Source organism: Bradyrhizobium betae (genome assembly GCF_008932115.1).
Lineage (GTDB): Bacteria > Pseudomonadota > Alphaproteobacteria > Rhizobiales > Xanthobacteraceae > Bradyrhizobium > Bradyrhizobium betae.
Map to the genome: position 1 here is coordinate 1,248,743 of NZ_CP044543.1, position 228,030 is coordinate 1,476,772.

Below are 228,030 nucleotides of genomic sequence, written 5' to 3' on the forward strand. Positions count from 1 at the left end.
CTCGCCGACGCTGACCGCACAGATCAGCAGCGTGGTGCTCAATCCGACCTGGACGGTGCCGTCCTCGATCGCCAAGACCGAAATCTCCGCGCATATGCGCAAGGATCCGACCTATCTGTCACGCATGCACATGGAGGTGCTCGACGCCCACGACAATCCGATCGATCCGCATTCGGTCGACTGGTCGGGCACGCGCACGCCGAACTTCACGGTGCGCCAGCAAAACGGCACCTTCAACGCGCTCGGCGCGGTGAAGATCGACATGCCGAACGCCTATTCGGTCTACATGCACGACACCAACCAGCGCAATCTGTTCAGCGACGATTACCGCTTCGACTCCCACGGCTGCTCGCGCGTCGACAACGTGCGCGATCTTGCCGCCTGGCTGCTCAAGGACCAGCCGAAATGGAGCCGCGCCGCGATCGACGCGGAGATCGCGAGCGGACAGCATCTTGAGGTCGCCATGGCCAGGAAGGTGCCGGTGGCCTGGATCTACCTCACGGCCTGGATGACCAGGGACCAGACCGTCCAGTTCCGCAACGACGTCTATAACCAGGACGAGCAATTGCTGGAAGCGACCGCCGAAGAGGCGGCGTTCTTCAGCAATGCCGGCAGCCATCCGCTGACCGCGCACATGCATGTCACGCAGTAGGCGCTTTCCACGTTATGCAATCGCGGCACAGGCGGTTGCAAAGCTCCTCGCCTTGCCACGGTTGACCCCGCGCGCGACCTGACAGCACATTGCGCCCGACCTTTGACCAGCGAGCGCGCGATGTCCGACATTTTCAGCACGACCGAAACACAATACGCCGACGGCAAGATCCTCAAGCATGCCGCCGGTGGCGTCGGCGTGATCACCTTCAACAATCCCGACAAGCGCAATGCGATGTCGCTGGAGATGTGGGAGGGATTTGGCGAGGCCCTAACCGCCTTGCGCGACGACGATGCGGTGCGGGTCGTGATCCTGCGCGGCGCCGGCGGCAAGGCGTTCGTGTCGGGTGCCGACATCAGCCAGTTCGAGAAGACGCGGCACAATGCGGCGGCCTCCGAAGAATACGCCAAACGCAGCGCCGCCCAGCGCGCGCTACTTGCCGACTATCCCAAGCCGACGATCGCCTGCATCGAAGGCTTCTGTCTCGGCGGCGGCATGCAAGTCGCGATGCTCGCCGACATCCGCCTCGCCGCACATGGCAGCCAGTTCGGCATTCCCGCGGCCAGGCTCGGCATCGCCTACGGTTATGACGGCCTGAAGCATCTGGTGTCGTTGGTCGGTCCGTCCTGGGCGCGGCTCCTGATGTATACGGGCATGCGAATCGAGTCCGCCGAGGCGCTGCGCATCGGCCTGGTCGAGCGCTTGTTCCCGGTCGATCAACTGTGGGGCGAGACCATGGCGATTGCCGAGACGATCTCGCAAAACGCGCCGCTCGCGATCAAGGCCGCCAAGATCACCATCGCGCAGGTGCTGAAGGACGAAAGCGCGCGCGACATGGAAGCGATCAGGGCGATCGGTCATGCCTGCATGGACAGCGCGGATTTTCGCGAGGGCCGGCAGGCCTTCATGGAAAAGCGCAAGCCGAAGTTTACGGGGAAGTAGCTCTTGTCCCGGCCCCGGCTCTGCAGCGCACCGTCGAAGTGACGCTGCGCTGCATCCGGGGCACGAGAGGAAAGTGAGGTTACACCATTCCCCGCGCCGTCATTGCGGAAAGACGCGAGGAAAGCGCGGCCTTACAGCGCCGCCAGCACCGCCTTGGTGATATCCGCCGTGCCGTTACTGCCGCCGAACTCCATCGGCTTGATGCCGCCGGCATAGATCTGATCCACCGCGCGCTCGATCTGCTCGCCGGCCTCGGCCGCGCCCTCGACGCCGTGCTTGTCGGCGAGCCAGTCCAGCATCATCGCAGCCGACAGGATCATGCCGGTCGGATTGGCCTTGCCCTGCCCCATGATATCTGGAGCGGTGCCGTGGCACGGCTGGAACACGGCGTATTTGTCGCCGATGTCGGCCGACGGCGCCATGCCGAGGCCGCCGATCAGGCTCGCGGTGATGTCGGAGACGATGTCGCCGAACATGTTCTCCATCACCATCACGTCGAAATCCCAGGGCCGCTTGACCAGCATTGCCGAGCAGGCATCGACATAGAGGCGGTCGGTCTTCACGTTGGGGTGCTTCTTCTCGATCTCGTCGAAGATGCCGCGGAAGAACGCAAAGGCCTTGAACACGTTCGCCTTGTCGACGCAGGTCAGCATCCCCGGCTTGCCGCGCGCCTTGCGCCGCTCGGCGAGGCGAAACGAGAACTCGAACAGGCGCTCGGAGGTCCTGCGCGTGATCACCAACGTCTCGCGCGCGTCCTCGTGCGTGACGACGCCCTTGCCCATCGAGGCGAACAGGCCTTCGGTGGATTCGCGGATCACGACCAGATCGATGCCGCGCTGGTCGGCGCCGACGATCGGGCTCGGCACGCCTGGAATGAGCCGCGCCGGCCGCACGCCGGCATAGAGATCGAAGATGAAGCGCAGCTCGATCTGCGGCGCGATCTCGGTATTGTCGGGGTAGCGCACCGACGGCAGGCCGCAAGCTCCGAGCAGGATCGCATCCGCCTCCTCGCACAGCTTGATGGTGCTGTCCGGCATCGACTTGCCGGTGGCGAGGTAATTGCTGGCGCCAGCGGCCGCCTCGGTGAAACGGAAGCGCAGATCCGACTTCGCCTCGATTTTGCGCAGCACTTCGATCGCCGGCGCCATGACTTCAGGACCGATACCGTCGCCACCGAGCACGGCAATGTGGAAGGCGTTGTTTGCGGACATGGGGGTTCCTGAAGGTGAGGCGTCATTCCGGGGCGGTCCGCAGGACCGAACCCGGCATCTCGAGGTTCCGGGTTCGATGCTTCGCATCGCCCCGGAACGACAACATAACTACGGCGTCAGCACCGTGCGTCCGACCACCGCGCCCTGCTGCAACTGCACCAGCGCATCGTTGGCCTTGCTGAGCGGGGCCGTCGTCACCGGGATCGGCGTCACCTTCTTGGTTCGGACGAGATCGAGCAGTTCCTGCGTCTCGCGCAGATTGCCGACATAGCTGCCCTGGATCGTCACCGCCTTGATCGGAATCAGCGGCAGCGCCCAGGTCGCGCCACCACCGAACAGGCCGACGATGACGAGCTTGCCGCCCTTGGCGAGGCAGTCGAAGCCGAGCTGCGTCGTCGCGGCGTTGCCGACGAGGTCGATCACGGCGCGGATCGGTCCGCCCGCTTTTTTGGCGAGCTGCTCCAGCGCATCCGGCGCCTTGGGATCGATGGTGGCGAGCGCGCCGGCCTTCTCCGCCGCTTCGCGCTTCCTGGCGTCGATGTCGAGCATGATCGCGCCCTTGCCGCCCATGGCTTTCAGCAGCGACAGCGCCATCAGGCCGAGACCGCCTGCGCCGAACATCACGATCGGTGTGTCGAAATGCTGCTCGACCTTCTTCAGCGCGCTGTAGGTGGTGACGCCCGAGCAGGCATAGGGCGCGGTCGTGGCGGGATCGAGTCCCTTGAGGTTGAGGAGATAGCGGGGATGCGGCACCAGCATGTGGTCGGAATAGCCGCCGTCGCAATAGACACCGAGCGAGCGCGGCGTCGCGCACATGTTTTCGTCGCCAGCCAGACAAACGGCGCACTTGCCGCAGCCGATCCAGGGATAGACCAGGCCGACATCGCCCAGCTTCAAATCGCCCTGGTCAGCCGGCTTCACGTCGGGGCCGAAGGCGAGGACTTCACCGACCGTCTCGTGACCCATCGTCAGCGGCAGGTTGATGCCGCGGTCTTTCAATGACAGCGGCTTGCGGCCGTGACCGAGATCGTAGCCGCCCTCCCAGATGTGGAGGTCGCTATGGCAGACGCCGGCGGCCTTGACCTTGATCAGCACCTGCGTGCCCGAGGGCTGCGGTGTCGCCTCGTCGAACTCCTGCAGCGGCGCCTTGAAATCGGCGACCTTGAAACTCTTCATCGGCGTCCTCCCGGCATGCTTGTCGTTTTCGCCGCCACCATGCCACGGGCGTCAGGACTAGACAAACTCGGATCTGTTAGCCCTGCACCGCCGTTTTGCCTGACGGAACTGGCGCATCGTCGGCGAGACCGATCTCCTCGCGCAATTCGTCGGTGTGCTCGCCGAGCACGGCCATCGTCGTAGCTGGCGTCGTGTCTGCGCCCGACATCCGGAACGGCAGATTGAGCACCTGGAAGGAGCCGCCGCCGTCCTGCACCGACGAGAGCGCCTGCCGGTGCGCGAGCTGCGGATCGGCCAGCGCCTCGGACACGGTGCGATAGGCCGAGGCCGGCACGCCGGCCGCCCCCAACGCGACCAGACATGCGTCCGTCGAGTGCTGCCTCGACCAGGCTTCGACGCCGTCCATCAACTCGGCCCAGTTGTCGCGGCGTGCGGCATAGGCGGAGAAACGCGCATCGGAGATCCATTCGGGCCGGCCGATCACGCCCATCAATCCCTGAAACGTCTTTTCGCTGGCGACCGTGATCATGACATAGCCGCTCGCCGTCTCGGTCGGGCCGAACATCGGGCGCGGCGGCGGCTTCACCGCGAATTGCGAGTTCTGCACCTCAAGCACGGTCAGCGTCAGCATCGTCTCCAGCATGGAGACGTCGATGTGCTGGCCCTGCCCGGTCAAGCTGCGCTGATAGAGCGCAGACGCGATCGCGCCGAAGCCGTAAGTGCCGGTGACGACGTCGGCATGGTAGATGCCGCAATAGTCCGGCCGATTGCGGCCAGGCTGGTAGGCGAGATGCGCCATGTCATAGCCGGAGGCGGCATGGATCACCGGCGCGTAGGCCGGCAGCTCGGCCGAGGGACCGCTCTGGCCATAGCCGGAGATCGAGCAGTAGATCAGCTTCGGGTTGACCGGGCGGAGGCTGTCATAGTCGAGCCGCAGCCGGTGCATCACGCCCGGGCGAAAGTTCTCGACCAGGATATCTGATGTCGCGACAGCCGCCGCACCGCTTCCCTGCCGTCTTCGGATTTGAGGTCGAGCACCGCGCTCTTCTTGCCGATATTGAGCTGGCCGAACACGGTGCTGCAGCCGTTGCGCAGCGGTGGCCGGGTCCGCATCGTCTCGCCGCCGTCGGTCTCGATCTTGATGACCTCGGCACCCATGTCCGCCAGCATCCGCGCGCAGTGGGGACCTGCGATGGTGGTCGAAAAATCCAGGACCCTGAGACCGGCGAAAGCCTTTGTCGTCATCTCTTCGTGCTTATCTGATAGCTGCATCGCCGGCGGTCCCTTAGGAACTATCGATATTGTCTTTTGTTGGTGCGGCGAGCCTAGTGGGCGGCGGCTGAGTAGGAAAGTCTTTACCGAACGGACGCGTCTTGCGGGTGACCTGGGAATTCCAGGGGCAACTGGACCCGTTCTTGCATAGCAGCAGGCGGGATCGGAAGAGGGCAGCAGTTCTTGAGGGTCTTGTTCGTTACAACCGAGATGGACGACTTCGTCCGCGTTGGCGGACTCGGCGCCGTTTCCGCCGCCCTCCCCAGAGCGCTTCGCCCCTTCGCCGATATCCGGATCATGCTGCCCGGCTATCGCGACATCATCGAGCAACTCACGCATATCCAGATCGTCGGCCGCTGCCCCGCGTTTGCGGAGATGCCGGCCTGCTCGCTCGGCCGGGCAGCGACCAAGGACGGCCTGCCGGTCTATGTGCTGTTGTGCTCACAGCTCTACGACCGGCCTGGCAACCCCTATGGCGACGAGTCCGGGCGCGACTGGCCGGACAACGACATCCGCTTCGCGCGCTTTGCCTCGGCAGCCGCTGAGCTTGCCATGGGCAAGCTGGACAAGAATTGGGCAGCGGACCTCGTCCATGCCAACGACTGGCAGGCTTCGCTCGTGCCGGCCTACCTTGCCTGGCGCGGCGCCAAGGTCCCGTCGATCCTGACCATCCATAACCTCGCCTATCAGGGTCTCTTCCCGAGGGACTCGCTGCGGCGAATTGGCGTGCCAGAGAGCTCCTTCCACATCGACGGCGTCGAGTTCTACGACCAGCTGTCGTTCCTCAAGGCCGGACTGGTCTACGCCTCGCACCTCACCACCGTCAGCGGCACCTACGCGCGGGAGATCACAACGACCGAGTTCGGCTGCGGCCTCGAAGGCCTGTTGCAGCTGCGCTCCGACGCGGCCGAGCTGACCGGCATCCTCAACGGCATCGACGAGAGCTGGGACCCGCGCTCCTGCGCCCAGCTGGCCCAGCAATTCGGCGCCGGCGACTGGGTCGGCAAGAAGGCCAATGCGGATTACGTGCGCAAGCAGTTCGGGCTCGCGGTGTCGCGCGGCCCGATGTTCGGCATCGTCGCGCGCCTCGTGCACCAGAAGGGCATCGACCTCGTGCTGGCGGCGGCGGACGAGATCGTCGACGCCGGCGGGCAGATCGTGGTCACCGGCTCCGGCGAACCCGCGCTCGAGCAGGCGCTGGTCGATGCGCATCGCCGCCGCCCTGATGCGATCGGGGTCACGATCGGCTTCAACGACGCCCAGGCGCGGCGCATCTTCGCCGGGAGCGATTTCACATTGATGCCGTCGCGCTTCGAGCCCTGCGGGCTGAGCCAGATGTACGCCCAGCGGTTCGGCTCGCTGCCGATCGGCCACCAGACCGGGGGCCTCGCCGAGACCATCACCGACGGCGAGACCGGCTTCCTGTTCTCGAAGCCGTCGCATGATTCCTTCCTCGGCGGCGTCCGCCGCGCCTTCGAGGCCTTCATGGCGCAGGACCAGCTCGACACCATGCGCCGCAGCGCGATGGGACGCTCGTTCTCCTGGAGCATCTCGGCCGGCAGCTACAACGCACTGTACCGGAAGCTGGCGTCGGTGTGAGGCGGGGCGCCTCTACACGTTCCGTCATTGCGAGCGCAGCGAAGCAATCCAGAGTCTTTCGGCGGAGGCAGTCTGGATTGCTTCGTCGCAAGGGCTCCTCGCAATGACGATGTGGAAGGAGCGAACACCACTCTCTCACCGTCACTCTGAGGTGCTCGCCTCTTCGGCGAGCCTCGAAGGGCGACGGTCCGGCTGCAGCGGCGGGACCGTGCATCCTTCGAGGCTCCCGGCGCGATGCTTTTGCATCGCGCCACTCGCACCTCAGGATGACGGGGCAAAAGCAGAGAGAACCTCACCCCTTCCCGCGCACATCCATCCGCGGCCGGCCGATCCAGGCACGGTTGAGACACCGGGTCATCCAGTCGGGCTGCGGCTCACCCCGCAGCCGTGCCTGCGCTTCCTGATAGGGCCCGACATAGCGCAGCCGATCCGGCAATTTCGGATAGACGCGCCTGATCCATTGCAGCGCGTTTTCGGCGGATCTGGCGTCCCGCTCGTCGAGCTCAAATCCAAAACCCGCGCGCAATCGCTCCGGCAACATCCTCGCCGTGAGCGCGCGATACCAACGCGGTGGCCGCAGCCACGGACGGGCGCCGGCAAATATCTGCGTGGCGATCTCGCGCGCCGCCGGGCTGACGGTCAAAATGTCTGACTGCACCATCGCCGCCGTGTAGGCCGCAAAGCCGGCCCAGTCCGCCGGCAGATCATCCGCCGTCAATCCGAACAAGGCGCCGAACGCCCGGCTCTCGGTCCAGTAGCGTTCGCGCGCCTCGACCGGGAGTGGCGGCAGCACCAGATCGTGCGCCATCAGCGCGGTTTCGACCAACGTCGCGTGGACCCAGCGCAGCGACGGGATGTCGTTGGCGCAGTAGCGCGAGCCCGCCGCGAACGGACCGACCGTCGCGGGCATCGCTCCGACGATCATGCTGTGGCGCCGGTGCAGCTGGCGGGACGACAGAAGCGCCCGGTCGAGCGAGCCAAACACCATCGCAAAGACGATGTCGAAGGTACGATGAAAACGGCCGACAGGGTCAGCAAGGGTCTTGGAGTGCTCGGCGATGGCGGCGGCGACCCAGGGATGCGCCAATTGCAGCAGCAGCGCGCGGCCGGCGCCGAGAAAGATCACGGCCTCCCGGTCGAGTTGCCAGGTCACCGTGTCAGGACCGAACACGCCGGCATCGGGTCCGGACGCCTCAGCGCGGACATGGTCGAGAGCAGCTTCCAGATCGCTCGCGGATACCACTTGCAACGCCTTTCGACTGCGGACACCCACGATCCGCAAGGCCTGTGGCAATTCGATGAACGGCAAACTCCTCAGCGCTTGACCGGCGCTTCCTGCGGCGGCTCGTCGTCGGCGATGGCACGCCAGGCGGCGCCGTCGAGATCGTCGTACTGGCCGCTGCGGAGCGACCACAGGAAGGCGGCAAGGCCGGCAAGACCGAGCATCAGCGCGAGCGGGACCAGGATGACCAGGATTTCCATCAAACGATCTCCCGGGCGCGGCTGCGGGCCCGCAGCGAATTCAGCATGACCAGGATCGAGGAGCCGCTCATCGCGGCCGCGGCGATCAGGGGCGTCACCACGCCGCTGATCGCGACCGGTACGGCGAGGACATTATAGCCGATCGCAAGCCAGAGGTTCTGCCGCATCAGATGCAGCGCCTTGCGCGAAGCGTCGATGGCCGCAACGACCGGGGCCAGCGGCCGGCCGAGGAAGACCAGATCGGCGGTGGCCTGGCTGAGATGCGCGGCCGAGATCGGCGACATCGAGACATGGGCCGCCGCCAGCGAAGGTGCGTCGTTCATGCCGTCTCCGACCATCAGCACCTTTGCGCCGCGCCGCTTCAATTCCTCGATCCGCGCGATCTTGTCGGCGGGCGTCACGCCGGCGCGCCATTCGGGAATGCCGAGCGCATCCGCCGCCGCCTTCACCGCCGGCTCGCGATCTCCGGAGAGAATCTCGATGCCGACGTTGCGCGCCTTCAGCGCCGCAATCACGGCCTGCGCGTCCGGCCGCAGGCCCTGACGCACCGACAGGATGAATTTTTCGGGCCCCTTGCTGAAGGCGACGATTGAGGCTTCTGGATCGAGATTGGCGCCGCTGACCAACGCCTCCGCGCCGCAGAAGGACGGCCGACCGAGACGGATCTCGACGCCGTCCAGAGTTGCGCGCACGCCTTGCCCGGCCTCTTCGACTGCACCGACAACAGGCGATTTCGCGCCGGCGGCCTTCGCGACCGCGGCGGCTACCGGATGATGGCTCGACAGCGCGAGCCGGCCGGCGAGATCGAAGATGCCGGCGGGAATGTCGGCGGCGTTCGTGACTTCGAGATTCGGCAGCGTCAGCGTTCCGGTCTTGTCGAAGATGACGTGATCGGCTTCGGCGAGGCGCTCGATGGCATCTCCCGAATTGAGCAGCACGCCGGACTTGAACATCGCGCCCGAGGCGATCGTCTGCACGGTCGGAATGGCAAGGCCGAGCGCGCAGGGACAGGTGATGATCAGCACGGCAACGCCGGTCACGATCGCATCGTGCCAGGACGCACCGGCGATGACCCAGCCGAGAATGGTGATGAGCGCGGTCGCATGCACCACCGGCGCGTAGAGCCGCGAGGCGCGATCGGCGAGCCGCATGTAGCGCGAGCGCGCCTGCAGCGCGTTGTCGAGCAGCCGCGTGATCTCGGCGAGCAGCGTCGCCTCCGACGCCGCCGAGACCCGCACCCGCAGCGTGCCGGAGATGTTCATCGATCCGGCATAGACCGGCGTACCCTGCTCCGCGGTGACGTAGAGCGTCTCGCCGGTGATCAGGCTCTGGTCGATCTCGGAACGCCCCTCGATCACCGTGCCGTCGACCGCGCAGCGCTCGCCGGGCCGCAGCAGCACGATGTCGCCGGGATGGATCGCGGCCACCGGCACCTGGGAGATCTCGTCAGGCCCGATGAACTTGGCCGCGGTCTCGGCCTTGAGCGCGGCGAGATTGCCGGCAACCGCCCGCGTCCGCCGCCGCATGTTCTGGTCGAGGAAACGGCCGACCAGCAGGAACGTCAGCAGCATGATCGCCGCGTCGAAATAGGCGTGCTCGGCGTGGTGGATGGTCTCGACCACCGACATGCCGAGCGCGAGGATCACGCCGATCGAGATCGGCACGTCCATGTTGGTGGTCTTGTTCGACAGCGCGCGCCAGGCCGAACGGAAGAACGGCTGGCCGGCATAGGCCGCCGCCGGCAACGCGATCAGGGCCGAGAGCCAGTGGAAGAAGTCGCGCTGCTCCGGCAGCATGTCCGAGACGTTGCCCGACCATACCGGGATCGACAGCATCATCACGTTCATGGTGGCGAACGCGGCGACGCCGAGGCAGCGCAGCAGGAAGCGCGATTCGGCGACCTCGGTCGCTTCCGCGCTTTCGGTCTCGTAAGGGTAAGCCTTGTAGCCGAGCTCCTCGAGGCGGTCGATGAACTTGCTAGGATCGAGCGTGCCCGCTTTCCATTCCAGCGCGACGCGGCGGTCGGTGAGGTTCACGCGCGCCAGCGTGACGTCGGGCATCGCCGACAGTCCGCGCTCGATCTTGGCCATGCAGCCGGCGCAGTGAACGCCCTCGACTGCGAGATCGATGTGCTGGACGCCCTCGCCCGCGACGCGGACGTAATGCGAAAAATCCCGCGTGACGTGCATGACGATGTCCTTCAGTTCAGGATCACGCGGTTGCGCGACATGAACACGCGCGTCCCGCGCGCCTCGCCCTCGATCACCAGATCCCACTGGCCGGGCGCGACGGCAGCGGCATCGCCGCGATAGATGCCGATGCCGGCTTCGGTGAGCTCGACCTGGAGATCGGCGCGCTTGTCGGTCGGCCGCTCCAGGCGGCCAGCGAATTTCAAGCCGGTCACCGGCCTGCCGCTGGCGTCGCGCGCGTCGACTTGAAGCGCGGCGACGCCGTCGGCGCGGCGCTCGATATGGGCATTGACCTGCCATTTGCGCGCAGCTTGGTCCTGCGCCGCCGAGATCTCGCGGTCATAGGTGAGACCTGCGGCATAGGGGCTATCGACATCGGTGCCGGGCAGCGTTGCGATCGCGAGCTTCATCATGGTCACGTTGACGCCGATCACGACGCCGAAGAAGGCGACCAGCATCAGGAACACCTTGGTTCCGGTCAGCGGCTTGGTTGCCATGGCAGTCTCCTGGTCCTACGGCGCGACGAAATTGTCGGTGGCGCTGGCAGCTTCGCCAAGGCCGATATCGGTGACGTGGAAGCGAACCGGAATCGACTTCTCCGTATTGCTCTCCGCCGGCGCGGTGACGAGCAGGCGCAGTTCGCTGGTGGAATCGCGGGGGATGACGATCATCGGCCGGTCCGGCGTTACCGAATCGGCGCCGACGACGTGGATGGTCAAGTTGGCGGGACCGCTGGCGTCGATCGCGATGACGCGGTCGTAGCCGCTCTTGTTGAGCAGCCGCACCGTATAGGCGTTGCGGATCGAGCCGTCGCTGAGCTTGACCGCGACCGGGTTGCGGTCGTGCAGCACGTTGACGTCGAGCAGGCTGCGGGTCGCCAGCGTGTAGATCATGAAACCGCCGACGGCTGCAATGATGGCGCTGTAGGCCACGGTTCGCGCGCGCACGATCTTGTAGATCGGCGCCTTGCCTTCCTGGCGGCGGTGGATGTTGATGTCGTTGTCGTAGCCGATCAGCCGCTTCGGCCGGCCGATCTTCGTCATCACGTTGTCGCAGGCGTCGATGCAGAGCCCGCACTGGATGCATTCGAGCTGCGGCCCGTTGCGGATGTCGATGCCGGTCGGGCAGACCGCGACGCATTGATAGCAGTCGACGCAATCGCCCACCTGCTCGCCGAGCGCGCGCAGCTCGGCCGCCTTCTTGACCGAGGTGCGCTTCTCGCCGCGGTCGTAGCGGTAGGTGACGTTGAGCGCCCATTCGTCGGTGAGCGCGGCCTGGATCCGCGGCCAGGGACACATGTAGGTGCAGACCTGCTCGCGCATGTAGCCGGCGAGCAGATAGGTCGTCGCGGTGAGGATGCCGATCCAGATATAGGCGATCATCGGCCCCTGGAAGGTGACGAGCTCCTTCACCAGCGTCGGCGCGTCATAGAAATAGAGCACCCAGGCGCCGCCGGTCCACCAGGCGATCATGAGCCAGATCGAATGCTTGAGCACGATCTCGGAGATGCGCTCGAGCTTCATCGGGTCGGACGACTTGTCCTTCTTCATCCGCTCGCGCCGGTCGCCTTCGACCAGACGCTCGACGGCGTAGAACACGTCGGTCCACACCGTCTGCGGGCAGAGATAGCCGCACCAGATGCGGCCGCCGACCGAGTTCATCAGGAACAGCGCAACCGCCGCCACGATCAGGAGGCCGGTGAAGTAGTAGACCTCCTGCGGCCACAGCTCGATGAAGAAGAAGTAGAAGCGGCTGTTGGGCAGATCGATCAGCACCGCCTGGCTGGGGGCGCCGAGGCCGCGGTTCCAGCGCACGAAGGGCAGGAAGTAGTAGATGCCGAGGCAGACCGCCATCAGGCCCCATTTGATCCGGCGGAAGGTTCCCGAGACGCTCTGGGGATAAACCTTCTTGTGGGCTACGTAGAGTGGCCCGTTGTCGCCGTCGGATGTGAGGTCTTTGGGGTTCACGGTCTTGTTCATCGCCTAGAACTTCTCGAAAAGGTGCGATTAAACCTAGACCCGACACCGCCGCGTCAGTTGATCCAGCTCAAACGGGGGCGGTTTTGTTCGCCCCCGCTTGTGGCCAGTCGGTTACTTTCCACCGCCCAGCGAGTGGACGTAGACCGCCATCGCCTTGATCGTGGCGGGATCGAGCCGCCCTTCCCAGGCCGGCATGACGCCGGCGCGGCCCTGGCTGATGGTCTCGATCAGGGTCGCTTCGTCCGAGCCGTAGAGCCAGATCTTGTCGGTCAGGTTCGGTGCGCCCATCTCCTGGTTGCCCTTGCCGCCGTCGCCGTGGCAGGCGACGCAATTCTCCGCGAAGATCTTCTCGCCCTTGGCCGCGTCATAGCCCTTGCGGGTCGGAAGGCCCGACAAGGCGCGGACATAGTTGGCGACCGTGACGATCTCTTCCGGCTTCAGCACGCCGTCCTTACCGAAGGCGAGCATCTGGCCCTCATGTGTCTTGGCATGACCCGAGCGCGCGCCGAACTGGATGGTCTGCATGATCTGGTCGAGCGTGCCGCCCCACAGCCAATCGTCGTCGTTCAGGTTCGGATAGCCCTTGGCACCGGCTGCGCCGGAGCCGTGGCACGGCGCGCAATTGTCGCCGAACACGGTCTTGCCCTTGGCGCGGGCGAGCGCCAGCAAGGCCGGGTCCTTCTCGATGTCGGCGAGCGAGGCCGCCGCCAATGCCGCCATCTTGTCACCGCGGATCGTCTCAAGATTGGCGAGCTCCACCGCAAGGCTGGCGCGCGTCGAGTAGCCGAGCAGACCTGTCGTATTGCTCGAGATCAGCGGCCAGGCCGGATAGATGATCCAGTAGCCGATCGCCCAGACGATGGTCAGATAGAAAGTGATCACCCACCAGCGCGGCAGCGGTGTGTTGAGCTCCTTGATGCCGTCCCATTCATGTCCGGTCGTGTGCCTGCCGGTGACGGCATCGAATTCGCCTTGATGTTCGCTCATGATCTCTCACTCCTCCCGCAGCGGCAGGCTGGCCGCTTCGTCGAATCCAGCCTTGTTGCGGGGCCAAAACGCGTAGGCGATAATCGCGAGAAAGATCGCGACGAAGACCGGCGTCCAGACCGTGGTCACGAGACCGGACGCGAGATTGTCGAGTGTCAGGATGGCTTTCATCGTTCGTGCCTTCTCAGCGAAGATTGGCTTTCTCGTTGTAGATCTTGAAGTCGACCAGAGTGCCGAGCATCTGCAGGTACGCGATCAGTGCGTCCATCTCGGTCGGCGTCCCGGTCTTGCCGTCGAAGTTGCGCACGACGGCCTTGGCGTAGCGCTTGGTGAAGGCGTCGGAACCGGAATTGTCCGGATCGGCCTGAGCCTTCATGTCGGCGCTTGCGTTGGCGATCTGGTCGTCGGTGTAGGGCACGCCGACGGTCCGCAGCGTCCGCATGTGGTCGGCGATCGTATCCGGATCGACTTCCGTCTGAGCCAGGAAGGGATAGCCCGGCATCACCGATTGCGGGACGATCGCGCGCGGGTTGGTCAGATGGGTGACGTGCCAGTCGTCGGAATATTTGGCGCCGACGCGGGCAAGGTCGGGACCGGTGCGCTTCGAGCCCCACTGGAACGGGTGGTCGAACATGCTCTCGGCGGCGAGCGAGAAGTGGCCGTAGCGCTCGACCTCGTCGCGCAGGGGCCGGATCATCTGCGAATGGCAGAGATAGCAGCCCTCGCGGACATAGATGTTGCGGCCGGCGAGTTCGAGCGGCGTGTAGGGCCGCACCCCGTCCACCACCTCGATCGTGCTCTTGAGGTAGAACAGCGGGGTGATCTCGACGAGACCGCCGATCGCGATCACCAGCAAAATGCCGACGACCAGGATGATCGAGTTCTTTTCGAAGATTTGGTGACGTGTCCAGAACGACATGGGAAGCTCCTCATTCCGCCGGCTGAAGAGCGACGGGCATCTGGACTTCCTGCTCGCCGATGCGAACCGTCATCCAGAGGTTATAGGCCATGATCAGCGCGCCGATCAGGAACAGCGCACCGCCAGCGGCGCGAATGACGTAGAAGGGATGCATCGCCTCGACGGTTTCGATGAAGGAATATTCGAGGAAGCCGAGCGAGGTGTACGCACGCCACATCAGGCCCTGGAGGATGCCGGACACCCACATCGCCGAGATGTAGAGGACGATACCGAGGGTCGCGATCCAGAAGTGCCAGTTGACGAGCTTCAGGCTGTAGAGGCCTTTCTTGTTCCAGGCCCACGGCACCAGGCAGTACAGCGCGCCGAAGGAGACGAAGCCGACCCAGCCGAGCGCGCCGGAATGCACGTGGCCGATGGTCCAGTCGGTGTAGTGGCTGAGCGAGTTGACCACCTTGATCGACATCATCGGACCTTCGAAGGTCGACATGCCGTAGAAGGCCACGGAGACGACGAGCATGCGCAGCACGGGATCGGTGCGCAGCTTGTCCCAGGCCCCCGACAGCGTCATCAGGCCGTTGATCATGCCGCCCCAGGAGGGCATCCACAGCATGATCGAGAAGGTCATGCCGAGCGTCTGCGTCCAGTCCGGCAGCGCCGTGTAGTGCAGATGGTGCGGGCCGGCCCAGATATAGAGGAAGATCAGCGCCCAGAAGTGGATGATCGAGAGCCGGTAGGAATAGATCGGCCGCTCGGCGCGCTTCGGAATGAAGTAGTACATGATGGCGAGGAAGCCGGCGGTCAGGAAGAAGCCCACCGCGTTATGGCCGTACCACCACTGGAACATCGCATCCTGGATACCGCCCCAGGCGATGTAGGACTTCGAGCCGAACACCGAGACGGGAAGGGCCGGATTGTTGCCGAGATGCAGGACCGCGATCGTCACGATGAAGGCGAGATAGAACCAGTTCGCGACGAAGATATGCGGCTCCTTGCGCTTGATGATGGTCGCAAGGAACACGAGCAGATAGGTCACCCAGACGATGGTCAGCCAGAGGTCGGCATACCATTCCGGCTCGGCATATTCCTTGGACTGCGTCACGCCGAGCAGATAGCCGGTGCCCGCGATCAGGATGAAGAAATTGTAGCCGAGCACGACGAACCAGGGCGCGAGGTCGCCAGCGAGCCGCGCGCGGCAGGATTTCTGCACGACATAGAAGGATGTCCCAATCAGCACGTTGCCGCCGAAGGCGAAGATCACCGCGGAGGTGTGCAGCGGTCGCAACCGTCCGAACTGAATCCACTGCAAGTCGAAATTCAGCGCGGGCCAGGCCAGCTGCGACGCGATGATCAGCCCGACGAGAAAGCCCGCGATGCCCCAGAACATCGCCATGAAGGAGCAGAACTTGATCGGCCCCATGTTGTAGTTGGGACGACCGTTGATCTCCGCCGCCGGCAGTGCCGCCGGGCGGTCGAAGTAGCGATTGATGATGAAGAACACAGCGGCGACGCTCGCCGCCGCGCCGAGCGCGGCGTGAAAAGCGAAGGGCGCATCGAGCGCCTTGGCCGAGGCGATCACGCAAAGGAAGGCGGTGACTGCGAACACGACAGCCAGGCCGCTTTCACCGATGGTCATGGATTTGGAGATGGAGGGCTGGCTCATGCGGATTCTCTCTGAAAGAACACGGGGCCAGAAACCACATTCACCCTCGCGGGGAATTGATTGAAATCAAGACAGATGGATTTCTGTTAATGTGAGGCGGATAAGGATCGGGAAACGATATCAATCGCTTCCACCGCGCATTGCGCGCGCGGCGAGGCCCCGCCTCCGTGGAAACACGGAGGCCCTGATCGCGGGAGATCCGGGGCTATTCGTCAGTCGCGCGCGGTCGCCTTGAGCGCCGAAATGAGATCCTCGCGGGCGATGATCCCGACCAGCTTCTGCGCACCGTCGAGCACGATGATGCTCCTGATGCGGTGCTCGACCATGATCTGGAGAACCCGCGTCAACCTCGTATCGGGGCTGACATAGATGAACTCCGGCGTCATGACATCGCCGACCTTGCGGCTCATCAGGTCGGGATAGCGCGGCAGCATCTGGCTCGGCGTGAAGGCGAAGCACTTCAGGATGTCGAATTTGGTGACGATGCCGACCACCTGCCCGTCGTCCTCGACCGGATAGCTGTTGAAATCGTCGTCCTCGAACATCTCGCTGAGCGCGAGCATGTCGAGGTCGCGCTGCACCGTCCTGACGTTGCGCGTCATGTAGCCGTCGACGGTCTGCTCGAGAAACTTGTACACGGCGCGTCCTCTTCGATTCGCTTCCAGCCGGCCGTCAGTGCGACAGCAGCACGCAGCGGGCGGATTGCGTGACCAGATATTGGGTAACACCGCCGAGAATCATTTCGCGGAAGCGCGAATGACCATAGGCACCGGCAACGATCAGGCTTGCGCCGACATCGCCCGCGACTTTCTCCAATTGCCCGGCGACGGTTTCGTTCCGGGCCGCTTCGCAGACCCGCGCGGTCGCGGTAACGCCGTGACGGGCAAGCCACGCCGTCACGTCGGTCACACCGGCGACGGCGGCGGAACGGTCGTCGTCACCTTCCGAAATCGCGACGATGGCGACATCCCTGGCCTTGCGCAGCATCGGCAGCGCGTCGGCCAGTGCCCGCCGCGACTCCGGCGTATCCTTCCACGCCACGAGGACGCTGCGCAGATCGAGCCAGTTGACGCCGTCGGGCACGACCAGGATCGGCCGGCCCGACTGCATCACCAGATCCTTGGGGCTCGCGAGCGCGAATGCGTCGGAGAAGGCCGGGCTCTGCCCGCCGCTGACGATGATGTCGGCGCAACGCGCCTGGGTGAGCGTAAACCGCTCCGGGAAATCCATGGCACTGCGCCATTCCACATGGCCGCCGCGATTTTTGATCGCGGAACGGAATTGCGCCTCCAGTTCGGCCAGGCGCCTCTTGATGGAGGCTTCCTCCTGGTCGATCAGTCCCTGAGCCGCGGCGCCATCGGTGAAATAGAGCGGCGGCGCGAACTGCGCCGCGGCGACCCCGACGATGGCCGCCTCGAATCGCTCGGCAAGCTCGCCTGCGACCTGTAGACGCGAATCGTTGGGCTGATCGAGCGCCAGGCTGACCATCACGGTCGCATATGTCATCGAAACTCTCCGAAACTCTCCGGGCATCAAGCTTTCATGAAACTGTAGCTCTGTCGACGCTCCGCAGGATGAGATAGATCAAACCTTCCGGGCACCGTGCCGTGGGGCCTCAGCCGATGGAATAAGACATCCGAACTTGCCTCAGGCCCGGGCTTGGGCGACATTGCGTCGGCGGTAACGGCATCCGGGCTGACCGCATGAAGATGGAGCCACCGCTTGTCGCCGACCCGCGTTACGCATCCCAATGATGACGGCCGGGGCGAGCATTTCCGCGTTCGAATCGAGGGGTTTGGCGTCGGCACCTGGGATCTCGATCTCAGGACGATGGAATTGGAATGGTCCGACACGTCCAGGGCCCTGTTTGGCGTCGAGCCGGACGAGCCGGAGAGCTACGAGCTGTTCCTGGCGCGCCTCGAGCCCAACGACCGCGAGTGGGTCGAGCGCGCGATCAAGCGCGTCTGCGAGCACGGCGGCAGTTTTGACGTGTCCTTCAGGGTCGCAGGCGACCACGGCAGGGAAAAGTGGATTCGCGCCCGGGCGGGTCTCATTCGGGACGAGGCCGGCGCCGCCTGCCACCTCAGCGGCATTTTCCTCGACATCGACGAGGAGAAGCAGGTCGAGGAGGCGCTGCGCACGCGCGAATCACACCTGCGCTCGATCCTTCGCACCATTCCGGACGCCATGATCGTCATCGACGGCCATGGCGTGATCCAGCTGTTCAGCACGGCGGCCGAGCACCTGTTCGGCTGGCCCGAGCAGGAGGCGATCGGCCAGAACGTCAGCATCCTGATGCCGGAGCCAGACCGCTCCCGTCACGACGGCTACATCGCGCGTTATCGCGTCACCCACGATCCGCACATCATCGGCATCGGCCGCATCGTGACCGGCAAGCGCCGCGACGGGACCACCTTTCCGATGCACCTGTCGATCGGCGAGATGCAGTCCGGCGGCGAGCCCTATTTCACCGGCTTCGTTCGCGATCTGACCGAGCATCAGCAGACCCAGGCGCGGCTCCAGGAGCTCCAGTCCGAGCTGGTCCACGTCTCCAGGCTGAGCGCCATGGGCGAGATGGCCTCCGCGCTCGCCCATGAGCTCAACCAGCCGCTGGCCGCGATCAGCAACTACATGAAGGGCTCGCGGCGGCTATTGTCGGGCAGCAATGATCCGAACACCGCCAAGATCGAGAGCGCGATGGATCGTGCGGCCGAGCAGGCGGTGCGCGCCGGCCAGATCATTCGCCGGTTGCGCGATTTCGTCGCGCGCGGGGAGTCCGAGAAGCGGGTCGAGAGCCTGTCGAAGCTGATCGAGGAAGCCGGCGCCCTCGGCCTTGCCGGCGCGCGCGAGCAGAACGTGCAGCTCCGCTTCAGCCTCGATCCGGATGCCGATCTGGTGCTGGCCGACCGGGTGCAGATCCAGCAGGTGCTGGTCAACCTGTTCCGCAACGCACTGGAAGCGATGGCGCAATCGCAGCGGCGCGAGCTCGTCGTCTCCAACGCCCGCGTCGGGGACGACATGATCGAGGTGGAGGTGTCCGACACCGGCCACGGCTTCGGGGATGACGTCATTCCAAACCTGTTTCAGACTTTCTTCACCACCAAGGACACCGGCATGGGCGTGGGACTGTCCATCAGCCGCTCGATCATCGAAGCTCACGGTGGCCGCATGTGGGCCGAGAGTAACGCATCGGGGGGAGCGACATTCCGCTTCACCCTGCCGGCAGCCGACGAGACCTGATCCATGACGACCAAGGGACATATCTACGTCATCGACGACGACGAGGCGATGCGGGACTCGCTGAACTTCCTGCTGGATTCCTCCGGCTTCGGCGTCACGCTGTTCGACAATGCGCAGAGCTTCCTCGACGCCCTGCCCGACCTCGCCTTCGGCTGCGTCGTCTCCGACGTACGCATGCCGGGCATCGACGGCATCGAGCTGCTGAAGCGCATGAAGACCCAGCACAGCCCGTTTCCGATCCTGATCATGACCGGGCATGGCGACGTGCCGCTCGCGGTCGAGGCGATGAAGCTGGGCGCCCTCGACTTCCTGGAAAAACCCTTCGAGGACGACCGCCTCGTCACCATGATCGAATCCGCGATTCGCCAGGCCGAGCCGGCGGCCAAGAGCGAATCCATTGCCCAGGACATCGCAGCCCGGGTCGCCTCCTTGAGCCCCAGGGAGCGCCAGGTGATGGAGGGGCTGATCGCGGGCCTCTCCAACAAGCTGATCGCCAGGGAATACGACATCAGCCCGCGCACCATCGAGGTCTACCGGGCCAATGTGATGACCAAGATGCAGGCCAACAGCCTCTCGGAGCTGGTGCGGCTGGCGATGCGCGCCGGCATGCTGAAGGATTGAGGCAAGTCAAGATTCGTCCTCGCGGACCGTGCTAGTTGATCAGGCATGATTGAGATCAGCTCACGTCCTGGGCAGCTCCCGAAGGCGACATCCACCAAGCCCACAATCTACGTGGTCGATGACGATGATGCCGTCCTGGGATCTCTGCGCTTCCTGCTGGAAACCGACGGCTTTGCCGTGCGGACCTTCAGGAATGCGACGGCCCTGCTCAATGCGAGCGGCGCGCACGGCGCGGATTGCTACGTCATCGACTACAAGATGCCTGACATCAACGGCCTCGAGCTCGCCGGCCGCCTGCGCCAGTCCGACGGCGAAACGCCGGTGATCCTGATCACCGGCTATCCGGACGTGAACATCTCCGCCCGGGCCGCGGCCGCGGGCGTAAAAGACGTGATTTTGAAGCCGCTTCTCGACGAAAACCTGGTCAAGCGCATCCGCCATGCCATCCAGGACAGGGCCGGGAACTGACCTACGGGATTCTACGTAGGTAAACCTCCTTAAGATATCTCGCGAAATTTTCCGGCCGCCCGATACCGCGTACCAATTCGCCATCACAACGGAGATGGCGCAGATGCTGACCCAGACGCTCAACACCCAGGCAATCAACACCCAGATCAACGGCAAGATTGCCCCGGCCCATCCCGTCTCCGACCAGTTCGGCGCAATCGCAGGCCATATCGGCCTCGTCGCCACCGAGTTCTCCTACCGCAAGGAAGAAGAGATCTACGGCGAGGACGAGCCGTCCGAATATGTCTACCAGGTCGTTTCCGGCGCGGTGCGCAGCTACAAGCTCCTCTCCGACGGCCGTCGCCAGATCGGCGCCTTCCACCTTCCCGGCGACGTGTTCGGCCTCGAGTCCGGCCCCACCCACCGCCTTGCCGCTGAAGCCATCATCGACACCACCGTGCGCCTCGTGAAGCGCGCCAGCCTCGAAAAGGCCGCCGGCACCGACGTGCAGGTCGCCCGCAAGCTCTGGGCCATGACCGCCGGCGAGCTTCGCCACGCCGAAGACCACATGCTGCTGCTGGGCCGCAAGACCGCGATGGAGCGTGTCGCGACCTTCCTGCTCGAAATGGACCGCCGCCTCGCCGTTGCCGGCATGATGGCGCTGCCGATGTGCCGCCGCGACATCGGCGACTATCTCGGCCTCACGCTCGAGACCGTGTCGCGCGCGCTGTCCCAGCTTCACGCCCAGGGCATTCTCGGCTTCTCCGGCGCCCGCCAGATCGTGCTGCGCAACCGCGCCCGCCTGCACAATCTCGACGCCTGATCTTTCCTCCCCCACTTATGGCCGGCTGAATTCGTTCAGCCGGCCATTTCTTTTGCGGCGATCATGCCCATGCGCCGGGTTTCCGGCATCACCAGCAGGATCAGCAGAAGCCCCGTCGCGGCGACGCCGGAAAGTCCGATGAACGCCGTGGCATTGCCGAACTTGTCGCTGACATAGCCGCCGAGCGCCGTGCTCAGCGACGCACCGATGCCGGTCGCGGTGCCGACGATGCCCTGCGCAAGGTTGAAGTGTCCGCTGCCGAAGGCGACGTCGGCCACGATCAACGGAATCATCACCGCGAACACCGCCGCCGTGATGCCGTCGAACACCTGCACCGCGACCAGCAGATAGGGATCCCGCACCGTCGCGAACAGCAGGCCACGGATCGTCAGCGCGGCGAAACCGATCAACAACAATGGCCGCCTGCCCCACGCTTGCGCCTTGCGTCCGACGGTCGGCGACAGCAACGCCACGATCGCCTGCGGCACGACGATGCAGAAAGCGACGAGGACCGTCGCCCATTGGCTCGACCGCGCCGTCACCGCGCTCGCCATCAGCGGCATCATCGCGGCGTTCGCGAGCTGCAACAGCAGGACGCTCAGAGCAAAGACGATCAGCGGCTTCTGCCGGATCAGATGCCAGATATTGGTGTCACCGCGATTCCTGGCCTCGCGCGGCATCTCGCCGTGGCAGCGGGCGATATCGACCTCCTCCTCGCGAATACGCGACAGCGCGATCAGGGTCGGGATCGCAAGCAGGAAAGTGACCAGGAACACCGAGCGGCTCGACAGCAGGTAACCGGCCGTGCCCATCACCGCCGCCGCGACGCCATTGCCGAGCGAAGCGAACCGGGCGTTGCGGCCGAGGCGCTCGCCGATCGCGAGCGGCCCGACGAGACCGAGGCTGATCGCCGCAATCGCCGGCCCGAGCACGCAGCTCGCCGCCGCATGCAGCGTAGCCGCGGCCATCACCACCGGGAAGATCGGCATCGCCGCATAGGCCAGCGCACAGCAGCCGATGGCGGTGATCGCAAGTCCGGCGACCAGCCGCTCGGATTTCGCCGCGTCGATGATCGCACCACCCGGCATCTGCCCGATCAGGGCGACGATGCCGCCGATCGACAGCACGAGGCCGATCTCGACCTGGGTCCATTTTTGCGTCGTGAGGTAGACCGCGATGAAGGGGCCGAAGCCGGTCTGCACGTCGGCGAGGAAGAAGATGAACCAGTCGAGACCGCGCAGGCTCTGGCGCGAGGGGGCCGGAATACCCGAGGGCGATGGCGCCGCTAGATTGTCCTGCTCAACGCGACTCTCGCGGTCTGCATGGTTCGGCTTTCTCGACAACATCACCGGCGGCCATCCCTCCCCGCGCCTCACTGAGCAGCTTGCAGCGGTTGCAGGCTGCCGGATGCGCCAAGCACGACCATCGGCGTGTCTTCCTTGTACTCCGGCGCGGCCGCGACCTGCGCCTTGGTCAGTTCCAGCGTGATGCTGTCCCTCTTGTTGACAATCTTGCCGAACCGCATCGCGTTCCAGTCCACGACGATCTTGCGGCTGCCGACGCCGAGGAAGCCGCCGAAATCGATCACGGCCGCGCGCACGTGCCCGCTGCGGTCGACGATGACGTCGACGATCCGGCCCATGTCCTCGTTCGCCGCGCTGAGCACGTCGCGGCCGAGCACGCCATGCGCGTCGCTGGCGCCGATGATCGTTACCGATGGCGGCGGCGCGGCGTCCTTCGGCGTGACTGGAACCGTCGAGGCCGGCGGCGCTGCCGTCGCCGGCGCATTCACGTCGCCCGAGGCCGCGGGCAGCTCCTCGGCGGCGCGCGACACCGCGACCGTCAATCCCGCGACGATCGCGACGCTCAGGGACAACCATCCGGCGCTACGCATGAACCCTCCTCGCCGGCGCCGCTAGCGGGCCAGCACGATCGACACCTGGATCTGGCCGCGCGTGCGCAAGACCTCCAGCGCCATGTCGTCGCCGTGGCGGCTGACACGCAGGTCCACGCTGGACTCGCCGAGGCGCAGATCGCGCAGAATCACTTCGTTCAGGAAATTCGGCAGATGCGGATTGCGCAACCGAATCTCGCCGCGGCCGACGTCGAACTCGATGCCGAGCGCCGCCTCCAGCAGCGTGAACGGCGTCGCGCTGGCCCAGGCCTGCGGCGCGCAGGCAACCGGATAGAGCGTCGGGCCACGCCGCTTCTCGCGCCGAAAGCCGCAGAACAATTCCGGCAGCCGCCGCAGGTCCATGTAAGTGGCCGCGTCGAACAGGCCCTTGAAGACATGCGCGACCGAATGCTTGAGCCCGTAGCGCGCGAGCCCGAGCGCAATCAGCGCGTTGTCATGCGGCCAGATTGACCCGTCATGATAGGACATCGGATTGTAGCGCACCTCGCCTTGCGCGACGGTGCGGATGCCCCAGCCCGAGAAGAAATGCGGACCCATCAGATCGGCGGCGACCAGGCGTGCGCGATCCTCGCGGATCATGCCGCTGAATAGCACCTGCCCGGCATTCGAGGTCCGCACCTTGCAGGGTCGCTTCTGTCCATCTAGCGCGAGCGCATAGGTGCCTAGCTCCTCGCACCAGAATGCCTTCTCGAACCGCTCCGCCAGCGACTTGGCTTCGGCCTCGAGCTTTTTGGCAAGGTCGGGCTTGCCAAGCCGCAACGCGCAACGCGCGGCGAGCTGCTTTGCGACAAAGACGTAACCTTGCACCTCCGCCAGCGCGAGATTGCCCTCCGCAAGCTGGCCGTCGGCATGGAAGATCGCGTCGTAGGAATCCTTCCAGCCCTGGTTGGCCAGCCCCTTTTCGGTCGCGCGCTGATATTCGACAAAGCCGTCCTGATCGGGGTCGCCGGGACCATCGATCCAGGCGAGCCCCGCCTCGATCGCCGGCCATAGCTCGATGAGCGTCTTCTCGTCGCCGGTACGCTCGAAATAGCGCCCCGCCAGCATCACGAACAGGGCGGTGGAGTCCACGCTGCCGTAATATTGCGCGAACGGAACCTCGCGCAGCGCGGCCATCTCACCGCCGCGCATCTCGTGCAGGATTTTTCCGGGCGCAGCATCGGCCCGCGGATCGACAGCCTTGGCCTGGAAATGGGCCAGACGCCGCAACACGCCCTTGGCAATGCGCGGGTCGACCCACAGCATCTGGAGCGCGGTGATGAGGCCGTCGCGACCGAACGTCGTGGAGTACCAGGGAATACCGGCATAGGGGTAACGGCCCTGCGGCGTCTCCGTCATCAGCATGTTGAGGTCGGCCATGGCCTGGCACAGCACCTCGTTGAAGATGTTATTGGAGGTCTCGATGCTGGCCGCACCCATCGTCGATTGCCGCATCTCGCGGCGATGGGCCAGCAAGCCCCTGAAGAAGCGCGCCGGCTTTTCCGCGACCGGCCGGTTACAGGACGCCGCCACGAACAGCGATCTCGACTCGTGCGGATCGAGCTCGAGCTGCCAGGTCGCTGCATTCACGGACAGCCGTGTCGGCCGCGGGTCGAAATGCAGGCCGGTGGTGCGCTCGGCATCGTCGAGGCCGCGGTATTCGAACAGCACGTCGGTCGGGCCGAGCAGCTTGCTCGTGCCGGTCCCGCGGCGCGCGCGCCGTTCGCCGCGGACCTCGAACAGATCGGCGAAGTCGTTGCCGAACAGCAGCGTCAGCTCGAAGCTGGCACGCCGGTCGCCATGGTTCTGCACGCCGATGCGCTGATAGGCCGTGCCGCGCCACAGGAAGATCGTGCGCACGATGTGCAGCAGGTCCTTCTGCAGCACCAGGCTGCCACTGCGGTAAATGTCGGGATTGGTGAGATCGACGGTCAGCGCCGAATTGTCGTCGCGCAGGTTCGAGCCGAGCAATAGCGGCTGGAGATCGTCGAGCACGAGCTCGAGCCGCGCCAGGTAGCGCGTATCCTGGTTGAACAGACCGTCCGGCCCGCCGGCGGACGCGCCGATGTCGCCGTGGCTGTCAAGCACGATGAACGTATCGTCATGCTTGAGCGAGCGCCGCGGACGCGCCGATGGCCCCGTCATCGGAATATAGAAAGGCTGCTCCGCGACCTGTTCCAGGGTCCGGGTCACGGAGACGAGTTGGGTTACGGCTTCGGCCGCCATGGGCTGCTCCCCTGCGCTTGTTTCAAGACGCAAACGACTCGAACGCGACTGTTGATCTACGCGGCCGCCTGCGCGAGCCGGCTCATTTCCTGCGTGACCAGCTCACGATAGGGACCGTGGCCCTGCATCAGGCGCTCGGGCGAGCCGTCCTCGATGATCTTGCCACCTTTCAGCACGACCACGCGGTCGAAATTCCGCAGCGTTGCCAGCCGATGCGCAATCGCGATCACGGTACGCCCGCGCATCAGGCGCGACAATGCCTCGCGGATCACCTCCTCGGATTCATTGTCGAGCGCGGCGGTCGCCTCGTCCAGCAGCAGGATCGGCGCGTCCTTGAGGAAGGCGCGCGCAATCGCGATGCGCTGGCGCTGGCCGCCTGACATCTTGACACCGCGGTCGCCGACCATGGTGTCGAGGCCTTCCGGCAGGCTGTCGATGAAATCGCAGCGCGCCGCAATCGCAGCGCGCAGCACCTCGTCGTCCGTCGCATTGGGCCTGCCATAGCGGATGTTCTCGCGAATGGAGCGATGGAACAGCGAGATGTCCTGCGGCACCACGGAGATGGCTTCCCGCAGGCTGAGCTGGGTGACCATGGAGATGTCCTGGCCGTCGACGGTGACGCTGCCCTCGTCGACGTCGTAGAAGCGCTGGAGCAGCGTGAACAGCGTGGACTTGCCACCGCCGGACTGGCCGACCAGGCCGACGCGCTGGCCGGGCTGCAGCCGCAGGCTGAACCGCTCGAATATCTTCTCGCTGCCGGGATAGCCGAAGGTGACATTGTTGAAGGCGATCGCGGCGCCGCTCTTGACCAGCGGCTCTGCCTCGGGGTGATCACGCAGCTCATGCGGCACCAGCAGCGTCGCGATCGCCTCGGTCAGGCGCGCGACATGCTGGGTGACATCGACCAGCGCCACGGCAAGGTCGCGCGTCGCGCTCAGAATCGAGATGCCGAGCGTACAGACCAGCACGACGTCGCCGGTGGTGGCCTCACCCTGTTGCCAGAGCGTCACCGCCCAGGCCATCAGCGCGATCGTCAGAAGCACGGTCACGGCGGCATGCAGCAAGCGCAGCTTCTCCAGATAGCGCAGGCTGCGGCTGCGCGCCGTGAGTTCCCGGTTCACCGTGGCGTCAAACCGCTCGTGCTCGTGGCCGATGCCGCAGAAGGCGCGAACCAGCGGCATGTTGCTGATGACGTCGATCATCTCGCCGTCGACGACAGCGGCCTTGTCGGCGAAGTCGTCATGCAGCGGCTTGCCGGCCGCGGCGAGACGGAACATGGCGGCCACCATGCCGCCCGCGATCACGATCAGGCCGAGCGCCATATAGGGACTGACGGTTCCAATCAAGCCGATGGCTGCAACTGTGGCGATGCACGGCGGCAGCACATTCCAGACGAACATGTTCTCGACCGTGAACACGGCGTTGGATGTGGCCGTAATGCGGCTGGTCAGCATGCCCGGCATCCGGTCCGAGAAATAGCTCGGGGCATGCCCGGTCAGATGACGAAAGATGTCACGACGCAAATCGCCCGTGACGCGAACAAAGGTAAGGCTCGCTGTCCAGCTCGCGATCCGCCAAAGGAAGTTGTCCGCGGCGATCAGCGACATGAGCAGGATGAATGCCAGCCATACGCCGCCACCATGCGATGGCCCCGCCGACAGAGCATCGACCAGGGATTTGACGCCATATTGCGTGCCCACCGAGCAGGCAACGGCTGCAACGACAGCGATCAGGATCACCAGGTGCGTGGCCAGATGTTGCCACAGATAGCGCAAGACAAAGGCAAATGGCCTGCGCGCGTATCCAGAAAGATGATCCATGTGACTGCAACCCCGTCGCGATGATTCCAATTGTTCTTAACTGCCGACTGAACATCGACTGCTTCGCCTCGGTTCCCGGGCAAGACCATCACGACATGCGGATGCGGACGATGTGAGAAGAGCTGATGGCATCATCGCGACCACTCCGCACTGTGTCGAAGAAGTAACGTTCGCTTAGAGGAACTTCGCAACTGCGAGAACGTTCCCCGACTGGCATGCCGGTGCCGACACGCGACGGGGGCTTTAACTTCCATGATCGCACATAGGAGATGGTGAGATGCGCATCGCGCAGGTAGCTCCGTTGACGGAGGCTGTTCCACCCAAGCTGTATGGCGGCACCGAGCGGGTGGTGCACTGGTTGACGGAAGAGTTGGTTGCTCTTGGACACGACGTGACGCTGTTCGCCAGCGGCGATTCACAGACATCGGCGAAGCTGGACGCAACCTGGCCGCGGGCGCTTCGCCTCGACGGTTCCGTGCGCGATCCCAATGCGCTGCACATGGTGATGCTGGAGCGCGTACGGCAGAAATGCGACGACGAGGAGTTCGACTTCCTCCACTTCCATCTCGACTATTATCCGTGGTCGCTGTTCCACCGGCAGCCGACCCCGTTCCTGACCACGCTGCACGGCCGGCTCGATCTTCCCGAGCATCAGCCGGTGTTCAACACCTTCTCCAAGGTTCCTGTCATCTCGATCTCGAACGCGCAGCGGCGTCCGGTACCGCAGGCGAACTGGGTGAGGACGATCCACCACGGTCTGCCGGAAAATCTGTTGACGCCGAAGCCGGCGAAACAGGAATATCTCGCCGTGCTCGGCCGCATCGCGCCCGAGAAAGGCGTCGATCGCGCCATCAGGATCGCGATGCATTGCGGCATTCCGTTGAAGATCGCAGCCAAGGTCGATCGCGCCGACCAGGATTACTATGACGAGTTGATCCGGCCGATGATCCAGGACAATCCGCTGGTGGAGTTCATCGGCGAGATCGGCGACCACGAAAAGTCCGACTTCCTGAGCGGTGCGCTCGGCCTGTTGCTGCCGATCGACTGGCCGGAGCCGTTTGGTCTCGTGATGATCGAAGCCATGGCCTGCGGCACGCCGGTCATCGCCTTCAACCGTGGCTCGGTGCCGGAGATCATCGACGAGGGCCTCACCGGCTTCATCGTGGAGGACATCATCAGCGCGGCCGGCGGCGTCAATCGTCTGCCGCAGCTGGACCGCGCCGCGGTCCGCAAGCAGTTCGAAACACGCTTCACCGCGCGGCGCATGGCACTGGACTATCTTACGGCCTATCGCAGCCTGATCGAGGCACAAGCGCCGCGGATCAAGCTGGTGAGCAGCGCGGAGTAAAGGTTAGGCTGTCGCCACATCGCGGCTGCCAGTCGAAGCGCCCTCTCCCCTTGTGGGAGAGGGCTCAAGAACTAAGCGGCATAATCGCTTGGGTGAGGGGTTGCCTCCGCATTGAAAAGCTTGTCCGCGGAGGGAGACCCCTCATCCGGCGCTTCGCGCCACCTTCTCCCACAAGGGGAGAAGGAAGAGTCCTACACCACCACCGCCCGCTTCGGCTCCACGATCTCGAACATCCGCGGAAACTCGTCCATCAAGCCCATCAGCTCCGCCAGCTTCATCGGGTTGCCTGACAACTTGACCTTGCCGGCAGCAACCGCCTCCGGGAAACTCGTCAGCTTCGCGATCACCTCATCCAGTGTCGCGCGCGCGAGCGTGAAGCTGGCATCGGCGCCCTCCGCCTGCACGCCTTCGGTGTAGGTCAGCGCACAATTCTCCAGATTGAGCACGAACGTCTCGCCCGTATCCGAAAAGCTCCAGTTCAGCACGATGTGCTTGCCCTCGGCCTTCGGGCCGTTGAGGCGAATACCGAGCACGTCCCAAAGCTGCGAGGTGCGCAGTGCCGCCAGCGTCTCGCGCTGCATCGGCGGACGCGCCGGCGTCTTCGGCATGCCCTGCCGCAGCTCCTGCGCACCGAACAGATAGGCATTGCGCCAGGTCGCGCTCTCGGCGGCGTAGCCGAGCTGCTCCAGCGTGTCCGCAAGCAACGCGCGCGCTGCCGCATTGTCCGGCTCGGCGAATACGAGATGACCGAGCGCCTGGGCTACGAAACGGAATTCACCCTTGTCGAAATCGACGCGAGCCCGCGCCAGAATCGCGTCGGCGCCGCCCATGTACTCGACATATTTCCTGCCCGACTCGACCGGCGGCAGCGGATCGAGATTGACCGGATTGGCGTCGTACCATCCGAGATATTTCTGGTAGATCGCCTTCACGTTATGGCGGATGTGGCCGTAATAGCCGCGGCCATGCCAGGCGCCCTCCAGGCTCTTCGGCAGCTGGATCGTCTCGGCGATCTCGGTGGCGGTGAGGCCGTGGTTCATCAGGCGGATGGTCTGGTCATGCGCGAACTTGTAGAGGTCGCGCTGCTGCCGGATCATGCTGCCGATGCGCTCGCGGCCCCACACCGGCCAGTGATGCTGGCCGCACATCGCCTCCGCCTTGCCGTTCCAGAGCTGCAAGGCCTCGTTGAGGTACTTCGACCAGGCCAGCGCATCGCGCACGTCGGCGCCGCGGAACGGCAGCAGATTGTGGAAATTGTGGGTGCAGTTCTCGGCGAGGTTCAGCAGCTTGTAGCGCGGGATGAAGAAATGCATCTCCGCCGGTGCTTCGCTGTTCGGCGCCATCTGGAATTCGAATGCGACGCCGTCGATCACGCGCCGGTCGCCGGTCGCCATGATCAGGTCGGTCGGCCGCAGCAGCGCGACCGATCCCGCCGCCATCGATTTGCCGAGGCCGCAATCGACCTGCCCGCGCGCCCCCTTGGCCAGGAACGGGCCGAACTGATATTGCGCCCGGCGCAGCATCGCCGGTCCCGCGATGATGTTCTCGGACACCGCGTGCTCCATGAACAGGTTCGGCGCGATGATCGGCACGCGCCCGGTGGCGAGCGCATCCTCCTCCAGCACGCCGCGCGCGCCACCCCAATGGTCGGTGTGGGTATGGGTGAAGATCACCGCCGCAACCGGCCGCAGGCCCCGGTGCTTGAAATAGAGATAGAGCGCGGCCCTCGCGCCCTCGATCGAGGTCAGAGTGTCCACGACGATGACGCCGCTGTCGCCCTCGATCAGCGTCATGTTGGCGATGTCGAGCCCGCGCACCTGGTAGACGCCGGGCACAACCTCGAACAGTCCGTGCTGCATGTTGAGCCGCGACTGCCGCCACAGGCTCGGATTGACCGTCGGCGGCGCCTCTTCCGTGGACAGGAAGCCGTAGGGCTTCAGGCTCCAGACCGTCCGTCCCTGCGGGTTGGTGATCTCCGCATTCTCGATCGTACCGAGGAAGCCTCGCGCGGCATCATCGAAATCCCGCGTGTCGGAAAACGGCAGCGCATTCAGCATCGCCCCTTGCTGCGCGATGACGGACGGCGTTGCGTCCTTCGGCGTGTCGGCTGCTTCGAAGCTGCTCATAAGGCCCTCCCCGGCTCGTCTTGATTGGGGAGGCATCTAACCGCATCTCGATTGCGGTTCCAACAGGTCCTTACGCGGCCAGCCCTTCGGCAACCGGCTGGTCCGATGCGGTCGTGTCTGCCATTCGCAACTCTCGCGCCAGCACGTAGCCGCCGCCGTCCTGCTTGGCGCGGTACATCGCCCGGTCGGAGCGCGACAACAATGCCTCAGCGGTGCGTCCGTCCTGCGGCGCGACGGCGACGCCGACGCTGACGCCGAGCGCGATCACCTGGCCGTCGACATCATAGGGTGCGCCGATCGATTGCACGATCCGCCGTGCCATCGCTTCCGCATCGGCCGCCGCGCGCTGCACCAGGATGAACTCGTCGCCGCCCATCCGGACCACGAGATCGTCATGCGCGGCCAGCGCCTTGAGCCGCCCGGCGACCTGCCTCAGCAGCGCGTCGCCGACGGGATGGCCGAAGCGGTCATTGGCCTCCTTGAAGCGGTCGAGATCGAGCGTATGGACGGCAACCATCCCGGCCGCCAGCATCGGCGGCAGGTCCGCGGCCAGCACTGAACGATTGGACACGCCGGTCATCGGGTCGATGCGCGACAGCTGCTCGAATTGCCGCTTGAGCGTGATCTGGTTGATCGAGGCGTTGAAGCTCAGCCGCACCATCTCGAAGCTCGCGGCCATATACATCAGGATGAGGAGCCCGAGCCCGACATGGCGGAGGTCGGGCTGCATGAACGTCACGATCGCCGCTGGCGAGGCGATCGCGACGAGATCGAGCAGCGCCGCGACGGGGCGCAGCGCCAGCCGTGCCACCACGCCGGCGCCGAAACCAAAGCCGATACCGATCGCCATCACGGAACAGAGTGCATCGCCGAGCACGATGCTGCGCGCGGCAAAGACGCCAAGCACCAGGGCCGTCACGATGGTGCCCGCAATGTAACGGCGCTCCCAGCGCGCGGCCTCCGCCCGGCCGAGCTGCGGCGGACGCGCGAGGCGGCGGCGGAATGCGACAATCTCGAACAGGCGGGCAATGGCCACCACGACGCCAGCAACCGTCAGCGCCGCCGTCGCGATATCGCCGGTCTCGTAGGTCATTATGGCGCCGACCATCGCCTGGCACGCGGCCGCGAGAATGGTGGGCATCGTCGTGCCGTGAAGGCCCGTGATGACTTCCATATAGACGGCGTCGGATATCGACGCCCGTCCGGTTTCCATTCTGTTGAACAACATGCCAGCCCCATCCGCTGGCATGGTCCTACCGCACATCCGTAAAAATGCGTGCAACGCACCACACTGGCATTTGAGCGCGCGGGTTTACCGCGCGTTAGCCATGTGTCGTCCGGCCGCCCTCACTGGTGCATGCCCAGCACCCGCGGCAGCCACAGCGTCAGATCGGGCCAGTAGGTCACGATGACGAGGAAACCGAGCATGGTGAGAAGCCACGGCATCACGGCAACTGCGAGCTCCGTGATTCGCATTCGCGCTATCATGGAGGCGACATAGAGGTTGAGGCCGACAGGCGGATGGCAGAGGCCGACCTCCATGTTGACGTCCATCACGATGCCGAAATGCACGAGGTCGATGCCGAGCTTCTTGGCCGCCGGCGCCAGGATCGGCGCCATGATCAGGATGATCGAGTTCGGCTCCATGAAATTGCCGGCGAGCAGCAGCAGAACGTTGACCACCAGCAGGAAGCCGACCCAGCCGAGATTCTGCGCCGCGATCCAGTCCGCCAGGGTCGACGGCAGGTTCTCGTTGGAGAGCACGAAGGAGAACAGCACCGCGTTGGTGACGATGTAGAGCAGCATCGCGCTGGTGTTGGCGGCGCGCAGCAGCACTCGCGGCACGTCCACGATCTTGATGGCCTTGTAGACGAACACCGCGATGACGAAGGAGTAGACCGCGGCCATCGCCGCCGCCTCGGTGGCGGTGAACAGGCCGCTGTAGATGCCACCGATGATGATGACGACCAGCATCAGGCCCCAGATGCTCTCGCGGAAGGTGCGAACGGTCTCGCCCCAGCTTGCCTTCGGCAGCCGCGGATAGTCCCGGTTGCGCGCGAGCCACCAGGTGACGATGCAGAGCATCGTCGTCAGCAGGATACCGGGCAGCAGGCCCGCGACGAACAGCGCGCCGATCGAGGTGTTGGTGGAAACCGCGTAGACGATCTTCGGAATCGACGGCAGCATCAGGATGCCGAGCGAGCCGGCGACCGTGATGATGCCGGCGCCGAAATGCATGGGGTAGCCGTGCCGCACCATTTCCGGCAGCACGATGGCGCCGATCGCGGCGACGGTCGCGACGCTCGAGCCGCACACCAGCGCGAACATCGCGCAGGCGACGATGCCGGCGAGGCCGAGGCCGCCATGCCAGTGACCGATCAGCGAGGTCGCGAAATTGATCATGCGCCGCGCGACGCCGCCATGGGTGAGGAAATTGCCGGCGAGGATGAAGAACGGGATCGCCATGATCTCGAAGCCCTCGATGCCCGTGAAGAGCTTCATCGAGACCGCTTCGATCGGCACCGTGGTCAGCGTAAACAGGAACGTCATCACAGTGAGACCGAGCGCGATCGAGACCGGGATGCCGGTCAGCATCAGCGCAATCAGCAGCGCGAACACGGTCGCCGCGCGCATCCAGTGCGGCAGCACCACCACGCCGAACTTCTCGGCGAGGCACATGGCGAAGATCAGGATCGGCGCCATGATCAGGATGACGCCGAGCGGCGAAACCTTTCGCGCCGCGGCCCTGGTCGCGGCACCGGCCGGCTGCGGATGCAGCGCTGGCGAACCGTCGACCTCGACGCCTTCGACATGCGCCTCGTCATGATGCGGCAGATGACCGGTCCAGTAATAGGACCACGAGACCTGGAGAAAACGGAAGCACATCAGGCCGGAGCCGAGCGGGATCGCGAGATAGACGAACCACATCGGCGCTTCCAGGTCGTTGGACTGCTGGCCGGTGTGGAACATCTCGCGCACGAAGGAGGCACCGAAGGCGGCGATCATGCCGGTGAACAGCGCGCCGCAGAGCAGCGAGAACAGGATCACGTGCCTGCGCGAATGTTCGGGCAGGCGGTTGACGAGCAGATCGACGCCGACATGGATGCCGGTGCGCACGCCATAGGCGGCACCGAATTTCGCCATCCAGATGAACATGTAGATGCAGAGTTCCTGCGCCCAGGACAAGTCGAGCTCGGACAGGAACTTGAACACGGCCATCGACAGCGTCGCGAGCCAGGTCATCCCGTGCGCGGCCGCCCATCTAGAGAGGACGATCGATTCACCGGCACCGTAACGATGCACCACGGCGATGAAGATCAGGCCGGTGGCAGCCGCGATCAGCGTCGCGATCAACCACTCTTCGAGATGTTCGAGCCCACGGTTCAGCACGCCAAGCAAGTCAAAGTCCCCCCATCGATGCGAAACGGTCGGGAGTGCGCACACTCCCGACCGTTCGTATTGTTCTTCCCGGAAACCGTGTCAGTTCATCTTGACGTCGAGTTCCTTGGCGACGAGATCGAGCACTTCCTGCCCGACCCGGCCCTTCGCCCATGTATACGTCGGCCGCATCGCTTCCTGCCACGCTTTGCGGTCGGCGTCAGTCAGATAATGCAGCTTGGTCTTGCCCGCCTTCTTGATCTCGGCCAGCGCGTCCTCGTTCTCCTGGTGCGCGATCAGGTTGGTGTAGTCGGTCGCCTCGTTCATCGCCTTCTCGACCTGGGCACGGATGTCGGGCGGCAGGCCGGACCAGAATTTCGAGTTGACGATGACCGCGTATTGCAGATGCGCGTGATAGGACACGGTGATGTCCTTCTGCACCTCGTAGAACTTCTGCGTCAGGTAGTTGGACGCGGTGTTCTCGCAGCCGTCGACCACGCCGGTCTGCAGCGCCTGGTAGACTTCCGAGAACGCCATGATCTGCGGGATCGACCCCATCAGGCGGAAATATTGGTCGGCGATCTTCGATCCGGAGATGCGGAATTTAAGGCCCTTGAAGTCCTCCGGCTTCGTCAGCGGACGGTTCGACGACACCATGTGGAAGCCGTTGTCCCAATAGCCGAGCCCGGTGATGCCCTTGGCCTCCAGCTTCTGGAACAGCCACTTGCCGATCGTGCCCTTCATCGCGCTGGAATAGGTCGCGTCGTCCTTGAACAGCCAGGGCAGGTCGAGCGCCTCGAATTCCTTGATGCCGAGCGGCGCGAACTTCGCGGTCGAGGGCGCCAGCATCTGCACCGAGCCGAGCTGGAGCGCCTCGATCTCCTCCTTGTCCTTGTAGAGCGAGGAGTTCGGATAGACTTCGATCTTGACCTTGCCGTCGGTATACTTCTCGGCGAGTTCCTTGAATTTCAGCGCGCCCTTGCCCTTCGGCGTGTCGTTGGCGACGACGTGGCTGAACTTGATGACGATCGGGCTCTGAGCCTGGGCGATAGCAGGGACGAGAGCGAACGCGGCCGCGGCGACCGCAAGAAGCAGCTTGCGCATGAAGGACCTCCCCAATACCCCCTGAAAACCGGGTCTTTTTTGTTTTACGCCGTCAGTAGTGGCAGCAATCCACCACCCGAACAACTAGACCTAAGCCCAATTTGCCGCAGGCAGGCTATCTTGACGGCCGTTGCATACGCAACCCGATGTCTGCGTCCCTTCCGGGCAGCGAGCGCTTATATCGCATTGCGGCAGTCGCATCAGCCCTTGCGCTGGGCAACCATGAACAGGCGCCGGAACGGGAACAGCGTCTGCCCCGCTTCATTCTTCGGATAGGCCTTTGCAACGCGCATCCCATAGGCGGCCTCGAAGGCGGCCTTTTCCTCGCCCTGCAGGATGTCGAGATAGCGCGTCAGCCAGGTCCCCTTGGTCCATTCCTTCACGGGGTTCTCGCCTTCAAGCACCTGGAGATATTCGGTCTCCCAGATGTCGACGTTCTGCGAGAGCGGCGCAAGAAGGTCGTGATAGAAGGCCGGCCCCTCGACCGGCGGCGGGGTGACGAGATGTTCGACCTTGGACCGCCAGGGACCGTTCAGTGCGGTCTCGCCGATCAGCACATGCGAGGGCGCAAGGAAGTTGCGCGGCATCTGCACCGCGAGCACGCCGCCGGGCGTCACCGTCTCCATCACCGACGGAAACAGTGCCGCATGATTGGGCAGCCAGTGCAGTGCGGCATTGGAATAGACGACGTCATATTGCTTGCCGGGACGCCAATGGCCGAGGTCTTCATGTGACCATTCCACGTCCGGCGCAGCCTTGCGGCCGGCGGCAACCATCTCGGCCGAGCCCTCGACACCGGTGACGTTCGCATCCGGCCAGCGTTCCTTGATCAGCCTGGTGACGTTGCCGGCGCCGGCGCCGAGGTCGGCGATCGTGCGCGGGCCGAAATCCGGAATCCGCATCAAGAGATCGACAGCGGGCCGGAGCCGGTGGCCGGAGAACTTCAGATATTGCTGCGGATCCCAGACCATCGTTCTGCGCCTTTTCTTTTTCGTGTTTCCTTCGGAACAGCTCTTGGTTACCACTGCTCGTCCCGGTCGGGCAAATCGCCGCACCCGGGGCAGGCAGGAAACGAACAGCAAACGAACACCAAAAATCAAAAGACCAAAACAAGAAGGCGTGTGACCATGGACCTCGGGCTCAAATCGAAAACCGCTGTCGTGACAGGCGCGAGCATCGGCATCGGCCGCGCCATCGCCAAGGGCCTGGCGGCCGAAGGCGTGCGCGTCGTCGGCGTGGCGCGGCGGACTGACCTGCTTGCCGAGCTGGTGAAGGAGGTTGGCGGCGGCTTGATCACGCCGCTCGCGCAGGACGTGATGGCCAGGGATGCCGCGGAGAACATCGCGGCCTTCGCGCTGAAACAGCTCGGCCATGTCGACATCCTCGTCAACAATGCCGGCGGCAGCCGCCCGCTGCCGGTCGACGCCCCCGACAGCAAATGGGACGAGGCGATCGCGCTGAATTTCACCAGCTACCGCCGCATCGCGCATGCGCTGCTGCCGCAGATGATCGCACGCAAATGGGGCCGCATCGTCAACATCACCGGCAAGTCCGAGCCGGAAGGCCTCAACGCCGCCTTCGCCGCCAAGGCCGCCGTGCACGCCTGGGCCAAAGGCCTGTCGCGCGAAATCGGCGAGCACGGCATCACCATCAACTGCATCCCGCCCGGCCGCATCATGAGCGAGCAGATCCGCCGCAACTACCCCGAGGACTATCGCGAGCGTTTTGCCGAGGAGGAAATCCCGGTCGGCTATTGGGGCGAGCCGGAAGACCTCGCGGCGCTCGCGGTGTTTCTGGCATCTCCGGTGGCAAGGTACATCACCGGGACGGTGATCCCGGTGGATGGGGGCCTGCGGAGGTATCAGTTCTAGAGCTGGCGACAAGCTACGTCGCCGGTCGTCAAGCCGGCAGCTCCGGTTGATCCGGCCAAGCGGTTGATGGTAACTACGCAGACCGGTACACGCCCGGCTGTCGATCAGCGCAGCGCATTTCAGTGTTTGGCGCCGCGCTTCGTCTGAATCCCTGTGCGGGATGGCGACCAATTTGGGGAACGGCAAAGAATTGGGTACTGAGCGTCGTTCGCCGATGCGTAATCGCGGTCGCGAACGGCTTCATCTCCTGCTCGACGCCACCGCCGACCTGCTCGCCGAAAGGCTCGACGAGGATATCAGCCTCGCCCAGATCGCCGAGCGGGCAGATGTGCCTCTCGCCTCGGTCTATCACTTCTTTCCGAACCGGGGTGCGGCCTTTGTCGCCCTGGCGCAACGCTACCACGCCGAGATCGCGGCGCGCGCTAAGGCACCCGTTCACCCTCCTCCCCCGACCTGGCAGCATTACATCGCCAACAGCCAGAAGGCCGGCGCGGCGCATCTGAACCGCAATCCCGCTGCGCTACGCCTCTTCATGGGCGCCGGCGTCAGTGTCGAGGTCAGAAACACGGATCTGAGCGGCAACGCCGCACTCGCAAAGCAGCGCACCGCCTATCTGCGTGCGACCTTCGAGATGCCCAGGGTGCCGGATCTGGAGAAATGGGTCGCGGTGTCGATCGCGCTCGTGGATGGAGTCTGGGCGCTGTCCTACAGCCTCCATCGATCCATCACGCCGGAATATCTCGAGGAATCGACCAATTGGCTCGCATGGTCCGAATTCCTCTACCCCTTCAACATGTCGAGCCATCCGGCGGCGAGCGTGCCCTGCGGCATGACCCGCGCCGGCCTGCCCGTCGGCCTGCAGATCGTCAGCCGTCGCTTCGACGATCTCGGTGTCCTGCAGGCAGCCGCGGCCTTCGAGGCTGCGATGCCGTGGCGACAGCGTCGTCCCGAGATTGCGCTGGCGAGCTAGATAGAGCGTTTTCGAGCGAAGTGGACACCGGTTCGCGTGAAGAAAACGCGAAGACCTTCGCATCGAAGCGCGGCCCCAAATCCGACAGGACAATCCATGAAGAGAAATTCGAAAGACTCGGAGCTGCGCGAACGCGCACGGCAGGTGATCCCCAAGGGCATGTACGGTCACGAGTCGGTCGCCCTGCTATCGGAGGGTTATCCGCAGTTCTTCTCGCGCGCCGAAGGCGCCTATCTCTGGGATTGCGACGACAACCGCTACGTCGACTACATGTGTGCGTTCGGTCCGAACCTGCTCGGCTACCGGCACCGCGGTGTCGAGGACGCCGCGCGCGCCCAGGCCGCGATGGGAGACACCATGACCGGCCCGTCCGAAGCCATGGTCGTGCTTGCGGAAGATCTCGTGTCGATGATCGGCCATGCGGCCTGGGCGATGTTCTGCAAGAACGGCAGCGATGCGACCTCGATGGCGATGGTCACGGCACGGGCCTATCGGGATCGCCGTAAGATTCTGGTCGCGAAGGGCACCTATCACGGCGCCGCCCCCTGGAACACGCCCAACATCAAGGGCATCACGGCGGAGGACCGGGCCCACATCATCTACTTCAACTACAACGACCTCGACAGTGCCGCGGACGCGTTCCGCAAGGCTGACGGCGACGTCGCCGGCGTGTTCGCGACGCCATTCCGTCATGAGACTTTCAACGACCAATATGCGCCCTCGGCCGAATACGCGCTTGGACTGCGGAAGCTCTGCGATGACGCAGACGCGTTGCTGATCCTCGACGAGGTGCGCACCGGCTTTCGCCTCGCACGCGACTGCAGCTGGTCCGTGCACGGCGTGCAGCCCGACCTCAGCGCATGGGGCAAGGTACTTGCCAACGGCTACCCGATCTCGGCGCTCGTCGGCTCGGAGAAGGCGCGCAGCGCCGCGTCCAGCATCTACGTGACAGGGTCCTTCTGGTTCTCCGCCATGCCGATGGCGGCGGCGATCGCGACCCTGCGCGAGATCCGGACGAGCGATTATCTGGAGCGGATCGTCGCCAATTCCGCGCGGCTGCGAGCCGGCATCGCGGCGCAAGCCGCCGCACACGATATTCCCGTTCGCCAGACCGGGCCGTCGCAGATGCCGCAAATCCTGTTCGACGACGATCCGGATATGCGGAAGGGTTACTTCTGGGCCGGCTCTGCGGTTCGATCGGGGGCCTACCTTCACCCCTATCACAACATGTTCTTCAACGCCGCCCTGACGCCTGATGACATCGACAACACGCTCGACATCACAGACCGGGCCTTCGCCGAACTGAAGAAGCAGCTACCCTCCCTGCCCGCCCAATCGAACGTGCTTCTGCTGCAACGTCTTGGACGGTGAACTCGAGCTGTGAAGTCGATGGGATGAGTTCTGCATCGGCCAACCGGGGGACATAGCCGCCGTCGTGTTTCTCACGGGCCAGTGTTGCATCTTGCCAGTGTTTTGCCCGACGGGTCAACGTCGCGGTGGCCGCCAGTATCCTCGCGGCACGGCAAGAAAATCCCTTATCGATCAAGGGGCCTTCTACTGTGCATGGGGTTGTTTTCGCCGTCTTGTCTTGAGCCCACGAAAAAAATAGCGAAACCTCCTCACTCCGCCTGAAGGATCGCCGCGATCGCGGCCCCCGCCGCGATGGTGCCGAGCTTGCCACCGACGTCGCGCGTCGCCCTGCCGTCGCGAAGCGCCTTCGCCACCGCCGCCTCGATCGCATGGGCAGCCTCCTCGTAACGCACCGCGCCGGTCTTCTCGCCGTGCCAGGCCAGCAGCAGCGCGGTCGACAGGATCAACGATACCGGGTTGGCAACGTCTTGGCCGGCAATGTCAGGCGCCGAGCCGTGCGCGGCCTGGGCCATCGCATAGCGGTCGCCGACATTGAGCGAGCCGCCGAGGCCGAGGCTGCCTGACAGCTCCGCGGTGAGATCGGACAGGATGTCGCCGAACATGTTGGTGGCGACGATGACGTCGAACCGATCCGGGCTCCGCACCACATGCGCCATCATGGCGTCGACGAGGATGTCGTCGACGCTGAGGCCAGGATAGTCCATGGCCGCGGCGCGGCAGATTTCGAGGAACATGCCGTCGCCGATTTTGAGCACATTGGCCTTGTGCACGATGGTGAGATGCTTGCGCCGCTTCATCGCCAGACGGCAGGCGGCATGCGCGATGCGCTCGCAGCACAGACGCGTGATCCGGCGCAGCGAGATCACGACGTCGGGCGTGACCAGCATCTCACCATTGCCCTGCTCCATGTTGCGGTCGGCGTAAAACCCCTCCGTGTTCTCGCGCACCACGACGAGGTCGAATTCGCCGAGCCGGCCGGGCCGACCTGCATAGGTGCGCGCCGGCCTGACATTGGCGTAGAGGTCGAGGCTCTTGCGGAAGTGCCTGGACGGGTTGATCTCGCCATGCGCCTCGTTCTTGAAGTCGAAGGTCGCGGTCGGGCCGAGGATCAGGCCATCGGCGGCGCGGACGATGTCGAGCAGTTCGGGGCGCACGGTCGTGCCGAATTGCTTGAGGCTCGCATGGCCGACCGCGTGCTCCTCCAGCCGAAGGTTGAGCTGGAAGCGCTCGGAGGCCGCGCGCAGCACGCCCGATGTCGCGGTCGTGATCTCCGGTCCGATGCCGTCACCGGGCAGAACGACGAGTTGCATGGCGAAACCTCCGGGATTGCAGCAGTTGGCCCGATCATACGCCGGCGCGGGGCCGGATCGCCCGGCCTTCGCGCATACACAGCATGCAAGCATATGCCTGTGGAAGCAGGCCTTGCCGTAGTACATGCCAAAGTCCGCTGTCGCCACGCCGCCGGAGCAACGCGCGAACGCAATGACAATCACGTTACCCGCCGCCGCGCGCGAGCCTGACCACACCGTTGCCGATGGCCTGCCGCCCGCGCAGCGGCGCTGGGCGATCGCCGCCATCTTCACCGCGCTGGCGATGGCCTCGCTCGACACCGCGATCGCCAACATCGCCCTGCCCGCCATTGCCGCCGACCTGCATGTCAGCCCGGAGCAGTCGGTCTGGGTGGTCAACGTCTACCAGATCGCGCTGGTGGCAACCCTGCTGCCGCTTGGGGCACTCGGCGAGATCGTCGGGCACCAGCGCATCTATCTCGGCGGCCTGATCCTGTTCACCATCGCCTCGCTGTTCTGCGCGGTGGCGTGGTCGCTCGACAGCTTGCTGGTCGCGCGCACGCTGCAGGGCCTCGGGGCCAGCGGCATCATGAGCGTCAACACGGCGCTGGTGCGCTTCGTCTATCCCGGACGGATGCTCGGCCGCGGCTTCGGCCACAACGCGCTGGTGGTCGCGACCGCGTTCACCTTCGGGCCGTCGGTCGCCTCGGCCATTCTCGCGCTCGGCCCATGGCCATGGCTGTTCGCCGTCAACATCCCGTTCGGCCTCGTCGCCACCGGCATCGGCTTTGCGATGCTGCCGAAGACGCCGCGCGCCGATCACGGCTTCGATTTTCTCGGCGCGCTGCTGGCGTCGGCCTGTCTCGGCCTGTTCATCACCGGCATCGGCAGCGCCGCGCACAATCTGTCGCCTGTTATCGTGGGCATCGAGCTGGTCGCGGCTCTCGTCCTCGGGTTCGTCCTGACGCGCCGCCATGCCGACCATCCGGCGCCGATGCTTCCGATCGACTTGTTCAGCCGGCCGATGTTCGCACTGTCCGCGGCGACCGCGGTGTGCTCGTTCGCGGTTCAAGGCCTCGCCTTCGTCTCGCTGCCGTTCTATTTCGAGGACGTGCTCGGGCGCTCGCAGGTCGAGACGGGCTTCTTCATGACGCCGTGGCCGCTGGTGGTCGGCATCATGGCGCCGATCGCCGGGCGCCTCTCGGACCGCTATGCCGTCGGCCTGCTCGGCGGCATCGGCCTCGTGCTGCTCGGCCTCGGCATGGCGCTGCTCGCGATGCTTCCGACCAATCCAGCCATCCCCGACATCATCTGGCGGATGGTGATCTGCGGCATGGGCTTCGGCTTCTTCCAGGCGCCGAACATGAAGGCGGTGATGTCGAGCGCACCGCCCCACCGCAGCGGCAGCGCGTCCGGCATCGTCGCCACCGCGCGCCTGACGGGACAGACGACGGGTGCCGCGCTCGCCGCGGCCTGCTTCGCGCTCGCAGGGCACGAGGGCGCAACGGTGGCGCTGGCGCTTGGCGCCGGCTTTGCCGCGCTCGGCAGCGTGATGAGCTTCCTGCGGCTGGCGGTGAAGTAAGGCCCTCAGGCCAGGTGCCGAGCCACGGTCGCGTCGATCGTCGCCGCCACCGGGATCAGCGTCTCGTCGTCGAGCGCAGCAAGGCGCGCGTCGATGGCATCGATGACCTTGCGCGAGAACGGCCCGAGATGCGCATAGGCCGCGATCATCTGCACCGCAATCCGCGCCGATGAGGTGTCGCGCTTGGCGCAGTTCATGAAGGTCTGCCAGAGTGGCCGCCCGTCCGGGATGGCCGTGACCACGCGGTGCACGGTCTCCATCGCGCCTACCCTGGAGCGAATGTCGCCCTCGGCGAGTTCATGGCGCTGTTTGGAACGGTCGAGCAGCGTCATCAACTTGTCGACGCGGCTCGCATAGGCCGCCGGGCTGTAGAGCCGCTCCAGCACCGTCCTGTAGTCCGTCAGGATGTCGCGCAGCGGGCGGACCGGATCGAAATTGATGCCGCCGGTGCATTGATCGCCGCCCGTGGTCGATGCCAGATCGTGGTCCGCGTGCAGCCGGCCTTCCTTGGCGAGGCGCCGCGTCAGCTGCGTGTTCGGCAGCGCGTAGAGCAGCCCGACCATGGCGACGGGGATCGCGGCCTCTTCAATGAAATCGATCATCGCCTCCGCCATCGAGACCTTCTCGTTGTCGAAGCCGACGATGAAGCCGGCGGTGACGAGCATGCCGGCGGCGTAGATCTTGTGGATGCTCTCGGCGATGTTGCGCCGCGTGTTCTGCTTCTTCCGCATCGCGACCAGCGTTGCCGGATCCGGGCTCTCGATGCCGACGAAGATGCCGAAGAAATTGGCCGCGCCCATCAGGTCGAGCAATTCAGGATCGTCGGCCAGATTGACCGAGGCCTCGGTGGACAGTTCGAAGGGATAACCGTGGGCGCGCTGCCACTCGGCGAGCTGAGGCAGAAACAGCCGCAGCGACTTCTTGTTGCCGATGAAATTGTCGTCGACGAAGTCGAGATGGCCGCGATAGCCCATCTGGTACAGCCTCTCGAGCTCGACGAACATCTGCTCGGCCGTCTTGGTCCGCGGCACGCGTCCGTAGAGCTCGATGATGTCGCAGAACTCGCAGGTGAACGGGCAGCCACGCGAATACTGCACACCGAGATAGAGATAGTCCTCGAACCTGAGCAGGTCGAAACGCGGCACCGGCGTCGTGGTGACGTCGGCCTGGAATTTCGGCGCGGTGAAGACACCGGACCGTGCGCCGCCCTCCCAGGCCGCGATGAATTCGTCGATGACGCTTTCGGCCTCGCCCAGCACCCGGAAGTCGGCCTTCTCGTAGACGTGGGGGCTGGAGGTGGGATCGGGGCCACCGACCACCACCGGCTTGCCCGCGGCGCGGCACTGGTCGATCAGGCGCAGCGTGTCAGCCTGCTGCGGCAGCATGCCGCCGGTGAAGACGACGTCGGCCCAGGCGAGGTCGTCGTCACCCAAGGACGTCGTGTTGCAGTCGATCAGCCGGACGGTCCAGTCCTCGGGCAACATCGCGGCGACCGTGATCAGACCGAGGGGCGCGGTGGGGCGCTTCACGCCCATCAATTTGCAGGACTCGCCAAAGCTCCAGAACGATTCCGCCGTGAACAGCGGATAGAGCATCAGCACGTTGCAAGGGCTCGCCACGTTCATGGAACTCCTTCTGACTCGCCGGGTAGTGTAGCAAAGCGTTTCGGTCTTGCACCCCGGCAATCCGGACAAACTGTCGCCGCGACGCAGCGGAACACGCCGGACGTCGTCCCAAGCCGGGCATTGGCGCCCGGAGAGAGGTCGCGCAACCCATCGAGCCCCGGGCGAGGCCAAACACCGCAGTCCCCATAATCTTCCCGCAGCCGCGAGAATCTTCGATAGCCACCCCGCGGACTATTGATTTGAACAGTTCCAATTTGCCGGACACATTGCGCCCCTGAGTCCATTCGGTGGATTGGGCCAATCAGGGGACTTGCGATGGCAAACCTAACAATCAACGGAAAAACCTTCACGCTCGACGTCGAGCCGGATACGCCGCTGCTCTGGGCGATCCGTGAGAACGCCGGCCTGACCGGCACCAAATATGGTTGCGGCATTGCACAATGCGGCGCCTGCACCGTTCACATGGACGGCGTCGCCACCCGCTCCTGCGGCATTTCGGTCGGCGAGGCCGAGGGCAAGAAGATCACCACCATTGAGGGGCTCGCGTCCGGCGACACGCTGCACAAGGTGCAGGCAGCCTGGATCGCCAAGGACGTTCCGCAGTGCGGCTATTGCCAGAGCGGCATGATCATGGCCGTGGCGGCGCTCCTCAATGAGAAGCCGAAGCCCACCGACGCCGACATCGACGAGGCCATCACCAATATTTGCCGCTGCGGCACCTTCCAGCAGGTGCGCGAAGCGATCCACACGATCGCCAGCGCGTAAGGAGCCGCACATGAACGAGCACGTCTCTCCCAGAATGAACCGCCGCGCCTTCGTGATCGGCACCGCCGCCATCGGCACCGGCCTCGCGATCGGCCTCGACATCCCCTTCGGCGGCCCCGCCGTGGTTCGCGCGGCCGACGGCTCGCCCGAGGTCAACGCCTGGGTCGTGGTCCGGCCCGACGACACCGTGGTGATCCGCATTGCCCGCTCCGAGATGGGCCAGGGCTCGCTCACCGGCCTCGCCCAGCTCGTCGCCGAGGAGCTCGAATGCGACTGGTCGAAGGTGACGACCGAATATCCGACACCCGGCCAGAGCGTCGCCCGCAAGCGGGTCTGGGGCGACTTCTCGACCGGCGGCAGCCGCGGCATCCGCTCGTCGCAAGACTATGTCCGCAAGGGCGGCGCCACCGCGCGCGTGATGCTGATCGAGGCCGCCGCGAACGAGTGGAAGGTGCCGGCCTCTGAATGCACCGTCACCAAGGGCGTCATCACGCACAAGGCGTCGGGCAAGACGACGACTTACGGCAAGGTCGCCGAGGCTGCCGCCAAGCTGACACCGCCGGCCGAGGTCAAGCTGAAGGATCCGAAGGACTGGACCATCGCGGGCAAGGGCCTGCTGCGGCTCGACACCGCCGACAAGACCACCGGCAAGATGATCTACGGCATCGACGTCAAGCTGCCCGGCATGCTGAACGCCGCAATCAAGGACTGCCCGGTGTTCGGCGGCAAGCTGAAGAGCTATGACGAAGCCAAGGTCGCCGGCATGAAGGGCGTCAAGAAGGTCGTCAAGGTCGGCGATACCGCGGTCGCGGTCGTTGCTGACACCTGGTGGCACGCCAAGACCGCGCTCGACGCGCTGCCGATCGTCTGGGACGAAGGCGACAACGCCAAGGTCTCCAGCGAGTCGATCGCGAAGTGGCTGGCCGAGGGTCTCGACAACGACCAGCCGGCCTATGTCGGCAACAAGAACGGTGACGCAAAAGCGGCGATCGCCGGCGCCGCCAAGAAGGTCGAGGCCGTCTACAGCTATCCCTACCAGAATCACGCCACCATGGAGCCGATGAACGCCACCGCGCTCTACACGGCCGACAAGTGCGAGGTCTGGTGCGGCACGCAGAACGGCGAAGCCGTTTTCGCGGCGGTGCTGGAAGCCTCCGGCCTGCCGGCGGAGAAGTGCGACATGTACAAGGTCATGCCCGGCGGCGGCTTCGGCCGGCGCGGCCAGACCGACTATGTCCGCCAGGCGGTCATGATCGCCAAGCAGATGCCGGGCACGCCGATCAAGCTGGTGTGGTCGCGCGAAGAGGACATGGCGCACGGCCGCTATCACCCGATCACCAAGTGCAAGATGACCGGCGCGTTCGACGCCAACAACAATCTGGTCGCGCTGCACTACCGCCTGTCCGGACAATCGATCCTGTTCTCGCTGCGCCCCGAAGCGCTGCAGAACGGCATGGATCCGGCCGCATTCCAGGGCGTCGCCCAGTCCGGCGAAGCCGCGTTCGGTTACTCGGTGCCAAATCTCCTGGTCGAGCATGCGATGCGCAACCCGCACGTTCCGCCCGGCTTCTGGCGCGGCGTGAACGTCAATCACAACGCGATCTACATGGAATGCTTCATGGACGAGCTGGCCCAGGCAGCAGGCCAGGACCCGCTCGAATTCCGCCGCAAGCTGATGGGCAACCATCCCAAGCATCTGGCGGTGCTCAATGCCGTCGCCGAGAAGATCGGCTGGACCACGCCGGCGCCGCAAGGCGTCTATCGCGGCATCGCGCAGGTCATGGGCTATGGCAGTTATGTGGCCGGGGCCGCCGAAATCTCGGTGACCGACGGCAACAAGATCAAGGTGCATCGCATCGTCGCCTCCACCGATCCGGGCTACGTCGTCAACCCGGCGCAGGTGGAGCGGCAGATCGCCGGCTCCTTCGTCTATGGCCTCTCCGCGCTGTTCTACGGCGGCTGCACCGTCAAGGACGGCAAGATCGAGCAAACCAACTTCGACACCTATAATTCGATGCGCATCAACGAGATGCCGAAGGTGGAATCGGTGATGATGCCGAGCGGCGGATTCTGGGGCGGCGTCGGTGAGCCGACCATCGGCGTTGCGGCACCGGCGGTGCTCAACGCCTATTTCGCGGCGACAGGCAAGCGCATCCGCTCGGTGCCGCTGCGCGACCAGAACATCACCTTCGCTTAACAGACGCCGCGGCGGCTACATCGGCCGCCGCGGCATTTTCCGGACAAGATTCATGAATGTGCCGGTGACACGGCGGAATGCCCTCCTCGGCATCACCGCTGTAGCCACATCGCTCGCCACACCTTCGATCCTGCGCGCACAATCGGCGGGCCGCATCGTCGTGGTCGGCGGCGGCTTTGGCGGCGCAGCCTGTGCGCGTGCGCTGAAGCGTGCGCAGGCCAACTTGCAGGTCATCCTGATCGAACCCAACGCGGTCTTCACCTCCTGCCCTTTCAGCAATGAGGTGGTCGCCGGCCTGCGCGATATTCACGCCCAACAGTTTGACTATGACAGGCTCGCCGCCGAGGGCATCATCGTGGTCGGCGAGGCCGTGACCACGATCGAACCGCAGCAGCGCAGCGTCATGACCGCTGATGGCGTTGCACTGCCCTACGACCGTCTCGTGCTCTCGCCGGGCATCGACTTCAATTTCGAAGCCTTGCCCGGCTACGACGGGACCGCATCGGAGAAGATGCCGCACGCCTGGAAGGCCGGCCCGCAGACACTGCTGCTGCGCCGGCAACTGGAGGCGATGGACGATGGCGGCACGGTCGCCATCGCGATCCCCGCTAATCCCTCACGCTGTCCGCCGGCACCCTACGAGCGCGCCAGCCTGATCGCGCATTACCTGAAAGCGAAGAAACCACGCTCGAAGGTGCTGATCCTCGATGCCAAGGACAGTTTTTCGCAGCAGCGGCTGTTCGAGCAGGCCTGGAGGGAGCTCTACGGCGACATGATCGAGCGGGTGGGACTGTCGCAGGGCGGTCGCGTCACCTCGGTCGATCCTTCGACCCGGACCATCATCTCCGAGTTCGGCAACTACACCCCTGATGTCGCCAATGTCATCCCGCCGCAGCGTGCCGGGCACATCGCCGAGGTCGCGGGCGCTGCGGATGCGACCGGCTGGTGCCCGATCGATCCTGTGACCTTCGAATCGAAGCTCGTCCCCAACATCCACGTCATCGGCGACGCTTGTCTTGGCGGCGGCATCCCCAAATCGGCCTCCGCCGCGAGCGCGCAAGGCAAGGCCTGCGCGGCCACCATCGTCAACCTGCTCGCGGGCCGTGCGCCGGAAACGCCGCGCCTGAACGGCGTCTGCTACAACATCGTCGCACCCGGTTACGGCTTCTCGCTTGCCGGCAACTACCAGCCGAAGGGCGATATCTTTGCCGAGGTCGAGGGCGGCGCGACCAGCCCGGTCGATGCGCCGCGCGAGTTGCGTGCTCGCGAGGCGGCCGAGGCCGAGCGCTGGTTTCAAACCATCACGGCGGACACTTTTGGCTAGAGCATCCGTCCATATCGCAGCGCTGATTGTCGCCAGTTTTGCCTGCGCTGCGAACGCGGACGAGCTTCTGCCTTACAAGATCGCCGGCGACGGCATCGCAGGCTCGCTCACCGGCTCGCCCGGTGACACAGCACGCGGCCGCGCATTGGTGCTGGCGCGCACGACGACCTGCATCCTCTGCCATTCCGGTCCGTTTCCGGAAGCACGGTTCCAGGGCAACCTCGCGCCCGATCTTGCCGGTACCGGGAACCGCTGGACGGCCAGCCAGTTGCGGCTTCGGCTGGTTGACGCCTCGCGCTTCAACGCGGAGACCATCATGCCGTCCTATTATCGCAACGCTGGCCTCGTCCGCGTCGGGCGCAATTTCGACGGCAAGCCGATATTGTCGGCTGCGGAGATCGAGGACATCGTGGCCTTTCTTGCAACGCTTCGGGACTAGGACTGTTCATGCCAGCCACGCGACGACAATTCTTGAGCCTTGCCGGGAGCGTGACCGTCGCCGGAACGATTCCGATCGTCACCATGCGTCCGCTCGAGGCGACACCGGCCATGCTCAGCACCGCGATCCGCAACGTCGTCGGTGAAGCATCGATCCGCAACGGCAAGGTGAAGCTCGACATTCCGCCGCTGGTCGAGAACGGCAACACGGTGCCGATGACGGTGAGCGTCGCCAGCCCGATGACGGCGACCGACTACGTCAAGAGCATCCACGTCTTCAACGAGAAGAACCCGCAGCCGAACATCGGCAATTTCTACCTCAACCCCGCCTCCGGCCGCGCCCAGGTCTCGACCCGGATCCGGCTCGCCGACACCCAGAAGGTGGTGGCGATCGCCCGCCTCTCCGACGACACGTTCTGGCAGGTCGCCGCCGACGTCGTCGTGACACTGGCCGCCTGCACCGAGGAGGTGAACTGATGGCCGCCCTCATCAACGTTCCCGCCGAGGCCAGGCGCGGCGACGTCATCGAGATCCGCACGCTGACCTCACACATCATGGAAACAGGCTTTCGCCACACGATGGACGGAGCGCTGGTGCCGCGCGACATCATCACCAGCTTTACCTGCCGCTACAACGGCACCGAGATCTTTCGTGCCGATCTGTTTCCGGCGATCGCCGCCAATCCATATCTGTCCTTCTTCACGGTCGCAAACGAGAGCGGCAAGTTCGAGTTCGAATGGATCGGCGACAACGGCTATTCGTCCACCGCATCGGCATCGATCACGGTCGAATGATAGTTTGGCGCGCGATAGCGGCCGCGATACTGCTGGCCGCGACCCCTGCCCTGTTCGCCGGTGAAATCCCGCGCGATGCACGACGGTCCGGCTATTCGTACATGGGGCCGGACACACGCGCCATGCAGGATGACGACACGTCGAATCCGGGCATGCTGTTCGTGCTCGACGGCGAAGCACTGTGGGGACGCAAGACCGGGAGCGCCGACAAGTCCTGTGCCGACTGCCATGGCGACGCGCGTACCAGCATGAAGGGCGTCGCGGCGCGCTATCCCGCCTTCGACAAACTGCTCAGCCGCCCCGTTACGCTCGACCAGCGGATCAATCTCTGCCGCGCCAATCATCAGCAAACAACGCCGCTACCTTACGAGAGCCGCGACCTCTTGGCACTGTCCGCCTTGGTCGCTCACCAGTCGCGCGGCGTCGCGATCACGGCCGGCGACGATCCGGTGTTGAAGCCTTTCGTCGAACAGGGTCGCAACCTCTTCATGCAGCGCGAGGGCCAGCTCAACCTCGCCTGCGCCAATTGCCACGACGAAAACTCCGACAAGCGCCTCGCCGGCGCGCCGATCACGCAAGGACAGCCGACCGGTTATCCGCTCTACCGCCTGGAGTGGCAGACGCTGGGATCGCTCGAGCGCCGGTTGCGCAGCTGCATGGCTGGCGTCCGCGCCCAGGCTTATGATTACGGCTCCCCCGAGTTGGTCGCGCTCGAGCTCTATTTGATGTCGCGGGCGCGCGGCCTGCCGATGGAAACCCCGGCCGTTCGGCCCTGATGGGTAGATTGGGACTAGGCAGGCGCGGCACGGTCGCTAGTATCCCTCCCAAAGAAAATGAATCAGAGGGAGGATTGACGTGGCCAATCACAACATCTCGCGCCGCACGCTGTTGACGGGCACCGCCGCGGCCGGCGCGCTCAGCCTGACCGGATTGCCGGCGCGCGCCGAGGTCAACTGGAAGAAATATGCCGGGACCAAGCTGGAGGTGATCCTCGCCAAGGGTCCGCGCGGTGACAACCTGCAGAAGAACATCAAGGAGTTCACCGAGCTCACCGGCATCCAGGTCGAATCCGAGCAGATCCCCGAGCAGCAGCAGCGCCAGAAGGTCGTGATCGAACTCACCTCGGGCCGGCCGAGCTTCGACGTCGTGCATCTCAGCTATCACGTGCAGAAGCGGCAGTTTGAAAAGGGTGGCTGGCTCGCCGACCTGACACCCTACATGAAGGATCCGACGCTGACCGCGCCCGATCTCGTCGAAAGCGATTTCTCGGCCGCCGGCCTGCAATACGCCAAGAACGACAAGGGCCAGATGCTGTCGCTGCCGTGGTCGGTCGATTATTTCATCCTCTACTACAACAAGGAGCTGTTCCAGAAGAAGGGCGTCGCTGTTCCCAAGACGCTCGACGAGATGGTCGCGGCTGCCGAGAAGCTCACCGACTCGAAGGAAGGCACCTTCGGCTTCGTCGGGCGAGGCCTGCGTAACGCCAACATGACGTTGTGGACCAACTTCTTCCTCAATTATGGCGGCGAATTTCTCGATGCCAAGGGCAACATCCTGACCGACGGTCCGGAGGCCGTCGCGGCGACGAAGCTCTATCAGACTCTGCTGACGAAGGTCGCTCCGCCCGGCGTGGCCGGCTTCAACTGGATGGAGTCGATGGCTTCCTTCACGCAAGGACGATCGGCGATGTGGATCGACGGCGTCGGCTGGGCACCGCCGCTGGAAGATCCGGCCGCCTCGCGCGTGGTCGGCAAGGTCGGCTACACCGTCGTGCCGGCCGGACCAAAGGGGCAATATTCGGCCACTTACGGCGACGGCATCGGGATTGCCGCGGCGAGCAAGAACAAGGAAGCGGCCTATCTGCTCTGCCAGTGGGTGGTCTCGAAGAAGCAGGGCGCGCGGCTGTTGCAGGCCGGCGGCGGCGTGCCGTTCCGCAACTCGATCCTGAACGATGCGGACGTCCAGGGCGGCGTGAAGATGCCCAAGGAATGGCTGCAATCGGTGATCGACTCCGGCAAGATCAGCAAGCTCGGCCTGCCCGTCGTGATCCCGGTCGCCGAATTCCGCGATCTCGTCGGCGCGGCGCTCACCTCGACACTGTCAGGCGCCGATCCCGCGACCGAACTGAAGAAGGCCCACGAGCAGTATCGGCCGATCCTGGAGCGCAGCGAAAAGGCGTGAGTGCGATCACACAAGCCAATCCGGCCGCGGCACAGTCTGATGCCGCGCCGGAGAAGGAGTTGCGGCCGCCGTCCTACTGGCCCTTCGTGGTGCCGGCGCTGGTCGTCGTGCTCGCCATCATCATCTTCCCGTGGGTCTTCACCATCTGGATGAGCCTGAACGAATGGAAGGTCGGCTCGCCGACTACCTTCGTCGGGTTCTCCAACTATCTGCGCCTGACCAGCGATCCGCGCTTTCTCGAGGCCGTCGGTCACACCATGGTCTACACTGTGCTGTCGGTGGTGCTGCCGCTGATCCTCGGCACGCTGGCAGCCGTGGTGTTTCACCAGAGATTCGCCGGGCGCGGCTTCTTGCGCGGCATCTTCATCATGCCGATGATGGCGACGCCCGTCGCGATCGCGCTGGTCTGGACCATGATGTTCCATCCGCAGCTCGGCGTCCTCAATTACCTGCTGTCGCTGGTCGGGATCCCCGCACAGCTCTGGGTCTTCCACCCCGCAACCGTCATTCCTTCGCTGGTGCTGGTCGAGACCTGGCAATGGACGCCGCTCGTCATGCTGATCGTGCTCGGCGGCCTCGCCGCGATCCCGACCGAGCCCTATGAGAGCGCACAGATCGACGGCGCCAGTTTCTGGCAGATGTTCCGCTTCATCACCCTGCCGCTGATCATGCCGTTCTTGTTCATCGCCGGCATGATCCGCATGATCGACGCGGTGAAGAGCTTCGACATCATCTTCGCGATCACCCAGGGCGGGCCGGGCTCGGCTTCGGAGACGATCAACATCTATCTCTACAGCGTCGCCTTCACCTATTACGATCTCGGCTACGGCTCGGCGATCGCGGTCGTGTTCTTCCTCCTCATCGTCGCACTCGCTGCCGTGATGCTCTACATGCGCCAGCGCATGCTGTGGACCGAGATCGCGAAGAGCGCATGAACCCAGGTCGAATCAACGCACGTCAGATCATAGGCAAAATCGGCCTGTGGCTGGCGGTGTTCGTCATCGTTTCGCCGGCGATCCTGTTCTTCCTCTGGATGGCGTCGCTGTCGCTCAAGTTCGAGGTCGACAATGCCGCCTACCCGCCGGTGTTCATCCCGGAGCACTTTGCCTGGAAGAACTATGCCGACGTGCTCTCCTCCAACCGCTTCCTGACCTATTTCGTCAACAGCCTGATCGTGACCGGCAGCGCCACCATGCTCGCGCTGGTCGTCGGCGTTCCCGCCGGCTACGGCATCGCGCGGATGGCCGCGCACAAATCCGCGATCGTGATCCTGATCGCCCGGATCACCCCGGGACTCTCCTACCTGATCCCGCTGTTCCTGCTGTTTCAGTGGCTGGGATTGCTCGGCACCCTGGTGCCGCAGATCATCATCCATCTGGTGGTGACGGTGCCGATCGTGATCTGGATCATGATCGGCTATTTCGAGACCACGCCGATGGAATTGGAGGAAGCCGCCCTGATCGACGGCGCCACGCGCTGGCAGGTGTTCCGGCACGTCGCCCTGCCGATCGCGCGTCCAGGCATCGCGGTCGCCTTCATCCTGGCCGTGATCTTCTCGTGGAACAATTTCGTCTTCGGCATCGTGCTGGCCGGACGCGAGACGCGCACCCTGCCGGTTGCCGTCTACAACATGATCTCGTTCGACCAGTTGAGCTGGGGCCCGCTCGCGGCCGCCGCGCTGATCGTCACGCTTCCGGTTCTGCTGCTGACGGTGTTTGCGCAGCGGCAGATCGTGGCCGGGCTGACGGCGGGGGCCGTCAAGGGCGGCTAGTTGCCTGGCATCTGCCGCCGGCATCCCGGATGCAAGGCGTAGTGCTCTCCGATGTTCGGCTTCGTTAGCACGCCCCTTCAGAAAATTCGGATTTTCATGTTACCGTCCCGCCCGAGCACAATCACGGTATTGCGTCGCCGCAACATCTCAGGCGATCTCCTGCACCTTCCACCATTGATCCACCGCAAGGACGTATTGGCCAACTCTGGCAACTCTCTCAAACAAGGGAGCAGTAGCCATGACCATCACTGACCAGCCTTCACCAGTCGCTTCGGTGCAGGCCAGCAAACAGCCGACCTGGATCAGATCGAATTGGGGGTTGGTGTTGGGGGCGGCCGTCCTCCTTGCTATCCTTTTCTCGCCGACGCCGGCAGGGCTGTCAGTCGCAGGCCACCGAATGCTCGCGGTCTTCGGCTTTGCGGTTATCGTCTGGGTGACGGAGGCGCTTGACTATGCGGTGAGTGCCATCGTCATCGCCGCATTGATGGCCATGCTCCTGGGTATTTCGCCGAACGTCACGAACCCAAATGTCTCGATCGGTACGGTTCAGGGCCTTACCACCGCGATGAGCGGCTTTGGCAATACGGCGCTGACGCTGGTCGCTGCGGCCTTGTTCCTCGCCGTTGCCATGACGGTCACCAGGCTCGATCGTCGCATCGCCTTGATCATCCTGTCGCGGGTTGGAACACGAACGAATCGAATCGTCATGGGCGCCATTGTGGTGTCGACGGTACTGGCCTTGCTCGTGCCCAGCGCAACCGCGCGGGCTGCTGCTGTGATCCCGATCATCATGGGTATCATTGTCGCTTTCGGCGTCGACAAGAAGAGCAGATTTGCCGGCCTTCTGATGATCACGACGGTTCAGGCGGTCAGCATCTGGAATGTCGGAATCAAGACCGCGGCAGCGCAGAACATGGTCGCCGTCGGCTTTCTCCAGAAGATGCTGGGCCACGACATCACCTGGTTGAGCTGGCTCATCGCCGCGGCGCCGTTCTCGTTCCTGTTGTCGGTGGGGTTGTACTTCATCATGATGACCATGATGCCACCGGAAGCAAAGGAGATCCCTGGGGGCAAGGTAACCGTGGAAAAAGCGCTGACCGAACTCGGTCCAATGACAGGCAAGGAAGCCCGCCTGCTGGCACTCTCCCTCATCCTGCTGTGTTTCTGGGCGACCGAAGGTGTATTGCACTCCTTCGACAGTTCGACGACGACGACGATCGCGGTGGCCCTGCTGTTTCTTCCCGGCATCGGCGTCATGGATTGGAAGACGGCAAACCCGTTGATCCCATGGGGAACGATCGTATTGTTCGGGATAGGCATCAGCCTCGGCACGGCCTTGCTGCAAACGCAGGCAGCACAGTGGCTGGCCAACCTCATCGTCGCGTGGTTCGGTCTCAACCAGCTTCCGTCGCTCACCATCCTTGCCGTGATGGCAGCGTTCCTTGTCGTCGTTCATCTCGGCTTTGCCAGCGCAACCGCGCTCGCATCGTCCCTCATTCCAATCGTGATCGCCGTTCTGCAGAAAGTGCAGACGCCGGGAATAAACGTGCTTGGCATGACCCTCGTGCTACAGTTCGTCGTGAGCTTCGGCTTCATTCTCCCGGTGAATTCGCCTCAAGGGATGGTCGGCTACGGGACCGGTGCCTTCGCAGCGCGCGACTTCATACGCACCGGCGTCGCAATCACCGTGCTCGCCTATCTGCTCACCCTCGTGTTCGGCGCGACCTACTGGCGCTGGCTCGGCTACGTCTGAGGATCGCGCGCTCCTGTCTTCCCCAGAGAACAAACGAAAGCGGCCGGGCGGCTTGCCGCCACCCGGCCGCAACTGAATTCTCGCCCGGACTACTCCGCCGGTGCGGCGTGCAGCTCCGGATGCGGGGCATAGTGCTCGGTGGCGCCGAGCTTGCTGGCCGCGAACAGGCCGGCCGCCATCGCCGCGTAAGCGAGCGCCACCGCGGGCGTGACGCCGAAGCCACCACCGATTCCGACGGCCTCACCGTGCATGAAGCCGAAATAGGTGAGCACGGCGCCGACCAGGGCAAAGGCCGAGGCCTTCTCGAAATCGCGTTCGATGATGAAGACTCCGATCGCACCGAGGATGAGGCCGCCGAGGATGGAGCCGCCACCCATGATCTCGAGGCCGTGGTAAAACACGCCCTGCTGCGGCAGCGCTGCGATCGCCGCGGCCTTGACTGCGTCGGCCTTGTCGGCGGCAAGACCGCCGACTGTCGTCGCCGCCATCATGGTCGAGCCCAGCATCGTGTCGATCTGCAGCTTGGCCCAGGCGGCCAGATGCGGGGTCAGCGCGAGCACGATCGCGGGTGCGTGCTTCACCGGCGTCGTCTGGAACGCCTGCGCGCCGATCAGCATGCCGATATAGAGCAGGATCGGCGAGATCGCGACGACGGGCACGAGTGCCAGCAGTACCGAGATGATGCCGAACCACGCCAGCACGACCACCATGATGCCGGTCGCAGCCGAATAGCCGATGCGGCCGCCCATCGCCTTCCAGCCGGGATGGCCGATATAGACGGCGTTGATGAAGGGGTTGCCCATCAGGCAGCCGATCAGGCTGACGACGCCGTCGGCGGTGAGCACCCGCGTGGTCGGATATTCGTCGCCGGCCGCTTCCGCGCTCTCGACGTTGTCCATGGCCTCGACGAGGTCGTAGATGCCGAACGGAATGGCCGTGACCAGGATGACGCCAAGGAATTCGAAACCTGAGAAGACGTAACCCACGGCCGGGATCGGCACCGAGAAGCCGAAGTTCGCGAAGGCGTCACCGACGCCCTTGACGCTCAAGCCGCCGAGACCGAGGCCGAACAGGTTCGAGCCCCAGGCGATGACCATGCCTACCGCGATCGCGACGAGACCGGCGGGAATGCCGCGCCAATATTTCACGCCGCCGAACCAGCTCACCAGAATGATGGCGAAGCAGACGAGGCCGATCTGCGGCGTCATGTACATCTCTAACGCGGGCCGCATCGAGATGAAGGTGACGGAGACGCCGGCGAGCGTGCCGAGCAGCGCCGCGCGCGGCGTGATCTTGCGAATGAACGGCGCGATGAAGCCGCCGATCATGAGAATGAAGCTCTGGAAGAACACCCAGACGAGGCCGGCCGACCAACCCTTCAGGGGATCACCGGTCTTGATCGTGATCGGCAGCATGATCACGAAGGTGACGATGAACATGTGCGGCACGCTGACGCCGGAGGGCAACGCACAGACGTCGGTGCGGCCGGTCTTTTGCGCGAGGCGATAGGCGAGATACGCGTAATAGAAAGTCGACAGGCACATCATCAGCCCGAGCGCGGGCAGGATGCGGCCGAACACCAGACTATCCGGCATCTTCAGGACGAAGCGCAACAGCCCCGTGAGCACCAGCATGTTGACGAGGATGTTGGTGCCGAAGCCGAAAAACGCGTTCCAGTCGCCTGGTGTCCATAGTGCCGGCTTGAACTCAGACGTATTGCTCTCAGACTTGCCGGCCGTCCCCGTCAATGTGCTCATGATATTTCCCCTATGTGGTCGAAGTCTTCATTGCCTCCAAAACCGCGGCTGAGTCCGCGACCCAGCCGAAGATGCCGCCCTGGGCCTTGATCATCTTCAGACCCATCTCGTGAAACTCGGGAAAGTAGGATGCGCAGCCGTCGGAGACGACGACGCAGCGATAGCCGCGGTCATTGGCCTCGCGCACTGTGGTGTTGACGCAGACCTCCGTCGTGACGCCGCACACCAGAAGATTCTCGATGCCGTATTTCTCCAGCACGTCGGTGAGCTCGGTGGCGTAGAACGCACCCTTGCCGGGCTTGTCGATCACGACTTCGCTGTCGAGCGGATAGAGCTCGGGAATGATGTCGTGGCCGGCCTCACCGCGAATGAGAATGCGCCCCATCGGACCGGGATCGCCGATGCGAAGACTCGGCGCGCCGCGCTCGACTTTGGCCGGCGGCGCATCGGAAAGATCGGGCAGATGTCCCTCGCGGGTGTGGACCACCAGCATGCCGCTGCCGCGCGCCGCGTTCAGCAGCGCACCGATCGGCTTCACGGCGCGTGCAAGCTGGCTGACGTCATTGCCGAGGGTCTCGCCGAACCCGCCGGGCTCCATGAAATCGCGCTGCATGTCGATGATGAGAAGCGCCGTGCTTGCCCAGTCGAGCTTGATCGGCTCGGGCTCGGCGCTGATGACGCCCAGTGTCGGCTTGGTTGAGTTCAACATGACTCAAGGCCCCCGCGAGAACTCTCTTTGCCAGGAGTCCTGCAAACGCCGTGCCATTGTGTACAATAGCTTTGGAGCGTGGGCCGCGATGGAATTCGTTGCGTCCTCAGAAACTTACGCCCACAACCGATCGCTGCTTATTCCCTGTGCGACGGCTTTGCGACGTGCATCTGCTTAAAGGATGAGCGGCGATGCGGCGTGTCACTCGCCGTCATTCCGGGGCGACGCGCAAGCGTCTAGCCCGGAATCCATTTCACCTCATGGCTTGTGGCCCGATGGATTCCGGGCTCGCGCTACGCGCGCCCGGGAATGACGAGGAGAAGGCTTGGCGACGCCTTGCGTCTACCGCCCCGCCCATACAGCTGCCGATACTCTTGCTCATACAGCGCGTGCGAATCCCTCAGCGTCGCCTTGCCGAATGCGAACGTCCTCCACAAGCAGCCATGACAAGCGGTAGCGTCACGGATGCGGCCAGCCGTATTGACTTCGCCGGCCCATGCTCTTGACTGTCATAATTCGCGACGCGCAGCCGCAATCTCTCCCGCAGCGCAAACCCCACGCCGAACGAGAACGAGGACTTCCGACATGACGCTGATGCAGGTCGAGCTGGACGACAAATACCGGCTCGAATCGAAGCGGATCTTCCTGTCCGGCACGCAGGCGCTGGTTCGGTTGCCCATGTTGCAGCGCGAACGCGACCGGCTCCAGGGTCTCAACACCGGCGGCTTCATCTCGGGCTATCGCGGCTCCCCGCTCGGCATGTACGACCACGCGTTGTGGCGCGCGAAATCGCACCTCCAGCAGCACGACATCGCCTTCGTCCCCGGCCTCAACGAGGACCTCGCCGCGACCGCGGTCTGGGGCAGCCAGCAGGTCGGCCTGTTTCCCGGCGCCAAGGTCGATGGCGTGTTCGGCATCTGGTACGGCAAGGGCCCCGGCGTCGACCGCTCGGTCGACGCGCTCAAGCATGCCAATGCGGCCGGTACATCGCTCAATGGCGGCGTGCTCGCGCTCGCGGGCGACGACCATGGCTGCCAGTCCTCGACGCTGGCACATCAGAGCGAGCAGGTATTCGCGGCGGCGCTGATCCCGGTGATCAATCCGGCAACGCTGCAGGACTATCTCGATCTCGGTCTCTACGGTTTTGCGCTGTCGCGCTTCTCCGGCTGCTGGGTCGGCTTCAAGGCCATCAGCGAGACCGTGGAAAGCTCAGCCTCGATCTACAGCGATCCCGAACGCATCCAGATCAAGCTTCCCGACGATTTCGAGATGCCGCCCGGCGGCCTCAACATCCGCTGGCCCGATCCGCCGCTGGACGCCGAGCGGCGCCTGTTCGGCCCGAAGATGGCCGCGGTGCAGGCCTTTGCCCGCGCCAACCAGCTCGACCGCATCGTGCTCGATTCCAAGCCGGCGCGGCTCGGCATCGTCGCCACCGGCAAGGCCTATCTCGATCTGCGCCAGGCGCTGGCCGACTTAGGCATTACCGACAAGGACGCGCAGGATCTCGGCCTTCGCATCTACAAGGTCGCGATGACCTGGCCGCTCGAAGAGAGCGGTGCCAAGCGCTTCGCTGAAGGACTGCAGGACGTACTCGTGGTCGAGGAGAAGCGCGGCTTCATCGAAGACCAGCTGATGCGCATCCTCTACAACATCGATGCGTCCCGGCGCCCGACCGTCACCGGCAAGCGCGACGAACGCGGTGCGCCGCTGCTGCCGAGCGAAGGCGAGCTGACGCCGACCATCGTAGCGTCCGCGCTGGTGGCGCGGCTTCGCAAGCTCGGCCATCACAGCCCGGTGCTGGAGCAGCGCCTGGCGCGGCTCGAAGCGTTCGACCACCCCGTCACCACCAGCGCGCCGATCAAGCTCGCGCGCACGCCGTTCTTCTGCTCGGGCTGCCCGCACAATTCCTCGACGAAAGTGCCCGAAGGCAGCCGCGCCATGGCTGGTATCGGCTGCCATGGCATGGCCCTGAGCATGCCGACCCGCCGCACCGATCTGATCTCGCACATGGGCGCCGAGGGCGTGAACTGGATCGGCCAGTCGCCGTTCACCACCGAGCAGCACATCTTCCAGAATCTCGGTGACGGCACCTATACGCATTCGGGGTTGCTTGCGCTGCGCGCCGCCTCCGCCGCCGGCATCAACATCACCTACAAGATCCTCTACAACGACGCCGTGGCGATGACCGGCGGCCAGCCGGCCGAGGGCGGCTTCAACGTCGCGCAGATCGCGCATCAGGTCTGGGCCGAGGGCGTCAAGCGGCTCGCGATCGTCTCCGACGATCCCACGAAATATCCTGATGGCAATTACTTCCCGCAGGGCACGACCATCCATCACCGCCGCGAGCTCGACGCCATGCAGCGCGAGCTGCGCGAGATCAAGGGCCTCACCGTCGTCATCTACGACCAGACCTGCGCGGCGGAAAAGCGCCGCCGCCGCAAGCGCGGGCTCTATCCCGATCCGGCCAAGCGCGCCTTCATCAACGAGCTCGTCTGCGAAGGCTGCGGCGACTGCTCGCAGGCCTCCAACTGCGTCTCGGTGCAGCCGCTGGAGACCGAGTTCGGCCGCAAGCGCCAGATCGACCAGTCGAACTGCAACAAGGACTTCTCCTGCGTCGAGGGTTTCTGCCCGAGCTTTGTCACCGTGCACGGCGGCACGCTCAAGCGCATCAAGACTTCGGCGGTAGATTCGGGCCAGCTGTTCGCCGACCTGCCGCTGCCGCCCGCGCGCGAGCTGGAGGTTCCCTACAACATTCTCGTCACCGGCATCGGCGGCACCGGCGTCATCACCATCGGCGCCCTGCTCGGCATGGCCGCCCATGTCGACGGCCGCGGCTGCTCGGCGCTCGACTTCACCGGCCTGTCGCAGAAGAATGGCGCGGTGATGAGCCATGTCCGCATCGCTCCGAAGCCTGAGGACATCTCCGCCGTCCGCATCACCACGGGTGGCGCCGACGTCATCCTCGGCTGCGACATGATCGTCTCGGCAGGTCCCAGCGCGCTCAGCCGCGCCGAACGCGGGGTCACCAAGGCTTACATCAACGCCGACCTGCAGCCGACCGCGAGCTTCGTGCAAAACCCCGATCTCGATTTCGAGATGGGCACGATGCAGACCGTGCTGCGCGATGCCGTCGGCGACAAGAACCTCGACATCATCGACGCGACTGGCATTGCCTCGGCGCTGATGGGCGACAGCATCGCAACCAATCCCTTCATGCTCGGCTTCGCCTTCCAGAAGGGCGCGATCCCTCTGTCGCTGGAGGCCCTGCTCCGCGCCATCGAGATCAACGGCGCCGCGATCGAGATGAACAAGCTCGCCTTCAGCTGGGGACGCCTCGCCGCTCACGACATGTCGCGCGTGCGCAGCGTGCTGCAGTTCAAGAGCCGGGCGAGTGCCCCGACGAAATCCCTCGATGACATCATCGCGACACGCGCCGAGTTCCTGACCGGCTATCAGGACAAGGCTTATGCAGACCGCTATCTCGCGGCGGTCGCCAAGGTGCGCAAGGCGGAAAGTGCCGCTTCGCCCGCGTCCACGGAGCTGACCGAAGCTGTCGCGAAAAACCTGTTCAAGCTGATGTCCTACAAGGACGAGTACGAGGTCGCGCGGCTCTATACCGACGGCAGCTTTGCCAAGAAAGTATCGGAGAAGTTCGACGGCGATTTCTCGCTGAAGTTCTACCTCGCTCCGCCGATCTTCGCGCAGCGCGACAAGACGACGGGTCATCTGCAGAAGAAGGAATTCGGCGGCTGGATGATTCACGCTTTCCGCTTGCTGGCAAAGCTGAAATTCCTGCGCGGCGGTGCACTTGACTTGTTCGGCCGCACCGAAGAACGCAAGACCGAGCGGAGGCTGGTCGAGGACTATCTCGGCATGATCGACCAGCGGATGTCCGGGGCGAAGGCGGAGCAGATCCCGCTGCTGACGCGGCTCGCGCGCGTGCCGGAGACCATCCGCGGCTTCGGACACGTCAAGGAAGCCAACATCAAGCTGGCGGCGGCCGAGAAGTCGCGGCTGGAAGCGGAGCTGGAGAACAGCCGCTTTGCGGCCGCGGCGGAGTAGCGGTTAGCGCACGATCTCTCCGCGCGTCATTGCGAGGAGCCCTAGCGACGAAGCAATCCAGAGTCTTTCCGTAGAGACAGTCTGGATTGCTTCGCTGCGCTCGCAATGACGGTGATTGTGGGACGAGTGTGCTACATATTCGGTGTCATCGCCCGGCTTGACCGGGCGATCCAGTACTCCGAGGCGCTTGTGGTTGAGCGGATAGGCCGCGGCGTACTGGATGCCCCGCTTTCGCGGAGCATGACAGCGGTGGCGATGGCTAGACCGACGATGCGGCCGAACTCGCCGCAACCACCACCCCCTCCGCCAGATGCCGCCCGGCGATGTACCCGAACGTCAGCGCCGGGCCGAGCGTGATCCCCGGCCCTGGATAATTGCCGTTCATGATCGAGCCCATGTCGTTGCCGCAGGCGTAGAAGCCGGCGATCGGCGTACCGTCCTCACGGAGCACGCGGGCCTGGGCATCGACCTTCATGCCGATGGCGGTGCCAAGATCTGCGGGATAGATGCGCATCGCGAAGAACGGCGCACGCACGATCGGCGCGACGCAGGGGTTGGGCTTGTGGCTGATATCGCCGAGATGGCGCTGATAGATGGTGCTGCCGCGGCCGAATTCGGGATCGCGGCCGTCCTTCGCGTCGGCGTTGTAGGTTGCGATCGTCGCCGAGAGCACGGACGGTTTGATGCCGATCTGCGCCGCGAGCTGCGCGATATCCGCAGCCTCGACCAACTCGCCGCTCGCCACGTGGCGCCGAATCCCGCGCGTGAACGGCTTGATGCGGCCGAGGCCGTAGCTCCACAGAAATTGGCGGTCGCACACCAGATAGAACGGACGGTCCGGCTCGCCACTACCGTCACGCAGCATGGCAAGAACGAACTCGTGGTAGGACAGCGCCTCGTTGACGAAGCGCCGGCCGGCGGCGTTGACGGCAATCACGCCGGGCTTGGCGCGATCGGTCACCGTGTGGGGGAAGACACCCCGACTGCCGTCGGCGCGGCGGAACAGCGAGGCCGGCACCCAATAGGCCGGGCTCGTCGCGTCCGTATTGAGCGCAGCACCGGCTGTTGCCGCAAGGCGAAGTCCGTCGCCTGTGCCTGACGGGCTGGTCGCCGAGACGAAACCTGCTGCCGCGGGGAAAAAGCGTTTGCGCAAAGCGGCATCGTGCGAAAAGCCGCCGGTCGCGACCACCACACCGCGGCGCGCGGCGATCAAGCGATCGCGGGAACCATGGCGGATTACCACGCCAACGACGCGATCGCCCTGCATCGACAGATCCTCGACGTCGGCGCTGAACAGGATTTCGACCTGCCGCGCCAGCAGCGAAGCATAGAGCCGCGCGACAAGCGCATTGCCGAGATGCAACGTGGTCCCACGCGGACTGCGCAATCGCTGCAACGCGTATTCGGAGACCAGACGCGCCGCGCGCAAGGTCGAACGCAGCGACTTTCCAACCCGGCGCAGATGCGGGATGTCGAGACGGTTGACCATCATACCGCCGAACAGCGTGAACTCCGGCAGCGGGGCGCGCAGCCGGACGAAATGCGCGCCGAGCCGGGTGCCGTCGAAGGCGACAGGCTCCAGCACCCGGCCTCCTGATGTCGCGCCGAGCCGCTCCGGATAATAGTCCGGATAGGCGTTGACCGGCTGAAGGCGAACCTCCGTGTTGGCTTCGAGATAGGCGACGGCCTCCGGCCCGCGCGCAAGGAAGGCAGCGCGCAAGCCGGCATTGGACGGCTCAGGTACGGTCCTCGCCAGGTACTGGACGGCATCCGTGACGCTGTCCGAAAGCCCCGCCTCTTTCATCTTCGGATTGGCGGGGATCCAGACCATGCCGCCTGACCAGGCGGTGGTCCCGCCGACGAAGGCGGTCTTCTCGATCACCAGCACGCGCAGCCCTTCTGCGGCGGCCACCGACGCAGCCGTCATGCCACCGGCACCCGCGCCGATGACAATGACGTCGTAGGTCTCGTGGGCCGGCATCATGCGGCGAGCTTCCGAAAGCGAGGCATGACACCGTCATACCCCGCCCGTGGGCTCGCAGCTAGCGGGTGGGCTTGCGTTCGATCGGATCGATGTCGATCGCCCGCAGACGGCCGAGCCGCAGCACGTCCATGGCGAGCCGTCGGCCGATCCGGTCACGGTCGAGCACGCGGATCAGATCGTCGACGCCGTTGATTGCGACGCCATCGAGCCTGATCACGACGTCGCCGGGCAACACGCCCGCCTTCGCCGCCGGGCCATCCGGTTCGATCTGCGCCAGCAGCGCACCCATCTTGTTGTCGACACCGGCCAGCACCGCATGCCGCCGCGGGATCGGCGCAGTCTGTCCAGCGACGCCGATATAGGCACGGCGGACATAGCCGTGGCGGATGATCTCCGACAGCACGAATTGCGCGGTGTTGCTGGCGACCGCGAAACAGATGCCCTGGGCACCACTGATGATGGCGGTGTTGATGCCGATCACCTCGGCATTCGACGACACCAGCGGGCCGCCGGAATTGCCGGGGTTGAGCGCGGCATCGGTCTGGATCACGTCCTCGATAGTGCGCCCGCTCACCGAGCGGATCGAACGTCCGAGCGCCGAGACCACGCCGGCGGTCACGGTCGATTCAAAGCCGAGAGGATTGCCGATCGCAATCACGAGCTGGCCGCGTTTCAGGCTCTGGGAGTTGCCGAGCGCTGCATAGGACAAGTCGCGCACGCCGTTCGCGCGCAGCAGCGCCAGATCCGTATCGGGATCGACGCCGAGCACCCGGGCATCGCCGACATTTCCTTCGACGTCGCGCAGCCGGATCTCCCTGGAGGCGCCGACCACGTGGCTGTTGGTGAGCACGAGCCCGTCCGGCGAAATCACGATGCCGGAGCCGAGCCCGCCGCGTTCGCGGCCGTTCGGAACCTTCGGTCCGGTCTCGACGCGCACGACCGCAGGGCCGACACGATCGGTGACGTCGATCACGGCATTGGAATAAGCGTCCAGCAGAGCCCGGTCATTGTCTGGGGCAACCGTCGCCGTTCGCGATGACGAGGCGTCATCGACGATGTCAGAGGTGAAATCCAGCATGGTAGCAGTCCTTGAGGCTCACACAGATGGTGGCCTGCTCCTGCCGGCGCAAGTGGGCCCGGCCCGGGGCGCGGAGCTGGGCTACCCAGATGGCTAGGGCGCCCGCCGCAGCGTGCCGCCCTTCGCCTTGACCGGGTCGAGCAGCGACCAGTCGCCATCCGGGAGCACATAGCCCTTCGGAAATGGCGCGCGCAGCTCGAGCCCGAGCGAGCGCAACACACGGTCGTCGCGGTAATAGCACTGCAGGACGACGCGAACGAGCGTCGCGGCCGCCGCGCCGCCGTTCTTGCGAAACTCCAGCGCCACCGCATCACGCTTGGCGGCATCGAGTTCGGCGAGCGGCTGACCTGCCAACCGCGCCAGATGATCCAGCGCCGCCGTCACCAATTTGGTGTCGCGGCCGAGCGTGGCAAGGATATCGGCCTGGATCGCGGCATCGTCGGCCCCCGGCACCTTGTACTCATCGCTGGCGGGAACGATCATCGCGGCGACGGTGCGGAGGTCGTCGCGTTGACGCTGGGTGAGTTGATGACTCTCGGACATGGCGGCCTCAGTCGAACAAATTGGCGAGGCGCTGCTTCATCTGGTCGGCGATGTAGAGCGCGAGGGCCTGGATGGTGGACGTCGGGTTCACGCCCCCGGAGGTGACGAAGATGCTGCCATCGACGATGAAGAGGTTCTTCACGTCATGCGTGCGGCCCCATTCGTTGACGACGGAGCGCTTGGGGTCGGTGCCCATGCGCGCGGTGCCGAGCAGGTGCCAGCCGCCCCACGGGATCGGCGAGTTGATGCAGATGTCGGTCGCGCCCGCCATTTCCAGAACCTCGCGGCCGCGCGCGAGCGCATGGTCCATCATCTTCTGGCTGTTCTCGCTGATCGTGTAGTTGATCTTCGGCGCGGGAATGCCGTGGCTGTCCTTCAGCACCGGATCGAGCGTGACGCAATTATGCTCCTCCGGCAAATCCTCGCAGATCGCGGAGAAGCCGAGCCGGTGGCCATTGAGCTTGCGGAAGACGCGGTGATGATCCGCGCCCCACGGCAAAATGCCCTTCTGCTCGCTGACGACCGCCTCGAACACCGGCCCGGCGCCGCGCACGAACTGAACGCCATAGCCGCGCACGAAGCCGCGCGACAGGTCCGTGTCGTACCATTCCTTGCTCCACAGGCAGGTCGGCGGTGCGCGGTTGCTGTCGGTCGGCTCCTTCACATAGCCGTAGATCTGCGCATAGGGATGGAACATCAGGTTCTTGCCGACGAGGCCCGACGAATTGGCGAGGCCATTCGGAAAGCGCGCGGACGCCGAGTTCAGCAACAGGCGCGGCGTGCCGACACCGTTGCAGGCGATGATGACGACATGCGCCGGCTGAAACTGCTCGACGCCGTCCTTGTCGTAATAGACCACGCCCGTGGCCATGCCGTTCTCGTCGGTGGTGACCTCGCGCACCCGGCAATGCGTGCGCAGCTCGACGCCGGCGCGGACCGCCTGCGGCCAATAGGTGATGTCGGTGGACGACTTTGCGCCCTGCGCACAGGCCGGCGTGCAATGGCCGAGATTGATGCAGCGCGCCCGGCCCTCGTAGTCCGTCGTCGCGACCGTCGTGTCCGACGGCCACCAGTGCCAGCCGAGCTCGTTCATGGCCTTGCCGAGGATGGCACCGGACAATCCGAGCGGCTGCTGCGGCATCGGCGGATGCGTCAGCGGCGACAGCGGGTCACCCGACAGGCCTGACGTCCCCATGATGCGGTCGTTCTCTTCGAAGAACGGGGTCAGCGCGTCGTAGTCGATCGGCCAGTCGTCGGCGACGCCGTCGAGCGTCTTCACCTTGAAATCGGACGGATGCAGCCGCGGCCAGTGCGCAGTGTACATCACCGTCGAGCCGCCGACGGCATTGTAGTTGACGACCTTGATCGGCGAATTGTCGTCGTTGATCGGATAGTCCTCGGGCCGGCCGCGGATGTTGGGGCTGGTCGCCCACTCGCCGTAGAACCTGGCTTCCCAGTCGCGGCCCGTGCTGGGATATTCCGCCGGGTTCATCCAGCCGCCCTGCTCCATGCAGAGAATGTGCATCTTGGTCTCGGCCAGCGACCACGCCACTGCAGCGCCTGAAGCGCCGGCGCCGATGATCAGGACGTCCACGGGGTCATTCATCGAAACATCGTCCTCCCGCCCTCGCCGCTTCCCGGGCGATTCGGCCATCACGGCTCGCAAGGCTTTCGCAAACGATAGGATCAGAGCCACGGCTGAGTAAAGCCACCGGCGGGGAATGTCGCACTTCGCAGGGCGCAGACCATTGGTGTTGCGACGCCCGGATGCTAGGAACGAGGCGCAAGAGCCATCGATAGCGAGAAATTATGCCCTTCGAGAATTCATTTGCCGCCGTCCGCGCATTCGCGCTGGTTTTATTTCTCGCTCTGTCGGGATTTTCGGCGCTCTCGGGACCGGCTTCCGCCCTGACCGCTGCCGCAACCGTGCGGGATGCCAATTCCATCCAGCTCGGCGACGTCACCTACCGGCTGGACGGCGTCGATGCACCCGAGCTGGACCAGGTCTGCATCGACGATCACGCCGATCCCTGGACCTGCGGCATCGAGGCCCGCGACCAGTTGGCGAAGCTGATCAACAAGCGCTCCGTGCGCTGCGACGATGTCGGACCGGAGAAGAGCTTTGGCAAGCGGCATCGCGCCATCTGCACGGCCGAGGGCGACAAGGTCACCCTGAACGAGCAACTGATCAAGCTCGGCTATGCCATCGCCCGCGAGCCGATCAAGGCCAACGTCAAGCCGGCGGCTGCCGAAGCGAAAACGGCCTCGGCTGGCCTCTGGAAGGGCTGCTTTGTTGCACCGCAAGAATTCCGCATGGGCAAGAAGGACGGCGCGCTGCTCGGCGCCGCCTGCCGCTCCGACCGCGACAAGGAGATTCGCGCGGCGCTGTTTCCGGAAGATCTGGCCATGCCGCCAAGCTGCGGCATCAAGGGCAAGCTCGCGGTGCGTGCGCGCGTCACCGGTAATATCGGCATCTATCACTTGAGAGGCTGCCCGAGCTATCCCGCCACGACCAAGCCGGACCGCTGGTTCTGCTCGGAGGACGACGCGCAGGCAGCGGGCTTCCGCAAGGCCTACAATTGCCGCCGGCCAAAGTGAACAATTGGTTCACGCAGCCGTAGGTGGCGGCTGGAGACAGTATTGATCCGGAATTGAAGTTCGCCTGGAGTTGCTTCATTTGTAGAGGCACGCAAGCGCTTTGCGCGAGCGTTTCCTTGGCAGACGATCCTCATTGGATTGTCTTTGCTCGGGCGTTTCCTCCCTAGACTTGGGCCGCTTGTCACAAACAAGCGGCTCTTCTTTTTTGTGCGGCACGATCTCCGCATCGGCGTGACTTGATCGATCGGCGGCATGCAATTCCGTGCGATGTCAATGACACCCGCGCGGGACCACCGGCCTTCTCTCCCCCTCAGCCCGTTGCTATCGTCGGCAAAAAACAACGGGATGGAACGACATGCAGGGCCCTGAGGACGATGCCGGCCTCGCCGGCAAGGTGGCGCTGATCAGCGGCGGCGGCGCCGCGGGCGATGGCATCGGCAACGGCCGCGCTGCAGCAATTCTGCTGGCCCGCGCCGGCGCAAACGTGCTGGTGGCCGATCGCGACCTCAAGCTGGCCGAACGCACCGTCGAGATGATCGCAACCGAGGGCGGCACGGCTGCTGCCCATGGCGGCGACGTCACCAGCGAAGATGATTGCAAGAAGCTGGTCGAGGCCGCGCTCGATCGCTGGGGCCGGCTGGATTTCCTCGACAACAATGTCGGCATCGGCAGCCGCGGCAGCTTGGTCGACGAGGCGCCCGAGCAATATCGCCGCGTCATGCAGGTCAATGTCGAGACCATGTTCCTGCTCTCCAGGCACGCGATCCCCGCGATGATCAGGACGGCGAAGGGCGGCGCGATCGTCAACATCTCCTCGATCTCGGCATTGCGGCCGCGCGGGCTCACGACCTACACGACTTCGAAGGCGGCGATCATCGGTCTGACCCGCGCGATGGCGGTCGATCACGGCCGCGACAACATCCGCGTCAACTGCATCTGCCCGGGACCGATGTACACGCCGATGGTCTATGCCCGCGGCATGAGCGAGCAGGCCCGCGCGCAGCGGGCCAGGGCGTCCGTTCTCAAGACCGAAGGCACCGGCTGGGACGTCGGTCACGCCGTCAAATTCCTGCTCAGCAACTTTGCCCGCTACATCACAGGCCAGGTGCTGGTGGTGGACGGCGGCGTCACGCTACAAGCCCCCGAACGCGAGTCACAAGAACACTAGAGGAAACACACCAATGGCCCGCTTGCCCTATCTCGAGGCCGACCAGGTCGCGCCCGAATATCGCGACATGCTCAAGCGCAACACCAATTTGCACAAGCTGCTGGTCAACTCGCCGGAGATGGCACGCGCCTTCCACGGCATCGGCGGCTACATCCGGTTCAAGAGCAAGCTCGATCCGCGCCTGCGCGAGCTTGCGATCCTCCAGGTCGGCTGGATGGAGAAGTCGGAATACGAATTCACCCACCATGTGAAGATCGGCAAGGAGTTCGGCGTCACCGACGAGGACATCTCAGGCCTGATGGCGGAGACCGACGGCAAGTCCTCGAAGCTGGAGCCGCTGGCGAAGGCGATCCTGAAAGGCGCCCGCGAGATGGTGCGGGAGCTTGCCATGTCGGATGCGACCTTTGCCGAGATCAGGCAGCACCTTTCCGACGAGCACATGGTCGACCTGGTCCTGACCATCGCCTTCTATTGCGGCGTGGTGCGCGTGCTCGCCACCATGAAGATCGACAACGAGCCCTATTACAAAGAGGTACTCGAGCAGTACCCGATCCCGGGAGTGAACTGAGATGCGCTTGAAGGACAAGATTGCGATCGTCGTCGGCGCCGGCCAGAGCCCCGGCGAAGGCATGGGCAATGGCCGCGCCGCGGCGCTGACCTTCGCCCGCGAGGGCGCAAAGGTGCTGTGCGTCGACCATCATCTGGAATCCGCGCAGGAAACCGCGGCCATGATCGCGGCGAAGCAAGGCACCGCCGTGGCCTTCAGGGCCGACGTGACCAAATCCGCTGACATCAAGGCGATGGTGGCGGAGGCGCAGGTGCGCTGGGGCCGCATCGACGTGCTGCACAACAATGTCGGTGTCAGCCTGTCCGGCGGCGACGCCGAGCTGCTGCAGATCACCGAAGAGGCGTTCGACCGGGTCGTCGCCATCAATCTGAAGAGCTGCATTCTGGCGGCGAAAGAGGTGATTCCGATCATGCGCGCACAGGCCGGAGGCGCCATCATCAACATCTCATCGATGGCGGCGATCACCACCTACCCTTACGTCGCCTACAAGGCGACGAAGTCGGCGATGATCGCTTTCACCGAGCAGCTCGCCTACCAGAACGCCGAATACGGCATCCGCGCCAACGTCATCCTGCCGGGCCTGATGAACACCCCGATGGCGGTCGATACCCGCGCCCGCGAATGGCACAAGACCCGCGCCGAAGTCGAAGCCGAGCGCGACAGCAAGGTGCCGCTGCGCAGGAAGATGGGCACCGGATGGGACGTCGCGAACGCCGCGCTGTTCCTGGCATCGGATGAAGCGAACTTCATCACCGGCGTGACGTTGCCGGTGGATGGCGGCGCGAGCGTGAGACGGGGGTAGGCGGTCCGAGCACTGCCTCCCTTCTCCCCTTGCGGGAGAAGGTGGCGCGAAGCGCCGGATGAGGGGTCTCTCTCCACAAATACAATTGGCGATGGGGCTCGCGGATAGAACCCCTCACCCGTCTCGCCGCTGCGCGACGAGCCACCCTCTCCCACAAGGGGCGAGGGTGCACCTTCATCGCCGCACGAATCTAATGCGTCACCCGCCAGATCGTACCGTTGCCATCCTCCGAGATCAGCAGCGCGCCATCCTTCGCCACCGCGACCCCCACCGGCCGCCCCCACACTTCCGTGTCGTTCACCACGAACCCCGTGACGAAATCCTCGTACTCCCCCGTCGGCTTGCCGTCCCTCATCCGGATGCGGATCAGCTTGTAGCCGGTGCGCTTCGAGCGGTTCCAGGAGCCGTGCTCGGCGGCGAAGGCATCGCCCTGATATTCGGACGGAAACTGCGAGCCCTGATAGAAGGTCATGCCGAGCGACGCCGAGTGCGGTTGCACCAGCACATCAGGCACCGTCACCTTGTCCCTGATATCCGGCCGCGCGCCGGCGTGGCGCGGATCTTCGTTGCCGCCGATGTAGAACCACGGCCAGCCATAAAACGCGCCCTCCTTCACGCTGGTCACATAATCGGGCACGAGATCATCGCCGAGGCCATCGCGCTCGTTGGTCGAGCACCAGGGCAGCCCGGTCTGCGGCTGGATCGCGAGGCCGACGCAATTGCGGATGCCGGTAGCATAGATCTTCCGCTCCTTGCCATCCGGGTTGAAGGCCAGCACGGTGGCACGTTCGGTCTCGCTCGCCCAGGCCGCGCCAAGCGGCTGCGCTTTTGACCAGGCTTCCAGGCCGCCAGGCGGCGTGCCCATGCCCTCGGCGACGTTGCTGAGCGAGCCGACAGATACCAGCATGCGCTTGTTGTCGGGCGTGAAGACGATATCGCGGGTGGAATGGCCGCCGTCATGCGGCAGGCTTGCGACGATCGTCTCGGCCTTGCCGCGCGCCTGCAGGTCGCCGGCCTGATAGGGGAAGCGGACGACGCTGTCGGTGTTGGCGACATAGACCCATTGCGGATTGTCGCCGTTCGGGAAGAAGGCGATGCCGAACGGCTGCCGCAATCCGCTGGCGAAGACTTCATTGGTCGCAACCTTGCCGTCCCCGCCGGCGCGCAGCACACGGATGCTGCCGGCGCGCGTTTCCGCGACGAAGACATCGCCGTTCGGTGCAACGCGCACGATGCGCGGCGCGCGCAGTCCTTCGGCGAACAGCTCGATCCTGAAACCTGCCGGCACCTGGAGCGCGGCCTGCGGCGGACGCGGCACCACGCGCGACGAGCTCGCGACCGACCGCGTGGCGCCGGGCCTGACGAGATCCTCCGGCCGGATCAACCTGACGGTGCCGGGCTCGTCGGTCTGCCAATCGCCATAGGCGTCCTTGCCCTGCAGCACCGGCTCGGCCTGCGCAAATGTCGCAGCCGCCATCAGCAGTCCCACAGCCATCGCCCCGCACGAAATCCTGCTTTTCACGTCGTCTTCCTCCCGGCCTGCGCGTCTCAAGCGTCAACGTCGATCGAGCACAAACGTTCTGTAACAGGCAAAATGCCTGCCGAATCCCACGTCAGCTCATGCCCGCACGATGTGCATGGGCCGCGGCCCATCGTACTGGAAAATGCGGCTGATCGGTGCGACAGATTGTAGGGGCACGGCCGCCGGTTGCGGTCATCAAGGCTGCGGCACCGGGGTCGCAATTGATGGGGTGATCATGTGGGGATCCATCATATCGGAATGGGCGAGCCTGCTGCTCCGCTGGCTGCACGTGGTGGCGGCGATCGCCTGGATCGGCAGCTCCTTCTATTTCATCGCCCTCGACCTCAGCCTGAAGCCGAAATCTGATCTGCCTGACTGACGGCGTGCAGGGCGAGGCCTGGCAGGTCCATGGCGGCGGCTTCTACCGGATCATGAAATACCTGGTGGCGCCCACCCAGATGCCGGACGAGCTCACCTGGTTCAAATGGGAGGCCTACACCACCTGGCTGTCCGGCTTCGCGCTGATGGTGGTGGTGTATTATCTCGAGGCCGATCTGTTCCTGGTCGATAAATCGATCCTCGACCTCACGCCGTTCCAGGCCGGACTGTTCAGCTTCTGCAGCGTGGCTTTGGCGTGGCTGCTCTACGAGGCCGCATGCCGCAGCGGGCTCGCGCAGCGCGAGCTGCCCTTTGCCATCGGCGGCTATCTGTTCCTGGTCGCGCTGACCTACGCCTTCACCCATGTACTGAGCGGCCGCGGCGCCTTCAACCAGATCGCCGCGATCATCGGCACCATCATGGTGGCCAACGTCTTCGCGGTGATCATCCCGAACCAGAAGAAGATCGTGGCGGCCCTGATCGCGGGACAGGCCCCCGATCCCAGACTCGGCAAGACCAGCAAGGAGCGCTCGGTCCACAACAACTATCTGACGCTCCCCGTCGTCGTGCTGATGATCAGCAACCATTACCCCCTGCTCTACGCGACAAAATTCAACTGGATCATCGTCGCGATCATCCTGGCGCTCGGCCCCGTGATCCGCCACTTCTTCAACGAGCGGCATGCCGGGCGCAAATCGCCGTGGTGGGTGTGGGGCGTCGCCTCGGCCGGCGCGATCGCGATCCTGTTCCTCTCCGCCGCCGGCCCACGCGAAGTAAAGACCGGCGCGCTGTCGGCGCTGGTCACAGTCGCCAATGTCGAGGAGATCGTGATGTCCCGCTGCAGCATGTGCCACGCGACCGAGCCGGTCTGGGCCGGCATCGTGACCGCGCCGAAGGGCATCCTGCTCGACGCGCCCGAGCATATCCATCGCAACATCCGCCTGATCGGCCGCGTCGCTGCCTGGTCGACCGCCATGCCACCCGGCAACATCACCGAGATGACCAGCGAGGAGCGCGCCATCCTCGCCGCCTATATCGAGCAGGCGCGCTGACGCCTTCACGCACCAATGCCGCGCTTTGCGCAATGAAATTCCGCATTTCCCGCCGATTTGAAAATGACTTGACCGCCTATCCGGCGTAGACAGGGGCAGCGTCCGCCAACGCGGTCCAAGTCAGTCTCTATAAGTCAGTTTGCATTCGGGGAAATCACAGTGGCCCTCAAGAACGTCATCGGTATCGACCACGCCGTGGTCATGGTTCAGGACCTCGACAAGGCCGCCGAGAATTATCGCCAGCTCGGCTTCACCATATCCCCGCGCGGCACCCACAGCGCGCATATGGGCACCGGCAACCACACCATCATGTTCGACCCCGACTATATGGAGCTGCTCGGCGTGCTGGCTGCGACCGAGCACAATGCGCCGGCGCGCGCCTTCCTCGACAAGCGCGGCGAAGGCATCGAACGCATCGCCTTCACCGCAGTCGATTCCGCCGCGGGCGCCGAAGAGATCCGCGCACGCGGCCTCATACCGATCGGCCCGACCGATTTCGAACGTCCCGTCAAATTGCCTGATGGCACGGTGTCGGCAGCCAAGTTCCGCACCTTCATGTGGCCGACCGCGGAGGCCCCCGGTGGCGTGCGCATCTTCGCCTGCCAGCACAAGACTCGCGAGACAGTGTGGATCCCCGAGCTGATGAAGCACGCCAATGCCGCCAGGCGGATCAAGCAGGCGCTGATCGCAACGCCCGAACCCGCCAAGGAAGCCGCGCATCTCGGCCGGTTGATCGATGGCGAGCCGAAGAACGAGGCCGACGGGGCGGTCACCGTTCCCTCCGGCGGCGATCGTGCCGACTTCGTCTATCTGACGCTTGATCAGCTCGGCAAACGCTATCCCGGCGTTCCGCTCGCTGGCCTCTCCGAGCGCGGCGGCGCGGCGCTGGTGCTCGTGAGCGGCGATCTCGCAGCAACCGAAAAGGCGCTGGGCTCGGCTGCCCTGCGCAGCGGCGCTGCGATCTGCGTGCCGCCGGCCAAAGCCAACGGCACCCTGCTCGCATTCGTTGCCGGCTGATTTTAACTAATTCTTTAACGTGTGTTTACCCGGCGACTCTAGGATTCCCGGCAATCCTAGCCGTCCGGGATCAAGCAGATGTTCAAAGAGGGATCGCCGATCGCTTACGACGCGCCGGCCGAACTGAAGAAGTGGCCGTCGCTGAAGGGCGAGAGACAGAAGGACCGCGGTCCGCCCTACCTCGTCTACAACGGCACGCTCGCCGACTGCGTCCGCGAGCTCATGGACAAGCCGATCAAGGGCATCTCGCTCTACGACATCATGACGAGGCCGCAGCCGGCTTTCGAGCAGACCGTGCTGTCGCCCGGCGATGCCGCCGAGATAGCGATGCGCAAGGATTTCCCAAAGGCGTAAGCGCCACCGGTCTGCCGCAGTCCAACCTGCAACATCTCACGTCTTCGCGGCTCCCGTAGATCCGCGGAACCATCACCGCCCGTTTTGCGGCGGGAACACCGTACTAACACCGGCCGCCCAGCGGAATCGCAGCTTCGCCGCAATTACGATTAAAGAAGTCCTCGTCACCGGCGCACGCGCTGGTCGTTCCCCCACAGTTCGAGGACTTCCACCGAGATGCGATTTCTCGTCGCGGCTTGCGCTGCGTTCCTGATTCTGATGTGCGACGTCGGCTCGTCGCCCTCCCGGAACATTTCACCCTTCGACAACGCCACGTCCAAAGCCGATCGCGCACCTTCACTGGTGCCCCTCGTCGAGCTCTTCCTTGCAAGCGTGCAGGCCATCGAGCTCGCCAATGCGCGCGCGGCCTATGAGGAAGCGCCCCAGCCAATACGCGCGGTCGAACCGGCTTCGGAGGATAAAGCTTCTCCGACCGAGCAGTTCTGCCACGCGCTGCGGGAAGCGGCCGAGGCCAGCGGCATTCCCGTGCCGTTCTTCGCGCGACTGATCTGGCAGGAGAGCCGCTTCAAATCGAACGAGGTCAGCCAGGCCGGCGCCCAGGGCGTCGCGCAGTTCATGCCGGAGACGGCTGCCGAGGTCGGGCTCGATGATCCCTTCGACCCCATGAAAGCACTGCCGGCATCGGCGAAGTTCCTGCGCAAGCTGCGCGACGATTACGGCAATCTCGGACTTGCCGCAGCCGCCTACAACGCCGGCCCTGGTCGCATCCAGAAGTGGCTGGCCAGGGAGAGCGAGCTGCCGCGCGAGACGCGCGACTATGTCCGCATCATCACCGGCACCAAAGCCGAGGACTGGACCGAGCGCGCGGAAGCTCTCGCCATCCGCATCGACCTGCCGCGCGAAGCGCCATGCGAAGGCATCGGCAGCCTCTCGAAGGCGAGAGACGTTGCCTGGGTACCAGTGAACCTGACGCCCTCGGTCACCACCATCATTCGCAAGGGAGAACAGCTGGAAGTCCGTCTGGCAGCTAACCGTGCCCGGACGCGGCTTGCAGCCCTGATCCGGAAGACCGCCCACGGCAAAGCACGCAGCATGATCGCAGCACGCGCAGCTGGAAAAAGCGCAAAGGCCCGTGCCATCCGTCTCGCGTCGAGCGAGCGCTAAACGGTCACACCGGCTTCTCGTCGTCCGTCACCGGCGACGTCACCACCAGGAAGACGAGATCGGTCAGGCCCGAGTTCGAAATTGCGTGCTCGACACCGGGCGGCAGGAAAATCACGTCGTGCTTGCGCACGACATGGTTCTTGCCGGCGATCTCCATCAGCCCTTCGCCGTCGAGCACGTGATAAACCTGCTCCTGCACCTTGTGGTGATGCCGCGCGACATAAGCCATCGGCTGGTACATCGAGATACGATAGTCGATGTGGCGCGAGCCCGCGGTCTCCGGCATCACCAGCGACTTTGACAGTGCGCCGCCGAAATGGTTGGGAAATTCGCGCCAGGGCACTTCGGCGATGTTGCGGATGAAGGCGCCGCCAGTCTCCTCGGCCATGATCGTGCTCCCTAGTTCACCAATGCGCCGCCGTCGAGATAGACGATCGAGCCCGTGGCAAAGCCGTTCGCCATGAAGCTGGCGATCTGCTGGGCGATGTCTTCGGCCAAGCCGACACGGCCAACTGGCAATGCGGCCGCCGTCTTCGCCAGCATCTCCTTACGCGCGGCCTCCGGCATCGCGGCCCGGATCGGCGTGTCGATCACGCCCGGCGACACCGCATTCACCCGCACCGGCGCAAGCTCGAGCGCGAGCGCACGGGCCAGCGATTCCAGAGCGCCATTCGCCGCACTGATGATTGCCGAGTTCGGCCGCGGCCGAACACTGAGGAAACCGGTGACCAATGTCAGCGAGCCGCCCGGACGAATTTCAGCTTCGCGCGCGACACGCCAGGCGCCCCAGAACTTGCCTTCCATGGTCGCGCGCACGTCCTCCATCGGGACCGTCTTGAACGGCCCGGTGCGAAGCTGCGCGGCGGTCAGCACGACGTGATCGACAGGGCCGGTGCGGCGGAACAGCTCCGCGACGCTCTGGTCGCTGGTGACATCAGCGGGAATGGCCGTCACCTTCAGCCGCTCGGCAACCGGATCCAGTTTCGCCGCGCTGCGCGAGGCGATGATGACGTCGGCGCCCTGAGCTTTGGCGAGCTCAGCCGTAGCAAGCCCGATCCCTGAGGAGCCGCCGATCACGACGACTTTTTTGCCTGCGAGCGTCATTCCCATCTCCCCGATATCTTGTTGATTGGTGGCTTGCGGGCCGCGATCAGCCCGGCTGGAAGCGCGTGCCGATTCCGGCCTTGCTCTGGCCAAGGCCCGGCAATTCCCACACACCCGCGCCGGACGGATTGACGTCGGCGGCGATGTCGACGTCGATCAGATAAGGCCTGTTGGCGGCGATACCCTTGCGGATCGCCTCGCCAAGGTCGCCGGCGCGGTCGACCCGCACGCCCTCGACGCCGCAGGCGCGCGCCATCGCCGCGAAATCCGGATTGTAGCGCTCGCCGGTCTCCGGATGCCTGAAGTCGGTCGCAAGCTCGCGCCCGCCGAGATAGCCGCGCTGAAGCCCGCGGATGGACGCATAGGCGTAATTGTTCCAGACCACCCAGACCACGGGCAGATTGTATTCGACCGCCGTGCCGAGCACGTTCGCGTGCATGAAAAAGGCACCATCGCCGCACACCGACACGCAGGGCCGATCGGGCGCGGCGAATTTCGCGCCCATCACGCCGGCGACGCCAAAGCCCATCGGGCCGAAGCCCATCGAGCCAATCAGCGAATCCGGCCGCTTCGGCTTGCAGAAGCCGAGCAGCCAGTTGTGATGCACGCCGATGTCGGAGACGAGGATGGCATCCTCCGGCAGCGCCTTGTCGATCTCGACGGCTGCGCGTTGCGGATTGATCGGCGTGGTGTCGTCGGAGAAGCCGGGTGCGACGAACTTGTCCCACTCCTTGCGGTAACCGTCGATCTGCGCCAGCCATTTCTTGCGCGCGTCGGACTTCCTACAGAGATTGTCGCGGCGGTCGAGCTCCGCATGCACCTGGCGCAGGAAGGTCCGAACGTCGGCCATCAGCCCGAGCGCGACGGGATAGTTGCGGCCGATCTCCTCGGGATCGATGTCGACATGGATCAGCCGTGTCGGCGGAATCGTGAAGGAATAGCCGGGAATCCACGAGCTCGAGGTGCGGTCGTCGAAACGGACGCCGAGCGCGAGCAGCACGTCGGCCTGACGCGCGGCATGATTGGCCTGGTAGTGGCCGGCCCGCGCGACGAGGCCGAGCGCAAGCGGGTGATTGACATCGAGCGCGCCGAGCCCGCTTGCCGAGGCCGCGACCGGGATCTGAAGCCGCTCGGCCAGCTTGCGTAGCTCGTCTGCAGCTCCGCCATAACGCACGCCCTGCCCGACCAGCATCACCGGCCGTTCGGCCGCAAGCAGCATGTCGACCGCCTTCTCGACGCCTTCCGGATCGGCGCCGCAGCGGCTGGATATGTTGGCACTCCACTCGCTTGCCTTCGGCGCCTCTTCGGCCGCCGCTTCCATGAAGACGTCGAAGGGCACGTCGATCACCACGGGCCCCGGCCGTCCCGTCACCATCGTCTTCCAGGCCTGCCGCACCGCGAGTGGCACCATCTCACCGCGCGTCGGCTGAAACACCTTCTTGCACATCGTGCGCACGGTGGAAGGGAAGTCGGCCTGATAGTGCCGGTACATCTCCTGAAACGCGCCGCGGTTGAACTGGCTGGTCGGCACGTTCCCGGTGATCGCCATGAACGGCACGGAATCGAGGAAGGCGTTCGCGAGCGAGATCGGCAGATTGGCCGAACCCGGCCCGCACGAAGTGAAGGTCGCGGTCGGCCTGCCGGAGACGCGGTAATAGACGTCGGCCATGAAGCCGGCGACGCTTTCATGATGCACGGAGATCGTTTTGATCTCCGAAGAGCGCTCGTACAGCGCGTCGATGAACTGAATGTTGCCGTGGCCGCAGAGCCCGAACATCTGCGGCACCTTCTCCTGGATCAGATAATCGACAATGACCTGGGCGCCATTGAGCATGTTCTTCGACATCAACACGTCTCCCTGCGGCCCACGACGTCTTATGGACCGATGTAAGGAACATGGCGGTCGTCACTGAGCCGCCGGCAGCCTATTTCTCATAATGCTGTACGTCAATTTATATTGTGGTAGTCTGCTTTTCCGACGAAACGTGGGCTGAGCTCCGACGGCCGCAGAGTTGCGTGCTACTGTCGATGCACCGAGTCATGACGGATTTGCCAGAGGGGACCTCGTCCTTGAGATCGCGTACCAAGCCGACGACCACCGAAAAGCCTGCCAGCCCGCGCAAGGCCGCGATTGCCAAACTCATCCCCGCACCGCAAGCCAATGGCGACGACGAGGCCGAAGACAAGCAGCGCGGCGGCGGCGTTCAGTCGCTCGGCCGCGCGTTCTCGATCCTCGAAGAGGTGGCACGCCATCGCGAAGGCATCGGGCTTGCTGAGTTGAGCAAGCTGGTCGGCCTGCACAATTCGACGACTTTTCATCTGGCAAAGACGATGGTCTCGCTCGGCTATCTCCGCCAGGAGAAGGACAGCAAGCGCTACCGCATCGGCCGCCCCTTGTTTGCACTCGCAGCAAGCGCGCTCGACGAGATCGAGATGGTCAATGTCGCAACGCCGGTGCTGGAGGAGTTATCGCGCCAGACCAGCGAAAGCAGCCATTTTGCCGTGCGGATGGGCGATGCCGTCGTCGTCATCGCCCGCACCAGCGGCCCAGGCGCATTTCAGCTGACCGACCGCGTCGGTGTGGTGCGGCCCGCCCATTGCACCGCGCTCGGCAAGATCATTCTGGCCTCGCTGCGCCCCGAGCAGCTGACGCGGTTCATCGACCGCGTCGAACTGAAACCGTCGACGCCAAAATCCATCGACAATGTCGGTGCGCTGATGCGCGAGATCGCCGAGGTGCAGCGCACCGGCGTCGCCTTCGACGACGGCGAATTCAATCCGGAAGTCCGCTGCGTCGCCGTGCCGGTGACCGATTTCACCGGACAGGTGATCGGCGCGCTCGGCATTTCCGGCCCGATCTGGCGGCTCTCCAACCAGGCGCTGCACGCCGGCGCGCAGGTCGTGCAGGCCGCCGCCGACCGCCTGTCGGCCGAATTCGGCGCCAAGGACCGGGCGAACAAGACGTTCACGCAAAAGGCCTGAACCGCAACCCGAGCGGCGATTTTGCCGGTTGACACCGGCGATCGCGTTCGGGATTATTCTCCAGCATTGAAAGAAGATCTCTCACAATACCGGATGTCCGGTTTGGAAGGGAGGCACGCGATGCACCCGGGGAGGAGACCAAGATGATCCGCACCAGCCGACGGACGTTGCTACAGACGGGCGCAGCCTTCGCTGGCGCGTCCGCACTTGGGTTTCCTGCCATCGTCAGGGCCCAGACCGACAAGATCCGGATCGGGCATCTCACGCCGCTGACCGGTTTCCTCGGTGTGATCGGCAGCTACGCGCAGCTGGGCGCGAAGCTCGCGGCGGAGGAGATCAACGGGTCCGGCGGCATCTTGGGCAAGCCAATCGACTTGCTCTCGGAAGACTCGATCAATCCAGCGACCGCCGCGACCAAGGCGCAGCGCATGCTGGAGCAGGACGGCGCGGTAGTGCTGCTCGGCGAGATCTCTTCCGCCTCCTCGCTCACCATCATGCAGGTCGCCGAGCGCAACAAGAAGGTGTTCTTCTCGACCGGCGCGCGCTCGGACGCGCTGCGCGGCAAGAACTGCAACAAATACTCCTTCCACTGCGACATCCCGAACACCGTGATGGTCAACGCGGTCGGCACCGCGCTGTCGCAAAAGGGCATGGTGAAGGGCAAGAAGTTCTTCACGCTGACGGCCGACTACATTTTCGGTCATGACCTGCTGAAGGCCGCCAAGACCTTCTTCGGCGCGCATGATGCGAACCTGATCGGCGACGAGCTGATCGCAACCGACGTCACTGACTTCAGCCCCTACTTGCTGAAAGTGCGGCAAGCAAAACCCGACGTGGTCTGCTGCAACCTTGCCGGCAACCAGGTGACCAATCTCGTCAAGCAATATGCCGAGTTCGGCTTTCCCTACCCGCTGGTCGGCTTCAATCTCAACACCGGCGACGCCTGGGCCGCGGGCGCCGGCAATCTCAGCGGCACCTGGCCGACCGTCTGGTATCACACGCTGAACAATCCGACGTCGCAGGCTTTCGTCGCGGCCTTCGCCAAGAAGTACGGCAAGCCGCCGGAGAACCACGCCTGGATCGACTACGTCACGCTGAAGCTGCTGGCGGAGGCGATCAACACCACGAAGTCGACCGACAGCGGCGAGCTGATCGCCTATTTCGAGAAGCAGGCACAGTTCGACATCGGCAAGGCGCGCAAGGCCTATTTCCGCAGCTGGGATCATCAGCTCGTACAGGAGGCCTATCCTTTCACGGTGAAGCCGAAGGACCAGATGAAGGACCAGTGGGACATGCTGGTGCTGGGCGATGCGGTGCCGGCAGCAAACGATCCACTGGAAACGATCTATCCGACCAGAGAACAGAACCCCTGCGAGATGAAGGCCTGAGGCGCACACGCAGCAAGGCGGACGCACCATGCAGTTCGAGTTCTTGCTGGAGCAGGTGGTGAATGGCCTCGTGCTCGGAGGCTACTACCTGCTGATCGCGCTCGGGCTGTCGCTGATCTTCTCAGTAGGTGGCATCGTCAATCTCGCGCACGGCGCGTTCTATGCGCTCGGCGCCTATGTCTGCGTCGAGCTGACGAAGCGGCTCGGCTTCGGCGCAGCCGTGGTGATCTCGCCGTTCGCGGTCGCCCTGCTCGGCATCCTGTTCGAACGCTTCATCCTGCGGCGCTTCTACACGGCAGATCCAATCCTCAGCCTGCTCGTGACCTTCGGCCTTGCCATGGTCGCGGAACAGGCGATCCGCATGATCTGGGGCGCCGCGCCGGTGTCGGCCGAAATCCCGCAGAGCTTTCGAGGCTCGGTCATCGTCGGCGATTTCCTGTTCTCGCGTTACCGGCTGCTGATCCTGGCCGTGGTCGCAGCGATCCTGCTGGGGATCTGGCTGCTGCTGCACAAGACCTCGTTCGGGCGCGTGGTGCGCGCCGGCATCCAGCGGCCGGACATGGTCGCCGCCCTCGGTATCCGGCTGCAACCCTACATGACCGGGATCGTGATGCTCGGTGTCGGCATGGCCGCGCTCGGCGGCGCCTTCTTCGCGCCGATCACGACGGTACACCCGGCGATGGGCGCCGAGATCATGACGGTGGCCTTCGTCGTGGTCGTGATCGGCGGGCTCGGCAGTTTCTGGGGCGTCATCATCGCCGCCCTCCTCGTCGGCGTCGTGCGCGGCATCGCCATTCATTTCGAGCCGGCGGCCGGCGAAGCTTCGATCTACGTCCTGATGTTCCTCGTGCTGCTGGTGCGCCCGCGCGGCCTGCTCGGCGAGCGCATCGAGAAATTCGAATGAGAAGCGCCTCCGCCTTCGGCAGATTGAAACCACTGCTGATCGCGGCTGCCGCGGTCGTCGCGCTGCCGTTCCTGCTGAGGGCGTTCGGACTGTCGCTCAACACCGGCACCTGGATCGTCGGACTTGCAATCGCGACCATGGGGCTCAATCTCTGCATCGGCTATACCGGCCTCGTCTCGTTCGGCCATAGCGCCTGGTTCGGCATCGGCGCCTACGCCGCCGGACTGATCCAGCTGCGCTTCTTCCCCGGCGAGATCTGGCTGCCGCTGCTGGGGTCGATGGTCGTCGTCGGCATCGCTTCGAGCGTAACAGGCATGCTGATCCTGCGCCGGCGCGGCGTGTACTTCTCGCTGCTGACGCTGGCGCTGGCCGCGCTCGTCTACACCACCGCGTTCCGCTGGACCAGCCTCACCGGCGGCGAGGATGGGCTCGGCGGGCTGAAGCGCGGCGGCATCGGCTCCGTCAGCTTCGACAGCGCGCTGAACTATTACGTCGTGGTCGCGGTCATCGGCCTCACCGTGCTCTACGTGCTGATGCGCCTGGTGCGCTCGCCGTTCGGGCATGTGCTCGTTGCGATCCGCGAGAACCAGCTGCGCGCGAGCTTTCAGGGCTACCCGGTCGAGCGCTACAAGCTCGCGGTGTTCGTGATCTCCGCCGTGGTGACCGGGCTTGCCGGCGCGCTCATCGCGTTCCTGAACTACCTCGTCTCGGCCGAGGCCGTCTCGGTGCCGTTCGCCGGCGAGTTGCTGGCGATGGTCGTGATCGGCGGCATGCACAGCCTGCTCGGCCCCGCGCTCGGCGCGCTGTTCTTCATCCTGTTCCGGGAGCTGTTCTCGATCTGGACGTCGGACTGGCTGTTCTGGTTCGGCCTCGCCTTCGTGGCGTTCGTGATGTACTCGCCCGGCGGCCTCGCCGGCATCGGTGCGCTGATCATGCGGCGCCTGCGTCCGCCCGCGGAAGAAACTGCCGCCATGAGCCGGCGCAAGATCTATGACGGCCTGCCGCTGCCTGATTTCCTGCGGCCGGAAGCGTTGCAAGGCACCGTGCTGGAGGTCAGCGGCGTCTCTCGAAAATTCGGCGGCATCCGCGCGGTCGAAAATGCGAGCATCACGGTCGCCGCCGGCGAGATCCATGCGCTGATCGGGCCGAACGGCGCCGGCAAGACCACGCTGTTCAATCTGGTCTCCGGCCTCTATGCGCCGGACCGAGGTACGATCCGCCTGAGGGGGCGCGACATCGCGGGCGTGCCGGCCGATGCGATCTGCCATCAGGGGCTGGCGCGCTCGTTCCAGATCACCAACCTGTTTCGCGGCCTCTCGATCTACGAGAATTTGCGCCTGTCGCTGCAGGCGCGGTGCGCCATGCGTTTCAACATCTGGAACGACATCGACGCGTACCCGGACATCCACGCCGAGACCGCCGCGCTGGTCAAATTCCTCGGGCTCGAAGGCATCGAGGAGATCGAGGGCGGCGAGCTCTCCTATGGCGGGCAGCGGCTGGTCGATCTCGGCATCGCGCTCGGCTCCAAGCCGCAGGTGCTGCTGCTCGATGAGCCGCTGGCAGGCCTGGCCGCGGCCGAACGCGAGCGCGTCTCCAACCTCGTCAAGAACATCGCGGCCAACATTCCCGTGCTGATCGTCGAGCACGACATCGATCGCGTGCTTGGTTTCTCGCACATCGTCACCGTGATGAACCAGGGCGAGGTGCTGATGTCGGACTGCCCGAGCGCGGTGCGGGCCGATCTGCGGGTGCAGGAGATCTATACCGGCAAGGGCATTCCCGCGGTCGAGCATCGGCGCAGCATCGAGGACTCCGGCACGCACGAGACCTTGCTGCGCCTCGACCGCGTCAACACGTTCTACGGCAAGAGCCACATCCTCAACGACGCCGCGCTGGACGTGCGCGACGGCGAGATCGTCGCGCTGCTCGGGCGCAACGGCGCCGGCAAGTCGACGCTGCTCAAATCCATCGCCGGCCTCGTGCCGGCGGCCTCGGGCAGCATCGACTATCGCGGCACCGACATCGCGCGCCTCCCCGCACCCGACATCGCCCGCCGCGGCATCGGCTACGTACCGCAGGGACGCGGGCTGTTCGCCGGCATGACCGTGCGCGAAAACCTCGCGCTCGGCCGCCTCGCGCGCAAGACCGACGGCAGCGACGGCGTGGTCTGGAACGAAGAGCAGATCCTGCACTACTTCCCGCGCCTGAAGGAGCGCATGAACATCGCGGCCGATTATCTTTCCGGCGGCGAGCAGCAGATGGTGGCGGTCGCGCGCGCCATGTCCGGCAATGTCCGCCTGCTGCTGCTGGACGAACCGTTCGAGGGTCTCGCGCCGGCCGTGACGCTCGAACTCTTCAAGGTGTTCGACCAGCTTCGCCGGCACATGTCGATCGTGATCGTCGAGCACAATCTCGATCTCGTGCTGGCGCTGGCCGACCGCGTCTTCGCGCTCGAGCGCGGTGCCGTGTTCCACCAGGGACCGGCAGCGCCGCTGCTGAACGATCTCGGCTATCGCAAGCAGATCCTGTGGCTCTAGCCCCTACTCCGCCTTGATGTTCGCCGCCGTCACGACCTCGGCGAGCTCCCTGGTCTCCTTCGCGATCCTGGCGGCGTAGTCGGCCGGGCTGAGCACGCTCAGGACGCCTTGCGTCTCCAGCCGCTCCTGCATCGCCGGGTCCTTGGCGGCGGCGACGATCTCCCGATGCAGCGTCTCCAGGATCGGTGCCGGCGTCGCCTTCGGCATGAAGAAGCCGACCCAGAACGAGAGGTCGAAGCCGGGATAGCCGGCTTCCGCGACGGTCGGCACGTCGGGCAGCGACGGCAGCCGCTCGGCCGAGGACACCGCGAGCGCGCGCAGCTTGCCGGCCTTCACCAGCGGCACGGCCGAGAGCGGATCGAACACCGCCAGCACCTCCTGCGCGAGGATGCCGACCTCGGACGCAGCCCCACCGCGATAGGGCACGTGGATCAGCTTGATGCCGGCCTTCTGGCTGAGCAGCTCCATGGCGAGATGAGCGAGGTTGCCGTTGCCGCCGGAGCCGTAAGCGAGCTCGCCCGGCCTGGCCTTGGCGGCAGCGACGAGATCGGCGACGGTCTTGATGTCGGCGGTCTTGGGATTCTCGGGGTTGACCACGAGGACGAGCGGCGCCGACACGACGGTGGTCAGCGGCGCGAAATCACCGATCGGATCGTAGCGGGCGTCCTTGAACAGCGTCTTGTTGAGCGTGATGGTTGAGGAGTTGCAGGCCAGCATGGTGTAGCCGTCCGCATCCGCGCGCGCCACGCCCTCGGCCGCGATCATGCCGTTGGCGCCGGCGCGGTTCTCGACCACGAAGGGCTGCCCGAGCTTGTTGCTCAGGCGGTCGGCGACGATGCGCGCGACGACATCGACCGGACCGCCCGCGCTGAAGCCGACCATGATCTTGACCGGACGCGCCGGATATTTCTGCGCGACGGCCTGCGTCGACAGCGCGCATGCGCATAATCCGGCGATGATGGCCAGCAGGCGGACCGTTCGTTGCATTGGTTCTCTCCCCAGCTCCGCGCCGCCTGTGCTTGTTGTTATGCGGCGCGTTCGCCGATCATGAATAGCGGCCGCGCCGATTTTGGCAATCGCATTTCCGGCAGCGAAGTGTCCGGCATTCCGTCGCGCGGCACGCCAGCGCCGGTATCCAGACAAAGCGCGAAAACAACCCCATGCACAGTAGCCGACGCCAGTCGAAACAAGGACTTGCGCGGCAGCAACTTCTCTTATCCCGAAAACACGTTGACACGTCGGGCAAAACAGGAGCAGAATGGCATCATCGCGATAATCGCCGGCGTGGATGCCGTCCCGGTCAAGGGCGCCTCGACCCGGCTATGCGCGTACCCCCTCACCGACATCCGAAAAATCGCAACCGCCCCGATAGTACACGCACGATTGGCTTCGCTCTCCGCGAGGCTTCGCGCGCCTGCGCCGGCAAAGGACACATCGCATGACGACATTACCGACACACAGCGAGACGGCCATCAGCACAGCCGATCGTGCCCCGATCATCGCAAGCCCAAAGGTCAAGCTGCGCCGCAGGCGGATCGTGATCGAACATCCCGATCCGCGAACCGGTGAGTTGCTGCTGGCCGAGGCGCTGGGCGCCGTCGACCGCGACGCGCTGCACGGACTATTGAGCCAGTTGACGAAAGCCAGCGCGGTTGCGCGGAAGCCGGACCAGGGCAATCTCGCCTTCATGGTCTCGACGCTGAAGAGCATCGCGCCGAAGGACTCGCTCGAGTCCATGCTGGCGGCGCAGATGGTGAGCGTCCACGTCGCGGCGATGCGCTGCGCCTGTCGCCTCGCCTGCACCGACGACGTGCAGCAGCAGGAGAGCCTCACGCGCGCACAGACCAGGCTGGCCCGCACCTTCGCGGCCCAGATGGAAGCCCTGAACCGTCATCGCAGCAACGGCGCGTGTGCGATCACGGTGCAGAATTTGTCGGTGCAGGATGGTGGCCGGGCCGTCGTCGGTCATTTCACGCAACATGCGAGCCTGGTCGCCGCACAGCCCGGCCTGGCGGATGCGGGGGCCATCACCGCGTGACCCACGCCCGCAACACCGGCCCGATGCAGGCGAGTCCGCGCTGCGACGCGCGAACACGCAGCAGCGGCAATTGCCGTGCGCCGGCGTTGCTCGGCAAGACGCGCTGCCGCATGCATGGCGGAGCAGCCGGGTCCGGAGCACCATTCGGAAACAGGAATGCCCTCAACCACGGCTTCTTCACCAGCGAGGCGATCGACGAGCGGAGGCAGATCCATGCGCTGCTGGATCGAGCTGAAAGCCTGCTGTTGGAGCTGAAGTAGAATGGCAAGACGCGGAGGCTGCCGAACGAAATGAAGCCGGCTTACCGCCAGGAACATCAACGGACACGCAGCATCCTGGGTCCCGGCTCTGCGCAGCAACGCGAAGCGCGTTGCGGCGCGTCCGGGACAGGCGAGGAGCAAACGTCTCGCGGACACCCCCTCATATCAACGCGGCCCTGCATTTGGCCAACAGCTATCGAGGTTGGCACGCCTGCCGCAATCATGTAACCCACCCGAAACCTTACCGGGACGGGGCGCTCATGACTGCCACAACCGACGACGCGGGCGGCGCCACCCGCGCGCTGATCTTCGCACTCGTTGCGCTTGCCTGCGGGCACATGCTGTCGACCCTGCTGCGCACGATTCCGGCGCTCAGCCTCGATTTAATGGCGGCGGATTTCCACGTGCAGCCGCAGGCGCTGGCGAGCCTCACCTCGGTCTATCATTTCGCCTTTGCGGCGTCGCAGATCCCGGTCGGGGCCGCGATGGATCGCTTTGGCGTGCGGCCGGTGTCGCTGAGCCTGCTCGCGGGAACCGTGGCCGGCGCCATCGCATCAGGCTTTGCGACGGGGCCCGAGAGCTTTGCGGTCGGGCAATTGCTGCTGGGCATCGCCACCTCGGGCATGCTGATGTGCCCGATGACGCTGGCGGCCAAGCAATTGTCGGCGGCGCGGTTCGGCCTGTGGTCGGGCGCGATCCTCTCGATCGGCAATATCGGCATGCTGCTGTCATCGAGCCCGCTCGCCTTCGTGGTCGATCATTACGGCTGGCGCGCCGGATTCTGGATCGCCGCGCTCGGCGCCGTCGTGGTGGCGCTCGCGGTGTTCGCGCTGGTGCCGAACCAGCCGGCCGAGCATAAGGACGAGTCCTCGCCGCTGTCGCAGATGATCGAGGTGCTCAGGCTCGGCCTGTCACGCCCGCTGCGCGGACTGATCGCGCTGGCGATGGTGTCGCTGGCGACCTCACTGGTGCTGCGGGGCCTGTGGGGCGGGCCGTGGCTGATGCAGGTCAAGGGCCTGACGCGGGTCGAGGCCGGCAATTTGCTCGGCGCGTACACGCTGGCGATGATCGCAGGTCCCCTGTGCATGGGCATGATCGATCGCAAAATCGGCCGCCGCCGCGAGCTGGTGGCCAGCACGCATACGATCGCGGCTCTGCTGGTGGCGCTGCTGGCGCTCGGCGCGCCGCATTTAGCCGTTGCATGGCTGTTCGGCGTGCCGGTCATGCCGCCGAAATACGACCTCGTGCTGTTCGTGCTGATCGGCCTTGCGACCTCCGCGCAGCCGCTGCTGTTCGGCATGTGCCGGCAGCTGGTCGACGCGCAGACCGCGGGCAAGGCGCTGGCGGCGGTGAACCTCGCCTTCTTTCTCGGCACGGCACTGATGCAGTCGACTACAGGTGCGGTGGCCGCGTTCGCGGGGCTGCCGGCGGTGCTGCTGTTCATGGCCGCGGCGCTGATGGTGGGGGTGATGATCTTTTTGACTTACACCTCGTCGCGTTCGTAGGATGCGCCGAGCGAAGCGAAACCCATCCTACGCGTCTGCGCACCAAAGGAATGCCTCATGCCTGTCGACACCAAAGCCGCCACCGACCGCCTCATGCGCTTCCTCGCCGTGGAGGGCGTCACCGGACAGGAGGCGGCGATCGGGCGTGAGCTCACCGCCGCGCTGAAGGAGAGCGGCGTGCCGGCCAAAGCGATCCGGCTCGACGACGCCAATACGCGCATTCCCGTGCCGACCGAGACCGGCAACCTCATCGTCGACCTGCCCGGCCGCGGCGCACTGCATAACCAGCCGCGCATCATGTTCATGACCCACATGGACACCGTGCCGCTCTGTGCCGGCGCCAAGCCCAAGAAGTCCGGCCGCAAGATCATCAACAAGGCCAAAACCGCGCTCGGCGGCGACAATCGCTGCGGCTGCGGCGTGCTGGTGACGCTGGCCGCCGAGCTCGAAAAGCAGAAGCTCGACCATCCGCCGATTACGCTCTTGTTCTGCGTGCGCGAGGAGAGCGGGCTCTATGGTGCGCGCCACGTCAAGCTGGACGAGCTCGGTTCTCCCGTGATGGCCTTCAACTATGACGGCGGCTCGGCCTCCAACGTCGTGATCGGCGCCGTCGGCGCGGATCGTTGGAGCGTCGAGATCTTCGGCCGCGCCTCGCATGCCGGCGTCGCACCCGAGCGCGGCATCTCCTCGACCATGATCATGTCGCTGGCCCTTGCGGACGTGCAAGCCGGCGGCTGGTTCGGCAAGGTGGTTAAGGGCAAGGGCGCGAACGCGCGGCAAGGCACCAGCAATGTCGGCCCCGTCACCGGCGGAGAAGGCCGCCCGGCGGGCGATGCCACCAACGTCGTCACCGACTACGTCCATGTGCGCGGCGAGAGCCGCAGCCACGACGGCAAGTTCTTCAAGGAGATCACCAAGGCCTACAAGGCCGCGTTCGAGAAGGCGGCCAAGAAGGTGACCAACGCGCAAGGCAAGTCCGGCAAGGTCAAGTTCAAGGCCGAGACCGACTATTTTCCGTTCCGCATGAAGGACAGCCAGCCCGTCATCAAGCGCGCGGTCGAGGCGGTGTCCGCGGTCGGCGGCACGCCGAACGTGCGCACCGCCAATGGCGGCCTCGATGCCAACTGGATGGTCCGCCACGGCGTTCCGACCGTCACCTTCGGCGCCGGCCAGAACGAGGCGCACACGATCGACGAGTGGATCAATCTCGACGAGTACGACCGCGCCTGCGCGCTGGCGCTGCAGCTGGCGACGATGCGGTGAGATAAGTTCGTAGGGTGGGTTAGCCCCGCGACTGCGCGAAGCGTAGTTCGCGCGGCGTAACCCACCTCTTTGGTATCCGCGGCGACAGAAGTGGTGGGTTACGCCGAGCAGATTCGCTTCGCTCATCTGCTCGCCTAACCCACCCTACGAACCAAGAAAGAAAACACAGGGAGGCCAAATGGCACGCATCGCGACAATCGAATCCGCTCTCTACCGGATCCCCCTCCCCGTCACGCTCTCCGACTCCACACATGGCGAGATCGCGGCATTCGAGCTGATCACCTGCCGTGTCCGCGATGCCGATGGCGCCGAAGGCGTCGGCTATACCTACACGGTCGGTCGCAATGGCGGCGCGATCGCCGATATTCTCAGGCGCGAGATCCCGCCTTTGGTAGAGGGACGCGAGGCCGACAACACCGAGGCGATCTGGCATCACGTCTGGTGGGGCCTGCATTATGGCGGCCGCGGCGGGCCGGCGGTGCTGGCGCTGTCCGCACTCGACATCGCGCTATGGGACCTGAAGGCCCGGCGCGCCAAGCTGCCGCTGTTCCGCCTGCTCGGCGGCTTCGACGCCCGCGTTCCGTGTTATGCCGGCGGCATCGACCTCGATCTTTCGGTCGAGGCGCTGCTGGCGCAGACCGACGGCAATCTCGCCAAGGGCTTTCGCGCCATCAAGATGAAGGTCGGCCGGCCCGATCTCAAATCCGACGTCGCACGTGTGGCGGCGATGCGACAGCATCTCGGCGACGGCTTTCCGCTGATGGCAGACGCCAACATGAAGTGGACGGTCGAGGAAGCCATCCGCGCCGCCCGCGCCTTCGTTCCCTACGACCTCACCTGGCTGGAGGAGCCGATCATCCCCGACGATGTCGCGGGACATGCGCGCATCATGCAGGCAGGCGGCGTGCCCATCGCGGCCGGCGAGAATCTGCGCTCGCTGTGGGAGTTCAAGAACTACATCGTCGCGGGCGCGGTGTCCTACCCCGAGCCTGACGTCACCAATTGCGGCGGCGTCACCGCGTTCATGAAGATCGCGCGGCTCGCCGAAGCGTTCAACCTGCCCGTGACCAGCCACGGCGCGCACGACATCACCGTGCACCTGCTCGCAGCCTGCCCGAACCGCTCCTATCTGGAGGCCCATGGCTTCGGGCTGGACAAATATATCGAGCATCCGCTGGTGCTCACGGACGGCAGGGCGCTGGCGCCGGACCGCCCAGGCCACGGCATCGACTTCGACTGGAAGGGACTGGCGAAGCTGGCGCCGTAGGGCTCCGTCATGCCCGGGCTTGTCCCGGGCATCCACGTTCTTTGTACCGCGAAGCAAGACGTGGATGGCCGGGTCAAGCCCGGCCATGACGATGTAGCTGCACGCGAGGCATTCCAAGGCGCTGGATGCGGGGGCCGGATAATCGGCTATGGTGGCCGCAGCCGGCCCTCCCAGCGAAAGACCTTCCGCCTTGACCCCCGAACTGCACCAGAAACTGACCCAGTGGCGCCGGCACCTGCATGCCCATCCGGAATTGGGCCTCCACGAGAAGGCCACCGCCGCCTTCGTGCAGGACAGGCTCACCGAGCTCGGCATTCCCTTCGAGGCTGATATCGGCGGCCATGGGGTCGTTGCGACCCTGACACGCGGGCATGCGCAGGGCCGCGTCGGCCTGCGCGCCGACATGGACGCGCTGCCGATCACCGAGGACACCGGGCTTGGCTACGCCTCGACGAATCCGGGCGTGATGCATGCCTGCGGGCATGACGGGCACACTGCCTCGCTGCTCGGCGCGGCCGCGCTGCTGGCCGCCGACACCAGTTGGAGCGGCACCGTCGACTTCATCTTCCAGCCGGCCGAGGAAGGACTTGGCGGAGCGCGCGCGATGGTCGGCGCGGGCCTGTTCGAGCGCTTTCCGATGACGCGGGTGTTCGGCTTCCACAACTGGCCGGGGCTCCCGGCCGGCACCATCGCAGTGCATGACGGCGTCGTCATGGCCTCCGGCGGACGCGTCAGCATCGCGATCGAGGGCCATGCCGGACATGCCGGCATGCCGCATCTGACCCGCGATCCCGTGATGGCGGCGGGACATCTGATCGTGGCGCTGCAATCGATCGTGGCGCGCGGCGTCGATCCGCTCGATACCGCCGTGCTCTCGCTATGCACGCTCGAAGGCGGCAAGGCGCGCAACCAGATCGCAGGACGCGTCGAAATCGGCGGCACGCTGCGGTATCACCGCGACGCGGTGAAAGACATCATGGTGGCGCGGATCGAACAGATCTGCGCCGGCATTGCAACGACCTTCGACGTCAAGGTCACGCCCGAGATCGTCATGGGCGTCGGCGTGGTGGTCAATACACCAGATGAGGCGGGCCTCGCGCGCCTCGCCGCGGAGAAAGTACAGGCCGAAGTGCGGCGCGATCTCGCGCCCAGCATGGCCGGCGAGGATTTCGCCTTCTATCTTCAAAAGCGCCCCGGCGCCTTCGTCTGGATCGGCAACGGCGAACTGCGCGACGGCGCCGAGCTGCACGGCCCGCGCTACGATTTCAACGATGCGATTTTGCCCGTCGCCTCCGGCTGGATGGCGGAAGTCGCCAGGACGGCGCTGAGCACGAATTAGGTCAAGCCGGTTTGGCGGGATGAGCGGTTCGCGGGTGGCGATCGTGCAGCAGCCGCGCGAGGGCTTCGCGCTGCCCCGAATGGCCTTTCATCGCCGTCTCGAACAGCGCCTCCTGGATGTCGCGCGGCATGTCGCCCCAGACGTCCATGGCGGCCTGCCCCAACAATTCGGCAAAACGTGCTTCAGCCATGTCGATGCTCCCTGTCCGGCTCCGAGATAGGAACGGCTCCCGCCTGCCGGCGTTCCACTCCCTTTCACCATGAAATGGAGACGTCTGAAATGGGACTTTTCACCAAGGACATCAAATCGATGGACGACCTGCTGATCCACGGACTGCAGGACATCTATTATGCGGAGCAGCAGATCCTGAAGGCGCTGCCGACGATGATCGACAAGGCCACCAACCGGGACCTCGTCGCCGGCCTGACGAACCATCTCGAGGAGACCAACAAGCAGGTCGAACGGTTGCAGAAGGCCTTCGCCAAGCTCGGCAAGGAGCCGAGCGGCACGCAGTGCCCGGCCATCGACGGCATCATCAAGGAGGCCAACGAGACCGCGGGCGAGATCGCGGACAAGGCCGTTCTGGACGCCGCCATCGTCGCGAACGCGCAGGCGGTGGAACATTACGAGATGTGCCGCTACGGCACGTTGATCGCATGGGCCGAGGAACTCGGTCACGACGAGATCGTGCGCTTCCTGACGACGAACCTGAATGAAGAGAAGGCCGCCAACACCAAGCTGAACACGGTGGCCTTGCGCAAGGGCGTCAATGCCAAGGCGGTCAACGCGGCGTAGACGCGTGCAGGACCGGAGCGGCTCCGCAAGTCGCGGGGCCGCCTGACATGGTCCGATCCCGCTCGACTAAATGATCCCGCCCTGCCGAAGCGCCGCGATCGCGGCCTGGTCATAGCCGAGCTCCGCCAGCACGAGATCGGTGTGTTCGCCCAGCGTCGGCGGACGCGTCGCGATCTCGCCCGGGGTTTCCGACAGACGGACCGCGGCGCGGGCGACCGGCGCGGATCTCGGCAAGCCGGGATAATCGACGTCCTGCAGGAAGCCGGCGGCGCGGATGTGCGGATGATCCAGCGCCTGTTGCGGGCTCAGCACGGGCCCGGTCGGAATCATCGCCTTGCCCAGCGTGTCGACGGCCTCCTGCGTGGTGCGTTCGGCGCACCAGCGCGCCATGCGCTCGCTGATGACGGGTCCGTTGTTGCCGCGGCTGATGTCGTCGGCAAAGCGCGGGTCGTTCAGCCACTGCTCCTCTTCGCCCATCAGCCTGGCCCAACGCTTGAACAGTGGATGGCCGGTGACCTGGCACAGCACCCAGCCGTCCTTGGTGCGGTAGATGTCGACCGGCGCCGCGGTCTGGCCGAGATTGCCAGTCGGCACCCGATTGACGTTGATGACCGCCTGCTCGATCAGCGTGGCATTGGTGAAGGACAGCGCGGTCGCAAGCAGCGCGCCCTCGACGATCTGCCCGCGCCCGGATTTGCCGCGCTCGATCAGGGCTGCGAGCGTTCCGAACGCGCAATGCAGCGCCGTGCCGAAATCGACCCAGTTCACCGCGGCCCGATACGGCGGATCGCCGGCGCCGGTCATGTAGACCGAGCCCGACATGACCTGGCCGACCCCGTCGAAGCCGACGCGGTCGGACCATGGCCCCGGTCCGCCGAACGCGGTGGCCGTCGTCAGGATGATGTCCGGCTTGATCGCCTTCAGCGAGTCATAGTCGAGCTTCATCGTCTGCAGGGTCTGCGGCGGCAGGTTGGCGACGACGACATCCGCGGTAGCAATCAGGCGGCGCATCACCTCCTGCCCTTCCGGCTTCATCGGATCGAGCGTGATGCACTTCTTGTTGCGGTTGACCTGGAGGAAAAGCGCGCCTTCACCGCCTTCGCCGACCGGCGCCACAAAGCGGTCCTCGCTGCCGTCGCGCTTCTCCACGCGGATGACCTCGGCGCCGAATTCGGCCAGCAGGGTCGCGCAATAGGGCCCGGCGATATAGCGCCCGAAATCGAGGACGCGCACGCCCTCCAGAACTCCTCCCATCGATCCCTTCCCTTTCATGTTCTTGCCAGATTACAGGGACTGGCTGCCACGGCAAGCCGGCAACGGACATCGCGCCATTCTCCCGAGATGTGATCGGCGGCCCGTTTCGGCTGGCGGAAATTGTGCTCTAGTATGGCGTGTCCGTCCCCCAGCGAGAAGCACATCCATGCCGCAACAATTCGATCGATCCCAAGAAGATCTCGGCAATGCGATCCATTTCGAGCACGTCAACATCCAGGTCCCGGATCAGCGCCTTGCTACGCTGTTCTACGTCACCGGGCTCGGGCTCACCCGCGATCCCTATCTGATGGTGTCCGACACCAACATGTGGATCAATGCCGGACGCAGCCAGTTTCATCTGCCGAACGGCAAGCCGCAGGTGCTGCGCGGCCATACCGGACTGGTGATCGCGGGCCGCGAGGCGCTGCTGCAACGGCTGGCTTCGATCGCGAAGAAGCTCGAAGGCACGGCGTTCACCTTCGCCGAGCATAACGACTACGTCGAGGCGATTTGTCCGTGGGGCAACCGCATGCGCATCCATGAACCGGACGCGGCGCGCTTCGGGCGCATCGCGCTCGGCATTCCCTATGTCGAGTTCGACGTGCCAGCTGGAACGGCGAAGGCAATCTGCGCCTTCTACCCCGAGATCATGGGAATGCCCGCGAGCTTGCGGAACGGCGACGGCACGGTCGCCGCCGTGCAGACGGGGCGAGATCAGCATCTCTTGTTTCGAGAGACCGACCGCGTGCTGCCCGGCTATGACGGCCATCATGTGCAGATGTACATCACCGACTTCTCCGGCCCGTATCGCAAGCTGCTCGCGCGCGACCTGGTCTCGCGCGAGGACAACCAGTACCAGTACCGGTTCTGCGACATCATCGACCTCGACAGCGGCAAGCCGCTGTTCACGGTCGAGCACGAGGTCCGCAGCGCCACCCACCCGATGTTCATGCGGCCGATGGTCAATCGCAATCCGGCGGTGAACAACCGCAACTATGCCAACGGGTTTGATCAAGTGTCGTGGGCGATGGGGCTGGATCAGTACGAGGGATAGATGCGGCTTGGACAATCCCGCCAAAACTGGCACGCCAGCGACAAAATCTTGGGCGTATGCAACAGCGTGACGCCAATCACGGCGAGCATCGGATGCGTGCGGCATCCTGTCCACAGTTGCGAGGATGATCCCGCAGCGTCAAGACAGGTGAGATAACATGGCCCATCAGATCAACAACGACGGCGCGAACTTTGAACTCTCGATCGAACAGCTCGATGAAGTCGCCGGCGGCGGCTGGTTCAGCAGCGCCACGCACTGGCTCGGCAGCCACATCCACGACGCAGGCGTGGCCATCGGCAAATTCCTCTCGAGCACGCCGGTTGCCGTGATTGCCGGCATCTTCGTCGGCGGCGGCGCGATTGTCGTGGGTGGTCAGGCTGCGACGAAGCAGAACTGAGCGCGCGCGACACCAACCACGGTGCTGATGCCTACGTTGAAACTCCCGGGCCCTGGTCCGGGAGTTTTGCTTTCGGCGTGCCGCTCGCGGACGACGGCGCCGGCGCATATCACAGCATCTGTCGCCGCGCGAATGACGAGAAGGTTCCGCCGGCGGCGCTCAGCTCCGCGAACGTCCCGGCCTCGACGATCTTGCCGTCGACCAGCACGATGATCCGGTCGGCGCGTTGCACGGTGCTGAGCCGGTGCGCGATCACGATCCGGGTGACGTTGAGGTTTTCCAGCGCATCGCTGACGATGGCCTGGGATCGATTGTCCAGCGAGCTCGTCGCCTCGTCGAACAGCAGGACGCGCGGACGACGCGCGATGGCGCGCGCGATCATGATGCGCTGCCGCTGCCCTCCGGAGAGCGTGCTGACGCCCTCGGACACCTGGGTCAGCATGCCCATCGGCATGGCCTTGATGTCGTCTTCAATTCCCGCGAGGCGCGCGGCCTCCCAGGCCTGATCGAGCGGCAGCCGGAGCCCGCCGCAGATGTTCTCGTAGATGGTTCCGTTCGCGAGCTTCGCGCTCTGCAGCACGACGCCGAGCTGGCGCCGCACGGCGCTGGCATCCAGCGTCCCGATCGATTTGCCGTCGTAGAACACCGCGCCCGATTCCGGGTGCTCGAACCCGAGGAGAAGCCGGAACAAGGACGATTTGCCGCTTCCGGACGGACCGACGATCGCGACGTATTCGCCCGGCGCAATCTTCAATGTGACGTTGTCGAGCACCATGGGGCCACTCGAAAGATACCGGAACGACACGCGCGCAAGCTCGATCGATCCGGACAGCTCTCCCGGCGATTTCCGGTCGTCGGAAATCTCCGTGGGGCTGGCAATGAGAGGCCGCAGCCGGACCAGCGGCGGTATGGCGATGAGCGCCTCGCTCACGCCGCCGGCCCAGGCGCCGATGGCGCCCATCGCTTGGCCGAAGGCGGAAAAGAACGCGAAGAACGTGCCGATGTCCTTCAGCAGGTTGCTGTCGGAATAGGACGCATAGGCAAAGATGATGAGGGTCGCGATGGTGGGAAACGCCGTCTCGAACGCACCGAGGCCGTTTCCCGCCACTTGCGACGACACGAAATACTGCTTCTGGGCCGCGAACTGCCTCGACCAGATTCCAAGCGCGCGCTGCGTCGCCCCTGATACTCGCAGCTTGCCGACGCCCGTCAGCAGCTGGAGAATGAATCCGCTGACCTTGCCCTGCTGATTGAAGTGCTTGGTCTCGAAATGCAGCCGGATCAGGTTGGTGCCGATGATCGCGGCCGCCCTGACCGACGTCAGCGCAAGCGCGATCAGAGCCAGCTTGGGGCTGTAGTAGAGCATCAAGCCGAGGCTGAACACGCAGAACAGGCCGGCGATCATCCCGCGCAGCGCGTGACCGGTCAGGGCACGCCGCGCAGCGTCGATGCCCATGGCGCGGTCGACCAATTCGCCGGCCGTGAACTCCCGGAAGATGGCGGTCGGCAGCCTGAGCAGGCGATCGATCATCGCCGCCTGCAATCGCCAGTCGATCGTCGCTTCCATCCGGAGCATGACGAGGCCCTGCATGACCTGCACACCGGCCACCGACAGCGCCGTCAGACCCAGCGACAGCGCGCAGAAGACAAGCTGGTCGAGCTCCGATCGCGGGATGATCGAACTGATCAGCAGGTTGGTGACGAAGGGCGTCACCAGCGACAGCAGCCCGATCACGGCGACCGCCAGCGCGATGCGCAGACCGCTGCCGCGCGCATAGCGCAGCGCGAATTGAAGCAGGTCGGTAAACTCAAGGGATCGTAAGGGCAGCGGCGGATAGAACATCGCCGCTTCCGGCGCGATCTGCATCGCCATGGCGCGATCGACCCGCCGACGAATTTTCGTCAACGGATCAATCATGACATATCCACGGCCCGGCTCGTAGACCAAAGCGACGGGCTCGCGCTGCTCGCCGAGCCAGCCGACCAGTGGTCCGGCATCGGTTCGCCACCAATCCGACCGGAGCAGCACCTGCCGCAGCCGCAGGCGGGCATCCTGCGCGATCTGGGCAAGGCCGGCGAAATCCTGCCGGGCGCCGTCGATCCGTCCGGAGATCGCAATCGGCGTGCGCATCGCGCTGCCGACGATCTGGCAGGCGCCGGCCAGCCGGTCCGACCGGGATACATCGTCCGCGTCGTGATCGAAGCGCCGCACGATGATGCCGGACAGGCGATCGAAGGCTTCGATCGATTGCGCCGCCGCGAGTGCGTTCCGGCTCGCCAGACGTTCGCTTTCGTCCAGCCGCTCACGAGCCAGCCTGCCCTGCACGCATGCGACGAAGCTGTGGTGAAACTGATCGATCGCCGGCCAGATCGCGCCGACGGCCGGTCCTGCGCTGGTGGCAATCGCAGCACATCCCTCCTCGCCCGCCTCGACCCACAGGCCGGACGTCAAAGGCAGCGGATGGCTTCCAGCCGCGTAAGCGGTCCCGACTGCCATCAGCCTGAGCTGACCGCGCTCCACGGTCAGCCACAGCAGGCCCCGCATCGGACCGCGTCCGCACGCGCCTGGCGGCAATGCAGCCTCGCCTTCCGGCACCTCGGCCATCTGCCACAGCGGCGCCGGTCCCGCAACGAAACGGGCGAGCCGCTCGATCCAGCGGGTTGCCTGGGCCTCCGATGACAGCTCGGCTCTCCGACGCGCGCATGCGCGCGTGCCTTCGGTCCCGACCGCAATGAAGCTCAAGCCGCCGGCGGATGGCAGATCGGGAACGATGTCTCCGCTCTCGACCCGAAACAGATGATGTCTGCCGCCATATCCGCCTTCGCCGACATCGACGGCAAAGATGTCCACATGACCGGCGACAATCTCGAGCACGCAGCCATGGTGATCGAGCCGGATGGGACGGCGGCTATCCAGCGTAAGTTCGACCGGCAGCTCCGTCAACGCCACGAGGCCTGCGCCGGACACGATGCTTTCGACATGACCCGTCATTCCTGCGACACCAGTCGCGCATACTCGCCGCCCAGCGCCAGCAGCGTCTCGTGCGTTCCGCGCTCGGCGACCTTCCCCTGCCGCAACACGACGATCTCGTCGCAATCCCTGATCGTGCTCAGCCGATGCGCGATGATGATGCAGGTGCAGCCGGAGCGGCGCAGATTGTCGTCGATCGCCTTCTCGGTGACCGGATCAAGCGCGGCGGTCGCCTCGTCGAGAACCACGATGGAGGGACGGCCGACGAGCGCGCGGGCGATCTCGATGCGCTGACGCTGCCCGCCGCTGAAATTCGTTCCGCCTTCGTTGACATAGGATTCGTAATTGCCGGCCCTGATGGCGATCTCGTCCTGGATCTCACCGTCCTTCAGCGCCCGGGTCAGGTCGACATCCGGAACGGTACGGTCCCACAGCGTGAGATTGTCGCGCACCGTTCCCTCGAACAGGAAAATGTCCTGATCCACATAGGCGATGGAGTTTGCCAGGATGTTTGGCGGGACATCCTGGAGCGGAGCGCCGTCGATCAGGATTTCACCGGCCCACGGCTTGTTGAGCCCGCAGATCAGGCGGCCCAGCGTCGACTTTCCGCTGCCGGACGCGCCGACCAGCGCCACGCGAGATCCCGGACTGACGGCGATCGAGAGATCGGCGATCAGCGGCGGCTCGAGCAGTGAATAGCCGAACTGCACGTTCCTGAGCTCGATGCGCCCGGCGAGCTTGGCGGGAAATTGCTGGCTCGATGCATCGTCCTTCGGACTGTCGCCGAGCGGATAGTTGTAGACGTCTTCGAGGCGGTCGAGCGCGCCGCGGATCAATTGAAATCCGCCGGCCTGGTTGACGAGCGTCGCCACAGGCTCGGAGAAGCTTGCCATCAGCGACTGGAAGGCGACGAGGCTGCCGAGCGTCAGCGATCCCTCGATGACCCGCAGGCCGCCGAGGATCAGGATCGCCGTCATGGTCATGCCGGAGATCAGGGTCGGGATCATATCGAGCATGATCGAGGACGAGGCCAGATCGCGCTCGGCATTGAGAACCTTGGCCTGAATGCCGGACCATTGCCCGAACGCCTCGTCTTCGAGGCCGCTCGCCTTGATCGTCTCGATCGACCTGACGATGCTGACGACCGCGCCCAGCGACTTGCCGCGCTCCTGTGACAGTCCGCGGCTGAGATCCCCCCGGCGCCGGTGAGAAAGCCGCAGCGACAGAACGTTGAGCAGCGACAGGCCGATGCAGATCGCGGCCAGCCACACATCGTAGATCGCCATGGCGGCGGCAAAGAATACGACGGAGGTGAGATTGAGCACATTCGCGGCGATGCCGCCCGCCAGCAGCCGCGCGATCTGCTCGTTGGCGGCGACGCGCGTTGCGATGTCACCGGCGTGGCGCTGGGTGAAGAACTCCATCGGGAGTGCCATCACCCGCCAGAGAAACCGGCTGATCATCACCACCGAGAGTTTTGTCTGCAATCTCAGCAGCAGCGATTGCTGCAGCAGCGTCAAAATCGTGCGGATCAGCGCCGTGATGGCCATGCCGACCAGCAGCGGCCGCAGCCACCCCGTCAGGTGCTGGATCAGGATGTCGTCGATGAATATCTTCGAGAAGCTCGCGGCGACGAGGCCGGGAATGACCATGACGAAGCTGAGCAGGACCAGCAGCCCGACCGCAGCCTTCGAGCCGCGCAGTTCGCGAACCAGCAGACGCAGCCCGCCGGGCTTGCTGCCTTGCGGAACGAAGCCGGCGTCCGGCTCCATGGTGAGCACGACGCCGGTGAAGCTCCTGTCGAGCTCGTCGATGCCGATGCGGCGCCGCCCGAAAGCGGGGTCGTTGATGTAGGCGTACTTCTCCTCGATCCCGTCGAGGACGACGAAATGGTTGAAATTCCAGTGAATGATGCACGGCGTCGGCGCCGAGCGCAGCGTCGCGAGCTCCTGCCGGAATCCCTTCGCGGACAGGCCGAAGCGCCGAGCTGCCCTGACGACGTTGCTCGCCTTGCTGCCGTCGCGCGAGACGCCGCATTCGACGCGCAGCTGTTCGAGCGGCACCCACCGGCCATGGAACGCCAGCACCATGGCGAGGCAGGCCGCGCCGCATTCCGCCGCTTCCATCTGCAGAATCGTCGGCGTCTTCTTGATTCCCGAGCTCGGTGAGGCCTGACTATCCATCGACCCCGGTCAGCTTCCTGAGGAGGGGAACGACGAGATCCAGCGGGCGCCGGTTTCGGGTGGTGATTTCGGCCTGGGCCAGCGTGCCGCTGGTGAGGTGAACCTGCGGCCCTCTTCCCACCGCCCATCGATATCCGCTCACCGTCGAGGCGTCCTGGTTCAGGGACACGGCGACCGCGTAAGGCGCGCCGTCATGCGAGAACACCTTGACGAGTTGATCGTTGTGCAGCACGGCCGTCATGCCCTGGGGCGTCACGGGAAATTCGGAGACGCTCGAGACAACCCCGATCATCGTGCCGAATTCCTCGCGCTTGACGGTGCTGGGCGCGACGCGCACCTGGAAGCCGGGCTTGACGCTCTTGCCCTGGTCCGCGGGGATATAGACGACCGCCTCGAGCTTCGCGCCCTCGTCCTCGATCAGGACCACAGGCGTGCCGACGCCAAGGACAGAGCCGGTCGACGTCTTGATCTCCAGCACGCGCCCGGCAATCGGACTCAACACCTGCGAGTTTCGTCCCAGGGTTCCCGCCAGCGACTGCATCTCCCGGCGCGCATTGTTGGCCGTGAACTCGGCCTGCTGCAATTCGCGCGCGCGTTGCGTCTCCAGGTCGGTCTTCTGCGCGTGAAGCTTGAGGATTTCGTTCTGCGAATCCGTCCGCCGCTGCTGGGCTTCGGTCAATTCGAGACGGCGGTCCTCCAGCGTCTTGCGCGTGGTCAGGCCCTTTGCCATCAGCTGCTCGAGGTTCTTCACGTCGATATCGAGCGACTGAACGCGCTGGCTAGTTGCCTCGATCACCTTGTTGAAGGCGGCCTCCAGCTTCTCGAAGTTGGAGGCCTTGACGGCAAGCTCAGCCTCGACCTTCGCGGCCATGTCGTCGTGCTCGCGCTGACGCTCCCTGTACGCTTCCGCGGCGTTGCCGTATTTCTGCTCGATCTCGGTTTGCGAGATCTGTGCGATCACCTGCCCGCGCTCGACATGGTCGCCGACGGACACGCCGAGCGATGCAAGCCGTCCTTCCACGGCGGAGACCGCGTCGACGACGCGGCCGCTGCCGACCAGGATTCCCTGACCGGAAACACGCGACGGAATCCGGCCGAAGACGCCCCAGACGATCGCCGCGATCAGCGCGGCCGTCACGACCGCGGCAAAAATCCAGTCGGCCGGCCTGGTGATCGCGACGAGATGATCGAGCTCGTCGGGCGATGCCGCACGCTGCAACGCGCTGGCGCGGAAAATCTGTTCGGCACCGCTCGTCACGGTTCACTCCCCCGTCGCGATCCGAGAATGCGATTGAGCGATCTGCCCGGCGGCGTTAAGCTTGCGAGACCGGATTGACCCTGTCGAGGCGGAAGAGATCGGACACAGCCGATGAGATGGCAACCAGATCGCATCACACCTGTCGCAACGGCACGCGTGCTCGCCGCGCGATGCGCATGGCGATGCCTTGGCGTGCTGCTCGCCGCGACTATGTGCGTGAACGCGGGCCTGGCCGGCGTGCTCAGCCAGGCCGATTTGAAGAAGGTCGAGGATCTCCGGCCGATGTTCGCGGGCCTGATGGGCGATCTGGTCCAGACCGCGAAGCGGCCCGACATCTCCGCCGTCGATGTGGATTGCGTCAAGTCCACGATGCAGAACCTTGTCGAGATTTCGCAAGAGCTGTCCAGTTACGAGTATCTGATCACGATTGAGAAGGAGCTGACCAACGTCAGCGAGAACGACCCGACCCGCGATGTCGTGAGATTTGCCATCGATCAGTCGACCAACATCCTTGCAAGCCAGCGCAGGAAGATTGCGCAGCTTCCCGATCAATGCACGAGATCCACGCTGGCGCTGGCCAAGTCCCAACAGGCGCTTCAAGTCGTGGACACGACGGCCGGGATTCTCGGTTCTATTCGCTCCCGGCTTTGAGCTGTCCGATCGCCGCGCGCGATGACGGAATGGTGTCGCATAGGGTCGAACCTTGCCGGATCGTGAGTTGAATGAGGTCATCCGATCGGATGACAATTTGCGAATTTTGGACGGCCTGCCCGCCGAAATATTGCATACGGGCTCATCGGCGCGGTGATCGTCGTCACACAGGACGAACGCACATCCTTCAATTGAAAATCCCGGGCCGAAGGCCCGGGATGCGCTAGATGAACAACTGTGGAGCTGGCTGGCCGTCACGACATTCTGTGCGGCACGGTCGGGCCCGAGCCCGGGCCCGTCGGGGATGGGTAATCACCTTGATGATGGCTTCCGCCACTTTCAATCCATCGTGCTTGAGCCAGTCCCAGGCAGAGGACGCCTCGTGCTTAATCCAGCCCCACAGGCCGCCGCCCGCGACGGCATCGAGCTCCTCGAGCGAGAGCTCGCAATTTGCAAAGTCGTTGTTCTCCGGAACCTTCATCTTCGTGTCTCCCGCTGACGCTGCGAGTCCATCCCGCAACCGCGGACAACATGTCGGCGCGCCGCCGGGACTGCTGTGATCCCGGTCACCCGGTCGTCATGGGCGGTGTTTTTGTCGCTGCGTCCAAGGCGGATTGCTGGACCGCTCGAGCGTGGCCGGCGATAGCGCTGGCACACTTCCGGAAAATTCGCCTGGCTGGGGCGGGAGGGATCGAACCTCCGAATGGCGGAATCAAAATCCGCTGGAAACCTCAACAAAATCAACGGCTATTCTGAGATTTTGGGTCCATTGCACCATTGATAACCAATGCGCAATTTGGACGATCAGAACAAAATTTCCCTCCAAAAACAGATAAGACCATGACACGGCTTCGAGTGAGTGCGGCGCAGAGGCCTGCTTTCAGATGAGAACTAGAACGCGGCAGGCGGCCGTACCGATTTCTGCTTGTGACCCGAAGCGGACTATTCGGGCCACGGTGCAGATGTTATGGGGGGCTGGATGTCATTTCTTTTGTGCATGCTCGCTGTTGCACTCCTCGGCATTGCCGGATGGGGCTTCAGGAACGTGATGACGGAGTTGGCCAAGTCACATCCCAATGAGCCGCTGGACACCTTTTCTCGTAGGTTCGAGGTTGATGCTTTCATCTGGAGCCGTCGTGCTCCGCCGGCGCTACGGAAGCAATACATCGCTACGCAAGCTTGCGCCGTCCCTGCGCTTCTCTGTTTGGCCGCGCTTGTGTGGATTAACGAGCCACGTCCGAATGCCCGAGCCTTGGGAACTGTTGGCTTTTGCGCGATATCATTTTTCGCAGCAGCGCTTTTGGCTTGGAAGGCTCTTCGGCGAGGGGAATGAAACTTCTTGGGATCAGCTAGTCTGCTATTGGCCCGTGGCTGACGTTGGCCCAGAGAGCGAGCGCGTCCGCTTCGGACGAGTAATCGGACTAAGTTCAAGCTGGCCGTGAGGACAGTCTTTGACCCGTAGCGGACTTGACGGTTCGGATCGTCAGAGAGCCGCAAAACCGAACAATGTGCCGTTAGTCACATAAGCCCCCCTTGCCTTTGGGCAGTCTGTGCATAGGCTGCGCACATATTGCTGGGGACTGAAATGGGCGCTTTTCGTTGGTTTTTTTTGATCGTTTCCATTGGGCTTATGTGCGGCTCGGCCCACGCTGAGCGCCGTATGGCCTTGGTGATGGGTAATTCGGCCTATAAGAGCGTTCCAAAGCTCTCCAACCCGGCCAACGATGCCGCCCTGGTCGGGGGCATGTTCAAGAAGGCCGGATTTGATTGGATCGACATCAGGACCGACCTGAACGCTTCCGAGATGCGCAAGGCCCTGCGCGACTTCGGCCAACGGGCGCGAGATGCTGAGGTGGCCGTGATCTACTACGCCGGTCACGGCATAGAGCTTGATGGGACAAACTACCTCATACCGACCGATGCTGCTCTTGAGACCGACAGCGACGTTTTGGACGAGACCGTGGCGCTTGACCGGGCGCTGTTCGCGGTCGAGCCTGCGAAGCAGCTTCGGTTGATCATTCTCGATGCCTGTCGCGATAACCCCTTCGCCAAAACCATGAAGCGCACGGTCGCTGCCCGTGCCATCGGGCGTGGTCTGGCCAAAGTCGAGCCGACCAGTCCGAACACGATGATTGCGTTCGCGGCGAAAGCCGGGTCAACAGCGTCCGATGGCGGCTCAAAGAACAGCCCGTTTGCGGCTGCGCTTGTCGAGCGGCTGCCGACACCCGGCCTCGATCTGCGCAAGGCCTTCGGCTTCGTTCGCGACGATGTGTTGAAGAACACCAGCTATAAGCAGGAACCATATGTCTATGGTTCTCTAGGCGGAGATGACGTGCCACTGGTTGCCGCCAAGCCGCCAGCTACCGGCCCTCAAGCAGGCCCGGAGGACGCTGTTCGCAGGAACTATGAGCTTGCCCTGCAACTTGGCACCCGCGACGGCTGGACGGCCTTCCTCACCCGATATGCCGATGGGTTCTATGCCGACTTAGCCAAGGGCCAACTCAACAAGATCGCGGCTGAGGAGACCCGTGCAGCGGCGGCTGAGAAAGCTCGGCAGGCCGAAGATGAAAAGGCAAGGCTCACGTCCGACCGCGCCAAGAAGACCGAACAGGACAAGGCTGCCGCCGCCGCCAAGGCTGCTGAAGATGCGCGGCTCGCTGCCGAGAAGGCCAAACAGGTCGAGGAGGTAAAGGCCGCCGCCGCCGAACAACGCCGCAAGGGGATTGAGGCCGCTGTTGCAAAAGCTCTGGCTGATAGGCAGGCAGCGGAGAAAAACACAGCCGACCAAAAGATCGCAGCCCTCCCGTCGCCCGCACCTTCCCTTGAACCAGCGCAGTCGCCGCAACAACTTACGAAAGCGGTCCAGTCCGAACTGCGGAGGGTCGGCTGTTTTGCAAATGCGGAAGAGGGAGATTGGGGTGCCAAGTCACAGCGATCCCTGACCCAGTTCAACAAGTACGCCGGGACCAAACTCAATACGACGCTCGCAAGCACCGATGCGTTGGATGCGATAAAAGCCAAGTCAGGCCGTGTCTGCCCCTTGGTGTGTGATCATGGGTTCAAGACCGATGGAGACGCCTGCGTGAAGATCGCTTGTCGGGCTGGCTACCGAGTCAACGATGACAACGAATGCGAGAAACAACAGGACAAGAAGCCTGTCGTTACAAGGGAAGAGCCGCGCAAGCGGGAAACGGAGCGGCGACAGGTCGAGACCGCTCCTTCGAGTAAACCGCAAGCCTCTGGCCAGCTATTTTGCAATTCCGCTGGGTGCCGTCCTGTTGGCAAAGGATGCAGAGTAGAGGCTGCTCCCGTTAGTGATCAGACCTCCCCGATGGCTGGCCGCACCAGAGAGGTGTGCAATTAGAGCGCCGTCCCCGACAGAACTCGCCAACGTCTGCTTATGGCCCGTAGCTGACCTTCTGAGCTGTCGTGGCGTAGACCGCTTGTGACCCTGAGCTGACCATTTTTCGTCTCGGGCAGACCAGCGTTACGTGAGCGACATCACATAAATCCGCCTTGTCTTTCGGCAGTCTCTGCATAGGTTGTGCGTGTGCTTATTCGGGGCTGAAAATGGGCGCGCTTCGCTGGTTTTTATTAATTCTTTCTGTCTTTCTTTCTTGCGGGTCGGCCCACGCCGAAAGGCGCGTTGCGCTGGTGATCGGCAACTCCGCCTACAAGAACGTGCCTCAGCTTCCCAACCCGGCGAACGACGCCGCCCTGGTTGGGGGCATGTTCAAGCGGGCCGGGTTCGACTACGTCGAAACGAAGAGTGACCTCAATGTCGCCGACATGCGCCGGGCGTTGCGCGAATTTGGAGCAAGGGCGCGCGAGGCCAGCGTTGCCGTCATCTACTATGCCGGCCACGGCATTGAGCTGGACGGCACCAATTATCTGATCCCCACGGACGCGAGGCTTGAGACCGACAGCGACGTGCTCGACGAAGCGCTTCCACTGGATCGCGCGATGTTTGCGGTCGAACCGGCGAAACAACTCCGGCTCATCATTCTGGATGCCTGCCGCGACAACCCCTTCGCCAAGACCATGAAGCGCACGCTTGCTTCGCGCGGCATCGGGCGCGGTCTCGCCAAGGTCGAACCGACCAACCCGAACACCATGATCGCATTCGCCGCCAAAGCTGGTTCGACAGCCTCTGATGGCGACTCGAAGAACAGCCCGTTTGCCGCGTCTCTTGTCGAGCGGCTTCCGACGCCGGGGCTCGACCTACGCAAGGCCTTCGGGTTTGTGCGCGACGATGTGCTCAAGACCACCGGCTACAAGCAGGAACCATATGTCTACGGCTCCCTCGGCGGCGACGACGTCCCGCTTGTCCCGGCAAAGCCGGTCGCGACGGGACCGCAGGCAAATCCGCACGATGCCGTCCGCCGCGACTATGAGCTGGCGCTTCAGATTGGCGCTCGCGAGGTCTGGGCAGCGTTCCTTGCGCAATATCCCGATGGTTTCTATGCAAGTCTCGCGAAAGGGCAGTTGAACAGGATAGCCGCCGAGGAGGCCCGCGCCGCCGCTGCCGACAAGGCACGGCTGGCAGAAGACGAGAAAGCGCGCCTCACCGCCGAAAAGGCTAAGAAGGCTGAACAAGACAAGGCGGCGGCGGCTGCCAAAGCTGCCGAGGATGCAAGGATCGCGGCGGAGAAGGCCAAGCAGATCGAGGAAGCCAAAGCGGCGGCGGCTGAGCAGCGGCGCAAGGAGGCGGAGGCAGCAGCTGCCAAAGCACTCGCCGACAAGCAAGCCGCTGAGAAGGCCTTGGCCGAAAGGATCGCAAACGACAAGGCTGCTGCCGAACTCGCCGCGAAACAGGTGGCCGAGAAGACCGCGCAGACTGACGGCGAGCAGAAGGTTGCTGCCGTCGCCCCGACCTCATCGGAGCCGTCTCTATCACCGCTGGAAACAGTGAAGCTGGTCCAGTCCGAGCTACGCCGCGTCGGCTGCCTGACAGCGGGGGCCGATGGCGACTGGAACGCGGCCTCGCAACGATCCCTAACTTTGTTCAATAGGTATGCCGGGACCAAGTACGACGCCAAGCTGGCGAGCTTCGAAGCGCTCGACGCGATCAAGACCAAGCCGGGCCGCGTCTGCCCGCTGGTCTGTGATCACGGATTTAGGGCCGATGGCGACACCTGCGTGAAGATCGCCTGCCGTGCCGGTTATCGTATAAACGACGATAATGAATGCGAGAGAGCTCTTGATAAGAAGCCAATCGCAACGCGCGAAGATGCCAGAAAGCGCGATGAGCAGCGAAAGCAGAGCGAGGCCGCACCGTCCAAGCCACAGGCCAGCGGTCAGATTATTTGCAATCAGGCGGGGTGCCGGCCGGTGGGCCGCGGATGCCGAATCTACGAACCGAAGGGCGCCGTCGGTGCCGGTACTCCCGGTAGTCAGATATACTCCACGGGTCAAAGAGAGGTCTGCGATTGAGGCGAGCGGCCTTTCGGGTTGGCTTCGGAATCTCTGTGCGCGAATTACTTCCGCTCCTGGCCCGTAGCTGACCTTCTGAGCTGTCGTGGCGTAGACCGCTTGTGACCCGTTGCAGACGTTTGTGGGTCAAGTTAGCGTGCATCGATGATAAGCGGTCTGGGGCTTGCACTCGGTGACAGAAAACAGTGACGCGAAGGAGGAATTCTCTAGCCGGACCGAGAAGCCGGCAATGTCATGGCTGCGGAGCCTTAAAAGCTTTGTCGTAAGATATAAGCCCCGAGTCCAGCGCTTGGGGACGTTCATGGCTACCATCGCTGCTCTTGGAGCTGTGCTTGGTGGCCTCACCGGATATTGGTCCGCTTACAAAACCGTAACTTACGATTTGCTGGGCATTCAGAAACCTGTTTCTCCTCACGTAGAGCCCGATCCGAAAGTTCAGCGAAATTCCATCGCCGTGCTGCCCTTTGCCGTCCTGGGAGACCCGGCGCATGAATACTTAGGGGCTGCGATCTCAAATAGTCTAACGAACGACTTGTCGTTTCGCGTACCTGGGCTCTTCATAGTTGGTGTCGATTCTGCCCTTTCATATGCTAAGAGGTCAGCTGGACCTCCGCAGCTTGGGCGAGAACTTGGCGTCCAATATCTCCTATTGGGCGCAGTGCAGCGTAGCAGCGGTCGGATACGAGTGGACGCGCGCCTCGTGGAATCCCAATCCTCAAAGCAGCTTTGGGCGGAGAAGTTCGAGGGAGCGGACGATGATCTATTCCAACTTCAAGATTTCATTTCGTCGCGTATAGCAAACTCGTTTGGGGTCGCCCTGCTTCGCCAGAGCACTATCGATGCCGAGCGACGAAGGGCTACGCCGGAGATAACTGATCTGATCCTTCGTGCCCAGGCTGAATTCCTCCTGAACAATCGATCTTTGGTCTCGTTGGCGGCGGCTGAATCTTTGTATCGTCAAGCCCTAGAACTCGAGCAAAACAATTCGGATGCGCTCATCGGACTCGGAAACCTGCTAGCCGTCCGCCTGAGTTTATACCGGTTTAGTCTAAAAATGACGCCCGATCAGCTCGCGGCAGCGGTTGCCGACGCCCGCAACTTTCTGGATCGTGGACTGATCCTCAACCCTCGATCGGCCATAGCTCACAACGGGAAAGGTCGTCTGTACGCTGTTGAGGGAAAGCCAATTGAGTCTTTGCGCGAGCACGAAATGGCACGCTCAGTAGATCCGAACTACGCAGTCAATTATCACAACCTTGGCGCGGTCGAGCTATCGCTCGGGAAACCCCAGAAGGCTCTGGAATATTTGGAGGAGGCGATCCTACGTAGCCCTCGGGACCCCGCAATAGGCATTATCCAGATGCATATGGCCCGAGCATATGTGCTCTTGGGGCGCTGGGACGACGCAATTGAGGCAGCCACGAAGGCGATGGTGTCGCCGACTGATATGGCCACTGTTCAGCTAAATTTGGCCGCCGCTTACGCTGAGAAGGGCCAATTGGACAGCGCAAGATCCGCCCTTCTACAGACGAAAGAGCTCAGGCCAGGAATTTCCATATCGGCGCTCCGGGCGGCTAACGAGCCTGCCTATACAGAACTCGCGCAAAAGACATTGTTCGAAGGGCTACGCAAAGCTGGTCTGACAGAGGACTAGAAGAAGCAATCGGATAGGACAATTGTTTGTCGATGTCGCCTTTCGGCCCAACTGATATTGATCGCCGCTGCTCAATGGCATTCTTTTTGGATGACCAATCCCGGAACACACGGCGTATTAAGCCCGCCTTCCTTGTCGTCACTTCCGCTTGTGGCCCTTAGCGGACAGTAATGTTGGCACCGTTGATGTCTGCTTTTGAGGGCACTGCGGACCCAACGTCCCGGACGATGATCTATGAGCACACGCACTAGGTCTTCTTTTGTCCTGCCTCTGCCACGGCCTTCCGTAGCATCTCGTCCGTATCTGCGTTGCTGTTGAGCACCTTCATCATCTGCCCGACGAACCAGCCGAGCAGCACCGGCCTCTCCAGCGCCGGGCACGACTGCATGTGGTGATTGGAGACCCGCGTTTCGAGAACGTTCTGCACGAGATCGACCGACGCGCGATGTCCACGATGCAGCACAAGGTGCAGCGTCTGCGCGCGGCTCTCAAGTTGCCGAAGGAGTTCATGCTCAATGTCCATCGAGGACGGACGGCGCCGCTGCGCACAAGTGGCATGCCTACAGGCTTGCAAACGAAGCAACTAAGGCAGCAGCGAACGAAACGGCGACATCTTGTCAGAATAAGAGGAAAAAAGTTCTGTCAGAATGACACGCCTGAACAGAGGCAGATTTCGAAATGATATCAACTGGCTGGGGCGGGAGGGATCGAACCTCCGAATGGCGGAATCAAAATCCGCTGCCTTACCGCTTGGCTACGCCCCAACAGGCGACGAACGGAACGGGGCGGAAGAACCGGCACCCGCGGGATTCCCTTCAGTCGCAGCCGGTCTATAGGGAGAGAAGAGGCATTTCAACCGCCTGAAGGGGCAAAATACCACAGCCCCCGGCCTGGCGTCCGCCACACTCTATTATAGGCCGGGCAACGGGACTGTTCCGGACCGGCATCCCGCCCATTGAGACCTCCCGCGTTTCATGGGAATACGGCGCCAATATCCGTCCTCGGGAGTGAGTCATGACCTACCGCGCGCCAATCTCTGACATGCTGCTGTCGCTCAACCATGGCGCCGGCCTCAAGGCCGCCGTGGAAGCGGGCCATTACGGCGATTTCGACGCTGACATCGCGGCCGCCGTGCTGGAGGAAGCCGGCAAGTTCGCGACCGACGTTCTGGCGCCGCTCAACAAGGTCGGCGACGCGCACGGCATCAAGCTCGATGCCGGCAAGGTCACGACCGCGCCGGGCTGGCCCGATGCCTACAAGCGCTGGACCGAGGGCGGCTGGAACGCGGTGTCGGGCCCGGAGGATTTCGGCGGCCAGGGCCTGCCGATCGCGATCAACGCCGCCTGCACCGAGATCTGGAGTGCCGCCAACGTCGCCTTCGGCCTCTGCCCGCTGCTGACGGCCTCGGCGATCGAGGCCCTCGATGCACATGGCAGCGACGAGCTGAAGACAATCTATCTCGAAAAGCTCGTCTCTGGCGAATGGACCGGCACGATGCAACTGACCGAGCCGCAGGCCGGCTCCGACGTCGGCGCGCTGCGCACCCGCGCCGACAAGCAGGCCGACGGCACCTATCGCATCAAGGGGACGAAGATCTTCATCACCTATGGCGAGCACGACATGACCGACAACATCGTGCATTTCGTGCTGGCGCGCCTGCCCGACGCGCCGGCCGGCACCAAGGGAATCTCGCTGTTCCTGGTGCCGAAGTTCATGGTCAATGAAGACGGCTCGCTGGGTGCGCGCAACGACATCTTCGCCAGCGGCGTCGAGCACAAGCTCGGCATGCATGCCTCACCGACCTGCACCATGACCATGGGCGATCATGGCGGCGCCATCGGCTTCCTGATCGGCGAAGAGAACCAGGGCATGCGCTGCATGTTCACGATGATGAACCAGGCCCGGCTCGGCGTCGGCCTCGAAGGCGTCGGCGTCGCCGATCGCGCCTATCAGCAGGCGCTGTCTTTTGCGCAGGAGCGCAAGCAGGGCCGCGCCATCGGCAAGAAGGGCGAGGGCTCGGATGCGATCTTCGTGCATCCCGACGTCAAGCGCATGCTGATGCGGATGCGGGCGCAGACCGCGGCCGCGCGCACCATCTGCTATGCGACCGCGGTTGCGCTCGACGTCTCGACGCGCGCCAAGGATCCAAAGGTCAGGGCCGATGCCGCCGCGCGCGCGGCGCTGCTGACGCCGATGGCCAAGGGCTATTCCACCGATATCGGCAACGAGGTCGCCTATCTCGGCGTGCAGGTGCATGGCGGCATGGGCTTCATCGAGGAGACCGGAGCCGCGCAGCACTACCGCGATGCGCGCATCACCGCGATCTACGAGGGCACCAACGGCATCCAGGCGATCGACCTCGTCACGCGCAAGCTGGCGGCCAATGGCGGCGCGGCGGTGTGGGCGCTGCTCGACGAGCTCTCGGCCACCGTCAAGCAGGTCGAGGCCTCCAACGATCCCGCCTTCGGCACCGCGGGGACGAAGCTGCGCGAGGCGCTCGAGGCCCTGACGCGCACCAGCAAATGGCTGCTGGAGCGCGTTGCGTCCGCACCGAACGACGCGCTCGCCGGCGCGACGCCGTATCTGCAACAGTTCGGCGCGACGCTCGGCGGCTGCATGCTGGCCTCCGAAGCGCTGGCGGCGAAGGCCGAGGGCAATGCGGATGCCGCGCGCTACGTCTCGCTCGCGCGCTTCTTCGCCGAGAACATCACGGTGCAGGCCGGCGCGCTGGAGCGCACCGTGACGGAGAGCGCGGAGTCGGTCGCGGCGGCGGATGCGGTGTTGTTGGGGTGAGCTGCGGGATGTGTCCCGGACGCGCTGCAACGCGTAGCGTTGCTGCGCAGAGCCGGGACCCACTCCAAAGTGGCGGTCGCGGCGACATGGGCTCCGGCTCTGCAGCGCACCGCTGAAGTAGCGCTGCGCTGCGTCCGGGGCACGAGGACGCATAATCCATCCGGACTACAACGCGGCGAGCTTCGCCCTGACTCCCGGCCGCCACAGCACGATCCCCGCCGCCACGAGATCGAGCACCACGCACATCGCGAACGCCATCGTGTAGTCGCCGCTGGCGCTGCGCGCGAGGCCGACGATGCCGGGGCCGAAGGCGCTGACGATGCCGCTGATCGAGGTGCCCAATCCCATCGCCGCGGCGAAGGCGGCAGAGCCGATCTCGCGCTGGATGATCAAGGGCGGAAACGTGATCATGTTGCCGATCGAGAAGCCGTAGACGGCACAGCACGCCAGCAGCACCACAGGACTCGTGCTCTGGAGCAGCACGAACAGCGCCGCCGCCTGGCTCGTCATCGACGCCGCGCAGGCCAGCCGCGGATCGAGCCTGTCGACGAACAGGCCGAGCGACAGGCGGCCGACCACCGCCATCGCCGCCATGATGGTGACGGCAAGGCCAGCGCTGGCACGCCCGATCAGCGGCTCGAGAAATGTCACCTGGTGGATGATGAATCCCATCTGCGCCAGCAGCGCGATCGCGATCGGCAGCACCATGGTCCAGAACGCGGCGCTGGCGAGCAGCGTCTTGCGGGAATGAGCCGGTGCGGCCGCGGCCCCACCGGAACGCCCGCCCGTTGCCCGCAAGTTCTCGGCCGGCCAGCCGATGAAGCCAACCACCACGGGCAGCACCAGCACCACCATCAGGATCGTAGCCACCAGCATGGCCGCGCGGAAGCCGATGCTGCCGGTCAGCGACAGCAGGAGCGGAACGAGGACGATGCCGCCGCAGGTCGCGCCGTTGAAGGCGAGACTCAGCGCGAGCCCGCGGCGCCGCTCGAACCAGGAGTTCAGCACGGTCGCGATCACCACGGTCCCCATCCCGGTCCAGCCGACCGACATCAGCGCATAAGCCAGATAGAGCTGCCAGGGCGTCTGCATCAGCGCCAGCAGCACGGTCGACGCGCCGAGCGCCGCCAGGCCGCACAGGATCAACGACCGCAGCCCGATGCGGGCCAGCAGATCGTCGGTGAAGATGACGAGGATGGCGGTGAGCAGAAACGAGAACGTGCTGGCCGCGGAGACGAGGCTGCCCGGCCAGCCATGGGCGCGCTGAAGCTCGGCGAGATAGACTCCCTGGCCGTAGAGGCCGAAGCCGAACATGAAGAAGGCCATCAGGAAGCAGGCCAGCACGACGCGCCAGCCGCGGTAGTGCAGCGAGGATTCGTCAACGCCCGTTGCGGCAATCATCGATCGAGCAATCGGCCAAGGGAAACGGTATCGGGCAATCGTGCCCCACAACCACCGGTTTTTCAAATGAAACATTGTAGCCATTTGTTGCAACGCGCAATTGCATGTGGAATTGGTGTGGGCGGCGCGATCCGAAGCAGTACGGTTCCCAGGCGTCATGCGCGGGGGGCCGTCCTCGAAAAGGTCGCGCGGGCGGATTGGCACGCCTGCAAGATCATGTAGGCTGACGCTTGCGGGACTCGCCGAATGCTGGCGTCGCGGCGACCGCAGGGGGGCACATGCCGAACGGCAATATCATCGTCACCGAGGAGCGCGGAACGCGCGTCATCACCCTGCGCCGCCCGGGCAAGAAGAACGCGATCACGCAGGACATGTATCGCGAGATGAGCCGCGCGATCGACACCGCGCAGAACAACCCCGACATCCGCTGCATGATCGTCACCGGCGGCTCCGGCGTGTTCACCGCCGGCGACGACATCGACGATTTTCTCAAGGCCGACGCCTCGCGCCCGGAGACCCTGTCGGACGGCGCCAAATTCCTCTATTCGCTCGCCCTCAACGTCAAGCCGATCATCGCTGCCGTGGACGGCGCGTCGATCGGCATCGGCACGGTGATGCTGTTTCACTGCGACTACGTGCTCGCCTCGAACGCCGCGACCTTCTCCGCGCCCTATATCCATCTCGGGCTCGTGCCGGTCGGCGCCGCCAGCCTCCTGATGCCGAACACGATGGGGTATCAGCGCGCCTTTGCGATGCTGGTGATGGGGCGGACCTTCACCGCGGCGGAGGCGCATCATGCCGGCTTCGTCAACACCGTGGTCTCGCCGGGACATACCGAAGTCGAGGCGCGCAAGGTGGCGCGCGAAATCTGCCGGCTGCCCGCCGAGGCGGTCGCGACCTCGCGCAAATTGCTGCGCGCCGCGCCCGAAGAGCTCACCCGCCGCATCGACCAGGAAGCCCATCTGTTCGGCGAGCGGCTGAAATCGGATGACGCGATGGCCGCGTTCAACGCGTTCGCGAGCCGGAAGAAGCGGTAGGGGGCTTTTTCCCTCTCCCCTTGTGGGAGAGGGTGGCTCGCCGCGAAAGCGGCGAGACGGGTGAGGGGTTGTCTCCGCAAACTCACTCGCATTTCATTCGCGGACAGAACCCCTCATCCGGCGCTACGCGCCACCTTCTCCCACAAGGGGAGAAGGAAGAAAGTTTCGTGAAATCTTCGCCTGGAACGACTAATCTGGTTCCATGCGATACGCCTTTCAATCGATCCTTGCCGCACTCGCGCTGACCTCCGCCCTCCCCGCCTCGGCCCAGACCGCCGCGCCGGTGGAGCTGCGCATGCTCGCGATCAACGATTTCCACGGCAATCTGCGGCCGCCGCCGGGCGGCATCCGCATCAACGATCCCGAGGACAAGACCGGGAAGGTGATGGTGGCCGCCGGCGGCGCCGAGTACATGGCGACGCTGGTGAAGCAGCTGCGCGAGGGGCACAAGAACACCATCTTCGTCGCCGCCGGCGATTTGATCGGCGCGAGCCCGTTCTTGTCGGCGATGTTTCACGACGAGCCGTCGATCGAATCGCTGTCGATGATGGGGCTTGCGATCACCTCGGTCGGCAATCACGAATTCGACGAAGGCAAGACCGAGCTCCTGCGGATGCAGAACGGCGGCTGCCATCCCATCGACGGCTGCCAGGGACCGCATCCGTTCACGGGCGCCAAATTCCATTATCTCGCGGCCTCCACCGTGGAGACCGCGACCGGCAAGAGCGTGCTGCCGCCCTACGAGATCAGGGAGTTCGAGGGCATCCCGGTCGCCTTCATCGGACTGACCTTGAAGGAGACCGCGGGGATCGTCTCGCCATCCGGCATCGCCGGGCTCGAATTCCGCGACGAAGCCGAGACGGTGAACGCACTGGTGCCGCAGCTGAAGGCGCGCGGCGTCGAGGCGATCGTGGTGCTGATCCACCAGGGCGGCGAGCCCTCGGGCGACTACAATGAATGCCCTGCCATTACCGGCCCGATCGTCGATATCGTCAGGAAATTCGACCGCGCCGTGGATGTCGTCGTCAGCGGCCATACTCACCGCGCCTATGTCTGCAATATCGACGGACGGCTCGTCACCAGCAGCGACAAATACGGCACGCTGGTCACCGCGATCGACCTCACGCTCGATCCGGCAACGCGAGACATCGTCAAAACCAAGGCCGAGAACGTCATCGTCGCCAATGCCTCGCTGGCCAAGGATCCCGAGCAGACCGCGTTGATCGACGCCTATGACAAGCTCTCGGCGCCCATCGCCAACCGCCCGGCGGGATCGGTGACGCAGACGCTGTCGCGCATTCCGAACGAGGCCGGCGAGAGCGCGCTCGGCGACGTCATCGCCGACGCACAGCTCGCCGCGACCAGGGCGGCCCAGGATGGCAGCGCTGTCATCGCGCTCACCAATCCCGGCGGCATCCGCACCGACATCGTCCCGAAGGAGAACGGCGCGGTGTCGTTCGGCGAGTTGTTCGCGAGCCAACCGTTCCGCAACCGCCTCGTCACCATGACGCTGACCGGCAGCCAGCTCAAGGACATGCTGGAGCAGCAATGGCTCGATCCGAAGCGCCCGCGAATCCTCCAGGTCTCGAACGGATTCAGCTATACCTGGGACGCAACAAAGCCATTCGGCGAGCGCGTCATGATCGATAAGATGACGCTGAACGGCCGGCCCATCGAGCCTGGAGGCGGCTACCGCGTCACCCTCAACGATTACCTCGCAGTCGGCGGCGACGGTTTCACCGTCGCCAAACAGGGGACGGCAGCGCAATATGGCAACTACGATGCGGATGCCCTGTTCGCGTTCTTCAGGGCGCACGGGCCGATCGGGCCGCTGCCGCTGAGCCGCATCCTGCGCGTGAATTGATCCGGATCAAACGGACCGGAACGGGACCACCCTTTGCCATTTTCGGCTAAACGCATAGATTGCGTTTGGCATTGCGTTTTGGCGCCGGATGCGCCAAGCGACGTCGAGAGCCCGTATCCCGTGAGGCCGACCTGATGAGCACGCTTCTCCTCTCCCACAAGGCCTGCCTCGACCACGACACGCCCCCGGGTCATCCTGAAAGACCCGACCGCCTGCGCGCAGTGGAGGAAGCGCTGTCCCACGAGCGCTTCCAGTTCCTGGTGCGCGACCAGGCGCCGGAGGGCGATCTCGATCTCGTCACGCTCTGCCACAACGAGCACTACGTCACCGAGCTGCGCCACATGGCGCCGACCAGCGGCCTGATCTATATCGACGGCGACACCTCGATGTCGCCAGGCACGTGGGAAGCCGTGATGCGCGGCGTCGGCGGCGCGGTCGCCGCCACCGAAGCCGTGATGAATGGCGAGCACCGCAACGCCTTCGTCGCCGTGCGCCCGCCCGGACATCATGCCGAGATCGGCAAGCCGATGGGCTTCTGCTTCTTCGACAATGTCGCGATCGCCGCGCGGCACGCCCAGCGCAAATACGGCATCACGCGCGCGGCCATCGTCGATTTCGACGTGCATCACGGCAACGGCACGCAGGACATCTTCTGGTCGGACCCGACCGTGATGTATTGCTCGACGCACCAGATGCCTCTGTTTCCGGGCACCGGCGCGAAGAGCGAGCGCGGCGACCACGACACCATCGTCAACGCACCGCTCGCCTCCGAGGACGGCGGCCCCGAATTCCGCTCCGCGTTCGAGAATCTGATCCTGCCGCAACTGACGAAGTTCAGCCCCGAGCTGATCATCATCTCCGCCGGCTTCGACGCGCATTACCGCGATCCGCTGGCCTCGCTGAACCTGCGCGCGGAGGACTACACCTGGGTCACGCGCAAGCTGATGGACCTCGCCGACAAGACCGCAGGGGGCCGCATTGTCTCGGTGCTCGAGGGCGGCTATGACCTGCAAGGACTGAAAGAATCTGTTACGGCGCATGTCGGCGCCCTGATGGGCGCTTGACGCACCGCCACATTAAGCCCGCAAAACTCGGCTTCCCTTCAGGTGAAGCGAATCGGGCAATCGGAAACGGATATGGCCGAAAATACCCAAGTCGACGTCTCCAGGCTCACCTTCGAGCGTGCGATCGAGGAGCTCGAAACGATCGTGAAGCGGCTCGAGGACGGCAAGGTGCCGCTCGAGGAATCCGTCACGATCTACGAACGCGGCGAGGCGCTGAAGCGCCGCTGCGAGGAGCTGCTGCGCCAGGCGGAAGCGCGCGTCGACAAGATCACCACCGATGCCAGCGGCCAGGCCACCGGCACCGCGCCGCTCGACGTGCAGTAAGGACCTCCGCCGAGCCGCCCATTTCGAGCGGTGGCCGCCCGCTTTTTTTCATGGTTGCACGGGTTCCGCCTGCGGCAACGCCGTGGGGCTAAGGTCTGACGCGGTCAAGATTGGTGTCGCAAGGCATTCCAGCTCCCTGAATCCGTCCAAAACGGCCACGCTATCGCCCGAAAAACTGCCAAGGAACCGGGCAAGGTCGGAACCTCCCGCAAGGCGCCCCAGTTAACCAATCTGGCCCGCGGGTTGCACGTGCATGCCCGTAGTCGGCCCTGTGGGTTGGCTTTGGCCCAAGCTTTGGTGTAAAGCTGCGCGGAGTGTGGCTTTTTGCAAGCCTTGCGTAGGCCCCAATGACCGACGACAAGCGCTTCAAACTGCTGATGAAATTGGCTGGGACGGACGAAGCCGATCTGAGTGACAGGGATCACAGAGACTGAACCGGAGCGCACTTAAGCTCACCTAAGCTTGAAGACGGGGTTGTCAGCTTGAAGATAGAGGCTTGGCCCCATGCAGCTGGCTCCGACGGTTTTAGGACTCGCGCTGCGCCGATATTGTGCAAACCCATCGCGCACCGGAACGACTTTCCGGCGCTGACAAATTGGAAATCGCCGTGAACGCATACAGTAAGACGCCGCTTCTCGACACCATCCGGACGCCGGAAGACCTGCGCAAGCTCAAGGTCGAGCAGGTCCGCCAGGTCGCCGACGAGCTGCGGCAGGAGACGATCGATGCCGTCTCGGTGACCGGCGGTCACTTCGGCGCGGGTCTCGGCGTGGTCGAGCTCACCACGGCGATCCATTATGTCTTCGACACGCCGCGCGACCGGCTGATCTGGGACGTCGGCCACCAGGCCTATCCGCACAAGATCCTCACCGGACGCCGCGACCGCATCCGCACGCTGCGCACCGGCGGCGGCCTCTCCGGCTTCACCAAGCGCAGCGAGAGCGATTACGATCCGTTCGGCGCGGCGCACTCCTCGACCTCGATCTCGGCCGGCCTCGGCATGGCGGTCGCGCGCGACCTCTCCGGCGGCAAGAACAACGTTATCGCAGTGATCGGTGACGGCTCGATGTCGGCGGGCATGGCCTATGAGGCCATGAACAACGCGGGTGCGATGAATTCGCGCCTGATCGTCATCCTCAACGACAACGACATGTCGATCGCACCGCCGGTCGGCGCCATGAGCGCCTATCTGTCGCGCCTCTACTCCGGCAAGACCTATCGCACGCTGCGAGAGGCGGCCAAGCAGATCAACAAGCGCCTGCCCAAGATCATCGCCAACCGCGCCAACCGCGTCGAGGAATATTCGCGCGGCTTCATGATGGACGGCGGAACGCTGTTCGAAGAACTCGGCTTCTATTACGTCGGCCCGATCGACGGCCATAACCTCGACCACCTGCTGCCCGTGCTGAAGAACGTGCGCGACATGGAGACCGGCCCGATCCTGGTCCACGTCGTGACGCAAAAGGGCAAGGGCTACGGCCCGGCGGAAGCGTCCGCCGACAAGTACCACGCCGTGGTCAAGTTCGACGTCGCGACCGGCACCCAGGCGAAATCAAAACCGAACGCGCCGGCCTACCAGAACGTGTTCGGCCAGAGCCTCGTCAAGGAAGCCGAGAAGGACGACAAGATCGTCGCCATCACCGCGGCGATGCCGTCGGGCACCGGCGTCGACATCTTCAACAAGGCGTTCCCGGACCGTACCTTCGACGTCGGCATCGCCGAGCAGCACGCGGTGACGTTCGCCGCCGGTCTTGCGACCGAAGGCTACAAGCCGTTCTGCGCGATCTACTCGACCTTCCTGCAGCGCGGCTACGACCAGATCGTGCATGACGTCGCGATCCAGAGCCTGCCCGTGCGTTTCGCCATCGACCGCGCCGGCCTCGTCGGCGCCGACGGCGCGACCCACGCCGGCTCGTTCGACAACGCCTATCTCGGCTGCCTGCCGAACATGGTGATCATGGCAGCGGCCGACGAGGCCGAGCTCGTGCACATGGTGGCCACCCAGGTCGCGATCAACGACCGTCCGAGCTCGCTGCGCTATCCGCGCGGCGAAGGCCGTGGCGTCGAGATGCCCGACGTCGGCGTTCCCCTCGAGATCGGCAAGGGCCGCGTGATCCGCCAGGGCAACAAGATCGCCCTGCTCTCCTTCGGCACGCGTCTGGCCGAATGCGAGAAGGCGGCCGACGAGCTCGCCGCTCATGGACTCTCCACCACGATCGCCGATGCGCGCTTCATGAAGCCGCTCGACACCGAGCTGGTGCTCAAGCTCGCCCGCGACCACGACGTCCTGATCACGATCGAGGAAGGCTCGATCGGCGGCTTCGGCTCGCATGTCGCACAGTACCTGACCGATCAGGGCGCGCTCGACACCGGCATGGTGCGCTTCCGCTCGCTGGTGCTGCCCGACGTGTTCCAGGACCACGACACCCCCGCCGCGATGTATGCTCGCGCCGGTCTCGACGCCAAGGGCATCGTCTCCAAGGTGTTCGAGGCGCTCGGCAAGGACGTGAAGGCCGAGACGGTCAAGCTGGCCTGATCGTTGTACGGGCACTGAACCCCACCTCTCCCGTAGGGAGAGGTCGGATTGCGGCAGCAATACGGGTGAGGGGTTCAGGTCCCACGTGAGAGCGTAACCCCTCACCCGCGCCTTCGGCGCGACCTCTCCCATGGGAGAGGTTTGGCACCGCGATGCCGCGGCAACCTCACGCTTCCTCGACCGGTAATCCCATGAAAATCTATCTGGCAGGCCCCGACGTGTTCCTGCCGGATGCGGTTGAGATCGGCCGGCGCAAGGTCGATATCTGCGCGGCTCACGGCCTCACCGGCCTCTATCCGCTCGACAACATCGTCGACCTTGCCGCTCCCGACGCCTCGCGGCAGATCTTTTGCGGCAACGCGGCGATGATGGACCAGGCCGACATCATCATCGCCAACCTCACCCCGTTCCGCGGCGCCGGCGCCGATCCCGGCACCGTCTACGAGCTCGGCTACATGGCCGGCCGCGGCAAGTTCTGCCTCGCCTACTCCAACGACGGCACCGTCTATGCCGACCGCGTCGGCCGCTTCATGGACGTCGCCTCCGAGGGCGGGCGGCTGGTCGACGCGCACGGGCTGACGGTCGAGGATTTCGGCCACTCCGACAATCTCATGATGATCCATGCGCTGGAGCTGCACGGCTGCCCGCTGGTGACGCCGGCGGAAATGCCCGCCGACGTCTGGCACGATCTTGCTGCATTCGAGGCTTGCGTCCGGATGGCAGCCGCGCGATTGATCGCATCCTGAGCACTCGTTCTCTGTCGGAGACCCGATGTCCCCTGCCCGCAAGCGTGCGGATGTTCTGCTGGTCGAGCGTGGCCTGTTCGAGAGCCGGGCGCGGGCGCGCGCGGCTATCGAGGCCGGCCTCGTCACGGCTGACGACAAGCAGGTCGCAAAGCCGTCGGAGACGATCGCGGAGGACGCGGTGATCCAGGCCCAGCCCGCGCACCCCTATGTCTCGCGCGGCGGCGTCAAGCTCGCCGGCGCGCTGGAGCGCTACGGAATCGAGATCGAGGACCATGTCTGCCTCGACGTCGGCGCCTCCACCGGCGGTTTCACCGAGGTGCTGCTGGCAAATGGCGCGAGCCTGGTGTTCGCGGTCGATGTCGGCACCAGCCAGCTGCATCCCTCGCTACGCGGTCATCCCAGGATCGTGTCGATGGAGGAGACCGACATCCGCAGCTATGACGGCAAGCGGCTGCCGGCGCGGCCCGATGTCGTCGTCATCGACGTCAGCTTCATCTCGCTGAAAACCGTGCTGCCGGTGGCCCTGTCGCTGGCGGCTGCGCCGATGAGCCTGCTGGCGCTGATCAAGCCGCAATTCGAGGCCGACCGGAAACACAACAAGAAGGGCATCATCCGCGACGCCGCCGTGCACCAGGAGGTCTGCGACGACATCGCGGCCTTTGCCGCTTCGCTCGGCTGCACCGACATCGAGGTGTTCCCCTCCGCGATCGCGGGCGGCGACGGCAACATCGAATTCTTCCTGGGCGCGCGCCGTGGTTGAGCGCCTGACCATCGATCACGTCGGCCACCGCGGCGACGGCGTCTGCCTCGCTGCGAGCGAGGCGGTCTACGTGCCCTATACGCTCGGCGGCGAGACCGTCGAGGTCGATCACGTCGCCGGCAACCATCCCGACCGCCGCAAGCTGCTGGCGGTCGATATCGCGAGCCCTGAGCGCATCGCGCCGTTCTGTCCGCATTTCGGCATCTGCGGCGGCTGCGCGATCCAGCACTGGGCGACCGAGCCTTACCGCGCCTGGAAGCGCGGCATCGTGGTCGAGACGCTGGCGCAGGCCGGCATCGATTGCGAGGTGGCGCCGCTGGTCGATGCCCATGGTGCGGGGCGCAGGCGCGTCACGCTGCACGGGCGCTTCGGAACGCACAACGTCCTCAAGGTCGGCTTCTCCGCGACGAACTCGCACGACGTCATTCCGATCGATCGCTGCCCGATTCTCGATCCAGCGCTCAACGGCGCGCTCGAGGCCGCCTGGGCGCTCGCCGAGCCGCTGACGTCCAGAATGCCGGTGACCAAGCCGCTGGACATCCAGGTCACCGCCACCGCCAACGGCCTCGATGTCGACGTGCGCGGCTCCGGCCCGCTGCCGACCCCGCTGGTCACGGCGCTATCGCGCGTCGCCGAACAGCATCGGCTGGCGCGGCTGACGCGGCACGGCGAGCTGGTGCTGCAACGCCTGCCGCCGACGGTGAAGATGGGCCGCGCCGAGGTGACGCTGCCGCCGGGCTCGTTCCTGCAGGCGACCATCGCCGGCGAAGAGACGCTGGCCGCGCTCGTCGCAGAGCGCGTGGGCAAGGCCAAGGAGGTTCTCGACCTCTTCTGCGGCGTCGGGCCGTTTGCGCTAAGGCTCGCCGAGAAGGCCCGCGTCACAGCTTATGACAACGACGCCGGCGCGGTCGACGCGCTCGCGAAAGCCGCGCGAACGCCCGGGCTGAAGCCGATCAAGGCCGAGCCGCGCGATTTGTTTCGCCGCCCGCTGGTGCCGCCCGAGCTGCGCGACTTCGACGCCGTGGTGTTCGACCCGCCGCGCCAGGGCGCCCAGGCGCAGGCGCTGAAACTCGCTGCAAGCAAGGTGCCCGTGGTGATCGCCGTGTCCTGCAACGTCGCGACGTTTTCCCGCGACGCACGGCTGCTGATCGATGGCGGCTACAGGATCGACACCGTGGTTCCGGTCGACCAGTTCCGCCACACGCCGCATGTGGAGCTGGTGGTAAAGTTCACGCGGTAAGGCCGTCAGCGTCACCAACCTTGATTCCGGTCAACCGCCCCGATGCCCGTCGGCGCTACAAGCGTCATGTGCAATGTGGAGTGAACGTCAGTGGTTGACCGACGACAGTTCATCGCGACCGCACTCGGATTGTCCGTGGCCACCTTCAGCGGTCTGCCTGCCCTCGCGGCGACGATGACCTATGACGAGGCGGTGAGCACGTCACGGGCGCCGTTGCAGGCTGCGCCGAGGGATCGGGAGCTGGTGCGCTTTGCGACGCTTGCAGCCAACAGCCACAACACCCAGCCGTGGATCTTCTCCGCCCGCGGCCACGAGATCACGATTGCGCCCGACTTCGCGCGGCGCTGTCCGGCCGTCGATCCGGACGATCATCACCTCTTCGTCAGCCTCGGCTGCGCCGCCGAAAACCTCGTTCTCGCAGCGTCGATATTGGGCTGGCGTGCCCACACGACAATCGACGGCGACAGGATCGTGATCGCACTCGAGGAGGCCCCGCCGGCAACTTCGGCGCTGGCCCAGGCAATTCCCGTCAGGCAAAGCACCCGCGCGGTCTTCGACGGCAGGCCGGTTGCGCCCGACATCCTGCGCCAGCTCGATAACGCCTGCCGCGAACCGGATGTCGCGGCGATCCTGTTGACCGAACGTACCGCGATCGCAAACGTCACCAACTATGTGCTCGAAGGAAATTCAGCACAAATGCGCGACAAGGCCTTCATGCGCGAGCTCGTGAGCTGGCTGCGCTTCAACCAGACCGATGCGCTCGCGACGATGGACGGGCTGTTCTCGGCTGCCTCGGGAAATCCGACCCTGCCCGCATGGCTCGCACGCCCGCTCCTGAGGTTCGTCCTCACCGAAAGCGGAGAAAACAAGAAATACCGCGAGCAGCTCGACAGCTCTGCGGGCATTGTCGTGCTCGCGGCCGATCGAAGCGACACATCGCACTGGATCTCGGTCGGCCGGGCCTGCCAGCGTTTTGGTTTGCAGGCGACTGCGCTCGGCCTCAAATATGCCTTCGTCAATCAGCCGGTCGAGGTGGCGGCACTGAGGCCGCAATTCGCGACCTCGCTCGGACTGGGCGACCGGCGCCCCGATATCGTGATGCGCTTCGGCACCGGCCCGACGCTGCCGAAATCGCTGCGGCGTCCTCCGGAACTGGTGATGCAGGGCTAGCGACGCAGACCGCTCAACGCCGGCGACTCGCCGGGCAGCATGTTCGATCTGATATCGCTGTCCATACGGCCCGAATCCTGCTGCGTGAAACCGGCGCCGAACGACAGGCTGAGATTTGAGGTCGGCTTGAATTCGACGCCTGCGAACGCGCCGTAACCGGGCGAGGCGCCGGAGGTGAGCGGCGCCAGCGAGCTGCCGATGCCGCCGTTGTATTTCAGTGTGTCGAAGCCGGCAAAGAACGTGACGGGCATGCCACTCGCCGTCTTGGTGTTGTAGCCGAACTGCGTGCTGTCGTAAGAGAGCGCACTGAAATTGCCGGCCGGCGCGGGCTGGCTGAGACCGCTCAGACCGAGATTGCCGCGCTCGCTTCCGACGAAGAAGCCGGGACGAAAACCGTAGCTTTCGTCGGCATTGCCGCCATTGAAGCTCGGAAAGTTGCCGTAGGCATCGGAGCTTTGGCCGCTGCTCCCGCCAAAGCCGAAAGCCCCACCCGGGATCCAATATCTCAGAGCCGCGACTTGCGCATGAGCCGGCGCTCCGCCGAGGCAGAGCAGTGCGAAGAGAGGCGCGAGGGCGCAAGAGCGTGCAAAGCGGGACATTCAGGTAACCGTCAAGAAAGCTCGGAAATTATACGCAACAGATGGCGCAAAGGCCAGCGTTGCCGGCACCAGGCCCCCCTTCATTGAGTTCCAGCATGCGCGCCCGAGGTCTTGCACAGGCCGCGCCGCGACGTAAGCTGCGATCGAACAAGGCGGCGCGAGTCCGCCGAAACGGGAGGATGATGATGCGCTATCTTGGGATGCGATATCTTGGCCTGGCGCTGGCTGTGCTGGTCACCGTAGCGATCCCGGGAGCCGGCGGCGCGGCCGAGCCGACCCGCTTCGTGCCGCTGAAGCCGGACGAGCTCACGCCACCGCAGAAGGAGTGGGCGGATGCGATCGCGGTGCCGCCGCGCAACGCCAAATTCACCAACCCGCCCTACCGCGCCTATATCCGCAACCCGGAGCTTGCACCCAAGCTCTCGGCCATGTCGGACTATCTGCGATGGAATTCGTCGCTGCCCGCGCGCCTCAGCGAATTCGCCATCCTGATCGCCGCGCGGCAGTGGACGGCGCAATACGAGTGGTTCGCGCATTATCCGCTCGCGATGAAGGCCGGTCTCGATCCGGAGGTCGCGAAAGATGTCGCGAACGGTGTGCGTCCGAAGGCGATGAAGGATGACGAGACCGCGCTCTACGACCTCGTGTTGGCGCTCTATCGCGACAAGAAAGTGTCGGATGACGTCTACCGCGCCGCGCAGCAGAAATTCGGCGAGCGCGGCATCATGGATATCATCGGCCTGATCGGCTATTATGACCTGGTCTCGATGACGCTGATCACGATGCAGGCGGAAGCACCGAACGACAGCGTGCCACCACTGCCACCGCTCGCGGCGAAGTAGAGTCGCGCACAATGCTATAACCGTCACCCTGAGGTGGCCGCTTCTTAGCGGCCCTCGAAGGGCGACGGCCCCGCTGCATCGAGGCCATACATCCTTCGAGGCTCCCGGCGCGATGCTTTGCATCGCGCCGCTCGCACCTCAGGATGACGGAATTGATGGTGGCGTCACTGGAGTCAGCGTAGTCGAGCCGCAAGCCGCCGTGAGCGGCTAGGCCGTCCTGTCCACCGAAGACGATGAATCCGCCGGCGGATATTTCGTCACGGGCACTGAGAAAGACTTGTTCCCGACCTGGTAGATGATCGTGCCGTTCTGTCCGTCCTTGGTCGAGATTTGCGATTGCCCGAACATGATGACGTTGTTGTAGACGATGCCGGTGCCCTGACGGGTGACGCCGTCGGTGGTGACGCTGACTTGTGCTTCCTTGCCGTCGACGGCGAGGACCTTGAAGCTCGCACTCTTGCCGTTGTCGCTGGAATAGCCGCCCCAGCTTCCCATCAGGCGACTGTCCGAGGCCGGCGGCGCCTGCTTCTCGAGATTGGCGGTCTGCTTGCCTGCGCCCGCGGAAGACAACAGCACCAGGTTCTTGCCGTCCTTGGTGCCGACTGTGATCGTGCCGAAGGTGATCAGCGCGCCGCTGACCTGGCCAAAGCCGCGCTCGGTGTGCCCGTTATGAGTGTACTCGACCTGCGCCCGGGTGCCGCGGATATTGACCACCTTGAAGCCAACGGGCTGGTTGTTGCCCGCCCAATTGCCCTCCCATTCACCGAGCAATCTGCTCTGGTGATAGACCCGCTCACTGGCGGGCGAAATCTGGCTGGTGCTCTGCGTGACGATGGCCATCGGATTGCTCGGCGGACGAGTCTGACGAACCCGCTTTCGGTCGCTTGCCGGTCAGCAATGGCAAGATACCGAGCGGAAACAATCAGACATAGTCCGATTAGGCCCGGCACTGGTTAACGAGCGGTTAAATTCAACCCTCGGGCGAGGCGAGGCAAAAGGCCCCATTCGCAGCAGCGCCGTCAGCGCCCCCAGCGATCCGACCAGATCTTCTCGCCGATCATGCAGTTGACGCGCGGCTCCTTGTCCGCGACCCGCACCACGGGACGCTCGGGCGTGCGGCCTGCAACTTCCATCAGCAGCTTGGTGCGGATCGCTTCCTTGAACTTCTCGCGGTCCTTGATCGAGATGACGAAAGAGCCGGGGCCGCCGACAACGCAGTCCTCGTAGTAGTAATCGAGATTATCGATGTCCATGGTCGAGTAGGACGGCTCCTTGACCATGATCGGCAGGCCGTTGATGACGATGCCCTTCTCGAGCGCGGCGTCCCGCGCCGCCGTGACCGGTCCGCCATTGTTGTTGGGACCGTCGCCGGAAATGTCGATGACGCGGCGCAGGCCCCGATAGGGATCCTCGTCGAACAGCGGCATCGCGAAATTGATCGCGCCGGAGATCGAGGTGCGCGAGGCGCGCCGGATCGGCGTCTTCATGATCTCGGCGGCGACCGCGTCCGCGGTCTCGGGTCCGTCCACCAGCCGCCAGGGGATGATGATCTTCTGGTCGCTGGAGGCGGCCCACTCGAAATAGGTCACCGCAATACGGCCGTTCGGTCCGAGCTTCAACGCCTGGAGGAATTCCTTCGACTGGATCGCCTGCGCATAGCCTTCGCGCTGGATCGCGAGCTCGTCCATGTCCATGGAGTAGGAGACGTCGACAGCGAGGATCAGCTCGACATCGACCGTCTGCGCGTCCCTGTCGGCCGTCAGCCGCTGCGGTCGATTCTTGAGCGGATCGGATTTGGACGGTTCAAATTTGGGCCCTGGTGCCGCGATGCCCGCGACGTCACCTCCGGCGAGAACGCCGGCCACCAGCACAGCCCCGATCGAGAACGGCATGCGCATCGCAGTCTCCCGTCGTATGACGCGATGGTGACATGCAATCGCCTTGCCGCAAAGCGCGAAGATCGCTTGGGCTTCACATTCAGGTCAGGAACAGACGCGCCTTGCGCAAAGCTGCCGTCGTCTCGCCGCTTTCGCGCCTCCAGGCCTCGCGCGATCACCTGCAGCTTCCATCGCAAGTGCCTCCCGCATCGAGCTGCAAAACGACGACTCACGGGACGGGCTCTCCCGCCCATTTGTCCGGCGCGATTTCCATGCTAGGCTGGACGCACAGATGGGGATGGAGTCCCCCGATAACCGCCCGGCGGCCTTGGGGCGTATCCTTGGACCGTAGTGGGCTGATGACTCCTGCTTGAGGCGAGGCAATCTTTGAGCCTCTGCCTTTGGCGGGAGCATGGACAAGCCCGCCGATGGCGGGTTTTTTGTTGCCTGACAACGAAGGCCAGGGCATGGCCAGGGACGAAGGCGGGGACGTGACGACAACGACACCGAATACTGCGCGCGCCGCGCTGCCCAGAGGGATCTGGGTGCTCGGCTTCGTCTCGATGCTGATGGACATCTCCTCCGAGATGATCCACGCGCTGCTGCCGGTCTATCTGGTCACCGTGCTCGGGGCATCCACGCTCACCGTCGGCTTCATAGAAGGCTTCGCCGAGGCGACGGCCTCGATCACAAAGATCTTCTCCGGCGCGTTGTCGGACTGGCTCGGCCGGCGCAAGCTGCTTGCCGCGCTCGGCTACGGGCTCGCTGCCTTCACAAAGCCGCTGTTTCCGATCGCCCCCAGCGTCGGATGGCTGGTGGCCGCACGTTTTGTCGACCGCGTCGGCAAGGGCATTCGCGGCGCGCCGCGCGATGCGCTGATCGCCGATATCGCGCCGGCCGGCGTGCGCGGCGCGAGCTTTGGCCTGCGCCAATCGCTCGACACCATCGGCGCCTTCGTCGGGCCGCTCGCCGCAATCGGCCTGATGTGGTGGACCGCGGACAATTTCGCCGCGGTGTTCTGGGTGGCGGTGCTGCCGGCATTTCTGTCCTTCGGACTGATCGCGTTCGCGGTAAGCGAGCCGGAGCCGGACCCGAGCCGGGAGCCCCCGAAGAATCCGCTCAATCTCGCCGCGATGCGGCAGCTTGGATCGGTCTACTGGCGCGTCGTGGCGGTCGGCGTCGTCTTCACGCTGGCGCGCTTCAGCGAGGCTTTCCTGATCCTGCGCGCCCAGAACATCGGGCTCAACGCGATGTGGGTGCCTGCGGTGCTGGTGCTGATGAACATCACTTACGCGCTGTCCGCCTACCCGGCCGGCGTGCTGTCGGACCGTATCAACCGCACCGGCCTGCTCGCGCTCGGCCTCGTCTTTCTCGCCGTCGCCGATCTCGCGCTCGCGCTGCTGCCGAACCTGGCGGGCCTCGCGCTCGGCGTGGTGCTGTGGGGGCTGCACATGGGATTGACGCAAGGCCTGCTCTCGGCCCTCGTCGCCGACGCCGCGCCGCCGAGCCTGCGCGGCACGGCATTCGGCTATTTCAACCTGTTCACCGGCCTTGCGTTGCTGGCCGCGAGCGTGATCGCCGGAGCGCTGTGGGACGCCTATGGCCCTGCCGTGACGTTCTTCGCCGGGCTCGGCTTCGCGCTGGTCTCGCTGGTGGGGCTGCTCGCCGTCGGCAACGGGCTGACAGCGGAGGAGAAATGATCGTGTACGGCGCAAATTGGGGAACGAGACGTTGAACATTCAATCTATTCTGGCCGTCGCAGCGGGCGGAGCGCTCGGTGCGGTCGTACGCTACCTCGTCGCGATCGGCTCGGGCCGACTGTTCGGCACCGATTTTCCCTGGGGCACCGTGATCATCAACGTGACGGGATCGTTCTTGATCGGCCTTTTCGCGGCGCTGTTCGCGACCAGATGGAACCTGCCGCAGACGGCCCGAATTTTCCTGACGGTCGGGATCTGCGGCGGCTACACGACATTCTCCACGTTCTCGCTGGATGCCTGGTACCTGATCGAGCGCGGCCAAACATGGGCCTCCGCGGCCTATATGATTGGATCGGTCGTGCTGTCCGTGGGCGCGCTCATTGCCGCGTTGCAATTGGTGCGCGCGCTTCCGTGACGGCACCTGCACAACCGGCGCATTCCTGCCATTCCCCTGGGCATGATGACGAGGGGCTGACCATCTTGGAGAGGCCCCGGGTCCTGCAATATAATAAGCAGGTTCGAAGCTCGTCAGGGCCGGGGCGTTTCAGGATACGATGAACGACACCGTCACCACACCCAAGACGCGGACCAAAATCAAGGTCGAGCGGCCGAAGCTGCACAAGGTCATCCTGATCAACGACGACTACACGCCGCGTGAGTTCGTCACGATGATCCTGAAGGCCGAATTCCGCATGACCGAGGATCAGGCCTACAAGGTGATGATCACGGCGCACAAGCTGGGCGCCTGTGTGGTCGCCGTGTTCACCAAGGACGTCGCCGAGACCAAGGCCACCCGCGCCACCGACGCCGCCCGCACCAAGGGCTATCCGCTGCTGTTCACGACGGAGCCGGAGGAATAAGGCTTCATCAGGCCATCACCGCCGATGTCTCTTCCGCCAGTCCGTACACACGCTGCGCCTTGGAAAATCCCGCGATCGGAAATTCGCCGAGCTCTCGCCAGTCGTGGCGGCAGGCGTTCGCAAAGACTTCCGAGACCACGACGGTGCGGCCGAGCCTTCCTGCGATCTTCTCCAGCCGTGCGGCGAGGTTCACCGCAGGGCCGATGCAGGTGAAGTCGAGCCGATTGCCGCCGCCGATATTGCCGTAGAGGATGTTGCCGACGTGCAGCGCGACGCCGAAGCGAAAGCGCTCGACGACGTCGCCGACCGGAAAAGCGAGCGCCTCGACGCTGGCGCGAGACTCGCGCGCCGCTTCCAGCACGCGCGTGCAGACATGCGCGGCATCGCCGACATATTCGTCGATCGGGAACACCGCGAGCAGACCGTCGCCCATGAATTTCAGCACTTCGCCGCCATGGCCCCGGATCGCGGCAACCTGGCAGTCGAAATACTGGTTGAGGATCTCGACCACGGTCTCGGCCGGCAGCCGGTCCGACAGCGCGGTGAAGCCGCGCAGATCCGACAGCCAGATCGCGGCCTGCATGGTGTCGTTGTGGCCGCGGCGGATCTGGCCGCCGAGGATGCGCGCGCCGGCGCGGTTGCCGACATAGGTGTCGAGCAGCATCTCGGCAGTGCGGCGCAGGCTGACGATCTCGCTGACGCGGGCAAGCGGCGCCACGAGGGTCCGGATCGCCGCGACGTCGTCGTCGCTGAAACCGCCGGGACGCCGCGTCACCCAGCTCGTCGCATGGATCGAGCCGTCGAGATACGGCATCGGCACCGCGAAATAGTCGGTCACGCCTTCGGCGCGCATGTCGTCGAGGAACGGAAAGCGCTTGCTGTCCGGATCGTCCATCCGTCCCCGGACCTCGAGCCCCTCCTCAAACACGATCCGAAGCGGGCTCCTGGCGAATTCGGGCGTCTCCAGGATCTCGAAATCGACAGTGCCGATCTCGACCTTCTGACCTTCCCGCCAGATGAAGTTACGGCCAAAGATTTCCGGATGCAGCGTGCGGATGAAGATGCCGAACCGCCACAGCGGCAGGCCGGCTGCGACGAGATGTTCGCAGACGTCGGCGATCATCTGGGACGGAGTCTCCGCCGACCGCGCGCCGTCGATCAGCCAGTTGGTGATGCGCTGGATCTCGAAGTTTTGCATGCCCGCATTTGCGGACGAAGTTGTGGGATCGTCAAGCTGCGCGGTGGGCTAGTACCGTGACATGAACGCCCTAGCGTCCCACCTGTCCGCGATCCCGCAAAAAGTGATCGGCGAGCACGCAGGCCATCATGGCTTCGCCGACGGGGACGGCGCGGATGCCGACGCAGGGGTCGTGGCGGCCCTTGGTGAAAATCTCGGTGTCGGCGCCCTGGCGATCGACGGTCAGGCGCGGCTGCAGGATCGACGAGGTCGGCTTCACCGCGAAGCGCACCACCACCGGCTGCCCGGTCGAGATGCCGCCCAGAATGCCGCCGGCATGGTTGGACAAAAAGCGCGTGCCGTCATTGCCGGTGCGCATCTCGTCGGCATTCTCTTCGCCGGTCAATTCCGCCGCGCCAAAGCCGGCACCGATCTCGACGCCCTTGACCGCGTTGATGGTCATCATCGCGCCCGCCAAATCGGAATCGAGTTTTGCGTAGATCGGCGCGCCGAGGCCGGCCGGCACGCCCTCGGCGACGATCTCGAGCACCGCGCCGATCGATGAACCGCTCTTGCGAATGCCGTCGAGATAGGTCTCGAAGAACGCCGCCTTGTCCTTGTCCGGACAGAAGAACGGATTCTTCGCAATCTCGTCCCAGTCCCACTTCGCGCGGTCGATCTTGTGCGGGCCCATCTGCACCAGCGCGCCGCGCACCTTCACGTCGGGCAGCACCTTGCGCGCAATGGCGCCGGCGGCGACGCGCGTGGCGGTCTCGCGCGCGGAGGAGCGGCCGCCGCCGCGATAGTCGCGCAGGCCATATTTCGCTTCATAGGTGAAGTCGGCGTGCCCCGGGCGAAACTTGTCCTTGATCTCCGAATAGTCCTTCGAGCGCTGGTCGGTGTTCTCGATCAGGAGCCCGATCGGCGTGCCCGTCGTCACCTGCACACCGGTCTCCGGATGCGCCATCACGCCGGAGAGGATTTTGACCTGGTCCGGCTCCTGGCGCTGGGTGGTGAAGCGCGACTGGCCGGGCCGGCGGCGATCGAGGTCCTGCTGGATATCGGCCTCGGTGAGCGGGATCATCGGCGGGCAGCCGTCGACCACGCAGCCGATCGCCACCCCGTGGCTCTCGCCGAAGGTGGTGACGCGGAACATGTGGCCGAAGGTGTTGAAGGACATCGCTGCTCGCTGGCTAGTAAGTCAGTGCTGACTTAGCTCGCCCCGAAATATGCGTCAAATATGCCCACTCTCGTCATGGCCGGGACAAGCCCGGGCATGACGGCGGAGGGTGGGGCAACGCGCCGGGCTTAACTAAACTTGTCCAGCCGGCCGTCGCGAAACACGTAGACGGCGCCCTGCTCGATATAGAGCTCGGCGGCGCTGGCGGGGGTCTCGATACCCAAAGACACCATCAGGGCCCGGCAGGTGCCGCCATGGGCGACCGCGACGGTGTCGGTCTGGAGCTGATCGTACCAGGCGCGCACGCGGACCTGCACATCGGCATAGGTCTCCCCGCCCGCGGGACCCACCGTCCATTTGTCGGCGAGGCGCCTGGCATAGATGTCGGGATCTTTCGCCTCGCTCTCGGCCAGCGTCAGCCCTTCCCAGACGCCGTAGCCGATCTCGCGCAGGCGATCATCGAGCGCATAGTCCGCGACCGGCAGTTCGAGCTTGCCGCGCGCGAGCTCCATGGTCATGCGCGCCCGTCCGAGCGGGCTCGACACGAAGGGTAACGTCGCCTTGTCTCTGCCGTCGCGCTTGAAGAGGTCCGCCAGCACGCCACCGGCCTGCATGGCCTGATCGCGGCCGCGCGCGTTCAGCGGAATGTCCTTGGTGCCCTGAAGCCTGCCGAGCGCATTCCACTCGGTCTCGCCGTGGCGAAGGTAATAGATCGTGGGCACGGGCATTCCAGAATGGAGGCTAGTCTTTTCCACCGAACGAGATATCCGGCGCGTCCGGGCGCTTCATGCCCAGCACGTGATAGCCGGAATCGACGTGATGCACTTCGCCGGTGACGCCGCGCGAGAGATCGGAGAGCAAATAAAGCGCGCTGCCGCCGACGTCCTCGGTCGAGACGTTGCGCCGCAGCGGCGCGTTATTCTCGTTCCACTTCAGGATATAGCGGAAGTCGCCGATGCCGGACGCGGCGAGCGTCTTGATCGGCCCGGCCGAGATCGCGTTGACGCGGATGTTCTTCTCGCCGAGATCGGCGGCGAGATAGCGCACGCTGGCCTCCAGCGCCGCCTTGGCCACGCCCATCACGTTGTAATGCGGCATCCACTTCTCGGCGCCGTAATAAGAGAGCGTGATCAGCGAGCCGCCGTCGGTCATCAGCTTCTCGGCGCGCTGCGCCACCGCCGTGAACGAGTAGCAGGAGATCAGCATCGACTTGGAAAAATTCTCCGGGGTGGTGTCGACATAGCGGCCGTCGAGCTGCTCGCCATAGGCGATCGCGTGCACCAGGAAGTCGATCTTGCCCCACTTCTCCTGCAGCACCGCGAAGGCCGCATCGATGGTCGCGGCATCGGTGACGTCGCAATGGCCGAGCACGAGGCCGCCGATCTCGGCGGCGAGCGGCTCGACGCGCTTCTTGAGCGCATCGCCCTGATAGGTGAAGGCGAGCTCGGCGCCGGCCGCGTGGCACGCCTTGGCGATGCCCCAGGCGATCGAGCGGTTGTTGGCGAGGCCGAGGATCACCCCGCGCTTGCCTTGCATCAGTCCTTGCATCAGTCCTGAATCCTGCGCCATTTCCGAACGTCCCGTCGAGCTCTCGTTGAGGTCTGGAGGTACACCAGCCCTCCCCTGCGGTACAGTCCTAATACGCGGCGTTAACGCTGTTTCGAGCGCCGGAATAGCCGTTCCGTTCGGGTGTTATGATGATTGTGGCGCTTGCGCCGAACGGCAGGACATCAAACACGGCATGAGTGCGTTTCGCCAGAGTGTGGAAGCCATGATCCCGGCGCTGCGCCGTTACGCCCGCGCGCTCACGCGCGATGCGGATGCGGCCGATGACCTGGTGCAGGATACGCTGGTGCGGGCGTTGCGTTCGGAGCGCCTGTTCCTGGGGGGCGACGTCAGGAGCTGGCTCTACACGATCCTGACCAACCTCAACAAGAACCGGCGGCGCTCGCTGGCAAGGCGCCCGCAATTCACGCAGCTGACGGAGAACAACCCGGATGCCAGCGGGACCGAAGCGGAAGGGCGCGACATCGAGAGGGCGCTCTCGACACTGGTCGAGGAGCAGCGCTCGGTGCTGCTGCTGGTGATGCTGGAGGGCATGAGCTACCGCGAGGTCGCCGACATCCAGGGCGTGCCGATCGGCACCGTGATGTCCCGCCTGGCCCGCGCCCGTGCCCACGTCAAGGCCTCGCTGGAGGGCGAGCGCCCCGCGCTCAGGCGGGTGAAATGATGGCAGGATTGATGCATCGCGCGACCCGCGTTCCCTGCACGAAAAGAGAAGCGGCAGAGTTGAACCGCGTCAGATTTTTTGGGCCGCAGAGCCAGAGACGATCGATATGAACGACCACAGGATTTCAGTGACCGAGGACGAGTTGCACGCCCATGTCGACGGCGAGCTGCCGGCCGAGCGCCGCGCCGACGTCGAGGCCTGGCTTGACGCGCACCCCGACGATGCCGAGCGCGTGCAGTCATGGCGCGCCATGGCCGAGATGCTGCACGCCCGCTACGATTCCGTCGCCCAGGAGCCGGTGCCGGCCCGGCTGGAGCTCGAACGGCTGGAACGCCGTCCCCGGCAATGGCTCTATGGCGCCGCCGCGGCTGTGCTGGTTGCCTTCGTCGCCGGCGGCACCGCCGGCTGGGTGGCGCATGGCGCCGCCAATGCGCCCTCGACCTTCCAGAGCTTTACGGCGGACGCGCTCGATGCCCACCGCCTCTATGTCGTCGAGGTTCGCCATCCCGTCGAGGTCGGCGGCAACGAGCGGGACCACCTCCAGGCCTGGCTGACCCGGCGCTGCGGCTGGACCGTGTTCGCGCCGAACCTGGAGGCGAGCGGGCTGAAGCTGGTCGGCGGCCGGCTCCTGCCGGGGCCGAACGGCCCGGCCTCGTTCCTGATGTATGAGGGCACCTCGGGCGAGCGGTACACGATCTACACCTCCAAGACCGAGAACGGCGCGACGCAGATGCGCTACGCCAAAACGGACAAGGACGGGGCGCTGTTCTGGGCCGAGCGCGGCGTCGGCTATGTCGTCAGCGGCGGCGGCACCGACCGCGATCGGCTGACGAAGGTGGCGCAGGCCGTGTACGACCAGGCCGAGAAAAGCGGCGGCTAGACAACCGCGCAAGCGCTGTGCCTCGATTCCGTCATTGAAAATCTGGAATCAAAACATCGGCGCGTCTCATTATCGCACCGAGTGTTCACGCGATTATGAGCAGCGTTCGATCCGCCGATCGACGCGGGCGGCCTCGATTGGGGTTTTTGGTACCGCGCTGGTCCCCCTCTCGAGGCCGCACCTTTTTATCGGCTGCCCCGCCGGACAGCCGACACGTCGATCACATGAAGCGCTACCACGCTTCAGGCATATGATGAGCATCATCTCCTCGACGATGCCGTCGGCCTTTAGGAGAAAAACCCCTTCAGTTCGATCTCGCCCTAGCCCAGCCCGCTACGTGGATTGTAGGGGTGATGGTCCCGCCACTTCTCCATCAATGTCTCAAGCTCGGCGTCGTTCCCGTCCGGTAGCATAATCCTGATGGTGACGAAGAGATCCCCGGTTCCGCCGGCTTTCGGCAGGCCCTTGCCCTTGAGGCGGAAGGTCCGGCCGCTGGAGGTGTTTTTCGGGACCGAAAGCTCGACGTCATTGCCGAGGGTGGGCACGCGGACCTTGCCGCCGAGCACCGCTTCATAGAGCGTAACCGGCAGATCGATCCTGAGGTCGGCGCCATCGATCTTGAAGAACGCGTGCGGCGCGACGCTGATGGTGATCAGGAGATCGCCCGGCGGATGGCCCTGGGCGCTTTCACCCTGCCCGCGCAGGCGGATCTGCTGGCCCTCGGTGACGCCGGCCGGAATCTTGACGTTCAATTCCTTGCCGTTCGGCAGCCGGACTCGCTTTTCGCCACCCTTGACCGACTCTTCCAGCGAGACCGACATGGCGACGTTGACGTCGAGATCAAGCCCGATGCCGCCGGTGTCGAATTCGAACTGGGCACCGCCGCCAGCGCCGGGCCGCGCGCCGCGTACCCCGCCGCCGAACATGCTGTTGAGGATATCCTCGAACGCGCCCGCGCCCTGACCGGGGCCTCCACCGCCGCCGCGGAACGAGTACTCGAACCCGCCGGGACCCGCGCGTCCGCGCGGCCCACCGCCGCCACCGCCCGGAAAACCCTGGAAGCGCGGCTTGCCCTCGGCGTCGATCTCGCCGCGGTCAAACTGCTTGCGCTTGTCCTCGTCGCCGAGGATCTCGTTCGCCGAGTTGATCTCGGAGAAGCGCTCGGCGGCCTTCGGGTCGTCCTTGTTGCTGTCGGGATGATGCTTCTTGGCAAGCTTGCGATAGGCGCTCTTGATCGCGGCAGCGCTAGCGCTCCGCTGCACCCCCAAGACCTCATAGGGGTCGCGCATCCGTCACGTCTCCTCTCGGAATATCGATATGTTCAAAGGGCTCCCCGCCCACCTGAGCCTCATGTGGGGGCGAGTGGCATTTTTGCAACTGGTCGGGCGAAGCGATCCGTTACGATTCGAGCACGATCCTATCGGAAAACCGGTTCCCACTGGTCCGGATCATGCTCAGCTCCGCCATGGCTTTAGCGTATGAATCTCCCAACGGCCACGGCTGCTTTGGCAGCCGGCGCCCTGGAGCCAGCTCTCGGTGCTGCCGTTGACGTAGCTGGCCAGAAAATCGCGGCACTTGCGCCCATCCTCGGCGGCATAGGATTGCGCGATCGGCGTCACCGAGCCCCGCGCCCCGGTTTCCGGATTTTCCCAGTGCTGGCTCGAATCCCTGTCGCCCTTGCTGAGGACGTCGGAGGCGGCGTTGCGGGCGAAGGCAAGATCGGTCTCGGTCGGCGGGGCGTCCTTTGCCGGCCGCGCGATCGAGCCTGTGAGGTCGCTGTCGTCGGCCTTGGCATAGGCACTGGTGTCATTGCGGGAAAAGCTGCAGCCGCCGGTGCCGAGCCCGATCAAAATCATCGTCATGACAAAGCTGGACGGCCCGATCGCCGATAGGCCAACGCGTCCCCATGCCCTATATAGGGCGGGAGCGGACGACAACGCGTTTTGGGCCGCGATACGCAACTCGGACTCCAGACATGAGCGACACGACCTCGATGAAACACCAGACACCCTTAACATCCGGTGATTTCACCGCCGCCGACGAGCCATTTGCGCTATTCGACGCCTGGCTGAGCGAGGCGATCAAGAGCGAGCCGAACGATCCGAACGCCATGGCGCTCGCAACCGTCGATCCCGACGGGCTGCCTGATGTGCGCATGGTGCTGATGAAAGGCTTCGATACCGAGGGTTTCGTCTTCTACAGCCACATCGCGAGCCAGAAGGGCCGCGAACTCGCCGCAAATCCTAAGGCGGCGTTACTTTTTCACTGGAAGTCGCTGCGCCGTCAGGTCCGCATCCGCGGCAACGTGACGCCGGTGACCGACGCCGAAGCCGACGCCTATTTCGCGACGCGACCGAAGCAGGCGCAGATCGGCGCCTGGGCGAGCAAGCAGTCACAGGAGCTGGAAAGCCGCTTCGCCTTTGAGCAGGCCATCGCGAAAGTCGCGGCCAGGCACGTCATCGGCGAAGTGCCGCGCCCGCCGGGCTGGAGCGGCTGGCGCATCACGCCCGCGCGGATCGAGTTCTGGCACGACCGCCCGTTCCGCCTGCACGACCGCATCGAATTTCGCCGTGACGCGGCCGGCGGGCCGTGGTCCAAGACGCGGATGTACCCTTGAGCCTTGTCTTGAACTTTGGGGCGACCTGAAAGATGTCCATGCCGCATTCGTCCAATGCGCCGCGCCGCACGCTGCTCCTGACCGGAGCGAGCCGCGGTATCGGCCACGCCACGGTGATCCGCTTCTCGTCGGCGGGCTGGCGTGTCATCACCTGCTCGCGGCACCCGTTCCCGGAGGACTGTCCCTGGGACGCAGGGCCGGAGGATCACATCCAGGTCGACCTCGGCAATCCCAAGGACACGACGCGCGCGATCTCCGACATCCGCGACCGCCTCGAAGGCGGCATGCTGCATGCGCTGGTCAACAACGCCGCGATCTCGCCGAAGGGCCCGGGAGGCTCCAGGCTCGGCTCGGTCGACACCGACCTCGAGACCTGGACGCATGTGTTTCACGTCAACTTCTTCGCGCCGATCATGATCGCGCGCGGGCTGATCGAGGAATTGAAGGCGGCCAAGGGCTCGGTCGTGAACGTCACCTCGATCGCGGGCTCGCGCGTGCATCCCTTCGCGGGCGCCGCCTATGCCACCTCGAAAGCCGCGCTGGCATCGTTGACGCGCGAGATGGCCTCCGACTTCGGCCGCGTCGGCGTCCGCGTCAACGCGATCGCGCCGGGCGAGATCGACACCTCGATCCTGTCGCCGGGCACCGACAAGATCGTGGAGCAGCAGATCCCGTTGCACCGCCTCGGCACGCCCGACGAGGTCGCCAAGATCATCTACGTGCTGTGTACGGATACCTCGTCCTACGTCAACGGCGCCGAGATCCACATCAACGGTGGTCAGCACGTGTAGGTGCTGACGTCATTGCGAGCGCAAGCGCAAAATTGCTTTGCAATTTTGTCGCGGGCTCCTCGCAATGACCGAATTCGATGGTTCTGGGGAAGCAAGGCGATCCAGACAAAGCCGCCGCAAGACCTGGATCGCCCTTACTTGCCTTCCGTTCTCAATCGGCGCGAAACCGACGCGGCTGATCGCGCAGTCTTTGGGCTGCAGCATTTGGAGCTGCGGCATTGATCGCAGTCGAGCAGTCGTCGTCGTTCTCACCGTCGAGCAGCGGAGCACCACAGTGCCGGCACATGCGTGCCGACATCGACGACGCCTTGCCGCTCGCCAGGACCTGGCGATAGTTCGCCAGATCGATGACGTTGCGGGGCGACGTTATGTGTTTCTCAACCATGGCTGTTCCTCGCGGCTACACGCTGCTTATCGCAGACAAGCTTCGCGTAAACGTTCAGCCCACCGCTCAAATTTTACTGGAGGAATTGGGGCGCAGAGCACACATCACCGCTCGGCCTCAATCCCGCTCTATTCTGCGACACCAAACACGGTGTGTCTGCGAACGGCGTAAGGTCTCGGTAGCCATTCGGCGAGAGTGCTACGAGCTCAGAGCCATTTCTTCCACTTGAAGATCCAGTACGGGACGATCGCTGCGATCAGCATCAGCACCAGCGCAAATGGATAGCCGTGCGCCCATTCGAGTTCCGGCATCGCCTTGAAGTTCATGCCGTAGATCGAGGCGATCAGCGTCGGTGGCATCAGGACGACGGCCATGACCGAAAACAGCTTGATGATGTTGTTCTGCTCGAGATTGACGACACCGAGCATGGCGTCGAGCACGAAGGTGATCTTGCTGGAGAGATAGGAGGCGTGGTCGGTCAGCGAGACGACGTCGCGCTGCATGGTCTTGAGCTGCTCGCGCATGTCCTTCGACCACTTCACGCCTTCCACCACCGCAGAGAGGAAAGCGACGACGCGGCCGATCGACACCAGGCTCTCGCGAACCTTCGAGGTCAAATCGCCCTTGCGGCCGATCGAGATCAGGATCTGGGAGTATTGCTTGGCGTGGCCGTGGCGCTCGCTCTCCGGCTCGAAGATGTCGTGGCTGACCTGGTCGATGTCGGCGCCGCAGCGCTCCAGAATATCGGCGCAGCGGTCGATGACGGCGTCGAGCAGCTCCATCAGCACCATCTCGCCGGTGATCCCCGGCGTGCAGGAGCGGGCCAGCTTGGCCTCGACCAGCGCGAAGGGTTTTGGCTGGTCGTAGCGCACCGTCACCAGACGATGATCGCCGAGGATGAAGGTCACCGCCGTGGTCCGGGGCATATCGGTATCGGAGTGGCACATCAGCGTCGCCGTCATGTAGCGCGCGCCGTTCTCGATATAGAGGCGACTGGAGATCTCGATCTCCTGCATGTCCTCCCGGGTGGGGATCGCGATGCCCGAGAGCCGCTCCACCGCCTTGTCCTCGTTCGCGGTCGGGTTGACCAGGTCGATCCACACCGCATGCTCCGGCACCGCCGCGAGATCGTCGATAACGGCCTTCTTGAGGGAGGTCTCGGAGGGAACGAACACAGAAAACATGCACAACTCCAGCGGGGGCCTGCGACCGAATGACAGCCCTTAGCGCGATTCTGACAAGTTCATGATGACAAGCACATTAACGGAGCGGTGGCATTTGTGGCCGCACCGTGGCACGGAATCGACACTTGGCCCAAAAACCAGCCCACAGCCGCAAAACTTGCGGCAAAAAAGCCACAGCTAAGGCCCCGCAGCGCGGGAAAAGGTCCGAGACGCTGGAAGTGTGGCAGATTTCAACGATAATAGGGGCCACGGAGTCGTGGTGTTGGGCTTGGCTCAAGCTCTGCGAAAGCTTGTTGTTGTCGATTGGAACCAAATCATGTCGTCGCTGAAAGTTATGCTGGGTGTTTTGGCCGCTGGCCTGATGCTGTCGGGCTGCATGCAGGCCACACATTTTGAGGCGACCGACACCAAGGCCTTCAAGCCGAAGGACAAGGAACTCCTCGCCAAGGTTCGCTACGAGAACACCCCGGTCGCCGAGCCGTTCCGCCGCGCCATCGTCGACTACCATCGCAAGGAATCGCCGGGCTCGATCGTGGTCGATTCCGACAACCACTATCTCTATTACGTGCAGGATGGCGGCAAGGCGATCCGCTACGGCATCACCGTCGGCGAAGAGGCGATGGCCTGGTCCGGCATCGCCAAGGTGGGAAGCAAGACCGAGTGGCCGGCCTGGCATCCGACCCCGGGCGAGATTTCACGCCTGGGCGTGCCGACCTATGTTGCGCCCGGCCCGGACAATCCGATGGGCTCTCGCGCGATCTACCTTTATTCCGGCGGCAAGGACACGCTGTTCCGCATTCACGGCACCAACCAGCCGGAATATATCGGCGCCTCGATCTCGTCGGGCTGCATCCGCCTGACCAACGAGGACGCGATCGACCTCTATGATCGCGTCAAGGTCGGCACCATCGTCGTGGTGCTCGAGCCGAAGCATGGCGACTCGCCCTACAATTCGCGCCTTGCGCTCGGCGGCAGCCAAACTGGCCAGGCGGGCAGCTTCTGATCGCCTCCTGATCCCTGACATTCAAAAGCGCCGGTTTTACCGGCGCTTTTTTATTGCGGGCTTGCTCTTGCCGCCCGTAGCCGCCGGCTGGTCGGCGGCGGGCTTCGCGGTGTCCTGATCGTCTGTACCGTCCCCGGCCTCCGGCTTGGCCGCGACCTCTCGCGGCGGAGCTTCTTCCGGCCGTTCCGCCGGCAGCAATGGAGCGACCTGCGGCAGGGGATCCCAGACGTTCCACTGGCAGATCCGGTAGTCGTTGCGCCGCTGTGCGAGGTCGAGATGGATGTGGTCCTCGTGGTACCAGTCCGAGCCCGGCCCGAGCACGGTGGAAAAGCGCGCGCAGACCGAACGCAGCACGCGTTCGCGTATGTCGCGGGACATCGTACGGTCGGTGAGGCCGATCGACTGTCCATTGGCAAGCTTGATGGCACGGACGTCGAGCGCGTTGGCCTTGCCGTGCTCTGACAGCAGCGCACCGGCGACGCGGTTGCGGCCGCGGCACTCAAAGCTATCGAAATTGTCCAGATCGCTGATCGTCGAACCGAGGCTGCCGGCCAGCGGCACCATGTCCTTGCGGACCCAGTCGGCGATCGCGGAGGCCATGGTGCAGCGGAGGATCGCCGCAGGCTTGACCGCCACCCTGCGCTTGTCCGGCAGCACGATGGCCTCCAGCCGCACCAGATCCCCGCCGCCGCAGGCACCGGGGCCGCGGATATCCGGAATGGACGGCGCGACCGCGATCTCCTCGGTCAGCGCGAGGCGGCAGGCCGAAGCCTGCTTCTCGGGCGGCGGCGCGGCCTCCGCGGGCTTGTTGGCGTTCGACGTGTCTGGGGCAGATTTCCCGTCAGCCTCAGGAGGGGCCTCCTCCGATGCCTTGGGGGCCTCTTCAGGACGGGGTTTCGGTAGCGGGATCCTGGCGGAATGAACCGTCGTACGCGGTCGTGGAGTACCGAGGCCGAAGATATCCAGCGGCGCAGCATATTTCCGCGCCTCTGCCCGTTCCGGGAGCACCAGCGACAGCCCGAGCGCAGCGGTAACCATTGCCGCGCCGGCGGACATATAGCCGCGACAAGACCATTTGCGGCGAAAGTCCAGCAGGCTAAAACCCATGACAATTCTTTGGCCCAGCGCTGAGAGCGATAACAAGTCCAGCCCACCTCGGAGGAACGACGGAATGCTTGGTTTGATGCAAGATTGGCCCCTGCTCTGCCACCGGATCATCGAACACGCCGCCAAGATTCATGGCAAGCAGGAGGTCGTCACGCGATCGGTCGAGGGACCGATCCATCGCACCACCTATGGCGAAATCCACCAGCGTGCCCTCAAGGTCTCGCAGATGCTGGACCGCGATGGCATCAAGCTCGGCGACCGCGTCGCAACCATTGCCTGGAACACCTGGCGCCACCTCGAAGTCTGGTACGGCATCATGGGGATCGGCGCCATCTGCCATACCGTCAATCCCCGCCTTTTCCCCGAGCAGATCGCCTGGATCATCAACCATGCGCAGGACCGCATCGTGATGACCGACATCACCTTCGTTCCGGTCCTGGAGAAGATCGCCGACAAGCTGGAAAGCGTGGAACGCTACGTCGTGCTCACCGACAAGGCGCATATGCCTCAGACCACGCTGAAGAACGTCGTCGCCTACGAGGACTGGATCGCGGAGGCCGACGGCAAATTCAAATGGAAGGACTTTGACGAGAACACGGCAGCCGCGATGTGCTATACGTCCGGCACAACGGGCGATCCGAAGGGTGTGCTGTATTCGCATCGCTCCAACGTGCTGCACGCGCTGATGGCCAACAATGTCGATGCGCTCGGCACCAGCGCCTCCGAGACAATGCTGCCGGTGGTTCCGTTGTTCCATGCCAATAGCTGGGGCATCGCCTTCTCCGCGCCCTCGCAGGGCACCAAGCTCGTGATGCCGGGCGCCAAGCTCGACGGCGCCTCGGTCTACGAACTGCTCTCGACCGAGAAGGTGACGCACACCGCGGGCGTGCCCACGGTGTGGCTGATGCTGCTCCAGCACATGGCCGCCAACAATCTGAAGCTGCCGGAGCTGAAGATGGTGATCTGCGGCGGCTCTGCGATGCCGCGCTCGATGATCAAGGCCTTCCTCGACATGGGCTCGAACGTGCGCCACGCCTGGGGCATGACCGAGATGAGCCCGATCGGCAGCGTCGCGGCGCTGAAGCCGCCGTTCCAGAATGCGACCGGCGAGGCGCGGCTCGACGTGCTGCAGATGCAGGGCTATGCGCCCTTCGCGGTGGAAATGAAGATCACCGACGATGCAGGCAAGGAGCTGCCCTGGGACGGCAAGACCTTCGGCCGCCTCAAGGTCTCGGGCCCGGCCGTCGCCAAGGCCTATTACCGGGTCGACAGCAACATCCTCGACGAGGACGGCTTCTTCGACACCGGTGACGTCGCGACCATCGACGAGGCCGGCTACATGCGGATCACCGACCGCTCCAAGGACGTGATCAAGTCCGGCGGCGAGTGGATCTCCTCGATCGACCTCGAAAACCTCGCTGTGGGCCATCCGGCGGTGGCCGAGGCTGCCGTGATCGGGGTCTATCATCCCAAATGGGACGAGCGGCCGCTGCTGATCGTGCAGCTCAAGCAGGGCCAGCAGGCCAGCCGCGAGGAGATCCTGAAGTACATGGACGGCAAGATCGCCAAATGGTGGATGCCCGACGACATCGCCTTCGTCGACGGCATTCCGCACACCGCCACCGGCAAGATCCTGAAGACGGCGCTCCGCGACCAGTTCAAGGATTACCGCTTCCCGAACGCGGCGGCGTAGTTCCGGAACACGTAAAGCCTCGGATCCGGCCCTCCCAAGGGCCGGATTTTGTTTGCGCCAGCGCGACGAAAGACCAATTGGAGCCGACGCAGTCGCTCCCTAACTTCGCGCCGAACCAAACAACAATACGAGGAGGCGCCCAGATGAAATCCATTGCAGTGACGACAATTCCCTGGCTGCTCGCAGCGTCAATCACAGCTACGGCCGCGCACGCCGCGAATAACAAAGTCGTGATCGGCGACATCGACGACATGTCCGGGCTGTACGCCGACGTGATCGGACCCGGCGGCGTCACAGCCGCCAAGATGGCGATCGACGATTTTGGCGGCAGTGTGCTGGGCAACAAGATCGAGTTCATCGAGACAGACCACCAGAACAAGCCCGACGTCGGCGCCCAGAAATTCCGTGAATGGGCTGACCGCGACAACGTCACGATGATACTCGGCGGATCGAACACCGGGGTCAGCCTGGCGATGAACAATGTCGCCAAGGAAAAGAAAATCCCGTTCATCGCGATCGGCGCCGCCGGCGCATCGCTGACCGGCAAGGACTGCACACCCTACACCGTGCACTACGTCTACGACACGACCTCACTCGGCAACGGTACGGCCAAGACCATGGTGAAGCAGGGCGGCAAGACCTGGTTCTTCCTCACGGCCGACTACGCCTTCGGCACGCAATTGCAGGAAGCCGCCGCGAAGGTGGTCGAAGCCAATGGCGGCAAGGTGATCGGCGCCGTGCGCGTTCCGCTCTCCACGTCCGACTTCTCGAGCTACCTGCTCCAGGCGCAAAACTCGGGTGCCCAGATACTGGGACTCGCCAACGCCGGAAACGACTTCACGAACTCGATCAAGGCTGCCGACGAGTTCGGTATCGCGAAGACGATGAAGCCGGCCGCTTTGCTCGCCTTCATCAGCGACATCCACAGCCTCGGGCTCAAGACCGCGCAGGGCCTTTTTCTCACCACCGGCTGGTATTGGGATCTCAATGACAAGACCCGCGCCTTCGCCAAGCGCTATTTCGAGAAGACCAAGCGCGAGCCCACCATGAATCAGGCGGGCTATTATTCCGCGACCATGACCTACCTCAACGCGGTCAAGGCTGCAGGCACCACCGACTCGGACAAGGTGATGGCCGAGCTCAAGAAGATGAAGATCGACGATATGTTCACGAGCAACGGCAAGATCCGAGCCGACGGCCTGATGGAGCATGAGATGTACATCATGCAGGTCAAGAAGCCCGAGGAATCCAAGCAACCCTGGGACTACTACAAGGTGGTTCAGACCATGTCCGGCGAAGAGGCGTTCGGGAAGCTGTCCGACTCGGCCTGTCCGCTGGTCACGCACTGATATCGCACCCGGAACGGGATGATCGAAAGCATAAGGGCGCGCCCGCGGGTGCGCCCTTCGCAATCGCGGGATGAAACACGCCAAAACACGGGCCACGTTACCCCTGTCCACATAGGGGACAAACCGCTTCACAGTTCCTTGGAAAATGCGCTAGGTCAGCTTGCTCCCGTCGCCCGTCCCGCAACCGGCGACTCATATCTGTGATGGAACAGCATGGCCCGAAGGTTTTCCGCTCCCTATCAGACGGAGCCCGTGTCCAGCCTCGCGAGTTGGGCACGCAACCTCGCCGTGTTCGCGGTGGTGGCGGTGGTGGTGTCGATCCTCATCGTCCGCTTCGGCTTCCTGGAGCCGAAGCCGGCGCTCGTCACCTTCTTCGGCGGACTTGCGATCGCCGCGCTCTCGATCCTGTTCGGGCTCGCCGGCTTTGCGGCGATCTGGCAGAACGGCTCGCGCGGCATGGCACGCATCCTGCTCGCTTTCCTGATCGCCGGGGCCATCCTCGCCTATCCTGCTTATCTCGGCCTGCAATATCGCAAGCTGCCGGCGATCCACGACATCACCACCGACCCGATCGACCCGCCCCGCTTCGACGCGCTGGCGCGTCTGCGCACCGGCGACGGCGCCAACAGCGCGGTCTATGCCGGCCTCTATTCGGCCGAGCAGCAGCGCCAGTTCTATCCTGATATCGAGCCGATCGAGCTCGAGATTCCGGTCGACCGCGCCTATGCGATCGCGCTCCAGCTCGTCAACAAGCGCAAATGGCTCGTCATCGACGAACGCGCGCCGCAGCCGCCGCGCCGCATCGGACGCATCGAGGCGGTGGCGCGCTCGCCGATCATGGGCTTGCGTGAGGACATTTCCATCAGGGTCGCGCCCGATGGCGAGGATTCCCGCGTCGATATCCGCTCGGCCTCGCGCTATTTCGAGAGCGACCTCGGCAGCAACGCCGCGCGCGTGACGAAATTCATCGACGATCTCAACACCGCCGCGGATGCCGATGCGCTGAAGCCGGTGAAGAAGACGCCGGTGACGCCGCCGAAGGCGCCGGCAAAGACGGTGAAGAAATAGCCCGACTGTCATTCCGGGGCGCCCGCAGGGCGAGCCCGGAATCCATTGATCCATCAACGCCGCTGCCCGATGGATTCCGGGTTCGCGCTACGCGCGCTCCGGAATGACGAGAGGCTAGTCCGCCATCCGGTACGTCCCGCCGATCATGGGGTCGCCATCCGTCGCCACCACGCCGCGCCCGACCAGGTCTTCCAGATGCGCCAGCACGGAATAGCCGGCGGCCGTCGTCAGCCTGGGATCGATGCCGATATAGATCGCACGCACCATGGTCGGAATGTCGGTCTCGCCCTTGGCGAGGCGGTGCAGGATCGAAGCCTCGCGCGCCTTGCGGTGGCGGATCAGGAAGCGCACGAAGCGCTGGCCTTCGGGAATCTCGGGGCCGTGGCCGGAGAAATACAGATCCTCATCGCGCGCGGCGAGACGATCAAGCGACTCCATGTAGTCGATCATCGAGCCGTCGGGCGGCGCCACGATCGAGGTCGACCAGCCCATCACGTGATCGCCGACGAAGTTAACCTTCCGTTCGGGCCAGGCGAAGGCGAGATGATTGGCGGTGTGGCCGGGCGTCGCCACGGCCTCCAGACGCCAGCCGTCACCCTCGACGACATCGCCATGGGCGATTCTGACATCCGGCACGAAGTCGCGGTCAGAACCGGATTCCGGATTGTGCTTCTCGCTCTCGAAGCGCGGGCGCGAGGCGCGGTGCGGGCCTTCGGCATACACCGGCGCGCCGGTCGCCTGCTTGATCCGCGCGGTGTTCGGCGAATGGTCGCGGTGGGTGTGGGTGACGAAGATATGGCTCACTGTCTCGCCGCGCACGGCATCGAGCAGAGCCGCGGCATGCGCCGCATCGTCCGGGCCGGGATCGATGATGGCAACATTGCCGGTGCCTACGATGTAGCTGACGGTGCCGGTGAAGGTGAACGGGCTCGGATTGTTACAGAGTACGCGCCGCACGCCGGGACGGACTTCCTCGACGAGGCCGGGCTGAAGCGGAAAGTTGCGGTTGAACGGGACGTCGTCGTTGTCGGACATGGGACTTCCTGTACGTGCCGCCACGCTTTCCGCCGTCATACCCCGCGAAGGCGGGGTATCCAGTACGCCGAGGCGTCGGTGGCGAAAGCGAGGTCTCTGGAATACTGGATCGTCCGCCCCAGTGCGCAAGTGCGCACAAGGCGGACGATGACAGCGGAGCAAAACAATCGCCACAGTGCTCCTTGGCTCAGAAAAACGCCTGAATGCCCGTGATCGCGCGGCCCAGGATCAGGGCGTGGACGTCGTGGGTGCCCTCGTAGGTGTTGACCGTTTCGAGGTTATGGACGTGGCGCATCACGTGGTACTCGGCCGAGATGCCGTTGCCGCCGTGCATGTCGCGCGAGACGCGGGCGATGTCGAGGGCCTTGCCGCAATTGTTGCGCTTCATGATCGAGATCATCTCGGGGGCGAACTTGCCCTCGTCCATCAATCGGCCGACGCGAAGCGAGCCCTGGAGGCCGAGCGCAATCTCGGTCTCCATGTCGGCGAGCTTCTTCTGCACCAGCTGGGTCGCGGCGAGCGGCTTGCCGAACTGCTTGCGATCGAGCGTGTACTGGCGGGCGCGGTGCATGCAGTCCTCAGCGGCGCCGAGCACGCCCCAGGAGATGCCGTAGCGCGCACGGTTGAGGCAGCCGAACGGGCCCTTGAGGCCGGAGACGTTGGGCAACAGGGCGCTCTCGGGGACCACGACGCCGTCCATCACGACTTCGCCGGTGATGGAGGCACGCAGCGAGAGCTTGCCGCCGATCTTCGGCGCGGACAGGCCCTTCATGCCCTTCTCCAGCACGAAGCCGCGGATCTGGTTGTCGTGCTCGGCCGACTTGGCCCAGACCACGAACACGTCCGCGATCGGCGCGTTCGATATCCACATCTTGCTGCCGGTCAGGCGGTAGCCGTCCGAGACCTTCTCGGCGCGGGTCTTCATGCCGGCCGGATCGGAGCCGGCGTCCGGCTCGGTCAGGCCGAAACAGCCGACCCACTCGCCGCTGGCGAGCTTCGGCAGGTACTTCTTGCGCTGGTTCTCGTCGCCATAGGCGTAGATCGGGTACATCACCAGCGAGGACTGCACCGAGTTCATCGAGCGGTAGCCGGAATCGACCCGCTCGATCTCGCGCGCCACGAGGCCATAGGCGACGTAGCTCGCATTGGCGCAGCCATATTCCTCCGGCAGCGTGATGCCGATCAGGCCGAGCTCGCCCATTTCGTTGAAGATCTCGCGATCGGTCTTCTCTTCGAGATAGGCCTTGGTGACGCGCGGCAGCAGCTTGTCCTGGGCGTAGGCGCGGGCGGTGTCACGCACCATGCGCTCGTCTTCGGTGAGCTGCTCGTCGAGCAGGAACGGATCGTCCCACTGGAAAGAAGCCGCAGCCGGCTTGTCCTTGGCCTGGGGGCGCGCGCTCATGAAACGTCCTTTCGCATCTGGTTCCGTCAAGAATTGCCCGACAAACTAAAGCGCCGCGGCAACAAGTGCAATTGCGTCCTGGTTTCTGTCATTCCGGGGCGACGCGAAGCGTCGAACCCGGAATCCTCTTGCTCACTGCTTCGAGATTCCGGGTCTGGCGCTTTCAGCGCCATCCCGGAATGACACTGCATGTCAGCTTTCAAGCTGCTCGTTGGCAACGATCTCGATGCCGAAGCCCGACAGGCCTTTGTAATCGTGCACCGACGAGGTGAGATGACGGATCGAGGTCACGCCGAGATCACGCAGGATCTGCGCGCCGACACCGACCTCGCGCCACTGGCGGTTGCGATCGGCTTCCGTCGCGCTCTCATCAGGCAGCGCCGCCACGGGGACACCAGCCGCGCCGTCGCGGAGGTAAACCAGCACGCCACGGCCGGATTTCTTGAAATGCTCGAGCACGGCCGCCATCCGCTTGTGGCCGGTGAAGATGTCCTTGACGATGTTCGGCTTGTGAAAGCGCGTCAGCACGTTCTTGCCGTCGCCGACCCCGTTATAGACGAAGGCGACGTGGGCGATGGAATCGAACGGCGAGCGGTAGGCATAGCCCTGCAAGGGACCGATCGGGCTCTCGGTGACGAAGGTCGAGACACGCTCGATCAGCTTTTCGCGCGCCTGGCGATAGGCGATCATGTCGGCAATCGTGACGTGCTTCAGCTTGTGCTGGGCCGCGAAGCGGGCGACCTGCTCGCCCTTCATTACGCTGCCATCGTCGTTCATCAACTCGCTGATGACGCCGACCGGCGGCAGGCCGGAGAGCTTGCAAAGGTCGACCGCGGCTTCGGTGTGACCGGAGCGCAGCAGCACGCCGCCATCCTTGGCGATCAGCGGGAAGATGTGGCCCGGACGGGCGAAGTCGTTGGCGCCGGCATTGGGATTGGAGAGCGCGCGGCAGCACGAGGCGCGTTCCTCGGCCGAGATGCCGGTGCCGCCATCGGGCTTGTAGTCGATCGAGACCGTGAACGCGGTGGTGTGCGCGGAATCATTGTGGGCGACCATCGGGTCGAGCCGGAGGCGGCGCGCATCCTCGGTGGTGATCGGCGCGCAGACGATGCCGGAGGTGTGGCGGATGATGAACGCCATCTTCTCCGCGGTGCAGAGCGAGGCGGCGACGATCAGATCGCCTTCACCCTCGCGGTCGTCGTCGTCGGTGACGACCACGAGCTCACCCCGGGCAAAAGCCTGCAAGACTTCCTGAACGCTATCGGGCATTTCCCAATCTCTATCGGTTATGAGCCGGAGGCTTAGCCGGACTTGGGGCCAAGCGCTAGTCTCCCCGGCGCAACCACATATGCCGGACGGCAAGCCTGCCAGAGGGCTTGCACCGGGCATACCAGGGATATAGGCGCGAACGGGCTCGGGAAGAAGCCGTCCGGCACCGTCAGGGCAGCACTTCGCGCCGCTCGCCGAGCCGCAGATCAAGCTCGGCGCGCTTGTCGGCCAGCAGGCCGGCCTGGGCGGCTTCGATCACGGTAAACAGCTCATGAGCGTCGCTGAGCCGGGTCACCGTGACGTAGCTGGCGCCGGCCTCGTAGAGCTCGCCGACATCGGCCAAGAGGTCGGCCGTCGCCACGATCAGGGCGGTCGGGTTGAGCGCGCGGACGTGGCGGACCAGCTTCTCGTTGGTAGCACCCTTGAGCAGTGAATCCGGCACGCTGAGGATGATCATCTCGGACTTGCCGACGCCGGCATGGAGCAGCGTATCGACATTGCTGATGTCGCCATAGATCACGTGCAGGCCGCGCGACAGCAGCGTCTGGTACACATTCGGGTTGAAATCGACCACGGTGATCTGCTCGAGCAGCACCGGCGTCTGCCGTTCGATCTCGGCCAGCAGCGCGCTCGCCGCGCGGAAAAAGCCGAGAATGACGATGCGGCGGGCCTCGCCATGGCCGCCTTCGTGCCCATCCTCGCCATGGCCGTTGCCGTGGTCGAGATCGCGCAGGCCGATCCGCTTCAGCGGACCGATCGCCCAGCGGGTGATCTCGTCGCTGCGGCTCATCGCGAAGGTCGAGAGCACGGCGAGCACCACGAAGGCAAAGGAGGCCGCATTGGCCGTCTCGGCCGCGATGTGGTGGTCGGAGACGCCGGTCTGGATCACCACCAGCGAGAATTCGGAGATCTGTGCGAGGTTGAGCGCCGGCAACAGGCTGGCGCGCAGGCCCTGCTTCATCAGATAGAGCGGAGTGAAGGTCGTGACGAGACGGCTCACCACCGTGAATGCCGCGATCAACAGCGCCAGCCCGATCACGGACAGGCCGGGCACGGGAATGGTCATGCCGAGCGCGACGAAGAACAGCGTGATGAAGAAGTCGCGGAGCGTGGTGACCTTGGCGGTGACGTCGAGCGCGTAGGGAAAGGTCGAGAGCGAGACGCCGGCAATCAGCGCTCCCATCTCGCGCGACAGCGAGAGCCGCTCGGCGGTCTCGGCGACAAGGAAGCACCAGGCAAGCGCGCCGAGCAGGATCAGCTCGGGGCGACGGGCGATCTGGTGAAACAGGCGCGGCAGCACGTAGCGGCTGACCAGCAGGGCTGCTGCGACCAGCACCGCGACGCGGCCGATCGACAGCAGGATGACGCTGGCCTGCAGATTGGCAAGGCTCGGCTGTACCGCGAGGAACAGGATGGCGAAGATATCCTGCAGCACCAGCACGCCGAGGGTGATGCGGCCGGGCAGCGTGTCGAGCTCGCGCTTCTCGTAGAGCACCTTGACGATGATCACCGTGCTCGACAGCGCGCAGGCGACGCAGAGATAGACCGCGTCGAAGTGCCCGCCGCCGAGCGACAGGCCGATTCCGATGAAGAACAGCACTCCGAGCAGGCAGCCTCCAATCAGCTGGGCGCCGGCGGCGAACAGGATCACCTTTCCCGCCCGCACGATTTTCTTCAGGTCGATCTCGAGCCCGATCATGAACAGCATGAAGATCAGCCCGAGCTCGGAGATGACGCTGATCGATTCCTGCGAATGGACCCAGCCGGCGCCGAATGGACCTATGCAGAAGCCGGCGATAAGATAGGCCAGGATCAGCGGTTGCCGGGTGAAATGGGCGAGCAGGCCCAGCATCCAGGCAAACAGAATACAGAGAGTGATGTCGCGAATGAGCTCGTGCATACCAAATTGGTCCGTTTTGCCGCACCCTAGAGCCAGGTTCCGCCGCGGCAAGCGAGCAATTCGTCACATGCGATCGGCGCTTTTCGCAGCAATACTGCTATGCCCCCTCGCCTCTGCCGTGCCCGCGGCCGCGCAATCCAAGGTCAATATCGAACAAAACTTTGCCGATTCGCTCGCCGCACTGCCGAAGGAGGAACTCGCCGTCTCCGGGGGGTTCTACGTGCCCGCCTATTCCAGTGTCGCGATGAGCCAGGGCAAGCTGCGTGTCGACTTCTCGGTGACCCTGAGCGTGCACAACGCCTCCGAGACCCAGCCGCTGGTGGTCAAACGCATCGCCTATTTCGACACCGCGGGCAAGCAGGTCGAGACCTATCTGAAGGCGCCGGTCGCCTTGAAGCCGCTGGCCACCGTCTCGATCTTCGTTCCGACCGACGACGTGCGGGGCGGGACCGGGGCCAATTTCCTGGTCGACTGGGCCGCAACCGGCGAGATCGCCGAGCCTGTGGTCGAGGCCCTGATGGTTGGCGGCGTCGCCAATGCGCATTACGCTTTCATCAGCCAGGGCCGTCCGACCAGGACGGCGGGGAAAAAATAGAAAACCCGAAAACAACCCCATGCACAGTAGGCCCAATCCGCAAAATCAATGACTTGCCGGCCCACGCGACAGAAATACGGATTTTACGAATTTAATTTGACGCGTCGGGCAAAACACTGGCATGATGACATCGTCGAAATCCCGGCGCCCGGTTGGCATCAGGCAAGACGCTTACTAAAAATTGCCGCTCAATAAAAATACCCACCAATAAAAACACGAGGAATGCCCCCATGACGTCCAGCTTCGATTTCGCGCCCCTGTTTCCTCAGGGGCTGCCCGCCCCCTCCGCGCGCTGGACGGGCCTCGCCAAATACAGCTTTGTCGGGGGCAACAACGATTCCGAGCAATTGCCGCTCGAAGGCCTGATCGAGGCGACCAATTCCGCCCTGCAAAAGGAAGGTCGATCACTCGCCACTTACGGGCTGGCGCATGGTCCGCAGGGCTATTTGCCCTTGCGCGAATTCCTGGTGACGAAACTCAAGCGCGATGCCGGTATCAATTGCACGGTCGACGATCTCATGATCGTCTCCGGCTCACTGCAGGCGCTCGATCTCGTCAACGCGACGCTCCTGACGCGGGGCGACACCGTGATCTTCGAGCAGGACAGCTATCAGGGCTCGTTGACCCGTCTGGCCCGGCTCGGCGTCAACGTAACAGGCATTCCGCTCGACGAGGACGGCATGCGCATGGACGCGCTGGCCTCGACGCTGGCGGACCTGAAGAGCCGCGGCATCCGTCCCAAATACATCTACACCATCCCGACCGTGCAGAACCCGACCGGCAGCATCATGCCGGAAAGCCGCCGCGCCGAGCTGGTGCGGCTCGCGGCCGAATACGGCGTGCCCATCTTCGAGGATGATTGCTATGCCGACCTCGTCTGGTCCGGTCAGCGGCCGCCGGCGATCCATGCGATGAGCCCGAACGGCGGCGTGATCCATATCGGCTCGTTCTCCAAGTCGATCGCGCCGGCGCTGCGCGTCGGCTTCATCGTCGCGCCCTGGGATGTGATGTCGCGGATGCTGGCGCTGAAGACGGATGCCGGCTCGGGCGCGCTGGAGCAGATGGTGCTCGCCACCTATTGCAAGCCGCACTTTTCGACCCACGTCCCGGCGCTGACGAAGGCGCTGCGCACCAAGCTCGATACGCTGATGGAAGCCCTCAACGAGCAGTTCGGGACCGCAGCCGAGTTCGAGGAGCCGAAGGGCGGCATCTTCCTGTGGGTCAAGCTGCCCGACCAGGTCGATACGCTCAAGCTGTATCAGGCCGCGCTCGCCGCGGGCGTGTCGATCAATCCCGGGCCGGAATGGTCGACCGACAAGAGCCATTCCAGCTCGCGCCTCAGGCTATGCTTTGCGAGCCCGTCGCATCAGCAGATCCGCGAGGGCGTCGCCGTGCTGGCCGAAGTGTGCCGCAAGGAATTCGGCGTGCCGGCCCGCAGCGCCAATGTCGAGAAGCGGGTCTAGCGGTTATTACGCAGCCTGGGGCTGGCTGCCGTGAATGGCGGACGCCAGCCGCAGCAACAGCACGATCGAGACGTTGCCCTTGCCGGCCTCGATCTGCGCGATGTAGCGCTCGGAAATCCCGGAGCGGCGGGCCAACTCCCGGCGCGACAGCTCGCAGCGGGCACGCGAGGATCTCAAGCGTTCGCCCAGCTCGGCCAGAAACGCGGTCTCGGAATGAGGCGGCAGGGCACGGCTCCCCGGCAGCACTTCACCCGCAAAATCCATGACTTGATTCAGCATCGGCCTATCCACGTTCGCCTTCGGGAGCGCCATCCTACCCTTGCTACGACCGGCCTCATTGACGCGGATCAAATTCGCGCGCGATTGGCACCTGGCGTGGACGGCGGCGCGCGGAATGCTACACTTTGGAATGGTTCGGGGCCGGGTTTTGCAAACCATGACACGTTGTTTGAGCCGCTGCACGACAGCGGCGCTGCTGTGGGTTGCGTTCACGCCCGCGGCCGGCGCCGAGACGCTTTCGGCGACGGTCGAGCAATGGGGCCTGCTCGGCTCATGGGCGGTCGATTGTGCAGCCCGCCCCGACCGCGACAAGGGCGCTCTCCTGACTTACGAAATCCGGAAGGACGGCCGGGTGATGTACCGGCGCAACTTCGGCGACGTCAGGGACGAGAGCGAGGTGGTGTCCGCCACAGTCAACGCCGAAGGCTTGCTCAATGTGATGGTGTACTTCCCCTCGCTGAAGCAGACGCGTGAGTTCGGCCTGCTGCTCTCAAAGCAAGGTAGCTTGCGCGCGATCTACAATCGCAGCGAGCGCGGCGAGTACACCATCAGGGACGGCAAATACGTCGCCACCGGCGCGCCAACGCCGCAGCAGCAACGTTGCGATTAACCACCTGAACAAGCGTTCAGAATTCTCTTGCCATTCCTCCGGAACGTTCCCGCCAATGCGCGGTTCTCATTGGCATTGAATTGGAGGAGGACATCATGAAGAAGCTTGGTTATGTGATTGCGGCTCTCGGCGCGCTCGCGATCGTGGCGCCGACGATGGCGAGTGCCGAGACGGTGGTGATCAAGCGCGGTCATCATCATGGCTACGGCGCCCGCGCCGAAATGCGCGAGCATCGTGACCATGGCTGGCATCGCGGCTGGCACCATCGCGACCGGGTCGTGGTGGTCAAGCGCGGGCACCGTCACCACTGGGATTGATGCGTAACGCATCATGGAAATGGCCCTTACGGGGCCATTTCTTTGCGTCTGAAAAGCGTGCTGGCGAAGCTAATCCCACGCCGGCGCAAAGCCCGGATTGACGCAGCGCTTGTCCTTGGGCAGCGCGGCGATCTTCTTGCGGTCGGCATCGTCGAGCGTGATCTTCAGCGCGTCGAGATTGGCCTGCTGGCTCTCGCGGCGCGACGCCTTCGGGATCGCCGCGACGCCGTCCTGGTCCAGCAGCCATTTCAGCGCCACCTGGGCCGCGGTCGCATCGTGCCTGGCGCCGATCTCGGCCAGCACCGGATCGGAGGCGATGCGCCCCTGCGCCAGCGGGCAGTAGGCGACCAGCGGAATCGACTTGGCGTTGAGATAGGCCAGCACCTTCGATTGATCGAGCATGGCGTGATATTCGATCTGGTTGCAGGCGATCGGCGCCTTGATGTCCTCGACCGCAATCTTGAGCAGCGCCGTGGTGAAATTGGCAACGCCGATCGCCCGCGTACGCCCCTCTTCCTTCAGCTTCATCAGGGTCTCGAACACCGCGCCCCAGTTCGCCGACTTCGACGGCCAGTGCACGAGATAGAGATCGACATGATCGAGCCTGAGCTTCTGCAGGCTGGCGTCGAAGGCGCGGCGGATCGCGTCCGGGCTTAGGTTCTCGTGCCAGACCTTGGTCGTGACGTGCAGCTCGCCGCGCGGCAGGCGGGCGGCCGCGAGCGCGGCGCCGATGGGTTCTTCGTTGGCGTACATTTCAGCGGTGTCGATGTGGCGATAGCCGATCGACAGCGCGCTCTCGACCGCGGCGCGGCAATCATCGCCCTGCATGCGGAAGGTGCCGAGGCCGAGCTTGGGCATGCTGATGCCCTGCGTCTTCAGATGGTCCATGAGTAGCTCCTGACGTATTTCAGCCCGCCGGATGCACACGGTGAGGCCGCGAGGACAGACTCTTTGGTGATGGAAAAGAGATGGCGGGAGGACACCATAGCGCGCCGCCCGAACGAGACCAAATCAAGATCCGGTTAGCTGAATAGCCGGCGGGCATCGCCGTGACAGTCAAACGGCATTTCAGATGAGCGCCCTCTCCTGCCAACGTCGAACCCATCGCGGTCATTCCGGCCGCAAGCAATCAGGAGACGATCATGAAACCGCTTTGGACGATGGCCTTTGTGGCAGCAGCTCTTTTCGGTGCAGTTCCCGCGCATGCCGACGGTTTTGCCTATACGGGCTCCCCCAAACAGGGCGAATTCTTTGTCCGGCAACTCGCCGCGCCGCGAACCCCTGACTGGATGAACGCGCGAGCAGAGGCCCCGCACCCTGCGCCCCGGCCCGTGCGCGGCGGCATCGGCCTGCGAATGCCCTAGGAATGCTGCGCCACCACGGCCGGGCGCGCCTGCGGCTGCGGCACGAGTTCGACCGACCAGAGATCGCGATCATCGACGTCTTTCAGCGTCACCGTCATGACGCCGCTGTCGCCGTCGATGTCGACACGCCCGAAGAATTGCAAACCGAAGCAGGGCGCCAGATTCTCGCCCTGCGCTTCGCTGCATCCGTGCTGGTACATCGCGACCGGGCCGAAGGTGTCATCGAGCTCGCCCGGCCCCCAGGTGCCGGCATGCAGCGGCCCGGAGACAAACTCCCAGAACGGCTCGAAATCCTGGAATTGCGCCTTGTTGGGATCGTAATAGTGCGCGGCGGTGTAATGCATGTCGGCGGTGAGCCAGACGATGTTGCGGACGCCCGCACGCTTGATGGCGGCAAGCAGATCGGCGATCTCGTGCTCGCGCCGGTCGGGCGGCCCGTTGCCGAGCGCGACGGCATCCATGCTGACGAGGCCAATCGGCAGGTCGGCCGCGATCACCTTCCAGGTCGCACGCGAGGCGGCGAGCTCCCGCTTCAGCCAGGCGAGCTGCTCGGCGCCCAGGATCCAGCCACGGTGATCGTCGCCCTTGTTCCAGTTGTCGTCGCGATAGCTACGCATGTCGACCATGAGAACGTCGAGCAGCGGACCGTAGGAGATCTTGCGATAGACCCGCCCCTGCCTCGCACCGATGTCACGGATTGGCATGAAATCGAAGAAGGCGCGGCGGGCGCGCGCGACGAGGCGCGGGGTGCCATCGTCCTCATAGCCGGCGTCGTCGTAGCTCCCCTTCGGCGACCAGTCGTTGGTGACTTCATGATCGTCCCATTGCGCAAACATCGGGACCTCCGCGTGGAACGCGCGAAAATGCTCGTCGAGATGGTTGTATTTGTAGTTGCCGCGGAACTGCGCCAGCGTATGCGCGACCTCGGCCTTTTCCTCGGTGACGATGTTGCGCCAGACTTCGCCGTTCGGCAGCTTCTGCTCGGACGGAATCGTGCAGTCGGCGTAGATGTGGTCGCCGGAGTGGATGAAGAAATCGGGGCGGTTGTCGAGCATGGTGCGATAGCTGCGATAGCCGCCGCGGGCGATGTCGATGCCCCAGCCCTGCCCTGCAACATCGCCGGACCACAGGAACGAAATCGACCGGCCCTCGGCCGGCGCGGTGCGGAAATGGCCGACCCGGCTTTCGCCGGCGATCCCGGTGGCGATGTCGTCGAAGCGCACGCGGTAGAAGATGTCCTGCCCGGGCGGCAGGTCGCTCAACAGCAGCTTTGACGTGAGATCAGCATCCGGCAACGCATCGCGCGACGCTGATGCAATGATGGTCCTGAAACTCTCGACGGTCGAGCATTCCACCTGCATGCGCGCCGGCCGATCGGCGCGTGCCCAGATCACCGCCGAGCCGTCCGAGACGTCGCCGGACTGGATGCCGCCGGCGATCTGCGGGCGGTCGGCGGCACGACTGATCGAGGGTTTCGCAAGCGCAGCGATGGCGAGACTTGAGGTGGAGCGGACCAGGAACTGCCGCCGGGTCCAGGCGCGCGGGGCGCGGAGCGTTGCCATTCAGGAAACTTTCGTCGAATCCCGACGGAAGGTGCCTGCGCTCCTTGACTCCCGGCTTACGGTTTCTTGACTCCGGGCCTACGGTTTTGCGACGCGGGGATGACGGCCTCAGACCGACTAGCGCTTCCAGCTGCAGATGCCGCCGGAACGACACGGCCAGGTCTGGATCCGGGTGTCCATCGCCTGCGCGTCCAGCGGATTGCCATGGCGATGCGCGAGCCTGGTGCGCGCTGCGCCGCGCGGCTGGGCGCTTCTGGCATGCGCGATCTTTGGCTCGGACACATTCACGCGCTGGGCGGCGACCTTCTTCGGCACGCCGACCGGCTCGGCGCGCGCCTGCGCGTCATTGCCGCCGCGCGCCTCGAGTGCGACCGGCGCGAATTGCGTCTCGGGCCCGAGCCGCTTCGGAGACAGCACCGCCTTGGAGAGATCGAGGCCGAGATATTCATTGGGCTTGTAGTCGTCTGCACGCGCGAGGCCGCCACCCGCGAGGACGAGGGCAACGGCAGCAGCAAGATAAACGCTCTTCAGGACCACGGACGCCTCCTGAAATCATTTATGAAAGGGCTAATTTACCCTTATTTAGGAGGCGTCGCGCGCAATTCCAGCGGTCAAGTGCCGCCGTGGTTAAGAGGTTTGGCGGTGTCAGGCGACCTTTCGCGCTGGTCCCGTTCCGTCCAGGAACCCCATCAGGCGGCTGCGGATGATCTGTTCCGCCTCGGCCATGATGCGATCGACCAGTTCCTTGCAGGTTGGGATGTCGTGGATGAGGCCGGCAACCATGCCGCAGCTCCAGGCGCCAGCGTCCATCTGCCCGTCCAGCATGATCCTGGGATAGACGCCCGCCACCTGGTCGTGGATGTCGTCGATCGTGAGCTTGTCGCCCTTCTCGCGCTCGATCTCGAGCAGGCGATCGACATTGGCATTCTTCAGGACACGCTCGGTGTTGCGCAAGCTGCGCATGATCAGACGGGTGTCGAGCTCGGTCGCCGCGACCAGCGCGTTCTTCACGTTCTGATGGACAGGCGCTTCCTTGGTCGCGATGAAACGCGTGCCCATGTTCATGCCGGCCGCGCCGAGCGACAGCGCGGCGACGAGGCTGCGTCCGTCGGCCATGCCGCCGGAGGCGACGAACGGGATCTTCAATTCCTCCGCCGCGCGCGGCAGCAGGATCATGTTGGGAATGTCGTCCTCGCCGGGATGACCGCCGCACTCAAAACCGTCGACGCTGACGGCATCACAGCCGATCCGCTCGGCCTTCAGCGAATGGCGAACCGACGTGCATTTGTGGATCACCTTGATCCCGGCCGCCTTCAGCGCGGGCATGTAGGCTTCCGGACTGCGGCCCGCGGTCTCCACGGACTTGACGCCCCCTTCGACGATGGCCGCGATGTATTCCGGATAGGGCGGCGCCGAGAAGGTCGGCAGGAACGTCAGGTTCACGCCGAACGGCTTGTCCGTCATGTCGCGACAGCGCGCGATCTCCTTGGCAAGCAGCTCCGGCGTCTTCTGCGTGAGACCGGTGATGATGCCGAGCCCGCCGGCATTGGAGACGGCAGCGGCCAGCTCGGCAAAACCGACGAAATGCATGCCGCCCTGGATGATGGGATGCTCGATGCCGAACAGTTCGGTGATCGCGGTCTTCACTTCAGTACCTCCCGGAATTTTGCTTGGGCTTAGATCAGTCTAGCCGGACTTCCGTGTCGCGGTCACCATTTCTCGCCGAAGGGGCGGATCTCCATCTCGAAAGTCCAGGCGCTCTTGGGCTGCTGATAGAGCTGCCAATAGGAGTCCGCCACCGCCGACGGCGGCATCAGCAGATCGGGATTGTCGAGCGCATTCGGGCCGAGCGCCTCGAGACGGCGCTGCCGCACCCATTCGGTGTCGACGCCGGAATCGATGATGAGATGGGCGACGTGAATGTTCTTCGGCCCGAGCTCGCGGGCCATCGCCTGCGCTACCGCGCGCAGCCCGAACTTGGCGCTGGCAAACGCCGCAAAACCGCCGCCGCCGCGCAAGCTTGCGGTCGCGCCGGTGAAGAAGATCTTGCCGCCGCCGCGCGCCAGCATCAGCCGCGCAGCTTCGCGGCCCGCCAGGAAGCCGGAATAGCAGGCCATCTCCCAGACCTTGCGGAACACGCGCTCGGTGGTGTCGAGGATCGGAAAATTGACGTTGGCGCCGACGTTGAAGATGCAGACCTCCAGCGGTGCATGCGCGTCGGCGTCGTTAAGGAAGGAGATGACTTCTTCTTCCTTGCGCGCATCGAGCGACCGGGCGTGGATCTCGCCGCCGGCAGCCTCGATGTCCTTCACCAGCGGCGCCAGCTTGTCGCCGTTGCGGCGGCCGGCGAAGACCGAAAAACCTTCAGCGGCGAATTTCCTGGCGATCTCGGAGCCGATGAAATCGCCGGCCCCGATCACGGCGGCTGTCGAATTTCGCTTGGGCAAGGCTGCCTCCTCCGGAGAGAGAATTGATTGAGGCAGAGGCTATAGTTCTAAAATAGAACTGTCAAACTTGGAGATCAGCTGATAGATTCAGGCTGAAATATCGCTGACCATTCAAGTCAGTTCCTTTTTCTGACTTACTATAGGGCCGGAGACCGGACCATGAAGTGGGACACGCTGGACGAAGAGCCCTGCTCGCTTTCCCGCACCGTCGCTGTGATCGGCGATCGATGGACGCTGCTGATCCTGCGTGAATGCTTCTTGCGCGTGCGCCGGTTCGAGCAATTTCAGTCCTCGCTCCAGATCACCCGGCATCTGCTCTCGGAGCGGCTGAAGAAGCTGGTCCGCTTTGGCATCCTGCGCCGCGCGCCCTATTCGGAGGCGCCCAAGCGCTACGAATACATCCTGACGCAGAAGGGGCTCGACCTCTACCCGATCATCATGGCGATGGTGCATTGGGGCGACGCCCACATGGGCGACGAGCGCGGCCGCCCGCTGCTGCACGAGCACAAGACCTGCGGCAAACTGTTCGATCCCGTGATGGTGTGCTCGGAATGCGGCGAGCCGCTGCATGCCAGGCAGGTGCATGTGCATGCAGGGCCGGGGCGGAGGGAAGCCGTCGGGCTAACTGAGGCTGCCCGCTGATGCACCGCAGGTCATCGGACTTCCCACGGAGCAAAGCGTCTATGCGAAGGGAACACCGTAATAGGCGTTGATGCCGCGAACCGCGGCGTCGTCTCCCCAGTTCCAGTCGCTGCGTTCGCCGTATTTCGGCGCGCCTTCGAGCGCCGTGGCGGTAATGCCGGTGAGGTAACCGCCAAGCTCGGTGTCGTATTTCAGCGACTGCCAGGGCAAGGGATAGTGATCGTTCCCGAGGCCCAGGAAGCCACCGAAGCCGAGCACGGCGTAGGATACCTTGCCACTGACCTTGTCGATCATCACGCGCTCGATCGAACCGATCTTGTTGCGATCCGCGCCGTAGACCGATGTTCCCTCGACCTTGTCGCTGCCGATCAGGCGGCCCATTTCGCTCCGGTCCAACTCACCCTGGTTCATCATTTCGATTCTCCATTCGCCAATCCGTGGATCAACCGGACTTGGAAATGATCGTTCCAAACCGCATCGTGAGCCAAAGTGCGACGCAAAGAAGCGAACCTAGTGAGAGAATGCGGATGATTCACGCGGCGACAGAAAGTCGAACATCTCGGCCGCGGCGTGAAGCCGCTCAATACGCGCGGCAACGCAATCGCGCTCAATGCCAACTGGCAAACTTGCGAGCTCGCGCTCGAGTCGCAGCCTCTGGGCTTCCAGACGTTGCTCGAATGTATGGGGCTCAGATCGTCGTCGCATCGTCCATCCTCGGGGGTTGCAGGCCCGGGCTGTTGGCCCAGCGCTCGACTTGTTCGATCACCTTCTGATGGCTCGGACGCACCGGCTGCGGCGGTTCGGGCTCTTCAGAAAGCTGGCGGGGTAACCTGACTTTGTCTGTCATGGGCTGTCTCCCTTTTCCCAAAGATGCGCCTGAGCGAGAGGCATTTCAAGATATAACTTATTGATTTTATTTGATTATCCTACTCAATCGACACCTTTGCGGACTCCTAGGGAACTCGCAGCAAATTGGCGCGTTTAGCAAATTGCTCAACTTACTCACGATGCGTGATCGACCATGAACGACCTTCGCGCCGAGCGGCTTCAAGTGATGCTTTCCCCGGAAGAGCTGGCTGCGGTTGATGATTTCCGGTTCAAGCACCGCATGCCGACGCGCGCCGCTGCGGTTCGCGAGCTGCTCAAATTCGGACTGGCATCCGCAGGCATCGAGACCAACATCGGCTCATCAACGGGCGTCAAATCCAGCGAATTTGGTGTCTTCGGCCGCGGTCCGGAGGGACACGCGCCGGGAAAATCCGAGAGTGATGCCGAGGATTGAGTGCGCTCTCACACAAGCAAACGACCCCGGCACGGTGGGTGCCAGGGCCGTCCTTGGAGATTGCTTCCGGCTCACCGGGGGCATGATAACCGGAAGCAATCTGTCGACTCTTCGCGCGAGGATTCGTTCCCGGCTCTATTTCTGGAGCATGATCTTCCGGATCATGCCCTAGCCGCTCGGCGCGGCGCCGGCATCATCCGGCGTCATGCCGGAGCCCGGCGTCTTGCTGTCGTCGTTCAGCTTGGGATCGCGCGTCGCCTCACGCGCGGACGCCTCGAATGTTCCGGGACGCGGGAGAAGCTTCGCTAGCTATGCACGGCGTGGGTCGCGGCAGATGCATTTTCCTGATGCACCTGGCGGACCGTTGTCACTGTCGCGAACGCGACCGAGACGCCGAAGGCGAGAACGAGTGAGAGAAGAGCAAGACGTGGAGCCATTGCAAAACCTCCTTGTGGAAAAAGCGATCGACTATTCCCAGATGATCCTGGATTGGTCGCTTGCAGTCCGTGAGTGGTCTCACACGCGGAGTCACGAGAACGAGATCAGGCATCCTGCGTTTGGAGGACCCGAACCTTGACGGGAGGGATTTCGCCGTCGAGCCAGTCCTGCTCGTTTGCAAGCGCCATCCACGCCTCCGCCATCCGCGAGTAGCGCTTGTGTGTGGGTTGGCCTTCGGCGCGCTCGGCGAGCTGAAGGCAGTTGTCGGCGTTGTCCCTGAAGATGTCAGACTGTTTCATCATGAACAGTTGGGGACGGAACCCTGGCGTCGCAACCGCCCTTACCGCATCGTAACGTAACGGGAACCTCGCACGCCTTCGATCATTGGATATCGATGAGGATTCTTGTCGCAATCATCCTGCTATTCGTCATCACCGGGGCGTTCGCCGACAACACCGGTGAGCGAACAGACGGCCAGCGCCCGCCGACCGCAACGGATGTCATCGTCGGCCTCTATACGTTCGGCCGCTTCCAGCAAGCTTTGCTGGAGAGTGCCGACCTGAAGGGCAATGCGGAGGTGAAGAACCTCGCCGCCCTGCGCGCCGACGAGGCAGTCAGGCGCGACAAGGCCCTGAAGGAAATTCAAGTGGCGATCGGTGCCGAGCCACACGTCGGCAAGACCATGGCCGGCACAAGCCTCGCTGAGCCCGACGATTCGGAAGGACCTGCGTACGTTCGCACCTTCTTCGCCGCGCAGATTCCTGAATACGAGACCGCGATCGGCCTGCTGGAGCGCTATCTGAAGGCGCCCGACAATGCGGCGCTTGCCGATTTTGCCCGCGAGCAGCTCCCCTTGCTGCGCTCGCAGGTGAGGGACGCCGAGCGGACGATGGCGGACAAGTAATTAGCTGAGCCGGGAACCCTGCTAAGGGGCGGAATTTTTTCTGGAATTCGATGGAACCAATCGTTGTTCCCTCGGTTGTTTTGGCCGGGCTGAGCTAAGCAGGTTCCAATTTCTCGCGCCGCAGCCTTGGCGCTTGATTTCGAATTTGGCTGCCGCTCTAGTTTGATCAATCGCGTCGCGCCGGGGATTCGGCCGACGCAGCGGGGGAATTAGTATGAGCGACCTCGATCCCGGAACTGCATCACGCTCCGGTCGTCGCGTCCCAAAGCCAAAAAACAACGGTATGTCGGAGCCGGATTCCCGGCCGGAATTGCTGCTCGCCTTGCAGGCGATGCGCAGCGGCGATTTCTCGGTGCGGATGAGCGGCGACTACCTCGGCATCGACGGCAAGATCGCCGATACGCTTAACGAAATCATCGCCGCCAACCAGCGCATGGCGCAACAGCTCGAGCTGGTCGGCCAGGTCGTCGGACGTGAGGGCAAGACCCGCCAGCGCGTCAAGTTCGGCCTCGCGAGCGGCTCGTGGGCCGACATGGAAGGCTCGGTCAACACGCTGATCGACGATCTGTTGTGGCCGACGCGCGAGGTCACGCGTGCGGTCGCCGCCGTGGCGCAAGGCGACCTGCTCCAGACCGTCAAGCTCGACGTCGACGGCCGCCCGCTGCGCGGCGAATTCCTGCAGTCGGCGACCATCGTCAACACCATGATCAAGCAGCTCGGCGTGTTCACCTCCGAGGTGACGCGCGTGGCGCGCGAGGTGGGCACCGAGGGCAAGCTCGGCGGCCAGGCCCAGGTGCCGGAAGTGACGGGCGTCTGGAAGGACCTCACCGAGAGCGTCAACTCGATGGCGAACAATCTGACCAACCAGGTTCGCAACATCGCCGAGGTGACGATCGCGGTGGCGAACGGCGACTTGTCGAAGAAAATCACGGTGGACGTCCGCGGCGAGATCCTCCAGCTCAAGGAAGCCATCAACACGATGGTGGATCAGCTGCGCTCCTTTGCCTCCGAAGTGACGCGCGTGGCGCGCGAGGTCGGCACCGACGGCAAGCTCGGCGGCCAGGCGATCGTGCCCGGCGTCGCCGGCACCTGGAAGGACCTCACCGACTCCGTCAACGCGATGTGCGGCAACCTCACCGCCCAGGTGCGCAACATCGCCAACGTGACGACCGCCGTGGCGCGCGGCGACCTGTCGCGCAAAATCACGGTCGACGTGCGCGGCGAAATCCTGGAGCTGAAGGACACCATCAACACCATGGTGGACCAGCTCAACTCGTTCGCCTCGGAAGTGACACGCGTCGCGCGCGAGGTCGGCACCGAAGGCAAGCTCGGCGGCCAGGCCCAGGTGCCGGGCGTGGCCGGCACCTGGAAGGACCTCACCGACAACGTCAACTTCATGGCGTCGAACCTGACCGCGCAGGTCCGCAACATTGCAGACGTCGCCACCGCGATCGCCGGCGGCGACCTCTCCAAGAAGATCACTGTGAACGTCTCGGGTGAAATCCTTCAGTTGAAGGAAACGCTCAACACCTGCGTGGACCAGCTCAATGCGTTCGCCGGCGAAGTCACGCGCGTTGCGCGCGAAGTCGGCACGGAGGGCCGGCTCGGTGGTCAGGCCAACGTGCTCGGCGTCGCCGGCACCTGGAAGGACCTCACGGAAAGCGTCAACTCGATGGCGTCGAACCTGACCGCGCAGGTCCGCAACATCGCCGAGGTGACGACCGCCGTCGCCGGCGGCGACCTCTCCAAGAAGATCACAGTGGACACGCGCGGCGAGATTCTGGAGCTGAAGGACACCATCAACACCATGGTGGACCAGCTCAACGCCTTCGCCGGCGAAGTCACGCGCGTCGCGCGCGAGGTTGGCACCGAAGGCAAGCTGGGCGGTCAGGCCGTCGTGCGCGGCGTCGGCGGCACGTGGAAGGATCTGACGGACTCCGTCAACTCGATGGCCTCGAACCTGACCGGCCAGGTCCGCAACATCGCAGAAGTCGCGACCGCGGTCGCCAAGGGCGACCTGTCCAAGAAGATCACCGTGAACGTGTCGGGCGAAATCCTTCAGCTGAAGGAAACGCTCAACACCATGGTCGACCAGCTCAACGCCTTTGCCGGCGAAGTCACGCGCGTCGCGCGCGAGGTCGGCACCGACGGCAAGCTCGGCGGCCAGGCCGACGTGCCCGGCGTCGCCGGCACCTGGAAGGATTTGACGGACTCCGTCAACTCGATGGCCGGCAACCTCACCGCCCAGGTCCGCAACATCGCCGAGGTCGCGACCGCGATCGCCGGCGGCGACCTGTCGCGCAAGATCACCGTCGACGTGCGCGGCGAAATCCTTCAGCTCAAGGACACGTTGAATACGATGGTCGACCAGCTCAACCGCTTCGCGGGGGAGGTGACGCGCGTCGCGCGCGAGGTCGGCACCGAAGGACGGCTGGGCGGCCAGGCCAACGTGCCCGGCGTCGCCGGCACCTGGAAGGACCTGACCGACTCCGTGAACTCGATGGCGGGCAACCTCACCGCCCAGGTCCGCAACATCGCCGAAGTGACCACCGCCGTCGCGCGCGGCGACTTGTCCCGCAAGATCACCGTGGACGTGAAGGGCGAAATCCTCGAGCTGAAGAACACCATCAACACCATGGTGGACCAGCTCAACGCCTTCGCCGGCGAAGTGACGCGCGTGGCGCGCGAGGTCGGCACCGAAGGCAAGCTGGGCGGCCAGGCCGAGGTGTCCGGCGTCGCCGGCACCTGGAAGGACCTCACCGACAACGTCAACTTCATGGCCTCCAACCTGACGGCCCAGGTCCGCAACATCGCCGAGGTCGCCACCGCGATCGCCGGCGGCGACCTCTCGAAGAAGATCACGGTGGACGTGCGCGGCGAGATCCTGCTGCTGAAGGACACCCTGAACACCATGGTGGAGCAGCTCCGCTCCTTCGCCGCCGAAGTGACGCGCGTGGCGCGCGAGGTCGGCACTGAAGGACGTCTCGGCGGTCAGGCCGTCGTGCCCGGCGTCGGCGGCACCTGGAAGGACCTCACCGACAACGTCAACCTGCTGGCCGCGAACCTCACCACGCAGGTCCGCAACATCGCCGAGGTCACCACGGCCGTCGCGCGCGGCGATTTGTCCCGCAAGATCACCGTGGACGTGAAGGGCGAAATCCTCGAGCTGAAAAACACCATCAACACCATGGTGGACCAGCTCAACGCCTTCGCCGGCGAAGTCACCCGCGTGGCGCGTGAGGTCGGCACCGAAGGCGAGCTCGGCGGCCAGGCACAGGTGCCCGGCGTCGCCGGCACCTGGAAGGACCTCACCGACACCGTCAACTTCATGGCGGCGAACCTGACCGAGCAGGTCCGCGGCATCGTCAAGGTGGTGACCGCGGTCGCCAACGGCGATCTCAAGCAGAACCTCACCGTGAAATCGAAGGGCGAGGTCGCGGCACTCGCCGACACCATCAACAACATGACCGAGACCCTTGCGACCTTCGCCGACCAGGTGACCTCGGTGGCGCGCGAGGTCGGCGTCGAGGGACGGCTCGGCGGCCAGGCCGACGTGCCGGGTGCGGCAGGCACCTGGAAGGACCTCACCGGCAACGTCAACCTGTTGGCGGCCAACCTCACCTCGCAGGTGCGCGCGATCGCGGAAGTGGCAACCGCCGTGACCAAGGGCGATTTGACACGATCGATCCAGGTCGATGCCCGCGGCGAGGTCGCCGAGCTGAAAGACAACATCAACACGATGATCACGAACCTCCGTCTGACGACGGACGTGAACACCGAGCAGGACTGGTTGAAGACCAACCTCGCCAAGTTCACCAACATGCTTCAGGGCCAGCGCGACCTCGCCACCGTCGGCCGGCTGCTGCTCACCGAATTATCGCCGCTGGTGAACGCTCATACCGGCGTGATCTACCAGGTCGAGAACGAGGACAATCCGCAGCTCGTGCTGCTCGCCTCCTATGCCGGCGACGGCATCTACCCGTACCAGCGCGTGCTGCCATTCGGCGACGGCCTGATCGGCCAGTGCGCGCTCGACAGGCGGCCCCGCGTCATCGCCGACATTCCGGCCGACGTGGTGCCGATCAATTCGGCGCTGTTCCGCGTCGCACCGAAGAACCTCGTCGTGCTGCCGGTGCTGTTCGAAGGCCAGGTCAAGGCCGTGATCGAGCTTGCCTCGCTCACCTCCTTCACGACCTCGCAGATGACCTTCCTGGAGCAGCTCACCGATTCCATCGGCATCGTGCTCAACTCGATCGAGGCGACGATGCAGACCGAAGGTCTGCTCAAGCAGTCGCAGCAGCTCGCCGGTGAGCTCCAGACCCAGCAGCGCGAATTGCAGCAGACCAACGACCAGCTCGAGCAGAAAGCGCAACAGCTCGCCGAGCGTAACGTCGAGGTCGAGCGCAAGAACCAGGAAATCGAGCAGGCCCGCCGCGCGCTGGAGGAAAAGGCAACCGAGCTCGCACTGACCTCGAAGTACAAGTCCGAATTCCTCGCCAATATGAGCCACGAGCTGCGCACGCCGCTGAACTCGATCCTGATCCTGGGTCAGCAGCTCACCGACAACCCGGACGGCAACCTCACGGGCAAGCAGGTCGAATTCGCCCGCACCATCCACGGCGCCGGCACCGACTTGCTCAACCTGATCAGCGACATTCTCGATCTCTCCAAGATCGAGTCCGGTACGGTGACTGTCGATGCCGAGGAAATCCTGACGGCGAACCTGCTCGAGACCGTCGGGCGGCCGTTCCGGCACGAGGCGGAGAACCGCAATCTGTCGTTCAAGATCGACGTCGATCCGAACCTCGCGCGCAGCATCGTCACCGACTCCAAGCGCCTGCAGCAGGTCCTGAAGAACCTGCTCTCCAACGCCTTCAAGTTCACCGCCGAAGGCGAGGTGCGCCTGAAGGTCGCCGCCGCTGTCGGCGGCTGGGGCACGGATCATCCGGTGCTGAACTCGGCTCCGGCCGTGATCGCGTTCGAAGTGTCCGACACCGGCATCGGCATTCCCCTGGAGAAGCAGAAGCTGATCTTCGAGGCGTTCCAGCAGGCCGACGCCGGCACCAGCCGCAAATACGGCGGCACCGGCCTCGGCCTTGCCATCAGCCGCGAGCTCGCAGGCCTGCTCGGCGGTGAAATCCATCTGCGCAGCGCGCCCGGCAAGGGCTCGTCCTTCACGCTGTATCTGCCCCTGAAATATTCGGGCCCAACACTGGCGCCGCGTCCGCCTGCGCCGCAGCAGCACAATCAACCACCGGCATTGCAGCCCGCCACGCCCGAGCAGCAACGCGTCATCGAGCAGATTGCCGACGACAGGCTCAACCTGGAACCCGGCGACAGCATCCTGCTCATCGTCGAGGACGATCCGCACTATGCGCGTATTCTGGTCGACCTCGCGCGCGACAAGGGATTCAAGGTTCTGGTCGCCGCGCAGGGCGCGGAGGCGCTGGAGCTTGCCAAGCAGTACCAGCCGCGGGCTGTCTCGCTCGACGTGTTCCTGCCGGACATGCTGGGCTGGACGGTGCTGAGCCAGCTCAAGCACAATCCGCTGACCCGCCACATCCCCGTGCAGATCATCACGCTCGACGAGGACCGCCAGCACGCCCTGGCGCGCGGCGCCTTCTCCTTCGTCAACAAGCCGACCACGACCGAAGGGGTCTCCGCCGCGCTGACGCAGATCAAGGAATATGCGCGGCCGCGGCGCAAGCGGCTCTTGATCGTCGAGGACAACGAGGCCGAGCAGATGTCGATCCGCGAGTTGCTGCATCACGACGACATCGAGATCGTGACGAGCGATACCGGCGCCGGCGCGCTATCGACGCTGCGCGAGGAGCCCTGCGACTGCGTGGTGCTCGACCTGCGGCTGCCCGACATGAGCGGCTTTGATGTGCTCGACCAGATCCGCAACGATGAGACGCTATCGAACATTCCGGTTGTGGTCTTCACCGGCCGGGAACTCTCGGCGGAAGAGGATGCCGAGCTTCACACCATGGCGCGCAGCATCGTGGTGAAGGGCGTGGAGTCGCCGGAGCGTCTGCTCGACGAGACCGCGCTGTTCCTGCATCGCGTGATCACGGAACTGCCGGTCGAGAAACAGCGCATGCTGGAGAAGCTGAACAGTTCCGACGAGGACCTGATCGGCAAGACCGCCCTGCTCGTCGACGACGACGCCCGGAACATATTCGCGCTGTCGAGCGTGCTGGAACGCCGCGGCATGAAGGTGCTGACGGCGACGACGGGCCGTGAGGCGGTGACGCTGGTCGAATCCAACCCGGAGATCGCCATCGTGCTGATGGACATCATGATGCCGCAGATGGATGGCTACCAGACCATCGGCGTCATTCGCGAAAACCCGGCCTTCGCCCGCCTGCCGATCATCGCACTGACCGCCAAGGCGATGAAGGGCGACCGCGAGAAATGCCTGGAGGCCGGCGCGTCCGACTACCTCGCCAAACCCGTCAACACCGACCAATTGCTGCTTGCGATCCGCATGTGGCTGCACCGTTGAGTTTGGACCTGCGAATGGACCACGAAAAGGTCAACATCCTCCTCGTCGACGACCAGCCGGCCAAGCTGCTCGCCTATGAGGTGATCCTGAAGGAGCTCGGCGAGAACCTCGTGACCGCCTCGTCGGGCCGCGAGGCGCTGGAGGTGCTGCTCAAGACCGAGATCGCGGTGATTCTGGTCGACGTCTGCATGCCCGAGCTCGACGGCTTCGAGCTCGCCGCGATGATTCGCGAGCATCCGCGCTTCCAGAAGACCGCGATGATCTTCATCTCGGCGATCCAGGTCAGCGACATCGACCGGTTGCGCGGCTACGAAATGGGCGCGGTCGACTACGTTCCGGTCCCGGTCGTGCCGGAGGTGCTGCGCGCCAAGGTCAAGGTGTTCGCCGAGCTTTATCGCAAGACCCGCGAGCTTGAACGGTTGAACCAGGATCTCGAGGACCGCGTGCGCGCCCGCACGGCGGAGCTGGAGAACTCCACCGCAAGGCTGCGCGAAAGCGAAGAGCGGCGCAGCATGGCGATTGCCGCCGGCAAGATGGGGTCCTGGGACTGGGACTGGGTCAACGGCGACTGGATGTGGGACGACGGCCAGTATCGCATTTTTGGCGTGACGCCCGAGAGCTTCAACGTCACCTCGGCGAACATCCAGGCGTTGCTGCACCCTGATGATGCCGACCAGTTCAGTCAGGCTATTGCCGCGTTCAATACGGGGACGCACGCCTATGAAGGAGAGTTTCGCGTCAGCCGTCCCGACGGCGAGGTGCGCTGGTGCGTCGGCACCGCGGCTGCCACGCTGGACCCGAGCGGCCGCGTCGTGCGGGTGAGCGGCGTAACCGTGGACATCACCGAACGAAAGCGCGCGGAAGAGAGACAGAATCTGCTGGCCCGCGAGGTCGACCATCGCGCCAAGAATGCGCTGGCGCTGGCGCAATCGATCGTGCGCCTCACCCGTGCCGACGAGGTCAAGGCTTATGTCAACGCCGTCGAGGGACGCATCAATGCGCTGGCGCGCGTCCACACGATCCTGTCACTGTCGAGCTGGCAAGGCGCCGAGCTCTCCAAGCTGATCGATGAGGAACTTGCACCCTATTCGCTCGGCGGCCAGATCAAGCTGGCGGGTCCCGAGGTTCAGTTGCTGCCGGCGACCGCGCAGACGCTGGCGCTGGCGCTGCATGAGCTCTTCACCAACTCGGCGAAGTATGGCGCGCTGTCGACGCGGTCGGGACGGCTCGCGATCGGCTGGCAGGTCGAGGACGACCATCTCACGCTGACTTGGGACGAGACCGGCGGTCCGCTGGTGGGCACACCGAAGTCCCGCGGCTTCGGTACGCGGAGCCTTCTTGCCAGTGTCGAGTCCCAGCTCGGCGGACAGGCGGAATTCAACTGGCGGCCCGAAGGCCTGTTGTGCCGTCTCGAGGTGCCGCTGACGCGGAAGGGCGTTTCGCCGACCACCCCGGGAAAGTTCGACGCGGCTCCCTCCGAAGCTCTTCAGCGGGCTTCAGGTTAGCGCGACGCGACGACCCTCATACGCGTCATCGGCCGAGACTCGTCGGCGAGACGTCCTTCCAGCCATGCTTCCGTTTGCGAGAGATCGCGCAGCGCCCGCGCGTAGCGTCGGGCTGCGCTCCGCTCGGCGCCGCGCGGCAGCTTGCGTGCCTTGCGCAGCATGTCCGCGGCCGCGTTGCGATAGGCCAGCGAGCGATAGAGAAAGACGACCTTACCCATATCGGAGTTCCCGTGTTGATGCGGTTCATCCTCGCAAGACCGGCATGAACGTCGGATGAAGCGGCGAATGACAAATCTTTCATGAGAATGGAACCCGCGATCAACACGCAACGCGCGCTCCCAAAGCCTTCAGCGGCGCGCGATCGCACGCAGGGGATTGCTGGCTGTCTTGACGGGACGAAGGCGCACCCGGTCGCGGACGTCAGGCAGGACATCGCCGCCGCCGGCAGCCTTCCATTCGCCGATCAGCAGGTTGATTTTCCGGCGCAGATCCATCTGCGCCAGGGCCTTTTCCGTGCAGTCGCGATCGCGCTCGACGAGCTCGCGCACAGACGCCTCGACATCGGCCATCGCCAGCCTCAAGGCACTGATTTTACGCCGCATTTCATTAATTCTGTTGTCCATGGCTTGTTAGAACAAAATAAGAACATATAGTCAAGCCACGATTCCAGAACGGAGAGGTCAGATGCAGGTTCAGGGTAAATATGACGCCAGGGCTTTCCTCGCGGGGCAGATGACGCGGGCACAGGGCCTGAGGTTGAAGCGGCTGAGCGAGGAGGCCTATCAGCCCGCGCAATACAATCGGGATCTGTCCTCCGCCGAGGCCGCACACCGCATCCAGGTGCTCGAGGCGGAGATCGAGCTGGCGAACTCGTTCTGAGGCGCGCGCCTGGAACGTTGCGTCAGCGCTACGGTTCTTTCCCTTGGCCAAGGGAGAGAGTCGATGGCACGCAAGGCAACGAAGCGCCGTTATTCCCGCAGCGCCGGCGATGATGTCGAGCGGGAGATGCGTCGTTACAAGAAGGGCGTCGCGAAAAGCGGCCCTGGCGGCCGTGGTGGACGCGTGAAGAGCCGCAAGCAGGCGATCGCAATCGGCCTGTCGGAAGCGCGCGCGAAGGGCAAGAAAGTCCCGAAGAAGGCGTCGAAGCGAAAGACGACCAAGAAAACAGCTGGGAAGACAACCAAGAAGACGACGAAGAGCTCGAAGCGCAAATCCAGCAAACGGTGACGCAGCGTCAGATCATGCTGCCCGGCATGAAACAGCGGATGGATATCCCGAACGCGGTTTTGACCGGCCACACCATGGTGCGGCCGGCACGGTTCGGCTCGGTGATGACAGCCTCGTCAGGCACGTCGACCCACTGCCCGTCGAGCCGCACGCGGTAGTGTCCGTCATGCGATTCCCAATCGGGATCGGATACCGCAAATCCGTCTGCATCCGAGCAGCACGGGCCGAGATGGCTGCGAAGGCTGTCGAACCAGGGTTTGAGAGCTGAATTGGCGTAGCGGCCATCGTCGCGCCCGAGCGCACTTCCGGTCGTCATCACGATCGGCGCTGCCAGCAGCGCACACCTCAGCGAGAGCTTCAATCGATCCATGTCGGCACCGATCAAATGCAAACGTCAGGCTCCACAGGACGGCCCGACGTTCGGAGTTCCACTCCTGCAATTCGCCTTGGCGTCGTCATTGGCGCCAAAGCCCAACACGCATCCGAACTGTGACGATCGAACGAGGCTTTTTCGGACGAACCGGTCATGATTGCTGCCGTTAACGCGAATGTTATCGGCAGCCTGTGGGTATCTCGGATGCGCACGCGAAAAGGCGGCCCGAGGGCCGCCTTCTTGGATTTACGCTGGACGAGCTCGGCTTACGCGAGCGGCACCGCGACGAACCGGGTCGCCTCCGCACTCTTCACCTGCAACAGCACGCTGTTCTTGCCGGACGATTTGGCCTGCGCCAGCTCGGCGCGGACCTCGCCGACATTGGCGACGGGCTTGCCGCCGACATTGAGGATGACGTCGCCGGTCTGGATGCCGCGTTGCGCGGCCGGCCCCTGCGGGTCGACCTCGGTGACGACGACGCCCTTCTGGCCCGCGCCCTGGACGTCGCCGGCCGGAGCCAGGCTGAGCCCGAGGCGCGGCGAGCCGACGTTCGGCTGCGCCTTGCCCTCATCGGACTTTGCCTGCTGCTCGTTCGGCAACTCGCCAAGCGCCAACGTCACGGTCTTGCTGTCCCCCTTGTGGAAGACATCGAGCTTCACCGAGCTCCCCGGCGCCAGCGTGGCGATGGTTCGGGCGAGATCACGGGAGTCCTTGACCGCAGTACCGTTGACGGCGGTGATGACGTCACCCGCCTCGATGCCGGCCTTGGCCGCCGGGCTGCCGTCCTGCGGGTTGTCGACGATCGCGCCGCGCGCGTCCTTGAGGCCGAGGCTGTCGGCGATCTCGGCGGTCACCGGCTGCACCTGCACGCCGAGCCAGCCGCGCGTCACCGCGCCCTTGTCCTTCAACTGTGCGACGACGAGCTTCGCCGTCGAGGCCGGAATGTCGAAGCCGATCCCGACCGAACCGCCCGAGGGCGAGAAGATCGCGGTGTTCACGCCGATCACGTTGCCGCTCATGTCGAAGGCCGGACCGCCGGAATTGCCCTTGTTGATCGGCGCGTCGATCTGGATGAAATCGTCATAGGGGCCGTTGCCGATATCGCGGCCGCTGGCCGAGACGATGCCGGCGGTCACGGTGCCGCCGAGACCGAAGGGGTTGCCGACCGCGACCACCCAGTCGCCGATCCGCGGCTTCTGGTCGGAGAATTTGACGAACGGAAAGTCCTTCTTGCCATCGACCTTGATCAGCGCAAGATCGGTCTTGGGATCGGTGCCGACCACCTTCGCGGTGTAGACCGTGCCGTCGTCCATCGTCACCTGCACCGACGTAGCGTGATCGACGACGTGGTTGTTGGTCACGGCATAGCCGTCGGCGGAGATGAAGAAACCGGAGCCTTCACCGGTGATCGTCTGGTGGCGCTGACGCGGCATGCCATTCATGCCGCCCGGGCCACGGAAGCCGAACTGCCGGGAGAACTGGTCGAGCGGCGAATCCTCGTCGGGTTCCATCCGATTCTGTTGCAGCATCGCACTCTTGTCGTTGTCCTGGTCGATCTTGACCCGCACGGAGATGACGGCGGGTTTGACCTTGCCGACGAGATCGCCGAAGCCCGGCGGCGTCGCGGCAGCCTCGGCGGCCTGGGCCGGCGCGATGAAGGAGGCCATCCCGAGCGGCGAAGAGCCGGGAGAACTGGCGAGCACGGCCACGCCAAGCGCGGCCACGGTGCCGAGCAGCGCAAGCCGGCGCGGCTTCAGGATCGTGCGGGACGAGGTGGTGTCGGAATTGACGCGGTCTTTCATGTCGAAATGTCCATGCTGGGTAAGTCGCCTTGGACCCAACATGGACATCGTCACCTTACGGGGTCCCGTCCACCCGGTTAAATCTTGGCAAAGTTGCTGCGACCACCGGCACGGCCAGAAGTCGCAGTTGCACATTTGATGCAGCTCAACACAGGCCCCGCGCGAAGTGAAAGACTGTGATCGGATGAAGTCCATCGGAGCCGCGCCATGTACAAAGACATTCTCGTTCACGTCCCGACCGAACGCCCCATGCGCCCCGTGATCGACGGATCGATTTCGCTGGCTGCGCAGCTCAATGCCCACGTTGACGCCGTCGCCGTCGGCTATGTCGCAACCAGCGCGGCTTATGTGATGGAAGGCGGCGCCGCAGTGGCGGCGGTGTTCGAGATGGAACGTGAGCGCGCGGTGGAGCGGGCCGAAGCGGCGCTGACGGTGTTCAAGAGCGAAGCCGCGAACGCCGGCCTTTCCTTTGCATGCCATCCGCTCGGCGCGATCCCGGCGGATGCAGCCGCCTTGCTCGGCGAGATGGCGCGGCTGCACGATCTCAGCATCGTGCTGCAGCCCGAGCCGGCGCAAGGCTCATTCGATAACGACGTGCCCAGCGAAATCCTGTTCCAGGCGGGCGGCCCGGTGCTGTTCCTGCCGTACAATTTCCGTGGGGCATTCAAGCCGAAACGGATCGGCATCTGCTGGGACGGCAGCCGCCTCGCCGCCCGCGCGATGCGCGATGCCGCACCGTTCCTGGCTCGCGCCGAGGAGATCGTGATCATCACCATCAACGAGGCCGACGCGGTTCCCGACGACGTCTCGGCGCGTAATCTGGCAGAGCATCTCGGCCGACGCGGCTTGTCGACCCGCACGGCCAGCTTGTCGGCCGCGCGCGCTGACATTCAGCCGACCATCCTGTCACTGGCGGCCGACGAGAACCTCGATCTCCTCGTGATGGGCGGCTATGGCCATTCGCGATTGCAGGAACGCCTGCTCGGCGGCGTCACCCGCGCCATGCTCGAGGCCATGACGGTCCCCACGCTGATGTCGCATTAGCGAGGTCGCTACAAGGGCTTCAAGCTGCGACGGGCGTCTCCCAAACCGCGGCTGCGGCGGCGTCGTCTTGACGCTGAACATTGCACGCGTCGAAATGCGCCTTCAGCGCGGTCTCGGCGAGATGTTCGAAATGTTCGGCCTGGCCAAGGAGTTGCCAGTTCTGGAGCGGCCGGTAGGCCGCCTGCTGACGGCAGAGGGATGCCAGCGCCCGGTAGCGACGTACGTTCTCCATGAGAGCCTCCCTCGCATTCACAGGGCTTATGGTCCTGATTTACGTCAGGCGGATGGCGGTTGTGCAAAACATTTGCTGTGTGCACAGCTCGCCTGCCAGCTCTAGGCGGAGAGGCGACGTTCCACGGTCACCCCGATCAGATCGAGATACCGTTCGATCGGTTCCGGCCGGCCAATGAGATAGCCCTGCATCTCCTCGCAGGCCTCGCGCGCGAGGAACACCCGCTGCGCTTCGGTCTCCACCCCTTCCGCGACCACCGGAATCTTCAAGGCGTGCGCAAGGCTCAAGACCGCGCGGACGATCTCGGCTGATTGCGGCGTCGCGTCGAGATCGGAGATGAAGCTGCGGTCGATCTTGATCTTGTCGAACGGGAACGACTGGAGATAGGACAGCGAAGAATAACCGGTGCCGAAATCGTCCATCGCGATGCGGATGCCGAGCGCCTTCAGCCGCCGCAGCAGGTTGAGCGCGCGGGTGAAATCGCCGATCAGAACGCCCTCGGTGATCTCGACCTCGAGCCGCGTGGGCGCCAGCCCCGTCTCCAGCAGGATCTGGTGGATCGAACGTTCGAGGTCGCCGGCCTGGAACTGGACCGGTGACAAATTGACCGCAACCTGCAACGGCCGCGGCCAGGACGCCGCTTCGCGGCACGCCTCGCGCAAGACCCATTCACCGATCTGGATGATCAGCCCGTTCTCCTCGGCGAGCGGAATGAACTGGTCCGGCGGCACGAAGCCGCGGGTCGGGTGGTTCCAGCGCACCAGCGCCTCGAAACCGATGATCTCGCCGTCAATCTGCGCCTGCGGCTGGAAGTAGACGAGCAGCTGGCTCTGCTCCACCGCCTGCCGCAGATCGTGCAATAGCAGCCTGCGGTCGCGCAGTTCGCGGTCCATCTCGGATTCGAAGAAGCAGACCCGGCCCCGGCCCTCGCGCTTGGCGCGATAGAGCGCCGAATCGGCATTTGCGAGCAGCGTTGCCGCGTCCACGCCGTCATCCGGAAAGATCGCGATACCGACGCTCAAGCCGACATGAGAGAGATAATCGTCGACCTCGAGCTCGTTACCGATCGCCTCGACCAGGCGTTCGCCGAGCGCCAGCACCTCTTCGCGGCAGACATCGTCCGGCATCAGGATCATGAACTCGTCGCCGCCGATACGGGCGACGAAGCCGCCGTCGGCTTCCGCGGCAAGGCGCCCGGCCGCAGCCCGCATCAACATGTCGCCGACGGGATGGCCGAACACATCGTTCACTTCCTTGAAGCGATCGAGATCGAGGCTGAGTACCGCAAAGCTGGTCGATGCCTCCTGGGCGCGTTCCAGCAGCTCGCTCAGGGCCGCATTGAATGCGCTTCGGTTGGGCAGGTCGGTCAGCGCATCGTGATGTGCGAGGTGGCTGATGCGTTCCTGGGTGGTGATGCGCTCGGTGACGTCCTCGATCACACCGACCAGATATTGCGGCTCGCCCGCGGCGTCCGTGATCAGCATCTTGCGTGAGTTGATGACGCGGTCGTGCCCCTTGACGCCGACTTCGAGCAGATGCTCCTCGAGGAACATCGGCATGCCGCTGGCAACGACCCGACGGTCCTGTTCGTTGACAATGCGGGCGACATCCGCCGGAAAGACTTCCTCGGGCGTCCTGCCCAGCATCTGCTCGCGCGGCAGGCCGTAGTAATCCTCGCCGGCGCGGTTGAGCAGGATGTAGCGCGAATCCTTCGCGCACTTTGCGAATACGGCGATCGGGATGTTGTCCACGATGGTGTCGAGGAACTCGCGCGTCCGCAGCAGGTCTTCTTCCACCTGCCCGTGCGTCTTCGCGCGCGCCTCGGTCATCCGCTGGCGATCGCGGTCGCTCGCCTCATAGGCGGCGCTGACGAGCTCTCCAAGCTTGACGAGCTGGACCTGACCGTCCGCATCGGTGGCGCAGCGAAGCTGCTCGGCGAACAAGCGATGCATGCTCATGCCGTCGCTCCCCGCCGCGTGCAGACCTCATGCCTGCAATTCTCTTCGATCCGCATCCCCGCGCTCTCTTGCGTTCCTAAACCGCAGATTGCGATGCGTAGCATTGCGCGGGCGTTAATCGAATTTTCGTGTCAGGCGCGTTGGTTACCCCGGCCTGAAGGAGTTGATCGACTTGCGCGGCATCCTCCGTAGAACCCCGGAGAAAAGTGGCACGCCTTGGTACAACCAGCACCGGGACGTCGTCGTCACGCGTCCCATCCGTAGTCTACCGGATAAGCGCGCCCTCTCGGAGCTGCATCGGCCGCGCGGGACTATCGCGCAGGATGGGAACCCGAGCGGCCTCCGCCGCGACCCGAATGGCCGCGATGTTGCCGGCATAGTCGGCGCTGCTCTTGCCGCGAAACACGGCGGAACCTGCCACGAGCGTATCGGCGCCTGCGGCGGCGACAGCAGCGGCATTGTCTCGCGTGATGCCGCCATCGACCTCGAGCCGGATCGGCCGGTCGCCGATCATGCGTCGAACCCGCCTGATCTTCTCGAGCTGGGAGTCGAGGAAGGATTGGCCGCCAAAGCCGGGATTGACGGTCATGACGAGCACGAGATCGAGACGATCGAGCACGTACTCGATCGCGCCCTCGGGAGTTACCGGACACAGGCTGACGCCAGCCTTCTTGCCCAGCGCGCGGATCGCCTGGAGCGAGCGGTCGAGATGCGGACCGGCCTCGGCATGGACCGTGATGACGTCAGCACCCGCTTTCGCGAAGCCCTCCAGATAGGGATCAACAGGCGCTATCATCAGATGCACGTCAAATATCTTCGACGTCACCGGCCGGATCGCCTTGATGATTTCGGCACCGTAACTGATGTTCGGCACGAAATGGCCATCCATGACGTCACAATGGATCCAGTCGGCGCCGGCCGCGTCGATCGCCGCGACTTCCTCGCCGAGGCGCGCGAAATCAGCGGCCAGGATCGACGGGGCAATGATGATCTCCTTGGTCATGGCTTGGCACTCCGCGCATCGGCTCCGCCGCTGAAAACACGGCTCGCCAGCACGTCAGCGGGATCGATGGTTTCGAGGTCCGCGATGTCCAGCGTGCGATCGAGATCGGAGACAAGGCGATCGGCTTGCCGCAGGCGGATGCGGTCGACCGCATTACGAATCGAGCGCGCGTTGGAGAAGAACGGCTGGGTTCGGCGCAGCGCGATGTATTTCTCGAATGCTTCGCGCGCAGACGCCGAGAAGCGATAGCCACGCTCCCTGAGCATCAGCTCGGCGATGACCAGCAACTCGGCCTCCGCATAGTCCGGAAAGTCGATGTGGTGGGCGATCCGCGAGCGGAAGCCTGGATTGGACGCAAAGAAGCTCGTCATCCGCTCGCCGTAGCCGGCGAGGATGACGACGAGATCCTCGCGCTGGTTCTCCATCACCTGGAGCAGGATCTCGATCGCCTCCTGGCCGTAGTCGCGCTCGTTGTCGGGGCGGTGCAGGTAGTAGGCCTCGTCGATGAAGAGCACGCCGCCCATCGCCTTCTTCAGGATCTCCTTGGTCTTCGGCGCGGTGTGGCCGATATATTGCCCGACGAGATCGTCGCGCGTCACCGAGATCACCTGCCCGCGCCGGACGAAGCCCAGCCCGTGCAGGATCTTCGCCATGCGCAGCGCCACCGTGGTCTTGCCGGTGCCGGGATTGCCGGTGAACGACATGTGCAGCGTCGGCGGCGACGATGCCAGGCCGGCACGCTGACGGATGCGCTCGATCAGCAGCAGCGATGCGATCTGGCGCACGCGGTCCTTGACCGGCCGCAGGCCGATCAGCTCCTGCTCGAGTTGTTGCAGCGTGTCGGTGATCCCGGCGGCTTCGGCCTCCTTGCGGAGATCGAACGCGGTTTCGGTGGTGGGCACATCAAGCATCGGCGCCTCGAATAAAATGGCTTCGCCGCGGGGCGGCGGCGAAGCAGTTGTCCGCCAAGGATCTGGAGCAGCAAGGCTCCGCGCGGAGACGAATGGCTATTGCGACGCGTACGCGGCGTTCTTTCGAACGGTGCTGTAGCGGATGGCGCGGCCACCGACCTCGTGCCGCACCAGCTCGAATTCCGCCTCATGCGGTGGCCGGTTGACCAGAAACGAAATCCGCACCGACTCCCAACCATGGCTGGAATCGAACCCGCTGATGCGGATGTAACGATCGCCATACACCCGGCGGCATTCGGCGAGTTCCATCATCACGCCGGCGGCATCCTGCAGATCGAACATCGGCAGGCCCCACATCTCCCAATAGGTGTTGCGGGGATGCGGATCGTCGGTGAACTCGATGTTCACCGCCCAGCCGTTGGCCAGGCAGTACTGCACCTGCTTGGTGATCTGGTCGTCGGTGAGGTCAGGCAGGAACGAGAAGCAACCCTGGGTCAGTTTCATGTTCAGTCTCCTCAAACGGTTTCCAGCGCGGTGGGCACGAAGTCCGGCGTGTCGGTGGACTGGTAGTTGAAGCTGACGTCCTTCCAGACCTCGAGCGCGGCCTTCAGCGGCGTGCAGGTCTCGGCCGCCCTGGCCAGGATTTCCGGCCCTTCGTGGACGTAGTCACGCCCCTCGTTACGGGCGAGAATCATCGCCTCCAATGCCACGCGGTTGGCGATCGCACCGGCCGCAATGCCCATGGGATGACCGATGGTGCCGCCACCGAATTGAAGCACGACGTCTTCGCCGAGCAAGTTGAGCAATTGATGCATCTGGCCTGCATGAATGCCGCCTGACGCCACCGGCATCATCTTGTTCAGGCTCGCCCAGGACTGGTCGAAGAACAGGCCGTGCTCGAGCATGGTCGGATTGAAGTCCTCGCGGCAGACGTCGTAGTAGCCGCGCGTGGTGTTGGGATCGCCTTCGAGCTTGCCGACCACCGTGCCGGCGTGAATGTGGTCGACGCCCGCCAGGCGCATCCATTTGGCGATGACGCGGAACGACACGCCATGGCTCTTCTGCCGCGTATAGGTCGAGTGACCGGCGCGATGCAGATGCAGGATCATGTCGTTGCGCCGAGCCCATTTCGCCATCGACTGGATGGCGGTGTAGCCGATCACGAGGTCGATCATGACGATGACCGACCCGAGCTCCTTGGCGAACTCCGCGCGCTCGTACATGTCCTCCATCGTCCCGGCGGTGACGTTCAAGTACGTGCCTTTCACTTCGCCGGATGCCGCCTGTGCGCGGTTCACCGCCTCCATGCAGTAGAGGAAGCGGTCGCGCCAATGCATGAACGGCTGCGAGTTGATGTTCTCGTCGTCCTTGGTGAAGTCGAGCCCGCCCTTGAGCGCCTCGTACACCACGCGGCCGTAATTGCGGCCCGACAGCCCGAGCTTCGGCTTGACCGTCGCGCCCAGCAGCGGCCGGCCGAACTTGTCCAGCCGCTCGCGCTCGACCACAATGCCGGTCGCCGGTCCCTGGAACGTCTTCACATAGGCGACCGGAAAGCGCATGTCCTCGAGCCGCAACGCCTTCAGCGGCTTGAAGCCGAACACATTGCCGATGATCGAAGCCGAGAGGTTGGCGATCGAGCCCGGCTCGAACAGGTCGAGATCGTAGGCGATGTAGGCGAAGTACGAGCCCGGCGTACCCGGGACAGGATCGACGCGATAGCACTTCGCGCGATATTTCTCCGCGGCCGTCAGCCGGTCGGTCCAGACCACCGTCCAGGTTGCCGTCGATGATTCGCCGGCGACCGCGGCGGAGGCTTCGATCGGGTCGACGCCCTCCTGCGGCGTGACGCGGAACAGCGCGATGACGTCGGTGTCCTTCGGCACATAGTCGGGCTCCCAATAGCCCATGCGCGCGTATTCCATGGTGCCCGAGCGATAGCGCTCCTTGCCGCGGACGGTTCCTGTATGTGCGTTCATGGCTCTCTCCCTCGTTTCTCTCTCTTTTGACTCTGCTCAGGCTGCGACGTGCTCGCGGGTGTCAATGCGCGGATCGAGTTCGCCGGCGCGGTAACGCCGCGCCATCTCGCTCATCGGCACGACCTTGATCTTGCTGGCGTGGCCGGCTGTGCCGAACTGCTCGAACCGTTCGCGGCAGAGGGTGCGCATCGCGTCCATCGCCGGCTTGAGGAACTTGCGCGGATCAAATTCGGAGGGCGACTGCCCGGCGACCTTGCGGAACACAGCGGTCATTGCGAGGCGGCAGTCGGTGTCGATATTGACCTTGCGCACGCCGCTTTTGATGCCGCGGACGATCTCCTCGACCGGCACGCCCCAGGTCTGCGGCATCTCGCCACCGAACTGATTGAACATGTCTTGAAGCGGCTGGGGCACGGAGGAGGAGCCGTGCATCACGAGATGCGTGTTGGGCAGCCGGCGGTGGATCTCCTCGACCACTCGCATCGCCAGGATGTCACCATCCGGCTTGCGGCTGAACTTGTAGGCCCCATGCGAGGTGCCCATTGCGATCGCGAGCGCGTCGACCTTGGTGGCGCGGACGAAGTCCACGGCCTGGTCGGGATCGGTCAGCAACTGGTCGTGGCTGACCTTGCCCTCGACGCCGTGGCCGTCCTCCTGCTCGCCGCCGCCATGCTCGAGCGAGCCGAGCACGCCGAGTTCGCCTTCGACGGATGCGCCGACCCAATGGGCGAGATCGACGACGCGGCGGGTGATCGCGACGTTGTAGTCGTAGTCGGCGGCGGTCTTGGCATCGGCCTTGAGCGAACCGTCCATCATCACCGAGGTGAAACCGTGGGCGATGGCGCTGGCACAGGTCGCCTCGTCATTGCCGTGATCCTGGTGCATGCAGAGCGGGATGTCGGGATAGGTCCGCTCCAGCGCGTCGATCATGTGCGAGAGCATGATGTCGCCGGCATAGCTGCGCGCGCCGCGCGAGGCCTGGATGATGACGGGCGCATCGACCTCGGCCGCCGCCTGCATGATCGCGATGCCCTGCTCCATGTTGTTGATATTGAACGCCGGCACGGCATAGCCGTGACTGGCGGCGTGATCGAGCAATTGGCGAAGGGTGATACGGGCCACGATAAATCCTCCTGTTATTGCTTGCGGGCGCGGGCGATCGCCCGCCGGGCGGCTTCCGCAATGCCTTGCGAAGTGATGCCGAATTCGCGGTAGAGCACAGGCGCAGGCGCCGACGCGCCGAAGCCGCGCATGCCGACGAACTCGCCGTCAGAGCCGATCCAGCGATGCCAATCGCCGACGACGGCCGCCTCGATGCCGACGCGCGGCGCGGTGCCGAGAACAGCCGCGCGGTAGTCCTCCGGTTGCTCGTCGAACAATGCGAAGCAGGGCGCGGACACGACGGCCGCACGGACGTGTTCGGTCGCAAGCAGGCGGGCGGCTTCCAGCGCGATCGATACTTCCGAACCTGTTGCGATCAGCGTCACGTCACGGCCGCCGTCCGGCGAGACCACGAGATAGGCGCCCCGCGCAACGCGGTTCCGGCCGCGGGCGTCGCTGCGGAAGGTCGGCAGCGCCTGCCGCGACAGGCACAGCACGGAGGGACGATGCTCGGACTCGAGTGCGCAGTCCCAGGCCTCCAGCGTCTCGACCGCGTCGGCGGGGCGGAACACCAGCAGATTAGGAATGACGCGCAGCGCGGCGAGATGTTCGACCGGCTGGTGCGTCGGACCGTCCTCACCGAGACCGATGGAATCGTGTGTCATCACATGGATGACGCGCAACCGCATCAAGGCCGCAAGGCGGACCGCCGGCCGGCTGTAATCGGAGAAGGCAAGGAAGGTGCCGCCATAGGGAATGAAGCCGCCGTGCAGCGCGAGACCGTTCATCGCGGCTGCCATGCCGTGCTCGCGGATACCATAGTGGATGTAGTCACCCGCGAACGCGCCGCGCGTGACGGGGACCTGTGCCTTGGCGTGTGTCAGATTCGAATGGGTCAGGTCCGCGGAGCCGCCGGCAAGGCCGGGAATTGTCGAGGCGATATTGTCGAGCACTTGTTGCGAGGCCTGCCGCGTCGCGAGCTTCGGGCGCTCGGTGGCAAAGCGCTCGCGCAATTTCGCCGAGGCCTGGGCATAGGCGTTCGGCAGGGCAACGGCCTTGCCCTCGATGAACAGGTCGCGCTGCGCTGGCGTCGCGCATTCGTAGCGATCGAGCCAGGCCAGACGCTCGACCTGCCCGCGCTGCCCGATCATCCGCCACGCCTTCATGATCGTGACAGGCACCACGAACGGCTGATAGTCCCAGCCAAGCGTCCGGCGCGCTGCCGCCATCTGCTCGGTGCCGAGCGGCGCGCCATGCGCCTTCTCGGTGCCTTGCCGGTCCGGTGCGCCATAGCCGATGATCGTGCGACAGGCGATCAGCGACGGTTTTGCGCTCTCACGCTCTTCGGCGATCGCTTGCGCGACGGCTTCGGGATCGTGTCCGTCGACGCGGCGCACCGACCAGCCTGAGGCGGCGAAGCGCATGAGCTGATCATCCGAGGTCGCGAGCGAGGTCGGACCGTCGATGGAGATGCCGTTGTCGTCGAACAGCACGATCAGCCGCCCTAGCCCGAGATGGCCGGCGAGCGAGATCGCCTCCTGGCTGATACCTTCCATCAGGCAGCCGTCGCCGGCGATGACATAAGTGAAGTGATCGACGAGCCCATCGCCATGCCGCGCATTGGCCATGCGCTCGGCGAGCGCCATGCCCACGGCCGTCGCGATCCCCTGCCCCAGAGGTCCCGTCGTGGTCTCCACGCCCGGCGTGTGGCCGTATTCGGGATGGCCCGGCGTCTTCGAGCCCCATTGCCGAAACGCCTTGAGGTCATCGAGGCTGACATCGCCGCCAGTGAGATAGAGCAGTGCATAAAGCAGCATCGAGCCGTGCCCCGCCGACAGCACGAAGCGGTCGCGGTCCGGCCAGTTCGGGTGCGCGGAGTCGAATTTCAGGAAGCGCGAGAACAGCACGGTCGCGACGTCGGCCATGCCCATGGGAAGGCCGGGATGGCCGGACTGAGAGGTCTCGATAGCGTCGACCGCGAGGAAGCGAACGGCGTTGGCGAGATCGCTATGCACGACCGCCGTGAGATCGGCTTCGGCACGGACGGAGATGTTCATCGGATCCTCCCCTTACTTCAGGTTTCGCTTGCGCTCGATCAACTGCATGATCAGCGGCGTCAGGATGAGCTGCATTGCGAGATCCAGCTTTGCGCCGGGACACACGATGGAGTTGGCGCGTGACATGAAACTGTGCGGCAACATCGAGAGCAGATAGGGGAAGTCGATGCCGCGCGGATTCTTGAAGCGGATGACGACCATCGATTCGTCCGGGGTCGGGATCCAGCGCGCGATGAACGGATTGGAGGTGTCCACGGTCGGAACGCGCTGGAAGTTGATGTCGGTCTCGGAGAATTGCGGGCAAATGTAGTGGATGTAATCGGGCATTCGCCGCAGGACCGTGTCGGTGACGGCCTCGGTCGAATAGCCGCGCGCGCTGCGATCGCGGTGCAGCTTCTGGATCCATTCGAGATTGATGACGGGCACGACGCCGATCTTGAGGTCGGCATAGCGCGCGACATTGACCTTGTCGGTCACGACGGCGCCGTGTAGCCCTTCGTAGAACAGCAGGTCCGAATTCTCCGGCAGCCGCTTCCATTCGGTGAAGGTGCCTGGCGCCGCGCCGTGCAGCGCGGCTTCCTCGACATCGTGGACGTAGTGCCGTGTCGTCGCAGTGCCGGTCTCACCATAATCCCGGAACGCCCGCTCCAGCTCCTCAAACAGATTGGTCTCGGGACTGAAATGGCTGAAATGCTTGTTGCCGCGCTCGGCTTCATTCGCCATCTGCGTGCGCATTTCGGCGCGGTCATAGCGATGAAAGGCGTCACCTTCGATGTAGGCGGCATTGACCTTCTCGCGGAAGAATATCTGCTCGAAGGTCCTCTTCACCGAGGTCGTGCCTGCGCCGGAGGAGCCCGTGATGGAGATGATCGGATGCTTTCTGGACATGCGCCGTTCCTCTTACACGCGGAAGAAGCCGCGACGCGCGAACAACGGCGCGGAGCCGCTCGCCACCAGCAGCGGATCACAGTGCAATTCCTCGACGCGGCACACCTCGGCGCTGGAGCCCATGACCAGCGGCACGCGCTGGTGCAGGCTTTGCGCCGAGAGGTCGAGGATGCGCTCGCGCCCCGTTGAGGCAGAACCGCCGGCCTGTTCCATGATCATCGCCATGGGATGCGCTTCGTAAGTGAGGCGCAGGCGGCCATCGCCATAACCGGGCCGTGCATCGGAGGGATAGAGGAACACGCCGCCGCGGGTGAGGATGCGATAGGCCTCCGCGACCAGCGAGCCGATCCAGCGCATGTTGAAATTGCGATTGGCGGGCCCGTCGACGCCGGCAAGACATTCGTCGACGAAGGCGCGCACCGGCGGATCCCAATGCCGGCGGTTCGACGCATTGATCGAGAACTCGTCGCACGCCTCGGCGATCTGAACGCCGCTGCGCGCGAGGCGGAAGCAACCGGACCTGCGATCAAGGGTGAAGATATCGACGCCGTCGCCGAGCGTCAGCACCAGCGAGGTCTGCGGACCGTAGGTGACGAAGCCCGCCGCAAGCTGCGCCGTGCCGCGCTGGTGAAAGGCGAGATCGAGATCGTCCGGCGTCGGCAGGATCGAGAAGATCGTGCCGACCGTCATGTTGATATCGATGTTGGAGGAGCCGTCCAGCGGATCGACCGCGACGCAGATTTTTGCTTCGCGATCGCCGATCTGCGGCTCGCGCATCTCCTCCGACGCCAGCGCCGCGATCGGCAATTTGCCGAGGCAGCGGCGCAGGATCATGTCCGCCTGGACGTCGAGATCACGTTGGAGATCGCCGTCGCTGTTGCGGCCGGTGGTCAGGCCCGAGGCGTCCGCAAGATCTCCGCTGGCAATGAGGTCGGCGATCTCGATCGCGGCTGCCGCGATGGCATCGATTGCTGCCGCCACCGCCAGCGCATGGGGGGCAGTCTCGGAATACCGTTGAAGGTGCTCGTCCAGCCTGAGTTGCCCGGTCATCTGCGTCCATCCCCTTGCGGGCGCCGCATCCAGTTCCCTCCTCGGCGGAGGTCGGTGCGATCGGTCCCGGCAAGAGAAGATTGACAGGGGAGGCTTAATAAGGAAAATTTCTATTCGTAATGAGTGGCAAAGAATTATCTTATAACGGTTCCGGCCATGCGGCGGCCCAGCTCCGGCATCTGACGATCCGGCAGCTCCGATCGCTCGCGGCGCTTTCGGCCAGGGGCAGCGTCACGGCGGCCTCGAGCCAGCTCGGCCTGACCCAGCCGGCCGTCACCCAGCAACTCCGCCAGCTTCAGGACCTTGCAGGCCTGCCGCTGGTGCAGCGGACCGGCGACGGCATGCTGTTGACGGAGGCCGGCAGGGAGGTGCTGACGCTCGCCGAGCGCGTCGAAGCCGCGATCATGGACTGCCAGGGCGCACTCGATCTGCTTGCCGGGCGCACGGGCGGCGCGGTGCATCTCGGCGCGGTCTCGACTGCAAAGTATTTCGTGCCGCATGCGATCGCGGCGTTCTCCAAGCGGCATCCGAAGATCGAGATCAAGCTGACCATCGGCAATCGCAAGGAGATCCGCGAGGCCATGCACGGCTACGACCTCGACTTCGCCGTGATGGGTCGGCCACCGGCCGACGTCAGCGTCGACGTGCGTCAGCTCGGGCGCAATCCGCACATCATCGTCGCGCGGAAGGGGCACTGGCTGGAGAAGGATTCAGGCCTCAGCCTCACCGATCTCGTGCACGAGACCTTCCTCACCCGCGAGCCTGGGTCGGGCACGCGCACGCTGATGGAGGGCATGTTCCAGAAGTCGGATCTCGAGCCGATCGTCGGCATGGAGATGAGCAGCAACGAGACCATCAAGCAGGCCGTCATCGCCGGGCTCGGCATCGCCTTCATCTCGGCCCACACGGTGGCGCATGAGCTTGCCGAAGGCCGCCTCATCGTGCTCGACGTCGCGGGCCTTCCCATTGTCCGTCAATGGTACGTGATCCGCCGCAGCGACAAGGTGCTGCTGCCGCCGGCGCAGGCGATGTTCGATTTTCTGGGCTCGGAAGGCTCGAACTACCTGCCCGACGTGCCCGAGTTCGGTGGGCAATAGCCTGGCATACTCACCCCATCAGCTTCATCGCGACCGTGGCCGCCAGAATGACGACGATCTGGAGCAGGCGCTCCGTCGTGAAGATGCGGTTGAAGGTGGTCATTGCTCGCCCCGGCTGGCGTGAAGAGATTTCGGTCCGCATATTGCTAGCATAGCTGCGGACCCGGACAACTCCGGAGCGCCACGGGTTCCGCGTAGGGCGCTTACGCCTTCGCTGCAAGACGATCGACCCACCACGCAAGATCGCGGTCCGCGCCGGCCTCGAACCCGATGACCGGAACGCCTGCGGTCACGCTGCGGAGACGACCGATTTCGGCGGCAATGATCGGCTCGGCATCGACGCCCGTTGCGGCGATGGCGCCGAACCTGACCAGGGGCCGGGCGTCGAGGCGATCGGCGAAATGCTCAATCACGCTACGCAGGCTGCGCGGCGTGCCGCTGGCGAGATTGACCGCGCCTGTCAGATCGCTGTCGAGCACGGCGGCAATCATGTGGGCGAGGTCATCGACATAGACGAAGTCGCGAAGCTGGGCGCCATGCGAACAATCGAAGGCTTCCCCTGCGCTCAGCCTCCTGATCAGCGACGGGACGAGGCGCTGCTCCGGCTCGTGCGGGCCGAACGGGAAGAACACGCGGCCCCAGGCGGCACTCGCCGCGATGTAGGCCTCGGCGGCACCGAGCTTGGCCTGGCCGTACAGCGTCGTGGGGCGGCACGGGCTGGACTCCTCGCAGAGACCGGCTTGCGGGCCGTATTCGAGGCAGCTGCCGATGCCGAGCATCCGCTTTGTGCCGCACGCCTTCGCGCTCGCAAGCAGGTCGATGCTCGCGTCCGCCCAGAGCCGGTTGACGGGATCCTCACGATAGCGGCCCGGCCTCGCCTCCCAGGCAAGGTGCACCAGATGCGTCGGGCGAGATGCGGACAGCACATCCGCACGACCGGCACCGGACAGCAGATCGGCCATGTGCCAGGTCACGCCGGCCATCGCCGGCTGCGGCGCACGCGCAACGCCATGCACCTCGAAGCCGCGGTCGCGCAGCACAGGCACCAGCGCGCGGCCGATGAATCCGGACGCGCCCGTGACCAGTGCCCGCTTCATGACAGACAAGGCAGCGCGCGATCGCGCGCGGACAGGATCGGATCGGCAAGCGGCCAGACGATCGCGAGCGACGGATCGTCCCAGCGAATGCCGGCCGCGCCTTGCGCGTCATAGGGCACGTCGATGAAGTACATCAACGCGGTCCCGTCCACGAGCGTTTGGAAGCCATGCGCGCATCCGGCGGGAATGAATACGGCGTTGTGACGGTCGGCGGCGAGCTCGACCGAGCACCATTGGCCATAAGTCGGCAGCGACCGGCGCAGATCGACGATCACGTCGAAAGCGCGGCCGGCGACGCACCGCACCAGCTTGGCCTCCAACCGTGCAGCCTGGTAGTGCAGGCCGCGCAAGGTGCCGGCACGCTCGTTGTGGGACAGGCTGTGCTGGGCGAAATGCGTGGGCAGCCCCTGCGCCGCGAAGGCCTCGATGTCGAACAGCCGGGCGAAGAATCCGCGCGCGTCGGTCTCCGGTTCGATCCCGATTTCCAGGACGCCTGGCAGGGCCAATGGCGTGAACTTCATGTCAGGCGCTCCCTCCCGAACACCCATGGCGAAATTCGTTTTTTCATTGCATCGCGCGCAGCGATGTCGGAACTTCTGTGGTTCCAGAGGATTCCCTAGCAGCCGACGCAGAGCGGCACAACAAGGCGCTTGCCATGACCGGGCACCGATGCCGCTTCTGCGCCGAGGACATCGACGACACTTTCGTCGATCTCGGCCGGTCGCCCCTGGCGAACTCCTTCGTGCCGCCCGAGCGGGCGGACATCGACGAGCCGGTCTACCCGCTGCAGGCCTATGTCTGCCGCGCCTGCGGCCTGGTCCAGCTTCCGCAGTTCGAGCCCGCGGCGAGCATCTTCGACCAGTATCTCTATTACTCCTCCTATTCCGAGAGCTGGCTGCGGCACGCCGAGGCCTACGCCGCGGAGATGATGGCGCGCGCGACGCTCGGAGCAACATCGGAAGTGATCGAGATCGCCAGCAACGACGGCTATCTCCTGCAGTATTTTCGGCGCGCCGGCATCCGCGTGCTCGGCGTCGAGCCGGCCAGCGGCCCCGCATCGGCCGCGCTCGCCAAGGGCGTTGCGACCAGGACCTGCTATTTCGGCCGTGACACCGCTGCAATGCTCCGCGCCGAGGGCCACAGGCCCGACCTGATCGTCGCCAACAACGTGCTGCCGCACGTGCCCGATCTCAACGACTTCGTCGCGGGCCTGCGCATCCTCCTGCCCGAGACCGGGCGCATCACGCTCGAGCATCCCTCTCTCCTGCACCTGATCGAGCAGGTCCAGTTCGACACGATCTATCACGAGCATCTGTCGTATTTCTCGCTCGCGACGGCCGAGACGATTTTTCGCGCCCATGCCTTGCGGGTCTTCGATGCGGACGAGCTGCCGACGCATGGCGGCTCGCTGCGTCTGCACGTTTGCCACGAAGCGGCATCTCCTACGCCCTCCCCGGCGCTCGACGGGCTGCGCCGGCGCGAGGCTGCGGCGCGGCTCCACCAGGCTGAGACCTATCGTGATTTTCGGGAGAGGGTTGCGGCCAAGCGCGAGACGATCCGCGACTTTCTCGTCACGGCGCGGCGCGCGGGCAAGACCGTGCTCGCCTATGGCGCGCCCGCGAAGGGCAACACGCTGCTGAATTATTGCGGCGTCACGCGCGAATTGATTCCGTTCACCGTGGATCGCAATCCGCACAAGCAGGGCCTGCTGCTGCCGGGAACGCATCTGCCGATCCGCGATCCTTCGGCTTTGCTCGCGGCGAGGCCCGATTACGTCTTCATCCTGCCCTGGAATCTGAAGGACGAGATCATCGCCCAACTGCCGGAGGTTCGCGCCTGGGGCGGGCAGTTCGTGGTGCCCGCGCCCGTTCTGTCGATCGTGTCCTGATGGTTAACGATCAGGCCGCGAGCGAGGTGGCGTAATCCGCGCGGGTCGCGAAATAGGTTTCCAGTTCGGACAGCGCCCGCTCTTCCCATTCCCTGGCCTGCTCCAGCAGCGACCAGCGCTGGCCCGGACGGAATGCAGCGGTCTGGCGATAGAGCGATGCGATGCCGCGGTAGCGGCGCACGTTCTCAAAGATGGCGTGACCGTTGATCTGGCCGTTCATGTCGAAAACTCCCTCGTCATTCCCGGGGGAGAAATTGCGGCCAAATCTTTTTCGAAAAGTTAGCGGCGCGCGGCAGATGCGCGGATGGTTGCCGGACTGTTGCGCGGGCGCAACGCGCGCAGCCCGTTTATTGCGGATTCGTTGCCGCGTTCTCGCCCGAGGACTTCAGCCCGCCGCGGCTGACGATCGCCGCCGTCTGGCGGCAGAGATCGGCAAGGCCGATCAGAAACACCACGAGCAGGAAGAACAGGTTGATGGAATCCGCATCGGCACTGGTCAGCGCGCTGAACTGGAAGAATGGCGGCATGAATGCCCACCACACCAGCGCAATGGTAAGCAGCGCCGCGAACGTCGCGGCCGGCGCGCCGGCGACGAGCCCGACCACGAAGATGCTGGGCAAAAATGCCGCGAAATAAAGTTTTGCACCGAGCGCGACGCAGACGCCCTGAAGAGCAGCCGATGCTGCGACGACGGCGAATCCGAGCAGAAACGCCTGCCACGACCATGGCCGTACTCGCGGTACTCCAAACAGTTCCGCACGCTTCATCAGCCTCCCCCTGCCACCTGTTAACCAGGCTCGCTTGCGACCAAAGTACTACAACCGCAGGGAAACCGCGAGGCGGAAATTGCGCCACGGCGGGCTTGGTAAACCACCGCAGCGCACAATCCCGGCGACGTCGGCGATCATTCGGTGGCGGCGTAGATCAGGCCCGCAACGGGCAGCGCGAGGCCGATTGCCGAGGCCAGCGTCCAGCCGCCCTGCGCGAAGGCCCAGGCGCCGACCGCTGAGCCGGCGGCGCCGGCCGCGAAGAACGTCGCCATATAGAGGCCGTTGAGGCGGCTGCGGTGCTCGTGCCCGAGCAGGAAGATGGCGCGGAAGCCGAGCACGACATTGCCCTGGGCGCCGAGATCGATGGCGATCGCCGCCACGATCAGGCAGGCGAGGTTCAGCGCCGATCCAGCCGCGCCGATATAGCTGACGAGGAAGCCAAAGGCCGCAAGCAGCATCGCGACGAAGGTTGCGACGCGGCTATGACCACGGTCGGCGAGCCGTCCTGCGATCGGCGCTGAGAACACGCCGGCGACACCGGCGAGCGCGAACAGCGCGATGCCGCGCTGGGTGAAGCCGAATTCGCGCGCGAGCTGGAGCGGCGCGACGGTCCAGAACAGTGTGAAGCAACTGAACAGGCTCGCCTGGTACAGCGCGCGGCGCCGCAGCAGCGGCGTGGTGCGCACCAGATGCGGCATCGACAACAGCAGCGTGCCGTAATGCATGCGCGCAACCGGCTTGCGCTTCGGCAGCGTCATCCACAGCACGGCAGCGAGCACGATCATCAGCGCGGCGGAGGCGAAGAACACCGCATGCCACGACAGCGCCGCGGTGACGAAGCTCGACACCGGCCGCGCCAGCATGATGCCGAGCATCAGGCCGGTCGAGACGTTGCCGACGACACGGCCCCGGATCGCCTCCGGCGCCAGATGCGCCGCATAGGGAATGATGACCTGCACCGCGACCGAGCCGACGCCGATGAACAGCGCCGCGACCAGGAACGGCAGCGCATGGGTGGCGAACGCCGCCGCCAGCAACGCCGCGGCACCGAGCATGATGATCGAGCAGATCAGGGCGCGGTTCTCGACGAGATCGCCGAGCGGCACGATGAACAGCAATCCGGTGCCGTAGCCGATCTGCGTCATGGTGACGATCAGCCCTGCCGCTGCATGCGACAGGCCGAGCGCGGCGCTGATCGGCGCGATCAGCGGCTGGGCGTAATAGATGTTGGCGGCGATCATGCCACAGGCCGCAGCCAGCACGAAGGTCAGTCGCTGCGACACCGCATCCGGCCCCGGCGCGGTCTCGATCGTGGCATTCATCGTCATTTACATGGTCTCCGAACAATCGGGAACGATCGTTCTCTAACAAGACAGAAATTCAGGCAAGCAGCTTCATCGCGGCGCCGACGAGGCGGTCCCCGTCGAGCGGCAGGCGCGCCTTGCCGACGACGCGCAGCCCCTGCGTGATGCAGATCATCAGCCGCGCGGTGTCGTCGACCGCGACATGGCGGGGAATCGAACCGTCGGCCTGCCCCTCGCGAATGAGGCCGGCGATGAAGCTCTCGTTAGTCTGGAGCTGCGCGCTGACGCGGGCCCCGACGACGGGATCGACCGCCGACAACTCGACCGCGCTGCCGACGACGAGACAGCCACGCCGGCCTTCGCTGCCCTGGGACTGTTCGACATAGGATAGCAGCACGTGGCGCAGCCGCTCGCGCCCATTTGCGCCGCGCGCCGCGGCACTGCGGGTCTGCTCCTGGCGTCGCGCCGTGTAGCGCTCGAAGGCGGCGAGAAACACCGCATGCTTGTCGCGAAACGCCTTGTAGATGCTGCCGGTGGCAAGCCGCATCGCCGCGGTGAGGTCGCCAATCGAGGTGGCGTGATAGCCGCGCTCGCGGAACACCCGCACGGCGCGGTCCAGCGCGATGTCCATGTCGAACTCCCGGGGACGGCCGGGCGGACGGGCAGAGTGTTGCGGGCGGTGGGTTGCTTTTTGCATTGCGGAACAATAGGGAATGATCGCTTCCGAATCAAGGCACTTGGTTGTGATGGGGGGGGGGCGGTTAGGCAAAGTTGCCAGGTCTCGTGTCCCGGACGCGCTGCAGCGCGTAGCGCTGCTGCGCTGCGTCCGGGGCACAAGAGCGGAGCGAGCCCGCACTCTCTCCTCCTCGTCATTGCGAGCGCAGCGAAGCAATCCAGATTCTTTACGCGGAGGGCTTCTGGATTGCTTCGCTGCGCTCGCAATGACGGAGTGTGAGGCGGCATACTGATTCTCCAAATGACGCTGTCATTCCCCGCGAAAGCGGGGAATCCAGTACGCTGCGGCTTCTCGTTTCAATCACTGCTGTCTCGGAGTACTGGATCGCCCGCCCCAGTGCGCAAGTGCGCACAAGGCGGGCGATGACAGCGCGTGTGGGGGTGCAAACGTGCATGGTGGTTCTCGCGGCGCGTTTCGCCCGAGCTTTGCCTCTTCTCTCGGCCCTCAAATCCAAGAGGGCGCAGGGAAGACCGGGTGCCGACAGGCACCCGCGGTCCGCTGCGCGAAAAGCACACGCAGGAAAACCGCACAGCAGCATACAGGTGTCGCCGATCACTCGGCCTTCCCTGCGCGATGGTTGGACGGCTTATGCCGTGCTCTCCCGGGAGCCGAACTTTCCTTCTGGCCTCCCTCGCCCCGCGAATTGACGATGCCGTCCGCCCGGTTGGGCTCGCGCGCATCTCCGCGAAAGGCTTGACCGTAGCAACGACGGCCAGGACCACACGGTTTTGCCGTACGCAGCTCATCCGGCTTCGCCAGGAGGCTTCGCCGAACTTTGGCGCCGCTCGTCCGCACATGGCCACGGGCTCACAGGGACTACCCGCCCTGCCCGCACCTCTCGCGCACGACGCTGCCGCGTCCACCGCAGGCCCGGCTCGCAACTCGTGACGACGTACGATCGCCCCTCAAGGATGAGCCGGGATGGGCGACACATACGCCATTTCCGAAATTCGGTAAAGTGGAATATTTTTGGCGACGTGCCTTGACACGACGGCGAAACAGGGCGGCGGCGATCACCGTCGGCGCTGTCATTCCGGGGCGCGCCCCTTGGCGCGAGCCCGGAATCCATTGATCTGCATAATATGCCGCCCGATGGATTCCGGGCTCGATGCTGCGCATCGCCCCGGAATGACGAGGAGAGGGTGTCACCCCTTCCGCACCGGCGTGCCGTCCGCCATCGTCGTCACGCCCTTGCGCTCCACGATCATCCCATACGCCTTCGGCTGGCGGTGAACGTCGAAATTGAACGTCGTGCGCTTGTAGGAATTGCAGAGATCGAGGTCGCAGCGGGCGAGCGCGATCTCGTCGCCCTTGGTCGTGCATCGCGCGATGATCTCGCCGGATGGCGCGACGATGCAACTGCCGCCGATGTGATCCACGCCCTCCTCGACGCCAGCCTTGGCGACGCCGACCACGAAGGTGCCGTTCTGATAGGCGCCGGACTGCATCACCAGATGATTGTGAAACAACGAGAGATCGTCGTGCTCGGGCGCGGGCGGATTGTGCATCGGCGTGTTGTAGCCGATCATCACCATCTCGACGCCCTGGAGGCCCATCACGCGATAAGTCTCGCTCCAGCGGCGATCGTTGCAGATCGCCATCCCCATCACGCCACCGAACGCCTCGGTCACGCCAAAGCCGTTGCCGGGCTCGAAATAGCGCTTCTCCAGATGCTGGAATTCGCGCCACGGCTCGTGCTCGGCATGGCCGGGCAGATGGACCTTGCGGTACTTCAGGACGGTGGCACCGCTCTTCTCGACCAGAATGGAGGTGTTGTAGCGACTGACAACGCCGGCTTCGACCGTCAGCTCGGCGAAGCCGAGGCAGAAGCCGATGCCGAGCTCGCGCGCGAGGTCGAACAAGGACTGCGTCTCCGGCCCCGGCATCTCGCGCTCGAAGAAGCTGTCGATCTCGGCCTGATCCTCGAAATACCAGCGCGGAAAGAATGTGGTCAGCGCGAGCTCGGGATAGACGATCAGGTCGCAGCCGTTGGCGTGCGCCTGCCGCATCAGGGCCATCAGCCGCGTCACGACCTCGGTTCTCGTTTCGCGTCTTGCGACCGGGCCGAGCTGACCAGCCGCAACATTCACAAATCTCGCCACACGTCGTTCCTTCGTTCGCTTCTTGCGTCGCCAAGCACCTTCGCGCGCGGCGCGCCGCAGCACATGCAGATTCCGCGCCTGTAAAGCTTGCCGCTCAAGGACCAGACGCCATGCGGTTCGAATCAGGGAACCATCGTTGCCGATCTGCAACGGTTCCCGGCGGCCTGAAGCCGGACAAAACAAACACCCATTCCGGCCACGAACCCTGCTCACAACGCCGTGAGACTATCAGGGGAACGACGATGCGTGCACAACGCGTTTGGAAAGTGAATGGGGCCGCCAATATCGGGCACCTTCAATCGAGACTGGACGACCTCAACAAGCGCCTCAGCCAGCTTGAGAACCAGCATCCGGACAGCTGGAAGGTTGAAGAACTGAGATCGAGCGCGCTCAGCCTGTCGCGGGAGATCGACGACATCCGCTGCGCCGAGGCGACGGCGGCATTGAGCGAGCTGTTGCGGAAATAGCCGGGTCGACGGCCCGCCGCGCCTGGAACCAACCACACTCGCCGCCATTGCCATGCTGAGCATGGAGCGGATCATGACCAGACACCTGACGCGAGCCCATCTCGCGCGCGGAGTGGCCGGCGCGGTGTCCACGCTGGTCCTGTGCGCGACGATGGCCTTCACCATCGCGCGCCACTTTGCGTTGTAAGAATCTGGCGCTGTGAGGAGTTTGACATGACGGATCCCGAGGAGTTGGTGCGGCTGCAAGGCTACGGCGAGATGACGTTGCGCACGGCCGTCACGACCTTGATGCTGCTTGCGCCGCGCGAACGCACCGACGCCGCCATCTTCCGCGTCCGCGACGACGTGCGGCTTGCCTCGAGCGAAATTGCCGAACTCGCCTCGGAATGGGGCATCATGCCGGCGCCCGAAGTCAGGTCGCCGAAACTCGCACCCGAGCAGCATTGGACGCACGTGGTTCGCGGCATGGTGCGCGAGGCGCCGCTGTCGGCGCTGATGGTCGCGTTCATGATCGGCGTGGTGGCAGCGCGGCGGTAGTCTCGCGACACCGCCGGCTCCAGCAGGACCGATCACTTCTGCTCGTTGGCTTTCATGTCCTCGGCATAGGGACGCAAAGCCTCGGACATGGCGTCGAGGCGCTTTTGCCACTCGGCACCGGGCAGAAAGGCAATCACCGGTTCATCGCCCGGCGAGCCCGACAGGTATTCGGGATTGCGCAGGCCTTCGGCGATCCCGGCTTCGAGCTTCCTGACGATGTCATCCGGCACGGCCTTCGGGACCGCGAAGCCGCGTTCTGCCGTCGACGTGACCGGAAAGCCGACTTCCTCTGCTGTGGGAACCTCTGATAGCGATGCAAAGCGCTTCTTCGACAGGATCGCGAGGACCCGAAGCGGCCCCTTGGTGTTGCCATGCAATTCGGGGATCTCGCTGAGACTGACCATCCCGACTTGCAGATGCCCGCCGAGCAGATCGGTCCGCTGTGCCGCCGTTCCCCGGTAGGAGATCTCGTTGGGCTCGACCTTCGCGGCCGCCGCGAGCATGCGAATGGCCAGATGTCCGTTGGTGCCGGCACCGTTGTGACCGAACGTCACCGAACCCGGCTTGCTGCGCAGTGCGGCGATGACATCCGGCAGAGTGTTGAATTGGCTGTCGGCGGGCACCACGACCACGTTCGGATCTTCGACGACTCGTGCGACCAGCCGGATGTCGTCCGTGGTGTATTGGGTCTTGCGGGTCATCGGCAGGAAATTGTAGCCGGGCACGTTGACGACGCCGATCGCATAGGCGTCGGGCGCTGCGCGCGCGATCGACGCAAACGCGATCTCTCCGCCGGCGCCGGGCTTGTTCAGAACGACAAACTTCGCCTTGCCGCCCAGCGCGCGCTCGACGAAGGGAAGCAGCTTGCGCGCCATGACATCGGTGCCGCCGCCGGGCGCAAAGCCGACGACCACTTCGATGGGCTTGTCTTCCGGCCACGCGGCCCATGCGGGCCCGCAAGCGGCGACGCCAAAAGCTGCAACGAGCGCGACGATTGTCCTGTTCATGATTTCCTGCCCTGTTTTTTGTTTTTGGCCGATCGCGCCGTCGAAGCTGCGATCGACTGTGGAGTCATCTAGCCGTGGGCTGGACTGACTGGCAACCGGTTATCCCGAGCCCAGGCGCTCGATGGGCGGTGGCGATTCGCGAGGCAAGTCAGCAAGCGTCAGGGGCGGTCGATCCAAATTCCATGAGGGCAACATTCGCCGGACATCGTCCGCGAAGTCCCGCGGCGGTCCTTGCCCGCGGCGCTTATGATCGGCTCGCTGGCGGCGAGACGGTCGCCCTCTGACCTACTGCACGAAGGCGGACCATTGATGCCGGCGAATGACAAGCCATGCCACGTGCACAGGCCGCCCTGCCCGGCCAAATCGGCCGTGGACCCGCCCGGAAAATCGTTGCAGAAAGGGCGCTCCCGAGGCGTCGTCGGCCGGTCCGCCCGCCTCTGGAAAACGTCAACTTTTGAAATCTTGGTCGGAGTGGCAGGATTCGAACCTGCGACCCCTGCGTCCCGAACGCAGTGCTCTACCGGGCTGAGCCACACTCCGACAAGAGGCCGGCTTATAGCGTCGGGTGTGGCGCACTGCAAGCTGCCGGTTGAGGAATTTCGTCCCAGTGAAAACGGGTCTTGAAACGCTGATTTTACCGGCCGGAGCGGCCGCCGCCGAGACCGCCGCCCGGCGGCTGGCCGCCGGCGGGCTGGTCGCATTCCCGACCGAGACGGTCTACGGGCTCGGCGCGGACGCCGCCAATGCGGCCGCAATCGCCCATCTGTACGCCGCAAAGGGCCGGCCGGCCTTCAATCCGCTGATCGCCCACGTCGCGGACCTCGCCGCCGCGCGGGCCATCGGGCGGTTCGATGCCCGTGCCCTGCGGCTGGCGGAGGCGTTCTGGCCGGGGCCGCTGACGCTGGTGGTGCCGAAAACGGAGGGCTGCCCGGTGGCCGATCTCGCCACCGCCGGCCTCGACACGGTTGCGATCCGCATTCCCGCCCACCCCGTGGCGGAAGCCATCCTGCGGGCCTTTGGCGGGGCCGTGGTGGCGCCGTCCGCCAACATCTCCGGCCATGTGTCGCCGACGCTGGCCGCCCATGTCGCAAGCGACCTTGCGGGGCGGATCGACCTGATCGTCGACGGCGGACCGGTGGCGGTCGGCGTCGAATCGACCATCGTCGGCTGCTTCGACGCGCCGATGCTGCTGCGGCCGGGCGGGCTGTCGCGCGAACGGATCGAGGCAGTGCTCGGCGCGCCGCTGGCGCGGCCGTCCGTCGACGCCGGGAGCGACGACAGCCAGCCGCTGGCGCCGGGCATGCTGGCCTCGCATTACGCGCCGCGCGCCCAGGTGCGGCTCGACGCGCGCGATGTCGCCCCGGGCGAGGCGCTGCTGGCATTTGGCCCTGCGCGCCTGCCCGGCCTTGACGCCGCGTCCGCGGTCATGAATTTGTCGCCCGCGGCCGATCTCGATGAGGCCGCCGCGAACCTGTTCGGCCATCTTCGCAGCCTCGATGCGAAGGGAGCGCGGACGATCGCGGTGATGACGATCCCTGACGAGGGACTTGGCGAGGCGATCAACGACCGGCTGCGCCGGGCGGCGGTGGCGAGATAAGAGCAAGCAAGAGACGAGACAATGAACATCAACAAGCCTGCCACTCCTCCGCTTGCGCCCGAGCTGATCGACCAATTCCGCAAGATCGTCGGCGAGCGCCACGCCATCACCGATGCGGCCGACATCGAGGCCTACGTCACCGAGGAGCGCAATCTGTTCCACGGCCGCTCGCCGCTGGTGCTGCGCCCGGGCACGACCGCGGAGGTCGCCGAAATCTGCAAGCTCGCCTCCGCGCACAGAATCGCGCTGGTGCCGCAGGGCGGCAATACCGGGCTGGTCGGCGGCCAGACGCCGCACAATGGCGAGGTGGTGGTGTCGCTGCGCCGCCTCGACAAGATCCGCGAGGTCGACACGGCGTCGAACACCATGACGGTCGAAGCCGGCGTGGTGCTGCAGATCGCGCAAGCGAAGGCATCCGACGTCGACCGGCTGTTTCCGCTGTCGCTCGGCGCCGAAGGCAGCTGCACCATCGGCGGCAACCTCTCGACCAATGCCGGCGGCACCGCCGCGCTCGCCTATGGCGTCGCGCGCGAGATGGCACTGGGGCTCGAAGTGGTGCTCGCCGACGGGCGCGTGCTCAACACGCTGTCGAAGCTGAAAAAGGACAACACGGGCTACAATCTGCACAACCTCTTCATCGGCGCGGAAGGCACGCTCGGCATCATCACCGCGGCGACGCTGAAGCTGTTTCCGAAGCCGCGCGCGGTCGAGACCGCCTATGTCGGGCTGAAGTCGCCGGCGGCGGCGCTGAAGCTGCTGACCATCGCTCAGAGCGAGGCCGCCAATTTGCTGACGAGCTTCGAGCTGCTGTCGGAGATGGCGGTCGATTTCTCGGTCCGTCACGCCATCGACGTGCGCGATCCGCTTAGCCAGAAGCATCCCTGGTACGTGCTGATGGAATTGTCCTCTCCGGGCGACGACGCCCGCACGCCGCTGGAGACGATCCTCGGCCGCGCCATGGAGGAGGAGATCGTCGACGACGCCGTGATCGCGGCCAGCCTCGCCCAGCGCAACAATTTCTGGAAGCTGCGCGAGGAGATGTCGGCGGCGCAGAAGCCGGAGGGCGGCTCGATCAAGCACGATATCTCCGTGCCGATCGCCGCCGTGCCTGAGTTCATCGAGGAGGCCAACGCCGCCGTGGTGAAGCTGATCCCCGGCGCGCGACCGGTGCCGTTCGGCCATCTCGGCGACGGCAACCTGCACTACAATGTCAGCCAGCCGGTCGGCGCCGACACCGCGGACTACCTGGCGCGCTGGCACGAGATGAACGCGGTGGTGTTCGCGATCGTGCTGCGCATGGGCGGCTCGATCTCGGCCGAGCACGGCATCGGCGTGCTCAAGCGCGACGAGCTGCCCGACGTCAAGGACAAGACCGCGATCGAGCTGATGCGCGCGATCAAGGCGATGCTCGATCCGCTCGGCATCATGAATCCGGGCAAGGTGCTGTGAGCGCCTCGCTCACGATCGATGCGATCGGCGATGCCGATGTCGAGCCGGTCGTCGCACTGTGGCAGCGCTGCGGCCTGACGCGTCCGTGGAACGACCCGCATGCCGATATCGCGCTGGCGCGGCGGCGGGAGAACTCCACCGTGCTGATCGGCCGCGACAATGGCACCATCGTCGCCACCGTCATGGTCGGCCATGACGGTCATCGCGGCTGGGTCTACTACGTCGCCGTCGATCCCGATGGCCGCAAGCGCGGCTTTGGCCGCGCCATCATGACGGCCGCGGAAGACTGGCTGCGCCAGGCCGGCATCGCCAAGCTGCAGCTGCTGGTCCGCCGCGAGAACGCGCAGGCCAACGCGTTCTACCAATCGCTCGGCTTCGAGGAATCGACGTCGGTGATGTTCCAGAAGTGGCTCGACGGGCGCGCGCCGGGATAAGCCAGCGGGCAAGTACCAAGACCGCCGCGACAACCTGCCCCGGCAACGGCCTCGTGCCGCGGCGGCGAATCTTCAGCTCCGCCACTTGATTGGCGGCACGATTTCATACACGTTATGGTAGTTTATTCTTTCTGCGATCGCGCAACGGATTCCGTGTGCGCACGCGTTTCATTCTTGAAATTGCTTTCAGGGACCTGCGATGAGCAACATGCAGAACACCACGTTGATCGCTACAGGCATCGTCGCGTCGCTGCCCTTGATTCCCGTGGGACACTACCTGTGCTTCGGTTGGCCGGTACGCAAACTGCAAATCGTCTCGCGCCTTTCAAATCAATCGATCGGCTACTACAGGATGGCCTTTTGCCCGGAGAGCGAGTTCGTCGACAATGTCGGATTCTCGAAGGATTACGACAGGCGATATGGCCGCCCCCTGTTCCTGGTTCCGATGCTTCTGCTCGCGATCACGCTGTTCGCCTTTTCGTACTATTGCGTATCATGGGTGCTTTCGCATGATTGGGCCGGCGCCCAGGAGGGCACCGCGAAGATCGCCATCCTGTCGCTTGCCGGCGCCTATATGTGGATCACATACGATCTCATCTTCCGGGCACGGCAGAACGACATCGTGACATCCGATGTCAATCGCGCAACGTTGCGCCTGTTGATCTCGCTGCCATTCGGATTTGCCATCTCTGCGTTTTCCGGTGTCGTAACTGGCTCGACGGTCACATTGAGTACCGGCGCCCTGGCGTTCTTCGTCGGCGCCTTTCCAACCGATACCGTCCTCAAATTCATGCGCCGTACCGCCGCGATACCGCTCAAGCTCGATGCAGATACAAGTGAAGACGGCGTCCAGCAGCTCAAGAAGATCGACGGCATCACCGTGCCAATCGCCGAGCGCTTCATCGATGAGGGCGTGAAGACGGTCGCGCAGCTTGCCTATGCCGATCCCGTCGCACTCTCGATCAGGTCCGGCATGGATTTTTCGTTCGTCCTGATCTGCTGCAGCCGGGCGATGGTGAAAATGTACTTCGACGACGACCAAATGAAGATCGTTCAGAAGTATGGATTGCGTAGCGGCCTCGAAATCAAGACTCTGAACGATTTGCTTCTGGGCTATGACGAGCTCCGCGACCAGGCTGCAGCAAAAGGCGAACCTGAGCCAGCTCCGACGTCCTCCCAGGCTGCGGCGCAGCGTCAACTGTTGGCCTTCGCGAATGCCGTGACGCTGGACACGGATTCCACCCGTTTCGTCCTTGATCAGATTGCCGAAGATCCCTACACACGGTTCGTGTGGTGGATGTGGCCCGATATGCCGGGACTGGCGGATCTGCCCGACGAGCCCGAAGCGACGGAGACGCCATCGCCCGTTGTCGCGGCGGAACTCACGCAATAGATCCGGCAAAAGCCGACCGGCCACTCGCGGATTGCAGGAGCCGCGCCGATTGAGCTTGGCAGGCTCCATCGCGCGAACAGCGGTGCCGAAAACCAAGGAAGATCTCTTGTCCATTTCCGACCGCGTCCGCATCAAGGACGTCCGCGTGCTCTCGGACGGCTGGACCACCCTGAAGAACACGACGTTCGACTACCGGCGCGCCAATGGCGAATGGCAGACGCAGCACCGGGAAACCTATGAGCGCGACAATGCCGCCGCCGTGCTGCCGTATAATCGCGCGCGGCGCACGGTGATCCTGGTGCGCCAGTTCCGCCTGCCGGCGTTCATCCGCGGCTACGACGATCTCCTGATCGAGGCCGCCGCCGGCGTGCTCGACGACGCCTCCCCCGAAGTGCGCATCCGCGCCGAGGCCGAGGAGGAGACCGGCTACCGCCTGCACCACGTCCACAAGGTGTTCGAGGCCTTCATGAGCCCGGGCGCGGTGACCGAGAAGCTGCATTTCTTCGTCGCCGAGTACGAGCCGGAGATGCGGGTCGGCGCCGGCGGCGGCCTCGAGCATGAGGGCGAGGATATCGAAGTGCTCGAGCTTTCCATCGACGAGGCGCTGGCGATGATCGCCGACGGCCGGATCATCGACGCCAAGGCGATCATGCTGCTGCAATACGCGGCGCTGCATCTGTTTCGGTAGCGCTCTCCGCCGCCAGCGCTACGCCGCCAAGACCGCAGGGATCACACCGGCGGCAACGCCTTTGGCGTGGAGACGTTCAGATTGTTGCCCCAGGCACCGCCTGCGCGGCCGCCAGCGTAGAAGCCTTCCCACGGATTGGCCGGCGGAGGCGGCGGCGTGTTGACCCGCGTGCTCGCATAGGCGGCGGAGGCGCGCGCCGGCGGCGCGAACTTGTAGCTCAGGCCGATCGTGACCGTCTGGAATTGCGCATGCACGCTCGCGCTGTTCGAGCTCCACCCGGTGAGCGGCGCGGGCGCCGTCATCGCGGGGAGATCGACGGTCCCGAGATCGACGTACTGGTATTCGAAGTTGAGGACGAGGTTGCGGGTCAGCATGTAATCCGCGCCGAAGCCTCCGACCCAGCCGCCCCTGACGACGGAGCTCTGCCCGCTGAGGGGCGCGATGGAGAAGGTGTCTCCGAGGGTCCCCAGATTGTAGGTGTTGTTCAGCTTGACGTTGCCGAAGGCGACACCGCCGGTGCCGTAGATCAGGAACGAGCCAACCACCATTCCAACCCGCGCCCGCGCCGTGCCGTACCAGTCGATGCGCGCGGTCGCGTCTGCCGACGGATAGACGAACGCCGGGATGCCGCTGGAGAAGGTGCCTGTCGTTTCGCTCTTGAGGCCTGTCCAGGACAGATCGCCCGCGAAACCGAAGACGACATTGCCCCGCTGCCAATTGTAGCCGGCGACTGCACCGGCCAGCCAGCTCGAACTGCTGGCGGACCCGAAGCCGACTGGAGCGACGGTCGCCGGAAGGGCGCTGGCGGATTCGGCCGACGCCAAAGCAAGCAATGCTACGGCGGCCGCACTTGCGAACGATCGGGATGACATGGAGCGAACACCGGAAATATCGGGAAGTAAGGTCCTACCTTCGCGGCAGGCCTGTTTTAAACGACTCGCACCATGCATGGCGCGGCAATGGGCGACAAGAACGGGATGGCCCGGACAGGCGCACCGCCATACCGAAATTCCCCAGGTTGCTTCGCTGCTCCACGCAGAATGCAATGCTGGTGTCCATTTACCCACCGAGTGTTGAGCGACGGGCGGACTACCTCTAGTCTGGCGTGAATAAGGCCTGTGGAAAGAAGAGGAGACGCGCCCATGTCCGCCCCGCGCGACGACGAGTTCGGCTTTGCGCCCGACTATGATGCCCCCGTCCCCTATATGCAGCGCACGCGGGATTATTACGCCGCGATCGGCTACACCACGGCCTATCGCTGGGCGCATTACACCGAGGCGCCGTTCCAGCCGCTGAAGAAGCAGCTAGCGCAGTCGCGCGTCACCATCATCACGACCGCCGCGCCGTTCGATCCGGCCAAGGGCGACCAGGGACCGGGCGCGGCGTATAACGGCAGTGCGAAATTCTACCAGGTCTATGACGGCGACACGTCGCAGCAGCACGATCTGCGCATCTCGCATATCGGTTACGACCGCAAGCACACCACAGCCACTGACAACGGCAGCTGGTTTCCGCTGCCGCAACTCCTGAAGGCGAGCGCCGCGGGACGGATCGGCGAAGTCGCCCCGCGCTTCTTCGGCGCGCCGACCAACCGCAGCCACCGCGTCACGCTCGACACCGACGCGCCCGAGATCCTGGCGCGCTGCCTCGCCGACGCGGTCGACGTCGCCGTGCTGGTGCCAAACTGCCCGGTCTGCCACCAGTCCACGGCGCTGGTAGCGCGGCATCTCGAAGCAGGCGGCATTCCGACCGTGGTGATGGGCTGCGCCAAGGACATCATCGAGCACGCCGCCGTGCCGCGCTTTCTGTTCTCCGACTTCCCGCTCGGCAATTCCGCGGGCAAGCCGCACGACGTCGCCTCGCAGGCGCAGACGCTGGAGCTCGCGCTCAAACTGCTGGAAAGCGCCAGCGGCCCGCAGACCACGATGCAGTCGCCGCTGCGCTGGAGCGAGGACGCCTCCTGGAAGCTCGACTACAACAACGTCGCGCAGCTTTCGCCGGAAGAACTGGCGCGCCGCCGCGCCGAGTTCGACAAGCAGAAGGAGATCGCGCGCGGCAACCGCGCCGCCTGACGTCCTCCAATAACAACAATCATCGGGGAGAGCGACGTGACGCGACCGTTCGAGGGCGTGAAGATCCTGGACTTCACGCAAGTGCTGGCCGGTCCCTATGCGAGCTACCAGCTCGCCCTGCTGGGAGCGGATGTCATCAAGGTCGAGCGGCGCGAGGGCGAGGACATGCGCCGCACGCCGCTCAGCCGCGAATGGGCCGAGCGCGGGCTTGCGCCGGCGTTCCAGGCCATCAACGGCAACAAGCGCAGCCTCACGCTCGATCTGCAAAAGCCTGATGCGATTGCGATCGTGAAGAAGCTTGCCGCGCAGGTCGACATCGTCATGGAGAATTTTCGCCCGGGCGTGATGGACAAGCTCGGCATCGGCTACGAGGCGCTCTCGGCGATCAATCCGAAGCTGATCTATTGCGCGGTGTCGGGCTTCGGCCAGACCGGCCCGGACCGCCTGCGGCCCGGCTATGACGGCAAGATGCAGGCGCTGTCGGGCATCATGGCGATCACGGGCCATCCCGAAACGGGTCCGACGCGCGCGGGCTTTGCGGTGTGCGACGTGCTCTCCGGCGCCACGGCCGCGTTCGGCGTGTCGAGCGCGCTGTACCAGCGCGACCGCACCGGCAAGGGTCAGTTCGTCGACGTCTCCATGCTGGAGGCGACGATGGCGTTTCTCTCCGGGCAGATCGCGGACTGGTCGGTCGCCGGTCACCGCCAGCAATTGTCGGGCAACCAGGCGGTGAGCCGCCGGACCACGGCGAATTTGTTCAGATGCGGCGATGGCCACATTCTGCTCGCCGTCAACAACGAGAAGCAATACCGCGCGCTGATGTCCGCGCTCGGCCGCGAGGACGCGCTGTCCGATCCGCGCTTCGCCGACTGGTTTTCGCGCAACGAGAACGAGCCGGCGCTGCGTGCCATCATCGAGACGGCGCTGGCGAAAAGGCCCGCACGCGAGTGGGAAACGATTCTGGAAGACGCCGGCGCGCCCTGCGCCAGCATCTGGAAGGTCGAGGAGGTCATCGATCATCCCCAGATCAAGGCGCGCGGCGCGATCCAGGAACTGGATACGCCCTATGGCCGGCTGCGCTTCGCCGGCAGCGGCTTCAAGCTCGCGCATGGCGGCGGCAGGCTCGACCGGATGGCACCGGAGCTGGGCGCGGATACGGATGCGGTGCTGGGCGAGTTGGGGTTCGATGCAAAGGAGATCGCGGGGTTGCGGGAACGGGAGATTGTGTGAAGGCAGCGCTTCGCATTTTCCCGTCATCCCGGGCGCGCGTAGCGCGAGCCCGGGATCTATAACCACAGGGAGCGATTATGGCGCGAGGTGATAACGACGAGTCGTCGCCAAACTCCGCCCTGTGGCTTGGGATCCCGGATCTGCGCTTCGTTTGTCCGGGATGACCGCGGAGTAAATGGCGCCAGCTTGCCCAAGACGCACGCAGCTAAAACAACGACCCCTGCCCGTCATCGGCCGATCCCGCCGTCTTCCGCACGACCTTCTTCGGCTTCATTGCCTCCGCCATCTCCTCCGCGCTGATCGGCAACAGCAACTGGTCGTCGTCGTTGGCGACGCGGTTGACGCGGGTGGAGACGGGGTGCCAGGCGAATTCGCCGATGCGCGGAGCGGTCATCAGCGGCAGGATCGCATCGATCTCGTCGCCGCGACTGTCGAGCCAGCGCTCGAAATCGCGCGGGCTGATGGTCACGGGCACGCGGTCATGCAGCGCGGCGAGATCCTCGCTCGCCGCCGCCGTGACGATCGCCACGGTGTCGAGTTCCTCGCCGTTCGGTCCGGCCCAGGTCTCGAACAAGGCGGCGAAGCCGAGCGGCGTGCCATCGGCGCGATGGATGAAATAGGGCTGCTTGCGGCCGTCTTCCGCCTTCCACTCGTAATAGCCGTCGGCCGCGATCAGGCCGCGGCGCCGGCGAATCGCGTTTTTGAACGCCGGCTTCTCCAGCACCGTCTCGGAACGGGCGTTGATCAATAATGTAAATCCGCGAGGGTCCTTGACCCAGCTCGGCAACAGGCCCCAGCGCATAAGCCGGAAATGGCGGGTGCCGTTCTCGACCAGAACGACCGGAATCGGTTGTGTCGGGGCGACATTGTACCGGGGCGGGAAGTTCGGCTGCTCGATATAGCCGAACAGTTGCCTTAAAGCCGCGGGGGCCGAAGTTATGACAAAGCGTCCACACATCCTGGGGCCAATATAGGGTCCGTTGAGGTCCTTTTAACCCCGAACGTTAACACTGCAGCAGATGAGCTCAACGGCCTCCCAACCCGCGACGCATGCAAGGACGGGCCCCGAGGCCGCGGCCTGGGCCGAGCGGCTGCGCGTGGCCAACATCAACCCGCGGACCGGGCTTGCCACGGACTATCTCAATCATTTCAACGAAGCCGTGATGCTGCTCGAAATGATTCCCGACATGCCGGAATGCGCCGAAGACTTCCTGACCTGGACGCCGCTGTCCTATGCCGAGCATTTCACGGCGTCGAATTTCAAGGCACGGGATCTGGCAATTGAAGCCTATGAGAAGGCCGAACCGTCCGTACGGGCCCAGTTCGACAACATCACCCAGACCCTGCACTCGATCCTGACCGCGGTCGGCACAGCCATGCGCGAGGTCGAGAAGGACGAGACTCGCGTCAAGCTCGCCGAGCAGGCCACCCTCTGGGTCCAGCCGCTGATCGCGGCCTGCGGCGGCGTCATCCATGGCGGCGCGGACGCCGACGTCGATACCATCATGGCGAATTGAGCCGTGCCTCCGGTCGTCCAGCCCGCCCGTCCCCAGCTCGCGGTCAGTGCCGCGATCTTTCGCGGTGGCAAGGTGCTGCTGGCCCGCCGCGCCCGCTCGCCCGCCAAGGGGTTTTATTCGCTGCCGGGCGGCCGGGTCGAGTTCGGCGAATCGCTGCACCAGGCACTGAGCCGCGAGGTCGACGAGGAAACCGGGCTGAAGATCGAGATCGTCGGCCTTGCCGGCTGGCGCGAGGTGCTGCCGGCCACGGCCGGCGCCGGCCATTATCTGATCATGTCCTTTGCCGCCCGCTGGGTGGCCGGCGAGCCGGCGCTCAACGACGAGCTCGACGACCACCGCTGGATCGCCCCGGACGCCCTGGCGGACCTCGGCGATCTCAAGCTCACCGGAGGGCTGGAGGAGGTCATCCAGTCAGCCCACCGGCTGATCGGGCCCTGACGGCTCCGCCTTGCGTCATCAGTCCTGAGGGGGCATACAGCCCGCCGATGTCCACGCGATTTCTGGCCATTTTTGTCCTGATTCTCGCCTGCGCCTCCGAGCCCGCGAGGGCCCAGGGCGTGGCGGCGCCGTTTGACGGCGATTTGCAGCGGCTGGCGGAGATCCTCGGCGGGCTGCACTATCTGCGCGGCATCTGCGGGGCCAACGAGGGCAACAAATGGCGCAACGAGATGCAGGCGCTGATCGATGCCGAAACCCCCTCGGGCGAGCGCCGCACCCGCATGATCGCCGGCTTCAACCGCGGCTATAACGGCTTCCAGCAGACCTACCGGAGCTGCACGCCGGCGGCGACGGTGGCGATCCGCCGCTACATCGAGGAAGGCTCGAAGATCTCGCGGGATCTCACGGCGCGTTACGCGAATTAATCTCTCTCCGTCATTCCGGGGCGCGCGCAGCGCGAGCTATGATGCGCAATTGCGCATCTGAGAATCCATCAGGCCGCAGAGTTAGTGGCACGATGGATTCCGGCGCGCGACTTCGTCGCGCCCCGGAATGACGAGAGCAGGTCGATGCGGCCGCGCCACGGGAACCCTGTCATCGTCTTTGTCCACCGCCATTAACCGTTCCTAAAGATGTGGCCTAGCGGTCGTTAATGCGCGTGCTACACCTCTGGTACAGCGCATCGCCGTGGATCGCGCCCCAGCCCTGATCGAGTTTCATGAGCCAGCCGATTTCCTACGCCCCCGCCCGCGCGCCGCTGCCCGACCACGAGCAGAAACAGGCCGCACTGAGCTATCTCAACGAGGCCTGGGCCGAAGCGCGCCATGACGGCGTCGACGGCGACTGCCTGGCGCAGGCGAGCCTGTTCGCGGCGCTCGCCGAGCTCGTCGGCACCTATGGCGAGGACGCGGTGGCGAAGTTCGTCGAGGGTTTTCCCGGCCGCATCCGCAACGGCGAATTCTCCGTCGACATCTCCCGGCAATAAGCGCCGTCTCGAAAATGACCCCGCCACACGGGCGGGGCCAGTCTACGGATGAATGACTTGGCGAACGGGATTGGCGAACTGGTTCGCGAAGTCTGCAGCGTTTTTCGCACGGAAGCCGCCTCCCCCGGACAAGCATTAGTCTCGCGATGACCGGGACATATTCCCGCTACCATCGGGAATGCGCTTCCTTCTCCCTCACGGCGCGACCTTGAGCGTCGCTTTCATGTTGGGATGATAGCGGCAGTAATAATCGACCGTTCCCGCCTTCCTCAGAACAAACGTCGCCGACTTCTTCGGTGGCAGCATCACGTCGAAATCGCCGTTCTTCGCCGTGGCAGTGTGCGCGAACACGTCCTTGTTGATCCATTCGATGGTATCACCGACCTTCGCGAACGTTTCGGCCGGTGAGACCACGAGATTTTCCATTGTGATCTGAATGGTCCCGGCGCGCGCCGGGACGACGATCGACAGCAAGACGACCGCAAGCGCGATCGAAGCGAGGCGTCCCGGCTTCATCCCACACCCCCTATTTCAGCTCGGCCGCGACATGCTCGGCGTGCTGCTGATGGCCCTGAAAAATCTTCAGGCCGGTCTGCAACAGGCTCTTGAGCTCGGCATTCCCGGCGGACGGGATGAGCTGGGTTTCCAGCGCGCCGTTGACCGCCTTGTGGTAGGCGACCTCGTTCGCGACATAGGCCTTGTCGAAGGCCGCGCCGCTCAGCTTGTCGAGCTCAGCCAGCTTGTCGCTCGCCTGCTTCGACAGCGCCTTGCTGGTATCGTTGTCTTCGGGCGTAACGTTCAGCTTCTTGACCAGCGCCAGCGCCTGCTTGTTGACCGCCTCATGGTCGCGCAGCATGTCCTCTGCAAACGCCTTGACGTCCTTGTTCTTGGCCTTTTTCTGCGCCTGCATGGCCGCGTTGATGTCGATCACGCCCGCGGTGTAGGCGATGTGAGCGATCTGCGGATCGGTGGGCTTGTCGGCTGCGCCGGCGCCCCGAAGCAGCGCGGGACTCGACAACAGAATTGCCGCGGCGAGCGCCGCGCTCCATCGGGTGAACATGTTTGAAACTCCTGTGCTGCCGGACGGTTTGCCGGCGTTGCTTCACAGGCATTGGATGGGATCTTCGCGCAAACGTTCCCGAAAAACTTCAGCCGCCGCTGCCGAGCCGCTTCAGCACTGATACGGTCAGCCGCTCGCAGCGCCACCCGGCGAACGGGAACGCATCCATCACCACCGGGCCGATCTCCTTCTCGACGTTCTCGCGCAGCATGTTGCGCGCACGGTGCAGCCGCGTCTTCACGGTCTCGGGCTTGACGCCGAGCAGATCGGCGGTCTCCTCGATGTTCATCCCCTCCATGACGCGCGCGACGAAGACCATGCGGAACACATCCGGCAGTTCGTCGATTGCGCGTTCGACGACGCGCTGGATTTCACGTTGGGCCATGGTCCTTTCCGGATCGCCTGCGGGAGAAACGGGAAATTTTATGATCTGTGCGTCGAGCGCCTCTTCCGGCAGCGCGCCGAGCTCGACATGCGGCTTGCGGCTTCGCGCCCGGCCAAGTGCCTCGTTGATGGCAATACGGGACAGCCAGGTCGAGAGCCCGGACTCGCCGCGAAAGCCGTCCAGATGTGTGAAGGCCCGGACATAGGTTTCCTGCACCACGTCCTCGGCTTCGCTGTCGCTGCGCAGGATACCGCGCGCTAGACGGTAGAGCCTGCGGTTGTTGGCCTGCATGATCTCGCGCAGTGCGGCCTCGTCACGGCCCCGTGCGCGGTCGACAAGTTCGGCTTCCGATGCTCTGGCGCCGGCGGACAGGCCGGCTGCGGTCCGCTGCATGATGGTCACCTGTTTCCATTCGTTCCGGACATTGGATGCAGGCCTGCGATAAAGGTTCCCGACTTTCTTCCTACTCTCCTCTGGAGGGGGAGGGTAAGCGAGTTCCCTAATCTGTCTCGATCGGCAGCGCCGGATCTCTCGCCCACTCCCCCATCGAGGCGTCATACAGCGTCAGCTTGTCGTAGCCGAGCTGCGTCAGCAGCAGCAGGTCGATCGTCGCCGAGATGCCGCCGCCGCAATAGCAGATCACGGTCTTGTCGCGCGTGACGCCCTGGGCCGCGAAGCTGGCTTCAGCATCGGCAAGATTCGTCAGCGTCTTGTCGGCATTGGTGAGCGATGCGGCCGGAACATTGACGCTGCCGGGAACGCGGCCGGGCCGGCCATAGCGGCTCGGCTCGAGGCCGCGATGAAACTGCGGCCCAAGCGCGTTGACGGTCACGGTCGAGGGATCGCCGATGCGCGCCTTCACGGCGGTCTTGTCGACGAAGAAGCCCGCGCGCGGCGCGGCCTTGAAGGTCGTGGCCGGATAGCCCTTCGGTGCGCCCGTCTCGATCGGCCGCCCCTCTTGCTTCCATTTGTCGAAACCACCATCGAGCACGCGCGCGTCGACACCGAGCGAGCGCAGCATCCACCAGAACCGCGTCGACCACATCATCGTGCCGATGCTGTAGAGCACGATGGTCTTGGATGCATCGAGGCCGTGGCGGCCGAAGCCGGCTTCGAGCTGCGCCACGCCGGGCATCATGAAGAACTGCTCCGCCGAACTGTCGGAGAACTCGCCTTGCAGGTCGAGGAAGTCGGCGCCCGGGATGTGGCCGGCTGCGAAGGTCTTGTCGCCGGGCACCGCGCGATAGGGCACCTCGCTGCCGGGTGGCACAGGTTCGTTGTAGGTCGTGCAGTCGTAGAGGCGGAGATTGGGATCGCCGAGGATGGCTGCGAGTTGCTCGGTGGTGATGAGGGCATTCCGACTCATTGGATGTCTCCCGTCATATGCTCACGATCTCCGTCACCCTGAGGTGGCCGCTTCTTCAGCGGCCCTCGAAGGGCGACGGCCACCAGCGGGGCCGCTCTTCCTTCGAGGCTTGCCATGCGGTGCAAAGGCACCGCATGGCGCGCACATCAGGATGACGGTTTAAAGAGCAGCAGCGCCTACTGCTTCAGCGTCTCCAGGAACCGCACCGGCTCGCCTTGCGACGGCGTCACCAGTTCGCCCTGCCACATCACGCGGCGGCCGCGGATGAAGGTGCCGACGGGCCAGCCCGTGACGCGGACGCCGTCATAGGGCGTCCAGCCCACCTTGGACGCGACCCATTTGTTGGTGATGGTCTCGCTGCGCTTGAGATCGACGACCGTGAAGTCGGCGTCGTAGCCTGCGGCAATGCGGCCCTTGCAGGCCATGTTGTAGAGACGCGCAGGGCCGGCGCTGGTGAGGTCGACGAAGCGCGCAAGCGACAGGCGGCCGGCGTTGACGTGGTCGAGCATGAGCGGCACCAGCGTTTGCACGCCGGTCATGCCGGAGGGCGATGCCGGATAGGTCTTCGACTTCTCTTCCAGCGTATGCGGGGCATGGTCGGAGCCGAGCACGTCGATGATGCCCTGCTCGATGCCGCGCCAGATGCCGGCGCGGTGATCGGCGCCGCGTACCGGCGGGTTCATCTGCGCCAGCGTGCCGAGCCGCTCGTAGCATTCGGGTGCGACCAGCGTCAGGTGATGCGGCGTCGCCTCGCAGGAGGCGACGTCCTTGTGGTCGCGCAGGAATTCGATCTCTTCCCTGGTCGAGATATGCAGCACATGGATGCGCTTGCCGGTCTCGTGCGCGAGCTTGACCAGACGCTGCGTCGCCATCAGCGCCGCGGTCTCGTCGCGCCAGACCGGATGCGAGCGCGGATCGCCCTCGATGCGCAGCGGCTTGCGCTCGTTGAGGCGGTACTCGTCCTCGGCGTGGAACGCGGCGCGGCGCCGGATCACCTGGAAGATGCGGCGCAGGCTCTCATCGTCCTCCACCAGCAGCGCACCAGTCGAGGAACCGATGAACACCTTGACGCCGGCGCAGCCCGGCGCGCGTTCCAGCACGGGCAGGTCCTGCACGTTCTCGCGGGTGCCGCCGATAAAGAAGGCGAAATCGCAGTGCATGCGATGATGGGCGCGCTTCACCTTGTCGGTGAAGGTAGCCTCCGTCACCGTGAGCGGCGCCGTGTTCGGCATCTCGAACACGGCGGTGACGCCGCCCATCACGGCGCTGCGCGAGCCGGTTTCGAGATCTTCCTTCTGCTCCAGCCCGGGCTCGCGGAAATGCACCTGCGTGTCCATCACGCCGGGCAGGATGTGCAGGCCCTTGCAGTCGATCACTTCGGCGGCGGAGGCCTGCGACAGCGGGCCCAGCTCGGCGATACGGCCATTGGCGATGCCGATATCGCGAACACCCTCGCCGTCCTGGTTGACGACGGTGCCGCCCTTGAGGATCACGTCGAAGCGCTGGGTCATGGCTGAAGGCCTCTCTCGTCCCCAAGCGCGGGGCTTGAGGTCTTGTCGTTTATGCCTCGCGGGCTTACGTTCCGGAGCACCATGTCGCAAGAGATTTTCGCATGAAATCAGCGTTTCTTCCCGACCGGGGCGTGGTCAAGGTCGCGGGCGAGGATGCACGCAACTTCCTCAACGGCCTGATCACGACCGATCTCGACAAGCTCAAGCCGGGCCTGGGGCGATTCGGCGCGCTGCTGACGCCGCAGGGCAAGATCATCGTGGACTTCCTGATCACGGAAGCGCCCGCCGGCCATGGCGGCGGGTTCCTGATCGACTGCCCGAAGGCGCTCGCCGACGGCCTCGCCACCAAGCTGAAATTCTACAAGCTTCGCGCCAAGGTCACGGTGGAAAACCTCTCCGACGATCTCGGCGTGCTCGCGGCCTGGGACGGCACGCCTGCGGCCCAGCCGGATCTGGCCTTCGCCGATCCGCGCCATGCGGAACTCGGCACGCGCATCCTGATCCCCGAAGATCTCAAGCAGAAGCTCTCCGACCTGATCGGCGCGGAGCTGGTCGATGCGGCCGCCTATGAGGCGCATCGCATTGCGCTGGGCGTGCCGCGCGGCGGGCTCGATTTCACCTACAGCGATGCCTTCCCGCACGAGACCAACATGGACCGTCTCGCCGGCGTCGATTTCGACAAGGGCTGCTATGTCGGCCAGGAGGTCGTTTCGCGCATGCAGCATCGCGGCACCGCGCGCACCCGCAGCGTCAAGGTGCTGCTCGACGACTTCTCGCCGGAGGCCGGTGTCAGCATTCTCGCCGGCGACAAGCCGGTCGGCACCATGGGCTCGTCGGCGCAGGGCAAGGGCATCGCACTGGTGCGCATCGATCGCGTCGCCGACGCGCTCGACGCCGGCCAGCCGCTCACTGCCGGCGGCCTCGCCTTGACGCTCGCCGAACCCGAGGTCGTACGCATTCCGACGAAGCAACCCATCGCATGAGCCGTGCCCCCCGCCTGCATGCCGACGGAAAGACGCGTTGCCCCTGGCCGGGCGAAGATCCGCTCTATGTCGCCTATCACGACACCGAATGGGGCGTGCCGGAATATGACGACCGCGCACTCTATGAAAAGCTGATCCTGGACGGCTTCCAGGCCGGCTTGTCCTGGATCACGATCTTGCGCAAGCGCGACAATTTCCGCAAAGCCTTCGACGATTTCCAGCCGGAGAAGATCGCGCGCTACAACGACAAGAAGGTGCACGCGCTGATGAACGATGCCGGCATCGTGCGCAACCGCGCCAAGATCGACGGCGCAATCCTCAGCGCCAAGTCGTATCTCGACATCATGGAGAAGGGGCCGGGCTTCTCGAAGCTGCTGTGGGACTTCATGGACGGGAGGCCCAAGGTCAACCAGTTCAAGACCACCGCGAGCGTGCCGACATCGACGCCGCTCTCGGTGCAGATCTCCAAGGAGCTGTCGTCGCGCGGCTTCAAATTCGTCGGCCCGACCATCGTCTATGCCTTCATGGAGGCGACCGGCATGGTCAACGACCATCTCGTCGACTGCCATTGCCACGCGAGCTGCGGCAAGACGCAGCGCAAGCAGCGCCTCAAGGTCAAATGAGCGCGAAGAAGGCGGCACGCGGCGCGGACACCCGCGCCTGGCAGCGCATGCTGTCGGGCCGGCGGCTCGACCTGCTCGATCCCTCGCCGCTCGATGTCGAGATCGCCGACATCGCACATGGGCTGGCGCGCGTCGCGCGCTGGAACGGGCAGACGACCGGCGCGCACATCTTCTCGGTCGCGCAGCACACGCTGCTGGTGGAGACCGTGCTGCGGCACGAGATGCCGCGCGCCGATCAGCGCCTGCGGCTCGCCGCGCTGCTGCACGATGCGCCCGAATACGTGATCGGCGACATGATCTCGCCGTTCAAGGCCGTGCTCGACGGCCACTACAAGGCGGTGGAGAAGCGCCTGCTCGGCGCCATCCACATCCGCTTCGGCCTGCCGCCGGAGCTGCCCGACGAGATCACCCACGCCATCAAGGCGGCCGATCGCGGCGCGGCCTACCTCGAGGCCACCGAGCTTGCCGGCTTCAGCGATGCCGAGGCCAAGCGCCTGTTCGGCAGGGATCCCGGCCTCTCCGACAGCGTCCGGCGCGACTATCTCACGCCCTGGACCGCCGCGCGGGCCGAGAAGCAGTTTCTGGAGCGGTTTGGCGCGGTGTTTGCGTAGGTCTCGTAGGGTGAGCAAAGCGTAGCGTGCCCACCAACTTAAGCAAGGCGCACGCGGTGCGAAATGGTGGGCACGGCGCGATGCGCCTTTGCCCACCCTACGGGCGACCGCTATAATCGCCGTCAAAAAGGTCCCCTCATGATCCACGTCTGCTCCCTTGCCGCCCTGCCCGAAACCGTCCGCCTCACCGGGGCCAGCCACGTGCTGACCGTGATGGCCAATGTCGAGCAGGTGGCGCGGCCGGTGTCGGTGCTGCCGGCCAACCATCTCAAGGTGTCGATGGACGACATCACCGAGGAGATGGACGGCTTCACCGCGCCGTCAGAGAACCATATCGACCAGGTGTTGAACTTCGTGCGCGGCTGGGACCGCAATGCGCCGCTGGTGGTGCATTGCTATGCCGGCATCAGCCGCTCCACCGCGAGCGCGTTCGCGGCCGTCTGCGCGCTCAATCCGGATCGCGACGAAATCGAGATCGCGAAGAAGATCCGCGCGGCCTCCCCGATCGCCTCGCCGAACCGGCGCATCGTCGGCCTCGCCGACCGCGCGCTGGGACGCAACGGCCGGATGCTGCGCGCGCTCGACGAGATGGGCCCGGGCGCGATGATGGTCGAGGGCCGCCCGTTCTTGATCGAGCTCGAATGACAGCTGCCCGCCACAACGCAGGTACGGCGTCATGGCCGGGCTCGTCCCGGCCATCCACGAACTTTCCCGCAGCACGAAGAACGTGGATGCCCGGGACAAGCCCGGGCATGACGGGTTTGTGGCAACACCTGCGACCTTCAGCTGAATGAGCGACAAGCTCCTCACGCCGATCGAGATCGGCCTGACCGCCGCGATCGTTGCGATCGAGGATCATGAGCCGCTGATCCTCACGGCGCGCGGCAGTGACGGGCTGGCCGGCCTGCCGTTCGGTCCGTTCGACGCGCTGACGCACCGCACCTTCGAGATCGGCCTGCGCGCCTGGGTCGAGGCGCAGGCAGGCTTGCGGCTCGGCTATGTCGAGCAGCTCTACACCTTCGGCGACCGTGGCCGGCACGCGGAGGCCGGAGACACCGGCGCGCATATGGTGTCGATCGGCTATCTCGCGCTGACGCGCGCCGTCGGTGGCGAGCTCGCGGCGACGGGGGCAAGCTTCGAGCCGTGGTATCGCTTCCTTCCCTGGGAGGACTGGCGCGAGGAGCCGCCCGCGATCATCGCGCGCGACATCATTCCGGCGCTGACCGATTGGGCCGAGCAGGAGACACCCGAGACCACGCGCGCCTTGCCGCGCAAGGATCGCATGCGCTTCTACTTCGGCCTCGACGGCGCGCCCTGGGACGAGGAGCGCGTGCTCGACCGCTACGAGCTGCTCTACGAGGCAGGCCTGATCGAGGAGGCGCGGCGCGACGGCCGTCCTGCGGCATTAGCGCGCAAGGCGCTTCCGCTCCTCGGCACTTCCATGCGCTTCGACCACCGCCGGATTCTCGCCACCGCGATCGCGCGACTGCGCGCAAAGCTGAAGTATCGTCCTGTGGTGTTTGAACTTTTGCCCGCCGAATTCACACTCACTGAGTTGCAGTATACGGTGGAGGCGATCTCCGGCCGGCACCTGCACAAGCAGAACTTCCGCCGCCTGGTCGAAATGGAAGCCCTGGTCGAACCGACCGGGGTGATGTCGACACAGACCGGCGGACGGCCGGCTGCGCTCTACCGCTTCCGCCGCGACGTGCTCCAGGAGCGGCCCGCGCCGGGCTTGCGCGTGCGCTCCCGGCGCTAACCCGAAAGATATGCGTGATCGGCCCCTGCCCGCCGGTTGCCTGGAGGCTTCATGTTCGACGGCCCGTTTGACGTCTTTGCACTGATCATTGCGATCGTCGCTGTCCTGATCGCGATCAAGGCTTCCAGCCAGGCGGCCGAGCTGCGCCGCAAGCTGAACGCGCTCGAAGAGATGTTTTACGCGCAGCGGCGGGTGGTTCAGCCGCCGCCGCTGATGCCGGCACAGGTTCAGCCGGAGGCGCCCGCCACGACGGCCACGGAGCCAGCCCCGCTAGCGCCGGAGGTCGAGACGGCGCCGCCTCCGCTCGTCACCGAGGATGTTTCGCCGCCCGCGCTCGCAGCGAGCACGGAGGCTGCTGCGCCGCCGCCCCTGCCCGCACCCGCGCCCGGCTTCGAGGAGCGGCTCGGCACGCGCTGGGTGGTGTGGATCGGCGGCCTTGCGCTCGCGCTCGGCGGCTTCTTCATGGTGCGCTATTCGATCGAGGCCGGCCTCGTCGGCCCCGGCGTGCGCGTGTTCCTCGGCGGACTTTTCGCGCTGGCGCTGCTGGGTGCCGGCGAATGGTCGCGACGCAAGGAGAGCATCTCCAACATCGCGGCGCTGCCGATCGCCAACATCCCCGCGATCCTCACCGCGGCCGGAACGGCGGTGGCGTTCGCGACCATCTATGCGGCCTACGCGCTCTATGGCTTCCTCGTGCCCGCCACCGCCTTCGTGCTGCTCGGCATCGTCGCGATGGCCACGCTGGCCGCGGCGCTCCTGCACGGGCCTGCGCTGGCAGGTCTCGGCGTGGTCGGCGCGTTCGTGACGCCGATCCTGGTCTCCAGCGGCAAGCCGGACTATTGGGCGCTGTACATCTATCTCGCCATCGTCACCGCCGCGAGCTTCGGCCTCGCCGGCATCCGGCTGTGGCGCTGGCTGGCGGTGACCACCATCGTCTTCGCCGTGCTCTGGATCTTCCCGGGCCTCGACACCGGCGACCTGCAGGTGGCGCCGCACGCCTTCCATGCGATCGCGGGCTTCGTGCTCGCCGCGCTGCTCGTCGTCTGCGGCTTCATGTTCGGCCCAACCATCGAGGACGGTGAAATCGAGCCGGTGTCGTCGAGTTCGCTCGGCGCCTATTTGTTCGGCGCGATGCTGATCGTGCTGTCGAGCGATCATGCGGATCTGGCGTTGATCGCTTTCGCGCTTCTGGTCGGTGCGACGCTGCTCGTCGCCTGGCGCGCACCGGCGGCTACCGGCGCGCTCGGCGCGGCCGCGGCGACCGTCTTCGTCGTGTTCGCAGAATGGGCGGTACGCGCCAATCCGGACATGCTGGTGCTGCCGGGCGGCCCGCTGCCCGGCGTTGGACCGGTCGCGACCGACAGCGCGGTGACGCTGCATCTGGTGATGGCCGCGATCTTCGCTGCCGGCTTCGGTATCGCGGGCTTCCTCGCACAGGGCCGCTCGAACTCCGCGATCATTCCGGTGGTATGGTCGGCGGCGGCGGTGGCGACGCCGATCTCGATCCTGGTTGCGCTCTACGCGCGCATCGCCCATCTCGACCGCTCAATCCCATTCGCCATCCTTGCGGTGCTGCTCGCCGCGGCCTTCGGCGCTGCGACCGAAGCTCTCGCACGCCGCGAAGATCGGCCGGGGGCCACGACCTCCGTCGCGCTGTTCGCGACCGGCACCCTCGGCGCGCTGGCGCTGGCGCTGACCTTCGCGCTGGAGAAGGGCTGGCTCACCATCGCGCTGGCGCTGATGTCGCTCGGCACCGCATGGATCTCGATGCAGCGACCGATCCCGGTGCTGCGCCGGCTCGCGGCCGTCTTCGCAGCGATCGTCACCGCGCGCATCGGCTATGATCCGCGCATCGTCGGCGACGCCGTCGGCACGACGCCGATCTTCAACTGGCTGTTGTGGGGCTATGGCCTGCCGGCGGCCTCATTCTGGGGCGCGAGCATCTTCCTGCGCCGCCAAGGCGACGATCCCACGCTGCGCGTGGTCGAGACCGCCGCGATCCTGTTCACCGCGCTGCTGGCGTTCATGGAGATCCGTCACTTTGCAACCGGCGGCCACATGGCCGACGCCCCGTCGCTGCTCGAATGCGCGCTGCAGGTCTGCGTCATGCTCGCGATGGCGATCGGGCTGGAGCGGCTGCGGCTGCGCAGCCATAGCGTCGTTCACAATGTCGGCGCGGTCGCGCTCACCGCGATCGCCGGGCTGATCAGCGTGTTCGGCCTCCTGATCCTGGAGAACCCGCTGATCTGGCGCGTCGATGTCGGCGGCGCGGTGTTCAACCTGCTGCTGCTCGGCTATGCGCTGCCGGCGGCGCTGATGCTGCTGCTCTCCTACGCGGTGGTTGGCCAGCGCGGCAAGGTCTACGCCAACACGATTGCGGGCGGCGCGCTGCTGTTCGCGCTCGCCTATGTCACGCTGGAGATCCGCCGCTTCCATCACGGCCCGATCCTCTCGACCGGACCGACCACGGGCGCGGAGCAATACAGCTATTCGATCGGCTGGCTCGGCTTCGGCGTGGTACTGCTCGGCGTCGGCATTCTCGTCAACTCGGAGCGAGCGCGGCTCGCGTCCGCAGCCGTGATCGCGCTGACGATCCTCAAGGCGTTCGTCATCGACATGTCGACGCTGACCGGCGTCTACCGGGCGCTGTCCTTCATGTGCCTCGGCATCGTGCTGGTCGCGATCGGCTGGCTCTACCAGCGTATACTGTTCCGGCGGCAGGCTCCGCCGCCGGCACCGCAGACCAGCGGTTGAGATCAGGCCGCGCGGACCGACTCCAGGAACTGCGCGACCTCGACCTTGAGGCGCGTGCTGTCGGTCGCCAGCGATTTCGCCGCCGACAGCACCTCGCTCGAGGCCTCGCCGGTCTCGATCGCACCGCGCTGCACGTCGGTGATGTTCGCCGAGACCTCCTGCGTGCCGATCGAGGCCTGCTGGACGTTGCGCGAGATCTCCTGCGTGGCCGCGCCCTGCTCCTCGACCGCGGCGGCGATCGCCGCGGACACTTCGGACAGCCGCTCGATGGTGCCGCCGATCTCCTGGATGGCGCTGACGGATTCCTGCGTCGCGGACTGGATACCCGACACCTGCGTGCCGATCTCTCCGGTCGCCTTGGCGGTCTGCTCGGCCAATGCCTTGACCTCGGAGGCGACGACGGCGAAGCCGCGGCCGGCTTCACCGGCGCGCGCCGCCTCGATGGTCGCGTTCAGGGCCAGCAGGTTGGTCTGGCCCGCGATGGTGTTGATGAGCTCCACGACGTCGCCGATGCGGGAGGCCGCCTGCGACAGCGCGTTGACGCGGTCGTTGGTCCGCGCCGCCTGCTGCACGGCTTCCGCTGCCATGCGCGCCGAATCCTGCACGCGGCGGCTGATCTCGGTGATGGACGAGGACAGCTCTTCCGAGGCGGACGCCACGGCCTGGACGTTGGTTGAGGCTTCCTCGGACGCGGCCGCAACGACGGTTGCGAGCTCCTGCCCGCGCTGCGCGGTGCCGGTCAGCGTCGTTGCAGAGGCCTCGAGCTCGGTCGAGGCAGACGACACGGTCCCGACGACCTCGCCGATCATGGTTTCGAACTTGCGGGTGATAGCGTCGACGCGGCGGCCGCGTTCGATCTTGGCTTCGGCATCGGCCGCGGCGGCCTCGTCCGCGGCCCGCTTGGCGATCAGCGCCTCCTTGAAGATCTGGAGCGCATCGGCCATCGAGCCGATTTCGGTCTTCTCGCCGCGATGCGGCACCTCGGCCGAGAGGTCGCCCTCACCGAGCGACTGCATCGGCTTGATGATGGAGGCGATACCGCGCGAGACGTCACGCACGAGATAATAGGCGGCACCGATCGCAATCACGACCGAAAGCACGATGATGCCGACCAGCACGCGGAAGATCGTGGCGTAGCTGTCGGCCGCCTGCTTCGTCTCAAGCTCGGCACCCCGGTTGTTGAGTTCGATGCCCTTCTGGAGGAATGGATCAGCAGCCTGGGCCATCTTGGCGACCTTGGTCTGCAACATCTCGTTGGCGTCGGTCGGGAAACGGCCGATGTTCTTGCGCGACAGCGCCATCACTTCCTGCACGCCGCCCATGTACTCGGCCCATGCCTTGGCCCATTGCCCATAGAGCGAGCGCTCCTCGGCAGAGGTGATCAGCGGCTCGTAGACCTTGCGGGTCTGGTCGATGCGCGCCTGCAACGAGGCGAGGCGCTTTTCGGCGGCGTCCTTGCCTTCAGCCGTATCCTGCATCAGGTGCAGGCGGAGCGCGACGCGCAGCTCGTTGACATCCGCACGGATCGAGCCGAGCGCACGCACGCTCGGCAGCCAGCTCTCGGCGATTTCGACGGTATGGGAATTGATGCTCTGCATGGTGCCGATCGCCGTCACGCCGACGCCGGCGAGCGAGAGCACGAGGACCGACAACACGGTCAGAAGCTTGAAGGCGATCGATAATTTCGACATCACGACAAATCCCCATGATACCTGGCACGCGCCAGTCAACTGCGCCGCGATCGCTACGATGAGCTATGGGACGGCGGTCATTCCAACAATGCTGGCTGGTTCTTATGCAGTAGGATTACGCACATAATTGCAAACAGCCGTTAACAGGACCCCACGTAAAACTACGGCTTCGCTATCGCCGGCGTTCAACGTTCCGCAATCATGCGTTGCAGCAGGACCGACATCCCGTGTTGCAACGCAGCCGTACGGATACCGCTTTGCAGCATTCGCGCACGACTCCCTCAGGCAGCAATATAAAAGAAAACGACCGCCGCGCTTCAGGCGCGACGGTCGCTGGATCAAATCGGAACCGAGCGTGGGCGTGTCAGGCCGCGCGTACCGTCTCCAGGAACTTGCCGACCTCGAGCTTGAGACGATCGCTGTCGCTGGACAGCATCTGCGCCGCGGACAGGACCTGCGAGGACGCCGATCCGGTTTCGCTTGCGCCGCGCTGGATGTCGGTGATGTTGGACGAGACCTGCTGGGTGCCTTGCGCGGCCTGCGCCACGTTGCGGGAGATCTCCTGCGTCGCCGCGCCCTGCTCTTCCACCGCCGCCGCGATGGTCGAGGAAATTTCCGACAACCTTTCGATGGTGTCGCTGATGTCCTTGATAGCGCCGACCGAATGCTCGGTTGCGGTCTGAATGCCCGCGATCTGCTGCCCGATCTCGCCGGTTGCCTTCGCGGTCTGCTCCGCCAGCGCCTTGACTTCGGAAGCGACGACCGCGAAGCCGCGGCCGGCTTCACCGGCGCGGGCCGCCTCGATCGTGGCATTGAGCGCCAGCAGATTGGTCTGGCCTGCGATGGTGTTGATCAGCTCGACGACATCGCCGATCCGCGTTGCCGCCTGCGACAGCTCACTGACGCGATCGGTCGTGGTGCGGGCCTGCCCGACCGCCTCGCTGGCGACCCGGGCGGATTCCTGCACCTGCCGGCTGATCTCGGTGATCGAGGACGACAGCTCCTCTGTCGCCGACGCGACCGACTGAACGTTGGTGGATGCCTCCTCGGAGGCCGCAGCAACCACGGCCGTCACCCCCTGCGCGCGCTCAGCAGTCGAGGTGAGCGTGGTGGCCGACGCCTCGAGCTCGTTCGATGCCGACGACACCGTGTGGACGATCTCGCCGACCGCGGATTCGAAACTGTCGGCGAGCCTGCGCATCTCCGACTTGCGCTGCTCGGCTGCGATCTGGTCCTGCCGCATCTTGGCTTCCGCTTCCTCGCGCGCCTTCTGCTCGGACACGACCTTGAATTTCTCGACGGCGCCGGCAACTTCTCCGACCTCGTCCTTGCGGCCGAGACCGGGCAGCACGACCGAGAAATCGCCGCCGGCAAGCTTCTCCATCGCGAACGTCAGCGCGCGCATCGGACGCGCGATGCTGAAGACGGAGAAGATGCAGGCGCCGATCAGGACAAGCGCAACCAGCACGCCGGTGATGAACGACGTCCGAGCAACCGATTCAGCTTCTGCTTCCGCTTCGGCGCGAGCATCGGCACTCCTCTTCTTGGCGAAACCAGTGATTTGGTCGGTCAGTTCCGATATCTCTTGATTGATCGGCGCCAGAGTCCCCTTGCGGATGCCATCGACCTCGGCCACCAGCTTCGCGAATTGCGCCGCCGCTTCGCCGTCCTTTTTTCCTTCGAGCGCGAGCTCTTGCCTGCGGATCGCCTCGATCTGCTGCTGGCCTTTGCTGAAATTGCCGACCAGCTCGGTCAGACGGTCGATCCGCTTTCGGTTCTCCGGCGAACGGGAGAGCTTCGCCATCTCGCCCGCGTACTGCAGGGCTGACCTCTGCCGATCGTTGAAATAGGCGACGGTCTTCTGCAATTCGGCGAGCGAGGACGACGTCAGGATGTCGCGAATGCCGATCTGCATCCCGCGGACCGAAGCCTTGGCTTCCGCAGCATTTTGCGCAATCGCCTGCTGTCCCGACGCCCCGCTACTGAGCCTCTGGACATCCGCATCGCCGCGCATCTGGAGGAGGATCATCAGCGCGACGAGCGCGATGGTCAGCGCCGAGGTGACGGCGAGCTTGGTGCCAATTCGCAGGTTCTGAATGAACATCATTGAAGTATTCCCGGGATACGCATTGCCGCGACGAAGCGCGTGAATAGCCCGGGAAGGCTAACCGGCAGGCCACTCGTTAACGTTAAGTGCAGCCGCCGCGCCCCGGGTAGAAATACGGAATTCGCTGCTCAAATTATCGAACTTGCGCAGCTTTCACGTGCAGAACGCAGATGCTTCGCGAATTTGCAGGCCTTCAGCCAGTCGACGCTATCGCTCCTCAGCCCATCGTCTCGCCGACGAGGCTGATGCGAAACACAGGCGTCTTGTTCTCGTCGAGCAGCTCCATCCGCCACTCGGCATCCCGCTTGAGGCCGCGCGCGATGGTGCCGAGCAGATTGGCGCAGACCTCGGTCATCTCGGTCCACGCGGCCGCGCGATCCTCGAACTCGTACGGCTGATCGGCTGCGCCGGAATAGCGACCGGTGCTGATGCGAAAGAAGTACAGCGACATCGTGGTAACCTTATGCCCCCCGGCCCTACGCAAACTGCGGCGCGAGTCGCTACCAACGCATGAAAACCGCCGTCCGTACGACTACGGCGCGGCGGCTTTGCTGTGCATGAAGATCTTCAACGAGAAGGTGTGCGAAGAGTCCCGCACAGCCAGATCACTGGGTGGAACGGCGCAGCTCCAGCGGAGCGTCGTTCTTCGCAGGTTCAGATTTGGCTTCCGACTTCACCGGTTCGAGCCGGGTGCTCTCGACACGCGGTGTCTCGACGCGCGCGGCGACTTCGGTGTTGGGCGCGCCGACGGAGCCGGTGTGCTCCGACGAGCGCAGCGAGCGCGGACGCGCCACGGCACGCGCCATCAGCATCTGATTGCCGCCCTGATGGTGGAAGTCGCAATAGGCGAAGCCCATGCCCGACACCGAGCCGCGGAAGCTGCGATCGTCAGTCTTCTCCAGATTGAAGCAGGGCTCGAACGGGATGCCCTTGATCGAGGCGCAGACGTTCTGGCCACGGATCTGGAGCGTGTTGCCGGGAAGGCGGAGGTGTTTCACCGGGCCTGCGCCCGAGAACTGCACCGCACCGGCGGCGCCGAGGTCTTCCAGGATGCGGCCTGCGCCGCGGGTACCGTCGAAACAGGTGAAGGCGAACACCTTACCGGCCACGAAACGGCGCGCCTCGTCGGCGTTCATGCCTCCGGCAATGGCCGGCGCAATCGTCACTGCCGCCGTGACAGCCCCCAACACAATACGCGCAAGCATGCTCTACTCCGAACCAACCCCCGCAGCGGGCGATGCCTTATCTCTTTACCCGCTGCTTACCATACTAACCATGGCGACATTGAAGCAGCTTGGTTGGTAAAGTCTGAACGTCGTTAAACAATTTTTACCACGATGCGGCCGCGGACCTGGCCGGCCAGGATTTTCGCGCCCCACTCCGGAACCTCATCGAGCGAAATTTCGTGAGTAATTTCAGAGAGTTTTGTCCGATCCAGATCGGACGCCAGGCGCTGCCAGGCGGCTTTGCGCGGCTCGATCGGGCACATCACGGAATCGATGCCGAGAAGGCACACCCCGCGCAAAATGAAGGGTGCGACAGAAGACGGCAGGTCCATGCCGGCCGCGAGGCCGCAGGCCGCAATCGCACCACCGTATTTCGTCATCGACAGGAGATTCGCCAGCGTGGTCGAGCCGACGCTGTCCACGCCGCCCGCCCAACGCTCCTTGGCCAGGGGCTTGGCCGGCGCCGACAATTCATTGCGGTCGATGATCTCGGCCGCGCCGATCCC

At 64.7% G+C, this 228,030-nt stretch carries 207 protein-coding genes, 2 tRNA genes, 3 pseudogenes and 1 riboswitch (2 of these 213 only partly in view); of the genes and pseudogenes, 105 read left to right on the top strand and 107 right to left on the bottom strand.

Features of this window, described 5'->3' with window-relative positions:
- Nucleotides 1–652, top strand: the end of a protein-coding gene (locus F8237_RS06060) for a L,D-transpeptidase family protein (RefSeq protein WP_151642872.1). The gene continues 698 nt to the left of window position 1, outside the view; 652 of the gene's 1,350 nt are visible here — the last part of the coding sequence; its start codon lies beyond the left edge, outside the window; the stop codon is at nucleotides 650–652.
- A 120-nt stretch (nucleotides 653–772) separates the two neighbouring features.
- A complete protein-coding gene (locus tag F8237_RS06065; RefSeq protein WP_151642873.1) occupies nucleotides 773–1,594 on the top strand; it encodes an enoyl-CoA hydratase in 822 nt (273 codons plus the stop codon).
- Nucleotides 1,595–1,725: 131 nt separating this feature from the next.
- Here F8237_RS06065 and F8237_RS06070 read toward each other — a convergent pair whose 3' ends face one another.
- The 3 genes and pseudogenes from F8237_RS06070 to F8237_RS06080 all read right to left on the bottom strand — a co-directional run bounded on the left by F8237_RS06070 (nucleotide 1,726) and on the right by F8237_RS06080 (nucleotide 5,253).
- Nucleotides 1,726–2,805: an isocitrate/isopropylmalate dehydrogenase family protein gene (locus F8237_RS06070; protein ID WP_151642874.1), complete on the bottom strand. Its 1,080-nt coding sequence runs from the start codon at nucleotides 2,803–2,805 to the stop codon at nucleotides 1,726–1,728.
- Between the two features lie 108 nt (nucleotides 2,806–2,913).
- On the bottom strand, nucleotides 2,914–3,981 hold the full coding sequence (locus F8237_RS06075; protein ID WP_151642875.1) for an alcohol dehydrogenase: 1,068 nt from the start codon (nucleotides 3,979–3,981) through the stop codon (nucleotides 2,914–2,916).
- Nucleotides 3,982–4,057: 76 nt separating this feature from the next.
- Nucleotides 4,058–5,253, bottom strand: a pseudogene (locus F8237_RS06080) (CaiB/BaiF CoA transferase family protein).
- Between the two features lie 183 nt (nucleotides 5,254–5,436).
- On the opposite strand from F8237_RS06080, the gene glgA reads away from it, so the two are divergent.
- Entirely contained in the window at nucleotides 5,437–6,852 is a 1,416-nt protein-coding gene (gene glgA, locus F8237_RS06085) for a glycogen synthase GlgA (RefSeq protein WP_151642876.1), read from the top strand.
- Nucleotides 6,853–7,144: 292 nt separating this feature from the next.
- Here the strand turns inward: glgA and F8237_RS06100 are convergent, their stop codons facing one another.
- The 11 genes from F8237_RS06100 to F8237_RS06150 all read right to left on the bottom strand — a co-directional run bounded on the left by F8237_RS06100 (nucleotide 7,145) and on the right by F8237_RS06150 (nucleotide 17,574).
- Nucleotides 7,145–8,095, bottom strand: a complete 951-nt coding sequence (locus tag F8237_RS06100) for an oxygenase MpaB family protein (RefSeq protein WP_162005893.1) — start codon at nucleotides 8,093–8,095, stop codon at nucleotides 7,145–7,147.
- Between the two features lie 71 nt (nucleotides 8,096–8,166).
- Nucleotides 8,167–8,334 (bottom strand): cbb3-type cytochrome oxidase assembly protein CcoS, encoded by a 168-nt coding sequence (gene ccoS, locus F8237_RS06105; RefSeq protein ID WP_015687698.1) that lies wholly within the window; start codon nucleotides 8,332–8,334, stop codon nucleotides 8,167–8,169.
- Nucleotides 8,334–10,523 (bottom strand): cation-translocating P-type ATPase, encoded by a 2,190-nt coding sequence (locus F8237_RS06110; RefSeq protein WP_151642878.1) that lies wholly within the window; start codon nucleotides 10,521–10,523, stop codon nucleotides 8,334–8,336. The genes ccoS and F8237_RS06110 overlap by 1 nt, the downstream gene beginning before the upstream one ends.
- Before the next feature lie 11 nt (nucleotides 10,524–10,534).
- The gene (locus F8237_RS06115; RefSeq protein WP_151642879.1) at nucleotides 10,535–11,020 is read right to left on the bottom strand and encodes a FixH family protein; all 486 of its coding nucleotides are present in this window, start codon (nucleotides 11,018–11,020) and stop codon (nucleotides 10,535–10,537) included.
- Nucleotides 11,021–11,035: 15 nt separating this feature from the next.
- Nucleotides 11,036–12,502, bottom strand: a complete 1,467-nt coding sequence (gene ccoG, locus F8237_RS06120) for a cytochrome c oxidase accessory protein CcoG (protein WP_151642880.1) — start codon at nucleotides 12,500–12,502, stop codon at nucleotides 11,036–11,038.
- Nucleotides 12,503–12,613: 111 nt separating this feature from the next.
- Nucleotides 12,614–13,489 carry a cytochrome-c oxidase, cbb3-type subunit III gene (gene ccoP / locus F8237_RS06125; RefSeq protein ID WP_151642881.1) on the bottom strand — a complete coding sequence of 292 codons (876 nt, stop codon included), beginning with the start codon at nucleotides 13,487–13,489 and terminating at the stop codon, nucleotides 12,614–12,616.
- 6 nt (nucleotides 13,490–13,495) lie between these two features.
- Nucleotides 13,496–13,660, bottom strand: a complete 165-nt coding sequence (locus F8237_RS06130; protein ID WP_151642882.1) for a cbb3-type cytochrome oxidase subunit 3 — start codon at nucleotides 13,658–13,660, stop codon at nucleotides 13,496–13,498.
- Between the two features lie 13 nt (nucleotides 13,661–13,673).
- On the bottom strand, nucleotides 13,674–14,408 hold the full coding sequence (gene ccoO, locus F8237_RS06135) for a cytochrome-c oxidase, cbb3-type subunit II (RefSeq protein ID WP_151642883.1): 735 nt from the start codon (nucleotides 14,406–14,408) through the stop codon (nucleotides 13,674–13,676).
- A 10-nt stretch (nucleotides 14,409–14,418) separates the two neighbouring features.
- Nucleotides 14,419–16,068 carry a cytochrome-c oxidase, cbb3-type subunit I gene (gene ccoN, locus F8237_RS06140; RefSeq protein WP_151642884.1) on the bottom strand — a complete coding sequence of 550 codons (1,650 nt, stop codon included), beginning with the start codon at nucleotides 16,066–16,068 and terminating at the stop codon, nucleotides 14,419–14,421.
- 212 nt (nucleotides 16,069–16,280) lie between these two features.
- Nucleotides 16,281–16,706, bottom strand: a complete 426-nt coding sequence (locus tag F8237_RS06145; protein WP_151642885.1) for a CBS domain-containing protein — start codon at nucleotides 16,704–16,706, stop codon at nucleotides 16,281–16,283.
- Between the two features lie 34 nt (nucleotides 16,707–16,740).
- Entirely contained in the window at nucleotides 16,741–17,574 is an 834-nt protein-coding gene (locus tag F8237_RS06150) for a universal stress protein (RefSeq protein WP_151642886.1), read from the bottom strand.
- Nucleotides 17,575–17,790: 216 nt separating this feature from the next.
- On the opposite strand from F8237_RS06150, the gene fixL reads away from it, so the two are divergent.
- The 4 genes from fixL to F8237_RS06170 all read left to right on the top strand — a co-directional run bounded on the left by fixL (nucleotide 17,791) and on the right by F8237_RS06170 (nucleotide 21,199).
- The gene (gene fixL, locus F8237_RS06155) at nucleotides 17,791–19,308 is read left to right on the top strand and encodes a sensor protein FixL (protein ID WP_151642887.1); all 1,518 of its coding nucleotides are present in this window, start codon (nucleotides 17,791–17,793) and stop codon (nucleotides 19,306–19,308) included.
- A 3-nt stretch (nucleotides 19,309–19,311) separates the two neighbouring features.
- Nucleotides 19,312–19,929 (top strand): response regulator FixJ, encoded by a 618-nt coding sequence (gene fixJ / locus F8237_RS06160; protein WP_151642888.1) that lies wholly within the window; start codon nucleotides 19,312–19,314, stop codon nucleotides 19,927–19,929.
- A 45-nt stretch (nucleotides 19,930–19,974) separates the two neighbouring features.
- Nucleotides 19,975–20,397: a response regulator transcription factor gene (locus tag F8237_RS06165; protein ID WP_151642889.1), complete on the top strand. Its 423-nt coding sequence runs from the start codon at nucleotides 19,975–19,977 to the stop codon at nucleotides 20,395–20,397.
- 103 nt (nucleotides 20,398–20,500) lie between these two features.
- A complete protein-coding gene (locus F8237_RS06170; RefSeq protein ID WP_162005894.1) occupies nucleotides 20,501–21,199 on the top strand; it encodes a helix-turn-helix domain-containing protein in 699 nt (232 codons plus the stop codon).
- Nucleotides 21,200–21,234: 35 nt separating this feature from the next.
- Here the strand turns inward: F8237_RS06170 and F8237_RS06175 are convergent, their stop codons facing one another.
- The 4 genes from F8237_RS06175 to F8237_RS06190 are packed head-to-tail and all read right to left on the bottom strand — an operon-like array spanning nucleotide 21,235 to nucleotide 27,139.
- Complete coding sequence (locus F8237_RS06175; protein ID WP_162005895.1) at nucleotides 21,235–22,548, bottom strand: MFS transporter; 1,314 nt, start codon at nucleotides 22,546–22,548, stop codon at nucleotides 21,235–21,237.
- Between the two features lie 23 nt (nucleotides 22,549–22,571).
- A complete protein-coding gene (locus tag F8237_RS06180) occupies nucleotides 22,572–23,093 on the bottom strand; it encodes a PRC-barrel domain-containing protein (protein WP_162005896.1) in 522 nt (173 codons plus the stop codon).
- A 21-nt stretch (nucleotides 23,094–23,114) separates the two neighbouring features.
- Nucleotides 23,115–25,319, bottom strand: a complete 2,205-nt coding sequence (locus F8237_RS06185; RefSeq protein ID WP_151642892.1) for an amylo-alpha-1,6-glucosidase — start codon at nucleotides 25,317–25,319, stop codon at nucleotides 23,115–23,117.
- A gap of 56 nt (nucleotides 25,320–25,375) precedes the next feature.
- Complete coding sequence (locus F8237_RS06190) at nucleotides 25,376–27,139, bottom strand: ABC transporter ATP-binding protein (RefSeq protein ID WP_151642893.1); 1,764 nt, start codon at nucleotides 27,137–27,139, stop codon at nucleotides 25,376–25,378.
- 277 nt (nucleotides 27,140–27,416) lie between these two features.
- Here F8237_RS06190 and F8237_RS06195 point away from each other — a divergent pair, with 277 nt between their 5' ends.
- Nucleotides 27,417–28,487: a glycosyltransferase family 4 protein gene (locus F8237_RS06195; protein ID WP_151642894.1), complete on the top strand. Its 1,071-nt coding sequence runs from the start codon at nucleotides 27,417–27,419 to the stop codon at nucleotides 28,485–28,487.
- Between the two features lie 191 nt (nucleotides 28,488–28,678).
- Here the strand turns inward: F8237_RS06195 and F8237_RS06205 are convergent, their stop codons facing one another.
- From F8237_RS06205 to F8237_RS06225, 6 genes and pseudogenes are all read right to left on the bottom strand, one after another.
- Entirely contained in the window at nucleotides 28,679–30,613 is a 1,935-nt protein-coding gene (locus F8237_RS06205) for an alkyl/aryl-sulfatase (RefSeq protein ID WP_151642895.1), read from the bottom strand.
- Between the two features lie 70 nt (nucleotides 30,614–30,683).
- Entirely contained in the window at nucleotides 30,684–31,841 is a 1,158-nt protein-coding gene (locus F8237_RS06210) for a GGDEF domain-containing protein (protein ID WP_151642896.1), read from the bottom strand.
- A 119-nt stretch (nucleotides 31,842–31,960) separates the two neighbouring features.
- Nucleotides 31,961–33,247: a TRAP transporter large permease gene (locus F8237_RS36820; protein ID WP_244626136.1), complete on the bottom strand. Its 1,287-nt coding sequence runs from the start codon at nucleotides 33,245–33,247 to the stop codon at nucleotides 31,961–31,963.
- 237 nt (nucleotides 33,248–33,484) lie between these two features.
- Nucleotides 33,485–33,856: pseudogene (locus F8237_RS36825) on the bottom strand (TRAP transporter small permease); the annotation flags it as partial.
- 237 nt (nucleotides 33,857–34,093) lie between these two features.
- Nucleotides 34,094–35,095, bottom strand: coding sequence for a DctP family TRAP transporter solute-binding subunit (locus F8237_RS06220; protein ID WP_151642897.1), 1,002 nt, complete (start codon nucleotides 35,093–35,095; stop codon nucleotides 34,094–34,096).
- A gap of 200 nt (nucleotides 35,096–35,295) precedes the next feature.
- Nucleotides 35,296–36,066, bottom strand: a complete 771-nt coding sequence (locus F8237_RS06225) for a methyltransferase domain-containing protein (protein ID WP_151642898.1) — start codon at nucleotides 36,064–36,066, stop codon at nucleotides 35,296–35,298.
- Between the two features lie 156 nt (nucleotides 36,067–36,222).
- Between F8237_RS06225 and F8237_RS06230 the strand changes: the two genes are divergently transcribed.
- The 3 genes from F8237_RS06230 to F8237_RS06240 all read left to right on the top strand — a co-directional run bounded on the left by F8237_RS06230 (nucleotide 36,223) and on the right by F8237_RS06240 (nucleotide 39,307).
- A complete protein-coding gene (locus F8237_RS06230; protein WP_151642899.1) occupies nucleotides 36,223–36,966 on the top strand; it encodes an SDR family NAD(P)-dependent oxidoreductase in 744 nt (247 codons plus the stop codon).
- Nucleotides 36,967–37,180: 214 nt separating this feature from the next.
- On the top strand, nucleotides 37,181–37,936 hold the full coding sequence (locus tag F8237_RS06235) for a TetR/AcrR family transcriptional regulator (protein ID WP_162005898.1): 756 nt from the start codon (nucleotides 37,181–37,183) through the stop codon (nucleotides 37,934–37,936).
- Between the two features lie 96 nt (nucleotides 37,937–38,032).
- Nucleotides 38,033–39,307 (top strand): aminotransferase class III-fold pyridoxal phosphate-dependent enzyme, encoded by a 1,275-nt coding sequence (locus tag F8237_RS06240; protein WP_151642901.1) that lies wholly within the window; start codon nucleotides 38,033–38,035, stop codon nucleotides 39,305–39,307.
- 248 nt (nucleotides 39,308–39,555) lie between these two features.
- On the opposite strand, the gene F8237_RS06245 is transcribed toward F8237_RS06240, so the two are convergent.
- Nucleotides 39,556–40,617: an isocitrate/isopropylmalate dehydrogenase family protein gene (locus F8237_RS06245; RefSeq protein WP_151642902.1), complete on the bottom strand. Its 1,062-nt coding sequence runs from the start codon at nucleotides 40,615–40,617 to the stop codon at nucleotides 39,556–39,558.
- A 172-nt stretch (nucleotides 40,618–40,789) separates the two neighbouring features.
- On the opposite strand from F8237_RS06245, the gene F8237_RS06250 reads away from it, so the two are divergent.
- Nucleotides 40,790–42,178 carry an MFS transporter gene (locus F8237_RS06250; RefSeq protein ID WP_162005899.1) on the top strand — a complete coding sequence of 463 codons (1,389 nt, stop codon included), beginning with the start codon at nucleotides 40,790–40,792 and terminating at the stop codon, nucleotides 42,176–42,178.
- Between the two features lie 5 nt (nucleotides 42,179–42,183).
- Here F8237_RS06250 and F8237_RS06255 read toward each other — a convergent pair whose 3' ends face one another.
- Nucleotides 42,184–43,803, bottom strand: coding sequence for a B12-binding domain-containing radical SAM protein (locus F8237_RS06255; RefSeq protein ID WP_151642904.1), 1,620 nt, complete (start codon nucleotides 43,801–43,803; stop codon nucleotides 42,184–42,186).
- Between the two features lie 315 nt (nucleotides 43,804–44,118).
- On the opposite strand from F8237_RS06255, the gene F8237_RS06260 reads away from it, so the two are divergent.
- From F8237_RS06260 to F8237_RS06310, 11 genes are all read left to right on the top strand, one after another.
- A complete protein-coding gene (locus F8237_RS06260) occupies nucleotides 44,119–44,568 on the top strand; it encodes a (2Fe-2S)-binding protein (RefSeq protein ID WP_151642905.1) in 450 nt (149 codons plus the stop codon).
- Between the two features lie 10 nt (nucleotides 44,569–44,578).
- Nucleotides 44,579–46,765, top strand: a complete 2,187-nt coding sequence (locus tag F8237_RS06265) for a xanthine dehydrogenase family protein molybdopterin-binding subunit (protein WP_151642906.1) — start codon at nucleotides 44,579–44,581, stop codon at nucleotides 46,763–46,765.
- 52 nt (nucleotides 46,766–46,817) lie between these two features.
- Nucleotides 46,818–48,089 carry an NAD(P)/FAD-dependent oxidoreductase gene (locus F8237_RS06270; protein ID WP_151642907.1) on the top strand — a complete coding sequence of 424 codons (1,272 nt, stop codon included), beginning with the start codon at nucleotides 46,818–46,820 and terminating at the stop codon, nucleotides 48,087–48,089.
- Nucleotides 48,082–48,528, top strand: a complete 447-nt coding sequence (soxX, locus tag F8237_RS06275) for a sulfur oxidation c-type cytochrome SoxX (protein WP_151642908.1) — start codon at nucleotides 48,082–48,084, stop codon at nucleotides 48,526–48,528. The genes F8237_RS06270 and soxX overlap by 8 nt, the downstream gene beginning before the upstream one ends.
- Before the next feature lie 8 nt (nucleotides 48,529–48,536).
- On the top strand, nucleotides 48,537–49,004 hold the full coding sequence (locus F8237_RS06280; RefSeq protein ID WP_151642910.1) for a SoxY-related AACIE arm protein: 468 nt from the start codon (nucleotides 48,537–48,539) through the stop codon (nucleotides 49,002–49,004).
- Entirely contained in the window at nucleotides 49,004–49,321 is a 318-nt protein-coding gene (soxZ, locus tag F8237_RS06285) for a thiosulfate oxidation carrier complex protein SoxZ (RefSeq protein WP_151642912.1), read from the top strand. Before F8237_RS06280 ends, soxZ begins: the two co-directional genes overlap by 1 nt.
- A complete protein-coding gene (gene soxA, locus F8237_RS06290) occupies nucleotides 49,318–50,097 on the top strand; it encodes a sulfur oxidation c-type cytochrome SoxA (RefSeq protein ID WP_162005900.1) in 780 nt (259 codons plus the stop codon). Before soxZ ends, soxA begins: the two co-directional genes overlap by 4 nt.
- A 79-nt stretch (nucleotides 50,098–50,176) precedes the next feature.
- Nucleotides 50,177–51,502 carry an ABC transporter substrate-binding protein gene (locus F8237_RS06295; protein WP_151642916.1) on the top strand — a complete coding sequence of 442 codons (1,326 nt, stop codon included), beginning with the start codon at nucleotides 50,177–50,179 and terminating at the stop codon, nucleotides 51,500–51,502.
- Nucleotides 51,499–52,437: a carbohydrate ABC transporter permease gene (locus tag F8237_RS06300; RefSeq protein WP_151642918.1), complete on the top strand. Its 939-nt coding sequence runs from the start codon at nucleotides 51,499–51,501 to the stop codon at nucleotides 52,435–52,437. The genes F8237_RS06295 and F8237_RS06300 overlap by 4 nt, the downstream gene beginning before the upstream one ends.
- A gap of 11 nt (nucleotides 52,438–52,448) precedes the next feature.
- A complete protein-coding gene (locus F8237_RS06305) occupies nucleotides 52,449–53,273 on the top strand; it encodes a carbohydrate ABC transporter permease (RefSeq protein ID WP_162006352.1) in 825 nt (274 codons plus the stop codon).
- 238 nt (nucleotides 53,274–53,511) lie between these two features.
- The gene (locus F8237_RS06310; protein ID WP_151642922.1) at nucleotides 53,512–55,026 is read left to right on the top strand and encodes a DASS family sodium-coupled anion symporter; all 1,515 of its coding nucleotides are present in this window, start codon (nucleotides 53,512–53,514) and stop codon (nucleotides 55,024–55,026) included.
- A gap of 89 nt (nucleotides 55,027–55,115) precedes the next feature.
- On the opposite strand, the gene F8237_RS06315 is transcribed toward F8237_RS06310, so the two are convergent.
- Nucleotides 55,116–56,783, bottom strand: coding sequence for a regulator (locus F8237_RS06315; RefSeq protein WP_151642924.1), 1,668 nt, complete (start codon nucleotides 56,781–56,783; stop codon nucleotides 55,116–55,118).
- 10 nt (nucleotides 56,784–56,793) lie between these two features.
- Nucleotides 56,794–57,492, bottom strand: coding sequence for a cysteine hydrolase family protein (locus F8237_RS06320; protein ID WP_151642926.1), 699 nt, complete (start codon nucleotides 57,490–57,492; stop codon nucleotides 56,794–56,796).
- A 585-nt stretch (nucleotides 57,493–58,077) separates the two neighbouring features.
- Here F8237_RS06320 and F8237_RS06325 point away from each other — a divergent pair.
- Entirely contained in the window at nucleotides 58,078–61,554 is a 3,477-nt protein-coding gene (locus F8237_RS06325) for an indolepyruvate ferredoxin oxidoreductase family protein (protein WP_151642927.1), read from the top strand.
- A gap of 259 nt (nucleotides 61,555–61,813) precedes the next feature.
- On the opposite strand, the gene F8237_RS06335 is transcribed toward F8237_RS06325, so the two are convergent.
- The 4 genes from F8237_RS06335 to F8237_RS06350 form a co-directional block, all read right to left on the bottom strand.
- On the bottom strand, nucleotides 61,814–63,538 hold the full coding sequence (locus F8237_RS06335; protein ID WP_151642929.1) for an FAD-dependent oxidoreductase: 1,725 nt from the start codon (nucleotides 63,536–63,538) through the stop codon (nucleotides 61,814–61,816).
- A gap of 58 nt (nucleotides 63,539–63,596) precedes the next feature.
- A complete protein-coding gene (locus tag F8237_RS06340) occupies nucleotides 63,597–64,616 on the bottom strand; it encodes a S1C family serine protease (protein WP_151642931.1) in 1,020 nt (339 codons plus the stop codon).
- A gap of 93 nt (nucleotides 64,617–64,709) precedes the next feature.
- Entirely contained in the window at nucleotides 64,710–65,159 is a 450-nt protein-coding gene (locus F8237_RS06345) for a hypothetical protein (RefSeq protein ID WP_151642933.1), read from the bottom strand.
- Nucleotides 65,160–65,166: 7 nt separating this feature from the next.
- Complete coding sequence (locus tag F8237_RS06350) at nucleotides 65,167–66,765, bottom strand: GMC family oxidoreductase (RefSeq protein WP_151642935.1); 1,599 nt, start codon at nucleotides 66,763–66,765, stop codon at nucleotides 65,167–65,169.
- A gap of 203 nt (nucleotides 66,766–66,968) precedes the next feature.
- Between F8237_RS06350 and F8237_RS06355 the strand changes: the two genes are divergently transcribed.
- The 4 genes from F8237_RS06355 (at nucleotide 66,969) to F8237_RS06370 (ending at nucleotide 70,295) form a co-directional block, all read left to right on the top strand.
- Nucleotides 66,969–67,757 (top strand): thermonuclease family protein, encoded by a 789-nt coding sequence (locus F8237_RS06355; protein WP_151642937.1) that lies wholly within the window; start codon nucleotides 66,969–66,971, stop codon nucleotides 67,755–67,757.
- Between the two features lie 355 nt (nucleotides 67,758–68,112).
- A complete protein-coding gene (locus tag F8237_RS06360; protein WP_151642939.1) occupies nucleotides 68,113–68,925 on the top strand; it encodes an SDR family NAD(P)-dependent oxidoreductase in 813 nt (270 codons plus the stop codon).
- A gap of 13 nt (nucleotides 68,926–68,938) precedes the next feature.
- The gene (locus tag F8237_RS06365) at nucleotides 68,939–69,493 is read left to right on the top strand and encodes a carboxymuconolactone decarboxylase family protein (protein ID WP_151642941.1); all 555 of its coding nucleotides are present in this window, start codon (nucleotides 68,939–68,941) and stop codon (nucleotides 69,491–69,493) included.
- Nucleotide 69,494: 1 nt separating this feature from the next.
- Nucleotides 69,495–70,295, top strand: a complete 801-nt coding sequence (locus F8237_RS06370; RefSeq protein ID WP_151642943.1) for an SDR family NAD(P)-dependent oxidoreductase — start codon at nucleotides 69,495–69,497, stop codon at nucleotides 70,293–70,295.
- Nucleotides 70,296–70,485: 190 nt separating this feature from the next.
- On the opposite strand, the gene F8237_RS06375 is transcribed toward F8237_RS06370, so the two are convergent.
- Nucleotides 70,486–71,817 carry a PQQ-dependent sugar dehydrogenase gene (locus tag F8237_RS06375; protein WP_151642945.1) on the bottom strand — a complete coding sequence of 444 codons (1,332 nt, stop codon included), beginning with the start codon at nucleotides 71,815–71,817 and terminating at the stop codon, nucleotides 70,486–70,488.
- A 235-nt stretch (nucleotides 71,818–72,052) separates the two neighbouring features.
- Here F8237_RS06375 and F8237_RS06380 point away from each other — a divergent pair.
- From F8237_RS06380 to F8237_RS06395, 4 genes and pseudogenes are all read left to right on the top strand, one after another.
- Nucleotides 72,053–73,247: pseudogene (locus F8237_RS06380) on the top strand (urate hydroxylase PuuD).
- Between the two features lie 159 nt (nucleotides 73,248–73,406).
- Entirely contained in the window at nucleotides 73,407–74,264 is an 858-nt protein-coding gene (locus tag F8237_RS06385) for a VOC family protein (protein WP_151642947.1), read from the top strand.
- Nucleotides 74,265–74,342: 78 nt separating this feature from the next.
- The gene (locus tag F8237_RS06390; RefSeq protein WP_143843915.1) at nucleotides 74,343–74,618 is read left to right on the top strand and encodes a hypothetical protein; all 276 of its coding nucleotides are present in this window, start codon (nucleotides 74,343–74,345) and stop codon (nucleotides 74,616–74,618) included.
- 216 nt (nucleotides 74,619–74,834) lie between these two features.
- Entirely contained in the window at nucleotides 74,835–75,782 is a 948-nt protein-coding gene (locus F8237_RS06395; RefSeq protein ID WP_151642949.1) for a lytic transglycosylase domain-containing protein, read from the top strand.
- Between the two features lie 4 nt (nucleotides 75,783–75,786).
- Here the strand turns inward: F8237_RS06395 and F8237_RS06400 are convergent, their stop codons facing one another.
- From F8237_RS06400 to F8237_RS06410, 3 genes are read right to left on the bottom strand one after another with little or no spacing between them, the layout of a single operon-like run.
- Complete coding sequence (locus tag F8237_RS06400) at nucleotides 75,787–76,170, bottom strand: cupin domain-containing protein (RefSeq protein WP_151642951.1); 384 nt, start codon at nucleotides 76,168–76,170, stop codon at nucleotides 75,787–75,789.
- A gap of 11 nt (nucleotides 76,171–76,181) precedes the next feature.
- Nucleotides 76,182–76,886, bottom strand: a complete 705-nt coding sequence (locus F8237_RS06405; RefSeq protein ID WP_151642953.1) for an SDR family oxidoreductase — start codon at nucleotides 76,884–76,886, stop codon at nucleotides 76,182–76,184.
- 46 nt (nucleotides 76,887–76,932) lie between these two features.
- Entirely contained in the window at nucleotides 76,933–78,732 is a 1,800-nt protein-coding gene (locus F8237_RS06410) for a thiamine pyrophosphate-binding protein (protein WP_151642955.1), read from the bottom strand.
- A 224-nt stretch (nucleotides 78,733–78,956) separates the two neighbouring features.
- Here F8237_RS06410 and F8237_RS06415 point away from each other — a divergent pair, with 224 nt between their 5' ends.
- The 4 genes from F8237_RS06415 (at nucleotide 78,957) to F8237_RS06430 (ending at nucleotide 84,697) form a co-directional block, all read left to right on the top strand.
- Nucleotides 78,957–79,868, top strand: a complete 912-nt coding sequence (locus F8237_RS06415; RefSeq protein ID WP_151642957.1) for an IclR family transcriptional regulator — start codon at nucleotides 78,957–78,959, stop codon at nucleotides 79,866–79,868.
- Nucleotides 79,869–80,011: 143 nt separating this feature from the next.
- Nucleotides 80,012–81,256 carry an ABC transporter substrate-binding protein gene (locus F8237_RS06420; protein ID WP_151642959.1) on the top strand — a complete coding sequence of 415 codons (1,245 nt, stop codon included), beginning with the start codon at nucleotides 80,012–80,014 and terminating at the stop codon, nucleotides 81,254–81,256.
- 28 nt (nucleotides 81,257–81,284) lie between these two features.
- The gene (locus F8237_RS06425; protein ID WP_151642961.1) at nucleotides 81,285–82,160 is read left to right on the top strand and encodes a branched-chain amino acid ABC transporter permease; all 876 of its coding nucleotides are present in this window, start codon (nucleotides 81,285–81,287) and stop codon (nucleotides 82,158–82,160) included.
- A complete protein-coding gene (locus tag F8237_RS06430) occupies nucleotides 82,157–84,697 on the top strand; it encodes a branched-chain amino acid ABC transporter ATP-binding protein/permease (RefSeq protein ID WP_151642963.1) in 2,541 nt (846 codons plus the stop codon). Before F8237_RS06425 ends, F8237_RS06430 begins: the two co-directional genes overlap by 4 nt.
- A 3-nt stretch (nucleotides 84,698–84,700) precedes the next feature.
- On the opposite strand, the gene F8237_RS06435 is transcribed toward F8237_RS06430, so the two are convergent.
- Both F8237_RS06435 and F8237_RS06440 read right to left on the bottom strand, forming a co-directional pair.
- Entirely contained in the window at nucleotides 84,701–85,684 is a 984-nt protein-coding gene (locus tag F8237_RS06435) for a Bug family tripartite tricarboxylate transporter substrate binding protein (RefSeq protein ID WP_151642965.1), read from the bottom strand.
- A 38-nt stretch (nucleotides 85,685–85,722) separates the two neighbouring features.
- Complete coding sequence (locus tag F8237_RS06440; RefSeq protein ID WP_151642967.1) at nucleotides 85,723–85,905, bottom strand: hypothetical protein; 183 nt, start codon at nucleotides 85,903–85,905, stop codon at nucleotides 85,723–85,725.
- A 230-nt stretch (nucleotides 85,906–86,135) separates the two neighbouring features.
- Here F8237_RS06440 and F8237_RS06445 point away from each other — a divergent pair, with 230 nt between their 5' ends.
- From F8237_RS06445 to F8237_RS06470, 6 genes are all read left to right on the top strand, one after another.
- A complete protein-coding gene (locus F8237_RS06445; protein ID WP_151642969.1) occupies nucleotides 86,136–86,735 on the top strand; it encodes a hypothetical protein in 600 nt (199 codons plus the stop codon).
- On the top strand, nucleotides 86,732–86,995 hold the full coding sequence (locus tag F8237_RS06450; protein WP_151642971.1) for an HGGxSTG domain-containing protein: 264 nt from the start codon (nucleotides 86,732–86,734) through the stop codon (nucleotides 86,993–86,995). Before F8237_RS06445 ends, F8237_RS06450 begins: the two co-directional genes overlap by 4 nt.
- A gap of 260 nt (nucleotides 86,996–87,255) precedes the next feature.
- Nucleotides 87,256–88,500, top strand: coding sequence for an MFS transporter (locus F8237_RS06455; protein WP_151642973.1), 1,245 nt, complete (start codon nucleotides 87,256–87,258; stop codon nucleotides 88,498–88,500).
- Between the two features lie 57 nt (nucleotides 88,501–88,557).
- Nucleotides 88,558–89,763, top strand: coding sequence for a M20/M25/M40 family metallo-hydrolase (locus F8237_RS06460; protein ID WP_151642975.1), 1,206 nt, complete (start codon nucleotides 88,558–88,560; stop codon nucleotides 89,761–89,763).
- 178 nt (nucleotides 89,764–89,941) lie between these two features.
- Entirely contained in the window at nucleotides 89,942–91,030 is a 1,089-nt protein-coding gene (locus tag F8237_RS06465) for a mandelate racemase/muconate lactonizing enzyme family protein (protein WP_151642977.1), read from the top strand.
- A gap of 190 nt (nucleotides 91,031–91,220) precedes the next feature.
- Complete coding sequence (locus F8237_RS06470) at nucleotides 91,221–92,369, top strand: amidohydrolase (RefSeq protein ID WP_151642979.1); 1,149 nt, start codon at nucleotides 91,221–91,223, stop codon at nucleotides 92,367–92,369.
- A 1-nt stretch (nucleotide 92,370) separates the two neighbouring features.
- Here F8237_RS06470 and F8237_RS06475 read toward each other — a convergent pair whose 3' ends face one another.
- The gene (locus F8237_RS06475) at nucleotides 92,371–92,559 is read right to left on the bottom strand and encodes a hypothetical protein (protein ID WP_151642981.1); all 189 of its coding nucleotides are present in this window, start codon (nucleotides 92,557–92,559) and stop codon (nucleotides 92,371–92,373) included.
- Nucleotides 92,560–92,648: 89 nt separating this feature from the next.
- Here F8237_RS06475 and F8237_RS06480 point away from each other — a divergent pair, with 89 nt between their 5' ends.
- A complete protein-coding gene (locus tag F8237_RS06480; protein ID WP_151642983.1) occupies nucleotides 92,649–93,164 on the top strand; it encodes a YciE/YciF ferroxidase family protein in 516 nt (171 codons plus the stop codon).
- 66 nt (nucleotides 93,165–93,230) lie between these two features.
- Here F8237_RS06480 and F8237_RS06485 read toward each other — a convergent pair whose 3' ends face one another.
- Nucleotides 93,231–94,418, bottom strand: coding sequence for a CaiB/BaiF CoA transferase family protein (locus F8237_RS06485; RefSeq protein ID WP_151642985.1), 1,188 nt, complete (start codon nucleotides 94,416–94,418; stop codon nucleotides 93,231–93,233).
- A gap of 166 nt (nucleotides 94,419–94,584) precedes the next feature.
- Here F8237_RS06485 and F8237_RS06490 point away from each other — a divergent pair, with 166 nt between their 5' ends.
- Together F8237_RS06490 and F8237_RS06495 are read left to right on the top strand one after the other, a co-directional pair.
- Nucleotides 94,585–95,472, top strand: coding sequence for a VOC family protein (locus F8237_RS06490; RefSeq protein ID WP_151642987.1), 888 nt, complete (start codon nucleotides 94,585–94,587; stop codon nucleotides 95,470–95,472).
- Between the two features lie 157 nt (nucleotides 95,473–95,629).
- Nucleotides 95,630–95,869, top strand: coding sequence for a hypothetical protein (locus tag F8237_RS06495; protein WP_015687775.1), 240 nt, complete (start codon nucleotides 95,630–95,632; stop codon nucleotides 95,867–95,869).
- Between the two features lie 109 nt (nucleotides 95,870–95,978).
- Here the strand turns inward: F8237_RS06495 and F8237_RS06500 are convergent, their stop codons facing one another.
- From F8237_RS06500 to F8237_RS06510, 3 genes are read right to left on the bottom strand one after another with little or no spacing between them, the layout of a single operon-like run.
- The gene (locus tag F8237_RS06500) at nucleotides 95,979–98,861 is read right to left on the bottom strand and encodes an NHLP bacteriocin export ABC transporter permease/ATPase subunit (RefSeq protein ID WP_151642989.1); all 2,883 of its coding nucleotides are present in this window, start codon (nucleotides 98,859–98,861) and stop codon (nucleotides 95,979–95,981) included.
- Nucleotides 98,858–101,023 carry an NHLP family bacteriocin export ABC transporter peptidase/permease/ATPase subunit gene (locus F8237_RS06505; protein WP_151642991.1) on the bottom strand — a complete coding sequence of 722 codons (2,166 nt, stop codon included), beginning with the start codon at nucleotides 101,021–101,023 and terminating at the stop codon, nucleotides 98,858–98,860. The genes F8237_RS06500 and F8237_RS06505 overlap by 4 nt, the downstream gene beginning before the upstream one ends.
- Nucleotides 101,016–102,281, bottom strand: a complete 1,266-nt coding sequence (locus F8237_RS06510; protein WP_151642993.1) for an NHLP bacteriocin system secretion protein — start codon at nucleotides 102,279–102,281, stop codon at nucleotides 101,016–101,018. The genes F8237_RS06505 and F8237_RS06510 overlap by 8 nt, the downstream gene beginning before the upstream one ends.
- Nucleotides 102,282–102,473: 192 nt before the next feature.
- On the opposite strand from F8237_RS06510, the gene F8237_RS06515 reads away from it, so the two are divergent.
- The gene (locus tag F8237_RS06515) at nucleotides 102,474–102,932 is read left to right on the top strand and encodes a hypothetical protein (RefSeq protein WP_244626081.1); all 459 of its coding nucleotides are present in this window, start codon (nucleotides 102,474–102,476) and stop codon (nucleotides 102,930–102,932) included.
- Nucleotides 102,933–103,155: 223 nt separating this feature from the next.
- Here the strand turns inward: F8237_RS06515 and F8237_RS06520 are convergent, their stop codons facing one another.
- On the bottom strand, nucleotides 103,156–103,413 hold the full coding sequence (locus tag F8237_RS06520; RefSeq protein WP_151642997.1) for a hypothetical protein: 258 nt from the start codon (nucleotides 103,411–103,413) through the stop codon (nucleotides 103,156–103,158).
- Between the two features lie 1,104 nt (nucleotides 103,414–104,517).
- On the opposite strand from F8237_RS06520, the gene F8237_RS06525 reads away from it, so the two are divergent.
- The 3 genes from F8237_RS06525 to F8237_RS06535 all read left to right on the top strand — a co-directional run bounded on the left by F8237_RS06525 (nucleotide 104,518) and on the right by F8237_RS06535 (nucleotide 110,019).
- Entirely contained in the window at nucleotides 104,518–106,296 is a 1,779-nt protein-coding gene (locus F8237_RS06525) for a caspase family protein (protein WP_151642998.1), read from the top strand.
- A gap of 206 nt (nucleotides 106,297–106,502) precedes the next feature.
- The gene (locus F8237_RS06530; protein ID WP_151643000.1) at nucleotides 106,503–108,365 is read left to right on the top strand and encodes a caspase family protein; all 1,863 of its coding nucleotides are present in this window, start codon (nucleotides 106,503–106,505) and stop codon (nucleotides 108,363–108,365) included.
- 301 nt (nucleotides 108,366–108,666) lie between these two features.
- Nucleotides 108,667–110,019, top strand: coding sequence for a tetratricopeptide repeat protein (locus F8237_RS06535; RefSeq protein WP_162005901.1), 1,353 nt, complete (start codon nucleotides 108,667–108,669; stop codon nucleotides 110,017–110,019).
- Nucleotides 110,020–110,266: 247 nt separating this feature from the next.
- Here F8237_RS06535 and F8237_RS06540 read toward each other — a convergent pair whose 3' ends face one another.
- The gene (locus F8237_RS06540; protein WP_151643004.1) at nucleotides 110,267–110,542 is read right to left on the bottom strand and encodes a hypothetical protein; all 276 of its coding nucleotides are present in this window, start codon (nucleotides 110,540–110,542) and stop codon (nucleotides 110,267–110,269) included.
- Between the two features lie 166 nt (nucleotides 110,543–110,708).
- Nucleotides 110,709–110,783 (bottom strand) — tRNA-Gln (locus tag F8237_RS06545).
- Between the two features lie 250 nt (nucleotides 110,784–111,033).
- Here F8237_RS06545 and F8237_RS06550 point away from each other — a divergent pair.
- Nucleotides 111,034–112,812, top strand: a complete 1,779-nt coding sequence (locus F8237_RS06550) for an acyl-CoA dehydrogenase family protein (RefSeq protein WP_151643006.1) — start codon at nucleotides 111,034–111,036, stop codon at nucleotides 112,810–112,812.
- A gap of 165 nt (nucleotides 112,813–112,977) precedes the next feature.
- Here the strand turns inward: F8237_RS06550 and F8237_RS06555 are convergent, their stop codons facing one another.
- On the bottom strand, nucleotides 112,978–114,213 hold the full coding sequence (locus tag F8237_RS06555; protein WP_151643008.1) for an MFS transporter: 1,236 nt from the start codon (nucleotides 114,211–114,213) through the stop codon (nucleotides 112,978–112,980).
- A 278-nt stretch (nucleotides 114,214–114,491) separates the two neighbouring features.
- Between F8237_RS06555 and F8237_RS06560 the strand changes: the two genes are divergently transcribed.
- The 9 genes from F8237_RS06560 to F8237_RS06600 all read left to right on the top strand — a co-directional run bounded on the left by F8237_RS06560 (nucleotide 114,492) and on the right by F8237_RS06600 (nucleotide 124,954).
- Nucleotides 114,492–115,250, top strand: a complete 759-nt coding sequence (locus tag F8237_RS06560) for an enoyl-CoA hydratase-related protein (RefSeq protein WP_151643010.1) — start codon at nucleotides 114,492–114,494, stop codon at nucleotides 115,248–115,250.
- Between the two features lie 202 nt (nucleotides 115,251–115,452).
- Nucleotides 115,453–117,114: a bifunctional metallophosphatase/5'-nucleotidase gene (locus tag F8237_RS06565; protein ID WP_151643012.1), complete on the top strand. Its 1,662-nt coding sequence runs from the start codon at nucleotides 115,453–115,455 to the stop codon at nucleotides 117,112–117,114.
- A gap of 134 nt (nucleotides 117,115–117,248) precedes the next feature.
- Nucleotides 117,249–118,178 (top strand): histone deacetylase family protein, encoded by a 930-nt coding sequence (locus F8237_RS06570; protein ID WP_151643014.1) that lies wholly within the window; start codon nucleotides 117,249–117,251, stop codon nucleotides 118,176–118,178.
- A 72-nt stretch (nucleotides 118,179–118,250) separates the two neighbouring features.
- Complete coding sequence (locus F8237_RS06575) at nucleotides 118,251–118,502, top strand: exodeoxyribonuclease VII small subunit (protein ID WP_008132970.1); 252 nt, start codon at nucleotides 118,251–118,253, stop codon at nucleotides 118,500–118,502.
- A 607-nt stretch (nucleotides 118,503–119,109) separates the two neighbouring features.
- Nucleotides 119,110–121,038, top strand: coding sequence for a 1-deoxy-D-xylulose-5-phosphate synthase (gene dxs, locus F8237_RS06580; RefSeq protein ID WP_162005902.1), 1,929 nt, complete (start codon nucleotides 119,110–119,112; stop codon nucleotides 121,036–121,038).
- 191 nt (nucleotides 121,039–121,229) lie between these two features.
- Complete coding sequence (locus tag F8237_RS06585) at nucleotides 121,230–121,784, top strand: nucleoside 2-deoxyribosyltransferase (RefSeq protein ID WP_151643018.1); 555 nt, start codon at nucleotides 121,230–121,232, stop codon at nucleotides 121,782–121,784.
- Nucleotides 121,785–121,809: 25 nt separating this feature from the next.
- Nucleotides 121,810–122,544, top strand: a complete 735-nt coding sequence (locus F8237_RS06590; RefSeq protein ID WP_151643020.1) for a TlyA family RNA methyltransferase — start codon at nucleotides 121,810–121,812, stop codon at nucleotides 122,542–122,544.
- On the top strand, nucleotides 122,537–123,784 hold the full coding sequence (locus tag F8237_RS06595) for a class I SAM-dependent RNA methyltransferase (protein ID WP_151643022.1): 1,248 nt from the start codon (nucleotides 122,537–122,539) through the stop codon (nucleotides 123,782–123,784). Before F8237_RS06590 ends, F8237_RS06595 begins: the two co-directional genes overlap by 8 nt.
- A gap of 90 nt (nucleotides 123,785–123,874) precedes the next feature.
- On the top strand, nucleotides 123,875–124,954 hold the full coding sequence (locus F8237_RS06600; protein ID WP_151643024.1) for an Acg family FMN-binding oxidoreductase: 1,080 nt from the start codon (nucleotides 123,875–123,877) through the stop codon (nucleotides 124,952–124,954).
- Here F8237_RS06600 and F8237_RS06605 read toward each other — a convergent pair.
- On the bottom strand, nucleotides 124,951–125,553 hold the full coding sequence (locus F8237_RS06605; protein ID WP_151643026.1) for a hypothetical protein: 603 nt from the start codon (nucleotides 125,551–125,553) through the stop codon (nucleotides 124,951–124,953). The genes F8237_RS06600 and F8237_RS06605 overlap by 4 nt on opposite strands.
- Nucleotides 125,554–125,732: 179 nt before the next feature.
- Between F8237_RS06605 and F8237_RS06610 the strand changes: the two genes are divergently transcribed.
- Nucleotides 125,733–126,395 (top strand): carboxymuconolactone decarboxylase family protein, encoded by a 663-nt coding sequence (locus F8237_RS06610; RefSeq protein ID WP_244626082.1) that lies wholly within the window; start codon nucleotides 125,733–125,735, stop codon nucleotides 126,393–126,395.
- A 207-nt stretch (nucleotides 126,396–126,602) separates the two neighbouring features.
- On the opposite strand, the gene F8237_RS06615 is transcribed toward F8237_RS06610, so the two are convergent.
- Together F8237_RS06615 and F8237_RS06620 are read right to left on the bottom strand one after the other, a co-directional pair.
- On the bottom strand, nucleotides 126,603–127,235 hold the full coding sequence (locus F8237_RS06615; RefSeq protein WP_151643028.1) for a hypothetical protein: 633 nt from the start codon (nucleotides 127,233–127,235) through the stop codon (nucleotides 126,603–126,605).
- A gap of 179 nt (nucleotides 127,236–127,414) precedes the next feature.
- Complete coding sequence (locus F8237_RS06620; protein ID WP_151643030.1) at nucleotides 127,415–128,293, bottom strand: DUF1194 domain-containing protein; 879 nt, start codon at nucleotides 128,291–128,293, stop codon at nucleotides 127,415–127,417.
- Nucleotides 128,294–128,557: 264 nt separating this feature from the next.
- Nucleotides 128,558–128,648, top strand: a riboswitch (Fluoride riboswitch).
- 91 nt (nucleotides 128,649–128,739) lie between these two features.
- Here F8237_RS06620 and F8237_RS06625 point away from each other — a divergent pair.
- From F8237_RS06625 to clpS, 3 genes are all read left to right on the top strand, one after another.
- Nucleotides 128,740–129,972: an MFS transporter gene (locus tag F8237_RS06625; RefSeq protein ID WP_162006354.1), complete on the top strand. Its 1,233-nt coding sequence runs from the start codon at nucleotides 128,740–128,742 to the stop codon at nucleotides 129,970–129,972.
- A gap of 31 nt (nucleotides 129,973–130,003) precedes the next feature.
- A complete protein-coding gene (crcB, locus tag F8237_RS06630; RefSeq protein WP_151643032.1) occupies nucleotides 130,004–130,387 on the top strand; it encodes a fluoride efflux transporter CrcB in 384 nt (127 codons plus the stop codon).
- A gap of 139 nt (nucleotides 130,388–130,526) precedes the next feature.
- On the top strand, nucleotides 130,527–130,832 hold the full coding sequence (gene clpS / locus F8237_RS06635; protein ID WP_151643034.1) for an ATP-dependent Clp protease adapter ClpS: 306 nt from the start codon (nucleotides 130,527–130,529) through the stop codon (nucleotides 130,830–130,832).
- 7 nt (nucleotides 130,833–130,839) lie between these two features.
- Here clpS and F8237_RS06640 read toward each other — a convergent pair whose 3' ends face one another.
- The 4 genes from F8237_RS06640 to fabI all read right to left on the bottom strand — a co-directional run bounded on the left by F8237_RS06640 (nucleotide 130,840) and on the right by fabI (nucleotide 134,758).
- Nucleotides 130,840–132,030: an adenylate/guanylate cyclase domain-containing protein gene (locus tag F8237_RS06640; RefSeq protein WP_151643036.1), complete on the bottom strand. Its 1,191-nt coding sequence runs from the start codon at nucleotides 132,028–132,030 to the stop codon at nucleotides 130,840–130,842.
- Between the two features lie 70 nt (nucleotides 132,031–132,100).
- Entirely contained in the window at nucleotides 132,101–133,189 is a 1,089-nt protein-coding gene (gene aroC, locus F8237_RS06645) for a chorismate synthase (protein ID WP_151643038.1), read from the bottom strand.
- Between the two features lie 128 nt (nucleotides 133,190–133,317).
- Nucleotides 133,318–133,917 carry a histidine phosphatase family protein gene (locus tag F8237_RS06650; protein WP_151643040.1) on the bottom strand — a complete coding sequence of 200 codons (600 nt, stop codon included), beginning with the start codon at nucleotides 133,915–133,917 and terminating at the stop codon, nucleotides 133,318–133,320.
- A gap of 13 nt (nucleotides 133,918–133,930) precedes the next feature.
- On the bottom strand, nucleotides 133,931–134,758 hold the full coding sequence (gene fabI / locus F8237_RS06655; RefSeq protein ID WP_151643042.1) for an enoyl-ACP reductase FabI: 828 nt from the start codon (nucleotides 134,756–134,758) through the stop codon (nucleotides 133,931–133,933).
- A 172-nt stretch (nucleotides 134,759–134,930) separates the two neighbouring features.
- Here fabI and F8237_RS06660 point away from each other — a divergent pair, with 172 nt between their 5' ends.
- Nucleotides 134,931–135,419: a sigma-70 family RNA polymerase sigma factor gene (locus F8237_RS06660; RefSeq protein WP_008141491.1), complete on the top strand. Its 489-nt coding sequence runs from the start codon at nucleotides 134,931–134,933 to the stop codon at nucleotides 135,417–135,419.
- A gap of 106 nt (nucleotides 135,420–135,525) precedes the next feature.
- On the top strand, nucleotides 135,526–136,299 hold the full coding sequence (locus tag F8237_RS06665) for an anti-sigma factor family protein (RefSeq protein WP_151643044.1): 774 nt from the start codon (nucleotides 135,526–135,528) through the stop codon (nucleotides 136,297–136,299).
- A 320-nt stretch (nucleotides 136,300–136,619) separates the two neighbouring features.
- Here F8237_RS06665 and F8237_RS06670 read toward each other — a convergent pair whose 3' ends face one another.
- Complete coding sequence (locus F8237_RS06670) at nucleotides 136,620–137,588, bottom strand: DnaJ C-terminal domain-containing protein (RefSeq protein ID WP_151643046.1); 969 nt, start codon at nucleotides 137,586–137,588, stop codon at nucleotides 136,620–136,622.
- Nucleotides 137,589–137,753: 165 nt separating this feature from the next.
- The gene (locus tag F8237_RS06675) at nucleotides 137,754–138,161 is read right to left on the bottom strand and encodes an RT0821/Lpp0805 family surface protein (RefSeq protein ID WP_041748476.1); all 408 of its coding nucleotides are present in this window, start codon (nucleotides 138,159–138,161) and stop codon (nucleotides 137,754–137,756) included.
- Between the two features lie 113 nt (nucleotides 138,162–138,274).
- Here F8237_RS06675 and pdxH point away from each other — a divergent pair, with 113 nt between their 5' ends.
- Entirely contained in the window at nucleotides 138,275–138,916 is a 642-nt protein-coding gene (pdxH, locus tag F8237_RS06680) for a pyridoxamine 5'-phosphate oxidase (RefSeq protein ID WP_151643049.1), read from the top strand.
- Nucleotides 138,917–138,954: 38 nt separating this feature from the next.
- Complete coding sequence (locus tag F8237_RS06685) at nucleotides 138,955–139,707, top strand: SDR family NAD(P)-dependent oxidoreductase (protein WP_151650473.1); 753 nt, start codon at nucleotides 138,955–138,957, stop codon at nucleotides 139,705–139,707.
- A gap of 151 nt (nucleotides 139,708–139,858) precedes the next feature.
- Here the strand turns inward: F8237_RS06685 and F8237_RS06690 are convergent, their stop codons facing one another.
- Both F8237_RS06690 and F8237_RS06695 read right to left on the bottom strand, forming a co-directional pair.
- The gene (locus F8237_RS06690; protein ID WP_151643051.1) at nucleotides 139,859–140,092 is read right to left on the bottom strand and encodes a hypothetical protein; all 234 of its coding nucleotides are present in this window, start codon (nucleotides 140,090–140,092) and stop codon (nucleotides 139,859–139,861) included.
- 206 nt (nucleotides 140,093–140,298) lie between these two features.
- Complete coding sequence (locus F8237_RS06695) at nucleotides 140,299–141,276, bottom strand: magnesium transporter CorA family protein (protein WP_151643053.1); 978 nt, start codon at nucleotides 141,274–141,276, stop codon at nucleotides 140,299–140,301.
- A 316-nt stretch (nucleotides 141,277–141,592) separates the two neighbouring features.
- On the opposite strand from F8237_RS06695, the gene F8237_RS06700 reads away from it, so the two are divergent.
- Complete coding sequence (locus tag F8237_RS06700) at nucleotides 141,593–142,279, top strand: L,D-transpeptidase (RefSeq protein WP_151643055.1); 687 nt, start codon at nucleotides 141,593–141,595, stop codon at nucleotides 142,277–142,279.
- Nucleotides 142,280–142,315: 36 nt separating this feature from the next.
- Here the strand turns inward: F8237_RS06700 and F8237_RS06705 are convergent, their stop codons facing one another.
- Entirely contained in the window at nucleotides 142,316–143,386 is a 1,071-nt protein-coding gene (locus F8237_RS06705) for an extensin family protein (protein WP_151643057.1), read from the bottom strand.
- Between the two features lie 64 nt (nucleotides 143,387–143,450).
- Between F8237_RS06705 and F8237_RS06710 the strand changes: the two genes are divergently transcribed.
- The 3 genes from F8237_RS06710 to F8237_RS06720 all read left to right on the top strand — a co-directional run bounded on the left by F8237_RS06710 (nucleotide 143,451) and on the right by F8237_RS06720 (nucleotide 147,496).
- Nucleotides 143,451–145,079 (top strand): fatty-acid--CoA ligase, encoded by a 1,629-nt coding sequence (locus tag F8237_RS06710; protein ID WP_151643058.1) that lies wholly within the window; start codon nucleotides 143,451–143,453, stop codon nucleotides 145,077–145,079.
- A gap of 143 nt (nucleotides 145,080–145,222) precedes the next feature.
- The gene (locus F8237_RS06715) at nucleotides 145,223–146,428 is read left to right on the top strand and encodes an ABC transporter substrate-binding protein (RefSeq protein WP_151643060.1); all 1,206 of its coding nucleotides are present in this window, start codon (nucleotides 145,223–145,225) and stop codon (nucleotides 146,426–146,428) included.
- Between the two features lie 213 nt (nucleotides 146,429–146,641).
- Nucleotides 146,642–147,496, top strand: a complete 855-nt coding sequence (locus F8237_RS06720; protein ID WP_151643062.1) for a DUF1499 domain-containing protein — start codon at nucleotides 146,642–146,644, stop codon at nucleotides 147,494–147,496.
- Nucleotides 147,497–147,610: 114 nt separating this feature from the next.
- Here the strand turns inward: F8237_RS06720 and F8237_RS06730 are convergent, their stop codons facing one another.
- The 4 genes from F8237_RS06730 to F8237_RS06745 all read right to left on the bottom strand — a co-directional run bounded on the left by F8237_RS06730 (nucleotide 147,611) and on the right by F8237_RS06745 (nucleotide 153,102).
- The gene (locus F8237_RS06730) at nucleotides 147,611–148,531 is read right to left on the bottom strand and encodes an MBL fold metallo-hydrolase (protein ID WP_151643064.1); all 921 of its coding nucleotides are present in this window, start codon (nucleotides 148,529–148,531) and stop codon (nucleotides 147,611–147,613) included.
- 187 nt (nucleotides 148,532–148,718) lie between these two features.
- Nucleotides 148,719–149,933: an acyl-CoA dehydrogenase gene (locus F8237_RS06735; protein WP_151643066.1), complete on the bottom strand. Its 1,215-nt coding sequence runs from the start codon at nucleotides 149,931–149,933 to the stop codon at nucleotides 148,719–148,721.
- Between the two features lie 192 nt (nucleotides 149,934–150,125).
- On the bottom strand, nucleotides 150,126–151,202 hold the full coding sequence (ribB, locus tag F8237_RS06740) for a 3,4-dihydroxy-2-butanone-4-phosphate synthase (RefSeq protein ID WP_151643068.1): 1,077 nt from the start codon (nucleotides 151,200–151,202) through the stop codon (nucleotides 150,126–150,128).
- A 169-nt stretch (nucleotides 151,203–151,371) separates the two neighbouring features.
- Entirely contained in the window at nucleotides 151,372–153,102 is a 1,731-nt protein-coding gene (locus F8237_RS06745) for a cation:proton antiporter (protein ID WP_151643071.1), read from the bottom strand.
- A gap of 67 nt (nucleotides 153,103–153,169) precedes the next feature.
- Between F8237_RS06745 and F8237_RS06750 the strand changes: the two genes are divergently transcribed.
- Together F8237_RS06750 and F8237_RS06755 are read left to right on the top strand one after the other, a co-directional pair.
- Nucleotides 153,170–153,697, top strand: a complete 528-nt coding sequence (locus F8237_RS06750) for a DUF3124 domain-containing protein (RefSeq protein ID WP_162005903.1) — start codon at nucleotides 153,170–153,172, stop codon at nucleotides 153,695–153,697.
- Between the two features lie 230 nt (nucleotides 153,698–153,927).
- Nucleotides 153,928–155,160 carry an aminotransferase-like domain-containing protein gene (locus F8237_RS06755; protein ID WP_151643075.1) on the top strand — a complete coding sequence of 411 codons (1,233 nt, stop codon included), beginning with the start codon at nucleotides 153,928–153,930 and terminating at the stop codon, nucleotides 155,158–155,160.
- A 6-nt stretch (nucleotides 155,161–155,166) separates the two neighbouring features.
- On the opposite strand, the gene F8237_RS06760 is transcribed toward F8237_RS06755, so the two are convergent.
- A complete protein-coding gene (locus F8237_RS06760) occupies nucleotides 155,167–155,439 on the bottom strand; it encodes a helix-turn-helix domain-containing protein (RefSeq protein WP_015687820.1) in 273 nt (90 codons plus the stop codon).
- A 157-nt stretch (nucleotides 155,440–155,596) separates the two neighbouring features.
- Between F8237_RS06760 and F8237_RS06765 the strand changes: the two genes are divergently transcribed.
- Both F8237_RS06765 and F8237_RS06770 read left to right on the top strand, forming a co-directional pair.
- On the top strand, nucleotides 155,597–156,049 hold the full coding sequence (locus F8237_RS06765) for a hypothetical protein (RefSeq protein WP_162005904.1): 453 nt from the start codon (nucleotides 155,597–155,599) through the stop codon (nucleotides 156,047–156,049).
- Nucleotides 156,050–156,144: 95 nt separating this feature from the next.
- Nucleotides 156,145–156,366 (top strand): hypothetical protein, encoded by a 222-nt coding sequence (locus F8237_RS06770; protein ID WP_151643079.1) that lies wholly within the window; start codon nucleotides 156,145–156,147, stop codon nucleotides 156,364–156,366.
- Nucleotides 156,367–156,435: 69 nt separating this feature from the next.
- Here F8237_RS06770 and F8237_RS06775 read toward each other — a convergent pair whose 3' ends face one another.
- A complete protein-coding gene (locus tag F8237_RS06775) occupies nucleotides 156,436–157,254 on the bottom strand; it encodes an aldo/keto reductase (protein ID WP_151643081.1) in 819 nt (272 codons plus the stop codon).
- 254 nt (nucleotides 157,255–157,508) lie between these two features.
- Here F8237_RS06775 and F8237_RS06780 point away from each other — a divergent pair, with 254 nt between their 5' ends.
- Nucleotides 157,509–157,730 (top strand): hypothetical protein, encoded by a 222-nt coding sequence (locus F8237_RS06780; RefSeq protein ID WP_151643083.1) that lies wholly within the window; start codon nucleotides 157,509–157,511, stop codon nucleotides 157,728–157,730.
- On the opposite strand, the gene F8237_RS06785 is transcribed toward F8237_RS06780, so the two are convergent.
- The 4 genes from F8237_RS06785 to F8237_RS06800 all read right to left on the bottom strand — a co-directional run bounded on the left by F8237_RS06785 (nucleotide 157,727) and on the right by F8237_RS06800 (nucleotide 161,739).
- Nucleotides 157,727–159,292: an alkaline phosphatase D family protein gene (locus F8237_RS06785; RefSeq protein WP_151643085.1), complete on the bottom strand. Its 1,566-nt coding sequence runs from the start codon at nucleotides 159,290–159,292 to the stop codon at nucleotides 157,727–157,729. The genes F8237_RS06780 and F8237_RS06785 overlap by 4 nt on opposite strands.
- Nucleotides 159,293–159,409: 117 nt before the next feature.
- Complete coding sequence (locus tag F8237_RS06790; RefSeq protein ID WP_151643087.1) at nucleotides 159,410–159,829, bottom strand: hypothetical protein; 420 nt, start codon at nucleotides 159,827–159,829, stop codon at nucleotides 159,410–159,412.
- A gap of 108 nt (nucleotides 159,830–159,937) precedes the next feature.
- The gene (locus F8237_RS06795; RefSeq protein WP_151643089.1) at nucleotides 159,938–160,939 is read right to left on the bottom strand and encodes an NAD(P)H-dependent flavin oxidoreductase; all 1,002 of its coding nucleotides are present in this window, start codon (nucleotides 160,937–160,939) and stop codon (nucleotides 159,938–159,940) included.
- 62 nt (nucleotides 160,940–161,001) lie between these two features.
- A complete protein-coding gene (locus F8237_RS06800) occupies nucleotides 161,002–161,739 on the bottom strand; it encodes an SDR family oxidoreductase (protein ID WP_151643091.1) in 738 nt (245 codons plus the stop codon).
- Nucleotides 161,740–161,898: 159 nt separating this feature from the next.
- On the opposite strand from F8237_RS06800, the gene F8237_RS06805 reads away from it, so the two are divergent.
- Nucleotides 161,899–162,381 (top strand): winged helix-turn-helix transcriptional regulator, encoded by a 483-nt coding sequence (locus F8237_RS06805; RefSeq protein ID WP_162005905.1) that lies wholly within the window; start codon nucleotides 161,899–161,901, stop codon nucleotides 162,379–162,381.
- A gap of 39 nt (nucleotides 162,382–162,420) precedes the next feature.
- On the opposite strand, the gene F8237_RS06810 is transcribed toward F8237_RS06805, so the two are convergent.
- Nucleotides 162,421–162,795 (bottom strand): PRC-barrel domain-containing protein, encoded by a 375-nt coding sequence (locus tag F8237_RS06810; RefSeq protein WP_151643095.1) that lies wholly within the window; start codon nucleotides 162,793–162,795, stop codon nucleotides 162,421–162,423.
- A gap of 274 nt (nucleotides 162,796–163,069) precedes the next feature.
- Entirely contained in the window at nucleotides 163,070–163,228 is a 159-nt protein-coding gene (locus F8237_RS36240; protein WP_167527461.1) for a hypothetical protein, read from the bottom strand.
- Between the two features lie 174 nt (nucleotides 163,229–163,402).
- Between F8237_RS36240 and F8237_RS06820 the strand changes: the two genes are divergently transcribed.
- Nucleotides 163,403–163,663, top strand: a complete 261-nt coding sequence (locus tag F8237_RS06820) for a hypothetical protein (protein WP_162005906.1) — start codon at nucleotides 163,403–163,405, stop codon at nucleotides 163,661–163,663.
- A gap of 542 nt (nucleotides 163,664–164,205) precedes the next feature.
- Here F8237_RS06820 and F8237_RS06825 read toward each other — a convergent pair.
- A complete protein-coding gene (locus F8237_RS06825; RefSeq protein WP_151650475.1) occupies nucleotides 164,206–164,400 on the bottom strand; it encodes a hypothetical protein in 195 nt (64 codons plus the stop codon).
- A 95-nt stretch (nucleotides 164,401–164,495) separates the two neighbouring features.
- On the opposite strand from F8237_RS06825, the gene F8237_RS06830 reads away from it, so the two are divergent.
- From F8237_RS06830 to F8237_RS06840, 3 genes are all read left to right on the top strand, one after another.
- Complete coding sequence (locus F8237_RS06830) at nucleotides 164,496–165,005, top strand: DUF305 domain-containing protein (protein ID WP_151643099.1); 510 nt, start codon at nucleotides 164,496–164,498, stop codon at nucleotides 165,003–165,005.
- A 214-nt stretch (nucleotides 165,006–165,219) separates the two neighbouring features.
- Nucleotides 165,220–171,513, top strand: coding sequence for a HAMP domain-containing protein (locus tag F8237_RS06835; protein ID WP_151643101.1), 6,294 nt, complete (start codon nucleotides 165,220–165,222; stop codon nucleotides 171,511–171,513).
- A gap of 14 nt (nucleotides 171,514–171,527) precedes the next feature.
- Nucleotides 171,528–173,018 carry a sensor histidine kinase gene (locus tag F8237_RS06840; protein ID WP_151643103.1) on the top strand — a complete coding sequence of 497 codons (1,491 nt, stop codon included), beginning with the start codon at nucleotides 171,528–171,530 and terminating at the stop codon, nucleotides 173,016–173,018.
- On the opposite strand, the gene F8237_RS06845 is transcribed toward F8237_RS06840, so the two are convergent.
- Complete coding sequence (locus F8237_RS06845; RefSeq protein ID WP_151643106.1) at nucleotides 173,015–173,236, bottom strand: hypothetical protein; 222 nt, start codon at nucleotides 173,234–173,236, stop codon at nucleotides 173,015–173,017. The two genes, F8237_RS06840 and F8237_RS06845, sit on opposite strands and share 4 nt — an antisense overlap.
- A 129-nt stretch (nucleotides 173,237–173,365) precedes the next feature.
- Nucleotides 173,366–173,587: a hypothetical protein gene (locus F8237_RS36045; protein WP_162005907.1), complete on the bottom strand. Its 222-nt coding sequence runs from the start codon at nucleotides 173,585–173,587 to the stop codon at nucleotides 173,366–173,368.
- Between the two features lie 115 nt (nucleotides 173,588–173,702).
- Between F8237_RS36045 and F8237_RS06855 the strand changes: the two genes are divergently transcribed.
- Together F8237_RS06855 and F8237_RS06860 are read left to right on the top strand one after the other, a co-directional pair.
- Nucleotides 173,703–173,897, top strand: a complete 195-nt coding sequence (locus F8237_RS06855; protein ID WP_151643108.1) for a DUF3072 domain-containing protein — start codon at nucleotides 173,703–173,705, stop codon at nucleotides 173,895–173,897.
- Between the two features lie 63 nt (nucleotides 173,898–173,960).
- The gene (locus F8237_RS06860; RefSeq protein ID WP_151643110.1) at nucleotides 173,961–174,245 is read left to right on the top strand and encodes a DUF6496 domain-containing protein; all 285 of its coding nucleotides are present in this window, start codon (nucleotides 173,961–173,963) and stop codon (nucleotides 174,243–174,245) included.
- 7 nt (nucleotides 174,246–174,252) lie between these two features.
- Here the strand turns inward: F8237_RS06860 and F8237_RS06865 are convergent, their stop codons facing one another.
- Both F8237_RS06865 and F8237_RS06870 read right to left on the bottom strand, forming a co-directional pair.
- Complete coding sequence (locus F8237_RS06865) at nucleotides 174,253–174,615, bottom strand: hypothetical protein (protein ID WP_151643112.1); 363 nt, start codon at nucleotides 174,613–174,615, stop codon at nucleotides 174,253–174,255.
- 269 nt (nucleotides 174,616–174,884) lie between these two features.
- Entirely contained in the window at nucleotides 174,885–176,420 is a 1,536-nt protein-coding gene (locus F8237_RS06870; RefSeq protein WP_162005908.1) for a Do family serine endopeptidase, read from the bottom strand.
- Between the two features lie 207 nt (nucleotides 176,421–176,627).
- Here F8237_RS06870 and F8237_RS06875 point away from each other — a divergent pair, with 207 nt between their 5' ends.
- Nucleotides 176,628–177,464, top strand: coding sequence for a universal stress protein (locus tag F8237_RS06875; protein ID WP_151643117.1), 837 nt, complete (start codon nucleotides 176,628–176,630; stop codon nucleotides 177,462–177,464).
- A gap of 19 nt (nucleotides 177,465–177,483) precedes the next feature.
- Here F8237_RS06875 and F8237_RS06880 read toward each other — a convergent pair whose 3' ends face one another.
- The 10 genes from F8237_RS06880 to F8237_RS06925 form a co-directional block, all read right to left on the bottom strand.
- Nucleotides 177,484–177,696 (bottom strand): hypothetical protein, encoded by a 213-nt coding sequence (locus F8237_RS06880; RefSeq protein WP_151643119.1) that lies wholly within the window; start codon nucleotides 177,694–177,696, stop codon nucleotides 177,484–177,486.
- Between the two features lie 101 nt (nucleotides 177,697–177,797).
- Nucleotides 177,798–179,654 (bottom strand): putative bifunctional diguanylate cyclase/phosphodiesterase, encoded by a 1,857-nt coding sequence (locus tag F8237_RS06885; RefSeq protein WP_151643121.1) that lies wholly within the window; start codon nucleotides 179,652–179,654, stop codon nucleotides 177,798–177,800.
- Between the two features lie 265 nt (nucleotides 179,655–179,919).
- Nucleotides 179,920–180,657: a ribulose-phosphate 3-epimerase gene (rpe, locus tag F8237_RS06890; RefSeq protein ID WP_151643123.1), complete on the bottom strand. Its 738-nt coding sequence runs from the start codon at nucleotides 180,655–180,657 to the stop codon at nucleotides 179,920–179,922.
- On the bottom strand, nucleotides 180,654–181,568 hold the full coding sequence (cbbX, locus tag F8237_RS06895) for a CbbX protein (protein WP_151643125.1): 915 nt from the start codon (nucleotides 181,566–181,568) through the stop codon (nucleotides 180,654–180,656). The genes rpe and cbbX overlap by 4 nt, the downstream gene beginning before the upstream one ends.
- Nucleotides 181,569–181,664: 96 nt before the next feature.
- A complete protein-coding gene (locus F8237_RS06900; RefSeq protein WP_151643127.1) occupies nucleotides 181,665–182,072 on the bottom strand; it encodes a ribulose bisphosphate carboxylase small subunit in 408 nt (135 codons plus the stop codon).
- An 11-nt stretch (nucleotides 182,073–182,083) separates the two neighbouring features.
- Nucleotides 182,084–183,544, bottom strand: coding sequence for a form I ribulose bisphosphate carboxylase large subunit (locus F8237_RS06905; protein ID WP_015687864.1), 1,461 nt, complete (start codon nucleotides 183,542–183,544; stop codon nucleotides 182,084–182,086).
- Between the two features lie 36 nt (nucleotides 183,545–183,580).
- Nucleotides 183,581–184,666 (bottom strand): class II fructose-bisphosphate aldolase, encoded by a 1,086-nt coding sequence (gene fba, locus F8237_RS06910; protein WP_151643129.1) that lies wholly within the window; start codon nucleotides 184,664–184,666, stop codon nucleotides 183,581–183,583.
- A 14-nt stretch (nucleotides 184,667–184,680) separates the two neighbouring features.
- Entirely contained in the window at nucleotides 184,681–186,702 is a 2,022-nt protein-coding gene (tkt, locus tag F8237_RS06915; RefSeq protein ID WP_151643131.1) for a transketolase, read from the bottom strand.
- 12 nt (nucleotides 186,703–186,714) lie between these two features.
- A complete protein-coding gene (locus F8237_RS06920) occupies nucleotides 186,715–187,590 on the bottom strand; it encodes a phosphoribulokinase (protein WP_151643133.1) in 876 nt (291 codons plus the stop codon).
- 12 nt (nucleotides 187,591–187,602) lie between these two features.
- Nucleotides 187,603–188,640, bottom strand: a complete 1,038-nt coding sequence (locus tag F8237_RS06925) for a class 1 fructose-bisphosphatase (RefSeq protein ID WP_151643135.1) — start codon at nucleotides 188,638–188,640, stop codon at nucleotides 187,603–187,605.
- 119 nt (nucleotides 188,641–188,759) lie between these two features.
- Here F8237_RS06925 and F8237_RS06930 point away from each other — a divergent pair, with 119 nt between their 5' ends.
- Complete coding sequence (locus F8237_RS06930; protein ID WP_151643137.1) at nucleotides 188,760–189,737, top strand: LysR family transcriptional regulator; 978 nt, start codon at nucleotides 188,760–188,762, stop codon at nucleotides 189,735–189,737.
- Nucleotides 189,738–189,940: 203 nt separating this feature from the next.
- On the opposite strand, the gene F8237_RS06935 is transcribed toward F8237_RS06930, so the two are convergent.
- Nucleotides 189,941–190,834, bottom strand: coding sequence for an NAD-dependent epimerase/dehydratase family protein (locus F8237_RS06935; protein WP_151643139.1), 894 nt, complete (start codon nucleotides 190,832–190,834; stop codon nucleotides 189,941–189,943).
- Nucleotides 190,831–191,355 (bottom strand): dTDP-4-dehydrorhamnose 3,5-epimerase, encoded by a 525-nt coding sequence (rfbC, locus tag F8237_RS06940; protein WP_151643141.1) that lies wholly within the window; start codon nucleotides 191,353–191,355, stop codon nucleotides 190,831–190,833. The genes F8237_RS06935 and rfbC overlap by 4 nt, the downstream gene beginning before the upstream one ends.
- A gap of 134 nt (nucleotides 191,356–191,489) precedes the next feature.
- Between rfbC and F8237_RS06945 the strand changes: the two genes are divergently transcribed.
- Nucleotides 191,490–192,722, top strand: a complete 1,233-nt coding sequence (locus F8237_RS06945) for a class I SAM-dependent methyltransferase (protein ID WP_151643143.1) — start codon at nucleotides 191,490–191,492, stop codon at nucleotides 192,720–192,722.
- 10 nt (nucleotides 192,723–192,732) lie between these two features.
- On the opposite strand, the gene F8237_RS06950 is transcribed toward F8237_RS06945, so the two are convergent.
- From F8237_RS06950 to F8237_RS06985, 5 genes are all read right to left on the bottom strand, one after another.
- Nucleotides 192,733–192,942, bottom strand: coding sequence for a hypothetical protein (locus F8237_RS06950; RefSeq protein WP_151643145.1), 210 nt, complete (start codon nucleotides 192,940–192,942; stop codon nucleotides 192,733–192,735).
- 127 nt (nucleotides 192,943–193,069) lie between these two features.
- Nucleotides 193,070–193,489, bottom strand: a complete 420-nt coding sequence (locus tag F8237_RS06955; protein ID WP_151643147.1) for a DUF4118 domain-containing protein — start codon at nucleotides 193,487–193,489, stop codon at nucleotides 193,070–193,072.
- A 137-nt stretch (nucleotides 193,490–193,626) separates the two neighbouring features.
- Nucleotides 193,627–194,820: an MFS transporter gene (locus tag F8237_RS06960; protein ID WP_151643149.1), complete on the bottom strand. Its 1,194-nt coding sequence runs from the start codon at nucleotides 194,818–194,820 to the stop codon at nucleotides 193,627–193,629.
- A gap of 52 nt (nucleotides 194,821–194,872) precedes the next feature.
- Nucleotides 194,873–195,493 (bottom strand): TetR/AcrR family transcriptional regulator, encoded by a 621-nt coding sequence (locus F8237_RS06965; RefSeq protein WP_151643151.1) that lies wholly within the window; start codon nucleotides 195,491–195,493, stop codon nucleotides 194,873–194,875.
- 1,184 nt (nucleotides 195,494–196,677) lie between these two features.
- Complete coding sequence (locus F8237_RS06985) at nucleotides 196,678–197,634, bottom strand: N-carbamoyl-D-amino-acid hydrolase (protein WP_151643155.1); 957 nt, start codon at nucleotides 197,632–197,634, stop codon at nucleotides 196,678–196,680.
- A gap of 110 nt (nucleotides 197,635–197,744) precedes the next feature.
- On the opposite strand from F8237_RS06985, the gene F8237_RS36830 reads away from it, so the two are divergent.
- Complete coding sequence (locus F8237_RS36830) at nucleotides 197,745–198,101, top strand: hypothetical protein (protein WP_244626084.1); 357 nt, start codon at nucleotides 197,745–197,747, stop codon at nucleotides 198,099–198,101.
- 213 nt (nucleotides 198,102–198,314) lie between these two features.
- Nucleotides 198,315–198,638, top strand: coding sequence for a hypothetical protein (locus tag F8237_RS06995; protein WP_151643157.1), 324 nt, complete (start codon nucleotides 198,315–198,317; stop codon nucleotides 198,636–198,638).
- Nucleotides 198,639–198,670: 32 nt separating this feature from the next.
- On the opposite strand, the gene F8237_RS07000 is transcribed toward F8237_RS06995, so the two are convergent.
- Both F8237_RS07000 and F8237_RS07005 read right to left on the bottom strand, forming a co-directional pair.
- Nucleotides 198,671–199,645 carry a tripartite tricarboxylate transporter substrate binding protein gene (locus F8237_RS07000; RefSeq protein ID WP_151643159.1) on the bottom strand — a complete coding sequence of 325 codons (975 nt, stop codon included), beginning with the start codon at nucleotides 199,643–199,645 and terminating at the stop codon, nucleotides 198,671–198,673.
- Nucleotides 199,646–200,108: 463 nt separating this feature from the next.
- Nucleotides 200,109–200,185, bottom strand: a tRNA-Pro gene (locus tag F8237_RS07005).
- Between the two features lie 67 nt (nucleotides 200,186–200,252).
- Between F8237_RS07005 and F8237_RS07010 the strand changes: the two genes are divergently transcribed.
- The 5 genes from F8237_RS07010 to F8237_RS07030 all read left to right on the top strand — a co-directional run bounded on the left by F8237_RS07010 (nucleotide 200,253) and on the right by F8237_RS07030 (nucleotide 205,206).
- On the top strand, nucleotides 200,253–201,242 hold the full coding sequence (locus tag F8237_RS07010; protein ID WP_151643161.1) for an L-threonylcarbamoyladenylate synthase: 990 nt from the start codon (nucleotides 200,253–200,255) through the stop codon (nucleotides 201,240–201,242).
- Nucleotides 201,243–201,263: 21 nt separating this feature from the next.
- Nucleotides 201,264–202,691 (top strand): FAD-binding oxidoreductase, encoded by a 1,428-nt coding sequence (locus F8237_RS07015; protein WP_151643163.1) that lies wholly within the window; start codon nucleotides 201,264–201,266, stop codon nucleotides 202,689–202,691.
- Nucleotides 202,688–203,125 carry a GNAT family acetyltransferase gene (locus tag F8237_RS07020; RefSeq protein WP_151643165.1) on the top strand — a complete coding sequence of 146 codons (438 nt, stop codon included), beginning with the start codon at nucleotides 202,688–202,690 and terminating at the stop codon, nucleotides 203,123–203,125. Before F8237_RS07015 ends, F8237_RS07020 begins: the two co-directional genes overlap by 4 nt.
- Nucleotides 203,126–203,324: 199 nt before the next feature.
- Nucleotides 203,325–204,518, top strand: a complete 1,194-nt coding sequence (locus F8237_RS07025) for a hypothetical protein (RefSeq protein ID WP_151643168.1) — start codon at nucleotides 203,325–203,327, stop codon at nucleotides 204,516–204,518.
- Between the two features lie 106 nt (nucleotides 204,519–204,624).
- Nucleotides 204,625–205,206 carry an NUDIX domain-containing protein gene (locus tag F8237_RS07030; protein ID WP_151643170.1) on the top strand — a complete coding sequence of 194 codons (582 nt, stop codon included), beginning with the start codon at nucleotides 204,625–204,627 and terminating at the stop codon, nucleotides 205,204–205,206.
- A 41-nt stretch (nucleotides 205,207–205,247) separates the two neighbouring features.
- Here F8237_RS07030 and F8237_RS07035 read toward each other — a convergent pair whose 3' ends face one another.
- Complete coding sequence (locus F8237_RS07035) at nucleotides 205,248–206,078, bottom strand: outer membrane protein (RefSeq protein WP_162005909.1); 831 nt, start codon at nucleotides 206,076–206,078, stop codon at nucleotides 205,248–205,250.
- A gap of 270 nt (nucleotides 206,079–206,348) precedes the next feature.
- Between F8237_RS07035 and F8237_RS07040 the strand changes: the two genes are divergently transcribed.
- Entirely contained in the window at nucleotides 206,349–207,278 is a 930-nt protein-coding gene (locus F8237_RS07040) for a glycine/sarcosine/betaine reductase selenoprotein B family protein (RefSeq protein ID WP_151643174.1), read from the top strand.
- Between the two features lie 36 nt (nucleotides 207,279–207,314).
- The gene (locus F8237_RS07045; protein WP_151643176.1) at nucleotides 207,315–208,508 is read left to right on the top strand and encodes a CaiB/BaiF CoA transferase family protein; all 1,194 of its coding nucleotides are present in this window, start codon (nucleotides 207,315–207,317) and stop codon (nucleotides 208,506–208,508) included.
- Nucleotides 208,509–208,713: 205 nt separating this feature from the next.
- On the opposite strand, the gene F8237_RS07050 is transcribed toward F8237_RS07045, so the two are convergent.
- Entirely contained in the window at nucleotides 208,714–209,466 is a 753-nt protein-coding gene (locus tag F8237_RS07050) for an SOS response-associated peptidase (protein ID WP_151643178.1), read from the bottom strand.
- A 61-nt stretch (nucleotides 209,467–209,527) separates the two neighbouring features.
- On the opposite strand from F8237_RS07050, the gene F8237_RS07055 reads away from it, so the two are divergent.
- From F8237_RS07055 to F8237_RS07070, 4 genes are all read left to right on the top strand, one after another.
- Complete coding sequence (locus F8237_RS07055) at nucleotides 209,528–210,025, top strand: hypothetical protein (protein WP_015687888.1); 498 nt, start codon at nucleotides 209,528–209,530, stop codon at nucleotides 210,023–210,025.
- Between the two features lie 3 nt (nucleotides 210,026–210,028).
- Nucleotides 210,029–210,463 (top strand): NUDIX hydrolase, encoded by a 435-nt coding sequence (locus F8237_RS07060; protein WP_151643180.1) that lies wholly within the window; start codon nucleotides 210,029–210,031, stop codon nucleotides 210,461–210,463.
- A gap of 47 nt (nucleotides 210,464–210,510) precedes the next feature.
- On the top strand, nucleotides 210,511–210,888 hold the full coding sequence (locus tag F8237_RS07065) for a TIGR02301 family protein (RefSeq protein WP_151643182.1): 378 nt from the start codon (nucleotides 210,511–210,513) through the stop codon (nucleotides 210,886–210,888).
- A gap of 293 nt (nucleotides 210,889–211,181) precedes the next feature.
- A complete protein-coding gene (locus tag F8237_RS07070) occupies nucleotides 211,182–211,448 on the top strand; it encodes a hypothetical protein (RefSeq protein WP_015687891.1) in 267 nt (88 codons plus the stop codon).
- Between the two features lie 195 nt (nucleotides 211,449–211,643).
- Here F8237_RS07070 and F8237_RS07075 read toward each other — a convergent pair whose 3' ends face one another.
- The 5 genes from F8237_RS07075 to F8237_RS07095 all read right to left on the bottom strand — a co-directional run bounded on the left by F8237_RS07075 (nucleotide 211,644) and on the right by F8237_RS07095 (nucleotide 215,770).
- Nucleotides 211,644–211,964, bottom strand: coding sequence for a cupredoxin domain-containing protein (locus tag F8237_RS07075; protein WP_151643184.1), 321 nt, complete (start codon nucleotides 211,962–211,964; stop codon nucleotides 211,644–211,646).
- A 10-nt stretch (nucleotides 211,965–211,974) separates the two neighbouring features.
- Entirely contained in the window at nucleotides 211,975–212,508 is a 534-nt protein-coding gene (locus F8237_RS07080; protein WP_151643186.1) for a DUF4142 domain-containing protein, read from the bottom strand.
- An 88-nt stretch (nucleotides 212,509–212,596) separates the two neighbouring features.
- Nucleotides 212,597–213,286 (bottom strand): RNA polymerase sigma factor, encoded by a 690-nt coding sequence (locus F8237_RS07085; RefSeq protein ID WP_151643188.1) that lies wholly within the window; start codon nucleotides 213,284–213,286, stop codon nucleotides 212,597–212,599.
- 106 nt (nucleotides 213,287–213,392) lie between these two features.
- Complete coding sequence (locus F8237_RS07090; protein ID WP_151643190.1) at nucleotides 213,393–214,259, bottom strand: sulfurtransferase; 867 nt, start codon at nucleotides 214,257–214,259, stop codon at nucleotides 213,393–213,395.
- A gap of 176 nt (nucleotides 214,260–214,435) precedes the next feature.
- Complete coding sequence (locus F8237_RS07095) at nucleotides 214,436–215,770, bottom strand: dihydroorotase (protein WP_151643192.1); 1,335 nt, start codon at nucleotides 215,768–215,770, stop codon at nucleotides 214,436–214,438.
- 101 nt (nucleotides 215,771–215,871) lie between these two features.
- On the opposite strand from F8237_RS07095, the gene ygfZ reads away from it, so the two are divergent.
- From ygfZ to F8237_RS07125, 6 genes are all read left to right on the top strand, one after another.
- Nucleotides 215,872–216,753, top strand: coding sequence for a CAF17-like 4Fe-4S cluster assembly/insertion protein YgfZ (ygfZ, locus tag F8237_RS07100; RefSeq protein WP_151643194.1), 882 nt, complete (start codon nucleotides 215,872–215,874; stop codon nucleotides 216,751–216,753).
- Nucleotides 216,750–217,376, top strand: a complete 627-nt coding sequence (locus F8237_RS07105) for a DNA-3-methyladenine glycosylase I (RefSeq protein WP_151643196.1) — start codon at nucleotides 216,750–216,752, stop codon at nucleotides 217,374–217,376. Before ygfZ ends, F8237_RS07105 begins: the two co-directional genes overlap by 4 nt.
- Complete coding sequence (locus F8237_RS07110; protein ID WP_151643198.1) at nucleotides 217,373–217,987, top strand: YfbR-like 5'-deoxynucleotidase; 615 nt, start codon at nucleotides 217,373–217,375, stop codon at nucleotides 217,985–217,987. Before F8237_RS07105 ends, F8237_RS07110 begins: the two co-directional genes overlap by 4 nt.
- A 138-nt stretch (nucleotides 217,988–218,125) precedes the next feature.
- A complete protein-coding gene (locus F8237_RS07115; protein WP_151643200.1) occupies nucleotides 218,126–218,632 on the top strand; it encodes a tyrosine phosphatase family protein in 507 nt (168 codons plus the stop codon).
- A 145-nt stretch (nucleotides 218,633–218,777) separates the two neighbouring features.
- A complete protein-coding gene (locus F8237_RS07120; protein ID WP_151643202.1) occupies nucleotides 218,778–219,746 on the top strand; it encodes an NUDIX hydrolase in 969 nt (322 codons plus the stop codon).
- Between the two features lie 51 nt (nucleotides 219,747–219,797).
- Entirely contained in the window at nucleotides 219,798–222,500 is a 2,703-nt protein-coding gene (locus F8237_RS07125; protein ID WP_151643204.1) for a DUF2339 domain-containing protein, read from the top strand.
- 2 nt (nucleotides 222,501–222,502) lie between these two features.
- Here F8237_RS07125 and F8237_RS07130 read toward each other — a convergent pair whose 3' ends face one another.
- From F8237_RS07130 to acuI, 5 genes are all read right to left on the bottom strand, one after another.
- Nucleotides 222,503–224,191, bottom strand: coding sequence for a methyl-accepting chemotaxis protein (locus F8237_RS07130; RefSeq protein WP_162005910.1), 1,689 nt, complete (start codon nucleotides 224,189–224,191; stop codon nucleotides 222,503–222,505).
- A gap of 364 nt (nucleotides 224,192–224,555) precedes the next feature.
- On the bottom strand, nucleotides 224,556–226,298 hold the full coding sequence (locus tag F8237_RS07135; protein WP_151643208.1) for a methyl-accepting chemotaxis protein: 1,743 nt from the start codon (nucleotides 226,296–226,298) through the stop codon (nucleotides 224,556–224,558).
- 217 nt (nucleotides 226,299–226,515) lie between these two features.
- A complete protein-coding gene (locus F8237_RS07140; protein WP_151643210.1) occupies nucleotides 226,516–226,749 on the bottom strand; it encodes a DUF6894 family protein in 234 nt (77 codons plus the stop codon).
- Between the two features lie 154 nt (nucleotides 226,750–226,903).
- The gene (locus F8237_RS07145; RefSeq protein WP_151643211.1) at nucleotides 226,904–227,503 is read right to left on the bottom strand and encodes a hypothetical protein; all 600 of its coding nucleotides are present in this window, start codon (nucleotides 227,501–227,503) and stop codon (nucleotides 226,904–226,906) included.
- 113 nt (nucleotides 227,504–227,616) lie between these two features.
- Nucleotides 227,617–228,030: the end of an acrylyl-CoA reductase (NADPH) gene (gene acuI / locus F8237_RS07150; protein ID WP_151643213.1), read on the bottom strand. Its footprint extends 573 nt past the window's final position; the window shows 414 of its 987 coding nt (coding positions 574–987); its start codon lies beyond the right edge, outside the window; it ends in the stop codon at nucleotides 227,617–227,619.

Bases quoted from the DNA above. Each gene is read 5' to 3' on its own strand.
- F8237_RS06965 (WP_151643151.1), bottom strand. From the start codon at position 195,493: ATGCAAAAAGCAACCCACCGCCCGCAACACTCTGCCCGTCCGCCCGGC.
- F8237_RS07015 (WP_151643163.1), top strand. From the start codon at position 201,264: ATGAACATCAACAAGCCTGCCACTCCTCCGCTTGCGCCCGAGCTGATC.
- F8237_RS06110 (WP_151642878.1), bottom strand. From the start codon at position 10,523: ATGCACGTCACGCGGGATTTTTCGCATTACGTCCGCGTCGCGGGCGAG.
- F8237_RS06475 (WP_151642981.1), bottom strand. From the start codon at position 92,559: ATGGCTGAAGCACGTTTTGCCGAATTGTTGGGGCAGGCCGCCATGGAC.
- F8237_RS07135 (WP_151643208.1), bottom strand. From the start codon at position 226,298: ATGATGTTCATTCAGAACCTGCGAATTGGCACCAAGCTCGCCGTCACC.
- F8237_RS06955 (WP_151643147.1), bottom strand. From the start codon at position 193,489: ATGAAGCGTGCGGAACTGTTTGGAGTACCGCGAGTACGGCCATGGTCG.
- F8237_RS06480 (WP_151642983.1), top strand. From the start codon at position 92,649: ATGGGACTTTTCACCAAGGACATCAAATCGATGGACGACCTGCTGATC.
- F8237_RS06735 (WP_151643066.1), bottom strand. From the start codon at position 149,933: ATGAGCGCGCGCCCCCAGGCCAAGGACAAGCCGGCTGCGGCTTCTTTC.
- F8237_RS06535 (WP_162005901.1), top strand. From the start codon at position 108,667: ATGGCTACCATCGCTGCTCTTGGAGCTGTGCTTGGTGGCCTCACCGGA.
- F8237_RS07125 (WP_151643204.1), top strand. From the start codon at position 219,798: ATGTTCGACGGCCCGTTTGACGTCTTTGCACTGATCATTGCGATCGTC.
- aroC (WP_151643038.1), bottom strand. From the start codon at position 133,189: ATGTCCTTCAACACCTTCGGCCACATGTTCCGCGTCACCACCTTCGGC.
- F8237_RS06410 (WP_151642955.1), bottom strand. From the start codon at position 78,732: ATGTCGAAGAACATGCTCAATGGCGCCCAGGTCATTGTCGATTATCTG.
- F8237_RS06945 (WP_151643143.1), top strand. From the start codon at position 191,490: ATGACCGGGCACCGATGCCGCTTCTGCGCCGAGGACATCGACGACACT.
- F8237_RS06540 (WP_151643004.1), bottom strand. From the start codon at position 110,542: ATGGACATTGAGCATGAACTCCTTCGGCAACTTGAGAGCCGCGCGCAG.
- clpS (WP_151643034.1), top strand. From the start codon at position 130,527: ATGAACGACACCGTCACCACACCCAAGACGCGGACCAAAATCAAGGTC.
- F8237_RS06490 (WP_151642987.1), top strand. From the start codon at position 94,585: ATGCCGCAACAATTCGATCGATCCCAAGAAGATCTCGGCAATGCGATC.
- F8237_RS07145 (WP_151643211.1), bottom strand. From the start codon at position 227,503: ATGCTTGCGCGTATTGTGTTGGGGGCTGTCACGGCGGCAGTGACGATT.
- F8237_RS07085 (WP_151643188.1), bottom strand. From the start codon at position 213,286: ATGCAGCGGACCGCAGCCGGCCTGTCCGCCGGCGCCAGAGCATCGGAA.
- F8237_RS06335 (WP_151642929.1), bottom strand. From the start codon at position 63,538: ATGATGCCGGCCCACGAGACCTACGACGTCATTGTCATCGGCGCGGGT.
- fixJ (WP_151642888.1), top strand. From the start codon at position 19,312: ATGACGACCAAGGGACATATCTACGTCATCGACGACGACGAGGCGATG.
- F8237_RS06370 (WP_151642943.1), top strand. From the start codon at position 69,495: ATGCGCTTGAAGGACAAGATTGCGATCGTCGTCGGCGCCGGCCAGAGC.
- F8237_RS06720 (WP_151643062.1), top strand. From the start codon at position 146,642: ATGGCCCGAAGGTTTTCCGCTCCCTATCAGACGGAGCCCGTGTCCAGC.
- F8237_RS06405 (WP_151642953.1), bottom strand. From the start codon at position 76,886: ATGACGCTCGCAGGCAAAAAAGTCGTCGTGATCGGCGGCTCCTCAGGG.
- F8237_RS06150 (WP_151642886.1), bottom strand. From the start codon at position 17,574: ATGACATATGCGACCGTGATGGTCAGCCTGGCGCTCGATCAGCCCAAC.
- F8237_RS06995 (WP_151643157.1), top strand. From the start codon at position 198,315: ATGACGGATCCCGAGGAGTTGGTGCGGCTGCAAGGCTACGGCGAGATG.
- F8237_RS06425 (WP_151642961.1), top strand. From the start codon at position 81,285: ATGCAGTTCGAGTTCTTGCTGGAGCAGGTGGTGAATGGCCTCGTGCTC.
- F8237_RS07050 (WP_151643178.1), bottom strand. From the start codon at position 209,466: ATGTGTGGACGCTTTGTCATAACTTCGGCCCCCGCGGCTTTAAGGCAA.
- F8237_RS07075 (WP_151643184.1), bottom strand. From the start codon at position 211,964: ATGAAGCCGGGACGCCTCGCTTCGATCGCGCTTGCGGTCGTCTTGCTG.
- F8237_RS06690 (WP_151643051.1), bottom strand. From the start codon at position 140,092: ATGGTTGAGAAACACATAACGTCGCCCCGCAACGTCATCGATCTGGCG.
- F8237_RS06555 (WP_151643008.1), bottom strand. From the start codon at position 114,213: ATGATTGCCGCAACGGGCGTTGACGAATCCTCGCTGCACTACCGCGGC.
- F8237_RS06715 (WP_151643060.1), top strand. From the start codon at position 145,223: ATGAAATCCATTGCAGTGACGACAATTCCCTGGCTGCTCGCAGCGTCA.
- F8237_RS06180 (WP_162005896.1), bottom strand. From the start codon at position 23,093: ATGCGTAGCGCCGGATGGTTGTCCCTGAGCGTCGCGATCGTCGCGGGA.
- F8237_RS07055 (WP_015687888.1), top strand. From the start codon at position 209,528: ATGAGCTCAACGGCCTCCCAACCCGCGACGCATGCAAGGACGGGCCCC.
- F8237_RS06875 (WP_151643117.1), top strand. From the start codon at position 176,628: ATGTACAAAGACATTCTCGTTCACGTCCCGACCGAACGCCCCATGCGC.
- F8237_RS06320 (WP_151642926.1), bottom strand. From the start codon at position 57,492: ATGTTGAACTCAACCAAGCCGACACTGGGCGTCATCAGCGCCGAGCCC.
- F8237_RS06520 (WP_151642997.1), bottom strand. From the start codon at position 103,413: ATGAAGGTTCCGGAGAACAACGACTTTGCAAATTGCGAGCTCTCGCTC.
- F8237_RS06860 (WP_151643110.1), top strand. From the start codon at position 173,961: ATGGCACGCAAGGCAACGAAGCGCCGTTATTCCCGCAGCGCCGGCGAT.
- F8237_RS06185 (WP_151642892.1), bottom strand. From the start codon at position 25,319: ATGGCGGCCGAAGCCGTAACCCAACTCGTCTCCGTGACCCGGACCCTG.
- F8237_RS06960 (WP_151643149.1), bottom strand. From the start codon at position 194,820: ATGACGATGAATGCCACGATCGAGACCGCGCCGGGGCCGGATGCGGTG.
- soxZ (WP_151642912.1), top strand. From the start codon at position 49,004: ATGGCCGCCCTCATCAACGTTCCCGCCGAGGCCAGGCGCGGCGACGTC.
- F8237_RS06830 (WP_151643099.1), top strand. From the start codon at position 164,496: ATGAGGATTCTTGTCGCAATCATCCTGCTATTCGTCATCACCGGGGCG.
- F8237_RS06700 (WP_151643055.1), top strand. From the start codon at position 141,593: ATGTCGTCGCTGAAAGTTATGCTGGGTGTTTTGGCCGCTGGCCTGATG.
- F8237_RS36045 (WP_162005907.1), bottom strand. From the start codon at position 173,587: ATGGCCGATGTCGAGGCGTCTGTGCGCGAGCTCGTCGAGCGCGATCGC.
- F8237_RS06750 (WP_162005903.1), top strand. From the start codon at position 153,170: ATGCGATCGGCGCTTTTCGCAGCAATACTGCTATGCCCCCTCGCCTCT.
- F8237_RS06310 (WP_151642922.1), top strand. From the start codon at position 53,512: ATGACCATCACTGACCAGCCTTCACCAGTCGCTTCGGTGCAGGCCAGC.
- F8237_RS06130 (WP_151642882.1), bottom strand. From the start codon at position 13,660: ATGAAAGCCATCCTGACACTCGACAATCTCGCGTCCGGTCTCGTGACC.
- F8237_RS06665 (WP_151643044.1), top strand. From the start codon at position 135,526: ATGAACGACCACAGGATTTCAGTGACCGAGGACGAGTTGCACGCCCAT.
- F8237_RS06775 (WP_151643081.1), bottom strand. From the start codon at position 157,254: ATGGACCATCTGAAGACGCAGGGCATCAGCATGCCCAAGCTCGGCCTC.
- F8237_RS06270 (WP_151642907.1), top strand. From the start codon at position 46,818: ATGAATGTGCCGGTGACACGGCGGAATGCCCTCCTCGGCATCACCGCT.
- F8237_RS06845 (WP_151643106.1), bottom strand. From the start codon at position 173,236: ATGGGTAAGGTCGTCTTTCTCTATCGCTCGCTGGCCTATCGCAACGCG.
- F8237_RS06115 (WP_151642879.1), bottom strand. From the start codon at position 11,020: ATGGCAACCAAGCCGCTGACCGGAACCAAGGTGTTCCTGATGCTGGTC.
- F8237_RS07065 (WP_151643182.1), top strand. From the start codon at position 210,511: ATGTCCACGCGATTTCTGGCCATTTTTGTCCTGATTCTCGCCTGCGCC.
- F8237_RS06430 (WP_151642963.1), top strand. From the start codon at position 82,157: ATGAGAAGCGCCTCCGCCTTCGGCAGATTGAAACCACTGCTGATCGCG.
- F8237_RS06650 (WP_151643040.1), bottom strand. From the start codon at position 133,917: ATGCCCGTGCCCACGATCTATTACCTTCGCCACGGCGAGACCGAGTGG.
- F8237_RS06525 (WP_151642998.1), top strand. From the start codon at position 104,518: ATGGGCGCTTTTCGTTGGTTTTTTTTGATCGTTTCCATTGGGCTTATG.
- F8237_RS06500 (WP_151642989.1), bottom strand. From the start codon at position 98,861: ATGACGGGTCATGTCGAAAGCATCGTGTCCGGCGCAGGCCTCGTGGCG.
- F8237_RS06565 (WP_151643012.1), top strand. From the start codon at position 115,453: ATGCGATACGCCTTTCAATCGATCCTTGCCGCACTCGCGCTGACCTCC.
- F8237_RS06885 (WP_151643121.1), bottom strand. From the start codon at position 179,654: ATGAGCATGCATCGCTTGTTCGCCGAGCAGCTTCGCTGCGCCACCGAT.
- rfbC (WP_151643141.1), bottom strand. From the start codon at position 191,355: ATGAAGTTCACGCCATTGGCCCTGCCAGGCGTCCTGGAAATCGGGATC.
- F8237_RS06230 (WP_151642899.1), top strand. From the start codon at position 36,223: ATGGACCTCGGGCTCAAATCGAAAACCGCTGTCGTGACAGGCGCGAGC.
- F8237_RS06765 (WP_162005904.1), top strand. From the start codon at position 155,597: ATGACACGTTGTTTGAGCCGCTGCACGACAGCGGCGCTGCTGTGGGTT.
- F8237_RS06675 (WP_041748476.1), bottom strand. From the start codon at position 138,161: ATGACGATGATTTTGATCGGGCTCGGCACCGGCGGCTGCAGCTTTTCC.
- F8237_RS06340 (WP_151642931.1), bottom strand. From the start codon at position 64,616: ATGCTGGATTTCACCTCTGACATCGTCGATGACGCCTCGTCATCGCGA.
- F8237_RS06165 (WP_151642889.1), top strand. From the start codon at position 19,975: ATGATTGAGATCAGCTCACGTCCTGGGCAGCTCCCGAAGGCGACATCC.
- F8237_RS06640 (WP_151643036.1), bottom strand. From the start codon at position 132,030: ATGCAAAACTTCGAGATCCAGCGCATCACCAACTGGCTGATCGACGGC.
- F8237_RS06225 (WP_151642898.1), bottom strand. From the start codon at position 36,066: ATGGTCTGGGATCCGCAGCAATATCTGAAGTTCTCCGGCCACCGGCTC.
- F8237_RS06250 (WP_162005899.1), top strand. From the start codon at position 40,790: ATGACAATCACGTTACCCGCCGCCGCGCGCGAGCCTGACCACACCGTT.
- F8237_RS06235 (WP_162005898.1), top strand. From the start codon at position 37,181: ATGCGTAATCGCGGTCGCGAACGGCTTCATCTCCTGCTCGACGCCACC.
- F8237_RS06190 (WP_151642893.1), bottom strand. From the start codon at position 27,139: ATGGATCATCTTTCTGGATACGCGCGCAGGCCATTTGCCTTTGTCTTG.
- F8237_RS06770 (WP_151643079.1), top strand. From the start codon at position 156,145: ATGAAGAAGCTTGGTTATGTGATTGCGGCTCTCGGCGCGCTCGCGATC.
- F8237_RS06315 (WP_151642924.1), bottom strand. From the start codon at position 56,783: ATGAGCACATTGACGGGGACGGCCGGCAAGTCTGAGAGCAATACGTCT.
- F8237_RS06170 (WP_162005894.1), top strand. From the start codon at position 20,501: ATGCTGACCCAGACGCTCAACACCCAGGCAATCAACACCCAGATCAAC.
- F8237_RS06280 (WP_151642910.1), top strand. From the start codon at position 48,537: ATGCCAGCCACGCGACGACAATTCTTGAGCCTTGCCGGGAGCGTGACC.
- F8237_RS06745 (WP_151643071.1), bottom strand. From the start codon at position 153,102: ATGCACGAGCTCATTCGCGACATCACTCTCTGTATTCTGTTTGCCTGG.
- F8237_RS07105 (WP_151643196.1), top strand. From the start codon at position 216,750: ATGAGCCGTGCCCCCCGCCTGCATGCCGACGGAAAGACGCGTTGCCCC.
- F8237_RS06530 (WP_151643000.1), top strand. From the start codon at position 106,503: ATGGGCGCGCTTCGCTGGTTTTTATTAATTCTTTCTGTCTTTCTTTCT.
- F8237_RS36240 (WP_167527461.1), bottom strand. From the start codon at position 163,228: ATGACAGACAAAGTCAGGTTACCCCGCCAGCTTTCTGAAGAGCCCGAA.
- F8237_RS07120 (WP_151643202.1), top strand. From the start codon at position 218,778: ATGAGCGACAAGCTCCTCACGCCGATCGAGATCGGCCTGACCGCCGCG.
- F8237_RS06685 (WP_151650473.1), top strand. From the start codon at position 138,955: ATGCCGCATTCGTCCAATGCGCCGCGCCGCACGCTGCTCCTGACCGGA.
- cbbX (WP_151643125.1), bottom strand. From the start codon at position 181,568: ATGCTTGATGTGCCCACCACCGAAACCGCGTTCGATCTCCGCAAGGAG.
- F8237_RS06805 (WP_162005905.1), top strand. From the start codon at position 161,899: ATGAAGTGGGACACGCTGGACGAAGAGCCCTGCTCGCTTTCCCGCACC.
- F8237_RS06400 (WP_151642951.1), bottom strand. From the start codon at position 76,170: ATGGCCGAGGAGACTGGCGGCGCCTTCATCCGCAACATCGCCGAAGTG.
- F8237_RS06460 (WP_151642975.1), top strand. From the start codon at position 88,558: ATGCCTGTCGACACCAAAGCCGCCACCGACCGCCTCATGCGCTTCCTC.
- F8237_RS06350 (WP_151642935.1), bottom strand. From the start codon at position 66,765: ATGAATGACCCCGTGGACGTCCTGATCATCGGCGCCGGCGCTTCAGGC.
- rpe (WP_151643123.1), bottom strand. From the start codon at position 180,657: ATGACCAAGGAGATCATCATTGCCCCGTCGATCCTGGCCGCTGATTTC.
- F8237_RS07115 (WP_151643200.1), top strand. From the start codon at position 218,126: ATGATCCACGTCTGCTCCCTTGCCGCCCTGCCCGAAACCGTCCGCCTC.
- F8237_RS06590 (WP_151643020.1), top strand. From the start codon at position 121,810: ATGTCCCCTGCCCGCAAGCGTGCGGATGTTCTGCTGGTCGAGCGTGGC.
- F8237_RS06365 (WP_151642941.1), top strand. From the start codon at position 68,939: ATGGCCCGCTTGCCCTATCTCGAGGCCGACCAGGTCGCGCCCGAATAT.
- F8237_RS06835 (WP_151643101.1), top strand. From the start codon at position 165,220: ATGAGCGACCTCGATCCCGGAACTGCATCACGCTCCGGTCGTCGCGTC.
- F8237_RS06570 (WP_151643014.1), top strand. From the start codon at position 117,249: ATGAGCACGCTTCTCCTCTCCCACAAGGCCTGCCTCGACCACGACACG.
- F8237_RS06210 (WP_151642896.1), bottom strand. From the start codon at position 31,841: ATGTTGTTCAACAGAATGGAAACCGGACGGGCGTCGATATCCGACGCC.
- F8237_RS07070 (WP_015687891.1), top strand. From the start codon at position 211,182: ATGAGCCAGCCGATTTCCTACGCCCCCGCCCGCGCGCCGCTGCCCGAC.
- F8237_RS07035 (WP_162005909.1), bottom strand. From the start codon at position 206,078: ATGTCATCCCGATCGTTCGCAAGTGCGGCCGCCGTAGCATTGCTTGCT.
- F8237_RS06865 (WP_151643112.1), bottom strand. From the start codon at position 174,615: ATGGATCGATTGAAGCTCTCGCTGAGGTGTGCGCTGCTGGCAGCGCCG.
- F8237_RS06695 (WP_151643053.1), bottom strand. From the start codon at position 141,276: ATGTTTTCTGTGTTCGTTCCCTCCGAGACCTCCCTCAAGAAGGCCGTT.
- F8237_RS06610 (WP_244626082.1), top strand. From the start codon at position 125,733: ATGATGATGCGCTATCTTGGGATGCGATATCTTGGCCTGGCGCTGGCT.
- F8237_RS06220 (WP_151642897.1), bottom strand. From the start codon at position 35,095: ATGCGCAAGCTGCTTCTTGCGGTCGCCGCGGCCGCGTTCGCTCTCGTC.
- F8237_RS06325 (WP_151642927.1), top strand. From the start codon at position 58,078: ATGACGCTGATGCAGGTCGAGCTGGACGACAAATACCGGCTCGAATCG.
- F8237_RS06880 (WP_151643119.1), bottom strand. From the start codon at position 177,696: ATGGAGAACGTACGTCGCTACCGGGCGCTGGCATCCCTCTGCCGTCAG.
- F8237_RS06925 (WP_151643135.1), bottom strand. From the start codon at position 188,640: ATGACCGGGCAACTCAGGCTGGACGAGCACCTTCAACGGTATTCCGAG.
- F8237_RS06435 (WP_151642965.1), bottom strand. From the start codon at position 85,684: ATGCAACGAACGGTCCGCCTGCTGGCCATCATCGCCGGATTATGCGCA.
- F8237_RS07040 (WP_151643174.1), top strand. From the start codon at position 206,349: ATGTCCGCCCCGCGCGACGACGAGTTCGGCTTTGCGCCCGACTATGAT.
- F8237_RS06355 (WP_151642937.1), top strand. From the start codon at position 66,969: ATGCCCTTCGAGAATTCATTTGCCGCCGTCCGCGCATTCGCGCTGGTT.
- F8237_RS06255 (WP_151642904.1), bottom strand. From the start codon at position 43,803: ATGAACGTGGCGAGCCCTTGCAACGTGCTGATGCTCTATCCGCTGTTC.
- F8237_RS06705 (WP_151643057.1), bottom strand. From the start codon at position 143,386: ATGGGTTTTAGCCTGCTGGACTTTCGCCGCAAATGGTCTTGTCGCGGC.
- F8237_RS06065 (WP_151642873.1), top strand. From the start codon at position 773: ATGTCCGACATTTTCAGCACGACCGAAACACAATACGCCGACGGCAAG.
- F8237_RS06345 (WP_151642933.1), bottom strand. From the start codon at position 65,159: ATGTCCGAGAGTCATCAACTCACCCAGCGTCAACGCGACGACCTCCGC.
- F8237_RS06605 (WP_151643026.1), bottom strand. From the start codon at position 125,553: ATGTCCCGCTTTGCACGCTCTTGCGCCCTCGCGCCTCTCTTCGCACTG.
- F8237_RS07130 (WP_162005910.1), bottom strand. From the start codon at position 224,191: ATGTCGAAATTATCGATCGCCTTCAAGCTTCTGACCGTGTTGTCGGTC.
- F8237_RS06195 (WP_151642894.1), top strand. From the start codon at position 27,417: ATGCGCATCGCGCAGGTAGCTCCGTTGACGGAGGCTGTTCCACCCAAG.
- F8237_RS06710 (WP_151643058.1), top strand. From the start codon at position 143,451: ATGCTTGGTTTGATGCAAGATTGGCCCCTGCTCTGCCACCGGATCATC.
- F8237_RS07000 (WP_151643159.1), bottom strand. From the start codon at position 199,645: ATGAACAGGACAATCGTCGCGCTCGTTGCAGCTTTTGGCGTCGCCGCT.
- F8237_RS06920 (WP_151643133.1), bottom strand. From the start codon at position 187,590: ATGTCCAGAAAGCATCCGATCATCTCCATCACGGGCTCCTCCGGCGCA.
- fabI (WP_151643042.1), bottom strand. From the start codon at position 134,758: ATGGCGCAGGATTCAGGACTGATGCAAGGACTGATGCAAGGCAAGCGC.
- F8237_RS07095 (WP_151643192.1), bottom strand. From the start codon at position 215,770: ATGACCCAGCGCTTCGACGTGATCCTCAAGGGCGGCACCGTCGTCAAC.
- ribB (WP_151643068.1), bottom strand. From the start codon at position 151,202: ATGCCCGATAGCGTTCAGGAAGTCTTGCAGGCTTTTGCCCGGGGTGAG.
- F8237_RS06820 (WP_162005906.1), top strand. From the start codon at position 163,403: ATGAACGACCTTCGCGCCGAGCGGCTTCAAGTGATGCTTTCCCCGGAA.
- F8237_RS06670 (WP_151643046.1), bottom strand. From the start codon at position 137,588: ATGCGCGACCCCTATGAGGTCTTGGGGGTGCAGCGGAGCGCTAGCGCT.
- F8237_RS06870 (WP_162005908.1), bottom strand. From the start codon at position 176,420: ATGAAAGACCGCGTCAATTCCGACACCACCTCGTCCCGCACGATCCTG.
- F8237_RS06395 (WP_151642949.1), top strand. From the start codon at position 74,835: ATGCGATTTCTCGTCGCGGCTTGCGCTGCGTTCCTGATTCTGATGTGC.
- F8237_RS36820 (WP_244626136.1), bottom strand. From the start codon at position 33,247: ATGCGCGCGGCGACCGTGTTCGCGCTGCTGATTGCGCTGATGCTGACC.
- ccoG (WP_151642880.1), bottom strand. From the start codon at position 12,502: ATGAACAAGACCGTGAACCCCAAAGACCTCACATCCGACGGCGACAAC.
- F8237_RS06445 (WP_151642969.1), top strand. From the start codon at position 86,136: ATGACGACATTACCGACACACAGCGAGACGGCCATCAGCACAGCCGAT.
- F8237_RS06785 (WP_151643085.1), bottom strand. From the start codon at position 159,292: ATGGCAACGCTCCGCGCCCCGCGCGCCTGGACCCGGCGGCAGTTCCTG.
- F8237_RS06465 (WP_151642977.1), top strand. From the start codon at position 89,942: ATGGCACGCATCGCGACAATCGAATCCGCTCTCTACCGGATCCCCCTC.
- F8237_RS06840 (WP_151643103.1), top strand. From the start codon at position 171,528: ATGGACCACGAAAAGGTCAACATCCTCCTCGTCGACGACCAGCCGGCC.
- F8237_RS06810 (WP_151643095.1), bottom strand. From the start codon at position 162,795: ATGATGAACCAGGGTGAGTTGGACCGGAGCGAAATGGGCCGCCTGATC.
- F8237_RS06950 (WP_151643145.1), bottom strand. From the start codon at position 192,942: ATGAACGGCCAGATCAACGGTCACGCCATCTTTGAGAACGTGCGCCGC.
- F8237_RS06075 (WP_151642875.1), bottom strand. From the start codon at position 3,981: ATGAAGAGTTTCAAGGTCGCCGATTTCAAGGCGCCGCTGCAGGAGTTC.
- F8237_RS06760 (WP_015687820.1), bottom strand. From the start codon at position 155,439: ATGCTGAATCAAGTCATGGATTTTGCGGGTGAAGTGCTGCCGGGGAGC.
- ccoP (WP_151642881.1), bottom strand. From the start codon at position 13,489: ATGAGCGAACATCAAGGCGAATTCGATGCCGTCACCGGCAGGCACACG.
- F8237_RS06575 (WP_008132970.1), top strand. From the start codon at position 118,251: ATGGCCGAAAATACCCAAGTCGACGTCTCCAGGCTCACCTTCGAGCGT.
- F8237_RS06825 (WP_151650475.1), bottom strand. From the start codon at position 164,400: ATGAAACAGTCTGACATCTTCAGGGACAACGCCGACAACTGCCTTCAG.
- F8237_RS06240 (WP_151642901.1), top strand. From the start codon at position 38,033: ATGAAGAGAAATTCGAAAGACTCGGAGCTGCGCGAACGCGCACGGCAG.
- F8237_RS36830 (WP_244626084.1), top strand. From the start codon at position 197,745: ATGCGGTTCGAATCAGGGAACCATCGTTGCCGATCTGCAACGGTTCCC.
- tkt (WP_151643131.1), bottom strand. From the start codon at position 186,702: ATGAACATCTCCGTCCGTGCCGAAGCCGATCTCACGGCGGTCGTGCAT.
- F8237_RS06420 (WP_151642959.1), top strand. From the start codon at position 80,012: ATGATCCGCACCAGCCGACGGACGTTGCTACAGACGGGCGCAGCCTTC.
- F8237_RS06935 (WP_151643139.1), bottom strand. From the start codon at position 190,834: ATGAAGCGGGCACTGGTCACGGGCGCGTCCGGATTCATCGGCCGCGCG.
- ccoO (WP_151642883.1), bottom strand. From the start codon at position 14,408: ATGTCGTTCTGGACACGTCACCAAATCTTCGAAAAGAACTCGATCATC.
- F8237_RS06495 (WP_015687775.1), top strand. From the start codon at position 95,630: ATGGCCCATCAGATCAACAACGACGGCGCGAACTTTGAACTCTCGATC.
- ccoN (WP_151642884.1), bottom strand. From the start codon at position 16,068: ATGAGCCAGCCCTCCATCTCCAAATCCATGACCATCGGTGAAAGCGGC.
- F8237_RS07110 (WP_151643198.1), top strand. From the start codon at position 217,373: ATGAGCGCGAAGAAGGCGGCACGCGGCGCGGACACCCGCGCCTGGCAG.
- F8237_RS06485 (WP_151642985.1), bottom strand. From the start codon at position 94,418: ATGGGAGGAGTTCTGGAGGGCGTGCGCGTCCTCGATTTCGGGCGCTAT.
- F8237_RS07080 (WP_151643186.1), bottom strand. From the start codon at position 212,508: ATGTTCACCCGATGGAGCGCGGCGCTCGCCGCGGCAATTCTGTTGTCG.
- F8237_RS06560 (WP_151643010.1), top strand. From the start codon at position 114,492: ATGCCGAACGGCAATATCATCGTCACCGAGGAGCGCGGAACGCGCGTC.
- F8237_RS06070 (WP_151642874.1), bottom strand. From the start codon at position 2,805: ATGTCCGCAAACAACGCCTTCCACATTGCCGTGCTCGGTGGCGACGGT.
- F8237_RS06660 (WP_008141491.1), top strand. From the start codon at position 134,931: ATGAGTGCGTTTCGCCAGAGTGTGGAAGCCATGATCCCGGCGCTGCGC.
- F8237_RS06550 (WP_151643006.1), top strand. From the start codon at position 111,034: ATGACCTACCGCGCGCCAATCTCTGACATGCTGCTGTCGCTCAACCAT.
- F8237_RS06245 (WP_151642902.1), bottom strand. From the start codon at position 40,617: ATGCAACTCGTCGTTCTGCCCGGTGACGGCATCGGACCGGAGATCACG.
- F8237_RS06755 (WP_151643075.1), top strand. From the start codon at position 153,928: ATGACGTCCAGCTTCGATTTCGCGCCCCTGTTTCCTCAGGGGCTGCCC.
- ygfZ (WP_151643194.1), top strand. From the start codon at position 215,872: ATGAAATCAGCGTTTCTTCCCGACCGGGGCGTGGTCAAGGTCGCGGGC.
- F8237_RS06260 (WP_151642905.1), top strand. From the start codon at position 44,119: ATGGCAAACCTAACAATCAACGGAAAAACCTTCACGCTCGACGTCGAG.
- F8237_RS06585 (WP_151643018.1), top strand. From the start codon at position 121,230: ATGAAAATCTATCTGGCAGGCCCCGACGTGTTCCTGCCGGATGCGGTT.
- F8237_RS06730 (WP_151643064.1), bottom strand. From the start codon at position 148,531: ATGTCCGACAACGACGACGTCCCGTTCAACCGCAACTTTCCGCTTCAG.
- F8237_RS06855 (WP_151643108.1), top strand. From the start codon at position 173,703: ATGCAGGTTCAGGGTAAATATGACGCCAGGGCTTTCCTCGCGGGGCAG.
- F8237_RS06265 (WP_151642906.1), top strand. From the start codon at position 44,579: ATGAACGAGCACGTCTCTCCCAGAATGAACCGCCGCGCCTTCGTGATC.
- F8237_RS06360 (WP_151642939.1), top strand. From the start codon at position 68,113: ATGCAGGGCCCTGAGGACGATGCCGGCCTCGCCGGCAAGGTGGCGCTG.
- F8237_RS06930 (WP_151643137.1), top strand. From the start codon at position 188,760: ATGAGTGGCAAAGAATTATCTTATAACGGTTCCGGCCATGCGGCGGCC.
- F8237_RS07025 (WP_151643168.1), top strand. From the start codon at position 203,325: ATGAGCAACATGCAGAACACCACGTTGATCGCTACAGGCATCGTCGCG.
- F8237_RS06905 (WP_015687864.1), bottom strand. From the start codon at position 183,544: ATGAACGCACATACAGGAACCGTCCGCGGCAAGGAGCGCTATCGCTCG.
- F8237_RS06505 (WP_151642991.1), bottom strand. From the start codon at position 101,023: ATGGATAGTCAGGCCTCACCGAGCTCGGGAATCAAGAAGACGCCGACG.
- ccoS (WP_015687698.1), bottom strand. From the start codon at position 8,334: ATGGAAATCCTGGTCATCCTGGTCCCGCTCGCGCTGATGCTCGGTCTT.
- F8237_RS06390 (WP_143843915.1), top strand. From the start codon at position 74,343: ATGTTCAAAGAGGGATCGCCGATCGCTTACGACGCGCCGGCCGAACTG.
- F8237_RS06620 (WP_151643030.1), bottom strand. From the start codon at position 128,293: ATGCGCATGCCGTTCTCGATCGGGGCTGTGCTGGTGGCCGGCGTTCTC.
- pdxH (WP_151643049.1), top strand. From the start codon at position 138,275: ATGAGCGACACGACCTCGATGAAACACCAGACACCCTTAACATCCGGT.
- F8237_RS07140 (WP_151643210.1), bottom strand. From the start codon at position 226,749: ATGTCGCTGTACTTCTTTCGCATCAGCACCGGTCGCTATTCCGGCGCA.
- F8237_RS06615 (WP_151643028.1), bottom strand. From the start codon at position 127,235: ATGGCCATCGTCACGCAGAGCACCAGCCAGATTTCGCCCGCCAGTGAG.
- F8237_RS07090 (WP_151643190.1), bottom strand. From the start codon at position 214,259: ATGAGTCGGAATGCCCTCATCACCACCGAGCAACTCGCAGCCATCCTC.
- F8237_RS06205 (WP_151642895.1), bottom strand. From the start codon at position 30,613: ATGAGCAGCTTCGAAGCAGCCGACACGCCGAAGGACGCAACGCCGTCC.
- F8237_RS06900 (WP_151643127.1), bottom strand. From the start codon at position 182,072: ATGAAACTGACCCAGGGTTGCTTCTCGTTCCTGCCTGACCTCACCGAC.
- F8237_RS06455 (WP_151642973.1), top strand. From the start codon at position 87,256: ATGACTGCCACAACCGACGACGCGGGCGGCGCCACCCGCGCGCTGATC.
- F8237_RS06780 (WP_151643083.1), top strand. From the start codon at position 157,509: ATGAAACCGCTTTGGACGATGGCCTTTGTGGCAGCAGCTCTTTTCGGT.
- F8237_RS06625 (WP_162006354.1), top strand. From the start codon at position 128,740: ATGGCCAGGGACGAAGGCGGGGACGTGACGACAACGACACCGAATACT.
- soxA (WP_162005900.1), top strand. From the start codon at position 49,318: ATGATAGTTTGGCGCGCGATAGCGGCCGCGATACTGCTGGCCGCGACC.